Here is a 230144-nt window from a genome sequence, read left to right as displayed (position 1 = left end):
CGTCGTACTCCTGCAGCGCCGTCGGGCTCTGGATGGAGAACGCGGGCAGCGCGAGCGCGGCGGGGAACTTCGAGGTGACCTGGGTCAGCCGGATGACCGCGGTGTTCTCGTCGGTGGCCTCGCAGCCCTCGTAGATGCTCGGGGTGTCCGGCGTGCTGGCGAAGCCGCCGAAGACGGCCTGGTAGTAGTACGAGGCGCTCGGGCTCTGGGCCAGGCCCTCGAAGTTGTACCAGCGGTCGAAGTTGAAGCAGACCGCCTCGGCGTTGAAGTCGGTGCCGTCGTGGAACTGCACGCCCTGGCGCAGGTTGAAGGTGTACTCCAGGCCGTCGTCGCTGACCTCGTAGTCCTCGGCCAGCTCGGGTACCGGCTCGGTGCCGCCGAGCTCGTTGCCCAGCAGGCCCTCGTGGATCTGGCGGGCGATCCGGAAGGTCTCGCCGTCGCTGCCGAAGGCCGGGTCGAACATGGCCGGGTCACCGGCGGCTCCGAACACGAGGGTGCCGCCGGACTCGGCCTCGCCCTCCGCTCCGCCACTGCCGGAGTCGCGGTCGCTGGAGGCGCAGGCAGCCAGGGTGACTGCGGTGAGCGCGGCCGCCGAGGCGGCCAGCACACGTGGGGGTCGACGCTGCATCGCGGAAGACCTGCCTTCTCGACCCGTCGGGGCCGGATGAGTTCTGCGACTGGGCGCCGTGTGGCGGAAGAACCACACGGACGTGCGTCGGACCCTAGGGCCGCCCCGAGGACGGTCGTGAGCCGTGCGAAGTCATCGACACCATCCTGTGACCTTGCCGGACCGTGCCCGCGACCAGCGGGGACGGCTCCGGGTGGCGCCTCAGGCGTCGATGCGGCGGCGGCCCTCGAACGCCCGGCCCAGCGTGATCTCGTCGGCGTACTCGAGGTCGCCGCCCACGGGCAGACCGCTGGCCAGCCGCGACACCGTCAGCCCCAGCGGGCCCACCAGGCGGGCCAGGTAGGCCGCCGTCGCCTCGCCCTCGAGGTTGGGGTCGGTGGCGAGGATCAGCTCGGTGACCGAGCCGTCCATGAGCCGGGTCATGAGCTCCTTGACCCGCAGGTCGTCGGGGCCGACGCCCTCGATCGGGCTGATCGCCCCGCCGAGCACGTGGTAGCGGCCGCGGAACTCGCGCGTGCGCTCGACCGCGACGACGTCCTTGGGCTCCTCGACGACGCAGATGACGTCGTCGGCGCGGCGCGGGTCGCGGCAGATGCGGCACTGCTCGGCCTCGGCGACGTTGTAGCAGGTCACGCAGAAGCGGACCTCGGCCTGGACGCGCTGCAGGGCGGCCACGAGCCGGCCGACGTCGGCGGACTCGGCGGCCAGCAGGTGGAAGGCGATGCGCTGGGCGCTCTTGGGCCCGACGCCGGGCAGGCGGCCGAGCTCGTCGATGAGGTCCTGGACGGCACCCTCGTACACGGTGCTCCTCGGTGGATGAGGTGGGGCACCCCGGCGCGTGCCGGGGTGCGGGAGATCAGGCGCCGGGCAGGCCGGGGACGCCGCCGCCCCCGGGGAGGCCGCCGCCGGGGAAGCCGCCCCCGAGGCCGCCGGCCAGCGGGCCCATGCGGTCGGCGGTCAGCTCGCCGGCGAGGCGGGAGGCGTCGCGGACGGCGGCGACCACGAGGTCCTGGAGCGTCTCGAGGTCGTCGGGGTCGACGGCGGCGGGCGCGATCGTGACGGCGGTCAGCTCACCGCTGCCGGTCATCGTGGCGGTGACCAGGCCCCCGCCGGCCGAGCCGGTGACCTCTTCGTTGGCCAGCTGGTCCTGCGCCGCGGCCAGCGCCTGCTGCATCTGCTGGGCCTGCTGGAGGATCGCCTGCAGGTCGGGCTGGCCACCACCGGGGAACATGACCCGAGCCTAGGCCGAGGCGCCGACATCCGGGGGACGGCGACCCCCGCAGCGGTGGTCAGGAGTCGAGCGGCCGGGCGCCGAGCTGGGCACGCAGCAGCGCCAGCGCCGCCTGCTCGGGGTCGACGGCCGGCACGTGCTCCCGGCCGCCGTCGTCGGAGGCCTCCGCGGCCCGCTCGGCCATGAGCTCCCGCGCCTCGGCGGCCTCGGCGGCGCGCGCGGCCTCCCGGGCCACCTCGGGCGTCACCGCGGTCCCCGGCGACCGGCCGGTGGCGCCCTCGACGACCGCCTCGACCTTCCACCGCACCCCGAGCAGCTCGTTGAGCGCCTCGCGCAGCACGTCCTTGTTGAGGTCGTCGCCGATCCGGCGGGCCAGCGCCGGCGAGGCGGTCGACAGCGTGAGCACGCCCCCGCGCAGGTCGTGCACCTGGGCGTTCTTCAGCAGCGCCTCGGTCGTGCGCTTGTGCCGCTTGACGACGGCGAGCAGCTCCGGCCACACCCGGCGGACGTCGCCGGTGGTCAGCGCGCCGTCGGCGGCCCCGGCGATCCCCCCGGGGTTCGCCGACACGACCGGTGTCGGCTCACCACCGCGCGGGGCCGGCGTGGACTCGGCCGCGGCCCGCGGAGGTGCGGCGGGCGGGCGCGGCTCGGCCACCCGGGCCGCCGCGGCGCGGGCGGCGGCCGGCTCCGCGGGGTGCGGCCACTCCTCGTCGTCGGTGGGCTCCGGCGGCAGCGGGACGTCCGGCTCGTCCGTCGCCACGCGCACGCCCGGCCGCTCCCCCGGCGCCGGCGTCTGCGTCGGCGCCGCAGCGGGGGCCGGACGGCTCGCGCCCGAGCCCGGGGCGGTCGGCTCGGGCCAGTCGTCGGCGGGAGCGGCCAGGACCGGAGCCGGGCGGGCGGCACCCGAGCCGGGCGGCGTGGTCTCGGGCCAGTCGTCGTCACCGACCGGCCCGGGCGGCGTGGTGGCCGGGCCGGCCGCGGCGGCCGGCTGCGAGGCCGCGGCCGGCTCCGCAGGCGGGACCGGAGTGGCCGGCGGCGCGGCGGGCGCCTCGGCCGGTCCCGCGACGACGGCGGACCCCCGCTGCGAGGGGCGGACGTACTCCCGCCGCAGCGCACCCGGGCGCTCGGCCGCGGCCGGCTCGTCGCGGACGGGCGCCGGCCGCGCGGGCTCCCGCACCGGCGCGACGTCGGCGAGGGTGTCCGTCCCGCCACCGCCCCCGGCGATCGACAGCCGGCGCTCCAGCCGCTCGAGCCGCTGCAGCGTGGCGACGCTCGAGCCGTCGGTGCCGGGCAGCAGCATCCGGGCGCAGACCAGCTCGAGCAGCAGCCGTGGCGCCGTCGTCCCGCGCATCTCGGACAGCCCGTCGTGCACGGTGTCGGCCAGCCGCGACAGCGTCGCCGAGCCCAGCGCCCGGGCCTGCTGGACCATGAGGTCGAGCCGGTCGGGCGGGCAGTCGAGCAGGCCGTTGCCGCCGGCGTCGGGCACCGCGTCGAGGACGATGAGGTCGCGGAGCCGGTCGAGCAGGTCGGTGGCGAAGCGCCGCGGGTCGTGGCCGGCCTCGATCACGCGGTCGACGGCGCGGAAGACGCCGGGCGCGTCGGTGGCGGCCAGCGCGTCGATGGCCTCGTCGAGCAGGGCGTCGTCGGTGACACCGAGCAGGCCGACCGCGCCGGCGTAGGTGACGCCCTCGGGCCCGGCGCCGGCCAGCAGCTGGTCGAGGATCGACAGCGAGTCGCGGGCCGACCCGCCGCCGGCCCGCACGACCAGCGGGAAGACCGTCGGCTCCACCTGGACGCCCTCGGCGGCGCAGGTCCTCTCCAGCAGACCGCGCAGCGTCGTCGGCGGCACCAGCCGGAACGGGTAGTGGTGCGTGCGCGAGCGGATCGTCGGCAGCACCTTGTCCGGCTCCGTCGTCGCGAAGACGAAGACCAGGAACTCCGGGGGCTCCTCGACCACCTTGAGCAGGGCGTTGAAGCCCTGCGTGGTGACCATGTGCGCCTCGTCGACGATGTAGACCTTGTAGCGGCTGTTCACCGGGGCGAAGAACGCGCGCTCGCGCAGGTCGCGGGCGTCGTCGACACCACCGTGGCTGGCCGCGTCGATCTCGATCACGTCGAGCGAGCCGGGGCCGTCGGGGGCCAGGGCCACGCACGAGCCGCACACCCCGCAGGGGGTCGACGTCGGCCCCTGCTCGCAGTTCAGCGAGCGGGCCAGGATCCGCGCCGACGACGTCTTGCCGCAGCCGCGCGGGCCGCTGAACAGGTAGGCGTGGTTGATCCGCCCGCCGTCGACGGCGTTGACCAGCGGGGTGGTCACGTGCTCCTGGCCGACCACCTCGGCGAAGGTCGCCGGGCGGTACTTCCGGTAGAGCGCCAGAGCCACGCGGCGAGGTTACGTGCCCGCACCGACGTCCCGGCAGTACCGGGACGCCCGGCTCGTCACTTCGTCAGGCGCAGCAGGAACTCGACCTGGCCGCGGTCCTCGACCCGCACGAACCCCAGGTCGGGGGCGTCGATGCCGAAGTCCGCGAACACCACCGGGACCGCTCCGGAGACGTCCACGCCCTCGGCCGTGCGGACGACGGCGAGGTCGGCCTGCACCGGCCGCGTCGTGCCGGCCAGCGTGAGCTCACCGGTGACCGGCACCGTCACCGGCGTCCCGGTCAGCTCGGGGAGGTCCACCGGCCCCGGCACGGTGAAGGTGGCCGTCGGGTGGGTCGCGACGTCCATGATGTCCGAGCGGAAGTAGCTGTCCCGCTGGCCGATGTCGGTGCGGATGCTGGCGACGTCGACGATCACCTCCGCCGCGGCCATGTCGCCGCCCTCGACGAGGACCGAGCCGGTGACCTGGTCGGTGGTGCCCGCGACGGCGACGTCCGCCCCGTTGAGGACCTCGTCCACGCGGTAGCCGGCCGACGAGCCGGGCGCGACGGTCCAGCTGCCGTCGGTGTCGGCGGCGAGCTCGACCTCGGAGGGCTGGGCCTGCACCGTCGGGGCGGCCGCGGCGTCCTCCCGGGTGGCGGCGTACAGGAGCGGCCCGATGCCGAGGCCGAGGGCGAGGAGCGCGACGATCCCCCCGACGATCCACCACGTGCGGCGACGACGGGCCACGGCGACTCCTCCCCTTGACGGTTCAAGCAGACAAGCGCACGAACCTGGCAGCAGCCTGTGAACCACGGGCCCGACGGGCGGGTCCGGGAAGCAAGGGACCCCCCGCGCACCCGCCAGAGCCCGCTTATCCTTGCTGCCTTCCGGCCCTGGGGAGGTTCACGGGGTGACGCCACACGAGGGGTCTGCCTCCACTGTAGAGGACGCCGGCCGGTAGCCTCACGCCCCATGACGCCCCGGCGCGCCCTCGTGCTGCCCCCGCCCCGCTCCTGACCCGGAGCACCGCGGGCTGATCCCCGTGCGGCCGGCGCCCGAGCGCCCGGCCGCACCTGCGCCGTGCTCCGGACCCGCTGCCCGTCCGGAACCCAGCGCCCAGGAGCGTCATGTCCTCCCGCCCGACCGCGGCCCTCCGCCGCGCCTCCCGCACGACCCGGTCCGCCCCGGCCGACCGCGGACTGCTGTTCGTCGCCCTCGCCGCCGTCTGCTGGGGCACCTCCGGCACCACCGCCTCCTTCGTGACCGCGCGCACCGACCTGGGCCCGCTCGACGTCGCCTGGTACCGCATGGCCGTCGGCGCCGTCGTGCTCGGCCTGGCCCACGTCCTCGGCCGCGGCCGGCGCGAGGACACGCCTGGCCCGCTGCCCTGGCCGGCCGTCGTCCGCCTCGTGCTGGTCGGCGCCGGGCTGGCGGTCTACCAGCTGGCCTTCTTCGCCGCCGTGGAACGGGCGGGGGTCAGCATCGCCACCCTCGTGGCGCTCGGCCTGGCGCCCCTCCTCGTCGCACTGGGCGCCGTCGCGCTGGGACACGGCCGCCCCGACCGCACCACCGCGGTCTGCCTCGCCGTGGCCCTCACCGGGCTGGGCCTGCTCGTCAGGCTGAGCGCCGGTGTCGACGGCGGGACGGCGGTGCTGCTCGGTGCGCTGCTCGCGACCGGGTCGGCCCTCGGCTACGCCGTGGTGACGCTGGTCAGCGCCGGGGTGCCCGCCGGCGTGCCGGTGACCCTGGTCGGCTTCGGAGGCGCCGCGCTGCTGCTCACGCCCGGGGTGCTGGCCTCCGGGCTGGGCACCACCGCCGACCCGGTCGCGCTGCTCCTGCTGCTCTACCTGGGCGTGGTGCCGAGCGCCCTGGCCTACGCGCTGTTCTTCCGCGGGCTGCGGACGGTGCCCGGGCCGGTGGCCTCGATCGTCACGCTGGTGGAGCCGGTCACCGCGGCCCTGCTGGCCGCGGCGCTCCTGGGTGAGCGACTGCCCCTCGGCGCCCTGGCCGGCGGGGTGCTCGTGCTGGCCGCCGTGGCGACCCTGTCGTTGCGGAGGATGGGAGATTCGAACTCCCGAGGGGTTGCCCCCAACCCGCTTTCCAAGCGAGCGCCATAGGCCACTAGGCGAATCCTCCTGTGCGGGCGATCCTAGCGGGCGGCGCGACGGAGGTCAGCCGGCGCCCCGGGACGTCGCGGGCACGCCCCGCGCCGTCCCGGGTGGTCCGGCGGGGCGGCACGGGGCAGGCTGACCCACCAGGGGAGCGCGTGGTGGCACCGCGGGACCCCGGCCCGGCGTCGAGACCGAGCGCCGACACGATCACGAGGAGGCAGGACGGATGAGCGAGCCGCAGCGGGTCCGACCAGAGGTCGTGGAGGCCATCGTGACCGTCCTGCACGGCGCCGACCCCGCAGACCTGCCGCCCTCGGCGACCCGCGAGGAGAAGGAGGCGGCCAAGGACCGCTACCTCTCCGAGTTCGTCGCCGAGCGCAGCAAGCGCGACCGCCAGGCACAGGCGTGGGAGCTGCTGCTGACGCGCAGCTACGACGAGCCGCCGACCTGGGCGCGGCTGTTCGACGACCTGGCCCCCGAGGCGGTCGAGCAGCTCGGCGAGCTCTACGACGTCCTGCCCTCGGGCGCGCAGGAGGAGTACGCCCGCCGGTTCGGTGTGCCCAGCAGCGTGTGACCTGCAGGTTCAGCAGGACCGCACCCGGGGGTAAGGGCCTCCGGTGACCACCACTGCGCCCGGCCGCCTCGTCGCGGCCCGCTACCGGCTGCTGACGCAGATCGGTGGCGGTGGCCAGGGCTCGGTCTGGCTGGGTCAGGACGAGCTGCTCGGCCGCCAGGTCGCGGTCAAGCAGATCCTGCTGCCGTCCGGCAACGCCCCGGGACTCGGTGACGAGCAGCGCCAGCGGGCCCTGCGCGAGGGCCGCATCGCCGCCCGGCTGAGCCACCCGCACGCCGTCACGGTCTACGACGTCGTCCTCGAGGGCGGGACGCCCTACCTCGTCATGGAGTACCTGCCCTCGCGCAGCCTGTCCGAGGTGCTCCAGGACGAGGGCTCGCTGCGGATCGACCAGGTGGCCCAGATCGGCGCGCAGCTGGCCGACGCGCTGGCCGCCGTGCACGCGGCGGGCATCGTGCACCGCGACGTCAAGCCGGGCAACGTGCTCATCGGCCGGGGCGGGCGGGTCGAGGGTCTGGTCAAGATCACCGACTTCGGCATCTCGCACGCGGCCGGGGACGTCACGCTGACCCAGACCGGCCAGATCACCGGGACGCCGGCCTTCCTGGCCCCCGAGGTCGCCCAGGGCGTCGAGATGTCGGCGGCCAGTGACGTCTTCTCGCTCGGCGCCACGCTCTACACGTGCCTCGAGGGCGAGCCGCCGTTCGGGATGGACGTCAACGCCCTGCGGCTGCTGCACAAGGTGGCCGGCGGGGAGATCCGCCCGCCGCGGCGCGCGGGGTCCCTGGAGCGGCCGCTGATGCGGATGCTCCACCCCGACCCGGCGGCCCGGCCGGCGATGACCGACGTGCGCGACGAGCTGGCCAAGCTCGCCGCCGGCCGCGACGGCGACACCACCACGGTGCTGCTGGCCCGCACCGACCTGCGGCCGGACGCCGGGCGGACCCGCACCGCCGGGCTGGCCGCGGGCGCCCCGACGCCGCTCGCGGGCCCGGCCGCCGGGCCCGCGCCGGCTCCGCCCGGGCCGCCGGCCGCCGAGCCGCGCGCCGCCACCCGGACCGACCTGCCCGGCGCTCCCCCGCCCGCCGGCCCCCCGGCTGCGGCTGCCGGTGCGACCCCCGACCCGACCCCCGGCCCGGCCGCCCGGTCCGGGCCGCTGGTCGTGCCGCGGCGCCGACGGCGTCCGCTGGCGCTCGCCCTCCTGGCGCTCGTCGTGCTGGCCGTCGCCGGGACGCTCACCTGGCTGGGGCTGCGCCCCGACGGCGGCAGTGCCCCGCAGGCCGACGCCGGCGTCTCGTCGTCCGCGGCGCCCTCCTCGGCGGACGACGCGGCGGCGACCGAGGTGGCGGAGCCGACCCCGTCGTCCGAGCCGTCACCGGAGCCGGAGGCGCCGGTCACGCCGGAGACGGCGCCGGAGACGACCTCGGAGAGCCCGCCCCCGTCGACCGAGGCGACGACCGCGCCGCCGTCCGACCCGGCCACCGCCGCCCGGCAGACGCTGGAGCAGTACTACGCCCTGCTGCCCGACGACGCCGCCGGCGCCTACGCCCTCACCGGGCCGACCCTGCGGTCGCGGGCGAGCCTCGGCTACTACGAGGACTTCTTCGGCCGCTGGTCGGAGGTGAACCTGCTCGACGTGCGGAACGTGTCCGACCAGGGCGACCGGATCACCGCGACCACCGACGTGGAGTTCCTCGACTCCGGCGAGCGGCTGGTCGAGACCCACGCGGTCACCTTCGTGCGCGGCGCCGACGGGCAGCTGCTGATCGACCTCGACGTCGTCGCCTGAGACCACCGGACGGCCTGCGGGGACGGCGACGGCGGCGCCCCGTGGAGGGACGCCGCCGTCGTGGTCCTGCCGGCGGTGGCGGTGGGATTTGAACCCACGGAGGCTTGCACCTCACACGCTTTCGAGGCGTGCTCCTTCGGCCGCTCGGACACGCCACCGCCGGAGAGACTACAGGCCCCGCTCCCGGCGGAAGAAGGCGCGTAGGAGCGCGCCGCTCTCCTCCGCCCGCACCCCGCCGGTGACCTGCGGACGGTGGTTGAGCCGCCGGTCGCGGACCACGTCCCACAGCGATCCGGCGGCCCCGGCCTTGGGGTCCTCGGCGCCGTAGACCACCCGCGCGACCCGCGCCAGCACGCTCGCGCCGGCGCACATCGTGCAGGGCTCGAGGGTCACCACGAGCGTCGCGCCGGTCAGCCGCCACCCGTCGCCGTGCACCCGGGCGGCGGCGCGCAGGGCGAGCACCTCGGCGTGCGCCGTGGGGTCGCCGGTGCGCTCCCGCTCGTTGGCCGCCTCGGCCAGCACCGTGCCGCCGGGCCCGAGCACGACCGCACCGACCGGCGTGTCCCCCCACTCCGGCGCGGCCGCGGCGAGCTCCAGGGCGCGCCGCATCGCCGCGTCGACGACGTCGTCGGCCGGCCCGGTCACGCGGGGGCGCCGGCCAGCGGGATGCCGACCAGCGCGGACAGCTCGGCCAGCGCGTCGTCCGGGTCGGCGACCTTGATGGTGTGCATGCCCAGCGCGCGGGCCGGCTTGAGGTTGATGCCGAGGTCGTCGAGGTAGGCGCAGTCGGAGAAGGCCAGCTCCCGGCCCACCGCCTGCGACAGCCGCGCGAGCGCGCGCCGGTAGATCTCCGGCTCGGGCTTGCGCACGCCCTCCACCGACGACTCGACCACCGCGTCGAACAGGTCGAGCAGCTCGCCCAGCCGCCCGGTGCGCTCCATCGGCGCGACGTTGTTCGACAGCATCCCCAGCGGCAGCCCGGCCTCCCGCAGCCGCCGGACGGCCTCGACCATGGCCGGGCGCACCTCCCCCGACAGCGCGGCCAGCACGCGGCGGGCGTCCACCCGGTGCCCGGCGGCCAGCGCCTCGGCCTCGAAGGTGTCGACGAACCCGTCGGCGTCGAGCTCGTTGCGCTCGTAGCGCGCCCACGCGTTGGTGTCGGGGTCGGTGCTGTTGAGCCGCCGGATCAGCCCGTCGGGCAGCCCGGCCTCGGCCTCGTAGGCGGCGAAGGCCAGCATCGGGCTCTCGGTGATCACGCCGCCGAGGTCGAAGACGACGGCCGACACGGTGGCACTCACGCCCGCACCGCCGCGGCCAGCTCGTCGGCGAAGCCCAGGCGGGCGGCGATCCGGGTGACCATCTCGTCGGCCCACAGGTCGTCGGCGGTCACGATCGGCCGCAGCTCGTCCGCGGGCAGCCCGTCGTCGGCGAACACGTCGAGGTCCCCTCCCGGCCAGCCGGTCTCGTCGTCGTCGAAGGCGCCGTCCTCGTCGACGGCGATGCCGTAGCGCTCCACCACCTCGGCGCCGAGCACCCACTCCTGCATGGTCGCGTCGGAGATCAGCGCCCGCACCATCCCGCCCGGGCCGTGCCGCAGGACGACGAAGTACAGCCGCGAGTCGACGACGACGACGAACGGTGGCGGCCACCCCTCGGTCCCCGGCTCGCCCAGCGCCCGCTCGAGCACCGGGAGCTCGTCGCCGGCGTCGTCGGCCAGCAGCTCGACCCGCCAGCGCGAGTCCGGCCGGCTCACCCGCACCGCCCAGCTGGCCGGCGCGGCCGTCCCGGAGGCGCTCACCGGACCCGCAGCACGGTCAGGCCGTCGGCCAGGGGCAGCAGCACCGTCTCGAAGCGCGGGTCGGTGGCCAGCGCGGCGTTGAGCGCGACCAGCGCGCGGTCGTCGTCGTTCTGCGGGTCGAGCACGCGGCCGCCGCGCAGGGTGTTGTCGAGCAGCACCAGTCCGTTCGGGCGCATGCGCGGGTGCAGCTCGTCGACGTAGGCCGGGTAGCCGGTCTTGTCGGCGTCGACGAAGGCCAGGTCGAACACCGGCTCGGCCGGCAGCGCACGGAGCAGCTCGAGCGCCTCGCCCAGCCGCAGCTCGACCCGGTCGGCGACGCCGGCCCGCTCCCAGTGCCGGCGGGCGACGGCGGTCCACTCCTCGCTGCGGTCCAGGCACAGCAGGGAGCCGTCCTCGGGCAGGCCGCGGGCGATGCACAGCGCCGAGAAGCCGGTGAAGGTGCCGATCTCGATCGCCCGCCGGACGCCGAGGGCGCGGGTGAGCAGCTGCATGAGCACGCCCTGCTCGGCGGCGATCTGGAAGGTGGCCGGCGCCTCGCCGCGCTCGGCGAGCGCGGCGGTCTCGGCGACCAGCGCGGCGGCCACCTCGTCGAGCGGCTCGGAGCTCGCCCGCACGTAGTCGCCGAGCTCCGGGGTGAGGAGGAACGACCGCGGCGTCACGTCGGGAGCCAGGGGTGCGGGGAGGACGGCATAGCCTCCGATCATGGCCGATCCCGCACCGGACGACGGAGCCGACGTCGACCCCGCCCTCCTCGCCCGGCTCGCGGCCGACCCGCTCGCGGCCCACCTGGGCATCGAGCTGGAGCAGGTGCGGCCCGGGTACGCGCGGGCCTCCATGACCGTGGGTCCGCAGCTGCTCAACGCCGTCGGCACCGCGCACGGCGGCGCGACGATGGCGCTGCTCGACGTGGTGCACGCCGCGGTGAGCAACAGCCACGGGACGGTCGCGGTGGCCCAGGACGTGCACACCGAGTTCCTGCACCCCGGCCGGCCCGGCGAGCGGCTGGTCGCCGAGGGCACCGAGCTGCACCGCAGCAGCCGCACCGCCGTCTACCGGATCGACGCCCGCGGGGACGACGGCCGGCTGGTGGGCACCGCGCTGGCACGGGTGTTCCGCACCGACCGCGCCTGGGAGACCGGGTGAGCCTCCCGGTGCCCACGATGGCCGCTCCCCCGGTCGGCGTCGTCGGGCTCGGGCAGCTGGGCGGGTCGCTGGCCGCCGCGCTCCTCGCCGCCGGGCGCGACGTGCGCGGGTGGGACGTCGACCCGGCGGCGCGCGAGGCCGCGGCGGCCCGCGGTGTGCGGGTCACCCGCGAGCTGGGCGGCGTCGTCGTCCTCGCCGTCCCGCTGCCCGCGATGGCCGGCGCGCTCGACGGCCTCGACGTCGACCCCGCCGCCACCGTGACCGACCTCGGCTCGGTCAAGGGCCCGGTGCTCGCCGCACTGGCCCCGTCGCTGGGCGGGCGCCTCGTCGGCGGGCACCCGATGTGCGGGACGGAACGGTCCGGCCACGAGGCCACCGACCCCGGCCTCTTCCGCGGCGCGCGCTGGGCGCTGTGCCTGGAGCCGGCCACCGAGCTGCCGCGCTGGCTGCGCGCGGCCGAGGTGGCCCTGGACGCCGGGGCCGAGGTGGTGCCGGTGACCGCCGCCGAGCACGACGACGCCGTCGCCGCGGTCAGCCACGTGCCCCACCTGCTCGCCGCCGCCCTCGCCGCGGCCGCCGGGGAGGCCGGACCCCTCGCCCTGTCGCTCGCGGCGGGCAGCTTCCGCGACGGCACCCGGGTCGTCGCCAGCGACCCGGCGTTCGTGACCGCGATGGTCGAGGGCAACGCCGGGCCGACCGCGGCCGCGCTCGCCCGGGTGCGCGCGCAGCTGGACCGGCCGTGGCCCGACCTGGTCACCGCCGGGCACGCGGTGCGCGCCGGCTCCGCCGGACGCCGTCCGGTGCGCGTCCCGGTCGACCGGGCCGCGCTGCTCGCCCTCGGCCGGGCCGGTGGCGCGGTCAGGCGGCGGCTGGCCGCCTTCGTCGAGGGCTGGGTGCCGGAGGGGGCGTGAGCGTCCCCGGTCCCGTTTCACCGCGACGGGCGCGGGCAGGGACCGGGCATGGACGAGAAGGACCTCCTCAGCCGCATCCACTCCCTCGTCGACGAGGAGCACCGGCTGCGGGACAGCGCGGAGCACACCGCCGAGACGCGCACCCGCATGGACGACCTCGAGGCCCAGCTCGACCAGTGCTGGGACCTGCTGCGGCAGCGCCGCGCCCGGCGTCAGTACGACGAGGACCCCGACGCCGCGGAGGTGCGGCCGAAGTCCGAGGTCGAGGGCTACCTGCAGTGAGGTGAGCCGGGCTCCTCGGTCGCACGCCGGCCCCCGGCGGGCCCCTGCGGGGTCCTCACGCCGAGTCGCGGACCGGGCGGCGGTGCACCGCGTCGTGGTGCCCGGTGCCCAGCAGGGCCAGCTGCCACAGCAGCCGGGCCCGGGGGTCGGTGAGCTTGCGGCCGGTCACCGACTCGATCCGCCGCAGCCGGTGCATGACCGTGTTGCGGTGGCAGTACAGGAGGTCGGCGGCGCGGGTCGGCGAGCCGTCGGCGTCGAGGAAGGCCGACAGCGTCTCCAGCAGCACCTCCTGCTCGTCGTGCGGCAGCTCCAGCAGCAGGCCGAGGGTCTGGCCGACCAGCCGTGAGCCGATCTCCGGGGAGTTGCTCAGCAGCGCCTCGGGCAGCCGGTCGTCGATGGTGACCACGCGGGCCACTCCGGCGGGCAGCGTCCGCGCGGCGGTCTCGGCCAGCCGGTAGGCGCCGGCGACGGCCGCCGCCCCCTCCACCACCGCCGACACCCCGACGGGGCCGCCGGCCAGCACCCCCAGCCAGGCCAGCAGCTCGGGCAGCCGCCGGGCCCCGAGGGCGACCACCCCGACCTGCGCCTGCGAGCGGATCCCCCACACCGACCGGACGCCGCGCTTGAGCAGCGCCGCGGCCGCCTCGGGCACCGGGTCGGCCTCCTCCTCGACGGCGGGGGCGACGACCACGGCCAGCCGGCCCCCGAGCGGCACGGCGAGCAGCTCACCCGCCGTCCGCACGAAGGCCGGGTCGCCGCCGCGGCCGTCGAGCAGGCCGTCGAGCAGGCGCTGGCGCTCGACGGCGTCCAGGCCGGACAGCCGCCGCTCCTCGGCGCGGTAGCCCTCCGCGGCGGCACTGCACCCGCGGTCGTTGGTGCGCCACAGCGAGCCGGCCACCTCGAGCAGCAGGGCGTCGTCGTGCCGGTCGCCCTGGCGGGAGAGCGCGACCAGCGCCTCCCAGGTGATCTGGCCGCCGAGCCGGTAGGCGCGCAGGACCGCCTCCAGGGGGATGCCCTGGGCCGCACGCAGGCGGCCGACGGCGCGGGCGCCCTCGGCGTGGCTCTGGTGGTAGGCCGCCGGGACGTCCGGGGACAACCCGCGGACGCCGACCTCGAGGTTGCGCCGCAGCGTGCTCCGCATCCGGGGGTCACCGCCGGTCAGCGCCTCGCGGTAGGCCGGCTCGGTCTCGACCAGGATCTCGGCCATCCGGTCGGTCATCTCGTCGAGGCGGTCGAGCAGCGCGGGGACCAGCTCGGCCAGCCGCGCCCCGGCGTCGGACCCCATCCCCGGCCCGGCGCCCGACCCGGTCCCCGACGAGGCCGCCTGCACCTGCTCACCTCCGGTACTCATCGCACAGAGCACAACACGGGGGAACCATCACTGTGCGGTCAGCCCATTGTGACGGCTGCCACCGGTCGGCAGGCTCATACGGACGTGTCCGTGACTGAATCGACGCCCACCGGGGTCGCCAGCACGGTGGCTCCCCGACGAAGAGGAGACGTGGGCCCCTTGGCGCAGCCGCCCGGAACCACAGGCAGCAGCACCCCGCACGAGGACGGATCGCCCACCTCCCGGTTGGAGATGACCGGGATCAGCGTCGCGTTCGGCGGCGTCCAGGCCCTCACGGACGTGTCGCTGACCGTCGAACCGGGCCAGGTGCACGGCCTCATCGGACCCAACGGTGCGGGCAAGACGACGATGTTCAACGTGGCCTGCGGGCTGGTCCGCCCGACCGAGGGCCGGATCACCTGGCGCGGCGGTGAGCTGCGGCGGCTGCGGCCGGCGCAGCTGGCCGGGCTCGGCATCGCCCGCACCCTGCAGGGCGTGGGCCTGTTCCCCGGCCTGACCGTGCTGGAGAACGTGATGGTGGGGGCGCACAAGCACGCCCGCGCCGGCTTCCTGTCCGCGCTGTTCGCCATCCCCACCGCCGACCGCGACGAGGCCCGGCTGCGCGAGCGGGCGATGGCGGCGCTGACCGAGCTCGACGCCGAGGACTACGCCGCCCGCTACCCGGGCAGCCTCCCCTACCCCGTGCAGAAGCGCGTCGCGCTCGCCCGCGCCCTGGTCTCCGAGCCCGAGCTGCTGCTGCTCGACGAGCCGGCCAGCGGTCTCAGCGAGGACGAGATGCACGAGCTGGGGACGCTCATCGGCCACCTGTCCGGCCGGATGAGCGTGCTCCTCGTCGAGCACCACATGGACCTGGTCATGCGCGTCTGCGACCACATCACGGTCCTCGACTCCGGGAAGCAGATCGCCGCCGGCACCCCCGAGCAGGTGCAGAACGACCCGGCGGTCACCGAGGCCTACCTCGGCGACGCCGTCGACGCCGAGGCCGACGCCGCCGAGCTGGCGGCCACCGACGGGGGGAGCCAGCGTGGCTGACACCACCGCCCACGGCAGCAGCGCCTCGGGCGCCTCCGCCGTCGGGCTGTCGAAGGGCGCGCCGGCTCCGGCCGGCGGCACCGCGACCGCCGACGCCGTCCTCTCCGTCGAGGGGCTGTCGGCCGCCTACGGCCCGGTGCGGGCGCTCGACGGCGTGACCCTGCAGGCGGAGCAGGGCCACATCACCGCCGTCCTCGGGGCCAACGGCGCCGGGAAGACGACGCTGCTGCGCACCATCAGCGGCCTGGTCCGCCCCACCGCCGGGCGGGTGGTCCTGGGCGGCGAGGACGTCACCCGCGCGCCGGTCGAGGCCATGGTCACCAAGGGCATGGCGCACGTGCCCGAGGGCCGCGGCGTCATCGCCGAGCTGACCGTGGACGAGAACCTGCGGGTCGGCGCGCTGTTCCGCGGCAAGGTCGGGTCGGAGGAGTTCGACCGCGTCTACACGTTCTTCCCGCGCATCGCCGAGCGCCGCAACCAGACGGCGCACACGCTCTCCGGTGGAGAGCGGCAGATGCTCGTCATCGGGCGCGCGCTGCTCGCCCGGCCGAAGGTGCTGCTGCTCGACGAGCCGTCGCTGGGCCTGGCCCCGCGGATCGTCGCGCAGATCTTCGCGATGGTCCGCCACCTGGTCGACACCGAGGGTCTGTCGGTGCTGCTGGTCGAGCAGAACGCCCGCAGCGCGCTGTCGGTGGCCGACACGGGCATCGTCCTCAACCTGGGCCGCGTCGTCGTCACCGACGACGCCGCCCGACTGGCCGGCGACGAGGACCTCCGGCACGCCTACCTCGGCTTCTAGCCCCCGCCCGCTCCTCCGCGCCACCAGGAAGGCAGCTCCTCCGTGCAGCAGTTCGTCAACCTCACCCTCGGCGGGGTCATCACCGGGGCGGTGTACGCGGCCTTCGCGCTCGCTCTCGTGCTGATCTGGCGGTCCACCCGGATCGTCAACTTCGCGCAGGGCGCCATGGCCGCGATCACGACGTTCATCGCGCTGTCCCTCATCGAGGGCGGCCAGTCCTACTGGGTCGGTCTCGCCGTGGCCCTGCTGGCCGGGCTGGTGCTCGGCGCCGTCGTCGAGCGGCTGGTCATCCGGCCGGTGGAGGGTGGCCCGGAGCTCAACGCGGTGATCGTGACGCTGGGTCTCTTCATCGCCATCCAGGCCCTGATCTCGGTCCTCTTCGGGGTGAACCAGCGGGCCTTCGTGGCACCGTTCTCGACCATCGGCTTCCGCGTCGGCGACTTCGGCCTCGCGCTGAGCCCGAACACCCTGTTCACCCTCGGCGCGGTGCTGCTGGTGATGCTCGGGCTCACCGCGCTGTTCCGGTTCACCCGCGTCGGCCTGGCCATGCGCGCCTCGGCGTTCGGCCAGGAGGTCGCCCGGCTGCTCGGCGTGCGGGTGGGCCGGATGCTCACCCTCGGCTGGGCGCTGGCCGCCGTCGTCGGCTCGCTGGCCGGCATGCTCATCGCCGCCGAGGTGACCTTCGTGACGCCGACCTACATGGACGCGCTGATCGTCTTCGGCTTCGTCGCCGCGGTGCTCGGCGGCCTGGACTCCCCGATCGGCGCCGTCGTCGGCGGGCTGCTGCTCGGCCTCGCGCTCAGCTACGTCCGCGGCTACGTCGGCGACGAGCTGGTCGGCATGGCGGCCCTGGTGATCCTCGTCGTGGTCCTGCTCGTCCGGCCCGGTGGCCTCTTCTCGACGACCCAGACACGGAGGGCATGAGCGGCATGAGCGACCTGCAGACCCCCGCCTCCCCGGCCGGCGCCGGCGCGGCCTCCTCCGACGCACCGTCCACCGCCACGGCCGCGGCGAACGCCAGCTCGGCCCAGGCCACCGGCGGCCGCTCGCTGCTGCCGCGCAACACCCTGCTCCGCCACCTGGTCGTGCTGGTCATCTGCGCCGTCGGGGCGGTGCTGCTGCTCGAGTCGACCGACCTCGGCTTCAACGCCCAGGTCGGGTACGTGGCCTTCTACGCGATCGCCGCCGGCGGTCTCACCGTGCTGACCGGGCTCAACGGGCAGATCTCCCTGGGGCACGGCGCCCTCATGGCCGTCGGCGGCTACACCACGGCGCTGCTGCTCGACGCCGACGAACCGCTGCCGCTGATCGTCATCTTCCTGGCCGCGGTCGCCCTGACCTCGCTGGTCGGGGCGATCGTCGGGGTGGCGGCGGCCCGCCTGCACGGCCCCTACCTGGCCGGCGCGACGCTCGCCCTGGCGGTCGGCCTGCCCGGCCTGGCGCTGTACTACAACGAGTTCCTCGGCGGCGAGCAGGGCCTCACGGTGTCCACCCCCGACCGCCCGGACTGGTTCACCGAGATCATCCGCACCCTCTCGGGCGGCTCCCCCTCGGGCGTGAAGTGGATCGCCTACATCAGCGTCGCCTGCCTGCTGATCACGTACTTCCTGCTGGCCAACCTCATGCGCAGCCGCGTCGGGCGCACCTGGCGGGCCGTGCGCGACCAGGAGGTCGCCGCCGAGCTCGCCGGCATCAACCTGGGCACCTGGCGGGTGACGGCCTTCATCGTCAGCGCCGCGGCCGCGGGTCTCGCCGGGGCGGTGCTGGCCCTCGTCGTGCGGCTCACCGCACCGACCGCCTTCACCATCGTGCTGTCGTTGTCGCTGCTGACCGCCATCGTCATCGGCGGCCTGGGCAGCCTGCTCGGGGCGCTCATCGGCTCGGTGCTGCTGGTCTTCCTGCCGCGGCTGCTGCGCGACGCCGGCGAGTCGCTGGACATGGACGCCGCCCAGGCCGCCGAGATCTCCTACGTCGTCTACGGCGTGATCCTCGTGGTGGTCATGCTCTTCGCCCCCGCGGGCCTGGTCGGCTCGATCCGCCTGGCCTGGCTCAAGGCCCGCGCGCGGCGGGCCGGCGCCCGCGCCCGGGGCTGACGGGAGCCGGACCCCGTCCGTCGCACCCGCTTCCCCACCCCAAGACTCCCGGGCACAGGCGCCCGGGTCCGCACAGAGGAGATCCATTGACACGATCCTCACGACGCCTCGTCAGCTTCGTGGCCGCGGCGACCGTCGCCACCACCCTGGCCGCCTGTGGCGGCGACGACTCCGGGGGAGGTGGCGAGGGCGGCAGCGAGGGGAACGAGGCCTCGGACGTCGGCATCACCGAGGACACCATCAAGCTGGGCGCCCACTACCCGCTGACCGGTGTCGCGGCGCCCGGCTACAGCGAGATCCCGACCGGGGTCGAGGCGTACTTCGACTTCGTCAACGCCAACGGCGGCGTGAACGGGCGGCAGATCGAGTTCGTCTACCGGGACGACGCCTACAACCCCACCAACACCAGCCAGGTCGTCAACCAGCTCGTCCTCGAGGACGAGGTGTTCGCGATCATGTCCGGCCTCGGCACCCCGACCCACAACGCGGTCACCGACTTCCTCAACAGCGAGGGCGTGCCCGACCTGTTCGTGTCGTCGGGCTCACGGCTGTGGGACGACGTCGAGGAGAAGCCGTACACCTTCGGCTGGCAGCCCGACTACGAGATCGAGGGCAAGATCATCGGGCAGTACGTGGCCGAGAACTTCCCCGACGCGAAGGTCGGCCTGTTCCTGCAGGGCGACGACTTCGGTGAGGACGGCTCGGCGGGGGCGCGGCAGTACCTCGAGGACCAGATCGTCGCGGAGGAGACCTACGTCCCGGGCAACACCGACGTCCGCCCGCAGATCTCGGCCCTGCAGGCCGCCGGGGCGGACCTCGTCCTGGGCTTCAACGTGCCCAGCTACACCGCGCTGTCGCAGCTGACCGCGCTGCAGCTCGGCTACGACCCGCAGTGGTTCTACTCGAACGTCGGCTCGGACCCGGAGCTGGTCGGCTCGCTGCTGGCCCGCTTCTCCGAGGGCGCGGTCAGCGACGCCAGCCTGCTCGACGGCGTGCTGACCACCGAGTACATCCCGACGGTCGACGCACCGGACAACCCGTGGATCGAGCTCTGGAACCGGGTGTGGGACGAGTCCGGCCTGGAGGGCGAGCTCACCAACTACCGGGCGTACGGCATGTCGCAGGCCTACACGATGGTCCAGGCCCTGCAGGCGGCCGGCCAGAACCCGACGCGTGACGACCTGGTCGCCGCCGTCGAGCAGGCCGGGTCGGAGTGGGAGGGCCCGGGCTTCGCCCCGTTCCGCTACTCGGAGGACCGCCACGCCGGCTACAGCGGCATGCTCGTCAGCCGGATCGTGGGCGCGGGCTCGGAGGAGCTGACGCCGGTGCTCGTCACCGACAACGGCGACGCCGAGATCGAGGAGTCCGACGCCGAGCCGGCCACCCCGCCGGAGAACGGCATCCCGGACGAGGAGCCGATCAACTGACGGCGACCTCTCCGGCGGGCCGCCGGTCTCCCTCGTGGAGGCCGGCGGCCCGTCGCCGTTCCCGGGTCCCCTGGGCTCACCGATCCCCTGGGCGGACGACACTCAGCGAGTGAAGTGTCGGCCGGTGATCGCCGGGTAGGCAGCCACCCGGGTCCCGCACCGGTGTGGGTCCCGGCGGCGAGGTGGACGGGAGCAGGGATGGTGCACGAGGCACGGACGATCCGGCGGGCGGTGGTGACCGGCGGGGCCGGGTTCCTCGGCTCGCACCTGTGCGAGCACCTGCTCGACCGTGGCGTCGAGGTCGTCTGCCTCGACAACTTCCTCACCGGTTCCCCCGGGAACGTCGTCCACCTCCGGGAGCGCCCCGGGTTCCAGCTGGTGCGCTGCGACGTCACCGACTTCGTCCACGTCCCCGGCCCGGTCGACCTGGTGCTGCACTTCGCCTCCCCGGCCAGCCCGCTGGACTACCTGCGGATGCCGATCGAGACGCTCAAGGTCGGCAGCCTGGGCACCCTGCACACCCTCGGCCTGGCGCACGAGAAGGGCGCCCGCTACGTGCTGGCCTCGACCTCGGAGGTCTACGGCGACCCGCTGCAGCACCCGCAGACCGAGGAGTACTGGGGCAACGTCAACCCGGTCGGCCCGCGCGGGGTCTACGACGAGGCCAAGCGCTTCAGCGAGGCGATGACCACCGCCTACCGCACCGCCAAGGGCACCGACACCGGCATCGTGCGGATCTTCAACACCTACGGGCCGCGGATGCGCCCCGACGACGGCCGGGCCATCCCCGCCTTCGTCGGCCAGGCGCTGTCCGGGCGGCCGCTGACCGTCGCCGGCGACGGCTCGCAGACCCGCTCCATCTGCTACGTCGACGACACCGTGCGCGGCGTCCTCGCCCTGGCGTTCTCCGACCAGCCGGGGCCGGTGAACATCGGCAACCCCGACGAGCTGTCGATGCTGCGGCTGGCACGGTGGATCGTCGAGCTGACCGGCTCGTCGTCGCCGATCTCCTTCATCGACCTGCCCGTCGACGACCCCAGGGTCCGCCGCCCCGACACCACACGGGCCGAGCAGCTGCTCGGCTGGCGGCCGACGGTGCCCTCGGAGGAGGGGCTGCGCCGGACCGTCGCCTGGTTCGCCGAGCAGCGCCGGACGGCGGCCCTCCGGGCGAGCTGAACCCCGGGTGGCGGCGCACCGACGTCCCGGCCGGCGCCGTCCCCGGCCCGGCAGCGGGGGGTGCGCGTCCACCTCTACCCTGGGGTCCGGCGGTCGGAGGGCACGCCGAGGAACCGGACTCTGACGGAGAGCGAGCATGGGCCGCCACGCCGACACCACCTCTGCGCGCCGCACGCAGCGCCCTGCGCCGACCCTGCCGATCGCGCTCGGCGTCGCCCTCGTGGTCCTGGCCCTCGTCGCGGGCGGGCTGGTGTGGTGGCTGGCCGGGTCCGGCGGCGGGTGCGACGACACGCGCAGCGTCCGGGTGACCGTCGCGCCCGAGCTGGCCGCCGTCGCGCAGGACCTGCTCGACGAGCCGCAGGACCTCGGCGGCGGTGCGTGCGCCGCGGCCGAGGTGACCGCCCAGGAGCCGCTGCAGACCGTCGGTGACCTCGAGGCCCTCGAGGGCTCCGCGCTGCCGCAGGTGTGGGTGCCCGACAGCTCGCTGTGGACCGTCCGGGCCGCCGACACCGACCTCGACCCCTCCGGCTCGATGGCCACCTCACCGGTCGTCCTGGGCACCAGCCGCGCCGCCGCCGACGAGCTCGGGTGGACCGAGCAGCCGCCGGCGTGGCGCGACGCACTGACCGGCGTGCGACCGGTCGCGGTGCCCGACCTGGCCGCCAGCGCCGAGGGGCTGTCCGCGCTGGCGGCCCTGCGCACCTCGCTCGGCGGGACCGACGCCGCCGACAACGCCGTCGTCCAGGCGGTGCTGGCCGCCCGCCGGGGCCCGGCGGTCACCCCGGCCGAGGCGCTGCAGGCGGGCAGCGCCGGGGACGCCGACGCTCCGCTGGTGCCGGTCAGCGAGCAGGAGGTCGTCACGGTCGGCCGCGGCGCCGAGGACTCCCAGCTGGTCGCCGTCTACCCGGCCGAGGGCTCGCCGCAGCTGGACTACCCGGTGCTGCGCGTCGGCTCGCAGAGCGACGAGGAGCGTGCCGCCGTGGACGCCGTCGTCCGGACGCTGACCTCGGAGGACGCGCGCACCGCCGTCCTGGCCGCCGGGTTCCGCGACACCGACGGCACCGCGCCGACCGACCCGGGCAGCGGTGTCCGCGAGGAGGCGCCGGAGGCCCTCGAGGTCGACGGCGAGCAGGTGCAGGGCCTGCTGGTCGAGCTCGCCCGGCTGGCCGCGCCGTCCCGGCTGCTGACCGTCTTCGACGTGTCGGCGTCGATGGAGGCCCCGGCCGGCGACGGCACCCGGGCCACCCTGTCCCGTGACGCCGCGAAGAGCGCGCTGTCGCTGATCCCCGGGACCTCCTCGATCGGCCTGTGGGTCTTCGCCTACCAGCTCGAGGGCGAGCAGGACTGGACCGAGCTGGCGCCCATCCGCACGCTGGAGACCGAGGTCGACGGCGGCACCACCCAGCGGGACCTCCTCGACGAGCAGCTCGACACCATCCCGGAGCGGCTGTCCCGCGGCGGCACGGGCCTGTTCGACACCACGCTGGCCGCCGTCCGATCGGCCCGCGAGCAGTTCGACCCGAACGCGGTGAGCAGCGTCGTCATCGTCACCGACGGCACCAACGAGGACGACCAGGGCATCGCGCTCGACGCGCTGCTGCAGTCGCTGCGCGACGAGGCCGACCCGGAGCGCCCGGTGAAGGTCATCGGCGTCGCCCTCGGCCCGGACGCCGACATCGCCGCGCTCGAGCAGATCGCCTCGGCCACCGGTGGGGCCGCGTACTCCGCCGTCGACCCGACCGACCTGCAGGACGTCCTCTTCGACGCGCTGCGCCAGCGCTGAGGGATGCCGCCGCGGTCCCCCGACCGCAGCGCGTCCTCGCGCACCGCAGCGCGTCCTCCCGCACCGCAGCGCGTCCCCCCGCACCGCCCACGCCCAGGGAGGACGCGCTGGGATCAGGTCACCTGATCATGGCACCGCCCGGCGGACGTCAGGTGCGGGCGAGGAGGTCCTCGAGCGCGGCGGTGACCTCGGCGACCGTGATCCGGGCCAGGGCCGGGTCGAGCTCGGTGCCCCAGGGGTCGCCGGTGCCGTCCCCGTGCCAGAGGACGACGTGCAGTGCTCCCCCGCCCCGCCCGGCCCGCGGCGGCGGGCCCCACAGCGCGGGCGACACCGGCCCGAACAGCACCACCGACGGACGGCGGTAGGCGCTGGCCAGGTGCGCCACCCCGGTGTCGCCGCTGACCACCACGCGCGCGGCGGCCACCGTGGCGGCGAGCTCCAGCGTCGACGTGCGGCCGGCGAGCACCGCCTCGGCCCCCAGCCCGGCGCCGCGCGCCACCGCCGAGGCCAGCTCGCGCTCCGCCGGGCCGCCGGTGATGCGCACGTCGTGCCCGCCGTCGGCCAGCCGGCGGGCGACGGCGGCGAACCGCCCGGCCGGCCAGCGCCGCCCCGGGTGGGCGGCACCGGGGTGGACCAGCGCGGCCCCGGTCACCGGCGGGGGCACGGCCGGGACGGCGAGGTCCAGCGCGTCGGGGTCGGCGTCGACGCCCAGGCCCTCGGCGACCAGCCGGCACCAGCGCCGCACCTCGTGCTCGTCGGGGTACCAGGTCGGGCCGGGGTAGCCGGGGCTGGCGTAGGTCAGCAGCCGGCTCGGGTGCAGGTCCGCGACGACGACGTGCGAGGCCGGGCCCTTGCCGTGCAGGTCGACGGCGAGCTCGGGCGGCGACCCCGACCAGTCCAGCGGCTCGAGCTCGCGGGCGGGCAGCACCTCGTCGACGGCGTCGACCAACCCGGCCAGCGGCGCCAGCGCGGTCGTCGTCGCCAGGACCAGGCGGTGGTCCGGGACGGCGGCGCGCACCGCCCGGATCGCCGGGACGCCGGTGAGCAGGTCCCCGAGCCCGAGCGGCCGCAGCACGACCGCGACGGGCCGTGCGCTCACGGCCCCGTTCCGGGCCCCGCGCCGGACGTGCGAAGCGTGGGGAGGACGGGGTCCTCGCTGCGGGAGCGCTCGACCAGGGCCGTGGTCGAGTGGCCGTCGAGGTAGGGCAGGACGACGGCCTGACCGCCCCACTGCTGCAACACCGCGGCCTCGGGGAGGTCCGCGCCGGCGTAGTCGCCGCCCTTGGCCCACACGTCGGGCCGCAGCCGGTCGAGGACCTGCGCCGGGGTGTCCTCCCCGAAGACGACGACGGCGTCGACGAACTCCAGCGCCTCGAGCACCCGCGCGCGGTCGGCGGCGGCGACCAGCGGCCGGGACGGGCCCTTGAGCCGGCGCACCGAGTCGTCGGAGTTGATGCACACGACCAGGCAGTCGCCGAGCCCGCGGGCCGCGCGCAGCGTGGCCACGTGCCCGGCGTGCAGCAGGTCGAAGCAGCCGCCGGTGGCCACCACGGTGCCGCCGCCCGCGCGCACCCGCGCCAGCAGCGCGGACACCCCGTCGTCGACCGCCACGTCCGGCTCCCGGGCCGCGGAGGCGTCCCAGGCCGAGGCGCCGCCCCGGGCGACGAAGTCCCCGGCGAAGGCCACCGCGGCCGCCACCGCCTCCCCCGTCACCGCGCCGTCGGCCAGCGCCAGGGCGACCGCGGCGGCGAAGGAGTCGCCGGCACCGCACGGGTCCCCACCGGTCACCGGCACCGCGGGCACGACCATCGGGGCGCCCCCGCCGTAGGACAGCAGTGCCCCGCGGGCGCCGAGGGTCACGGCCACGGCGCCGACGCCCCAGGTCCGGATGAGTGCCTCGGCCCGCGCACCGACGGCGGCCAGGCCGTCGCCGTCCGCGGGGACCCCCGCGGCGGAGGCGACCCGCGCGGCCTCCGCGCCGTTGGGCGTGACCAGCCGGACGGAGGGCACCGGGGCGGCGCCGCGCGGGTGCGGGTCCCAGACCACCGGGCCGCCGGCGCCGTCGAGCGCGGCCCGGACCGCGGGGTCGGCGGTGGTGCCGCGCCCGTAGTCGGCGACGAGGACGGCGGCGGCGTCGCGGATGACGTCGGCGGCCTCCGCCGGGAGCCCTCCGAGCGCCACCGTCGGCGAGCCGCTGTCGATGCGCACCACCGAGTGGTCGCCCACCCGCACCCGGCGCTTGACGGCGGTGCCGCCGGTGGCCGGGATCGCGACCAGCCGCACCCGGCCGGCCAGCAGCGCCCGCAGCCGCCCGGCGCCCTCGTCGTCGGCCAGCGGGGTGACCAGCACGACCTCCCGGCCGGTGGCCTGCGCGGCGACGACCGCGGCCAGCGCGGCGCCGCCGGGGCGCTCGCGGGTCTCCACGTCCTCGACCACCGGCACGGGCGCGTCGGGGGTCAGCCGCGACGCCGACCCGACCAGGTCGACGTCGAGCAGCGCGTCGCCGACGACGACGAGCGGCCTCACCTGGCGATCCCGATGCGGCTGACCGGCACCCGGGCCGGCTCGGCCAGCACCGCCGCGTCGAAGGCCGCGCACAGCAGGTGCAGGGCGACGAGGTGGCACTCCTGCACCGTGGCCGTCCACGGGGAGTCGATGCAGACCGCCTCGTCGGAGGCCGCCTCCAGCGGGTTGGGCGCCGGGCCGGTGATCGACAGGACGGTGATGCCGCACTCGCGGGCGCGGCGGGCGGCGGCGACGGCGTTGGGCGAGCGGCCCGACGTCGACAGCAGCACCAGGACGTCACCGGCCCGGCCGTGCGCCTCGACCTGGCGGGCGAACAGCTCGTCGGCCGGGTAGTCGTTGGCGATCGCGGTCAGCGACGAGGTCTCCGCGGTCAGGCAGATCGCGGAGAACGGCGGCCGGTCCGCGCGGTAGCGGCCCACCAGCTCCGCGGTGAGGTGCTGCGCCTGCGCGGCGCTCCCGCCGTTCCCCGCGGCCAGCAGCCGCCCGCGCGACTCCCCGCACAGCACGTCGGCCAGCAGCCGGCCCCAGCGGTCGAGGGTGTCGACCGAGGCGTCGAGGCTGCGCAGCGCCGACGTCAGCGACGCGACGTGGTCGCGGCCGGTGAGGTGCGTGCAGGCGTCGGGCGAGACGACCTCGCCGGTGGAGTGGGGAGCGACACTCATCGGGCGACCTCCAGGGGCGCTCATCGGACGGCCTCGACGGGACGCCGGGTGGACAGGACCTGCCGGTAGACCGCCTCGGTGTCGGCGGCCACGCGGGCCCACCGGTAGCGGGCGCGGGCCCGGCGGACGCCGGCCGTCCCGTAGGCGGCGCGGCGGGCGTCGTCGGCCAGCAGTGCGGCGAGCACCTCGCCGAGGCGCTCGGGGTCGCGGGGCGGCACCAGGTCGCCGGTGACGCCGTCGGCGACGGAGTCCTGCAGCCCGCCGACGGCGGTGGCCACCACCGGGCGGCCGCAGGCCATGGCCTCCAGCGGCGTGATGCCGAAGGGCTCGTACCAGGGCACGGCCAGGACGACGTCGGCCGAGCGCACCCAGGCGGGGACGTCGGCGCGGGCGACCGACCCGGCGAAGCAGACACGGTCGGCCACCCCGACCCCGGCGGCGACGGCGCGCAGCCGGCGCACCTCCGGGTCGGCGTCGACCTCGCCGGGAGGCGGGCCGCCGACCACCACCAGCTCGGCGTCGGGCACGGCGGCCAGCGCGCGGACGGCGTCCTCCTGGCCCTTGCGCTCCACCAGCCGGCCGAGCACCAGCAGCCGCGGCCGGCCGGTGCCCGGGGCGACCGGGCCGCGCGGGGTGAACACCGCGGTGTCGACGCCGCACGGGACGATCGAGACGCGGTCGCGGGCCAGCCCCAGGCGGCGCAGCTCGAACACCTCGTCGCTGCAGGTGGCGACGACGTGGCCGACCGCCCGGCACAGGCCCCGCTCGAGCTCCACCCGCTGCGCCGGGGAGGTGTCGGCGTCGCCCTGGTGGCGGCGCTTGACCGAGCCGAGCGCGTGGAAGGTCTGCAGCACCGGGACCGGCGTCAGCAGGCTCCCGGCGGCCTCGACCGCGGCCAGCCCGCTCATCCAGAAGTGCGCGTGGACGACGTCGGGCGGCTGCACCGCCCAGCGGGCGCGCAGCGCGGCGGCCAGCGCCGGCACGTGCCCGAGCAGGTCGTCCTTGGGCAGCGCCGCGGCGGGACCCGCGGTCAGGTGCGAGACGACGTAGCCGTCGTCGGTGGGCACCTCGTCGGGCAGCCGCGGGTCGTCGCGGCGGGTGTGCACCGTGACCTCGTGGCCGCGCGCGGCCAGCCCGGCCGCCAGTGCGGCGACGTGCACGTTCTGACCGCCGGCGTCCACGCCGCCGATCGCGGCCAGCGGCGAGGCGTGCTCGCTGACCAGGTCGATGCGCAGCGGTGCGCCGGGGGCCCGGTGCGTCCTCATCGGGTGACCTCACAGAGGCTGGTGACCACACGGTCGGGTGGTCCGGGTACGGAGCCCGTCATCGGGTGACCTCCCCGAGGAGTCGATCCCAGTCGGAGAGGAACCGGGGGAGCCCGTAGCGCTCCAGCGCGGCGGCGCGGGCCGCCTTGCCGGCCAGCCGGGCGGCGTCCTCGTCGTGCAGGTAGGTGCGGACCGCGTCCCACAGCACCTCGGGCCGGGTGGACAGCACGCCGGCCTCGCGCGGCACCGCCTCGACCACCTCGGTGGTGGCCAGCGCGACCACCGGCACGCCCAGGTGCATCGCCTCGAGCAGGGAGAGCCCGAGCGAGGTCCACCGGACCGGGTGCACGTAGACCCGGCGGCGGGCCAGCTCGCCGTGCATCGCGGCCTGCGGCGGGTCGTCGTGCAGCGTCACCCGCTGCGGGTCGAGGCCGTAGCGCTCGTGCAGGCCGGCCAGGCCCATGCCGAAGACGTCGACCGGCGCCGCCTGCGCCAGCCCGGGCAGCAGGTCGGCTCCCACCGTGCGTCCGCGGCGGACCGGCTCGTTGGTGACGACGGCGGCGCGGGCCAGCTCGCCGGTCCAGCGCTCGCCGGGGTCGACGATGCCGTGCTCGATGACCGTCGTCGGCGCGCGGCCGTTGTCGTAGAAGAGCCGGTTGAAGTGGGTCACGTGGGCGATCGGGACGTCGTCGCGGTCGGCCAGCGGGTGCCGGGTGTGCGGCACCGGCCCGTCGCCGGGCTCCAGGCCCGGCGCGTTGTGCTCGAGGAAGACGGCGGGCAGGTCGCGGCCGGGCTCGCGGCCCAGCCACTCGCGGACCAGCTCGAGGTCGCGCGTGCGCTGCAGCACGACGACGTCGACGTGCTCGTCGCCCAGCTGCTCCGGCGTCACCTCGCGGGCCGACGCCGGCCAGTCCCAGGTGCGCGCGCGGCCCAGGCCGTCGGGACCCCGGCCGGGCACCACGGGCAGCAGGTACTCGTGACCGCCCTGGACGAACGCCGTCGTCCAGGAGCCGTGCACGTGCCAGACGAGGACCTTCATGCACTCACCAGCTTCTCGACGGCGGCGACGACGTCGGCGGCGGTCACCGAGGTCAGGCAGGGGTGGCCGGGGACCGGGCACTCGCGGGCCCGGGTGTCCCGGCAGGGCGCGTCCTGGTCGCCGAGCAGCACCGTGGGGACGCCGTAGGGGGCCCACCGGACCGCGGGGACGACCGGGCTGAACAGCGAGACCACCGGCGTCCCGACGGCGGCGGCCAGGTGCGCCGGGCCGGTGTTGCCGACGACGACGGCCGCGGCGCCGTCGAGCACCGCCGCCATCTCCGCCAGCGACGTGGCGCCGCCGAGGTCGACGCCGCGGCTGCCGGCGACGGCGGCGGTGAGCGCCCGCTCCCCCGGCCCGCCGGTGACCAGCACCCGGTGCCCGGCGTCGCTCAGCGCCTCGACCGCCTCGGCGCAGCGCTCCGCGGGCCAGGCGCGGGCGGGCACGGAGGCGCCGGGGTGCAGCACGATGTAGCCGGGCTCGAGACCGCCGGCCGCCCGGTGGCCCGGTTGCTGCGGCGCCGGGGGCAGCGGACGGCGCACCGCAAGCCCGCCGTCGTCGCCGTCGGGCAGGTCGAACCCGGCCGCGCGGGCCAGGGACAGCGCCCGCTCGGGCTCGGGCAGGTCGTCGTCGACCCGGTGGCGGACGTCGAGCAGCGAGCCGGGGTAGTCGACGCTGGTCGCACTCAGGCGGGGTACGCTGGCGGCGCGCAGCAGCAGGGCCAGCGGCAGCGGTGACTGGTGGAACGACGTGCTGATGAGAGCCTCGTCGGGTGCCAGCGCGCGGACCCGCTCGGTGAGCGCGGACAGGTCGGCCGCGTCGACCGGCGGGGGGTCGCCGAGGATCCACGGGCAGGCCCACGTCTCCACCTCGTCGACGCCGGGCAGCAGCGCCGCGGCCTCGGCACCGGCCGGACCGGCCAGGAACACCACCCGCTCGGCGCCGGCGGCCACCGCGCGGACCAGCGGCCCCTGCAGCAGGACGTCGCCGGCGTTGTCGAGCCGGGCGACCAGCACCGTGCCCCGGCCGGGGCTCACCACCGGCCCGCCAGGACGTCGGCGACCGCGGCGGTCAGGGTGGCGGCCACCCGTGGCGCGGCGGCGACCTCCTGCTCCCGGGTCACCGGCGTCGGCACCATGATCCCGCCGGCCCCGGCGGCCGCGGCGGCCTCGACGTCGGCGCCGATGTCACCGATCACCACGCAGCGGGACGGGTCGACGTCGAGCTCGGCGCAGGCGGCCTCCACCATGCCGGGCGCGGGCTTGCGGCAGGTGCAGCCGTCGTCGGGCCCGTGCGGGCAGACCTGGACCGTCTCGAAGGGGCCGAGGAGCTCGTCGAGGCGGGCCGTGCAGGCGTCGACCTGCGCGCGGGTGATGATCCCGCGGGCCACGCCGGACTGGTTGCTCACCACCCCGACCCGCACACCGCGGGCGCGCAGCGCGTCGACCGCCTCCTTCGCGCCGGGCACCGGCTTCACCAGCTCCGGGTCGCCGTTGTACGGGTAGTCGCGCACGAGCGTGCCGTCGCGGTCGAACAGCACCAGGTCGGGCGGCCCGCGCCACGGCGCCACCCGGCGGTGCTGCACCGCGCCGCGGAGGAAGTGCCAGGTGGCCAGCGGCGGGATGGCGGCGCTGGTGAGCGCCATGGTGGTCACCTCGGCGCGGTCGCGCGGGCCGGGCGCGATGCGGGCCCAGGCGAACTCGGCGGTGCCGGCCGCCCAGGCGAGGGCGGCGGCCGCGGCGGCGCGGGGACGGCGGGCGGCGGCCAGGCCGACGGCGGCCAGCGCGGCGGCGGTGACGGCGAGGTGCCGCGGACGGCGCCCCAGCGCGGCGTCGGCGCGCTCGCGCCAGTCCGGGCCGTGCAACCGGCGCATGAGGACGTCGTCGGCGTTGCCGGCCTGCACGCGGACGCTGACCCAGCGGTCGGCGGGGCGGACCGGGTGGGTGATCCACCGCTGCCCGCGGACCAGCCGGCCGCCGGTGTCCACGACCCGCAGCGCCAGGTCGGAGTCCTCGCGGAAGGCGCGGGGGAAGCGCTCGTCGAACCCGCCGACGGCGGCCAGCGCGGCGCGGCGGTAGGCGAGGTCGGCAGTGATCCAGCTGCTGGTGGCCAGGCCCGCGGTACCGCGCTCCCAGTCGGTCGGCCGGCGGTCCTCGGGCAGCGGCACCCGGACACGGCCCTGGCTGCCCGCGACGTCGGCGGGCAGCCCGGTGAGGTCGGCCTCGAGCCGCGCGTACCAGTCGGGGTCGGGGACGACGTCGTCGTCGAGGAAGGCCACCCACGGGGTGCGCGCCGTCCGCCAGCCGAGGTTGCGGGCGCGGGCGGGGCCGCCACCGCCGGTGCGGACCACGCGGACCGGCGGCAGGCCGGGCCGCTCGACGGCCAGCGGGGGCCCGTCGGGCCGGTCGTCGACGACGACGAGCCGGGCCGGGCGCGGGCCGGCCGCGGCCGCGAGGGCGTCGAGGAGCACGTGCAGCGACGGCCGGCCGATGGTCGGCACGACGACGGTGCACTCCGCGAGCATGATCGCGCCCTGCCCGACCTGGACGCCGGCCAAACACTACGGGCTTGAAGTTCCCTCGAGCGGTGTCCCGGCCCCCTGCAGGGTCCCGCCGCGAGCCCGCGAGTGGCGGGGGGCAGAGGGTCCTCCTTCAGCGGCGGATGCGCGTGGCCGCGGAGACCCTGGCGAGGGCGTCGGTGACGACCGCGGCGTCGTTCCCCAGCAGGGCGAGCAGGTGGGCGACGAGCTCGTCGTGGCTCGCCGCGGCGGCCCGCACCCGCGCCCGGCCGGCGTCGGTGAGGCGGGCGTGCAGCAGCCGCCGGTCGCCGGGGCGCCGCTCGCGCACGACGAGCCCCTGCTCGACCAGCCGGCCGACCGTGCTGGTCACCCCGGCCCGCGACAGCCCGAGGGCCTCGGCGACCTCCCCCATGGTGGCCCGCTCCCCCGGCGCCTCGGCGATCCGCCGCAGGGCCTCGAAGCCGGTGAGGGAGAGGTCGTGGTCGCGGTGCAGGGCGGAGTCGACGCGGTGGGTGATCCGGTCGTGCACCTGGACGATGCGCAGCCAGGTCTCCGCCGGGCGGGGGGCGGCTCCGGGGAGCGTCGCCGGGTCGGACGGCACGGCGTCCGACGGGGTCCCGGCCGCCAGCACGTCCTCGGAGCCCATCGGCCCATCCTCGCCGAAGTCGCGCTCAGGCGCTCCCGGTCGGCCACGGCGGGGCGAGCGGCGACCGGCGCCGGGCGGCCACGAGCACCAGCCCGGTGGCGCTGACCAGCAGCGCCAGCCCGGCCGCGACCATCGGGACGGGCAGGGGGTCGGCGACCGGCGCCCCGGCCGCGGCCACCTGCAGCCGCACGGCGGCGGTGACCGCCGAGGTGCTCCCGGTCAGCTCCACGGTGGTCGTCCCCTCCCCGGCACCGCCGGGGACGCGCACGGTGATCTCGACGGCGCCGTCCGGGCCGGCCGGCACGGTCGCGAGGACGGTGCCGTCGGCGTCCCGGACGGTGACCTCCTCGCCGGGCGCGAAGCCGGTGCCGGTGAGCACGACCTCGCCCCCGGCGGGGACCTGCCGGGCCGAGGCACTGGCCGCGCCGGGGTCGGTGCCCGGGCCGTCGGCCGACGACCCGGGCGTGGTCTCCGGCGCGGGCAGCTCCGGCACCGGCAGCACGTCGGGCACCGGCACGGCACCGGCGGGCGGCACCGGGGCGGGCGCGGCGTCCGGCGACGGCGCCGGTGACGGCCCGGGCGACGGCGCCGGGACGTCGCCGCCCGGGAGGGCCTCGCCCACGGCCGGCGGTGCGGCGATCGCCGCGCAGTCCTCCTCCGCGGGCCGCGTGTAGTCGTGGCCCTCGAGCTCGTCGACGTAGGCGGTGCCCGACCCGTCGAGCGCGACGTACTCCAGCCGGCTGTCGATCGCCTCGCCCCAGTCGACGGGGTCGGTGCGCAGCACGACCGTCGCCCCGGGCTGGACCTCGGCGCGGTCCTCGCCCTCGGGCCGGCGGGTGGTGGCCAGCGTGACCGCGTAGGCGACGGTGCCGGCGGTCACCTCGACCACCACGCCACCGGGGCGGCAGCTGGGTCCGTGGGTGACGAGGGCGTCGGGCCGGGTCGGGTCCTCGATGGCGGCCGCGGGCGGGGCGGTGGCGACGCCGAGCACGAGCAGGCCGGCGACGGTGGACAGCAGGGCGAGCCCCGTCGTCAGGACGGGGCGGGGCGGACGCGGCGGCGTCGTCCCGACCGGCACGGAATCCCCCTCGAGCGGTCGCGCCGCGCACGGTGGGTCCGCGAGGAGCGCAGCCCCCATGATGCGGTCGACCACCGCCTGCGGACGACGGCTCCGCGGCGCGTCGTCCGGCTCGTACGGCGTGTCGCGCCCGGGCGTGTCGTACCGGCCGGTGCGGGGTCGTCCTCGGACGAGACGCGGGTCACTACGGTGACCGCCGTGGACTCAGCCGCCGGGACCGGACGCCGCCGCCAGAACGAGGTCTACCGCGCCGGGGTGTACGGGCGCGCACCGCTGGTGCCCACCACCGCGCGACCGCTGCAGCGCCGCGCCCGGCAGCGGCTGACCGCCCGCGCCTACGCCTACGTCGCCGGGGGCGCCGGCGAGGAGCACACCCAGCGGGCCAACCGGGCCGCGTTCGACCGGTGGGCCGTCGTCCCCCGGGTGCTGCGCGACGTCAGCGCCCGCGACACCTCCGTCGAGCTCTTCGGCCGGCGCATCCCCGCGCCCCTGCTGCTCGGGCCGGTCGGTGCGCTGGAGCTGGTGCACCGGGAGGCCGACCTGGCGGTCGCCCGCGCCGCGGCGTCCCTCGGTGTGCCGTTCGTGTTCTCCAACCAGGCGTCGGTGCCGATGGAGACCTGCGCGGCCGCGATGGGCGACGCCCCGCGCTGGTCGCAGCTCTACTGGTCCACCTCCGACGAGCTGGTGGAGAGCCTGGTGCACCGGGCGGAGGCGGCCGGCTGCGAGGCACTGGTGGTCACGCTCGACACCACGATGCTGGGCTGGCGCCCGCGCGACCTCGACCTCGGCCACCTGCCCTTCGCGCTGGGCAAGGGCATCGCGCAGTACACGTCCGACCCGGTCTTCCGCCGGCTGGTCGAGCAGCGGGTCGCCGAGGCCGGGGACGTCGCACCCGTCCAGGCCGGCGAGGCCGCCGGGCGCGACCGGCAGCCGCGGCCCACGCTGTCCGCCGTCCTGGCGATGGTCGGGATGGCGCGCGCCTGGCCGGGCCCGCTGCGCGAGAACCTGCGCTCACCACTGCCGCGAGCGGCCGTCGAGACCTTCCAGGCCATCTACTCGCGGCCCTCGATCACCTGGGCCGACCTCGCCTGGCTGCGCGCCCGCACCCGGCTGCCGATCCTGCTCAAGGGCGTGCTGCACCCCGACGACGCCCGCCGTGCCCTGGACGAGGGGGTCGACGGCGTGGTGGTCAGCACGCACGGCGGGCGACAGGTGGACCGCTCGATCTCCGCACTGGACGCGCTGCCCGACGTGGTGGCGGCGGTCGGCGACCGGGCGCCCGTGCTGCTCGACAGCGGCGTCCGCAGCGGCGCCGACGTCCTCGTCGCCGTGGCCCTCGGGGCGCGCGCGGTGCTCCTCGGCCGGCCCTACGCGTGGGGGCTGGGCCTGGCCGGCGAGGCCGGGGTGCGGCAGGTGGTGTCCGACGTCCTCGGGGAGTTCGACCTGTCGCTCGGCCTGACCGGGCACACCTCGGTCGCGGAGCTGACGCCGGAGGCGCTGCGCCGCGTGGGTTGACCGTCCTGGCCCGACACGCCCGGGGAGGGGTGGGGTTGACTCGTCCTGTGACACAGCTCACAGTGGTCGTGGGCGGGGGCAGCCGGCAACGAGTGGCCTCCCACTGCTGGGAGGACCGACCAACGCGGCCAGACCGTCAGGACCGGCCCCCCGCCCCTCAGCCCGGGTCGCGCCGCCGTCCGCGGCCGCTCGTCACGGAGCTCGCTGCCACCGGTCCGCAGGTCCCGTGCACACCAGCCGGGCGGAGCGACCCGGCTCCGGGAAGAGAACAGCGGCCCCGTCCCGGGGGACGGAGCCGCTGTGCTGTCTCAACCAGACGTGCACCCGAAGGGATTCGAACCCCTAACCTTCTGATCCGTAGTCAGATGCTCTATCCGTTGAGCTACGGGTGCGGGTGTGCAGTTGTCGTGCGCGGAGGCTCCGGGATTTGAACCCGGGATGGGGATTAACCCAAACCGCATTAGCAGTGCGGCGCCATAGACCGGACTAGGCGAAGCCTCCCGGGGTCCGAGTCCCCCCGGAACCACCGAGGAGCACAGTACCAGCGCCCGCGCCGCCCCTCCCAGCCCGGGTGGGGTCAGGCGGCCACCGGTTCGCCCGCGCGGGCCGGCGCCGGACGCCGCCCCGGCACCAGGGTGACGAGCACCGCCAGCGCGGCACCGGCGACGGCGAGCACCAGGCTGCCGCTCACCCCGGCCGGGCTCTCGATCAGCGCACCACCCAGCGCCGCGCCGACCGCCGAGGCGCCGGTGGCCATGGTCGACAGCCAGGTGAAGGCCTCCGTCGTGGCGTGCGCCGGGGCGAGGGCGCCGACGAGGGAGTTCTGCACGGTCAGCGTCGGCGCGATCGCCGTCCCGCCGAGGAAGAGCAGGGCACCGAGCACCCACGGGCTGGACGCGGCGGTGAGCGGGGCCAGGCCGATGGTGACGCCGAGCAGCAGCCACCGGTACTGCCGTGGCAGCGAGGCGCTGACCACCCGCGCGCCGAACCACAGGCCGCCCGCGACCGAGCCCAGCGACCACAGCGCCAGCAGGAGACCGGACATGCCCGGCGACCCGGCCGCGTCGGCGAACGCGGGGACGGCGACCTCGAGCGCGCCGAAGCCGAGCATCAGCAGCGAGCCGCTGAGCAGCACGCGCGGCATCCCGGGGGTGAGCACGGTGGCGAACGGGCTGGTGCGCGACGCCTCGGGAGCGGGGGCCCAGCCGCGCATCGCCGCCGACGTCGCGATGCCGAGCGCCCCGGCCACGGCGAGCACGCCCGCGACGGCGAGCGCCCACGCCGGACCGGCCAGCACGGCGAGCGCGGCGACCAGCGTGGGGCCGGCGACGAAGACCAGCTCGGTGGCCGTCGCGTCGAGGGCGTAGGCGGTGGGGCGGACGGCGGCGTCGGTCCGCGACCACAGCGCGCGGACCGCGCCCGAGACCAGCGGCGTCCCGGCACCGGCGGCGGCCGACGCGGCGACGACCACCCCCGTGGGCGCACCCCCCAGGACGGCGAGCACCAGCAGCGTCAGCAGCAGCGGGTAGACGGCGGCCTGGGTGAGCAGGACCGGGCGCGGGGTGCGCCGGTCGGCCAGCCGGCCGAGCACCGGGGCCATGGCCGCCATCGCGACGCCGTAGGTCGCGGCCGCGAGACCGGCGACCGCGTACGAGCCGGTCTGCTGCTGCACCATGAGCAGCAGGGCCAGCGGGACCATCGCCGACGGCAGCCGGCCGGCGAACCCGGCGACCAGCAGGACGGGGGCGGACGGCAGACGCCAGACCGACAGATACGCACGCACGACGGGACCCACTTCGACACACTCAGGGACGGAACAGTAGTTGGTCAAATGATGTTGACCACCTACGACACTAGCAGGGGTGGTAGGGAGTCACATGGATTACGACACCTACGGGTCGAACGCCGTCGAGCTGGCCATCGACCTGGCCAACGCCGACCGCGACAGCGACCCCGACTGGGCGGAGGCGTTCCTGCGCGCCCACGACGAGTGGTTCACCACCGAGACGCCCCTGGGACTGTCACCCGCCGAGGCACGCCGGGCGGCCGCGACGGCCGGGCTGGTGCGGGCGGTCGCCGTCGCCGCGACGCAGGACGACGTCATCGCGCGGCTCAACGAGCTGCTCGCCCTGGCCCGGCCGCACCCCTACGCCACCGACCACGACGGCGAGCTGCACCTGCACTACGCCCGCCCGGACGCCCCGGCGGTCGAGCAGCTGACGACGACGGTGGCCATGGGCCTGTCGCAGGTCGTGGCCCAGCACGGGTGGCAGCGCCTCGGGGTCTGCTCGGCGGAGGGGTGCGACGACGTCTACGTCGACACCTCCCGCAACGCCAGCCGCCGCTACTGCTCGAACACCTGCGCCAGCCGGTCGACCGTCGCCGCCTACCGCGCCCGCCGTCGCGTCTGAGGTGAGGACCTCCCTGCCCCCACCGCTCGCACGCTCGCGGTGGTCCCCTGGCGGGGAGGCCGTAGCGTCTCGCGCGTGACCCCCCTGCGGCTGCGCTACTGGGACGCGCGGCTGCACGCCGCGATCGGCGCACTGCCCGACACCCCGGCCGACCGGTGGCTGCGCCGGCTGTCGACCACCGCCGACCACGGGAAGCTGTGGCTGGCGCTCGGCGTCCTCCTTGCACTGCGCCGGGGATCGCTGCGGCGCGCGGCACTGCGCGGACTGGGTGGGCTGACGGTGTCGAGCGCACTGGTCAACCTCGTCCTCAAGCGGCTCTTCGGCCGGGTGCGGCCGGACCTGGCCAACCTGACCACCGACCGGCAGCTGCGGCGGGCGCCGCACACGCTGTCCTTCCCGAGCGGTCACTCCGCCTCGGCCGGCGCCTTCGCGGCAGGGGTGGCGCTGGAGAGCCCGGTGGTCGGCGCGGCGCTGGCACCGCTGGCGCTCGCGGTCGGGTACTCGCGGGTGCACGTGGGCGTCCACTACCCGGGCGACGTGGTCAGCGGGCTGGCGATCGGCGCGGGCGTCGCGCTGGCCGGCCGCCGGTGGTGGCCCGTGCGACCGACCGAGCCGGCGCGGGTGCGCCCGGTCCGCTCGGCCCCGGCCCTGCCGCGCGGCGAGGGGCTGGTGGTCGCGGTCAACCCGCGGTCGGGGCCCGAGGGGTACGACCCCGCGGCCGAGATCCGCGCGCTGCTGCCCGCGGCGGAGGTGCTCACCGCCTCGGAGGAGCACGGGGTCGCCGACCTGCTCGCGGACGCCGCGCGGTCGGGACGGGCGTCGGCGCTCGGGGTGGCCGGGGGCGACGGCAGCGTCGCCGCCGCGGCGGCCGTCGCGCTGGAGCACGACCTGCCGCTGGCCGTCGTCCCCGCGGGGACGCTCAACCACTTCGCCCGCGACCTCGGCGTCGAGACGCCGGAGGAGGCCGCGGCGGCGGTCGAGGAGGGTCGCGCGGTGTGCGTGGACGTCGCCGACGTGAACGGGACGCCGTTCCTCAACACCGCGAGCATCGGGGCCTACCCGGAGATGGTGCGCCGGCGCGACGCGCTGGCCGGCCGACTGGGCCGCTGGGCGGCGATGACCGTGGCGGTGGCGCAGGTGCTGCGCGGCGGGACGCCGGTGTCCCTGGTGCTCAACGGGCGGCCGGTCGAGGTCTGGATCCTCTTCGTGGGCAACTGCCGCTACACCCCGCGCGGGCTGGCGCCGGCGTGGCGGCCCCGGCTGGAGGACGGACTGCTCGACGTCCAGTACCTGCGCGCCGACGTCCCGTTCAGCCGCACCCGGGCGGTGCTGGGCGCGCTGCTCGGGGTGAGCGACCGGAGCTCGGGCTACGCGGACGTCCAGACGCCCGAGCTGCGGGTGCACCTGTGGTCGGGACCCGAGCCGGTGGCCTACGACGGCGAGACCGCAGCCGCGTCGTCGTCGTTCCTGTTCCGCAAGCGGGCACCGCTGACCGTGTACTGCTGCCGCACGTCCTGAGCCCCGCTCCCGGGGCCTCCTGCGGCCTCCCGGAGTGCTGCAGGACGCCCGGAGGTCGAACTCGACCCCAGGAGAGCCCCCGCCTGTCCCCGGTGCCGACGTTCCTCGTGCACTGCGGGCGCTGCAGGACCGGCAAGGCACGAGGAGGGCCGGCACTGGGTGCGCGGAGGCGGCGGTCCCTCCACAGGGGCACTGCGCGGGAGGGCGCGGAGTGGCTAGGGTCCCGGGTCCGTGATCACCAACGGGGGTGGACGGAGCATGGGCAGGCTCTTCCGGACGGCGGCCGCGCTGGCCGTCGCGGCCGCGGCGCTGGCGGGTTGCTCGGAGGCCGAGCCGGCCAACGCCACCCTGCCCACGGCGACCGCCGAGCCCGCGCCCACCACCGAGGCACTGCCCCCGCTCGGCCCGGCGGACTTCCCCATGCCCCCGGAGGCGCGCGAGAAGACCCCCGAGGGCGCTGTCGAGTTCACCCGCTACTACGTACGGCTCATTGAGTACGTCGGTGATGGCAGCCTTGATCCGCAGCCGCTTATCGACCTGAGCAGTAATTGCGAGGTCTGTCTCATGATCGCCGACTCCTACTCCGAGGACAGAGCTGCCGGCTACACCTACGACGACGTTACCGTCTCATTTGAGGAGTACGGACCTGGACTCATCAATGGCGACACCGCGGAAGTCGGATTTGTCTACACGCAGAATGCCATAACTGTACTCGACTCAGCTGGTGAGGTCATGACTCAGCGGTCTAGCGACGCAACGGGAGACCTGCAGTCAGGCGCTCTGTTGCAGTGGCGACCCGAGCAAGCTAGCTGGGTCACTACGAGCTTGACGATCGGATGACCAAGCTTCGAGCATGGCTCGTCATTCTATTCGCCGGGACACTAACCATCCTCGGCTTACCTGCGCGAGCTGACTGCATCGCTGGAGTATGCAGCCAGCCTGAGGTCGTTACCGGCGAGGGTGAGCTCACTGCCAGCTACGTGGCGCAGGCCCCAGGGGGCGGGTACTTCGCGTCCAAGGCGGCGCCGGAACCTCAGCCCTATACATGGCGTCTGTCGAGCCCGTGCGCGTCGTGGACAGGTAACGACTGTCCTGCTGTAACAGATCAGATTTGCCCAGCATCGCCGGACCGGGTTGTCCGCTTCCTCACCGTTGAGCAGCGCCGCCTCGTGCTGCCTGACAGCACCACAATTGGCGGCGACTTCACCGTCCCTGCAGGCACAACACCCGGGACGCCAGTCGGCCCGTGGATCAGTTTCACTTCCATCTGCGTAGACATCACGGACCTGAACCCGCCGCCGTCGCCGGACGAGGTGTTCCGCTACTTCCAGACCCTGCCGCTGCCCGCCCTCGTGACCCAGCAGCAGCCCCCGGGCGACGCGCTGGTCGGCCTGCCGGTCGTCTTCTTCACCGACGGCCCGACCACGCAGACCTTCACGCTCGACATCCGCGGCTTCACCGTCGAGATCACCGCCACCGCCGAGACCTTCACCTGGCACACCGGCGACGGCACCGACCTCGCGACCACCGACCCCGGCGCCCCCTACCCGGACCACACGGTCACCCACGACTACGGCCCCGGGAGCTACACCGCCTCGCTCACCACCACCTGGGGCGGGACCTTCCGCGTGGACGGCAGCGCCAGCGTCGACGTCCCCGGCACCACGACCACCGACGGCCCGCCGGTCACCTTCGACGTCCTCGAGGCCCGTGCCGTCCTCACCGACCCCTACGACTGAGCGACGTCCCGGCGCCGCTGACCGAGCGCTGTGGCGGGGACCTCACTACGGTCCGACCAGGGGTGTCCGTCCCGGTGCAGGGGACGGGACACCCACACCAGGTCCCATCGACGGAAGAGGTCATCCATGTTGGTCCGCCGGATCGCCCGGCCCCTGCTCGCGTCGTCGTTCATCTACGGCGGCATCGACACCCTGCGCAACCCGCAGACGCGGGTGCCGGGCGCGAAGCCGGTCGTCGACCAGATCGCCAGGACGGCCGACCAGCAGCTGCCGGTGCAGGTGCCGCGGGACGTCGAGCAGTGGGTGAGGATCGACGCCGGGATCAAGGTGGGCGCCGGGTCGCTGTTCGCGCTGGGCAAGCTCCCCCGCCTGTCGGCGCTGGTGATGGCCGGCAGCATCGTCCCCACCACGCTGGCCGGGCACCGGTTCTGGGAGCACGAGGACCCCGAGGAGCGCTTCGGGCAGCTCTCCAACTTCCTCAAGAACGCCGGCCTGCTCGGCGGCCTGCTCATCGCCGCCGTCGACACCGAGGGCCGGCCGTCGGTCGGCTACCGGGCCCGGCGGGCGGCCAAGCGCGCCACCTCGGCCACCGAGCGGACCCTGGAGGACGCGCAGAAGCGCGCCGCCAAGGCCGAGAGGCGGACCAAGAAGCAGATGAAGAAGGCCAGCTGAGCACGCCACTCCCGCCCGCGGCCGCGCTCCGGAGGATCGCCTTCCTCCTGGAGCGCGCCCGCGAGCCCACCCACCGGGTCGCCGCCTTCCGGACCGCGGCCGCCGTCGTCGACACCATCGGTCCCGACGAGCTCGACCGGCGGATCCGCACCCGGACGCTCACCGACCTGCGCGGCATCGGCCCCAAGACCGGCGCCGCGATCGTGCAGGCGCACGCCGGCGAGGTCCCCGAGTACCTGGCCCGGCTCGAGGACGCCTACACCGAGCTGGTGCCGCTGGCCGACGACGTCGCCGAGTTCCGCGCCGCGCTGCGCGGCGACCTGCACGTGCACTCGGACTGGTCCGACGGCGGCAGCCCCATCCGCGAGATGGCCGAGGCCGCCATCGCCCTGGGCCACGAGTACATGGCGCTCACCGACCACTCCCCGCGGCTGACCGTGGCCAACGGGCTGACGGCGGCGCGGCTGGAGCGCCAGCTCGACGTCGTCGCGGAGCTCAACGCGGAGCTGGCCCCGTTCCGCATCCTCACCGGCATCGAGTGCGACATCAACGCCGACGGCAGCCTCGACCAGACCGACGAGCTGCTCGGCCGCCTCGACGTCGTCGTCGCCAGCGTCCACTCCGACCTGCGCGCCGACAGCGCGGCGATGACCGAGCGCATGCTCACCGCCGTCGAGAACCCGCACACCGACGTGCTCGGGCACTGCACCGGCCGGCTGCTGATCCCCCGCGAGCAGCGGGAGGGACGACGGCAGCGCCCGCGCCCGGAGAGCAGCTTCGACGCCGAGGCCGTCTTCGACGCCTGCGTCGAGCACGGCACCGCCGTCGAGATCAACTCCCGGCCCGAGCGGCTCGACCCGCCGCTGCGGCTGCTGAACCTGGCCGTGCAGCTGGGCTGCGAGTTCGCGATCGACACCGACGCGCACGCCCCCGGCCAGCTCGACTGGCAGGGCAACGGCTGCGAGCGGGCGGTGGAGACCGGCGTCCCGGTCGAGCGGGTGGTCAACGCCCGGAGCGCCGACGAGCTGCTGGACCGATCCGGCGGATCAGCTGGTCGCTGACTCCTCGACGTGCCGGTCGCCGGCATCCCGGAGGGTGATCGTCTCGTCCTGCCGGCCGTCCGGCTCCTCGGAGACGCTCGGAGGCACCTCGCGGGCCGGCTCGTGAGCACCCGCCTGGTACCACTCGGCGATCCCGTCGCGGACGGCCCCCACGATCCGGTCGACGTAGCCCTCGAGACTGTGCACCTCCTCGACGACGCGTCTGGCCCGCGCCGCGATGACGGCCGTCTCGGCGGGGTGGTCGAGGACGTAGCGGAGGATGGAGCGCAGCTCGTCCGCGTCGCCGGGCGGGTAGAAGAAGCCGGTCTGCCCCTGCACCCCCAGCGAGCCGTAACGCGCCGCGTAGACCCCCGACGTCTGTCGCGCCGGCCCCTTGCGCAGCACCTTCCGCCGGTCGGCCACGTGGTCGCCGGTGCCCTCGACCCGGGTCACCACGACCGGCCGCCGCATGGCCATGCCCTCGAGCACCGCGGTGGTCCCCGCCGGGAAGTCGGTCTCCACCACCGGGGTGACGACGACGGCCGCCCCTGCGTAGCAGTCCCGGAGCCGGCGGACGTCGGGTGACTCGATCCGCACCCACGACGGGAGGACCTCGCCGTCGAGGGCGTTCTGCGTGGTCGCCCACGGGCTCGCCGCCCCGATGAGCAGGTCGACCCCCAGCCCGTCGACCGCCCGGACCAGCGTGCGGTAGTCGCGGTGCTGGAGACCCGCCGCGAAGACGTAGGGCCGGGCCGGGGCAGGCGTCGTCGCGCGGGCGGGGTCCCAGTACCGCGTGTCGATCCCGAGGGGCAGCACCTCGACCTTCGCCGGCGGGACGCCGAGGCCGTTGGTCAGCCGCTCGGCCTGCACGGAGCCGAGCGGCATCAGGCGGTACAGCCACTCGTGCAGCCGCAACCACCGCCAGAGCACCCACTTCGACGTCTTGGCCGGGTAGTGCCCGATGGCGACGACCGGGATCCGGCGGCGCGCCAGCCGCAGGAGCAGGGCCAGGACGATCGCCTCGTTCTCCGAGGACGAGAAGTAGGCCGAGGTCGCGTCGCGCCGGCGGAAGGCGACGACGGCGAGCGCGGCGTAGTCCCCGGCCAGCGCCTGCACCAGCCGGGCGAGCCGGCTGGCCCGGACGTCACCGAGGTCCACGTTGCGCGCGGCGAGCCGTTCGGTGATGAGGGTGAAGTCGGTCCTCCGCTCGTCCTCCCGCCCGGGGCCGCCCCCGTGGAACGCGGGGTCGTCCACCTCCGCCCGCACGATGACGACCGGGCGGACGGCGGGGGGCCGGCACCTCGACCACCGCGCCGTCACTTGATCTCCGCCTCGCTGTGCACCGGAGGAGCATCAGGTGTTGCGTGGGCGTGGGCAAGCCCTTCCCCGCGCGTCACACCCGCCTCGCCGTGCCGGTCGCCCTGTCGGGTGACGAGCGGGGAGTTGTCCCGCGGTAACCTCCGGCGACCTGAGAGTCATGCCGGGAAGGGGTTCGATGAGTACGCCGGGAGCAGTGCACGAGGAGCTCGACGACGCGGAGGTGGTGGTCGTCGCCTACCGCAGCAGGACGAACGTCGAGGCGCTGCTGGCCGCGCTACCGGCGCACCTGCCCCTCGCGGTCGTCGACAACTCCGACGGCACGGACGGTCTCCGCGAGCTGGTGGAGGCCCGACCGAACGGGCGCTACCTGGCCGGGGGTGGCGTCGGCTTCGCCCGCGCCGCGAACCTCGGGGCCCGCACGTCCTCGGCGCAGGTCCTCCTGTTCGTGAAGCCGACCGTCCGGCCCAGCAGCGCGGACCTCGCCACGTTGGTCGCCGACGTGACCGGCGACCCGAACTGCTCGGCCAGTGCGGCGACACTGCTCAACGAGGACGGCAGCACCCAGATGGGGACGGCGGGGTGGGAACCCTCCTTCCGCCGGGCCCTCGTGCACGCAGCGGGACTGCACAAGCTGTTCCCCCGGGCGGGGATCTTCGCCCGCCCGGAGCTCGGGCGGGCCCTGGAGGTCGACTGGGTCAACGGCGGCTGCATGGCCGTCCGGCGGGAGACGTTCGAGCGCCTCGGCTGCTTCGACGAGGACTTCCACGTCTTCAACGAGGACGTCGCGTTCGGACGCGAGAGCCGGGCCCGCGGCATGGTGCAGCAGCTGCGCACCGACGTCGGGGTGCGGCAGGCGGCGGGCGGCTCCGGCGCGCCGGCCCTGGACATGTGGCGGCTGCGCGGCGCCTCGATGGCCCGCTACCTGCGCAAGCACCACTCCCGCGTCGCCGCGGACCTCATGGTGGCGGTCCTCGGCGCCGGATACCTGGTGCGAGTGGTCACCCGGGTGCTGGCCCGCGACCTCGAGGAGGCGCGCGTGCACTGGGCGTACACGCGAGGCGTCGTCTCGGGTCGCGCCACCATGGCCGGCCGGCCGGTCTACGCACACCCGTAGGCCGACCGCGGGCTCAGCCCTCCCCGCGGTCCGCCCTCGCCGCGCCGGCCAGGTGCACCGGGCGGACGTCTGCGGCAGCCGGACCCGACACCCCGGGGACGGGCTCCGCGGTGGCCGGGACCCGCCGCCCCGCGGCCTCGGCCATCGCCTCCTGCACGGCCGCGACGATCCGTCCGACATAGGCCTCGAGGCTGTACACCTCCTCGGCGACGGCCCGTGCGCGCGCCCCGACCGCCTCGGCGTCCTCGGGGTGGGTCAGGACCCACTGCAGGATCGACCGCAGCGCCTCTGCGTCGCCCGGAGCGACCAGGAAGCCCGTCTGCTCCTGGTGGGACTCCGCTGCGAAGCGGGTCGCGTGCCCCGCGGACGTCGATCGGAGCGGTCCACGCCGGAGCGCCCGACGCCGGTCCACGACGTAGTCGCCCGTCCCCTCGGCGCGGGTCAGCACGACCGGCCGTCCCATCGCCATCGCCTCCACGATCGACGTCGTGCCGGCGGGGAAGTCCGTCTCGACCAGCGGGCACGCGACCACGGCGGCGCCGGCGTAGGCGTCGCGCAGCTCGCCGTAGCGCAGGGACCTGACCTGCACCCAGGACGGCAGGGGCGCGTCGGCCAGCTCGTTGCGGCTCTTGCTCCACAGGCTCGAGGCCGCGACGACCAGGTCGACGCCGAGCCCCTCCGTGGCCTCGATCAGCGTCCAGTAGTCACGGTGCTGCAGCCCGGCCGCGAAGACGTAGGGCCGCGTGGCGGCGTGCGGCGTGGCCCTCTGCGGGGACCAGTACCGGGTGTCGATGCCGTAGGGCAGGACCTCGACCTTGTCCCGCGGCACCCCCAGACCGTTGACGAGCCGGTCCGCCTGCACCGTCCCCAGGGCCAGCACCCGGGACATGTAGCGGTGGACGCGGGCCCAGCGCCACGCCGGCCACTTCGCCGGCTTGGCCGGGTAGATGGCGGGCAGGACCAGCGGGATCCTCGTCCGCGCCAGCTTGAGCAGGAAGGCGAGGACGATCGCCTCGTTCTCCGAACCGGTGACGAACGCGGTCGCCGAGCGGCGCTGACCGAAGGCGACGACGGCCAGGGCGACGTAGGTGCCGGCCACCGCCCGGACGAGGCGGCCCCAACGGCTGGCCTGCACGTCGTTCTCGTCGATGATGCGGCCCTGCAGGGCATCCCGGAGTGCGAAGAAGTCCGGCCTGCGCCGCTCCTCGGCCTCGGCCGCACCCGTGTGGAGCGTCACGTCCCGGGTGTCGGCCCGGACGACGATCAACGGCTGCGGGGTCGGGTGGGGCCTCTTCGCCATGGGGGTCCTCCTGGGTTCGGTGGGCGACGGGACGGACGGTCGGGCACCCCGGTGTCGGTCGCGGCGCGCGGCCGGGGTCGCGGAGTGAGGCACCGTGGCACCCACTGCCGCGGCGTCGGCGACGGCGACGGGCACCTAATCAAACCCTCACAGAACTGTAGAGTACGCAGGTCAGGAGGCTGGGGACAGGCACGAGCGGGTCGTCTGCCTCGTGCAGCGGCCGGGCCCGCCCACCCCACGTGGGGGTGACGGGGCTCGTCGGCGGCGAGGGACCGGCCCGGGCCCGGTTAGGCTGCCGTACCGCCGAGCCGCTCCTGGCGACGGCCGATCCGAGTCGAAGGGACGCACCGCGTGGCGATCCGAGTGGTCTACCGATCTCACGGCGGCGAGAACGCCAAGGACCGGCCGGACTACTACAGCAAGCTGCTCGGGCTCCTGTCCTTCCTGCGGGCCACCGACGGCATGGACCTCGAGATCGTGTACGTCAACGACGGACCCATCCCCGAGGACCGGTTCCGCCTCATGACCGCGACCGGGGAGACCGTCGAGCTCCCCGGGGTCGGCATGCGCGGGTCCTACCGGGCAGCGCTGCAGGTGGCGACGTCCGGGCGCTGGCCGCGCGAGGACGTCGTCTGGTTCAGCGAGGACGACTACCTCTACCGGGAGGACGCGTTCCGCCGCCTCGAGCGGGCCACCGCCACCCTGGACGACGCCGAGTACTTCGCGCTCTACGCCTCGACCCCGCGACACCCCGCCGAACGGGACGACGAGCTGCCCACCCATCGCCCGTCGGGGTGGCGGCAGCTGCCGCCGTGGCAGGTGGACGACCAGGCGTGGGTCCAGATCTACAGCACCACGAGCAGCTTCGGCGCCCGGATCGGTGCGCTGAGCGACGACCTGGGGATCTTCCGGTTCTGCATGGTCCCCCACGTCCGGATGCTGCGGGACCACGACACCTGCCTGCTCCTGCAGGGCTTCGAGCCCTACAGCTATGCCACGCTCGCCCGCGAGGCCGTCGGGCGCGGTGACGGCGACGGCCGGGCGCGGGCGCGGGCAGCTGCCCTGGCGCCCTTCCGGCTGGCGACCAACCTGCGGGCGCACCGCCGGCCCTCACGACGGAGGCTGTTCCTCGCCGCGGACCCGAACCTGGCGACGCACATGGAGACGAGCCTGATCGGCGGCGGCGTCGACTGGCCGGCGGTGGCCCGGGAGACCCGCGCCTGGGCGGTGCAGCGCGGGCTGCTCGACCCGGCCGTCACCGAGCCGGCCGCCGTCCCGTACGCCGGCACCTGACCGGACGCCGCGACCACCACCGTCCCGCCGGCGTGGCGGGCTCCCCGCCGCGCCGGCGGGTTCAGGCCTGCCGCGACGGCGACCCGGCGGACCCGGGCGCTGCCGACAGGTCCTCCTCGGTCCGCCGGTCCGGCGCGTCCCCGGTGGCCTGCTCCCTGCGCAGCAGCACGACCAGCCGCCACCAGACCACGGGGACGATGACCACCTGGGCGAGGGCGAGGCCGAGTGCGGCTCCCGGAGCACCCGCCAGCTGCAGGCCGAGGACGCCGAACACGAGGAAACCCGGGGCGAGCAGCGCCGTCACCCAGAACATGTCCTTCGCGAAGCCGCGGGCCGTCATGACGGTGCTCGCACCGAAGCCGAGGCCGATGGCGACCACGCCGAGGAGCGTGGCCGGCAGGACCTCCTCGGCGGTGGCCCAGCTCTCCCCGAGCAGCGCCGTGCCGAGCTCCTCGGGCAGCACGAGCAGCGCCACGCCCCACACCAGGTCGGCGGCGACGATCAGCCCGGACAGGCCCAGCGCGGCCACCAGAGCGGTCCGGCCGCCGAGCCGCCGGCGCGAGATCTCCGGCAGGGCGAAGGCCGAGAGGCTGTAGCCGATCAGGTTGAGCGGCCCCAGGACGACCTGAGCTGCGCGGAGGGCCCCGACGTCGGCCGGCTCGCCGATGCCGGCGATCAGCAGCATGGTGAGCTGGTTGGCCCCCATGACGCTGAGGAAGCTGGCCAGGTAGTAGCCCAGCAGGTCACGCTGCCGGCTCAACCAGGCGAGGCTGGTCCTGATCTGCGGGTGGCCGCGGAACTGCAGCCCCCCGATGAGCGCAGCCACTCCGGCCGCGATCCCCCACCCGAGGACCATGGCCGGGGCGCTGCGCTGGTCGACGGCGAGCAGCAGTCCCACGGCGGCGAACTGGACGACCCCCCAGATCAGGTCGTTGACGAAAGCTGCCGCCGGCCGGCCCTCGGCGACGAAGACGGCTCGCCACATGTCCTGCAGGAGGAGACCGGGCAACAGCACGCCGATCGCGAGCAGCGAGGCGCCCACCGCGCCGCCGGTCACCGCGCCGGCCACGGCGACGACGGTTCCCGACACGATGCCGAGCAGCGTGGCGGCTCCGGCAGCGGAACGCGACGCCGCCCGGAAGGCCACCGCGTCCTGGGAGGTGTAGCGCACCACCAGGGGCTGGGCGATGAGGGCGCGACTGGCCCCGATGAGGAGCGAGTAGACGGTGAAGGCGACCGAGAAGGCGCCGAAGCCCTCCGCCGACAGGGAACGGGCGACGAGGACGGTGATCAGGAGGTTCGTGCCGCTCGACACGATCTGGTCGGCGATGTTCCAGGTGGCCCGTCCGGCCAGCTGACCGAGCTTCCGGCTGCTCAACGGGCGACGTCCACGCTGGTGCCTTCCCGGCCGGCAGCCGTCCGGCAGTCGGTGATCACCGCGCGAGGCTACAGGGCCCTAGGAGGCGGGTCACCGGACTGCACCCGCTCGGGGGTCACCGACGAGGTGCCCGGCGCGTCACACCTTCACCCCGAGGCGCCAGGCGAGCCGCTTCACGCCCCCCTTGATGCGCCGCGCGCGGGCCTCGCGGGGGCGCTTGGCCCAGAGGCGCTCGAAGCGGTCCGCCATCGCCAGCCCGGGCTCGGCCCAGACGCGGCGCAGCTCGGGCTCGAAAGGCTCCCTCAGGTCCGAGCGCCAGTAGTGCACCACCACGTCGTGACACGGCCGCACGGACGTCCGCTCCTGGAGGCACACGGTGAACGCGAGCTGCTCGGACGTGTGCGAGTGCTCCCCGAACCCGTGCTCGAGCAACTGGTCGGTGAGGTGCTGCACCTCACCGCACAGGTGCGCGTCGTCGCGGTGGAGACCGACGACCCCGGCGTTCCACGAGGCGCGACCGGGGCCGAACCCCCACGGCCGCCCGGCGGTGTCGACCGGCCGGTGCCGGCTCAGGACGTGCTCGAGCGCCGCGACCTCGGGCGGCGGCGGCCAGCCCTCGCGCAGGTGCAGGACGCTGCGGCCCGGGCCGACCCGCCGCAGCACCTCGGCCGGGGAGCGCACGAAGTACGTGTCGCCGTCGACGTACACGCAGCGATCGGTCCCCGGTCGAGCCAGCGCCTCCTCGATCACCTTGATCTTGGCCCGCCAGACGTAGCCGTGGGACCCCATCCACGCGGACGCGGTCTCCTCGGTCACCGGGACCAGGTCCACCGGCAGGTCCTCGAAGGGCTCGCTGCGGTCCGTGAAGAGCACGATCCGCCAGTCGCCGCCCTCCTCGAGGTGGCGCGCGGCGCTCAGGATCGAGAAGCGGAGCTCGTCGACGTGCCGCCCCTCGCCGAGGTTCACGTACACCAGGTCGTCCATCGCTCTCCCTCAGGTCCAGAGGGCAGGACGGTTCCCCGTGCCCGCCGACGACGGCGCGGCGCCGTCGGTGGTGACCGCTCCTCCGTCGCCTCTACGGGTGACACCCTGCCGTACACCCCGCCGGCCTGCCCCTCCCGACCTCGTTCCGCCCGGATGCCATCGCGGCTCCTGACCGGCCGGCCGGCCGGTCGGGCCCGCGGCCGTCTCCTCATGCTTTGGGGTGAGGACCCTCGTCCGCGGACGGCCCGCGGGCCAGCATGGGAGCGGAACGGGCCGATCCCCGACTGGGCGCTGGGCGAGGTCTCGATTCGACTGCGGTGCGACGGCGGGACGTCACCGTACCGCCCGGCAGCTACCCTGCCGGGCGGTACGGTGACCAGACAGCAAGCAGGGGGACGGCGTCGGAGCGACCGAGGGCGTTCGCGTACGGGGCGTGACGCCGGACCCGGCCGGGGGAGCCCGCCCGCGTCCACAGCGCCCCCGCCCGGCGTGTGTGCAGACCCCGTGACCCGGGACGCTGTGCGACCGGGAACCCGGACCACCATGAGCCAGCAGACGGGGACCAGCATGCGCGAGGACCGGCAGAGCACGCGCGACGGACGCGTGGACGGCGGCGGACGGCCGCGGACAGGGAGGCACGGGTGAGCGCCACCCGGAGCGGCCACGGCAGCAACGACAGAAGGTTCGAGATGAACGGCGTACAGCGGAGCGACGGCGGCAGCACGACCCTCCCCCAGGGTCAGGACGACCGGCGAGGGCGGGGGTCGGTGCTGCTGGGCACCCTGGCGCGCGCAGGGGTGCTCATCCTGTTGGTGACCCTGCTCGCGGGCTACGCCGCCTACACCTACACGGCGCGCCAGCCCACGGTGTACGAGGCCACCGCCGAGGTCGTGCTGTCCTCGTCGAACAGGTTCGCTCCGCTGTCCAACTCGTTCTCCGGCGCGGAGGACCGGTACGTGCAGAACCAGGCGAACATCATGATGACGCTGTCGGTGCTCGACCGGGCCGCCGTCCGGCTGGGCGACGGCGTCCCCGGGACCGAGCTCCGGGGACAGGTCTCGGCGGTGCCCGCGGGGTCCAACGAGGTGATCTCGGTCATCGCCCAGGCCGCCGACCCGGCGCTGGCGGCCGCCCGCGCCGACGCGGTGGCCATCGCCTACGGCGAGTTCACGCTCGCGGAGGTGCAGTCCCTCGCCGACCAGGCGGCGGCGGTCGCGGCGGCCGAGCCCGCCGTCGTGCGCGACATCCGTGCTCGGGCGGCGATCTTCGGCGACGGCGTCGCGGTCATCCAGCCGGCGTCCGTTCCTTCCGAGCCGGTCCTCCCGAACCCGGGGCGCAACGCCTACCTGGCCGCCGCAGCAGCCTTCCTGCTCTCCACGGGCCTGGCGCTGGCCTGGCGGAGCTCGCGCCGGCCGGTCGGCCGGGACACCCTCGCGGCCGAGGCCGGGGGGCCGCTCCTCGGCGAGGTCCCCGTCCGGTGGTTCGGCTCGGCGGCGGTGCCGCAGCAGCCCGGCCAGGACCGCTACGCGCTGGCGCTCCAGGCCCTGCGCTACCGCCTCCGGGACGCCGGGCACCAGTCGGTCATGCTGACCTCCGTCGGGCGGGACACGAGCGCCACCAGCGCGTTGCTCGGGCTGGCGGCCGCCGAGGCGGCCCAGGGGCGCAGGGTCGTGCTGCTCGACGCCACTGACGACGGCCGGCTGCTGCGCCGGGCCGGTGCGACGCCGCCGTCGGTGCCGCTCACCACGCTGGTCGCGGGCGGCGGCAGCCTGGGGGCCGCGCTGCAGCCCGTACCGGCGCTGTCCGGTCAGCACGGGGGCGGGGTGCAGATCGCGCGCGTCGAGCGGACGTCGGTCGCCGCCATCGGTGCGCTGCGGCCGTCACTGACCACGCTGCTCGCCTCGGCCGACCTCGTGCTGGTCGACGCCGGATCGGCGGTCCACGACGCCACCGCCTACGCCCTGCTGGGTGAGGTGGGTGCGGTCGTGGCCGTCGTGCGCGCCAAGTACCGCGGTCGTGAGCTCAGCGAGCTCCGGCGGCAGCTGGACCTGGCCGGGCGGGAGTGCGACGGCGTCCTGGTCACCCACCGCACCTGGCTGCCCTCCCTCCGGACCGCTGCGACCCCCGCTGTGCTCCCCCGCCGGCCCGGTCCGGCGACGCTGCGGGCCCCGCTGCCCGCGGCCGACGGCACGGAGGCCACGGGGGCTCCCCCGGCGACCGTCCGTCGCTCCGGAGCATGAGCCGACCGGACGCCGGGGGCGCGTCGCCGGGATCCCCCGGGTGCCGGCAGCCACGGCCTGACGCGCACCGCCGGACGGTGGACGCGTGAGCGCCCCCGCACGCCCGGTCGCCCTGCGCCCCCTCCCCAGCCCGGCCGACGGGGGGAGCGCCACCCCGCAGCCGGGTGAGCTGCGCCTGGTGTCGGTGCTGGTGGTCGTGGTGGTGCTCACCCAGCGGGTGGGGATCCCGTTCGGCGGCAGCGTGATCTCGGTCGCCCTGCCGCTCACCTACCTGTTCGTGGGCTTCCTGCTGGTCCGGCGGCTGCTCGTCGTCAACCAGCTCCGGGCCGAGCTGCTCACCCTGGCGATCAGCGCCTGCCTGCTCACCACGGCCGCGGTGACCTGGCTCGGGGCCACCCGCGAGCTGTCCATGTCCTCGTTGTTCTTCCTGGTCGCGATCTACCTGCTCTGGGTGTTCCGGGTGCGGGACCCCTACGGCGCCGCGGTGGTGGCCCGGGCCGGCCGGACGTTCGTGCTCACCATGGTCGGGCTCGCCGCCCTCGGGACCGCGCAGCTGGTGGGGCAGTGGACCGGCGTCTGGGAGTGGGAGGACTACCTCGCCCAAGTGGTCCCGGACGCCTACCGGATCCCGGACTTCAACTACAACAACGAGCTCGCCTACGGCGTCGGCGTGTACAAGGGCACGGCGTTCGTGCTGCTCGAGCCGTCCTTCCTGTCGCAGCTCTGCGCCCTGGCCATCCTCGTCGGCATGGTGCTCGGCGTCCGGGCGTGGCAGGTCCTCGTCCTCGGCTGCGGCCTGGCCGCTGCGGTCTCCGGGACCGGCCTGATCCTGCTGGGGGCCGGCGCGGTGCTCCTGCTGGCGCGGATGCCGCGCCGGCTGCGGCCGAGCTACGTGATCACCGGCGGGACGGTGGCGGCGGTGCTGCTGTTGAGCCCGGTCGCCGACTTCCTGCTCGATCGGCAGAGCGAGTTCGGCACGAGCGGTTCGAGTGCCAACTCGCGGTTCGTGGCGCCCTACCGCGAGGCGTGGGAGGGGCTGGTCGCCGAGCCGGTGCGCTTCCTCGTCGGCGCGGGTCCGGGGTCGGTGGACCGCCTGATCAACGGGACCCCGATCGGCATGGACATCCTCTACGGGACCCTGCCGAAGCTGCTCTTCGAGTACGGCATCCTGGCCGGGGGCCTGTTCCTGCTGTTCCTCGTGTTCGCCGTCCTCGACCGCACGCCGTGGCGGGTCGTGCCGGGATCGGTCCTGGTGATGATCTTCCTGCTGTCCGGCGCACTGCTGCAGCCGCAGACCGCCGTGCTCGCGTGGCTGCTCACCGGCATCGGCACCTCGGAGGGACGACGAGCACCGGCCTCCCGGTGAGTCGCCGGCGCGCCGGGGCCGTCCGCGTCGCCTGATCGCACCGCGCGGCTCCGGGCGGCCGGGGTGCGGCCCGCCGGCGGAGCCGCCGCGGCCGGCCGGAGCGCCCGGGTCACCAGAGCTGCTGGTACAGCTCCGTCGACTCCGGCATGCGGGTGTACTCGCCGAAGAGGGTCCACCGGTCGCCGTCCCCGTGGACGTTGAAGTGGATCTCGTAGAGGACGTCGCCGGCGCCGGTGCCGCCGTGCTCGGAGAAGAACTCGTACATCCCGCGGATGAAGGCCGGGGAGTCGCCCTCGTCGGCGTTGCCCGACCACTCCGGCACCGCCAGGGGCAGACCGACGCTGCGGGCGAACTCGAGGTGTCGCTGCAGGCCCTTCGGCGCACCCCAGTCGTCGCTCTCCAGCAGCGACTCCTGCCACTCCTCCGCGGTGTCCACGTACGGGTAGTTGTTGTAGTAGTCGACCGCCATGACGTCGACGTACTCGGCACCGGGGAAGAACTCGCGCCAGTCCATGTCGGTGCCCACCGACTCACGGTTGACGCAGAAGACCAGCTGCGCCTCGGGGTAGACCTCCTGCTGCAGGTCCCGGAAGCGCTGCCACGCCTCGACGAAGGCCTGGTGGTTGTCCGCGTTGACCGCCCACGGCACCCAGGTCCCGTTCATCTCGTGCGCGAGACGGATGTAGACGGTGCCCGGCCGGTCGGCGCGCAGGTCACGCAGGTTCGTCAGGGACTCCCGCCACCGGCGGTCGTAGTCCCCGTCGGCCGCCTCCTCCCAGGAGCCACCCTCGTCGAAGGCACCGATCGCGACGTCGAGCGGGCCGTCCCAGGCGCCGTACTCCGCGCCGGGCTGGAGCTGGTAGAGGGCCACCATGGCGTCGTCGTTGTCGACCCACGTGCCGGCGATCTCCATGGGACGGCCGCGCCAGGTCCCGTACTCCCCCGAGGCCACGCCGTGCCCGGACGCCCCGGACAGCCAGTTCGCCGGAGGGGACGCGACGGGGTCGGGGTCCAGGGCCACCGGGACCGGCTCGGAGGTCTGGCCGTTCAGGACGACGGCGCCCGTGACACCGACCGCGGCCACCGCCGCGACACCCGCGACGACCCAGCGGGTCCGGCGGCGTCCGCGGGCCGTCGGCGCCGGCGTGGGCGGACCCTCCAGGACCGACGGGGAGCCCTCCGTCACGTCGTCCCGGTCCAGTCCTGAGGACACCTCAACTCCCGTCGTCCGATTCCGCGGCATCCGTCGGTCGGCGGGACTCCACCCGGTCGTGCACCCGCACGACCGGCGCCCCCCGCCGCCAGGACCCTACCCTCAGGCGACTGGAGAGTGGATCGCTCCGGGAACGGCTCCCCCGATCCGGTGGCGTCCGCGGCCGGCCGCGTCCCGCCGGCCGGTGGGACGGGGTGGCGACGCGACCGTGCGCCGCCCCCGGACCGTCGTCCCGGGGCGGCGCACGGGCGCGGTCACCAGAGTCGGCGGTACGCCTCGGCCGAGGCCGGCATGCGGGTGTCGCCGAAGAGGAGGAAGCGCCGGCCGTCCCCCGTCATGTTGTACTGCGTCTCGTAGAGGACCTGACCCGGCCCGCTGCCGGCGTTGACGCTGAAGAACTCGTACATCCCCTGGATGTAGGCCGCCGAGTCGCCCTCGTCGGCGTTGCCGGACCACTCCGAGACCGACAGCGGGAGCCCGACGCTCCGGGCGAAGTCGAGGTGCCGCTGCAGCCCCTTGGGCGCTCCGTAGCCGTCGGTGTCGTCCAGGCCCGCCCGCCACTCCTCGGCGTCACCGGCGTACGGGTACTGGTTGTAGTAGTCGACCCCCATGACGTCGACGTACTCGGCACCGGGGAAGGTCTCGCGCCAGTCGATGCCGCTGTCCACGGACTCGCGGTTGACGTTGAAGACCAGTTGCGAGGCCGGGAAGACCTCCTGCTGCAGCGCCCGGAAGCGCTTCCACGCCTCGATGAAGGCCTGGTGGTTGCCGGCGTCGACCGACCAGTCGAACCAGTTGCCGTTCATCTCGTGGGCGAAGCGGATGTACACCGTCCCCGACCGCTGGTCCCACAGGTCGCGGAGGGTCGTGAGGGACTCGCGCCACCGCCCGTCGTAGGCGCCGGTCGCCGCTCGCTCCCAGGTCTCGCCGTCCCCGATCGCGCCGATGGCGATGTCGAGCGAGCGGTCCCAGGAGCCGTACTCGCCGCCGGGGCGCAGCTGCCAGAGCTCGGTCATCGCCTCGTTGTTGTCCGCCCAGGTGCTGGCGATCTCCACGTCCCGCCCCCGCCAGGTCCCGAAGGAGCCGTCGGACACACCCGACCCGGAGGCGCCCGAGAGCCAGGTCCCCGCCGGCAGCACGGTCCGCGCTGCCGGCGTGCCGGAGCCGGCCGGCCCGGTCGAGCCCGCCGCGACAGGCGCGTCCTGGGTCACCGCACCGGACGGGGCGTCCGCGGGTGAGGGAGCCTCGGACGCGCCACCGCCGGACGCCGCACTGACGGACTCGGTGCTGACGGACTCGGTGCTGCCGGACGCTCGGTCGGCGACCTCGGCCTCCGCGACCTCGGCCTCGGCCTCGGCGCTCCCGGCCTCCGCGACCGGTTCGACGGGCGCGGGCGCGGCCGGTGCCGTCCGGGACGCGTTCCCCGCGGCCACGGCCCTCGCCTGCCCCCGGCGCTGACCGGCACCGCCGCCGTCCTCACCGAAGCACCAGTTCCGGAAGCTGGACGCGGTCTGGGTGACCACGTCACCGCCACCGACGGCGTGGGCCACGCCGTAGACGCTCGACAGGACCAGCAGCACACCGGTCGCGTAGACGAGCACCCCGTGCAGGCGGCCGCCCCGGCGGGACCGGACGCGGGCGGCCCTCTGTGCGCGCCTCCCCTCCGCGTGGGCGGCCGGCCGGGGGACGGCACCGTCCTCGGCCGAGGCGTCCGGGACGTCCCGGCCGGGGGCGACGGCCGGCTGAGGAGCGGTCGGCGGCACGGCCGGGAGCCGGCGGATGACGACGACGTCGCCGTCCGCCCGCACCGCGGGGGTGTGCGAGCCGGCCGGCGCGGTCCGCGGGCGCGGGCCGGGTCGGCCGGCTGCGGCGGCGCGGTGGGCCGGGAGGCCGGTGGAGGAGGTGGAGTGCACGTGGCGACCCATCAGTTCGACGCCCCCGATCGCGGGACCGACCGGTCCGTACCGGCGGTCGCGGGGAGGGCGGTGGGGAGGAGAGCACAGGCAGTCAAGGCAGGTCCTTCGCGCGTCCGACACTCGGCGTGATCAGACGAATCACATCGATGACGTTCGGGATGCTTGCACAAGCGCTCCGCATCGGGAAGGTCACTCTCAGTCGCAGGCCGTCCCATGCGCCTCGTCCTCCCCACCCGGCACCAGCGAGCCGCGGTGTGACGGACCGGTTACCTGCTGTGATGCACAGGATGGGGCCGGATCACGGGGACGCTGTGATCCTGGCCACTCCCCGGGCCGGTGCGTCGGCTCGGCCGTCGAGCGTGACCGCCGGCGGGTGCCGGATCGCGACCGACGCCGGTGGCCACCGCGCCGGCGGCGGCGCGCGGGGCGGCCGCGGTCCGCGAGGCGGGCCTCAGGCCCCGGGGCGCCCCGGCGTCGTGAGGGGCTCCCGGCTCCTGACGGGACGGGCGGACCCCACCCAGCGGGCGTCCTTCAGGCGCAGCGCCGGACCCTCGACGAGGACCCAGGACAGCGCAGCGAGGCAGAGGCTGACCGCCACGGACAGCACCACGAACGGCCACTCCCCCAGCCCGGTCGCCCCGGCCAGCACCAGGACGAACTGGACCGGCCAGTGGTACACGTACAGGCCGTAGGACAGGTCCCAGGACGGCGTCCAGCGCCACGGCAGCCGCACCACCGTGTACAGGCAGAGGTAGGCGAAGCAGGCGGCACCCGGCAGCCGGTGGTCGGGGAGGAAGGCGGTCGCCACGACGACGGCACCGCTGGCCACGGCCCAGGTCCACCGGACGGGTAGCCGGTCGGCGAACACGTGGCCGGCGGCGCCGAGCAGGAAGACCAGCAGGAACCGGAGGAGCTGGTCGTTGGCGAAGGCGGGGGGCTCCAGCGGGATGTGCACCACGGACTCCAGCAGGAGGGCGGCCCACACGACGACACAGGCGACGGCGAGAACCCGGCGCTGCGCCCGCAGACCGGCGACCGCGAGCAGCACCGCGACGGCGCCGTAGCAGGCCGCCTCGTACTGCAGGGTCCACAGCGACCCGTCCAGCGCCGTCTCACCCGCCGGCGTGGCGAGGTCGGCGATGCCGTGCTGGGCGATGACCAGCCCCGCGTTGACCAGCACGTAGCGCCAGGCCGGGTCCTCCCCGGCGGTGAGGACCGCGCCGGGGTCCCGGCCCTCCAGCAGGGCCGCCAGCGGGGCCAGCACGAGCGCGATCACCAGCAGGCACGCCCAGAAGCCCGGCAGCAGCCGGAGGAGGCGGTGCCAGGCGTAGCGCCGCACGGACCGCAGCCGCAGGAGGCTCCTGGTGACCAGGAACCCGCTGAGGACGAAGAACCCGTCCACGGCGAGGGCGCTGAGGTCCGTCCCGCCCAGGCTGGGCTGCCAGCCGAAACCCGTGCTCAGGGCGTGCGCCACGGCCACCACCCCGGCGAGACCCACACGCATCATCGCCAGGCTGTTGCGCCGGGGGTCGAAGGCGCCGGCCAGCGTCTGGGGCGGGTGTGCCGTCCTCGCGCGCCGGCCGAGGACCCGCTGTTTCCGTGCGGGACCGGACCCCTCCGCGGTGGTGCCGGACACCGCGGCCTCGCGCGGGGTGGTGTCGCTCGCCATGACGTCCTCTCGGACTGGTGGGCCGTGGGCCTCCGCGCTCGACTGACGGCGGGACCGCCAACTCTTCTCTCAGGTGAGAAGAGAGTTGCACGGGCGAACCTACCCTCACCTGCGGAAAGACTGTCAATCACCCGTCCGTGGTGTGGGTCGCGCCTGCACCGGCCCCCACGCCGTGTACCGTCCCGGCGAACATCGGCGGGGGACGACCCTCACCGGGGGTGCGTTCACCACGTCGCGCAGCAAGGGACGGATCGATGTCTGAGCGTTTGATGCGGATCGGCGAACTGGCCGAGAAGACCGGGCTGTCGCTGCCGACCATCCGCCACTACGACGAGACCGGCCTGCTGAGTCCGTCGGCGCGCACGGCCGGCAACTTCCGGCTCTACAGCGAGGCCGACTACCAGAAGCTGATGGTGATCCGGCGCATGAAGCCGCTCGGCTTCAGCGTCGAGGAGATGCGACAGCTGCTGGTCGTCGTCGAGGGCCTCCGCAGCGCGGGCCCGGGCGCCGACGCGACCCGGACCGACCTCCTGGGTCAGCTGCGGTCGTTCATCGCGGACGCCGCCGAGCGGCGGCGCAAGCTGCAGCGCAACCTCGAGCGCGCCGACGAGTTCATCGGCGTGCTCAGGTCCGAGGAGCAGACCGCCCTGGAGACGGCGCCCGGGGACGCCGCCTCGGCCGAACCGCGCGTGGAGGACACCCAGCCGGCCTGAGAGCGGGCCCGCCGGTCACCGACCGGCGGTGGCGACCTCCGTGAGGACGGCAGCGGCGCTGCCGAAGAAGCGCTCGTCCTGCTCGGCGCGCAGGCGGTCGACCAACCGCCCCTCGGGCAGCTCCACGTCGGCGTAGCCGATCACCTCGTCCTTGCCGACGTCCCGCACCAGCCGGCACCCCTCGGCCAGCCCCACCGGCAGCAGCCGGTCGGCGTGCGTCACGTCGGCCCGTTCGGCCTCGCCGTAGTAGTGGTAGCCGCCCGGCCGGTCGAGCACCGTGCCCGCCGCCAGGGCGGTCTTGGCCAGCGTGACGACGTCGACCTGCGGCGCACCCGCCGGGCGGATCGCCGGGTCGCCCAGCAGCGCCACGCGCGCCACCGTCGTCGGCACCTCGAAGTGGCACAGGTGGTAGGGCGTGTAGAAGCTGTACAGCGGCCCGGTGCCGAGCTTGTACAGCTCCAGGTAGTGCCGCTGCTTCGGGTCGTCGTGGGTGGCCATGACGTACACGCCCGGGCCCGGCTTGGCGCCCACCACGTAGTCGACGACGCCGCCGAGCGCGCGGAGCTCCTCGACGTCGTACCGCTGCGTGAGCTCGTCGACGTGGCCGCTGTGGTCCATGGCGTACAGGCCCCGCCGGGGCACGGTCAGCCCGGCCGCGTTGGCGACCAGGGCCTGCTCGACGCTCACCTTGGTGCCGTCGGCGAAGCTCGTGACCATCCACGGGTCCTGGCCCCAGCGCCTCGCGAACCCCTCCTGGGTGGTGGGGTTGCGGTAGGGGTCCTGCAGGCCCTTGATGTTCCCGGCCACCAGCGGCTGCAGACCGATCTGGCGGACGAACCGGATGAGGTTCATCTGCACCGCGGGCTGGTCGCCGTCGGCGCCGGAGTAGACGACGCCGGCCGCGTCGGCCCTGGTCGCCAGCAGCGGGCCGAGCGTGGCGTCGACCTCGGCGTTGAGCAGCACCAGGTGCTTGCCGCCGGCGATGGCGGCGAGCGCGAGGTCCGCCCCGAAGGCGACCGCGCCGGTGGCGTCCACGACGACGTCGACGGCGTCGCTGCCGGTCACCAGCGCGATGTCGTCGGTCACGGCGACGTCGCCGGCCGCGGCGATCCGGGCGACGTCGGCGAGCGACTCCGCGGCGACCGGTGTCGCGCCGGCCTCGGTGACGATCGCGGAGGCCTTGGCCGGCGTCCGGTTGCAGACGACGGTCAGCTGCACGCCCGGCGTGCTGTTGACCACCTGGTTGACCAGGCCCTTGGCCATGAAGCCGGCACCGACCAGGCCCATGCGGACCGGCCGGCCGTCGGTCTGTCGCTGGCGCAGCAGGGTGTCGACCGCGATCACGCGGGGACCCCCGCGGCGAAGCGGGCGGCGTTGGCCTCGGCGTCGAAGGGCGCCCAGCCGGCGTCCTTGTCGCTGATGACGGCGACCTCGCGCGGCCAGGTGAGGCCGAACGCGGGGTCGTCGTAGCGGTAGCCGACCTCGGCGCCGGGCGCGTAGGGGACGCTGACCATGTAGAGCACCTCGGTGTCGTCGGTCAGCGTCTGGTAGCCGTGCGCCAGGTGCGGGGGCAGGTAGAGCCCCAGCCGGTTCTCCGCCGTCAGCTCCACCATCACGTGCTGCATGTAGGTGGGTGAGTCGGGCCGGACGTCGACGGCGACGTCGACGATCGCGCCGCGGGTGCACCGGATGAACTTCGACTCCGGGTGCCCGGGCACCGACAGGTGCATGCCGCGCAGCGTGCCGGCGCGGTGGTTCCAGGACACGTTGCACTGGGTGACCTCGGGGCGCATGCCGTGCGCCTCGAACTCGGTCGTGTCGAACGAGCGGGCGAACCCGCCGCGCTCGTCGGTGAACGGCTCCATCTCGACGAGGTGGACGCCGTCGACCTGGAGGGGCGTGTACCTCACAGGGAGGCCCTCCAGAACAGCTGGGGGTCGACCTGGGACGTGCGCATCAGGTACTCGATCTGCTTGAGGCGGGTGTGGCCGCGGCCGGTGAAGGTGGCCTCGTCCATGTCGATGGACTCGAAGACCCGGTGCAGCTGGGCCGCGCCGGCCTTGGCGTCCCAGTCGGTGTCGTAGCCGGGGAGCACCTCGCGGATGCGGTCGAAGGCCACCCGGTAGCTGCGGTTGTCGGCGCTCGGGTCGCCGAAGGTGAGCTCGCAGCCGGGGAACTCCGCGGCGACGATCTCGGCGATGTCGCGGACGCGGTAGTTGTTGCCCTCGCTGCCCACGTTGAAGACCTCGCCGTGCACCCGCTCGCGGGGGCTCTCCAGCGTCATGCGGATGGCCTTGGCGATGTCGAGCGCGTGCACCAGGGGCCGCCACGGCGACCCGTCGCTGGTCATGGCGATCCTGCCCGTCGTCCAGGCCAGCCCGGAGAGGTTGTTCAGGACGATGTCGAAGCGCATCCGCGGGCTGGCGCCGAAGGCGGTGGCGTTGCGCAGGAAGGTCGGCGAGAAGTCGTCGGTGGCCAGGGCCGTGACGTCGCGCTCGACCAGCGCCTTGCACCGCGCGTAGGACGTCTGCGGCGAGACCGGGCTGCTCTCGTCGACGGTGCCCTCGGCGACGCCGTAGACGCTGCACGAGCTCATGTAGACGAAGCGCGGGACGCCGGCGGCCTTCGCGGCCTCGGCCAGGTGCACCGAGCCGTGGTGGTTGATGTCGTAGGTGACGTCGCCGATCAGGTCGCCGATCGGGTCGTTGGACAGCTCCGCCATGTGCACGATCGCCTCGACGCCCTCGAGGTGCTCGGGCCCGAGGCGCCGGATGTCGAGCGCCAGCGTCTCGGGGACGTGCTCGAGGCCCGGGTAGAGCCAGCCGTTCTTGTAGTAGCCGGTGTCGACGCCGACGACGTCGTGTCCCGCCCGCATGAGCTCCTGCGCCGTCAGGCAGCCCAGGTACCCCTCGGTCCCGGTGACCAGCACTCGCACGATCGACATCCTCCCCAGTGGTCTGCCCGGCTCGAGGGCCGTGTGGGCAGGCGACGTTGCCAGGCGCGGTGGCGATCACCGAGCCGCTACCGCGGCCCCATCGACGTCCGGGCCGCGCTCGTGGGGCACGCTACCTGCGGTTCGGGCCAGGACACACCGCCTCCCCCGCGGTCCACCCGATTGGTGCACCGGCGGCGGCGCGGCCCTACAGTCCACCTTCGCTGCGACAGACGGGGAGTTCCTGTGTCGGTGTCTGAGTCGGTCGAGGAGACCGCCCCTGGTCCTTCCGTCGGCCGGGTCCTCCTGTTGGTGGACTCCCTCAACACCAACGGAGCCGTCCGCATCGTCGTCGGACTGGCCCGGCGCTGGGCCGGCGGGGGTGCGCGGCTGGCCGCTCTGCAGCGAGCCACCGGCGCCGCCGTCCCCGCGACCGGCGCCGACGTCGTGCAGGTCGTCCCCGACCACCGGCGGCTCCGCCACGGCTTCCCCGGCGCGCTGCTGCGCCTGGCCCGCGAGAGCCGCCGGGCCACGGTCGTCGTGGGGGGATCGGAGATCGGACCCGCCCTCGTCCTGGGGTTCCTGGCGACCCGGCTGACCCGCCGGCCGTTCGTCGTGTCGGTGCACGCCGACCTCGACGAGGCGCTGGCCGAGTGGATGCCGCCGAGAACCCACCGGGTCGTCCGGTGGGTGCACCGGCACGTCGAGGGCGCGATCGCCGTCACGCCCGGTGTGGTCGCCCCGCTGGTGCGCAACGGCCTGCCGTCCGACCGGGTTCGCGTGGTCCGCAACGGCATCGACACCGCCGCGATCGCCCGGGCGGCACAGGAGCCCCCGGAGCTGGCGCCCTCGGCCCAGCCCACCGTCGTGGCGACCGGACGGCTCGCCCCGCAGAAGGGCTACGACCTGTTGCTGCGCGCACACGCCCGCGTCGTCCGCACCCACCCGCACGAGGTGCTCGTGCTCAACGACGGCCCGGAGGCCCCCGCTCTCCGGACGCTGGCCGAGGAGCTGGGTGTGCAGGACACGGTGCGCTTCGCCGGGGCGGTGCGCGCTCCCCTGCCCCTCGTCGCGGGGGCCGACCTGTTCTGCCTGCCCTCCCGCCACGAGGGTCTACCGCTGGCGCTCCTGGAGGCCGTCTCGCTGGGGGTCCCGGTCGTGGCGGCCGACTGCTCCCCCGGCGTCCGCGAGGCGCTGGACGGCGGCCGCATCGGCGAGCTCGTGCCGGTCGAGGACGTCGACGCGCTGGCAGCGGCCCTCGAGCGGCACCTGGCCGACCCCGCCGTGCTGCGCGAGCGCGCCGCGCAGGGTCCCGCGCACGCCCGGTCCTACGACTTCGACGCCATGGCCGCCGGCTGGGCGTCGGCGATCCTGGCCCTCCGCGACGCGGACCACGCCGCTGACGCCGAAGTGACGCGCGTGAGCCGCCTCCGGCGGCGGCTCACGCGCCGTAGAAGGACCGCACCCCGTCGGTGACCCGGGTGAGGGTCCCCTCGTCCATGTACGGGTGCAGCGGCAGGGTCAGCACCTGTCCCGTCGCCCGGTCGGTCACCTCGAGGCCGCCCCGGCGGCAGCCCTCGTAGAAGCTGAAGTCCTGGGCGCCCAGAAAGTGGATGCCCGTCGCGATGCCCCGCTCCTTGAGGTGGGTCATCAGCCGACCGCGCTCCTCCGCGTCCCGTGTGCGGACGACGTAGATGTAGGGCGCCACGTCCTTCCAGTCGGTGTCGAACAGGGTCAGGCCCTCGACGTCGCGGAAGGCGGCGTCGTAGCGGCGGCAGTACTCCTGCCTGTTCGCGATGAACTCGTCCACCAGGGGCAGCTGGGCCAGGCCGATGGCCGCCGGGACGGAGCCGAGGTGGCAGCGGTAGCCCTGCCGGACGACGTCGAACTCCCAGTTCCGGGAGTTGCGGTACCGGGCGTCGGTGTCGGCGTCGATGCCCAGGTGCCGGAGCTCGTGGAGGGCCTGGACGTCGGCGGGGTCGGGTGTGATGACGGCGCCGCCCTCGAGCGTCGTGATCATCTTGACCGGCCCGAAACTGAAGCAGGTGATGTCGCCGAAGGACCCGACGGGGCGGCCGCCGCTCCGGGTCCCGAACGCGTGCGCGGCGTCCTCGATGACCCTGAGCCCGTGCTCCCGGGCGATGGCGACGATGTCGTCGACGCGTGCCGGCAGGCCCAGGTAGTCGACCACGAGGACGGCCCGGGTCCGGTCGGTGATCAGCTCCCGCACCCGGTCGGGGTCGAGCCCGAGGTGGCCCTCCTCGACGTCGCAGAAGACGATGCTGGCCCCGGTGCGGCTGATCGCCTGGTGGCCGGCCACGTACGTGAAGGCCGGGCAGATGACCTCGTCGCCGGGTCCCAGGCCGATCAGCTGCCCGGCCAGGTGGATCGCCTCCGTGCAGGAGTTGGTGGCCACCGCCCGCCGGCCGTCGAGCTGCAGGTAGCGCTCCAGACCCTGCTCGAACTCCATGCTGAGCTTGCCCATGCCCAGCCACCCGGCCTCGAGCGCCCCGCGGGCCGCCTCCTGCACCTCGGGCCCGAGGTAGGGGCGGTAGACCGGTACGACCGCGTCACGGTCGATCGGCGGCAGCTTGCTCACCATGTCCTCCTGGTCCATCACGGCATCATCGTCCACCGGCGACGTGCCCCCACCCGGCGACCCGGGTGGGGGCACGTCGCGACCGGTCAGGTCAGTCCTCCCAGACCTTCCACTCCGCCACACCGTCGTCCCACAGCCCGTTGAGTTCCTTCCAGTCGCGGAAGGTGTCCATGCCCATCCAGAAGCCCTCGTGCCGGTACACCCCGAGCTGCCCGTCGCGCGCCAGCCGCTGCAGCGGGGCGTGCTCGAGCATCTGCTCGGTCGCGCTCGGGTCGAGGTACCCGTCGATGAAGTCGCGCTCGAAGAAGAAGAACCCGCCGTTGACGTAGCCGGTCTGCGGCTGCTTCTCGTTGAAGGCCGTCACGTCGTCGCCCTCGAGGACCATCTCGCCGTACCGCCCGCTGGGGTGCACGCCCGTCAGGGTGCCGAGCTTCTGGGAGGCCACGTGGGTCTTCAGCACCGCGGGCAGGTCGACGGCGCCGATCCCGTCACCGTAGGTGAGGCCGAACCGGGGGGCGTCGAGGTACTCGGCCACCCGGGCGATGCGGGCGCCGGTGGCCGTTGTCAGCCCCGTCTCGGCGAAGGTGATCTCCCAGTCCTCCTCCGCGTGCGCGGTGTGGAACTCCAGCTCGTGGGAACCCTGCAGCCGGATCGTGAAGTCGTTCATCCGCGCCCGGTGGTCGACGAAGTAGTCCTTGATCATGTCGCCCTTGTAGCCCAGGCACAGCACGAACCGGCGGAAGCCGAAGTGGCTGTAGGTCTTCATGATGTGCCACAGGATGGGCCGGCCACCGATGTCGACCAGCGGCTTGGGCAGCTGCTCGCTGGCCTCCCGGAGCCGGGTTCCCATCCCCCCGCACAGGATGACGACGGGGATGTCGGCGACCGGGACGTCCGGACGGTCGGTCATGTGTTCCTCTTCCTCGCGGTTCTTCGTGTGGTTCTTCGTGTGGTTCTTCGTGTGGTTCGACGCTGCAGCAGGTCGCCGGGAGCGTAGGTGGCATCTGCGGCCCAGGGAACCGGGATCCGGGCACCTCGACCGGTTCCCTCCGATCGGGGGACCACGGACGTGCGCAGGTCGGCGGCCGTGCCGCGGTCAGCCCGGTGGGCGGAGCGTGGCGGACACCATGCTCGGGTCGAGATCCCCGATGGCCGCCGCGCCCGCGACCGCCATGACGTGCCGCAGGTCGGCGCTGAGGGCCTCCAGCGCGGCGGTGACGCCGTCGGCGCCCTCGCTGGCCAGGGCCCACAGCACCGGGCGGCCCACCAGCACGGCCGCCGCTCCCAACGTCAGTGCCACCAGTGCATCGGTGCCGGTGCGCACGCCACCGTCCACGAGCACCGGAGCGCGCCCGTCGACGGCCTCGAGCACCTCGGGGAGCGCCAGGGCGCTGGGGACGGCGCGGTCGAGCTGGCGACCGCCGTGGTTGGAGACGATGACACCGGCCGCTCCGGCGTCGAGGCACCGGGCCGCCTCGTCACCCCGGAGGACACCCTTGACGAGGACGGGCAGCCCGCCGACGTCGGCGAGCCGGCCGATGACGTCCGGGGTCATCGACGGGTCCTGCTCGGCGGCCTCGCGCCCGACCGTCCCGGGGAGCAGGTGCTGGGCGAGGTTGACGAGGAACTGGTCGTCGGGGACGGCGATGCGCACGCCGCTCACCTTGTGCTTCCGTCCCACGTAGGGGGTGTCCACGGTGAGGACGACGGCTCGGGCACCGGCTGCCGCGGCCCGCTGGACCAGCGCCTCGGTGAGGCCGCGGTCGCGCATGACGTAGGCCTGGAACCACCACGGGCCCGACGCGGCCGCGCCGATGTCCTCCAGCGTGCGCGAGGCCCGGGTGGAGACCACCGACAGGCAGCCCGCCTTGCCCGTGCCGGCGACGGTCGCGCACTCACCGTCGGGGTGCGCGAGGGCGTGGAAGGCCATGGGGGCGACGACGAACGGGGACTCCACGGTGGTCCCCAGCAACTCGGTCGTCAGGTCCACCGTCGAGACGTCCCGGAGGACACGGGGGCGCAGCCGGTAGGCCCGCCAGGCGGCCTCGGCCTCGCGGAGGGTCGTCTCCTCGCCCGAGCCGGCCTGGTAGTAGTCCCACACGGCGGGGTCGAGCGTGCGGCGGGCCGTCTCCACGTGACGGGTCGATACGGAGTCCATGGTCGTGTCGGCGGCGGGGACGCTCATCCCCGTCTCTCCCCTCCTCGTCTGGGCTGGCGGGCTGCGGGAGCCTACGTCGGGGTGGGGCCGGAGTCGCCCCACCAACGGGTGGCCTGCCTCCCGGCGCGCCCGTCGCCGCACCTGCACGGCCGTCCGGACGGCCCCTGCCACCGGGCTCCTCGCGCCCCGGCCGAGCGGGTCCGTGTCCTAGTAGGCGCCCGGCCCCCGGAACACCGCACCGAGGGTCTTCCAGAGGATCATGAAGTCGAAGGCCAGCGACCAGTTCTCCACGTAGCGCACGTCGATGCGGACCGAGTCGTCCCAGGACAGGTCTGACCGTCCGCTGACCTGCCAGAGACCGGTGAGACCCGGCTTGACGAGGAACCGGCGGCGCATGTCCAGGCCGTAGCGCTCGACCTCGGACGGCAGCGGGGGACGCGGTCCCACCAGGGACATCTCACCCCGGAGGACGTTGATCAGCTGCGGCAGCTCGTCCAGGGAGTAGCGCCGCAGCCACCGGCCGACCGGGGTGACGCGGGGGTCCTCCCGGAGCTTGAACAGGACACCGTTCCCGTCGTTCCGGTCGGTGGGCACCATCGTCTCGGCGCCGGCGACCATGCTGCGGAACTTCAGCATCGGGAACACCCGCCCGTCGCGGCCGACCCGCTGCTGACGGAACAGGACGGGACCGCGGCTGCTCGCCCACACGGCCGCCGCGATCGTCACCAGGGCGGGCAGCAGCACGAGGAGGCCGACCCCGGCGGCCACCCGGTCGAGGGTCTCCTTGGTGAGGCGACGGACGCCGCGCAGCTCGGGGCGCTCCATGTGCAGCAGCGGCAGCCCGCACACCGGGCGGATGTTGACCCGCGTGCCCACGATCTCCGTGACCGCGGGAGCGAGGAGCAGTTCGGCCCGGGTCTGCTCGAGGTCCCACCCGAGCTGGCGCAGCGCCGGACCGTCCAGCTCCCGGGACGGGAGCACGGCGACGGTGTCGACGTCGTGCCCACGCACGACGTCCGCGACCTCGTCCAGTCCCCCGAGGACCGGGAGTCCGTCGAAGAACGCGGTCGGGTGCTCCCGCTGGTCAGAGGGGAGACAGCAGCCGATCACCCGGTAGCCGTGGTAGGCCTCGTGCTCGATCTGCGCGTGCAGCGCCTCGATCCCGCTGCGGTGGCCGACCAGGAGCATCGTCCGCTGGAACCGCCCGTGCTGCCGCTGACGGTGCACCCAGGACCGGTGCGCGTACCGGGTGAGGAGCGTGAGGACCGTCGCGACGGGGAGGGCGACGACGACGAAGCCTCGCGCCACCTCGAGCTTGAACGCGTAGCTGACGGTCGCCACGGCGGCGAGGAGCAGCACGGATGCCGAGAAGACGCGCCGGAACTCCTCGGCACCGACCCAGAGGAACCGTCGCTCGTAGCTGCGGGAGACGAGCATCGCGAGGACCCACACCCCCGGCAGCAGCAGGGCCATCCAGAAGGACGCGGCGTTGCCGGCCGTGCCGTCGGGGCCGAACCGCACGAGGTACCCGGCTGCGGAGGCGGTCACCGCCACGACGGCATCGGTCACCGCGGTGCGCCGGACGTAGGTCTGCTCCCAGGCCAGCCGGCCCACGGCCTCCTCGTGGCGCGGACCGACCTCGCCGGGCGTGCGACGCACGCCGTCGAGTTGCCGCTGAGGACGTCTCAGGTCGTCACGACCCACGAGCGCAGACATCCGACCCCCCGTGTCACACCAGGCTCCGGACGAGGTGTCCGGAGCGTCTACCTCAGCCCCCATCAGGTGCTGCAACCCAGTTGGACCGTGATCACCGTCACACTCAGTGATCCCGGCCGACGTGCCGCGCAGATCTTGCACACCCGATCCACGGCCTGGACAGCCTTTTCGGGGCAGGTCGCGAACACGCGCGAGAAAGATCGACCAAGGTCACACTTCGGTGACCGACAGTGAGCGAGTTGCCCCCTGTCGAGTGACGAGAACCACGCCGGGTCGAGGCGCCATCCTCACGGTCGCGCGCCTGCCGCCGGTGCCGACCGGGGTCGACCCCGCTCTGGGGCACCGCTCGAGCTCAAGGCAGTGGCGTGCTCGACGAGCGGGGCCAGGACGTTGCGCCACCGGTAGGGCTCGACCACCGCCCGTACCGCGTCTCGGTCCGGGTCCTGCCGCGCGAGGTCGACGACGGCGTGCGCGAACGCCTCCGCGGACCGGGCGAGCCGCAGGTGCGGACCTTCCAGTGACTCGAGACCGAGGGCCCCGAGGGGGGTCGCCGCCACGGGCGTGCCGCACGCCAGCGCCTCCAGGATCTTCAGCCGCGTCCCACCCGCAGCCAGCAGCGGCGCGGTCGCCACCCGCGCGGCCGTCACGTACGGCAGGACGCTGGGGACGTCGGCGTGCACCTCGACCGTCGACCCGCGCAGGGCCTGGACCGAGGCGGCCGGCGAGCGGCCCACGAGCTGGAGCACCAGGTCGGGGTCCAGTGACTGCACGTGGGGCCAGACCTCTCCGACGAGCCACTCCGCGGCGTCGACGTTGGGGCGCCAGCCGAGGTGCGCCACGAACACGACGGTCCGGGTCCGGGGCCCGGAGGTGTCGAACGCCTCGTCGCTGACCCCGTTGGACGCCACGACGACCTCGGCTCCGGTCGCACGGCCGCCAGCCAGGTCCCGCAGGAGGTCCGCGTCCCGCTGGCTCACCGTGGCGACGGCGTCGACCCGACGCGGCAGGAGGGCCTCCATCCGGCGGAGCGCGGACGCCTCGTAGCGGGCCGCCAGCCGCTTGGGCCGCGATGCGGCGGAGCGCGCGTAGTTGGCCATCAGCTCGGACTCGACGTTGTGCATGTCCACGAGGACCGGGCGGGGGACGACGGGCAGGTAGCCCAGGAGCTGGGTGAACTCCAGGATGGTCAGGTCGTACCGGTGCTGCGACAGGTCCCGGTGCACCTCCCGCACCACCCGGGGGCTGAACCAGGTGAGCGCGGACACGCTGCGCGCCCGGAGGAAGCTGACGAGGACACGCACGAGGGAGCGCGCGGAACCCGGGCTCCATCGACCGGGTGCGCCTGCACCGCTGCCCGGTCGGGCGCGGACGACGTGCGCGTCGACGACGAAACCGGCGTCGGTCAGCTCGCGCACCAGAGCGGCCACCCGGAGGCTCCCTCCGTCACGGGGGTCCGCGAAGTCGGTCTTGGTGAGCAGCAGGATGCGCCGGCCCGAGGCCGGCCGGACGATGGCTTCCACGGTCGCTACCGCGGGACCTTGCGCCAGCCGACCGTCGGCTGGTCACGACTCAGGCGCCGCCGGACGATCCGGGACACCGCCGCCACGGGGATGGCCTGCAGCGCGACGACCGCGGCGAGCGGGTCGAGCGGCGTCCGGACGGAGAGCAACCCGCGGTACTGGGCGACCGCGGCGGCGACGGGCACGCCGATGAGGGGGACCAGCGCGCGGGGCCGCAGGCTAACGGCCGCGCCGAGACCGGTCCAGAACGCGGCGGCCCCGACGGTGAGCCGGTACATCTTGTGCGCCAGATAGTTCCGGCCGGCCGGTGTCCGCGACAGCGCCCGAAGCTGCGGCAGCGCCATGGACAACTGGCCGTAGGCGATGCGCACCCGTCGTTCCCACTGCTCGGGACGCGGTGCGGGGTCCTCGGTGGTCGTGATCGTCGGGGAGACGCCGACCCGGAGTCCGCGGGAGTCGAAGTCCATCGCCAGCCACAGGTCGTCGGAGGTCGTCGCCGGCGGTATCGGCCGGTAGTCCCGCAGCCGCATGGCGAGGAACTCTCCCACGACGCCCAGGCTCCCTACCCTCTTCGTGGCATCGCGTTTCAGCAGCGACTCGAGCCGCCAGAAGAGGACGTCATCCGACCCCTGCTCCGTCTTGTTGGCGCTGAGCAGACTCGTCTCCTGGAGTTCACGGAGCATCCGCACCGGCCAGTCCGGCGGCTCGATGCGGCAGTTGGCGTCCGTGAGGACGAGGACGTCAGCGGTCGACTGCTCGACGGCCGCGTTCACGGCCGCCGGCTTGCCGCCCCGTCCGGTCAACGTCACCTTTCCCGCTGCGGCCGCCGCAGCGGCGGTACCCCCGTCACTCGCCACCACGTGCACAAGATGTCGGACCGAGGACTTCTCCAAATCGGTCGTCAACCTGTCAACCGTGGCCCCCACCGTGCTCTCCTCAAGGTAGGCGGGGATGATCACCTCGACGAAAGGGTCCTCGCGCAGGGGGCCTGGCGCGGAATACGCCTCTCTCCCGCGGCCGAGGCGGCGCTCCACCACGCCGAGTGCAAACGGCAGGAACGGACCGGCCAAGAAGAGGACGCCGGAGGTGAGGAGCGCCCTGCGCCGACGGGGGTCGCTCATGGTCGAGAACCATATAGAACAGGCACACTCCGCCCGGCCAGGCCGTCGTGGTTTCCGCCGATCGGATGGCCCCGTGTGCGGGCGGGTCAGTCGGTTCGGCGGCCGAGGGCGCGGTAGGTCCAGCCCGCCGCGGTCCACGCCTCCCGGTCCAGGGCGTTGCGCCCGTCGAGCACCCGCCGCTGCGCCACCACCCGCCCGAAGGCGACCGGGTCGAGCTCGCGGTACTGGCGCCACTCGGTGAGCACCAGCACCGCATCGGCGCCGGCCGCGGCCTCCTCCGCGGTGGCGGCGTAGTCCAGCTGCGGCCACTGGCGGCGGGAGTTGTCGATCGCGGCGGGATCGGTCACGCACACCACCGCCCCCTGCAGCTGCAGCTGGGCGGCGACGTTGAGCGCCGGGGAGTCGCGGATGTCGTCGCTGTCGGGCTTGAACGCCGCGCCCAGCACCGCCACGTGCTTGCCCAGCAGCGACCCGTCGAGCACCTCCCGGGCCAGCTCCACCATCCGGATCCGCCGGCGCATGTTGATGTTGTCCACCTCGCGCAGGAACGTCAGCGCCTGATCGGCACCCAGCTCCCCGGCCCGGGCCATGAACGCCCGGATGTCCTTGGGCAGACACCCTCCGCCGAACCCCAGCCCGGCGTTGAGGAACCGCCGCCCGATCCGCTCGTCGTAGCCGATCGCGTCGGCCAGCTGGGCGACGTCGGCGCCGGTGGCCTCGCACAACTCCGCCATCGCGTTGATGAAGGAGATCTTGGTGGCCAGGAAGGAGTTGGCCGCGGTCTTCACCATCTCCGCGGTCGCGTGGTCGGTGCGCACCTTCGGCGTGCCGCGGGCCAGGATCGGGGCGTACACCGCATCGAGCAGCCGCTCGGCCAGCGCGCCGTCGACACCACCGGGCAGGCCGTAGACCAGCCGGTCGGGGTGCAGCGTGTCGGCCACCGCGAACCCCTCGCGCAGGAACTCCGGATTCCACGCCAGCAGCGCCCCGGGCACCTTCTCGGCCACCAGCCCCGCCAGCCGCGCCGCCGTTCCCACCGGCACGGTGGACTTGCCCACCACCAGCTGCCCGGGCTCCAGCACACCCAGCAACGACTCCACCGCCGCCTGCACGAACCGCAGGTCCGCGGCGTACTCCCCGTGCCGCTGCGGCGTGCCCACGCACACGAAGTGCACCCGGGCGCCGGCCGCCTCGGCGACGTCGGCGCTGAACCTCAACCGCCCCGAGGCCAGGGTCCGACCGAGCAACTCCTCGAACCCCGGCTCGTAGAACGGCGCCCGCCCCGCCCGCAGCGCCGCGACCCGCCGCTCGTCGACGTCGATCCCGACCACCTCATGACCCAGCTCCACCATCGAGGCCGCGTGCACCGCACCCAGGTAGCCACAGCCGATCACCGAGATCTCCATGCGCCTCCTCCTCTGAGTCGCGGGGGCGCAGGATACTTCCTGTTCCGCCGCAGGCAAGTTCGTCCAACCAACCCGGAGACGCGAAGGAGCGGGGCGCGGTCCAACGGATGGCACTTGTCCGCTAACACTGCCAGAAGTGACGGACAGCATCCGCTCACGCGTTGTGTCATCGTCCGACTGAGCCATCATGCTCCAGTCCTGCCTCCTCGGTCGCCTGCGATGCTCCGGCCGAGTCGAGACGACCGGCTCGGTGATGGCCTTCGAGTGGGCGAGGGATGTCAGGGCGGCCGAGTGCTCCTTCACCGGATTGGCGGCCGGCGGCCGAACGGTGAGCGGCGGGACGCGGGCCGAGCAGGCCGGGAGCACACTGTGACCGCGATGCAGCGGTGTCGGTCCACGCCGACCAGGACGCTGATGCGTCCCGCGACGACCTACGAAGCAACGCAGTCAGGACCTCGATGAGACCTGCCTCGCGAATACCCATCGCATCACCACCCCGGCGTCACCACAGATGAGGAGGCGACGCGACCTCCCGCGCGAACAGACCGAACTCTCCTTCTAGAGGTCCACCAGCTCGCCATCGGGTCTCGTCCGGGCGCCATGGACCCCAGCGCCCGACGCCTGTGCGGATCACTCCGGCGCAGCGAACCCGAGACCGAGCCGCGAGTGCCCACCACATCACTCGATGGCCGCTGGTCACGGCTGCAGCACTAGGTCGTGGTGGCAGCCTGATGCATCATCGTCCCTGGACTCGAAGTCCGCTGCGCTGCCGCTGGACGGCACGAACGACCGTCGCGGCACCGTCGAAGCCTTGGACTACTGCGACCCCGCGACAGGCATGGCATGCGCGCCCGCCGAAGGGGTTGAGGAACTGGAGGGAACGTGCAGCGTGTCGTCATCACGGGGGGAGCAGGGTTTCTCGGCTCACATCTGTGCGAGCGGCTGCTCGACGATGAGTGCGAGGTCATTGCCCTCGACAACTTCATCACCGGAACGCCGGCCAATGTCGAGCACCTTGTGTCCCGCAAGGGTTTCCGGCTGGTCAAGGCGGATGTCACGGACTATGTGCACGTCGCAGGCCCGGTCGACCAGGTGTTGCACTTCGCCAGCCCCGCGTCGCCGATCGACTACCTCATGCTGCCGATCGAGACGCTGAAGGTCGGGTCCATCGGGACACTGCACGCCTTGGGGCTGGCCAAGGAGAAGGGTGCACGCTTCCTCCTCGCCTCCACGTCGGAGACGTACGGTGATCCGCAGATCCACCCCCAACCCGAGACGTACTGGGGTCACGTCAACCCGATCGGTCCCCGCGGCGTCTATGACGAAGCCAAGCGGTACGCCGAGGCCCTCACGATGGCTTATCGGCGTACCCATGATGTCGACGCCGCCATCGTGCGCATCTTCAACACGCACGGGCCGCGCATGCGGCCCAACGACGGTCGGGCCATCCCGTCCTTCACGACTCAGGCTCTTGCGGGTCAGCCGCTGACCGTGGCAGGCGACGGCTCGCAGACCCGGTCGATCATCTACGTGGACGACCTCGTCGAGGGACTCGTCCGCTTGTTGCGGAGTGACCTCGCTGGTCCGGTGAACATCGGCAACCCCTACGAGACGTCGGTCCTGCACATTGCGCAGACGATCAGGCGGCTGACCGGCACCTCCAGCGAGGTCGTCTTCGTCCCACGACCAACAGATGACCCGAGCGTTCGACAGCCCGACATCAGCCTCGCCCGGCGTGAGCTCGGCTGGGAGCCCACGATCGGGTTCGAGGAAGGCCTGTCCCGGACCGTGAACTGGTTCCGAGACCACCTCGCGGCTAGCCCGGCATGACGACCGGCTCCGTCCTCGTGACCGGAGCCGCCGGCTTCATCGGCTCCCACCTGGTCGACCACCTGCTGGAGGACGGCGCTGACGTGGTCGGCGTCGACGACCTCTCCACCGGCAGACTCGCCAATCTCGCTGCCGCTGAGGCGCATCCCGCCTTCCGGCTGGTGGAGGTCGACATCACCACGCCGGAGTTCCGCGACCTGGTGGCCGAGACCCGTCCCCGTGCGGTCCTGCACCTCGCGGCCCAGATGGACGTCCGCAAGAGCGTGGCCGATCCGCTCCACGACTCACGGGTCAACGTGGTCGGTACGGTCAATGTCCTCGAAGCTGCCGTCCGCTCCGGGGTGGGGCGCGTCGTCTTCGCCAGCAGCGGCGGCACCGTCTACGGCGCACCCGACGCCCTTCCCGTGCCCGAGGACGCTCCGCTGCGGCCGACAGCCCCGTATGGGGCGGCCAAAGTTGCCGGTGAGTGCTATGTGCAGATGTACGCGCGTCTCTACGGCCTGCAGGGGACGTCGCTGGCGCTCGGCAACGTCTACGGGCCCCGCCAGGACCCCCATGGCGAGGCAGGAGTGGTGAGCATCTTCGCCCGCGCCTTGAGCACGGGCGCCCCGACCACGATCTACGGCGACGGCACGTCGTCCCGGGACTACGTCTACGTGTCCGACGTCGTAGAGGCGTTCGTCCGCTGCCTCGATGCGAGCGCCCGCGCTGAGCGCTACAACGTTGGCACCGGGACCGCGACGTCCGTGGGCGAACTCCACGACCTGCTGGCGCAGATCATCGGGGTCGCCGCGGAAGCGGCGACAGCTCCGCCACGACTTGGCGAGCTGCAGGCGATCAGCCTCGACAGCCGGCTGCTTGCACAGGACACCGGCTGGCACGCGAGCGTGTCGCTTGCAGAAGGTCTGCGGAAGACGACCGCCTGGGTCCAGTCGGTGCTCGGCTCCCCCGAAGACGGACCAGAGCGGGAGCCGCGTCGCGCTGACGGGCGTCGCTCACCGCCTGGGGCCGGGCCTCCCGGCGCGAGACTGTGAGCCAGCGGGTTCGGTCGGACGGTCAGCTGCGGTGCAGCAGGTCGGCGAAGGTGTGCTCGTATGCCGTGAGGACGCCGCTCCACCCGTAATTCTTCTCGACGACCGCTCGGCCGGACGTGGCCAACTGGACTTGACGCTCCGTGTCGTCGAACAGTTCCTCGATGAGCGCCGCCAAGGACTCAGATGACCGTTCGAAGGTCACGCCCTCCGGTCCGAGGACCTCGCGGTTGTATGTCGTGTCCAGGGCGATCGTGGGCGCTCCGGCTCCCAACGCCTGGACCAACGCGGGATTCGTCCCTCCTACGGAGTGGCCGTGGACGTAGAGGGCGCAGTTCTGCCAAAGCTGGTTCAGCAGATCCTGGTCCGACACGTGGCCGAGCCAGTGCAGCTGATCCGTGGAGGCCTCCAGCATCCTGAGTCGCGACTCGAGCGGACTCATGCCCGACAAGTCACCCACGACGACCACAGGGAACTTCCAGTTGAGTTTTTCTGCGGCATCTAGGAGTAGGTCGACGTTGTTCTCCGGCACGAGTCGAGCGACCGCCAGCACGTACTCGCCGGGTTCGACACCCACATCGCGGAGCCGGTCGGATCCCAAGGGCGGGAGCACATCGGCGCCATAGGGGATGAAGACCGACTCCCGCTCGTAGGTCGTCGCCCAGTAGGTGCGGATGGCTTCGGCATCGCTGATGACGGTGTCCGCAAAGCGAGCGGTGAGCGCGGCTCCCACCTTGAACGCCCCCTTCGCGACGGGGCCCCACTTGGGGCGCAGCCACTCCAAGCCGTCGACGTTGACGGCGGTCGGGACACGAGCCGCTCGCAACAGGGGCAGGTAGAACCCGTTGGCGACGTTCAGGACGAGGGCTGCGTCGGTCCGGTCCCAGGCGCAGTGCACCGACGCGGTGAGCCCGTGGGTCAGTGTCGAGGAGCTGGACCCGTCGATGCCTCGCGTGTGCACGGACCAGACGCCGTTGGGGTGGCGCTCACGCCGCCTCGCGTCGTGGAACCGGCCGTAGACCGACACATGAGCTCCCGCTGCCACCAGGGAGGGTGCCAGGTGCCGGACCAGGGTCTCGAACCCTCCATAGGTGCTCGGATAGCCCCTGCTGCCGATGATGCTGAGGCGAGCGCCCAGGAGTGGCTGAGTCATGGGGGCAGTCTGCAGCATCGAACTACAGTGCAGGTCGCCGTGGACCACACGGGTGAAGTCTCGGGGTGCGGACGCCCACCGGACCCTCCGGTCGGCAGTCCAGTGGTTGGTGCGCCGCTCAACTCGGCCTGTCTTGCGGGCTACCTGACCTAGGGTGGCACAGACTTGGCGTTGGCGCCGGGACGGCAGGTAGTGGGAGGGCGGAGGCACCGTGGGTCTGCGAGAGGCATGGAGCGCCATCCGGGCCACCTGGTGGGCTCCGGTGCTCGGCCTGTTGCTCGGCGCGACGTCCGTATTCGGCTTCACGCTCACCCAGCCCAGGGAGTACGTCAGCCACACGCAGTTCTTCGTCAGCACGACGGAGGCAGCGCCGACCGTGGACGCGTACTCGAGCAGCCTCTTCGCTCAGGGCCAAGCAGCCTCCTACGCAGAGCTGGTGACCGGCAGCAGGACTGCGGACCTCGTGATCGACGCCCTCGGCCTAGACATGACTTCTGCGGAGTTCTCGGCCAAGATCGCGGCCAGCGTGGTGCCCAACACGGTGCTGCTCGACGTGTCGGTCACCGACTCCTCACCGGAGCGTGCCAGGGACATCGCGCGAACGATCGGCCAGGAGTTCCCTGACTTGGCCACCCAGTTGGAACCGAGCGTCAACGGCGAGTCGCCGGTGCAGCTGACAGTTGTCGACGCTGCTGAAATGCCGACGGGACCAGCTTCCCCGCAGGTGGTCCGTGACAGCGCTCTGGGTGCGGCGGCCGGTCTCCTCCTCGGCGTTCTGGTGGCACTGGTGCGGGACCTGCTCGACCGGACGGTGCGCAACAGCGACGAGGCATCCTCGGCTGCACGCGCTCCGGTCATCGGCGTCGTGCTGAAGGACTCGACACTGGAGAAGCAGCACACGATCGACCGGGCCAGGGCGAGCAGAGCCGTCAATGGCTACCTCCAACTCCGGAACAACCTGCAGCACCTCGGCGGGGACGAACCCCCGCGAGTCATCATGGTCTCGAGTGCAGTTGCGGCGGAGGGAAGGACCACTGTCGTGGTCAACCTCGGACTCGCCTTGGTGCGGAGCGGCCACAAGGTCGCGGTCATCGAGGCGGATTTTCACCGGCCGCGGCTCGATCAATACCTGGAAATGGAAAGCGGGCCGGGGCTGAGCGACGTGTTGACGGGTCAAGCGGACCTCGACGCGGTCCTCCGGCGATACGGAGACGGGAACCTGTCCGTGCTCGGCGTGGGTCTTTCCCGGCACGACAACGGAGATCTCCTCGCGTCGAGCGAGATGACGGCCGTCGTCGAGAAGCTGCGTGGCGCGAACGACTTTGTGATCATAGACGCCCCGCCTGTGCTGCCGGTCGGGGAGGTCGCCGGCCTGGCCGCAATGGTGGACGGCGTGGTCCTGTGCATCCGGTACGGGAAGACGCGGAAGGCCCAGCTGGAGCGGGCTTCCGCCACCCTGCGCAGGGTGGACAGCGCAATCCTCGGCTGCGTCGTGACCGCGGCTCCGGAGAAGACGGAGCTGGCGAAGGCCTTCGGATACGGCTCCGGCTAGGCGCCACCAACCGGGAAGGCGTTACCGCAGTAGATCATCGGACCGCTTGCACGGCGCCGGGCGCCGGGTGACGGCCGTGTCGCCGTCGGCGTCCTTCCTGCGCTGCGGCTGCTTGGGAACGAGTTGTCGGCGCTGGGTCGGGATCCCGACGAGCGCACTGGCGCTCCACGGAGCGCAGATCGGCGCCTTTGATCCCCGATCGGGAGACCTTCGAGGGCACGACCCTCGTGCTGGAAACTCGACCGCCGCAGCTGAGGACGTGCCTCCGCGACGTTCTTTCAGACCACGCCACGGGCTACTGACCGCCAGGCCACGACATGGCCCCGGAACAGGCTCTGCCAACCCCACCGCCCGATGTACTGCGTCAACCCCGTGGCCGCCAGACCTGCGCCGAGAGCCACGATCCCCCACCACGGGCTTGCGACCTGACCGACACCGATCGACGCGCCCGCGATGACCACGACGGTGCCGAGGGAGGCAAGCGCTAGCCGACCAGCTCGTTGCCACAAGAGCAAGGTCGGGATGAACGCCCCCAACCCCAAGGTCACCAGCATCGCAGGCCACAGGTAGTCGCGAGCCTGAGTGAACTCGGTCCCGAAGATCGGATCGATGAGCACCCAGCTCAAGGCGCCGCCGGCAGCTGCGAGGCCCATGGAGGCTCCAGAGCACACGAGGAATAGGTGCCGGCTGCGCTGCTCGATGGTCAGGGCCGGCGATCGGGCGAAGCTCCGCTGGACGAGTGTGAGGTAAGCGAAGTACGAGATCTGCGGAATCACAGCCGCAATAGAGTAGAGGCCAATGACCCGGGTCTCGGCGACGAGCGCGACGACGAGCAGGTCCAACCTGGCGGAGAACGCGTCGAGTGTCTGGGCGATTGCAGTCATGAACAGTCTCCGGCGCGTCGGGACATCCGCTTCCGAGGTTTGCTGAGCCGACGCCGTCGGTCGTCCTGTGATCCGACGCACGGCACGGCGCGCGGCCCAGAACAAGACGGCCGACTGCGTGAGCAAGCCCGCGACGTTGGCGAGGACGACCGTGGCGAGCGTCAACTGCCCGCTGATGAACAGGATCACGAGCAGACCCGTGGTGACGACGGACAATGCGATGCTGCTCAGCCCGACCGGTGCGATGGAGCCCACAGACACCAGGAAGTTGCTGTTCACCGCGTGTAAGGCGATCGAGGAGGCGTAGGCGAACAGAAGAGCCGCCGCCCCCGTCTGCGCAGCCGTGAGAGACAGGACCATGGCGAGCCACACCACGAGCACGGCGCCGGGAAGGGACGCGACCAGCGCAACGCGCCTCGCGCGGCGCTTCCACACCGGAAGGGCCGTCGGGTCCTTTCCGACGGCGATGAGCGTGCCCCATCCCATCCCGGCGATGGCCGGGATGGAGAAGAGCGTCGCCGCGGTCATCACGACCGTGACGGTTCCTCGGTCCAGCACTCCTAGAGCCCGAGCTGTGAGGGGAGCCGTGACGAGACCTGTGACGGCGGGCAGGATGTTGCCCAGGCCGTGCAGGAGGCCGGACTTCACCTCGTGCTATCGCCGAGTCAGGTGAAGGCAGGAAGCGTCACAGGGTCGCCCGCACAGAGCATGACCACCCACGTCGACGGCGAACGCCGACGACCTCGCTGCACCACTGGTCCACTGAATCGATCCCGCCTCATTCGTCCAGGGGTGGACACCCCTTCGCCGACGGCCGCGGCGATACCACGACCCGGAACGCGGTGGTCTCGCCCCGCGCGGGATGGTAGCCCCCGGGCACCACGGACGACTCACGCACGCGCTGGAGGAGCACCACGCGTCATCTGCGGGGGCCGAAGGATAGACGGGGACGGCTAGCATGCCCAGGCCCGGCATGGCCGTCCCGGCATCGCAGACGCATTCGCGCGAGACGAAGGTGAGGCGACCACCATCACTGTGCTGACGTTGGGTCTCTTGGCGGTCTGCGGAGCGGGGCTGGTCACTGCGGCGGCACTGTGCCTGCGACCACGCGCGCAGGTGGCGGTGTTGAGCCACGCGCTGGTCGTGACCATCTACAGCGCCGGTTATCTCGCCCTGCACGTGCCGCTGCGCTTTGCGATGGTCTATCTACTCCTCGGCGTCATCATCATGAGCAGGCGTGCAGCGGGTGTGACAAGGAGCCACGTGGCCGTCGCCGTCGCGGCGTACCTCACGAGCGCCCTGGTCGTCGCCTACGGACTCGGGTGGGTCACATGGTGGAGTGCCACGACGGGCGAGCGCGTCGTCCGCTATGCACTCCTATTTACCTGCGCGTTCTGGGCTGGAACGGTGTTGCGCCAGACCGGGCACGCGAGACTGTTCTTCCGGATCTACCTCCTGTGGTCGACTGTGATGAGCGCGCTAGCGACGGTCGAGTTCGCTCTGAACAGGAACCTGGTGGACCGGTCGGACTTCGTCTCGAGGCTCGAACGGGACGGCCACCTCCGAGCCGCTCTCCTGTCTGAACACCCGATCGTGCTCTCCGCCCTGTTGCTGGTTGCGCTACCGGCGGCCATGCGACTCGGGAGAGTGAGTTGGCGCCTGTCGACCGGAACACTTCTGCTGGCGGGTATCTACTGCACGCAGAGTCGCGGAGCCCTGGTCGCAGGCCTGGTCTATCTCGTCGTCCAGTTGCTCACCGACCGGTCATGGCAGGGGGCCACCAGATCCCGGAGCCTCCTGGTCCCGGCTACGGTCTTGATGGTCGCGGCCATCGCCGTGGGGCTCCTGATCAGCCCGCCGGGTATCGAGGCCACGGTGACGAGTTCCGATGGGGCTCAATCGAGCGTGGAGTACCGCGGAGTCCTCTACTCGCTGATCAGCGAGAGTCTCAGCGCCAGGCCCCTCGGCTGGGGTTTCGCCGGCCTGCCGCACGGCGTCTACCTCATCCCGTCGCCCGTTGGGGTGTTGGACGTCGCCGACACCGTGGATTCGGAACTGGTCCTGCTCGTCTTCGAGTACGGACTGATTGGTCTCGGACTCTTCGTCCTCGTCGCAAGCCTCTGCGTGGACCGCGTCGTCCGAGCGAGTGACGTCCCGAACGACGCGTTCGCGCTCCTCGTCTTCGTCAGCCTGTTCCTCGCCATCCATGCATGGACGGGCGTGGGCGCCCTCGCCTTCATCCTGTTGAGCTGCGCCGTGCACGGGGGACGACAGCGCCCGACTGGAGCACCCATCCGGAGCGATGGGGTATCCGATCCGGCTCACGGCTGACGGAGCGGCGCTGAGTCGCTCGGGAGTGCGGCTGCTACAGGCCCCGGACGGCATCGGGTGAGGGTTCGTCCGGATGAGCGAGCGCTTCCTTGCGCGCCTGTGCGATACCACGGTGGTAGAGGCGCCCGGACAAAGCCGTGAACACGCCGCGCAACTCGGGATAAACCAGCGCCGGCGGCCACAGCCGTGGCCAGAGGACGCTGCACACCACACGCCGCGCGTACCGCTGGGCGAGCCACCAGATCGCCAGCCGAAGGAACTCCCTCCTGACCTGGCGACCGTAGCGGGACCCTGCGCCCAGCAGGATGCTGTAGTTGCCGGTGCCATCCCCGCGGCGCTGACGGGCGAGCTCCGCCATCGTGGGTCGGTGGCGGTGCCGTACCACCGCCGACGGTTCGTACACCAGCATGTGACCTGCGGACGTCACCCGAAAGAACATCTCGAAATCGCCGCCCCCGCCTGACGGTGTGCCCACATCCAGTGCGACGTCGAACCCCCCCATCTCCAAGGCGACGTCGCGGCGGAGCGCGACATTGGCTCCCGCGCCGGCGGCTCCCAGCACCACGTCCTTCGCAGATCCGTGATGCGGAGTCGACGTCGTCCCCTTGAACCTGCGACGCCGGAAACCGCGACGGAAACCACCACGTCCCTCGAACTGCACCTGCGCCGGCGTGGCCAGTTCTGCCGGGAGAACGAGGCCGGTCACGACGACCGCTTCAGGCTCCTCCCGAAAAGCCCGCAGCAAGCCACCGACCCAGCCCGGGCACACCAGGACGTCATCGTCGGTGAAGGCGAGGATGGCAGTCCGGGCCTCGACGAGTGCCCGGTTCCGCGCCCAGTCAAGTCCCCGCCGTGGTTCGTGGACGTAGCGCACGAAAGAGAACTCCCCGGCGACCTGGCGGGTCCGGTCATCGGCTGACGCGTTGTCGATGACCAACACCTCGGCAACGGGTCGTTCTAGAGCGCCCATGGCGACGAGGCACTCACGCAGCATTTCGGGCCGGTCACGAGTGCACACGGCGATCGTGACGTCCTGCTCCTCCGGCGCACGTGGCTCCCGCGCGGCAGTGGCCGGGATGCCCGGCGCACCCGGCGGCGACTCGGACCCGGGAGGTCGCAGCGGCTCGACCGGCCACTCCTGGGACGCGACGATCCCAGGCAGTGTCGGGAGGACGGCCGCGGGATCGCCAGCGACCTCGAGGTCCCCGATCGGCACTCCGTCCCTCCAGACGACCGCATACACCCCTTCCGGGGCTTGCTCGCGGCCGGTCAACTGCTCGGTGATGGACACACTCCCCGATGGGAGGTCGACGTCGACGACCAGAACCGAGTTGAAGAAGGACTTCCGGTCGGGTCGCGTCAACCAGGCGTTCCCGCGGAGTCGGGCAATCACGCTCCGCCTCGAGTTGCCCACTGAGGACGTCGCCATCTACGGGGTTCCCTTCTCGCGGACCCGGCCGATCCGCACGCGTGGTCTGGGTCTCGATCCATGACGCGCGTAATGCTGGTGAGTCAGGCCAAGAGCACCAGCGACCATCCCCGCCCCTCTGAGCAGCGTTCTCGTTCCTCTCGCCTGATGCCTCGGGGACAGGAGCACAGCACCGAGAACTGCTCGTGCGAGACCGGCCGTGACGCGCAAAAACCCACGCCACAGACCGCGAAGCCGCTGCACAAGACGTTCGCCGGATCGCGGCGCCAGGCGCAACGCGGTGCGCGCTTCGACGTTCCCATCACTCCAGGAACGCTGTAGCACCCACTGCAGAGTCGTCCGCTCCGGAGGGACGCGCTCCATCACTCGAGCCTCGGCGCACCAGATCATTCGGGCGCCAGCCCTGCCGAGTCTGGTCGTGAACAGGTTGTCCTCACCACCGGCCAACCCGACGGCTTCGTCGAAACGGATACCCTGTTGTCGCACGTCTGCTAGGTCCAACAACAGATTGCCTCCCCCCGCCACGCCAATGTCCACACCCGTCTGCAATCGACGAGTGACGTAGAAGTCACCCGCCAGCACCCAGGGATGCGGCTGGGTGAGGTATTGCGGCAAGACCGGGCCGGCTACCGCCGCGGCTCGACTCGACACCCAGGTTTCCAAGAGGCGCATGAGCCATTCGGGCTCCGGGCGCTCGTCATCGTCGATGAACACCAAGATGCGCGACTCCTCTGCGCTGGCCAAGGCCCGGTTTCGGGCCGCCGCGATGCCCGGCTCGGGCTCGACCTCGTACCGCAACCCAATGCCGGTCCTCTCGAGATGCTGGGCCGAGATGGCCCTGACCACTTCTTGCGCGCTGCGTTCAGGATCGTTGTCGACCACGACGATCCCGCCGCGCACTGGCACACGGAAGCGATCCCTGACTTCTCGCAGCTGATCGATGAGCGATGGGAGCAGTTCCTCGAGGTCACGGGGGCGCCTGTAGGTGGTCACCGCCACGGACAGTGTCAGGGGTGCGCCCTTCGCGCTTCCGCTGCCACTGATCGGCTCCGACACCGCGGCAGGTTACATGACGAGTCGATGACGCTCCTCGCCCTTGCGCCCGTCGGTCCCGCCACGAACGTGCTGGATGGCGGCCTTCTGCGGTCAGCACGGCAGGGACGGTCCTCGACCGGCCTCAGGTCTCTTCTCGTCCGGACCACGTCGAGCGGCTCCCTCCCCGACCGAGACGCATCGTCGGCTCATCTGGTGTCGGTCGGCGATGTGCGACAGCGGGCGGGGAGGCGCGGCGATCCAAGCAGGCGCGCTCGGCAAGCGCGTCCAGGATTGTGCTCCGGATCAGAGCGACCACGTCCGACCACGCCGGGATCGGGACCGGACGGTCACCATGAGGGCCTCGGATGATGGCGCCGACGGCCCGAGCGATCGACGCCTCATCAGTCGGCTCGAAGAACACCGCACCGGGGGCCAGCTCACGGAAAGCCGGGATGTCGCTGAGCGCCATGGCGGCGCCGCTGAGCGCCGCCTCCAGAACCGGCAGTCCGAACCCCTCGTCCAGGGAGGGGAACACGAAGACGCGGCACTGCTCGTACAGCCACTTAAGACCCGCGTCGTCGACCGCACCGACGAATCGGATTCGAGGGTCATCCCGTTTGGGGCCCCGCACGGCCATCCCGTCGGGTTCACCGACGATGACGAGCGGGAAGTCCGGCCGCACCACATCCTTCTTCATGAGTGCGTTGATGAGCCGGTCCAGGTTCTTGCGGATGTTGATTCGACCGACGCAGAGCACGAACTGCTGAGGCGCGACTCCGACCTGCGGATCGACCGCCCGAGCCTCGCGGAAGGGTTCCGGCACGGTGAGCCCCACCGGCCGGACACGGCTGGCCAGCCGAGGACGTAGTCGTGTGATGCGACTAGCCTCAGCCGCCGTAGAGGTGAGCACCAGCTGGGCATAGCGTGCTGACCATGGCATCCCGGCGAAGTACAGCCGCTCAAGCCGCCCGAAGAACTCCGGGCGCTCGACGAACATCAAGTCGTGTATGAATGTCGCCCGCAGAGCGGATGACCGCAGTGGAGTGTAGTTCTGGGACAGAACCACATCGACGCCGCCACTCAACCCCCCCATCTCCACCATGACACTCACTCCGTGCGGCTTGAGCCGCAGGGGTACGACGGTCAACGCCGGGTCACCCGCCAGGTCACGCACGCGAGAAACATGACGGGCCGGGACGGCCGCGATGAGCTCGTCCTCCGGCCAGTCGGTGAGCCAGGTCCGGAGTAGCGAGTCGACGACCCGGCGCCCCGAGGGCTGCCCCTCGACCCACCAGTAGGCGTCAAACAGCACCCTCACTGGGCGTCTCCCCGTCCCTCGCACCTTCCTTCACGGAGCAGTCTGCCGTTGGCCGGCATCGGCGGCAGCGTCAGGGTGCAGTCTCGACCGGCGCACCTGTGGGGTCGTCGACCCGCAGCAGCGGGAGCCGAGGTCGATCTTGGTCGTCCGGCGTGCTGCCGGGCGCTGGGCTCATCCGCTCCAGTGGAGACCACGTCGTCCTCGGGTCTCTGGCGCTGGCCGTGCAACCGTCGGAGCCATCACTGAGGGTAGCGGATGCAGTGGCCAGCAGGCGTTCGCGAGGTGCCAGCACGGCTCGCCCACCCGTCGGCTGGCATCCAAGGAAGGCCCCCAGCTGGGCCCTGGGGTCACCGCTCTCGGCGTCTCGTACTGATCCGTGGCTCGGTACTCAAGCACGGTGATCCGATCCATGCGCGGCGCGGAAGGGCGAGGCGGCGACCTGACGCTTGCCCTCGCCGCCCAGAACGGGTGACATGGCACGCTGGCTGACCGATCCGCCAGTACAGACCCGGCGCCCACGATGCAGTCGTCGACCGGGGAGAGCCAATCGGTCCTCATCGCCCACGGTCGTCTCCTCCGCACCCGCTGGCAACTGGCGCGGTGGCACGGCCAGCGACAGCCTGGCGAGGCACTCCGCCGAGGGCAGAGGCGCCCGCGCTCAGCCCAGGCGAGGGCCGACACCCGGGACTGCGGCGGGCTGCGCGGTGCCCACGCCCCGGGCGTCGCCGGCACGACGCAGCGCCCAGTCGGCGGGCAGCACGAGACGCGGCGCGACACCGACGAGGACGGCGACCAGAAAGGCCGCCGCGGTGAGCGCTTCACCGGTCTCCTCGACGAACGTGGCCATGACCGCCCAGCGGCTCGCACCGCCGAAGGCGCCCGCGACGACGACCGAGAGGCCGGACAGCCCAACGGAGGCGCCGGCGTACAGCGACAGGGTGCGCAGCACGCGCCGGCGGTCACGGCGGTCGCCGCGGCTCATCGACCACAGCCAGGCCAGGACGGCGCCGGCCAGCGCCGCGCTGGCCAGGACGGCGCCGGCGGTGGTGAGGACCGCATCGGCCGCTCCAAAGATCTCGGCGTGGACCGTGCTGCCGACCTTGACCGAGGCGACGCCGGCGGCGACGAGGGCGACGGCGGTCCACCAGGTGCGGCGTCCGGCCTGCTGGGCGCCGCCCACCAGGGCCGCAACCGCCGCAGCGGCGAAGAGCCCGGCGACGTAAAGCCGAGGCACGGAGAACGGCGCGTCCATCGACAGCAGGCGGGCGACCTGTCCCTGGGTTCCCATGAGGGCCACGGTGTAGCCCACGCTCTCCAGGGCCACCCCGACCGCAGCCAGTGCGACGGCGAGCGGGGGGAAGGGGATGCGGCGCCGTGGCGGAGCCCCGGTGCGGGCCGCGCTCCCTGGGAGGTCGGCGGTGGTCAGGACGCGGTCGTGGCCGGTGTCCGGTGTGCGGATGTCGGCGAGCCGGACGGCCCGGCCGACCACCATGCCCAGTGCGAGGCCGACGACCAGCCACAGGACGAGTCCGCCGAGGACCCACGGGAACCACACGACGGTGATTATGGGGCTACGAGCGGCTATGGCGCGCGTGGGCCACCTCGAAGCGTCACCGCGCCGTCACAGTGATCGCACACTGCTCCTCCGTCCCACCGGCTCGGGGACGGCCGGGGCCCGGCCTCAGCCGGCGCGGCGGCCGAGGGCGCGGTAGGTCCAGCCCGCCGCGGTCCACGCCTCCCGGTCGTCGTGCGGCTCGGTGAGCGTGCGGGGCACGCAGGTGTTGGCCAGCTGCTCGGCGCTCAGCTCCGGGTACGCGCTGGCGCACCAGGCGTCGACGTCGTCGCTGCTCCCGAAGCCGGCTTCGACGAGAGTCACCCAGTAGGGGTCGCCGTCGGCGGCGGCCGAGCGCCGGCCGAAGTCGGTGCTCAGAAGCAAGTGAAGCTGCGCGGGGTCGTCCACGGTGGCCAGCGCCGCGCGGCCTCGGCCAGGATGTCGACGGCGAAGAACTGTTGGGTGCCGTTGGCCGCGGTCTGCAGGGGGTCGACGATCCCGACGTCCTTGCTCGCCACCTGGGCCACCCATCGGCCGTCGAATAGCAGCCGTCACAGCGAGTCGGCCCGCAGCGCCTCCAGCTCGGCCAGCGCCTGCTGCTCCGCCGTCCCGGACGCCGGTGGCGCCGGGGGTGTGGCGGGCGGTCCTCCGGACGGCGTCGTCCCGGCCGGGGCCTCGTCGAGCCCCTTGCCGCCGCCGGCCCCCGCCCCGTCCGTCGCGCTGCCCGCGTCACCGTCGTCCGCGGTGGTCCCGGCGTTGGTGGAGATGTCGGCGGCCTCGCTGGACGGCGTACCGCCGAGCCGGTCATCGAGCCCGAGGGACCACGCGACGGCGCCGGCGGCGACCAGCAGGCACGCTACGAGGACGCCGACGAGCGCGCCGTCCCGTCCCACGGCGGCCGGCCGGCGGGGGCGCCGGCACCGGACCCGACGGTGGCGGGGGCGGGGGCCAGCCGCCCCAGGCCGTCGGCGCCGACGGCGGGGACGACGGCCAGAACGTCGTCGCCGGCGCCCGCGGCGGCGGACCCGACGGCGCGGCCTCGGCGGCACGCGGTCCAGGACCTGCACCCTCGGCCGGACTGCCGGCCGGCCGGCGCCCGAGGTCTTCCTGCGACACCCCGACCTCCCTCGGCGTGCGGTGCCCGCGCGAGCTCCCCCGGGCGGGCGGCACCGGCACGTGCCGGCGGGAGGGTAGCCCCGTCCGCGGCCCGCCGGGGACGTCCGGACCGCGGCCGGCAGGAGATCCCGCACCCGGGGCGGACACCCCACCCGACACACTGGGACGGTCCCCCGTCCGCCGCCCCAGGGAGCGCCATGCGCCCGCCCGCGCCCGCCCGGTCCGTGGCGGTCCTCCTCGCCCTCGTCGGCCTGCCCGTCCCGGCCTGCTCGACGCCGGGGTCGGGCTCCACCGCGGCCGGCTCGTCGACGTCCTCGTCCCCGACGTCCGCGCCGTCGTCGCCGCCGGTGTCCCCCGGCCCGGCGCCCGGCACCCCGGTGGACCAGCAGGTCGACGCCGTCCTGGCCGGGCTCGACCGCCGGGCGCAGGTGGCGCAGCTGTTCGTCGTCGGCGTGCCGCTCGACGACCTCGACGCCGGTGACGCACTGGTCGAGGACGGCGTCGGCGGCGTCTTCCTCGCCGGCCGCTCCCGCGCGGCCGCCGCGGACCTCGCCGCGGTCACCGGCCGCTGGGCCGGCGCGGCACCGGGCCCGCGCCCGTGGGTCGCCATCGACCAGGAGGGCGGGCAGGTGCAGGCGCTGCAGGGGCCCGGGTTCGAGCGGCTGCCGCCCGCCGTGGAGCAGGGACGGCTCCCCCCTGACCGGCTCGCGGCGCTGGCCGGCGAGCTCGGCGCCTCGCTGGCCTCGGCCGGCATCACCCTCGACCTCGCACCGGTGGCCGACGTCGTCCCGGCCGGCACCGAGGCCGCCAACGACCCGATCGGCGCCTTCGGCCGCCAGTACGGCAGCACCGCCGCCGACGTGGTCCCCGACGTCCGGACCGTCGTCGACGGGCTGGCCGCCTCCGGCGTCACCGCGACGCTCAAGCACTTCCCCGGGCTGGGCCTGGTCGACGCGAACACCGACGAGGCCGCCGGCGTCGTCGACCCGGTCACCACCGCGGACAGCGAGCAGGTCGCCGCGTTCGGCGAACTGGCCGGCTCCCCCGCGGAGCCGTTCGTCATGCTGTCCTCGGCCACCTACCCGGCCATCGACCCGTCGGCGCCGGCCACGTTCTCCCCTGCCGTGATCGGCACCCTGCTGCGCGGCTCCCTCGGCTTCGACGGCGTGGTGATCACCGACGACGTCGGTGCGGCGGCCGCCTTCCAGGACGTGCCGGCCGGCGACCGGGCGGTGCGCTTCCTCGAGGCCGGCGGCACGCTGGTGCTCACGGTCGACGCCGGGGTCTGGCCGACGATGGCCGACGCCGTCCTCGCCCGCGCCGAGGCCGACCCCGGCTTCTCCGCCACCGTGGACGCCGCGGTCCGCACCGCCCTGACCGCCAAGGCACGCGCCGGCCTGCTCGCCTGACGCCGGGGCGTCCCCTGCGGTCCCCCGGGCAGCTACCGGGTCGTGACCGTGAGCCGGACGACCGCCAGCATCGCCACCGCCCACCCGGTCACGACGAAGAGGTCGCCGAGGTGCAGCCCGTGCGCCGCGGACAGCATCACGACGACGGGGCCGTCCTTGATGTACTGCCCGGTCACCAGCAGGAACGTGAACCCGGAGAGAACCGCCCCCACGAGGAGCGCGCAGAGCCAGCGGAGCACCACGCGACGGTAGCCGGAGTCCCGCCCCGACCGGCGGACGCACGGACCGATCCCCACCGATCGTGGCGCGCGGGGCGCCCGTACCGGCGAGCGTCGTCCGCCCGAGGATCCCGGTCGCTGTTGGACTCGACCAGCACCGTCGTGCGGCCGTTGATCGTCCACGACGGGACGGCGCGTCCCCTTGCCGCACGTCCGACCGGAGGCACGACATGACCCGCACCGGCCGCGTCCGGACCGGCGGCCGCACCCGCAGGCGCACCGGCGTCGTCCTGCCGGCCACCGTCCTGCTGCTCGGCGCGGGCGTGTCCACCGCGTCGTGGCTGGCGGTCGGCACCGGTACCGGCTCGGCCCGCGCGACCACCGTCCAGGACCTCGTGGTGTCCCCCGCCGTCCCGACCGCCACGCTCCACCCGGAGCCCGCGGGCGGCCACGGCTCGTCCACCGCCGGCACGGTCGTGGCCACGGTGAGCAACCCCAACGCCTTCGCCGTCGACCTGACCACGGTCTCGCTCGGCACGGTGACCGTCACCGCGCTGTCCGGGCGGAGCTGCGCGGCGGGCTCTGTCGTCCCCGCGCAACCGTCGTTCGCCCTGTCCCCCGCCGTCCGCGTGCCCGCCGGGTCCAGCGGCGTGCAGGTCACCGTCCCCGGCGCGCTGGAGGTGCTCGCGACCGCCGAGGACGGGTGCCAGGGCGCGTCCTTCAGCGTCCCCCTCACCGTCTCCGGCGTCCTCGCCTGAGCACGCGGCCGGGAGGAGGTGTCGTGGCCCGCGCCGTCTGCCGGCTGCTGCTGGTCGCGGGGCTCCTCGCGCCGGCCGTCCCGGCACAGGCGGCCTGGACCGTGACCGGCCAGGGCACCGGCGGTGCACGGGCCGTGGCCGTGGCCGCCGCGGCGGCCCGTCGGTCACCGGCAGCGGCCCGCTGACCTCACGCACGTCCACCGTCACCTGGCCCGTGCCACCGCCCGGCCCGACCCCGGTCACCGGCTGGCAGATCACCCGCGAGAGCAGCCTGCTCGGGGCCGGCCTCGTCTCCAGCGGCACCTGCGCGGGCACGTCCGCGAACGGCGTCCCCGGCGTCGCCCAGCCCACCGCCGACGGCAGCACGCTGACGTGCACCGACGTCGCCACGGTCTCCGTGGGCACCGTCCGCTACGCGGTCACCCCGGTGTACGTCCGCTGGGTGGGCCCACCCTCACTCCGGTCCCCCGCCACCGTCTGAGCGCGCCCGACCGACGGGCCGGCCTCACCCCTGGGGGTGGGACGGGCCGATCCCGGCTGTGCGGCCGGGCCCGCCGCGCCGATCCCCCCTGCATGACGATCACGCACAACCCAGTTGCTCCCGCCGCGACTGCCGCCCCCGGGGTCGCGGACGGCTGCGCCGCGCTGCTGCCCGGCCGGGTCGCCGTCCTCACCGCGCTGGCCGAGCGGCTGGCCGACCCGGCCCGGCGCCCCGGTGCACTCCTCGTGGTGGGCCTGCTCCGCCGCGACGACGGCTGGCCCACGCCGCCGTCGGCACTCGACGCGACCACCCGCCTGGTGGCCTCCTCGCTGCGCGGGGACGACTGGATCGGCCGCGCGGGGCCGGCGGAGTTCGCCGTCCTCGTCGAGGGGTCCCCCACCGACGCCGACACGGTGGCCGCCCGGCTCACCGCGGAGGTCGGGGACCTCGGCTTCCCGGGACTGGGTGCGGGTGCGGGCATCGCCGTCCTGGAGGACGGCGCCGACGCGGCCGAGGTGCTGCGGCGCGCGACGCTGAGCCTGACCACCGCCCGCTCGGCCGGCGCCGGCTCCGTCATCCGCTACCGAGGGGTCCGCTGACCCCGGGAGGCTCGTCGGGCGGGCTCCTGCCGGGCGGGGACTCGTCCGGCGGGCGCCCGTCACCGCGGAACACGTCCGGGGGGAACACGCGCGCTCGATCGTGACCGAGCTCGCGTCCCTCTGCCGCCCGGACGACCATGCCCAGACCCATCCCGACCACGACTGCGATCACCACCCAGGCGAGCAGCAGCCAGCCCCACCAGACCACGTCTCCCCCAGCCGCCCCGGCCCCCGTGGTGGCTATCCCTCGATGACAAGGCTACGGACCCGACCGGGTTGCGCCTAGTCACGGATCCGCCACACCGCATGTTCGCCGCGCCCGATCCCATTGCTCGCAACGGGTCCACTGTTGTAGACACATCCCGATCCGTTTCTCGAGCTCACGGGAGGGTCCGGCCCCGGACCGGCGGATCCAGGACCGGGGAAGGCACCGAGGTGGACGCAGGACGCACCGGGCCGCTGCGTGCGCGCCCCGTGCCGGCACGGCGGCACGTGGACGGGACTCCCGCGACGCTGCGCAGCGGGCTCGCCATGGAGGCCGCCGGCATCGGCGCCTTCGACTGGGACCTCGTGACCGGCGTCCTCGAGTGGGACGAGCGCTGCCTGGCCCTGTTCGGCCACGACCGCACCACCTTCGACGGCACCATCGACGGGTTCCTCTGCCGCCTGCACCCGGACGACCGCGACGACGTGGCGGCGGCCATCCGGCACGCGCTCGAGACCTGCGGCGAGCTGAGCGCGCTCTACCGCGTCTGCCTGCCGGCGGGCACCACTCGCTGGATCGCGGCCCGCGGCCGGGCCCTGTGCGACGTCGGCGGCGTCGCCACGCGGCTGCTGGGCGCCGTCTACGACGTCACCGACGAGCGGGCCGACGACCTCGGCGTGGCCCGCGTGCTCGACGCCATGCCGGCGGGCTTCTACTCCCTGGACCCCCAGTGGCGCTTCACCCACGTCAACGCCGAGGCCGAGCGGCTGCTCGGCCGCTCCCGCGACGACCTGCTGGGTCAGGTCATTTGGGACGCCTTCCCCGCCGCGGTCAACTCCCTCTTCGAGGAGAGCTACCGCCGGGCGGTGGCCACGGGCCGGCCGATCTCCTTCGACGCGCACTACCCCGCGCCGCTGGACGGCTGGTACGAGCTGCGCGCCTGGCCCACCGCCGACGGGCTGTCGGTGTACTTCCTCGAGGTCACCGACCGGGTGCGCGCGCAGGAGGAGGTCCGGCGCGCCGCGGAGCGGCAGGCCACCGTGGCGCGGATCAGCACCGAGCTGGCCGGCTCGATGGACGCCGAGGTGGCCACCGGTCAGGTGCCCCGCGTCGCCGTGCCGCTGCTGGCCGACGCGTGCATCGTCAGCGTCCTCGACGAGCACGGACGCGCCTCCGCGGCGAGCACCTGGCACGCCGACGAGACGGCGCGCGGGCTGCTGGACCGCTACGCGCGGGCACGCCTGGCCGCACTGCCCTCCCTCCCCCCGGCCGCGCGCGCCATCACCACCGGCGAGGCCGTGCAGCTGACCGGCGCCGAGGCACTGGCCGCCACCCCGGCCGGCGAGCCGCGGCGGATGCTGGCGCAGCTCGCCCCCAGCGCGGCGCTCGCCCTGCCGCTGCGCGGACGCGGGCGCACGCTCGGCCTGATGTCGCTGTTCTACACCGGCGGCCGGGTCCCGACGGCCGACGAGGTGGCGACGCTGTCCGACGTCGCCGACCGCGTCGGCACGGCCCTGGACAACGCGCGGCTCTACGGCACCCAGCGACAGCTGGCCCTCGAGCTGCAGCGCTCGATGCTCACGGCGCCGCCCGAGCCCGACCACGCCGAGATCGTCGTCCGGTACCTGCCGGCCGCCGAGGGCGCCGCGGTGGGCGGTGACTGGTACGACGCCTTCCTGCAGGCCGGCGGGGCGACCACGCTGGTCATCGGCGACGTCGTCGGTCACGACAGCGCCGCCGCGGCGACGATGGGCCAGCTGCGCAGCCTCCTGCGGGGCATCGCGATCGGCACCGGCGCAGGTCCGGCCGCCGTCCTCGGCGACCTCGACCGCGCCATGGCGCTGCTGCAGTTCGGCTCGCTGGCCACCGCCGCCGTCGCCCGGTTCGAGCAGACGCCCGAGGAGATCAGCAGCGGCACGACGCGGATGCGCTGGTCCAACGCCGGCCACCCGCCGCCGATGCTGATCGGCCCCGACGGCGCGGTCTCGGTCCTGCGCGGCTCGCGCGCCGACCTGCTGCTCGGCGTCGACCCGACCGCCCCCCGCCGGGAGTGGGTCGCCGTCCTGGAGCGCGGTGCGACGGTGCTGCTCTACACCGACGGCCTGGTCGAGCGGCGCGACTCCGACCTCGACGACGGCCAGGCCCGGCTGTCCGCGGCACTGGCCGAGTTCAGCGGCAGGCCGCTGCAGGAGCTGTGCGACCTGGTGGTCGAGCGCATGGTGGACGGCCACCCGACCGACGACGTCGCGCTGGTCGCCGTCCGCCTGCACCGCCAGGACCGGCCGCGGCCGGCGTCGGCGGGCCGCTCACAGGTGCCCGACGTCGTCCCGCCGGACCCCGCCGCCCCCACCTGGCCACCGGCCTGAGGCACGACCGACAGGGACCCGGTGCGTGTCCCCGTGGCTGACGGTGGTCGGCTGCCACTCCCCCGACGGGGCCTCGGGCGCGTCCGCGGGCTGCGCAGCGGAGACCGGTGTCCGTCGCCGCTCGGTGACGATGACCCGGAGGATGCGCAGTCCGTCCCGCACCGCGTTGAGCTTGCTCTCCCGTGCACCCGAGGCTGCTCGACGCTGGGTACCTCGATGCTGCGCAGGCCACCCCGAGCCGCGCGGACGTTGAGGATGGTCTCGATCGCGAAGCCGTCCCCCACCGCATGTCCAGGGCCTTGTCGCCGCAGTCGAGGCCCAGCACGGGCAGGACGTCTCGCCAGAAGGCGTTGTAGCCGTAGCAGAGGTCGCTGTAGCACGTGCGGTACAGGATGTTGACCAGCGTGTTGAGGAAGACATTGCCGAGCTCTTGCACGGGCGTGATGTCGAGGCTGAACCCGCCCTGCGCGAACCGACTGCCCTTGGCGTAGTCCGCGCCGTCGAGCAGGACCTCGACGAACGCGGGGATCTCGCGAGGATCGGTCGAGCCGTCGACGTCGATCATCACGGCGACGTCGCCGTGCGCGTTGTTGAAGTCGCAGGCGAGGGCATTGCCCTTCCGCGTCTGCGTCACTATGCGCGCGTCCGGGAGGAGCTGCCGAGCGGTCTCGACCGGCCCGTCCGTGGACCAGCCGTCGACGACCAGCAGCACCCAGACGTCGTCGGGCAGCGCCTCGAACACCGCGGCCAGGTTCGCCGCTTCGTTGTACGTCGGTACGACCACGGTGACTCTCGGTGATGAAGGTCGCGATTCCCATGGTGGGGTCCCCTACCGCACACATCTTCCGATCATGAAGCCCCCCCGTCGAACCGTCTCCCGGTCGCCCGCCTTCCCCGCCGACCGCGGGCAACACCGCGCGATCCCATGACCATCTGGACCGATGGATTCCGCACCGGACGGATCAACCGGGTGTGAGTGGAAGCACCGGAGATTCGACTGAAGAGTTGCGGTCAACCTATGGACTCGGACGCATTCGTCCCCCAAACTGGTGACTACCACCGCATGGACGACGACACGCGGTGACGGGGGGCCGGTGACGCGAGGCCCACAGCAGTCTCGAGGCGGCAACGGAGCCGTCGCGCGGCGGACCTCGTCGATCACCCTCAGCTCTCGGGCGAGCGCTGACCCACCGGGCGTATTGGTCGCCTGAGCCGGTGGCGAGACTGGCCCCTCTTCCCTAGGACCCGCATTATGCCGCGTGCACGCACCTCCTCCCCGCTCCGCAGCACCACGCCTCGCATCAGCGTGGTCATCCCGACCTTCAACGAGGCGAAGAACCTGCCGCACGTGTTCGCCCTCCTGCCGGGTGACCTGCACGAGGTGATCGTCGTCGACGGCCGCAGCAGTGACGGGACCATCGAGGTTGCCCGGTCCCTGCGCCCGGACGTCGTCATCGTGCGGCAGAACCGCAAGGGCAAGGGCAACGCGATGGCCTGCGGCTTCGCCGCGGTGACTGGCGACGTCGTCGTAATGCTGGACGCCGACGGCTCGGCCGACCCGCGGGAGATCCCGGCCTACGTCGCCGCGCTGGTCGCGGGCGCCGACTTCGCCAAGGGCACCCGCTTCGCGGCCGGTGGCGGTAGCGCCGATATCACCCGCACCCGCGCCTGGGGCAACGGCTGGCTGAACCGCACCGCCAACGCGCTGTTCGGCACGCGCTACACCGACCTCTGCTATGGCTACAACGCCTTCTGGGCGCACTGCCTCCCGGCGCTCGAACTCGACGCCACCGGCCCCGGCGAAGACGCCAAGCTCTGGGGGGACGGGTTCGAGATCGAGACGCTGATCAACACTCGCATCGCCAAGGCCGGCCTCCGCATCACCGAGGTGCCCAGCTTCGAGCATGAGCGCATCCACGGGCAGAGCAACCTCAACACCTGGCGGGACGGGCTGCGCGTGCTGCGTGCCCTCGCCGTCGAGCGGGTCAACGGCAAGGGCCGACACGTACTAGTCGTCCGCGAGGCCGCCCTCCCGCTGCCGGTCGTCGCACTGGTCGCCGCACCCTGCGCGGCAGCGGAGCTGGCCCGCACCGCCTGACCGGGACCATGCACCCTGAGCCGTTGCGGCGTCCGCCCGAGATTCTGCACCGGTGGCCCTGGGCGGTCCCGTGGGCTCTGGTGGCCGCCGTAATGTCGCTTGACTTCGTTCAACAGGCACAGCCGTGGTCGGTTACCGTCGTCGGACTGCTCGACGAACCAGCGCACTTGGCGACGGCTTGGGTGGCTCTTGCCGCACTCGCGCCGCGTCATACTCCGGACGCCATCTGGTGGGCAGCCATTTTCGCTTGCGTGGCAATTGACATTGACCACGTCCCGCTGTACCTCACCGACGGCGCCTTCGCGGTAGCCGGCGGTCGACCTCCAACACACTCGCTGGTCGTCGTGGCCCTACTCGTAGTACTGAGCGCAGTCCCACAGATGCGATGGCTCATCGGGGCGGCGGTGGGGGTACTGTTGCACCTGCTACGCGATGTGGCGACCGGACCCGGGGTCCCGCTGTTGTGGCCCTACAGCGACATCTCAACACGCTGCCCCTACTGGACCTATCTCGTCGCTTTGGCATTCCTGGCAAAGGTCAGGTGCTCCCGGACGGTCAAGGCCACATGAACTCTACAGTGTTACAACATCGATCGTCTGAGCGACGCTGAGTAAGAGATGCGACCTCGACCCCACTAGTGCCATAGGGGGCTGGATTGAGGCTGCGGAAGGTGATGCGTCATTCCAGCATCACCGCCCTTTCTGCACGGAGGACAGGCCTGCGTCTCCCAGCGCAGCTACTATGGGAGTCGAGCCAACTGAGTAGAACCAAGACTGCTGGGCCAAGGGACTGAAGAGGCGTCGGCGGAACCGACGGCAGCCGCAGTTGGCGACCGAGCAATCCGTACCTCGACGATAGTGCTCATGGGCTAGGCGATCGTGCCCACAACGGCACAGCAGGAGACTGTGGGAGGTCCCTCCGTTCATACGATCCGCGGCATCCCTCATGCCCCTCTCCCGTCGTCCAGGCCACACGGCTCTTCAATAGTGCCATACAGTCGACACTTCAGCTACACACAGGAGCCGTGTCGCAACACAACGTCATTGCTCTCCGGCCGCCAGTCGACCTGTCAAGTCCGCTCAACGCCTGCAGCAGAGCGACGTGGGGCGCGGCCCTATAGGAAAGCAGGAGCATTACCGCTGCATCCGCAGGAGTCATCCGCAGCCGTACAGCATAACTCGACGAGTTGTCCTGTCTCATCAGCTAACACCACTGTGGAGCATCACTACAGAACGTGACCGCCTCCCGCGACTCATCACTTACCGACCTCGACCGATGGGGCCCGTCCATGTCGTGCGGCGATTCAAGCTACGAGTGGTGACCGTCAGCCGTCTGATAGATCGTGATCGACTAGCCGGAAACGCCAGGGCCTCGGAGGTATCAGGTGGAGCACAGCGAACCGAACGTCACCGTCGTCCTGACCTGTTACACAGAGGACCGCTGGGACAGTATCGCCAGAGCGATAGCGGCGGTTCACGCGCAGTCCCGGCCGTGCAGCCTCGTCGTCGTTGTCGATCATGCTCCCCGATTGCTCGAACGGTTATGCGCGCACGCAGGTCCAAATGTGGTGGTGGTGGCGAATCGGTTCCCTCCTGGAGCTTCCGGCGGGCGCAACACCGGGGCCGATACAGCTACGACCCCACTCCTCGCGTTTCTCGACGACGATCAGGAGCCTGAAGCTGACTGGCTGGCGAACCTGGTCACCGCGTATGCGAGATATCCGCGGGCAGTCGGCCTCGGAGGAGCAATCCTCCCCGTGTGGCCCAACGATCCCCCCCCGTGGTTTCCACCAGCCTTCTCATGGGTGATAGGGGCGACCACACCTGGCCAGCCTGCCGGTGACGTGCGCAATGTATGGGGTGGGAACACGCTCGTGGAGCGAACAGCATTCCTGGCAGCTGGCGGCTATAACACGTCCTTTGGCAAGGTCGGGGCCCTCTCTGAGCCGGAGGACACAGAGTTGTGCCTGAGGATGAGTGCCCTCACCGGCCTGGGGGCTCGATGGCGCTTCGTCCCCGAGGCGGTCGTCCGGCACCGTGTCCCACCCGAGCGGGCCACCTTCACGTTCTTTGTCCGCAGGTGCTGGCTTGAGGGGCGTGGCAAGCGGGCAATGGTGACTCTGGGCAGCGGCCGTGACCTTGGTGACGAGGCAGCGTTCGCGCGTCAAGTGCTCACCCGCGGCGTTCTCGCTGACTTCTGTTCCGTGCTCCGCGGGGAGCGGGCAGGCGCCCAACGCGCTGCTGCTGCCATGATCGGCACGCTGACTGCTGCTGTGGCTTTCACTCTCCCGGTCCGGGTCCGGACGCAAGGCGAGCACCTCTTGGACTTGGCGGCCTCCGGCATACCTGCCCTTGATGACACGTCGGGCCCGCGGGACACCTAGGGTCCAGTCACGTGAGCGACGTTGATCGTGAGGTGGCGGCGACTGTCCGCGACGTTGAGTTGGCTGACGGAATCCCTGGGCTGCCAGCACGCGGACGGACGACGGGTGACTCAGCATGGCTGCTCGTGCGGGCCTTCACAGAGCCACTGGGTCTGATCGAGCGAGAACTCCAGGCGGCGCCGATCCGTCCAGAACAGGTACTGCAGCTCCTCATCGAGGCACTTGGTCCATCTCTAACACAACGCCTCGCTGAGATCGGACTATCCCTCGAACACCTCACGACGGACGGCCTCGGGCGTACGAGCTCGCCCTTCACAGAGGGACGGGTTCGAGCCTTGCGCCAGGCCGAGGAGTGCTCCGTTGTGATCTGTACGCGTGACCGCCCGCGGGGTCTCATGCGCACACTCGAGAGCCTCACGGCGCAGACGCACGCGCCGACCCAAGTCATCATTGTCGACAACACCCCCACCAGCTCTGCTGGCCAGGAGGTGGCCCGCGCCTACGCCGAGCGGCTGGACCTGCAATACGTCGTCGAGCCGCGACCCGGCCTTTCAAGGGCCAGGAACCGCGCCCTCGAGATCGTTCGCAGCCCACTGATCGCGTGGCTCGATGACGACACGTCCGCTGATCGGTGGTGGCTCGCAGAGGTTGTCCGTGCGTTCGTGGAAGAACCAGACATCGCAGCCCTGTCGGGCTTGGTCGTTCCATTGGCGTTGGAGACGACGGACCAAGTGCTCTTCGAGCGCTTCGGCGGGCACTCGAAGGGACGCGGGTTCTCTCCCGACGTCTTCTCCCGGGCAACCGCTGCCCGACAGAGCCCGCTGTACCCTCTCCCACCTTTCGGAGTGGGGGCCAACATGGCCTTCAGGACCCCCGACCTCCTTGCTCTCGGAGGATTCGACGAGGCACTGGGCGCTGGCACACGCACTCGCGCAGGCGAGGACACTCTGGTATTCACGCGACTCCTCCTACGTGGTCGTAGCATGGCCTACCGCCCATCGGCGATCGTCCGTCACCTGCACCGCTCCGACCGAGCCGCTCTGGCCGCTCAGTTGGAGGGATACGGCACCGGGCTGACCGCCTTCTACACAGCAATGGTCCTGCAACGCCCCTCGACTGTGTGGCAACTCCTCCGACTCGTCCCGAGAGCGGTACGGGACCTTTTTGGTGGCGACAGTCCGCGAGTGGCTACCACGGGCAAAGACTTTCCGGCCGAGCTGTTGGCGTCCAACCGTCGAGCGATGTTGTCGGGACCATTTTTGTACGTGAGTGAGCGCCGCCGAGCTCGGCTCCCCCTGCTCCCGCGGACGAAGGGGTAGGCGCCATGACCGACGCCGCAGAATCATCCATCGCTCAAACTTGGGCCCGCCGTCACAGGTGGTTCACCGACCTGGTTGAGGCGGCTGGCAGCATTAGTGGACGCGGTCCATGAACGCTACCTGGGACACGAAGGTGCCCTTTGAGGTCGGCAGCCCCGCGCAGAACGTGCAGTCACGCGATGCATCGGTAACCCCGGACTCCGCTGCGCGGAGGAGACACGTTCCCCCGCGTCATGCGGCAGGCCCCGTCCTCCCGCTGTCGCTGTGCGTCTCGGCTTTGTCAGTCCTGCTGGTCGCCCTCGCCTATGCGGGGTCGCGGGGGGGAGCCGCCTGGGCCGTGCCGCTGTTCTGGACCGGTCAGGGGTTGCTGGTGATCGCGGCCGCAGCTGTCGTACTAGCACGCAGCCAGAGTCCTATCGCGCGCTCCACCGCCGTCATCGCGTACAGCGTCGGACAGTGGCTGAACAGAGTCGCCTACGCACCCGTCCGGCTTGAGTTTTCCGATGAGCTGCAGCACCAGCGATCCGCCGTCGAGATCCTGCAGACCGGTCACCTCTTCCCCGTCAACTACAGCCTCCCCGTGAGCTCCGTATATCCGGGTTTGGAATCCATTGCTGTCGGGTTGGTGCGACTGACCGGGTTGCCACTGCACCAGGCGGCGCTGCTTACTGCCGGCGTCGGGCACGTGCTCGGCGCCGCTGCCCTGCTCGTCTTACTGCGCACGCTGACCCCAGATTCAAGGGCAGCAGCCCTTGCCGCATTGGTCTATCTGGTCGGGCCGTATGCCGTGTTCAGTACGATGTTCGCCTATCAGACGCTCGCAATACCCATCGCCATCCTCGTGGTGGGACAGACGCTGCGTTTGGGGAGGACACAGCGGCGCGCGCGCCGACTCGTCCTCATAACACTGTTGAGTGGGCTCGTCGTGGTCACGCATCACCTCACGGGCTTCGCCACGTTGGCCGCCCTGGCTTGCCTCAGTATCGCTCAGGCCCTGTACCGCGCGAGCCGATCGTCAGCCCCCTGGACGGCAGCAGCGACCGTTGTCCACGCGGGCCTTTTAGGCGCATGGACTCTGACCGTGGCGCACAGCGTAGTCGGGTATTTGAGCCGACCACTGCAGGAGCTGGTGAGCGGCGTCGCCACGGAGGAACGTGGTACTGGAGGCGCGCCTGGTGCTGGTCAGCCGGTGATCGAGCGAGCGTTCACGTACGGGGCAATCCTCATACCCTTAGTCGGACTTTCCGTGGCCATCTTTATTGCATGGCCGCGTGCACAGCGCTTCATGGCCACGCTCAGCGCCACAGCTGTCGCTCTGCAACTCCTGGTCATCGTCATTCGTCTGGTCGCCTCGGAGGGTACCGAACTGGCCGGGCGCGCTTACGCCTTCACGGCGCTGCTCACTGCTGCGGCCACCGCAGTAGTGTTGACCGGAGCGCAGGACGGCCGACTGTCCTCGTCCGGTCGACACCATGTCCGTCGGAGACCTAGCGCCCTGCACGGAGCAAGGACGGCCGGCTGCATTGCGTTGCTGATCCTGACGGTGGGCGGTGTGACGGCGGGATGGCCGCCCCGCTACGAGCGGCTCCCGACTTATCAGGTCGCAGGTTATGAGAGCGCGATGGATCGACACACGATCGAAACCGCCGCGTGGATCGAAGATTCATTCGAACCGGGCAATCGATTTGCGGCGGACTTCGGCAACGTCACCGCAGTCGGCACGCTAGGGAACCAGTTCCCGATACGTGGGAGTTACGCCGCACTATTCACGGACCCAAATTCTGCCGCCGCAGGTGACTTCGTACGTGAGTACGAGATCCAGTATTTGATCGTGGATAACAGGTTGACCCGGCAACTGCCTCCACCAGACCGGGGAACGTGGTTCAACTTCGACCCCCTCGCCGGCACGTACACCCGCCCCATCCCTGCCGCAGCTTTGACGGCCCTCGACCAGGTTCAGGGAGTGCAACGTCTCTTCGACGACGGGACGATCCGCGTCTACGACCTGAGGGGGTCCGTCTATGCCACCGGAGGTCCGTGAGTGGTCGCCCGTCGTTGTGGTCGGGACCGTAACCCTGGCCTGGGCTTGTTTGCTCATCGCACTTGCGATGAACTTGACCCCTGTCTCCGTGCTGCTGGGGCTCCCGCTTGCCTTGGTGGTACCCGGCCAGTTCGTCGTTGTCATCCTCCAGCCAACGGCGCAGGGCCTCGAGCGCTGGGCGCTGGCAGTGGGTTGCTCGCTCATCGTGCTCACCGGCGACGTGGCGATGGCTTCTGCCTTGCCCGGTGGCATCTCGAGTTTGACGGTGGCAGTTACGCTGGCTGCGACGACGGCACTGTTCGCGGCCTTGGCACTCGTCTCGAATCGCGAGGGTTCAGTAGTACTCGATCGTCGTGCGCTGTCCCGATCCACCGGCTCTCGAGGGCTGTGGGCGGTCACCGGTGTGGTTGTCGCCGCTTGTTTGGCAGGCGCTCTGGCGGTATCGGTTGCCAGCGAAAAGAGATTCGACGCCGAGCCGCTCACTCAACTCTCCCTTGTCCCGGCAGCTGGTGGGCTCCTCCTCGAGATCCACAACTTTGAGGGCATCGCGACGGCTTACCGAGTCGAGACGACGCTGCCCGGAGATGCCGTCACGACGCTCTCGCTGACCCTCGCTGACGGCGAGACGTACACGAAGCTTCTACAGCCATCGTCTGAAGGCGAGGTTGTCGTCCGCTTGTTCGGAGGTTCGACCACGGCGCTCGGTTACCATGAAGTGCGAGTAGCAGCGCCGTGACGACTGGCGCCGGGGTAGGCGGGCACCGGAAGCCGCTCTTCGCGATCGCACTGTCCCTATTGAGCGCCCTCAATAGCCGGGCCTTGGTCCGCAACGTCTCCTCGCTGTTCGGGACAACCATGGTGACCTCGCTGTTGGGGTTCGTATTCTGGACCGTAGCCGCACGACTGTCCGACCCGTCGGCGTTCGGCTCGGCCTCCGTCGCCATCTCCGCGATGCAGTTGGCCGGGTCACTCGCCACACTTGGCCTGGGGACCCTACTCCTCGGCGAGCTGGCCAGACGGCCGGAACACCCCTGGCGTCTCGTCGGCGGTGCCCTGGCGATTTCGGGGACAGCCGGGGTCGTGAGCGGAATCGTCACTGCGGTCGCCCTAGGGTTGGTATCGGACCATCCACTCTCTAGTGGAGGGGCCGGGCCGGCTGTCCTATTCGTGGGCGGGTGCGCCGTGACGACGGTGACTATGGTGCTCGACTACGCCCTCATCGGCTTGTCGAAGAGTGGACCGCAACTGACCCGCAACATCATCTTCTCCGTTGCCAAACTGTTGTTGCTTCCTGTCATCGCCATGACGGCCGGCCTAGGAGCGACGGGGATCTACGGCGCGTGGTTCTTGGGTCACCTAATCTCGCTGATTCCACTCGCAGCTCGAGCCAACCATAGCATATGGCCGGAACTAGTGCGCCCTGGGATGGTATTGAAGGGTCTCGGTCGCTCGGCGCTTGCCCACCATGTCACTAACACCAGCTCCTACGCCCCCGTACTGGTCCTCCCGGTGGTGGTCGCGGCTCGTCTCGGAACAGAAGCCAACGCCGCCTTTTATGCGGCCACGCTCCTCATCTCCTCCGCATGGGTGATCACTACCCACCTCGCAACAGCTCTCTTCGCGAGCGCAGGAGCGGCACCCAAGGACTTCGCCCGCGACCTGCGTTTCAGCCTGCGCATCAGCGGAACAGTGGCTGCGCTCACGGTTCTGACCGCAGCTCCTCTGGCCGGGCCGTTGCTGGCGCTCTTCGGCGCTGAATACACACGGGCTCAAGCGGGCCTGGTCTCGTTGGCTTTAGCGACACCATTCGTTTCGGTGAAGCCGCTGTACATCGCCGTCTGTAGAGCGGAGGGCCAGCTCAGGCTAGGGGCAAGGGTGGCCCTTATCGCCAGCTTCGTCGAGATTACGGCTGGAGCCGTTGGGACGCTATTCGGTCTCACCGGCACCTGTGCGTTCTTCGCGGTCGCCAACTTTCTCGAGGCGCTGGTCCTCTGGCCACGAGTGGCCCGGTACGCCGGTTTAACGATCCGGAGCAGTCGCCGACCCGCAAGCTGGACACCCCCAGAGCCGCCGACAGCTCAAGATTGACCACGGCTCGACCTCACGCTGCCTCGTCCTGAGGCAGCGGTCCTCGGGCTGGGACGCCGAGGATGTCCCGGTAGGCTGCCTTCCACAGGTAGGTCAGTCTTGAGCCTGTGCCACCCCACAATGTTTCTGTATTGGAAGTAGGCCTGGTAGCCGACGCAGTTGTGCAAGTCCTCAAGGAATGCGACCATGCCAATGGTGACGTTGGGTCTGTCGCCGCCACTTCAGTTGTCGCCTAGTTGCAACGCCTCATTCGAACAGGGATATTCGTTCGTCGTGGTCCTCGCCAGGGTCACGCCAGAATCGCAGGCCGCGCTTCCGCTGAAGATCTACTTGCCCCAAGCCTCGCGCTCTCGTTCGGCGAGATGCAGCGACGCAGGTCCCACCCCGTCCGGTGACGTCCCGCTCAGTGGTAGATGTAGTCCTCACCGTGTCGGTCAGCGGTGGGGTGACTATGACGCGATCAGGGCCGGCTGCGCCACCTCCTCGGCTGGCTGGGGTCGGTTGAGCTGGGCCATGGGGCCTTCGGAGAGGTGGCGGCTGTCGGAGACCTGCACCTCGTCGTGCGCCTCGAGCAGGACCTCGCCGGCCAGCCGGAGCAGTGCTTCGGGGTGGGGAAGGTCCCCCGCAAGCGGGAGGTGCCTCCAGCCGACGACGTCGGTGCGCCGCTTGATCTCCTTGTTCAGCCGCTCCAGCGGATTGGTCGACCAGATCTTTTCCAGTGCGCGACCGGGAACGCGGTGAAGGCCAGCACGTCCTCGGCCGCGTCGCGCAGCATCGCCTCCGCCGCCGGAAACTGGCGGCCGAGCATGTCGGCGATGACGTCGAGCTGGGAGCGCACATGCTCGGCATCGGGCTGGGCGAAGATCGTGCGGATCGCCGCGGCGACCCTGCTCGGCCAGCGAGCGGTCCCGAAAGGAGCTGACCTCGGCATCGAGGTCGGCGCAGATCCGGGACACCTCGGACGTGCTAATCCCGGTGTCGGCGCCCAGCGCCCGCACCAGATCGTCGACCTTCCGCGTGCTCACGCCCGTGCAGATAGGCCTCCATCACCACGGCGAACAGCGCTTGATCGATCCGCCGCCGGCGTTCCAGCAGCGACGGGAAGAACGATCCGGCGCGCAGCTTGGGGATCCGCAGCTCCAGATCCCCGGCCGTGGTGTCCAAGGTCCGTGGCCGAGAGCCGTTGCGCTGGGCGGTCCGGGTCTCGGTGCACTCGTGCGGCGCGGCGCCGATCACGGCAATGAGCTCGGCCTCGATCAAGGCCTGGTAGATCGTGGTGGCCGCCGACCGGATCCGGTCATCGACCTCGGCGGCCTTCAGTGCCTCGAGCACCTCGAGCAGGGCAGACTGGTCCCGGGCCATCGTGTGCTGTGTCCTTCCGCGAGAACCATTGGCGTGGTCCCGCTGACCATCACACGATGGCCCCCTCTACGTGGTCCTCTACGCGAGCGGTGACCTGGACTTACACCACCAGCGGGGACACCACCCTCAGAACACGTCTCATAACCGGCGCGGCGGCTGCGGCGTGGCGGCGGGGGTGACGTGACGAGCTCCTGGTAGGGCGGGTGGTTCTTACACCGTCCAGCCCTCACCAGGAGCTCGGATGTCAATCTCGTCGGTCTGCTCGTGCCTGTCATGCCCGACGCATGCGGTCACCTCCGAAAGGCCGTCGGCCTACGGGTTCTATCCGTCCTCGTCGCTGCCCGCGGCGCAGTGGCAGCTGCTCGAGCCGCTGCTGCCACCACCGGGCAACATCGCCGGACGGGGTGGCCGGCCAGAGAAGCACGACCGACGCCGGGTGCTGGACGTGATCTTCTATCTGGTCCGCGGCGGCATCGCCTAGGCCGCACTGCCCGCGGAGTTCCCGCCGGCCACAACCGTCTACGGCATCTTCCGCCGCTGGGCGGCCGCCGGCGCCTGGGTGCGCACCCACGACGCGCTGCGCGACCGAACCCGGATCCGCGCCGGCCGGCACCCCCTCCCGACCGCGGCGGTGATCGACTCGGCCTCGGTCCGCGCTGCGGACAGCGTGCCCGCGCGCTCCCGCGGCTACGACGCCGGCAAGCGGGTCAACGGCCGCAAACGCCATCTGGCCGTCGATACCGGCGGGCTGCTGCTGGCCGTGGTGGTCACCATCGCCGGCCTGCAGGACCGCGACGCGGCCTGCCGGCTGCTCGCCGCGCTCCGCGCCCGCTGCTCCAGACGTCCCCCTGGCCTGGACTACTACGGTGAACGTCGGTTCGGACAATTGAACCTTTCCCCAGTAGGGGTCCGCCGCTCTGTTGATCACGTAGTGCGGTCGTGCATGTGGTGGAGCAGGACGAGGGCGGCGGCGGTGATCGCGCCGATCCGCCACGGGCAGAGACTGACTCGGCGCAGCGCCTTGAAGCTGGTCTTGAGCAGTGAGTTGCCGCGTTCGGCGGAGGCCCTGAGCGCAGCGTGCAGCAGGTTGACGCAGCGCTCGTCCGCGGTCAGCCGGCGCTCGGCGGAGTGCTTGATCGACGCGGTCAGCGCCGTCCGTTCGCCTTCGTAGCCCAGTTCGGCCAGGACGACATGGTCCTGGTCGGTCTATTCGGCCAGCAGCGGCAGCGCCTCGGTGTGGGTGCGCAGTGCGGTGGTGTCGTGCTCGCGGCCCGGCCGCACGGCAGAGGTCCAGATTGGCCAGCCGTCGGGTGCGGCGATGACCTGCACGTTGCCGCCGTGGGCGGCGTGCTTGCCCGACCACCACAGATCCACCCGGCGATCCCCGCGGTCGGCCCGGGCGGGGGGACCCGGGGCATGGCAGCGGTCGGTGCGGATCAGCGTGCCGTCCACGGTCACGTGTGGATGGCCGGCGGTGCGGGCGGCCAGCAGCGCGTCGCGCAGCCCGGGGGCCGCGGCCGCCAGGACGTCGATGCCCTCGTGCAGAGACCGGTAGGCCGTCGAGCGGCCGATGGCGTTGTCTCTGGTCAGCTGGGTCAGCCGGGTGCTGTTGACGAAACCAGTGCAGCACTAGCACCGCCTGCCGGTAGCAGCCCAGCGCCCGCCGCCGGCCTCGGGTGCCGCGGCGGCGGCGCTCGGCCGCCAGCAGGTTCGACACGAAGTGCACGGACTCCTCGGCGACCGGGAGCACGGCGGTGTAGGTGACAGGATCGGACACAGCAGGACCTCGGGTGGGAAGACGATCCGTGAGAAGACGTCCCTCGTACCGGGGTCCTGCGCTTCTCCTGGTCACCTCCCCACCGTCGGCGTGTCCTCCCCGACCTTCCAGGCCCCCTATTGGGAATGGCTCAATCACCCGGGCTCGTAGGCACTTCGGTATGCCGCTGCCGCCAACGGGTTGTTAGTGGGGTCATTTAAGGCGCAGCCGCAACCCGATCCCTCTGCGTTGAAGTAGGCCTCATAGGCGAGATTGGGTCCAAGCGATTGGAAGAACTGAAACATGCGTTCCACGAAAAGCGGATTGTCCCCGCCACTGTGGCCGGCTTCTAGAGTGCCAGAAATGACACCCCATTCCGGTACGCTCAACGGCTTTCCGTGAGAGTCGGCGAAGTCGGCCCAGAACCGTAGGCCGTAAGGCCCGCTGTAGTGAACAGCCCAATCTGAGTCGGTCATGACTGCCGGCCACATGTCGTACGTATCGACACCCACGATGTCGACGTAGGCATCTCCCGGGTAAGCCGCCCGAGGGTCGGAAAGCGCCTGACTGGGGCCACGGTTGACCGTCCAGTCCCAGCGCAGCTCGGGGGCGGTTGTCTCGGCGGCCGTAAATACCCTGCGCCAGCACGCGCTGAAGGCGTCTGGGTCGCGGGCGGCCCAGACAAAGTTGTCCGTGTTGAACTCCCAACCGAGTCGGATTATGGTGCTGGCTGCCAGACCCGCCATCGCGATGTTGCTGCCGAACTGGCGCCACCGCGCGTCGTACTCGCCCTGCGCACAGGATTCCAGGCTAGCGCCGTCGTTCTCCGGAATCATTGCGACTCCGAAGACCTTGGTGTACTGGGTGCCCGCCCAGGCGCGATAAAGCCATGCTGGGTCGACTATGTCGCTCCACCTCTGACGGGCCGGCCAGTCCACGACGACGTCGAGCAGCCGTCCTCGCCAGGAAGCAAATGCGGCATAGCCGCTAGGGGTCGACCCTGGGACGTAGGCACCGCTGCTCCAGCCCAGTCCCGGGATGTTGCTCATGTCGCTCGCACTGCTGGAGGGGACGATAGTGCTAGGCGTCGTGGACGTTGCGGGGATTGAGGGGGTTGAGGGGGCGCCAGCCGGTTGGTTGGCCCAGCTTTCGGTCGCTACTGGACTTGCGTTGGTTGGAGCGGCGGGGCTTGAGCGCCGAGGGCCCTTCCTCTGAGAGGCTGCAATACTGAGGTCGCTGAAAGCGGCCTGCCGTCCGTCGTCTAACGCAATCGTTCCTGTCGCGGGAGGCAGGCCAAGGGTCAGGCCTGCGGCAAGGGCGGTCCCGACGATGCCGCACAGGACTCGATGCGACCGCAGGTGTGGTCGGCCCGGCTCCGGGGAGCGACGGCCACCGGCGCCCAGTGCGGCAGCAGTCCTTGCCTCCTTGGGTTGGGAGCACTGTATCGACCTTGTGGACCAGCGAGCTACTGCACCAGAAGATGAGCGGGTCTCCGATGCTGCGTCGAGCTGTTGGCGATGCATGTCAGTGACCGTGACATAACCGTCAGCAATCGCTGTGTGACACACCGTAGTGCGTGGCGATCACTGCGATCCCTCGCCCCCGTCTGATGGCTGTCAGTACTGTCAGATCGACCGCTGACTCGTGGCGAGGGACCTCGCTCCGCATCGCCCCGACGTGCGGCGCCCCTCGCCGTCGGCCATGCTCTCGCGGAGCCCCTCACTCTCATCAGTGGACTGTCGCTACCTCCGCGTCCGACCGAGAAGGCGACGCTCCGCGGGAGGTCCAGCAGTCAACAGTGAGACTCGAGCGCGAGAGCGACCTGATCAGACCCGAGGAGCCATGAGGATCCTTGTCGAGCAGAGCGGGTACGACCTGCTCAACGTCGGCGATATCGCGATGCTGCAGTCATGCGTCCGTCAACTGAGGCGCCAATGGCCGGACGCAGAGATCGAGGTTGTGTGCAATGCGGCTGACTCACTTCAGAGGTTTTGCCCAGGCACGTTCCCCGTCCTCACGCAGTTCGTAAGTCGTCCACTGATCCGACCGCTGCGTCGGCGATGGGTTCTTGCAGCAGAGCACGGCTACAAGTCAGCTGCACCGCTCATGCCGATCAGGCGCTCAAAGAGCCATGCACGTCCGGGTCGACGATCACTGCGCGCTGCAATCAGCAGGGCCGACCTCGTCGTCGCAGCCGGCGGCGGCTACCTGTGCGACCCGCTGTGGTGGCACGGAGCGGGGGTCCTGACAACAATCTGGCGCGCTCAGCGACTTGGCTGTCCTACGGCGATGTTCGGCCAGGGGATCGGACCCCTTACGATTCGACCACTCCGTCGGCTAGCTGCGACCGTGCTCGGCAACCTAGATGTCTTAACCTTGCGGGAGGGCCCCTCTGGGCTGCGATTCCTCAAGGAGGAAGGACTGCTCTCGGGCGAGGCTCCGGATCGGTATTTGATCAGCGGTCATACAGGACCGTCGCGGATCCTTGGCGGCGGCTGGCTGGCCGTGACAGGTGATGACACGCTCACCGACGTGGTTTCAGAGAACCGCCAAGCGGTGCCCGAGGCCCTCCTCGGGGTTAACGTTCGAGTCAGTGGCTACTCCGAAGTCGGCCAGGACCTCCTTTCGCTCATCGGTGAGACGGTGGCCGACACAGCCCGAAGCCTGGGCATGGACCTGCTCGCTCTACCAGTGTCGCAGTATTCGCAGGAGGCTGACTTGCAAGCGACGGTCAGAGCTCTTGCGGTGCCCGTGAGCTCCACTGGCCCCCGCCTCACAGCCGAGCCCATCAGTTCTCCGGAGGGACTCATGCGAGCAGCGGGCCGGTGTCGCTCCGTCATCACAGGCAGTTATCACGCAGCCGTGTTCGCTCTCGCGCAAGGAGTGCCGGTGATAGGTCTGTCGGCGTCGGGTTACTACGACCAAAAGTTCACGGGGCTCAGGGCGCTGTACGGGGATCTCGTCCAAACTGTCGATCTGCGGAGCGCTGCCCTGCGTTCGAACCTCGAGTCCGCCATCCGAGGGGCAGTTATAGTTCCAGTCGACGTACGCGCCGGTGGAATTGTGCGGAGCGAGGAAATGGCGAAGCGGGCCGACCAGAGTTACGCAATCTTTGCGGAGAAGGTGAATGGGGAAGGCCGGTGAGCCGAGCCTCATGCGTCGCCGCGCTCCGTCGGATGCACCGACTGCTGCAAGCAACCTGCCCCGAGGACGTCCAATGACGTCCGCCCTCAAGGGGGCGTGGCATCGCCATGGCGGCGTCCTACGCACGGCTGGGGCTCTGCTTGGCACGACTGTCGTAACCTCAGGACTGGGTCTGGTGTTTTGGTGGACAGCGGCGCTGTGGCTGCCCCCCTCAGCCGTGGGCTACGGATCCGCAGCCGTGAATGTTATGACGGTCGTCGGCACAGTTGGAATGCTTGGTCTTGGGACTATGCTCGTCGGTGAGTTGCGCGGCGGTAGGAGTCCTCAACCAGGCCTCGTCTCGGCGTCCCTCGTCTCCACTGCTGTTGCTTCATCGATGCTTGCAATTGTAGTGCTCCTGGTCATGTATATCGGACACCTTAAAACCTTCGACGTCACGGACGTTTTGATTGACGTGCTGTTCGTGCTTGGCGCGGCACTCACCGGTGTTTCATTCGTACTTGACTTGGCCTTGATTGGACTAGGGGCCGGGCCCCTGCAGCTAGCGCGCAACAGCGTCTTCGCGCTCGTCAAGTGGCTGCTGCTCTATACGCTGCTTCCTGTGATTTCTCGAGACAGCGCCGGTGGTGTGCTTGCAGCATGGGTAGTAGGGCTGGCCGTCTCATTCGCGGTTCTCGCATTACCCACGGCGACAACACTCCGCACGTTGGTTGCGCGCCCGGATTGGGCCACCCTGCGCTCGCTGAGAGGCGCAACATCGGCTCACAACGCATTCAACTTGGCAGGCCAGGTCCCTCGACTACTCCTCCCCGTCATGGCCACGACGGTCATCTCACCATCGGCTGGAGCGGCCTTCTTCATTGCTTGGATGATCGCGGGATTCCTTTATGTCATACCCACCCATCTAAGTACGGCTCTCTTCGCCATCGGAGCGGGCCGCCTCGACGAATTGGCGGAGAAGCTCAGGTTTAGCTTTCGGCTCTCGTTGGCCTTCGGAATCATCGCTGGGCCTGTTTTGGCGATCCTCGCTCCTCAGCTACTGCGGATTTTCGGCGCCGACTACTCAGCCAGCGGTACTGCATCTCTGCAATTGCTGACCATCGCCTACGTACCCATGGCCATCAAGACCCACTACATTGCCGTCATGAGGGTGCAGGGCCGTCTTCGACAGGGCAGTTTCGTGGCTGTAACGGGGGCACTCTTCGAGCTCGTAGGCGCGGCTGTTGGAGCACGCTTGTACGGGATCAACGGGCTGACCATAGGCGTGCTAGTGGGGCTCACGATCGAGGCCGCCATCATGTCTCCCACCCTTCTGCGCGCTGGTCCGTCAATCTTCTTTCGCCATGCATCGCGAGCCGGACGCGCAGGTCTCGGCGAGGACGTCAACGCTCCATCTGACCTCTGAGGTCCGCGAGAACGGAAGGACCCCAACGTGGTCGTCGGCGCGACAGCTCAACTCGACAGCGAGTCACCGCACGACCCGGCGGTCTCTCGGTGTAGATTGACAGCGGCCAAACGCCCCCCGGCGCCTTATGCGGACCCCGTCCGCGAGTCGTGCTTCCCGTGTCCGTTTCCGAGCGTGAACCGGCATGTCGTCCGGGTCTTGTGCGAGGGGGAGCCTGGTTCAAGTTTGCGATTCCCATACACGGTGCAAAACTGCGACTCGCACGTCATCGAAACGGGGGCCTGACGTGAGCGACCGCGTGCAGTTCGAGGGCAACAGCGTGGCGGCACCACCGGGCGGTGACGTCTCGGCGGAGCTGCGACTGTTGACCGCGGCCACCGGCGGCACGGTGATGGTGTTCGGGTGGTCCGGCGACGCGGTGCAGTGCCGGCGACGCGAGGACCCGCCGCCGCAACCGCTGGTCATCCCGCAGCTGGACTGCACCGCGCTGCTGCCGGGCACCGAGGCCCCGCTGCACGTGCTGTTGGCCTGGCTCCCGCCGGACGTGCTCGACCGCCGGCTCGGCGGGCTCGACCGCGCACCGTTCGCCGTGCGCAACCGTGCCCTGCTCGCCTTACGCCTGGCGCGCGTGCGCACGACCGGACACGACGTCCTCGTCGGCGGTGTGCGTGGCGAGGTCACCTCGATCGCCGCACCCGTCCGGGACGGCGACGGCGAGGTCACCGCCGCCCTGGCGTTGATCGCTCCGTCCGTCTACCTCGAGGACCTCGACCTGCGCACCATCGCCACCGACCTGGTCCGGCTCAGCACCGGCCTGGTCGGTGCCCCACCCCTGGCCTCCTCGACCTCGTAGGCGATGGCCGGCGGCCTGTCGGCGTCCGGCCTGGGGTGCGGCGTTGCTACGGTCCGCGGGGCTGTGGACGTGGGGGGGTTCGTGATGGCGGGGGCTCCTCGCGGCAGGTCTGGCGCGCGGCGCCGCAGCCGGAGGCGGGTGGTGGTGCTCGCCCTGCTCGCCGCCGCCGTGGTCGGGCTCGCCGCCTGGGCGTCCGCGCTGCAGCCCGGGAGCGCCGGCGCCGCCCCGGAGGGGCCGGCCGCGGCGAGCACGCCGCCGCCCGTGCCGAGCGCCTCGCCCGCGCCGGCCGCCACCACCACGCCGCCGCTGCCGCTCGCCGGCCGGACCGTCGTGCTCGACCCCGGCCACAACCGGGACAACGGCAGCAACCCGTCGCAGATCAACCGGCAGGTCGACGCCGGCGGCTTCGCCAAGGCGTGCAACACCACCGGGACGGCCACCGACAGCGGCATCCCGGAGGCGACGGTCAACTGGGAACTGGCCCTCGCCGTCCGTCAGCGGCTCGAGGCGGCCGGCGCCCGCGTCCTGCTGACCCGCGACGCCGACGCCGGGTGGGGGCCGTGCATCGACGAGCGAGCCGCGATCGCCAACCGCGAGGGCGCCGATCTGCTGCTCTCCCTGCACGCCGACGGCGCGGTCGCGTCGGCGAGCGGGTTCCACGTGATCATGCCGGGCCTGCTCCCCGGCTGGACCGAGGACATCGTCGCCGACAGCCGACGGGCTGCCGTCGCCGTCCGCGACGCCCTGGTGGGCGCCGGCGTTCCGCCCGCCACCCACCCCGGCCTCGACGGCCTCGACGAGCGCACCGACCTCGGCACGCTCAACCGGTCGGACGTGCCCGCGGTCATGCTGGAGGCGGGCAACCTCCGGAACGCCGGCGACGCGGCCCTGCTCACCGGCGCGGAGGGGCGGGCCCGCGTCGCCGACGCGCTGGCCGCGGCCGTCACCGGCTACTTCAGCGGTAGCCCGTGAACTGGACGTCGCTGATCGCGGTGAAGTCGCGCAGCGCCGTGTCGTTGCCGGTGTCGGCGATCCGCAGGACGACGCGGGTGGTGCTGACCGGAGCCGGGAGGTGACTCGTCGCCAGGCTCGGCTGCGGCGCGGGGACGGACTGTCCTGACGACGTGCCGTCGTCGAACTCCCACGTCACCGCGGTGACCGTGCGGTTCTCGGTGAAACGGTTCGTGCCGTCCGCCGGGTCGATCTTGGCGTAGCCGGGCACGAGCCCCGCCGACGCGAGCAGCACCGGGCCGCCGAAGTCGAAGGTCAGCTGCGCATCGACCGCCGCCCCCGGGCAGCGCCAGGCGGTCGCGGGGACGCCGTCGAGGGTGTGCTCCGGCTGGTAGGTGACGGTGCTGCCGGCCGAGTCCACCCCGTCCGGGGCCCGGCAGGTGGCCGTCACCGAGACCGGCTGCAGCGTGCTGGGCGGGCCCGTCGGCCGCGGCACGGCGCTGCTGGCGCCGGCTTCAGGTGACGGGCTCGTCTCCGGGGTCTGCGACGGGGCGGCGGACGACGACGCGGCGGACGAGGGGGTGCCCGACGACGGTGCGCCGAACACCGGGGCGTCGCCGTCCGAGGCCGCGGTGACGGCATCGTCGGGAGCGGACCGGTCGACCACGGCGTAGCCGCCCACCGCGAGCACGCCCGCGGCCGCCAGCCCCACCACCCAGGGCAGGGCGCGACCGCGCCGCGGCCGCGGCTCCGGCTCGTCGATCGGGTCGAGGTCCGACGACCAGGACGACGGCGCCGGGCCGGGCCGGGCCCACCCCTGCGGAGCGGCCTGCGCCGGGGGGTGCCACGGCGGCGGTTCGGCCGGGGCGGCCGGGCTCAGCCACGGCGCGGGTGCGGCGTCCGGTCCTGTCCGGTCAGCCATCGAGGTCTCCGATCTCAGTCGTGCGGCTGGGTGAGGGTGCGGGGTGCGCAGGCGTTGGTCAGCTGCTGGCCGCTCAGCTGCGGATGGGTGCGGGCGCACCACAGCTCGACGTCGTCCCGGCTGCTGAACCCCTCGTCGACGACGGTCACCCAGTACGGCTGGCCGTCGGTCCAGTACGACCGCCTGCCGAAGTCGGTGCTGCCCAGCACGTACACCGCCGCCGGACCAGACGCCCGGAGCGCGGCGTCCTGGCTCTCGGCGAGGATGTCGAGCGCGTAGAAGGTGTGCGTGCCGTTGGCCGCCACCTGCAGCGGGTCGGTGATGCCCACGGCCTTGCTGGCCACCTGCGCGACCCAGCGTCCGTCGAGCACCAGCCGGTCCAGCGACTGGGCACGCAGCTCCAGGAGCTCGGTCATGGCCTCGTTCTCCGTCCTCGCGGAGGACGGGACTGCGGTGACGCCTGCCGGGGGTGCCGGGGTCGTCGGCGCCGGACTCGTCGTGGGCGCGGCGCTCGTCGTCGGCGCCGGGACGGGGTCGGTCGCGCCGCCGTCGTCGTCCTCGTCCGGGGACGCCACGGGGGGAGCGCCGAACGACGACGCCACCGCCGCCGGTGCGGGCTCGTCGTCGCGGGTCAGCAGCCAGGTCGCCCCGGCTGCCCCGGCGACGAGGAGGACGACGGCCACCGCGGCGACGACCCGGTGTCCGGCACCACCACGGCCACCGGGCGGGACGGGTCCCGGCGGCGCCGCCGGCGGGGTGGGGAGCGGTGCCGTGGCGTGCTGCGGCGCAGCGGTCGCCGGTGGCGCGGCCGCCACCCACGGTGCCGTCCGTCTCCGCCGCGCCGCGCCCGGGTCGTCGTGGGCCACGTCGTCGTCCTCTCCCCGTGGCGCCGGCCCGTCCGTACGGGCCGGCGCCGTCCGTTCTCCGTCGTGGTGTCGTGTCACCCGGCGCCCTGAGGGGCGCCGGCCTCAGTACGTGCTCACGGACACCGAGTAGGTGGCCAGTGCATAGGAGGGGTTCTGCACCTCGAGCTGGTACAGGCCGGGTTCGTCGGCGTACAGGACGGCCGCCCGGCCGGAGTAGGAGCCCGAGGAACTGTCGACCGAGTAGCCGTCGACCGTCGACAGGTGGGCGTGGTGGACCCCCAGCCTGGTGCCGCTGCCGGCGACCTCGATGCGCAGGGTCTGCCCCTCCTCCACGAGCACGTACGTCGGCAGGGACTGGTCCACGGCCACGGTCACCGTGTCGCCGGCGCTCAGCGCGTCGACCGGCGCGATGTCCACCGGCTGGTCGGCGGCGACGGTGACCTGGTGGGTGCCGGTCTCCTCGGGCACGAAGGCCGTCGTCCAGGAGGTCTCCCCGCTCGGCGTGGTCACCTGCACCTCGCCACCGCCCTCGGCGCTGAGGAGCAGCGGCTGGCCCGCGGTCGCCTGGAACTCCAGCACGCGCCACCCGCACGCGTCCCCACCGGCCGGCTCGACCTCCGCCGGCAGCGACACCCGCTCGACGGTGCCGAGCGTGGGTCGGAGGGTGAAGTCCTCGGACCCGTCACCGGCCGCCTCCACGACGACGCGGTGCGGCCCCGTCGTGGTCGCCACAGTGGCGCCCAGCCCGGCGGGCCGGCCGTCGGGGCGGTAGAGGAACGCGTAGGCGTCGCCCTCGACGCAGGCCGAGAGCACGCTGCCGGCGGACACGTCCATCTCGTAGACGGCGTGGTCGGCGGAGCCGGCGGCGGTGCCGCTGACCGTGACGCCGTCCTCGAGCCTGTCGTCGACCCCGCCGAACTGCGGCACACCCAGCGTGGTCGCGACGGCGTCGGCGTCCATGGCCGCGACGGCCTCACGGGCGTGGGAGACCAGGGTCGCCAGGGGGCTGAGGTACCAGCGGTCGTCGACCTCCTGGGTGAGGACCGTCAGCGAGTCGATGCCCGCGGCGATCCCGGGGGCCACGTCCTCGTCGGCGAGGGCCTCGTCCAGGCAGACGCCGTCGGTGTCGCCGTCCTCGTTCCAGCTCAGGCAGGCGAGGTCCAGCGACCACGACGTCGAGTCGCCGTCGTCGTCGTAGACGCTGCCCGACGCGGAGCGCACGGTCACCGGCACCCGGCCGCCGACCTCCTCGCCGACGTCGGTGCTCACCGAGGTGATCTCGAGCCCGCCCTCGCCCCGCAGCTCGGCCAGGACGCCGTCGCGGTTGATCGCGGTCACGACGGCCTCGCGGTACTGGTACAGGGCGGCGGCCTCGTCGGGGCTGAGCAGGTCGAGCAGCGCCTCGACGTCGTAGGTGGAGGCCGCCTCGGCCGCCAGCCGGACGGCGGCTTCCGCCGAGTCGGCGCCGGTGCCGTCGAGGTCGACCTCCTCGCTGAAGTCCGGCGCCGGCAGCCCCTGGCTCGTGCGCCACGCCTCCAGGAGCGTGTAGACGGGGCTGACGTACCAGTCACCGTCCCGCTCGACGGTCATGATCCGCAGCGGCGCGCCGTCGGTCGCCTCGCGGGTCACCTCGACCAGGTCGGCCGTTCCCTGCGTGCCCTGACGCTCGTCGCCGGACGGGTCGATGCGCAGGGCGCCCTGCATCTGGCCGGGGTCGACGGTCCACGAGAGCGTGCCGCCGGTGACGGTCACCGCCGCGACGCCCTCGCCGAGCTCCTCGGCCTGGACCGCGACGCCGTCGAGCTGCAGGTCGAACCCGGCCAGCGGCTCGGCCGAGGAGGCGACACCGGTGCTGGTGGCCTTCGCCTGGACGTCCTGGTACAGCTCGACCAGGGGGCCGACCTCCCCCGGGGGCAGCAGGCTGAGCGCGGTGACCGCGTCCTCCGCGTTCGCGGCAGCCGCGAGCTCGACGACGGCGGCCTCGGGGGAGTCGGCGCCGCCACCGGTCCCGGTCAGCTGGTCGACGACCACGGAGGCGACGGCGCCCAGCACACCGAGCGCGGCCACTCCGCTGACACCGACCAGCAGGCGCCGACGGCTCCTGCCCGGCACGGCGGCCGGCCGCGTGACGGCGGGGGACCCGGCCGGCACCCGCTCGACCGGAGGCGCCAGCACGGCCGTCGCCGGACCGGCCGACGGGAGCACGGCCGTCGCCTGACCGCCCGGAGGCGGCGCGGGCGCCGTGTGCTCGACCGGGGACGGGGCCGCCGGGAGGCGCTCGGCCGGCGGCGGCGAGGCGGGCGTGGCGAGTGCGGCCACGGCTGTACCGCAGCCCTCGCAGAACCGGGCTCCCCCGAGGAGCCGGGTCCCGCAGGCCGGGCAGAACGTCATCGTCGGGGTCCTCTCGGTACGGCGGGCGCGGGCCGCCGGGGCTGTCCGGGTGGGCAACGGGCCGGCAGCACTGCGAGCGCAGCACCGCCGGCGAGGGCGAGCAGGGGGCCGGGCACGAGGACGTGCAGGCCGGCCAGGTGCACGGCGACGAGCACGACCAGGACGTCGAGGACGACCAGCGCGCCGAGGCCGCGCAGCGCCGCCGCCGCCCCGGACCGGGGCAGCAGGACGCAGACGACGAGTGCGCCGGCCGCCGCCAGCGGGACGGCGGACCAGGCACAGGCGAGCGCCGTCAGCACCGGCCGGTGTACCGCCTCGCCCAGGGCGAGCGCGAGCGACGCCGTCTCCCAGCCGGTGCGGCCGGCCGCGGCCGTGCTGCTCCACGGCAGCACGGTCGCGGCCAGCACGGCCGAGGCGGACAGGGCGCAGCCGAACCGGCGACGCACCGCCCGCACCCGTCAGGCGACCGGCGACTGGACCGGCTGGGCAGCGGCGCCGAACCGGCCCCGCACGCCGAGCACGAAGCCGCTGGGCAGCTTCGCCGCCACCACCGGTGCGAGCAGGCCGGTCACGACGCCCCAGAGGCCGAGCACGAAGGCCGCCATCAACGGGTTGAACGTCACCGAGACGCCACCTCCGAACGACGCGTACTCGGGGAACTCGGACTCCCCCGCGATGCGCACGAGGAGGGCGGCGACGAAGGCGGTCGCGGCCAGGGCACCGGCGAACCGGACACCCTCGCGGCGGGCGTCCTCGACGGTGTTCTGCCGCACCGCCAGGGCGGCGGCCACCAGCACCGTGGTGGCCAGCAGGGCCACCGGCGCCAGCCAGGCCCACGCACTCGCGTCGGTGAGGGTGAACAGGTCGACCTGCTGCGGGCCACTCGACCAGAGCTCGCCCAGCGGGCCCGCGGTCGCGTTGCCCTCGACGTTGAGCGGCACGCCGGCAGACAGCAGGACGCTGGCGAGGACGCCGTTGACGGCGGCGAGCACGGTGGCGCCCACCTGCGCCATCGGCTCGTCCACCTCGACGAGGCCGTAGCCCAGCGCGCACAGCACGGCCAGCACGCCGACGGCGAAGACCGCCAGGGCGCCGACCAGCGGGGCCCGCGAGGCGTCGCGAACGGCGCCGAGCCGGCCGGTCAGGACGGTCGACCGGGAGAACGACCACGTCAGGCCGAGCGTCGCGACCGCGAAGAGGACGGCGCCGATCACCGTGCTGAGCAGGCCGACCCCGACGCCCAGCCCGCCGACGAGGCCGGCGAGGTCGTCGGACCCGCTCTCGACCTCGTACCGGGTGAGGAGGGCCAGCGGCAGGAAGCAGGTGGTGAAGACCAGGACCGTGCGCACGCCCTGGAGCAGGGTGTCGCCCGGCGTCGCGGAGGCGGCGCGACGCAGCTGGAGGACCGACTGCCAGGCGAGGACACCGAGACCGGCGGACGTGACGGTCAGCGGCAGCAGGCTCAGCGACATCGACGAGGCGAAGGACTCGGCGCCGGCCTCGGTGAAGGCGTCCCCGCCGACGGCGAGGCAGACCGAGCCGAAGACCAGTGCGATCGTCTCGCGGAACCCGATCCCACCCCCGGTGGCCAGCAGCACGCCGACCAGGGAGACCGCGCCCATCGCGGCGACGGCGAGGCCACCCGCACGGGCGGCGCCGCCCCAGTCACCGGTGAGCAGCGCGTCGACGACGTTGCGGCGGGGCGCGACGGGCTGCTGGGGCGCGCCCTGGGGGAAGGCGCCCCAGGGCGCCGCGGCCGGCTGCTGCGGCACACCCGGCGGCGGAGACCCCCACGGCGCAGCGGTGGGCTGCTCCGCGGTCGGGTGGACGGGCGGCGTCGCGGGAGCCGGCGGAACCTGCGGCGCCACGTGCTGCGGCGCCACGTGCTGCGGCGCCACGTGCTGCGGCGCGACGTGCTGCGGCGCGGCGGCGGGCGGCACCGGGCCGGCCTGGGGGACAGGGGGTGCGACGGCGGGCTGGACAGGGGGCTGGACCGGCTGCGGAACACTCCACCCCCCTGTCCCGGCGACCTCGGGCTGAGCTCCCCTCGGCGGGGCGACGGCCGTGCCGCAGGAGGCGCAGAAGCTCGCCCCGGGCATCCGTTGAGTGCCGCAGTTGCTGCAGTAGGTCCCCGTCATCCGTCGTCCTCCTGGAGGGTCTCCCGCGCGCCGGCCGGCGCAACGGGCAGTCGTCGGACGGGTTCTCGGCAGTGCTGTCGCCGCCCTGAAGCCCAGTCGAGACCCGACTCACCCCAGGGGGTGGCGCGGCACAGCGGTGTGCCGATTGGTCGGCGGCCGTGGCCTCCGGCACCGGCGGTGACGTGCGCCGAGGGCTCGTCCTGGACGACCGAGATGCGCCGTGGGCGCACAGTGCTGCAGGTCACGCCGCCCACCGTGGTCAGCCGACCGGCACCAGCGCCCGCCAGCGTGCGAGCGCGGGCCAGCACCTGGCAACCAACGCGCACACCGCTGTCAGTTGCCTCCCTCCACGGGCTCGCGGCGCAGGCCGTCCCCGCAGGCCGACGGCGGCGTCCTGCGCCCCGCTCGACGCCCGCGGAGTCGCGGCGACCGGCACGACGACGTGTCCCACCGGCGAGGAGCCGCCCCGGACGATCCGGGTGCGGCAGGACGGCAGACGGACCGACCCGGCGCATCCCGGACCGGTCCCGTCTGCCGTCCTGTACGGGCTCCTCCACCCGGCACGGACCCCGAGACGTCGGGACCCACCTGCGGCGGATCCGCCTCGGTCCGAGCAGGCGAGCCGGCCGGCACCGCCCCGCCGCGACCGGACGATCGAGGACGGCCTGCTGCTGCCCCGCCTCCCCGCAGCCGCGCCGACCTAGCGGCTGACGGTCGGCGCGTGCCCGTTCTGCCGCGCGGCCAGCCGCTCGCGCTGCGGGATCACGGTGTACTTCGGGTCCCGGGCGCTGGCCATGCCCGCCTCGAACACCCCGAAGCGGGTGAGCAGCGACCCGGCCGACAGGAGCACGCCCGCGGCGACCGCACCCGCGCGCCGCCGCCCGGCCACGACGGTCAGCGCCGCACCGGCCGCGGTGCAGGACTTCGCCGCGCGCAGCAGGGCGCCGGCCCTGCCCTCGTGGTAGGGCTCGCTGACGACGCCGAACCCGGTCTCGACCCGGTGCATCGCGGCCAGCTCGACCACCGCGCCGGTCACCGCCATCTTGCGCGACGGCCCGGCTTCCTCGATCGGGCTGATCGCCATCGCGATCCCCCCGCCGGCGGCCATCCCAGAGGCGCCGAAGACGAACGGCAGCTCCTTGTGCGCGGCGTGCCACGACGGGACGGCGGTGTTGGAGAACAGCACGCCGGTGTAGGTCGCCAGCGGGCCGCCGAACAGCGCCGCGACCACCCCGCCGAAGCGCTTGAGCCGCGGGAACCAACCCAGCAGCTCCACCGCCGCGGTCGCCGCGGCCGCCGCGCTGAACGGCGCCAGGATGTACGAGCCGATCGACAGCGGGGACGTCGGCTTGATCACCCGCAGCATGTGCAGGAACCGCTCGGGCCGGCCGAGGTCGTGGATCAGGAACACGACCGACGCGATCGCCGCGCCACCGGAGACGTAGCGGGAGTTGCGGGTCAGCGCCGGCCGGTCGGTGAGGTCGGCCAGCGCCGCCATGATCGACGAGGAGCCCGCCGCACCACCGAGGAAGAGGTACAGCGGCACGTCCGGCGTCTTCCACACCGGCGGCTTGATGATCGGCCGGCCGTAGTAGGAGGTGAACTCGGCCTCCTCGACCATCGCCACCTCGCCGCCGGGACGACCGCCGCCGGAACGGCCCCCGCCGCGTCGCCGGCGCCGCTGCCGCTTCTGCGCCGGCGGCCCGTCCGCCCGCCGCCAGCCGGCGCCGGGGGTCGTGATGCCCTCCGTCACCGGGGCCTCCTCGACCCGACGACGGCCGACAGCGCGACGCCGAGGATCATCACCGCGGCCGCTCCGGCCGACCTCCACATGGCGGGCAGGTCGCGCGTGGTGACGACCGGGTCCGGCGGCAGGCCGTAGACCTCCGGCTCGTCGAGCAGCAGGAAGAACGCCCCCGCGCCGCCGACGCCGTCGTCCTCGTCGCGCCCGTAGAGCCGGGCGGTCTCCACGCCCTGCCCCTTGAGCGTGGCCAGCCGCGCGTCGGCGCGGGCCTGCAGCTCGTCGAGGTTGCCGAACTGGATCGACTGCGTCGGGCAGGCGGTCGCGCACGCCGGCTGCAGGCCGTCGGTCAGCCGGTCGTAGCACATCGTGCACTTGAAGACCCGGCCGTCGCCCTTGCGCTGCTCGATGACGCCGTAGGGGCAGGACGGCACGCAGTAGCCGCAGCCGTTGCAGATGTCGCCCTGGACGACGACGGTGCCGAACTCGGTGCGGAACAGCGCCCCGGTCGGGCAGACGTCGAGGCACCCGGCGTGCGTGCAGTGCTTGCAGACGTCGGAGCTCATCAGCCAGCGGATCTGCTTGTCGGTACCCGACTGCCCGGTCTGCGGGTCGAACTCGCTCAGCGCCTCGGCGTTGAGCACGCTGGACTGCTGCGCCGCCGCCAGGCTCCCGTCGTCCGGGCCGTCGGTGACGGAGCGGCCGGAGTCCTGCCGGTCGTCACCGGGCCGGCCGAACGTCGGCATCGGCAGGTCGACGGTGCGGGTCTGCTCGATGAACGCCACGTGCCGCCAGGAGTTGGCGCCGAGCTGACCGGTGTTGTCGTAGGACATCCCCGACAGCCCCATGGCGTCGCGCACGCCGTGCGAGTCGTCCATCGGCAGCTTGTTCCACTCCTTGCACGCCACCTCGCACGCCTTGCAGCCGATGCACACCGAGGTGTCGGTGAAGAACCCCACGCGCGCCGGGTGGTCGGCGTCGTAGCCGGCCTCGTGCTGGACGTCGGGCAGCGGCCCGAACAGCCGGTTGTCGGGGTCGCGCCCGGTGAAGGCCGGGCTCGCCGAGCTGATCGAGGTCACGCCGGCCTCCTCTCGCTCATCACGCCGTCCTCCCTCACCGCAGCGCGTCCTCCCTCACCGTCTGCCGTGAGGGAGGACGCGCCACGATCAGGGAACCTGATCGTGGCGCCGGTCACGGTCCTCACAGCGTCGATCCCTCGCCGGCCTCGGCCGCGACCGGGTCGCGCCCGTTCACCCCGACCCGCCCGGAGGGCACGCCGGCGCGCTGCCGGTAGGACTCGACGAAGTCGATGAGCTCCGGGCCGCGCGGGCGCCGTCCCGGCCGGATGTCGGCGGTGCTGACCTTGTCCTCCTGGATGTGCGTGTTCGGGTCGAGCACGATCCCGAGCAGGTCGTTGGCCGAGTCGCCCGTCGACAGGCCGCTGTAGGACCAGTGGTAGGGCATCCCGATCTGGTGCACGACCTGCCCGCCCCGCAGCCGGATCGGCCGGATCCGCTCGGTGACCAGCACCTTCGCCTCGATCGCCGTCCGCGCGCTGACCAGCGTGGCGTACCCGCCGTTGGTCAGGCCCCGCAGCTCGGCGAGCTCCGGGCTGACCTCGACGAAGAACTCCGGCTGCAGCTCGGACAGGTACGGCAGGGTGCGGCTCATCCCGCCGGCGGTGTGGTGCTCGGTCAGCCGGTAGGTGGTCACCTGGAACGGGAAGACGTCGCTGCGCGACGGGTTCTCCCGGTTCCACGGGCCCTCGATGTGCTCGAGGGTCGGGTTGGCCTGCTGCTTGTACAGCGCGTTCTCGACGACGGACTCCGCCGGCTCGTAGTGCGTCGGCAGCGGGCCGTCGACCAGGCCCGCCGGCGCGAACAGCCACGCCTTGCCGTCGCCCTGCATGACGAACGGGTCGGCGCCGCCGATCGCGTCCTGCGCCCTGGCGCCGTCCGGCGGCACGTAGTCCGGGCGCTTGGTCGCCTCGAAGTCCGGGTTGTCGGCGCCGGTCCAGCGACCGGCCTCCTCGTCCCAGTAGACGTACTTCTTGCGCTCGCTCCACGGCTTGCCGTCCGGGTCGGCCGAGGCGCGGTTGTAGAGGATCCGCCGGTTGTACGGCCAGGCCCAGCCCCACTCCGAGGCCACCGGCCCCTGCTCGCGGCCGGGCTTGCGGCGGGCGGACTGGTTGACCTCGTCGGCGTAGACGCCGGAGTAGATCCAGCACCCGCACGTCGTCGAGCCGTCGTCGCGCAGGTCCATGTACCCCGACACCGCGCGCCCGTCGGGACCGACGCCGTTGATCTCCCGCAGCACGGCCTCGGCGCTGGGCTCCCGGTCGTGCCCGTGCGTCGGGTAGTCCCAGGTGAGGTCGAGCAGCGGGCGGTCCCGCGGGTCGGTGGAGCCGGCCAGCCGCTCGCGCAGGATGCGACCGAGGTGGAAGTAGAACCACAGGTCGCTCTTGGCGTCGCCCGGCGGGTCGACCGCCTTGTGCCGCCACTGCAGCAGCCGCTGCGTCTGGGTGAAGGTCCCCTCCTTCTCCGCGTGCGAGGCCGCGGGCACGAAGAAGACCTCGGTGGCGATCGTCTCGGGGGCCAGCTCCCCGGTCTCGATCTCCGGGGACTCCTTCCAGAAGGTCGCCGACTCGATCATCTGCAGGTCGCGGACGACCAGCCAGTCGAGGTTGGCCAGCCCGAACCGGTTCATGCGCCCGTTGGGGTGCCCGACCGTCGGGTTCTCGCCGACCAGGAAGTAGCCGGAGATCTTCCCCTTGATCATGTCGACGATCTGCCGGTAGGAGCTGTGGTCGCCGTCGATCTTCGGCATGTAGTCGAAGGCGAAGTCGTTCTCCGCGGTCGCGGCGTCCCCCCACCAGGCCTTGAGCAGGCTGACGGTGTAGGCGCGCTTGTTGCCCCAGAAGCCGGCCTTGCCGGCGGCGTCGGCGCAGTACTCGTCCAGCGAGCCGTGCTGCAGCGCGTGCGGCATGGGCAGGTAGCCCGGCAGCAGGTTGTACAGCGTCGGGACGTCGGTCGAGCCCTGGATGCTGGCGTGGCCGCGCAGCGCCAGGATGCCGCCGCCGGGACGGCCGATGTTGCCCAGCAGCGTCTGCAGGATCGAGCAGGTGCGGATGTACTGGGCGCCGACGCTGTGCTGCGTCCAGCCCACCGAGTACACCCACGCCGTCGTCCGCTCGCGGCCGCTGTTCTCCGTCACCCAGCGGGCGACCTGCAGGAAGACCTCCGGCTCGATGCCGCAGACCTCGGCCACCATCTCCGGGGTGTAGCGGTCGAAGTGCCGCTTGAGGACCTGGAAGACCGACCGCGGGTGCTGCAGCGTCTCGTCGCGCTTGGGCTTGGCCGGGATCGGCGGGCCGCCGCTGCCGGACGCCTGGGCGTGGTCGGTCTTCTTGACCTCGGGGTCCTGCTCCCTGCGGTCCTGCTCGGCGGCGCCGGCCGGGTCGTCGGAACCGGAGTGCGGCGGCTCCTCGGGCTCGTACTGCCAGCTGGCCTCGTCGTACTGGCTGTTCTCCGGGTCGAACCCGGAGAACAGGCCGTCGAGGTCCTCGGAGTCGACGTAGTCCTCACCGACCAGCGCCGCGGCGTTGGTGTAGGCGACGACGTACTCCTTGAAGTACAGGTCGTTGTCGAGCACGTACCGGATCAGGCCGCCGAGGAAGGCGATGTCGGTGCCGATCCGCAGGGGCACGTGCAGGTCGGCGATCGCGCTGGTGCGGGTGAACCGCGGGTCGACGTGGATGACCTTGGCGCCGCGCGCCTTCGCCTCCGAGACCCACTGGAAGCCCACCGGGTGGCACTCGGCCATGTTCGAACCCTCGATGACGATGCAGTCGGAGTTCGCGAGGTCTTCCTGGGAGTTCGTGGCACCGCCACGACCGAACGAGGCACCCAGACCGGGCACCGTGGCGGAGTGCTATATGCGCGCCTGGTTCTCGATCTGGATGGCGCCCATGGCGCTGTAGAGCTTCTTCATGAGGTAGTTCTCCTCGTTGTCGAGGGTCGCCCCTCCGAGGCTCGCTATCCCCATCGTGCGGTTCACGCGCTTGCCGTCGTTCTCGTCCTGCCAGCCCTTGCGCCGGGCCTCGAGGACGCGGTCGGCGATCATCTCCATCGCCGTGTCGAGCTCGAGGTCCTCCCACTCCGTCCCGTACGGACGGCGGTACTTCACCGTCGTCACGCGGGTCGGGCTGGTGACCAGCTGCTTGCTGGCGCTGCCCTTGGGGCACAGCCGGCCGCGGCTGATCGGCGAGTCCGGGTCGCCCTCGATCTGGACGATCCGCTCGTCCTTGACGTAGATCCGCTGGCCGCAACCCACCGCGCAGTAGGGGCACACGCTCTGCACGACGCGGTCGGCGGTGGCCGTGCGGCTCACGACGTTCTCCGTCGCCTTGCTGCGGGCCGCCGCGCCGCGTCCGAGGGGGTCGGGGCCGGTCAGCTGCCGGAACACCGGCCAGGCGTCGAGCCAGGTCTTCACGCTGTGGACTCTGCCACTCCCGGCCGGATCCGGCGCGCGGACGGGACCCGGCGGTGCCGGACGGTCCCGTCCGCCATCCTCCCGGGCTCCGCGCCGGGGGTGTTCCTCGTGCTCCGCGGGTGCCGCACCACCCCCGGAGCACGAGGAACGCCCCTCCCGCGAGCGCGCAGGGCCGTCCTTCACGGGCGGGCGGCGAGGAACGCCTGCGCGAGGCGCTTCGGCGCCTTCGCCAGCCACGCCTCGGTGACCAGCTCGGCGAGCTCGCCGACGTCGACCTGCTCCAGGCGCACGAGCACCGCGGGGTACCCGTCGAAGTGCGGCGTGGTCAGGTAGACGGCGGGGTCGTCGGCGACCAGGGCGTGCTTGACGCCCTCGTCGGCCACGGCGGCGCCGAGGACCGGGCCGGCGGGGGCGTCGTCCCCGAGGTGCTCGAGGTCGGCACGGCGCAGCGGCCGCTCCCACACGAAGGTCCGCCCGCGCACCTTCCACGACGCCGAGCCCCACGAGGTGCCCTCGGTGGTCTCCGGCAACGCCAGTGCCAGGCGCCGCACGTCCGCCCAGGTGGCCACGCCGGCACGCTATCGCCGCGAGCCCCGGGAACGGGCTCCGCCGTGCACCCCGCGGGAGCGCACGGCGGGGTCAGGGGGCCGGGGCGCGGGAGGCCCGCGGGGGGAGCACCACGCCGCACGCGGCCAGCCGCTCCCGCAGCCGCGCGGCCTCCTGACGGCGCTGCTCGGCTCGCCGTCGGAGCACCGCGCCCTGCCGGGGCTCGGCCCGCGCGGCCTTGAGCTCCAGCACCGCGGCCGTCTCCAGGTGCAGCGCCATGCGGCGCAGCTCCCCCGACAGCTCCGTCACCGACCCTGGCAACCCCGGGTCTGCTCCCACTGAGGTCATGGCACGGATGGTCGGACGCATCCGGCCCGCCCGCACCCGGAACGGCGCGTCGCCCCCCGGACGACCGACGGGCACCGACGGCTCCGGTCCCGTCGGTGCCCGGGTCGATACTGGTCGGGTGGTCGGGATGGGGCTGCACTGGCTGGGTCACTCGACGGTCCGCGTCGAGCTGGCCGGCAGCACCGTGCTCACCGACCCGGTGCTCACCCGCTCGGTCGGTCCGCTGCGCCGGGTCGCCCCCCTCCCGGCCCCGGCGTCCTGGGCCGGCGTCGACCTCGTGCTGGTCAGCCACCTGCACGGCGACCACCTGCACCTGCCCTCGCTGCGGGCGCTCGACCCCGACGTGCGCGTCGTCGTCCCGCGGGGGGCGGGCGGCTGGCTGCGCTCGCGCGGCCAGCGCTGGGTCGACGAGCTCGCGCCCGGCGAGTCGCTGGTGCACGGCGCCCTGCGCGTGACCGCCGTCCCGGCGGCGCACAGCGGCCACCGGTGGGGTCCGCGCCTGACCCACGGTCCCGACACGACCGCCGTCGGGCACCTGGTCGAGGGCGACGGGCAGACGGTCTACGCCTGCGGCGACACCGACCTGTTCGACGGCATGACCGGGATCGGGGACCGCGGCGTCGACGTCGCGCTGGTGCCGGTGTGGGGCTGGGGACCGACGCTGGGACCGGGCCACCTCGACCCGCGGCGGGCGGCCGAGGCGGTGGCGCGGGTGCGCCCGGCGGTCGCCGTCCCGGTGCACTGGGGCACGCTCACCGTCCCCGGGGGGACGACGCTGCCCGGGCTCGCCGGGCGCTACCGGCGGCTGCTGGCCGACCCCCCGCGCGCCTTCGCCGCCGCGGTCGCCGCGCGCGGCCTGCCCACCACGGTCGCGCTGACCGAGCCCGGCGAGCCGGTCGGGCTGCCCACCGCGGCAGGCACACCGTGAGCGCGGTGACCGCGGCGGGGACGCTGGCGGCGAGCTGGACCGACGGCTCGACGCTCGGCTACCCGGTCGTCCTCGGCGGCGTGCTGCTGGGCTCGGTCGTGCCGGTCGTGCCCACCGGGGCGGTGGTCGGCGCCGCCGCGGCCCTGGCCACCAGCACGGGCCGGCTCGACCTGACGCTGGTGCTCCTGCTCTCCACGCTCGGCGCCTGGGCCGGCGACGTCCTCACCTTCGCCGTCTGCCGGTACGGCGGACCGGCCGCGCTGCGCTGGGTGGCGCGCGGCCAGCACGCCGACCGCATCGAGGAGGTGCGCGAGCAGTTCCGCCGGCACGGCTGGCAGATAGTCATCGCCGGCCGGCTGCTGCCCGCCGGCCGCATCCCCGTGCTGCTGGCGGCGGGGGCGCTGGCCTACCCGTGGCGGCGGCTGCTGCCGGCGTCGCTGCTCGCCGCGGCGCTGTGGGCCTGCGCCTACGCGGTGATCGGCGTCGTCAGCGGGGGCGTCTTCGACAACCCGCTCCTGGCCACGCTGGTGGCCACCCTGCTCGTGCTCCTCGTCGGGGCGGTGCTCAACCTCGCGGGGGCGCACCGCAGGCGGCACCCCGCGCCCGTGGGAGAGCCGGAGGACGAGGACACCCCGACGCCGTGCGGCCCGGCGTGAGCCGGCCGGGCGGCCCGGGTGGCCGGGTGCTCGGCCGCGGGCGGACGACGGCCCGGGTGCTGCTCACCTGGCTGCTGACCACGCTGGCCCTCGTCGTCCTCGACCGCTGGCTCGACGGCTTCGCGACGGGCGGCTGGTGGCAGCCACCGCTGGCCGCCCTGCTGCTCGGACTGCTCGCCGGGGTCGTCTGGCCGCTGGTGATGCGCGTGGCCCTGCCGGTCGCGCTGTTCACCCTGGGGCTGGGCAGCTTCCTGCTGCTGGGGGCCGCGGTGCTCGCCGTCTCCTTCGCCGTGCCGGGCGTGGTCGTGGCCGACCTGCGCACCGGCGTGCTCGTCGTCGTCGCCATGGCCGCGGTGACGGCGGTGGTCAGCAGCGCGCTGGCCATCGACGAGGACGAGGTGTTCTTCCGCCGTGCCCGGCGCCGTGCGGGCGGCGCCAGCCTGGAGCCCTGCCCGCCCGGCGTGCTGTTCCTGCAGATCGACGGCCTGGGTGCCGACGTCGCCCGCCGCGCCGTCCGCGACGGGTCGATGCCCACACTGGCCGCGTGGCTGCGCTCGGGCAGCCACGCGCTGACCTCGTGGCACACCGACTGGAGCTCGCAGACCGGCGCCTCCGTGTGCGGCATCCTGCACGGCTCCAACCACGACGTCCCGGGCTTCCGCTGGTACGAGAAGGACCGCGACCACGTCGTCGCGGTGTCGCGCCCGTCCGACGCCGCCGAGGTCGAGCGGCGGCACTCCGACGGCCGCGGGCTGCTCGCCGGCGGCGGCGCCAGCCGCGGCAACCTGTTCAGCGGCGACGCCCCGTTCGTCAGCCTGACCATGAGCTCGCTGCCACTGGTGGCGCCGCGGCGGGCCGGGCGGCGCCGCGACCGGGTGGGCGGGGGCTACTACGCCTACTTCGCCAACCCGGTGAACGCCGTCCGCACGCTCGGGACGTCGCTGGCCGACGTCTACCGCGAGCTCGCGGCCGCCGCCCGCCAGCGCCGCGCCGACGTGCGCCCGCGGGTCAGCCGGGGCGGGGTCTACCCGCTGGCCCGGCCGGGGACGACGGTCGTCGCCCGCGACGTCGTCGTCGCCGCCATCCTCGAGGACGTGCTGGCCGGCCGGCCGGTGGTGTACGCCGACTTCCTCGGCTACGACGAGGTCGCCCACCACAGCGGCGTCGAGCGCTTCGACACCCTCGAGGTGCTGCGCAGCATCGACCAGCAGATCGGCCGGCTGGCCCGCGCGGTCCAGCTCGGCCCGCGCCCCTACCACCTGGTGCTGCTCTCCGACCACGGCCAGACGCAGGGCGAGGCGTTCGCCCAGCGCTTCGGGGAGACGATCGAGGCCTTCGTCGGGCGGCACTGCGGCGGCTCCCCGCCGCCCGGACAGCGCGGCGGGGAGCCCCGGGACAGCCGGCGGCCGGCCGAGGGCTGGCAGGTCGCCTCCGCGCTGGCCGAGGCCGCGTCCGGGCCCGGGGTCATCGCCCGCCGGCTGCGCGAGCGGGTGGAGACCGCCGGCGCCGCCGAGCACCGGCACCGCACGCCGCCGGGGCAGCCCGGCCGCGTGGCCCGGGTGGCGCCGGGGGTGGTGGTCGTCGTCTCCGGGCACACCGCCGCGATCTCGTTCCCCGACCTGCCGGGCCGGGTGCCGCTGGAGGAGATCGAGCACCACTGGCCCGACCTGCTGCCGGCCCTGGTCGACCACGACGGCGTGGGCTTCCTGCTGGTGCACTCCGAGGACCAGGGGCCGGTGGTCCTCGGCCGCGACGGGGTGCACCGGCTGGCCACCCGGGAGGTGCTCGGCGAGGACCCGCTGGCGCCCTACGGCGAGCACGCGGCCGCGCTGGTGACCCGGGTCTCCGGGTTCCCGCACTGCCCCGACGTCGTGGTCAACAGCCGCTACGACCCCGACACCGATGAGGCCTCGCCCTTCGAGCCGCACGTCGGGTCGCACGGCGGGCTCGGCGGTCCCCAGCAGCGCGGCTTCCTCGCCCACCCCCGGACGCTGACCGCGCCGGGCGAGGTCGTCGGCGCCGAGCACCTGCACCGGGTGCTGCGCGGCTGGCTCACCGAGCTCGGCCACCCGGAGCCCGACGGGACGGACGCCGCCGTCGGCCCCGACAGCCCGGCGGCACTGCGGGAGGCCGACCCCAGCCGGGTGTGAGGCCCCGCCGCGAACGCCCGGCCACGGCGACGTGAACTCCGCCCGCCACCGTGGCGCCGCTCGCGCCGTGTCCACGACAGTGGGCCGATGCGACCCGACGCCCGCGCCTGGTTCTCCGGCCGCACGTACACCGCCCGCTCGGCCGCCGACCTCGACGTCGCGGCCCTGCTCCGGGCCAAGCGCCGGGGCGGGCACCGGGTGAGCGTCGTGCTCCCCGCCCGCGACGAGGAGGCCACGGTCGGCCGGCTGGCCGGGGATCTCGTCGAGCGGTGGGTGCGGCGGGTCCCGCTGGTCGACGAGCTGCTCGTCGTCGACTCCGACTCCACCGACCGCACCGCCGAGGTCGCCCGGGCCGCCGGCGCCGACGTCGTCGCCACCGCCGACGTGCTGCCCGCCCACGGCACCCGGCCGGGCAAGGGCGAGGCGCTGTGGAAGTCGCTGGCGGCCACCACCGGCGACCTGCTGGTCTTCCTGGACGCCGACCTGCTCGGCGACGTGACGCACTACGTGCCCGGCCTGCTCGCCCCGCTGCTCACCGATCCGCAGGTCGGCTACGTCAAGGGCTGCTACACCCGGCCGCTGGAACTGTCCGGCCACACCTCCCCCGCCGGCGGCGGCCGGGTCACCGAGCTGACCGCCCGGCCGCTGCTCGACGCGCTGTGGCCGGAGCTGGCCGGGTTCGTGCAGCCGCTGGGCGGCGAGTACGCCGGCCGCCGCTCGGCGCTGGAGCAGGTGCCGTTCCTGTCCGGCTACGGCGTCGAGGTCGGCCTGCTGGTCGACCTGCTGGGGCTGCTCGGCCTGCCCGGCCTGGCGCAGGTGGACCTCGGCGTCCGCCGGCACACCTCGCAGGACCAGGAGGCGCTCGGCCGGATGGCCGGCCAGGTGGTGTCGGCGGTGCTCTCGCGCGTCCCCGGCGTCCGCGCCGACGCCGGCGGGCTGCTCACCCAGTTCCGCAGCGACGGCGGCGGTGGGTTCGTCCCGGTCAGCACGTCCGTGGCCGTCGACGAGCGGCCGCCGATGGTCGGCGTCGCGGAGTACCGGGCCGACCGCGCCGGCGCCGTCTGAGGACCTCACGGTCCGTGGCCGGGGCGGTCCCCCACACGGACGCGGCGTGACCCTGCGCAAGGTGACGGCGACGCTCACGCACCGAGGAGGACGCTGCCCACGGACGGGGTGCGCGCTCTCCGCACGGACGACGTCCCGTACGGCATGCTGTCGCGCCGGGGGACCCGCGCCGCGCAGTGGAGCCGGCGCCTGACCAGGGGGAACAGCCCGTGCGCCCTGACGTCCACCGCTGGCTGCGCCGGCGCACCTTCTCCGCCGCCACGTGGTCGGCAGCCGAGCTGGCCGCCGCCCGGAGCGCCCAGGGGACCACGGTCAGCGTCGTGCTGCCGGCGCTCGACGAGGAGGCCACCGTCGGCGCGATCGTCACCACGATCCGCGAGGAGCTCGTGCTGCGCGCGCCGCTGGTCGACGAGGTGGTCGTCGTCGACAGCGGGTCGGCCGACCGCACCGCCGCGGTCGCCGCGGACGCCGGTGCGCGCGTCGTCGACGTCGCCACCGTCCTGCCCGCCCACGGCCGGGTGCCGGGCAAAGGCGAGGCGCTGTGGAAGGGACTGGCGGCCACCAGCGGCGACCTCGTCGTCTTCGTCGACGCCGACCTGGTCGGCTTCGACCCGCAGTTCGTCGTCGGCCTGCTGGGCCCGCTGCTCACCGAGCCGGGCATCGGCTACGTCAAGGCGCTCTACGACCGCCCGCTGTCCACGACCGAGGGGATCGTCCCCTCCGGCGGCGGGCGGGTGACCGAGCTGGTCGCCCGGCCGCTGCTCAACGCGTTCTGGCCGCAGCTGGCCGGGTTCGTCCAGCCGCTCTCGGGCGAGTACGCCGGCCGCCGCGAGCTGCTCGAGCAGGTGCCGTTCTTCTCCGGCTACGGCGTCGAGTTCGGCCTGCTGGTCGACCTGGCCGCGCTGGCCGGTGTCGACGCGCTGGCGCAGGTCGACCTCGGCTCCCGCCGCCACGGCCACCAGTCCGACGCCGCACTGGGCCGCATGGCCGGGCAGATCCTGCAGACGGCGATGGCCCGGCTCCCGCGCGGCGGCGCGCCGGCCCCGGACCTGCTGCAGTTCCTGCGCACCGGCGACGGCGTGGAGGCGGTGAGCTGGGACGTCGGCGTCACCGAGCGGCCGCCCATGCAGACGGTGCGGGCGGCGGCCGGCGCGCAGGGGCGCCGCCGGTGAGGCTGCTGGTGGACGCCGGTCCCTGGCTGCCCGTCCCGCCGGAGGGCTACGGCGGCCTGGAGAACGTCGTCGCCACGCTCGTCACCGAGCTGCGCGCCCGCGGCCACACCGTCGTCCTGGCCGCCTCCGGGGACTCGACGCTGCCCGTCGACGGCCTGGTCAGCGCCTTCCCCGGCGGCCGCTTCGACTCACTCGGCGCCCCCTACTCCCAGGTCGTGGGGGTGGCGCACGCGCACGCGCTGGCGGTCGCCGACGCCGTCACCGCGGCCACGGCCGCCGGGGAGCCCTTCGACCTGGTGCACACCCACCTCGAGGTCGTCGGCCCGGCGGTGCTCGGCGCGCTCGGCCCGGCCGCGCCCCCGGTGCTGCAGACCCTGCACTGGGACCTGCACCGCAACGCCGACTTCTACGAGCGCTTCGACGGCCGCGGCCGGGTGTTCTTCGCCGGCGTCTCCGACAGCCAGGTGACCCGGGGCCCGGACCGGCTGCGCCGGCAGACCCTGGCCGCCGTCCCGCTGGCGGTGCCGGTCGACGGGCCGCCGCCGCTGCCGCGCGAGGAGCGCGACGACGCCGTGCTCGTGCTGTCGCGGCTGTGCGAGCTCAAGGGCACCGACACCGCCGTGCGCGCCTGCCGCGCCGCCGGGGTCCCGCTCGTCCTCGCCGGTCCGGTCGGCCCCCTGCCCGACCGCGCCGCCCTCGACGCCGCCCTGGCCACGCCCGGGCACCCGGCGCTGGCCCACCCTGACGTCGCCTGGTTCCGCGCGTGCGTCGACCCGCTGCTCGACGGCGAGCAGGCGCGCTGGGTGGGCGGCGTGGCCGGCGCGCGCAAGGCCGACCTGCTGCGCCGCGCCCGGGCGGTGCTGTTCCCGATCCGCTGGGAGGAGCCCGGCGGGACCGCGGTCTGCGAGGCGCTGGCGGCCGGCACACCGGTGGTGGCCATGGCCCGCGGCTGCCTGCCCTCGCTGGTCGACGACGGGCGCACCGGGCTGCTGGCCCACGACGAGGCCGGCTTCACCGCGGCGCTGGCCCGGATCGGCCGGATCGACCCGCTGGCCTGCGCGGAGGAGGCGCGACGGCGGTTCGCCCCGGCCGTCATGGCGGCGGCCTACGAGCGGGTCTACGCCGAGGTGCTCCGCCGGGCCGGTCAGGGGCGCACGGGCTCCCCGGTGCGCGCGGACTCGGCGATCGCGACGGCCAGCCGGTGGGTGCGCAGCGCCTCGGCGTAGTCGACCAGCCCCCCGGCGCGGGTGCCGCCGACCAGCAGGTCGACGAAGGCCCGGTCGACGGCGGTGCGGGCGTCGACCGCGGGCTCGGAGCGCTCGGTGCCGGCCGCCGTGGTCACGGCCAGGGAGGTCTCGGTGAGCTCGACGGCGGCGCCGGCGCAGGACAGCTCGATGCCGGCGCGGGTCTTGGCCGGCTGCGCGCAGGCCGCGGTCAGGGTGCCGACCGCGCCGGAGGCGAACCGGAGCACCGCCGCCGTGGCGTCGTCGACGTCCCGGCCCTCCGCCGACGACGGCGCCGCCACGGCCTGCACCTCGGCCACCTCCCCGGCGAGCAGGCGGGCGAGGTCGAGCACGTGGGTGGCCTGCTCGACGACCTGCCCGCCCGAGCGCTCGGCGCGCGCCCACCAGGCCGGGGGCGGCACCTTGTCCAGCCAGGTGGCCGAGACCAGCCGCGGCGGGGCGGCGGCGCACACCGCGCGGGCGGCGGTCACGGTGTCCAGGTGCCGCCAGTGGTAGCCGGTCGCCGTCGGCACCCCCGCGTCGGCGACGGCGGCGGCCACCTCCTCGGCGACGGCGCGCCCGGCGCCGAGCGGCTTCTCCACGAACAGCGGCAGGCCGGCCCGCACCACGGTGAGCTCGAGCTCCCCGTGGGCGAACGGCGGCACGCACAGCCAGACGGCGTCCAGGCTCGACCCGAGCAGCCGGCCGACGTCGTCGACGGCGGGCACGCCCAGCTCGGCGGCCAGCGCGGCGGCCGCGTGCGGGACGGCGTCGGTGACCCCCACCAGCTCGACGCCGTCCAGGCCGGTCAGCGTGCGCCCGTGGCGGGCGCCCACCCCTCCGGCGCCGACCAGGCCGACCCGCAGGCTCACGCCAGCGGCGTCCCGTCGAGGCCCGCGAGCAGGTCGCCGGGGGTGTCGAAGAGGGCCACTGCCCCGGCCTCGCGCAGCTCGTCGTCCCCGAAGCCGCCCGAGCGCACGACCACGGCGGGCATGCCGGCGTTCCCGGCGGCCTGCACGTCCCACACCGAGTCCCCGACCAGCGCGCTGGCCGCGTCCTCCGGCTCGCCCAGCTTGCGCAGGGCCACCTGGAGCAGGTCAGGGGCGGGCTTGGTCGCCTCGACGTCCCCACTCGTCGTCCAGGCCTCGGCGAGGCCCCGGGCGTCGAGCAGGTCGAGGTAGTGGTCCACGTGGTGCGGCTTGCCCGAGCTGGCCAGCACCACCCGGTGGCCGCGCTCGCGCAGACCGGCGAGCAGGTCGCGCGCACCGGGCAGCGGCGCGACCTCGTCGATCAGCGCGTCGACCTCCTCGACCCAGCGCTCACGCGCCTGCTCGCCGACCCGCCGCTCGAGCTCCTCACCACCGATGGCGCCGACCAGCTGGTCACCGCCCATGCCGATGAGCCGGTGGATCCGCCAGACGGGGAACGTCTCGCCGAGCGAGCGGAACGCGCGGTACCAGGCGAGCGCGTGCTGGTAGTTGGTGTCGACGAGCGTGCCGTCGACGTCGAGGACGGCGACCAGGTGCGGGTTCACGGCGGGGGCACTGCCCAGCCCCACCGGAGCCGAACCCCGGCCGGCCCGCACGAGCGGCCGCCGGCCCCGTCGGCGGTCGACCCCGCCTGCACCGATCAGGCCGCGCGCACAGCGTCTCTATGGTCTCTACCGTGAGTGAGCAATCCCGCCGGGCGCAGAAGAAGGCACTGACCCGCGCGCACGTCCGCGAGACGGCCCAGCGGCTCTTCGCCGAGCACGGCTTCGACACCGTGACCATCGCCGACGTCGCGGCCACGGCGGACGTGGCGGTGCAGACGGTGTTCAACCACTTCGCCACCAAGGAGGAGCTCTACTGGTCCGGGCGGGCGCCGTGGGTGTCGGCCCCGGAGGCCGCCGTCCGGGAGCGGCCGGCCGGCGTCCCGGCGCTCCGGGCGCTCCGCGAGCACCTGGCCGGCGCCATCGGCGACCACGTCGAGGGGCTGGCCACCCCGGAGGGCCGCCGCGTGGTGTCCGTCCTGGGGTCCTCGCCGGGACTGCAGGCCGCCGAGCGGGAGCTGGTGCACGAGTGCGAGGGCCGGGTGCGGGCCGCGCTGCTGGAGGCCTGGACCGGTCCCGGTGCGGAGTCGCCGCGCCCCGTGCGACCGGCGGTGACCGCAGGCCTGGTCGCGGCCACGTGGGTGGCCACCACGCGGGTGCTGGCCACCGGGCCGCGCGATCCCCTGCCGGCGCCGGAGGACGTCCCCGCACTGGCCGCGGCGGCCCGGGAGCTGGCCGCGCGGCTGCTCACCCGCTTCGAGGTCGACGTGACGGAGCAGTTCGTCACCGGCGAGGACCCCGTGCGGCCCGGGGCGCTGCGCGCCTGCTGACCGGGCCGGCCGGCTGCCGGGCGGCGCGTCCAGGACACGCCACAGGGGCGCACGCCCCGGGGACGCGCGCCTCGCGAGCCGGGGGACCGGCCCGGGTGCCTCAGCGGTGGACGGGCACCGCGGCGGGGAGCACGATCGGCAGCAGGACGTCGTCGACGACCTGCTCGACGTGCTCGGCGACCATCGCGCCGTCACCGGCGGCGGTCAGCCGCTGCCACCAGAAGGCCTCGAGCACCGAGCGCAGCAGGGCCAGCCGCTCGGCCGGCACCGGCTCCTCGTCCCGCTCGGCCCAGCGCGCGCCGAGGCCCTCGACGACCGCGGTCAGCGGGCGCACCAGCGCCGCGTCGAGCCCGGCGCGCAGGTCCTCGTCGTGCCGGGCGGCACCGACGATGCTGGCCACGGCCCGCTCCTCGCGGGTCAGCGGCCGCTGCCACGACGCGACCAGGGCCGCGAGGTCGCCGCGCACCGAGCCCTCGTCGTCGGGCGCGCCGACCAGCGTGAAGCGCCCGACGGCCGAACGGGCCAGGGCCGACATCGACGCCCAGCGCCGGTAGATGCCGGCCTTGCCCGCCCGGGCCCGGGCGGCGACGCGGTCGCTGTTGAGCCGTCCCCAGCCCTCCTCGGCGAGGATGTCGACGGCGACCGCGACCAGTTGCTCGGACAGCTCCGCGCTCAGCGGGCGCCCGGGAGTGCCGCTCACGAACGTAACCGTTCGCACGTCATCATGTTGTGCACGGTCTCATCTTGACCTCTCGATGGAGTCACCACAACGACAAGGGGTCTCCGATCACCCGACGCGGCGCCGCGACCCCGCGTTCAGGCCCCGGCGGCGCTCTCGACGTGGACGCGCAGCCCCGCGCCGTCGTCGACGACCCAGCCGTGGTCCCGGGCGGTCTCCAGCAGGCCCTCCCAGCGCTGGGGCCAGTCGCCCGCACCCGCCTCCGACCCGGCCTGCGACTCGGCGGCGGCCCGCAGCGCCGCGGCGTCCAGGACGCCGGAGTCGGCATCCTCCAGCCGTCCGAGTCCGGCCTCGCGCAGTGCGGCGTCGGCCTCCTCGTCGGTCACCTGGCCGAGGGCCAGGTGCAGTCGCCCGAGGTCGTCGACGTCGACGACCCGCACCTCGGGACGCTCGTCGGCGCCCGTCACCACCTCGACGATCACAGCGACCTCCTCGAGGGTCGTGTCTCAGACGTGCCAGGGGAAGCGGGAGAAGTCCGGGTCGCGCTTCTCCAGGAAGGCGTCCCGTCCCTCCACGGCCTCCTCGGCCGTGTAGGCCAGCCGGGTGGTCTCCCCGGCGAACAGCTGCTGACCGACCAGTCCGTCGTCGATCAGGTTGAACGAGTACTTGAGCATCCGCTGGGCGGTCGGGCTCTTGGCCACGATCCGCCGGCCCCAGTCCAGCGCGGTCGCCTCCAGCTCGGCGTGCGGGACGACGGCGTTGACCATGCCCATGCGGTGGGCGTCGGCGGCGGAGTACTCGTCGCCCAGGAAGAAGATCTCGCGGGCGAACTTCTGGCCGACCTGGCGGGCGAGGTAGGCCGAGCCGAAGCCGCCGTCGAAGCTGCCGACGTCGGCGTCGGTCTGCTTGAACCGCGCGTGCTCGGCGCTGGCCAGGGTGAGGTCGGAGACGACGTGCAGGCTGTGCCCGCCCCCTGCCGCCCACCCGGGGACGACGCAGACGACCACCTTCGGCATGAACCGGATGAGCCGCTGCGCCTCGAGCACGTGCAGCCGGCCGCTGGTGCGCCCCTTCTCGTGCTCGTAGCCGTGCCGCCCGCGCACCCGCTGGTCGCCGCCGGAGCAGAACGCCCAGCCGCCGTCGCGCGGGCTCGGGCCGTTGCCGGTGAGCAGCACGCAGCCGACGTCGGTGGACAGCCGGGCGTGCTCCAGCGCGGTGATGAGCTCGTCGACGGTCTGCGGGCGGAAGGCGTTGCGCACCTCGGGCCGGTCGAAGGCGATGCGGACGACGCCGGCGTCGACGGCGCGGTGGTAGGTGACGTCGCCGAAGTCGAACCCGTCGACGGGCTGCCACGCCGCGTCGTCGAAGGTCTCCGAGACGTCGTCGCGGGCGCTCATGCCAGCAACCTAACCGCGCCCGCGCGCCGGGGCAGGACACGGCCGGGGCCCCCCGGCGCCACGATCAGGTGACCTGATCGTGGGGTGTCCTCCCCGGGCGCCCACGGTCAGGGAGGACGCGCTGCGGTCAGGGAGGACGGACGGCGGGGGTGCGGGGCCGCCGGTAGCGTCGCGCGGGTGCCCGACGGCGCCGCCCTGCGCGTGGGCACCCTCAACATGGCCTCGGGCCGCGGCAGCGACGGCCGGGTCCTGACCGCGCCGCGGCTGGCCGCCGCCCTCGACGGCCTCGACGTCGACGTGCTCGCCGTCCAGGAGGTCGACGCCGGCCAGCCCCGCTCGGGCGGCACCGACCAGGCCGCCGTCCTCGCCGGCGCGCTCGGCGGGGCCGACTGGCGCGCCGCCGCCACGCTCACCGGCACCCCGAGCCCCTTCCGCGGCACCTGGACCGCCGCCGACCCGGCCGCGCTGCGCGGTCCCGGCAGCACGGTGACCGGACCCGCCTACGGCATCGCCCTGGTCAGCCGCCGGCCGGTGTGGCAGTGGGCGTCGCTCGGGCTGGGCACCGGGCGGGCGCGGCTGCCGGTGCGCGCCCCGGACCCCGCGACCGGCCGGCCACGGCTGTGGTGGGTCCCCGACGAACCGCGGATCGCCGTCGCCGCGTGCCTGGACGGGCTCACCGTGGTGGCCACCCACCTGTCGTTCTCACCCCCCACGGCGATCGGGCAGCTGCTCCGGCTGCGCCGCTGGTCGGCGTGCCTGCCCGGTCCGGTGGTCCTGGCCGGCGACCTCAACCTGCCCGGCAGCGTGCCGGCCCGGCTGCTCCGGGCGACCCGGCTGGTCAGCGCACCGAGCTTCCCGGCGGGCTCGCCGCGCACCCAGCTCGACCACGTGCTCGCCCTCGACGGCGGGCTCGCCGGGTCCGGCGCCGCCGCGCACGCGCTGGCCGTCGGCGACCACCGCGCGCTCACGGTCACGGTGGCGCGGCGCTAGACCGGGGCCTCGGACAGCAGCGGGCGCAGCCGGTCCATGGAGGCGGCCAGACCGGGGTGCAGGGTCACCTGGTGCAGCGTGGTCAGCGGGACCCACGCCACGCCGGTGCTCTCCCCGTCGAGCTGCAGCCGGCTCGGGTCGAGCGGGCCGGCGGGGCGGGCCAGCACGGTGGTGTAGGCCCAGCCGCCGTGGTCGTCCACCGAGCGGGCGCCGAGCACGAGGGCCGCGGCGGGCAGCCCCAGCTCCTCCTCGACCTCCCTCAGCGCTCCCTGCTCGGGTGACTCCCCGAGGTGCAGCGCGCCGCCGGGGGTCCCCCACGTGCCGCCGTGGTGCGACCAGAGCGCGCGGTGCTGGAGCAGCAGCTCGGGGCCCTCGCCGCCGTCGCGGTGCACCAGCAGGCCCGCGGCGCCGGCCCGGCCCCAGTGCCGGTGCCCGAGGTCGCAGGTCGTCCAGCCGTCGGTTGGGGTCAGCCCGCTGGTCACCACCCGACCAGTAGACCGCAGCCGCGCCACGGGCCGCCGGAGCGCACTGGCAGGATCCGGCGGGAGCAGCAGCCGACGAACGGGAGGGTCCGTGACCACCACGACGACGATGGCCGAGGTCTCCGGCCTGGTGGGCCAGGAGCTGGGCACCAGCGACTGGTTCGAGGTGACCCAGGACCGGGTGGACACCTTCGCCGACGCCACCGGTGACCACCAGTGGATCCACGTCGACGTCGAGCGCGCGAAGGCCGAGAGCCCCTTCGGCGGCCCGATCGCGCACGGCTACCTGACGCTGTCGCTCCTGGTGCCGCTGTTCGCCCAGGTCATCTTGGTCACCGACACCGCGATGGGCGTCAACTACGGCCTGAACAAGGTCCGCTTCCCCTCCCCGGTGCCGGTGGGCTCGCGGGTGCGGCTGACCGCGACCCTCAAGGACGTCGAGCAGGTCACCGGCGGGCTGCAGCTGACCTTCAGCGCCGTCATCGAGCGCGAGGGCAGCGAGAAGCCCGCCTGCATCGCCGAGCCGGTCTACCGCTACTACGGCGCCTGAGCGCCCGGTGCGGATCGCCGTCTTCACCGGTAGCCGGTCGGGACCGGCCGCGCACCAGGAGGCGGCCGCGGCGCTGGCCGCCGGGCTGGCCGGCGCCGGGGTCGGGCTCGTCTACGGCGGCGGGCACGTCGGGTTGATGGGCGCCGTCGCCGACGCCGCGCTGGCCGCCGGCGGCGAGGTGGTCGGGGTGATCCCGCAGCACCTGGTCGACGACGAGCTGGCCCACCCCGGGCTGCCGCGGCTGGAGGTCGTGGCCTCGATGCACGAGCGCAAGGCGCGCATGGCCGAGCTCGCCGACGCCTTCGTCGCGCTGCCCGGCGCCGCCGGCACCCTCGAGGAGCTGTTCGAGGCCTGGACCTGGGGGATGCTCGGGCTGCACGCCAAGCCGGTCGCGCTGCTCGACGTCGACGGGTTCTGGCAGCCGCTGCTGGCCCAGCTGCGGCGGATGGCCGACGACGGCTACCTCGAGCGGCGCCGGCTCGACGCGCTCGGCGTGGTGACCGACGCCGCCGGGCTGCTCGACTTCGTCGCCGGCTACGAGCACCCGCCGCGCAAGTGGGCCGACGGCAGGCCGCCCCGCCCCTGACCCGCGGCGGGACCCCGCAGGGAGCCGTAGCGTCGCCGTCGTGGAGCGCTGGGACGTCGTGGTCGTCGGCGGCGGCCCGGCGGGGTCGGCCGCCGCGCTGTCGGCCCGGGACACGGGCGCCTCGGTGCTCGTGCTCGACCGCGCGGACTTCCCGCGCGACAAGGTCTGCGGCGACGGGATCGCCCCGGAGGCCCTCGACGTGCTGGCCGGCCTCGGGGTCGACGTCGCCGCGCTGGTCGCCGGCTACGCCCCCGCGCCGCGGCTGTCGCTGCGCTCGCCCGGCGGGGCGACCGTCGACCGGGCCACGCACCGGCCGTCGTCGGTGGTGCCGCGGGCGGTGTTCGACGCCCGGCTGCTGGCCGCCGCGCTCGACCGCGGCGCCGTCCTCCGCCGGCACGCCGTCCGGTCGGTGACCCCGGGACCCGACGGCGTGGACGTCGACGGGGTGCTGCGGGCCGGGGTGCTCGTGGCCGCGGACGGGGCGGAGTCCGTCGTCCGCCGCGCGGTGGGCCTGCCCCGCAACCGTGACGACCGGTTGGCCGTGGCGCTGCGCGGCTACGCGCCCGAGCTGCCGGGCCAGGCCGGCACCCAGGTGCTGGTGACCACCGAGCAGCGCTGGCCGGCCTACGCCTGGTCGTTCCCGCTCGGCGACGGGCGGGCCAACGTCGGCTACGGCGAGCTGGTGTCCGGGGGCGCCACCCGGGCAGCGCTGGTCGACGGGCTGACCCGACTGCTGCCCGACAGCTGGGCCGGCGGGGAGCCCGAGGGCCTGCGGGCGCACCGGCTGCCGCTGTCGACCGGCCGCCCGCGCCAGCCCGACGGACGGGTGCTGCTCGCCGGCGACGCCGCGTCGCTGATCAACCCGATGACCGGCGAGGGCATCTTCTACGCCGTCCTGTCGGGAGCCTTGGCCGGCCGGGCCGCGACCGCCGGTGCCGGTGCGGGCGCGGCGCACCGGCGGGCGCTGCGCCGGCGGCTGGGCGGGCACCTGCGCTCGGCCGGGGTGGCGTCGTGGGTGAGCCGGTGGCCGGTCGTCATGGACGCCGCCTTCCGCGCCGCGGCCGCCGACCAGCGGGTGTTCGACGACGTCGTCGCCCTGGGCCTGGCCGACGGCCGGCTCACCGCCCGCACCCTGGCCGCCGCCGCCCGCTCCCTGCGCTGAACGACGACCGCGGTCAGGTCTGCGCGGGCAGCACGTGGTCGCCGACGCGGTCGGTGGACAGGCACAGCGAGCAGACGTGCGCGCCGTGGGTGGCGCAGGCGGTCATGTCGGGCCGCTCGTAGTCCTGCCGGCAGACGTGGCAGCTCAGGACGGCGTCGGAGGGGTTGCCGTGCTCGTCGAGCAGCGGCAGGTCGATGCCGTCGTCGACGCGGCGCAGGTACCACCGGCCGCGGGTGGCCACGGCCAGCAGCGGCGGGAGCACGAACGCCAGGCCGATGGCGACCAGCGGGGAGAACGGCTGCAGGGACTCGCCCAGCCCGCCGAAGAAGCAGACGATCGAGACGCCGGCCGCCACGAGCATCGAGACGAAGCCGACCGGGTTGACCGCGTAGAGCATCCCGCGGCGGAACTCGGGCTGCTTCGGCGAGAGCCCGAGCAGGTACTTGTTGACGGCGATGTCGGTGGCCACGACGACGATCCAGGCGATGCCGCAGTTGGCGTAGAAGCCGAGGATCGTGTTGAGGAAGTCGAACATGTCGGCCTCCATCAGCACGAGCGCGATGGCCAGGTTGACGCCGAGGAACACCAGCCGGCCGGGGTAGCGGCCGGTCACGCGGGTGAAGCTGTTGGTCCAGGCCAGCGACCCGGAGTAGGCGTTGGTGACGTTGATCTTCACCTGGCTGATCACCACGAGGACGACGGCGAGGGCCAGCGCCAGCCACCCCGGCATCAGGTCGCGGTAGATCTCGAGGAACTGGTGCACCGGCTGGTTGGCCACGGCCACGCCGTCGGTGGCGTTGGCGATCAGCCAGACGGCGAGGAACAGGCCGATCACCTGCTTGACCGCGCCGAAGAGCACCCAGCCCGGCCCCGCCAGCAGCACCGCCGTCCACCAGCGGCGGCTGTTCTCCGGCGTCTTCGGCGGCATGAACCGCAGGTAGTCGATCTGCTCGGCGATCTGCGCGATCAGCGACAGGCACACGCCGGCGGCCAGCAGCACCGAGCCGACGTCGGGCGTGCCGGCGCCGTCCTCGCCGCGGTAGGCGAAGAACGCCGACACCGACTCGGGGTGGCTGACCAGCAGGTAGGCGAACGGGACGACCATGAGGACCAGCCACAGCGGCGTCGTCCAGACCTGGAGCGTGGACAGGACCTTCATGCCGTAGACGACCAGCGGGAAGATCACCAGCGTGCTCACCGCGTAGCCCAGCCACAGCGGGACGCCGAGGCCGAGCTCGAGGCCCTGGGCCATGATCGAGCCCTCGAGGGCGAAGAAGATGAAGGTGAACGTCGCGAAGACGACGTTGGTGACCACCGAGCCGTAGTAGCCGAAGCCGCTGCCCCGGGTGATCAGGTCGAGGTCGAGGTTGTACCGGGCGGCGTAGTAGGCCAGCGGGAACCCGGTCAGGATCACGACGACGGCGAAGACGGCGATGCCCCACAGCGCGTTCGTCGTCCCGTAGCTGATGCCGATGTTGGCGCCGATCGCGAAGTCGGCGAGGTAGGCGATGCCGCCCAGGGCCGAGACCGCGACGACGCCGGTCGACCAGCGCCGGTAGCTGCGCGGGGCGAACCGGAGGGTGTAGTCCTCGAGCGTCTCGCGGGTCGCGGCGTCGGGTGAGGACCCAGTGCCGGTGGCCGTCGGTGGTGCCGCCGTCGTGCTGTCGAGCTCGCTCTGGGTCACGCGTGTCCCCCGGGGTCGTCCGTCCTGACGTCCCCGCGAGCCTGGCGACGCCGTGTTGCCGCCCGATGACCCCGCCGTTGCTTCGGTGTGCTGCTTCGCGGCACAGGACAGCGACGACCGTCGACGTGCTGTGCCCGAGGACGGCGGTCCGCGCCGCCGCCTGCTGCTGAGCGGAGGGCGTGGGATTCGAACCCACGATGGGTGTGACCCCATAGCGGTTTTCAAGACCGCCGCCATCGGCCTCTAGGCGAGCCCTCCTGGCTGCACAGAGGCGCTCTGACCCGCACCTGTGCCGCTCGACCCATCCTACGAGCGCTCGGGCACCGCTCCGCCGAGGCCGCTGCCCAGCACCCGTGGCGGCCGCCCGGGTCCACGTCGGGGTCCCCCGGCACGCGACGCGGTGGTGACGCAGACGTGACGCCGGCTCCCTACCGTCCGGGTTCGTCGCTTACCGACCACACGGGCGGAGTCCCCCATGACCGGAGCAGAACCGTTCGCCGTCAGCGCCCCCGACGTCAGCCACGTCGTCATCGAGATCTTCGGCGGGGACAACAACCTCAGTCCCTACGTCGAGGAGGACATGGCCGAGATGCTGGCCGGCGCGCGCGGCGACTTCGCGGTGCTCGCCCTCGCCGACTACGCCCGGGGCAAGGCCGAGGTCGTCGAGCTGTCGCGCCACATCGACGACGGACGACGGACCATCGAGGACTGGGGCGAGATCGACACCGGCGACCCCGAGACGCTGGCCACCTTCCTCGCGCGGGCGCTGGCCACCTACGGGCCCGGTACGCGCAAGGCGATCGGGTTCTGGGACCACGGGTCCGGCACGTTCGACGAGGGCGACCCGAACGAGACGGTGATCGAGCGCCGCTCCATGCGCACGCCGCGCCACCTGCGCACCCGCTCCTGGCGGGACCCCCGGCTCTTCATCAGCCGCTACCGCAAGACGATGGACCCGCACCTCCGGGCGATGCTGCACGACGACACCAACGCGGGCGTGCTGACCAACCTCGAGGCCACCGGCGTGCTGAAGGCGGCGTTCAGCCGGGCAGGACAGGAGGAGAAGGTCGACATGATCTTCTCCGACACCTGCCTGAACGGCATGGTCGAGGTGCTGGACCAGCTCAAGGACTTCGCGCACACGATCGTCGCCTCCGAGGAGCTCGAGCCCGGCGACGGGTGGGAGTACCAGGAGTGGTTCTCGGCGATGAGCGACGACCCGCCCACGACCCCCGACCAGTGGGCGACCCAGGCGGTGGAGGCGTACGGGCGCGGCTACGAGGGCCGCACGATGGAGTACCCCTGCACCCTGGCCGCCTTCCGCAGCGAGCAGGGCGTCACCGAGGCCTTCGCCGCACTCGTCGCGGCGGTGCGCCCGCTCGGCGAGCAGGGCTTCGGTGCCCTGGCGCTGACCCGGATGAGGACGCAGAGCTTCGCGAGCAACTACGACAGCTTCGACCTCTACGACTTCGCCGAGCGCCTGTCCTCGACCTGCGCGCACTCGGCCGAGGTCGTCGCGGCCTGCGACGAGCTCCGGAGAGCCCTGGACGAGGCCCGCATCCGCTCCGTGGCACTGGGCCCGACGGTCCAGCAGGCGCACGGTCTGGCGTTCTGGTTCCCCAGCTCGGCCGCCAGCTTCGCGCGCGACATTGGCACCTACCGCCGGCTGGCCTTCGCGAAGGACACCGGCTGGGCGGACTACCTCGAGGCGAACCTCGCGAGCTGAGGCGGACGCCGCCGAGGTCAGCCGATCCGGCGGACGACGTGGGCGCCGCCGAGCGGGTCGACGGCGAAGCCCCGCAGCGCCAGGACGTCGGCCAGGGCCTGGTTCATCGCCTGCTGCACCAGCGCGTGCGCGATGTCGCCGTGGACCTGGTCGACGCCCATCCGGTCGTGCTGCAGCCAGCTCACGACGATGCCGCCGAGCGCGGGCTCGGGGAGCAGGACGGCCCCGCCGGTGCCGGTGGCGTCGTGCAGGGCCAGCCCGGCCTCGCACAGCGCCGCGGTCACCTCCACCACCAGCGTGCCCAGGGCGGCGTCGTCGTCGGACAGCACGGTGTCCCAGTCCTCGGGCAGCCGGTCGAGCTGCTCACCGAGGTGCGCCAGCCACGCCCCGTCTTGCGGCGACGGTCGCCGGGTCAGGCCGCCGTCCGCCCGGCGGGACCCGTGCACGAGGCGGGCGGCCGGCTCCCGGGCGCCGGCCGCCCAGCCGGCCTCGGCCCGCTCGGCGAACGGCCCGGCGACCACCCGCTCCGAGCCGTCCTCCTCGTCGACGACGAGCCACCAGCCCTGGCGGACGCCACCGCCGACGAGCACCTCACCACCGGACCGTGCGCCGATGCCGCTCACGAAGACCACCCCCGAGTTCACGCGGGCCGACGGGGAAGGCGTCGGCCGCTGCCTCCCACCGGTTCCCGGCCGGGGGCAGTGGCGAAACGGTATGAGCGGACACGGTCCCGGACGCCCGCCCGGGACGGGCTGCGGCGCCCACGTGCACGGATCGTTGCCGGAGGCCCGATCGCGGCCGGTGACCGGCCCTCCGGAGCCACCACTTGTCGACCGCGACGGTCCGCGTCCAGCGTGGGCGGGCACCGGACCCCCGCGGTGACCCCGTTCCGGCGACGACGCCCCCGGCGTGTCGCCGGCTCGGCGTGACCCGGACCACCCGTCGGGACCGCGGGCATGATCCGGGCACGACCGGTGTTCGCGGTGGAGAGGGTCCGCGGCCTCGTGTCGACCTCACCCCCGCACGTCGACCGAAGGACACCCCCTGCCCGAGACCGTCCCCCCGCAGTCGCCCGCCCGCCGTCGCCGGCGGCTGCCCGCCGACGAGCGCGCCACCGCCAGGACGACGGCCGACCGTCCTGCCGACCGCTCCCCCGACCGCGAGGCCGACCGGGCCGCTGCCCGTGACGCCGCCCGCGAGGCCGCCCGCGAGGAGCGCCGTGCCCAGCAGTCGTGGGTCGAGGGCGCCGCGCCGGAGCTGCCGGTGCGCAGCACCCCGCCCGAGCGGGTCGTCTTCCACCTCGGCCCCACCAACTCCGGCAAGACGTACGAGTCGCTGCAGGCCCTGGCCGCCACCGGCTCCGGCGTCTACGCCGCGCCGCTGCGCCAGCTGGCGCAGGAGGCCCACGCCAAGCTCGCCGCCCAGCTGCCCGAGGGCACCGTCGGCCTGTCCACCGGCGAGGAGGAGATCGACCCGCACGCGCCGATCGTCTGCTGCACGGTGGAGAAGGCCCCGGTGCGCGGGGAGCTCCTGGTCCTCGACGAGTCGCACTGGGTGGCCGACCCCGAGCGCGGTCACCACTGGGCGCGGCTGCTGCTCACCGGCGAGTACCGCGAGATGCACCTGATCTCCGCCGCCGAGGCCCACCCGCTCCTCGCGCCGCTCGTCGCCGACGCCGGCCGGGTCGACGTCGTCCACCACCAGCGGCTGTCCCGGCTCGACGTCCTGCGGGCTCCGGTCCGCACCACCGGCGTCCGCCCGCAGACGCTCGTCGTCGCCTTCTCCCGCAAGACCGTCTACGCCGTCGCCGCCGAGCTCGACCGGCACCGGCCCGGGCGGGTCGGCGTCCTCTACGGCGCGCTCCCCCCGGCCACCCGGCGCGAGGTCATCGAGCGGTTCACCACCGGCGAGCTCGACGTGCTGGTCACCACCGACGTGATCGGCCACGGCATCAACGTGCCGGCCACGACGGTGCTCTTCGCCGAGACGACGAAGTTCGACGGCTCCGAGCTGCGGCCGCTGCGCAGCTGGGAGGCCGCGCAGATCGCCGGGCGGGCCGGCCGCTACGGCCTCACCGGGCACGGGACGGCCGGCGTGCTGACCGGCGTGCCGGGGCTCAAGCCCTCGGCCGCGCTGGTGTCGGTCGGCGCCGAGGTCGCGCGCGGCGACCGGGCCAGCGACCTGCCCGAGCGCGCGCCGCGGCTGCGCCCCGAGCTGGCCGACCTCGGCGCCTTCGAGGCGGTCGACCTGCCCGAGGCCCTGGTCCGCTGGCAGGCCTGGGCCCGCGCGGCCACCCGTGACGAGGCGATGACGCCGGACGACGTGACGAGTCTGGTGCTGCGGGTGCGGGCGCTCCTGCCGCTGCTCCGCGGACCGCTCGGTGCCGCCGGCGACCTGCACACCGTCTGGCGGCTGGTGAACCTGGCGATCGACTACGACCCGCCGCGCCGCACCCGCTGGCTGGTGCTGGCCCGGGCCGCGCTGCGGCACGCGGTCGGCCTGCCCGTCCCCCCGGAGCTGGTGCTGCCCGACGTCCCGGTCGGCAGCGCGGTCGACGCGTACGAGCAGGCCGCGGCGGGCGCCCGCGACGCCCAGACGCTGCTCCGGCAGTTCCCCGGGGTCGCCGGCCTGAGCAGCGACGACGCCGCCTGGGTCGAGGAGGAGTGCGCCGAGGCGATCAGCGAGATGCTGCCGGACGCCATCTCGGTCAGCCGGTCGGGGAGCTGCGCCGAGTGCGGCACCGCGATCGCCCCGTGGTTCAGCACCTGCCGCCCGTGCAGCGCGCCCCGCGGCCGGGGCGCCGACGGCGGACCGGGACGCGACGGCGGCCGCGGGCACCGCGGCGGCAGCCGGCCGGGCTCGCGGTCGGGCTCGCGGTCGGGCTCGCGGTCGGGCCGCCGCCCCACCCGGACCGGCCGGGACTGACCCCCTCGTCCCGGCGTCACCGGCCGCCACGTCGAGACGCGGCTGGCCGCGGTCTCCCACGCGGGATGACCACGACCAGCCGCACCTCACCGGGGCGGTCAGGCCTCCGGGGGCTCGCCGGCGGCGAGCAGGCGGTCGTAGACGACCGCGGCGAGGACGCCACCGACGGTGGGCGCCAGGAGGTAGATCCACAGCGACGAGAGCTGCCCGGCCAGCAGGTCGGGCCCGAACGCCCGCGCCGGGTTGACCGCACCACCGGTCAGCGGCCCCGCGACGAAGATGCCGGCGGCGAGCGCGAAGCCCACGGCCACCGGCGCGATCGCCGCCTGGGCGCGGTCGTCGGTGGCCACGGACACCACGACCAGGACCAGGACGAACGTGACCAGCGCCTCGGCCAGGAACGCCTGGCCGGCGGAGATGCCGCCCAGCGGCACGGTGGCGCCGAGCTGCCCCTGGTCGCGGGCCGCCGCGCCGAAGACCGCCCACGTGGCCGCCACGCCGGCGACCCCGCCCGCGAGCTGGGCGACGACGTAGGCGCCGGCGGCCGGCCACGGGAAGCGCCGCGTCACGGCCAGGCCCAGCGTGACCGCCGGGTTGAGGTGGCACCCCGAGACGTGCCCGAACGCCGCGGCCAGCGCGGTGAGCGTGAACCCGAAGGCGAGCACCACGGCCAGCGAGTCGTAGGTGGCCTGGCCGGTGGCGGCACTGGCCACCGCGGTGCCGGTGCCGACGAACACCAGGATCGCCGTTCCGATGAACTCCGTGAGCGCCGTGCGCCCCACCGTCGTCCCGATCCTGCTGCCGTAGAGACCGGTGGTCGCGGTCTCCCGGGCGGTCCTGCTCGACGCCATCTCTCGTTCCCCGTTCCGGCGGCGCCCCTGCGCCGTCCACGGGGTCGGCGGGTAGCCGGTTCCCCCCGCGGGCAAACGGACTGACGCGTCTCACCGGGTGCCGGCGAGGTCAGCCCGGCCGGCTGCCGGCCGCCGTCGCGCCGGAGGAGCTCCCGTCCGCGCCCGGAGCCGCGTCGGGTCGCGCGACCGGCGTCCCCACCACCCCGTGCAGGTGGCAGGCGGCCACGTGACCGGGCGCGGACCCCACCGGCTGCAGCGCCGGGTCGACGTCGGGGCAGGGCTCGAAGACGTCGGGGCAGCGGGTGCGGAACCGGCAGCCGCTCGGCACCCGGGACGGCGAGGGGACGTCGCCGCGCAGCACGATCCGCTGGCGCGAGCGCTCGAGCTGCGGGTGCGGCAGCGGCACCGCCGACAGCAGCGCCCGGGTGTAGGGCATCTGCGGGTCCGTGGCGACGGCGGCCGCCGGCCCGACCTCGACCACCCGGCCCAGGTACATGACGGCGATCCGGTCGGACACGTGCCGCACGGCCGAGAGGTCGTGGGAGACGAACAGCAGCGTGAGCCCGAGCTGGCGCTGCAGCCGGCGCAGCAGGTTGAGCACCTGGGCCTGCACGCTGACGTCGAGGGAGGCGATCGCCTCGTCGCACACCAGGAAGTCCGGCTCGCCGGCCAGCGCGCGGGCGATGCCGACCCGCTGCCGCTGCCCGCCGGAGAACTCGTGCGGGTAGCGGGCGGCGACCCCCGCATCGAGGCCGACCAGCGCCAGCAGCTCGCGCACCCGCGCGGCGCGTGCCTGCCGGCCCGGGTGCAGGCCGTGCACCTCGAGCGGCTCGCTCACCGTCTGCGCCACGGTGCGCCGCGGGTCGAGCGAGGCGAACGGGTCCTGGAACACCATCCCGGCCCGGCGGCGCAGGTCCCGCAGCTCCCGCCGGGACATCCGCGTGACGTCGGCGCCGTCGAAGGTGACCGTCCCCCCGGTCGGTGGCACCAGCCGCAGCAGCGCGTTGCCGAGCGTCGACTTCCCGCAGCCGGACTCGCCGACCAGGCCCAGCGTCTCGCCGCGGTACACGTCGAGGTCGACGCCGTCGACGGCGCGCAGCACACCGCTGGTGCGGCGCAGCACCCCGCCCGACCGGACGGGGAAGTGCACCTCCAGCCCCCGGGCGGAGACCAGCACGTCCCGCTCGGCGGTGCCCTCCGACAGCGACGTCACGACGCCTCCCCCTCCGCGCACCACGTCGCCGCCCGGTGCGGCAGGCCGGCGCGCCCGGCGCCGACGACCGCCAGCGGTGGCTGCTCGGTCTCGCAGCGGGCGTCGCCGCGCACCGGGCAGCGCGGCCAGAACACGCAGCCGGCAGGCAGGTCGGTCGGCGGGGGCGGCGTCCCGGGGATGGTGGCGAGGTCGCCGTCGTCCGCCGTGGCCAGGTCGGGCAGCGCGCCGAGCAGGCCGCGCGTGTAGGGGTGCACCGGCCGCTCGAGGACGTCGTCGACCGTGCCGTCCTCCACGCACCGCCCCCCGTACATGACCAGCACCCGGTCGGCGATGCCGGCCACGACGCCGAGGTCGTGGGTGATCCAGATCACGCCGGTGCCGTGCTCGCTGCGCAGCCGCTCGACCAGGTCGAGGATCTGCGCCTGCACGGTGACGTCGAGGGCGGTGGTGGCCTCGTCGGCGATCAGCAGCCCCGGCGAGTTCGACAGCGCGATCGCGATGACCACCCGCTGCCGCATGCCGCCCGACAGCTCGTGCGGGTAGCGGTCCACCGCCCGCCCGGGGTCGGGCAGGCCCACCTCGGCGAGCAGCTCGACCGCTCGCGCGCGGGCCGCGGCCTTCGACACCGACCCGTGCGCGCGCAGGCCCTCGGTGAGCTGCCGGCCCACGGTGAGCACGGGGTTGAGCGAGGTCATCGGGTCCTGGAACACCATGCCGACGCCGGGGCCGCGCACCTGGCGCAGCCGCTCGCCGTCCATGGCCAGCAGGTCCTCGCCGTGCAGCAGCGCCCGGCCGGTCACCGTCGCCGTCCGCGCGGGCAGCAGCCCCATCAGCGCGAGCACCGACACGCTCTTGCCGCTGCCGGACTCCCCCACCACGGCCACGGTCTCCCCCGCGCCGACGCTGTAGCTCAGGCCGTTGACCACGTGCGCCGTCCCGCGCGGGGTGCGCAGGTCCACCCGCAGGTCCTCGACCTCCAGGACCGGGGTCGCGGCCCCCTCCGGCGACGGGGCGCTCACCGGCCGCCCCCGGCCATCAGGGTCCGCTGCCGCGGGTCGAGGACGTCGCGCAGCCCGTCGCCGAGCAGGTTGAAGCACAGCACCGTCACCACGATCGCCAGGCCGGGGAAGACCGTGTACCACCAGGCCTGGTCGATGAAGCCGCGGCCGTCGGCGAGCATCAGCCCCCACGACGGGTTGGGCCGGCGCGGCCCCAGCCCGAGGAAGGACAGCGCCGCCTCGGCCAGCACCGCGAAGGCGAGGCTGATCGAGGTCTGCACGATGATCGGCGGGGCGGCGTTGGGCAGCACGTGCCGGGTGATCAGCCGCCGGTCCGAGGCGCCCACCGAGCGCGAGGCCCGCACGTACACCTCCTCGCGCACGCCGAGCACGCTCGCGCGCGTCACCCGGGCGAAGATCGGCACGTAGACGATCCCGATGGCGAGGATGGCGTTGCCCGGCCCCGCGCCGCGGATGGCCACGATGGCGATGGCCAGCAGGACGGCGGGGAAGGCGAACACCACGTCCATGAGGCGCATGAGGACGTCGTCGACCCACTTGCCGTAGAAGCCGGCCAGCAGCCCGATGAGCGTGCCCACGACCAGGGCGAACGCGACGGAGGCGAAGCCGACCCGCAGCGACGTCGACGCACCCAGGACCACCCGGCTGAGCACGTCGCGGCCGAACTCGTCGGTGCCGAACGGGTGGGCCCAGCTCGGCGGCTGCAGCTGCCGCGACGGGTCCTGGTCGTTGGGGCCGTCGGGCGCGAGCGTCTCGTCGAAGACCGCGGCCAGGACGATCAGGACGAGGACGACGGCCGAGACCGCCGCGGTGGGGTTCCGGGCGAGCAGGCCCAGCGTCTCCCGCCAGCGGGGACGCGGCGGGGCCGCGGTCGGCAGGGGCTCGGACGGCGGGGGCTCGGACGGCGGGGGCTCGGACGGCGGGGGCGCGGCCGGGGTGGCGCCCGGTGTCGGCAGCTGCGTCATCGGCGGGCGATCCTCGGGTCGATGCGGCTGTAGAGCAGGTCCACCAGCAGGTTGATCACGAGGAAGACCAGGGCGAAGAGGAGCACCGCCCCCTGCAGCACGGGGAAGTCGCGGTCGCGCACCGCCTGGTAGGCCAGCTGCCCCAGCCCCGGCCAGGAGAAGACGATCTCCACCACGACGACGCCCGACAGCAGGTAGGCCAGCTGCACGCCGATCACGGTGACCAGGGGCAGCAGCGCGTTGCGCAGCACGTGCCAGGTGAGCACCTGCCGGGTGGGCACGCCCTTGGCCTGCGCCGTCCGCACGTGGTCCTGCCCCAGCGCCTCGAGCATGCTCGACCGGACGAACCGGGTGATCACCGAGCCGGAGACGACGCCGGTGGCCACCGCGGGCAGCACCAGGCGCTGCAGCCAGCCCAGCGGGTCCTCCGTCAGCGGGACGTACCCGCCCGAGGGCAGCACGCCCAGCGTCCCGGCGAAGACCAGGATCAGCACGATCGACAGCCAGAAGTCCGGCACCGAGATGCCGAACTGGCTGACGACGGTGGCCACCCGGTCGACGAGCGACCGCGGGTGCAGCGCCGAGAGCATGCCCAGGGGCAGGGCGATGACCAGGGCCACCACCAGCGCGGCCAGCGCCAGGGCCAGCGTCGGCGGCAGCCGCTCGGCGATCAGCGCGGTCACCGTGTCGCCGCTGCGGAAGCTCACCCCCAGGTCGCCGGTGAGCGCCCGCCCCGCCCAGCGGAAGTACTGCTCGACCAGGGGCAGGTCCAGCCCGTTGCGCGCCCGGAGGGCGTCGTAGGTCTCCTGCGAGAACCGGGTGCCGAGGGCCAGGCGGACCGGGTCGCCCGGCACCAGGTGGATGAGCGAGAAGACCAGGACGCTCACGCCGGCCAGGACGACCAGGGCCTGGCCGGCCCGCCGGAGCAGATAGCCGGTCAGGGCAGCTCCACCGTCTCGAAGTTGATCGCCGAGTCGGCGCGCACCTGGTAGCCGGTCAGCCCGGGCACCCAGGCCTGCACCTCGTCGGGGTTGTAGAGGTAGAGGTAGGAGACGTCGTCGACGATCACCCGCGCGGCCTGGTCGTAGAGGTCCTTGCGCGCGGCCCGGTCGACCTCGGTGGCGGCCCGGGTCAGCAGGTCGTCGACCTGCGGGTTGCTGTAGCCCTGGTAGTTGCTGCCGCCGGTGGACAGGTGCTGGTTCTCGTAGAAGTCGGCCGGGTCGATGTTGCCGATCCAGCTGAGCATGAAGGCGTCGAAGTCACCCTGGTCCTGGCGGTCCAGCCAGGTGGCGAAGTCCTCCTCCTGGATCTCCACCTCGATGCCGATGGGCTCGAGCTGGCTGGCGATGACCTGCGCGGCGGCCACCGTCTCGGGGTACTCGTCGGTGACCATCAGGCCCATCGTCAGCGGCGTCTGGACGCCGGCCTGCTCGAGCAGCTGGCGGGCGGCGTCCTGGTCCGGCGTGAACGGCGCGTGGTCGAGGAACCAGGGGCTGCCCTCGGGGATCGCCGTCTGGTTGGTCTGCGCCGCGCCGAAGCGGGCGGCCTGGGTGACCTCGTCGCGGTCGATCGCGGTGGCGATCGCCCGGCGCACGTCCCGGTTGTCGAACGGCGGGACCGCGTAGTTCATCGACAGGTAGAAGTACTCGACGCTGGTGACCGAGCCGAGCTCGACCGCCTCGTCGTCCGACAGGTCCTCGACGTTCTGCGGCGGCACGTTGTCGGTCCACTGCACCTCGCCGTTGCGCAGCGCAGTCAGCGCCGAGCTCGCCTCGGTGATGTAGCGGAACTCGACGCCGTCGACGGTCGGCGCGCCGCCCCAGTGGTCGGCGAACGCGGTGAGCACGGTGCCGTTGGCGTCGGAGCTCTCCAGCTGGAAGGGGCCGGTGCCGTTGGCCTCGCTCTGCAGGTCGAACTCCTCGGCGGCGTCCTCCGAGACGACGGCCATGCCCTTGAACGAGCCGATGAGCTCGAGCAGGTTCGGCGTGGGCCGGGTCAGCGTCATGACGACGGTCTGCGGGTCGGGCGCGGCGATGTCGGCGACCGTGGCGAACCGGTAGGCGTTGGACAGCTCCTCGTCGATGATCCGCCGGTAGCTGTAGACCACGTCGGCGGAGTCGAACTCGCTGCCGTCGTGGAACGTCACGCCGTCGCGCAGGGTGAACGTCCAGGTCAGCCCGTCGGGGCTGGTCGTCCACGACTCGGCCAGGCTCGGCTGCATCGTGAGGTCCTCGGCGCCGGGGACGACGAGGGTGTCGTAGACGTTCTCCAACACCTGGAAGCTCGCGTAGGCGTTGGTGACGTGCGGGTCGAGCTGGTCGGGCTGGGCGCTGACCGCCGCGACGAGGGTGTTCTCCCCGCCGCCCCCGCCCCCGCCACCGGTGTCGACGCTCTCGCCGCCGCCACCACAGGCGGTCAGGAGGAGTGCCGCGGCGGCGGCCAGGGGCAGGAACCGGTTCGGGCGCACGGGGGACCTCCGGGCTCGGCGGCGTCGTCCGACCCGACCCTGGCCCGGCCGCAGCCGGCTCGCAGGTCGGGACGCCGATCGTTGCGGGCCCGTGACCACCCGACCACGCCGCGGCGCGAGGGCTGTGCAGCGGCAGGCCGGCGTGCGGATCCCGCGGGACGAAGGGGAACGGACACCCGCTGGTCCGGCTAACGTCCCCGGTCGCCGCCCAGCAGCTCGAGAGGACGTGCCATGGCTCGTGCAGTCGTCACCGGAGGGGCGGGGTTCCTCGGATCCCACCTGTGCGAGGCACTGCTCGACCGGGACATCGAGGTCCTCTGCCTCGACAACTTCCTCACCGGCACGCCGGAGAACGTCGCGCACCTGCTGGAGCACCCGCGGTTCCGGCTGGTCCGCGCCGACGTCACCGACTACGTGCACGTGCCGCAGCCGCTGGACCACGTCCTGCACTTCGCCTCCCCGGCATCGCCCATCGACTACGCCGAACTGCCGATCCACACCCTGAAGGTCGGCTCCGTCGGCACGCTCCACGCGCTCGGCCTGGCCAAGGAGAAGCGGGCCCGGTTCCTCCTGGCCTCGACGTCGGAGTGCTACGGCGATCCGCTCGTCCACCCGCAGCCGGAGAGCTACTGGGGGAACGTCAACCCGGTCGGCCCCCGCGGCGTGTACGACGAGGCCAAGCGCTTCGCCGAGGCGCTCACCTCGGCGTACCGGCGCACCCACGGTGTGGACACGGCGATCGTGCGGATCTTCAACACCTACGGGCCGCGCATGCGGCCGCGCGACGGGCGGGCGATCCCCACGTTCATCCGCCAGGCGCTGGCCGGTGAGCCGCTGACCGTCGCCGGCGACGGCGGCCAGACGCGTTCGGTCTGCTACGTCAGCGACCTGGTCGACGGGCTGCTGCGGCTCCTCCTGTCGGGCGCGTCGGGGCCGATGAACATCGGCAACCCGCACGAGGTCCCGGTGCTCCACCTCGCGGAGCGGATCCGGGAGCTGACCGGCTCCCGGTCGCCCATCGAGTCCATCCCCCGCCCGGAGGACGACCCGACGGTGCGCCAACCGGACATCACCCTGGCGCAGACCGTGCTGGGCTGGGCGCCGCAGGTGGCACTCGACGAGGGCCTGCAGCGGACGATCGCCTGGTTCCGCGAGCACCCGGAGCTCGCTCCCGCCCGCGCCAGCGCCTGAACGGGTGGCGGCCGGCGGGTCAGCGGCCGGTCCGCCGGTCCGCGGCGGCCACGGCTCCCGCGGCGAGGACCAGACCGGCGAGCACACCGACCGCGGCCGTCAGACCGGCCCGGGCTCCGGGGGCTCTGTCCGGCACGTCTCCTTCACCCGCACCGGCAACACCCGTCCGGTGGACGGCGTCCTGCGGATCGACGGGGACGGCACGAGCGACATCACGCTCGAGGACTGCACCTTCCCTGCTCCGCAGGGGCCGGTTCGGCCGCGGTGGTCGACGCAGCCGACCGGGTGCGGCTCCTGCGGTGCTCGTTCGCCGCTGCGCCGGGCGGACGGCTGCTCGTCGTCGGGCCCCGGACACCGGTGACCGGCCTGTCCGTGGAGGCCTGCCGGCCGACCGGCATCGGCGACGGCACCCACGGGATCGAGCTGGTGGACGTCGACGGCGCACGGATCGCCGACTCGGTGTTCCTGCAGCTCCGCGGGGCCACGACCGCCCGCGCCGTCCGGGTGGCCGCGACGTCGAGCGGGGTCGTGCTCGAGGGCAACGACCTCACCGGCCTGAGCAGCCCCGGGGAGGTCACCGACCTCGCCGGTGACACGGTGGCCCGCGACAACCGCGGGGCGTAGGTCGCTACGCCTCACCCGCCGTGGCCCGGCGGAGCGCGTCGAGGTCGACCTTGGGCTCGCGCTCCGTGGTGAGCAGCCCGTTGACCTCCTGGTACGTGTCGGTCAGCTGCGTCCAGCAGGCACCGGCCAGCGCACTGCTGGCGTGCACCGCCGCCCACTGCGCCCGGTAGCGCGCGAGCAGGTCCTCCGGCGAGCGGGCGTCGGCGTAGCCCCACGGCTCGGTGCGGTCGGGGTCGTCCTCGGTGCGCCCGGCGTTCAGCGAGATCCCGCCGAACTCCGAGAGGACCACGGCCCGGCCGGCGACGCCGGCCCGGTCGAGGTCGGCGAGGTGCCCGTCGGGCCGCCGTCCGGTCGCCAGCCGCTCGACGTCGGCCGCGGTGGCGTAGCGGGCGGCGAGCACGGCCGGGTCCTGCTCGTAGTCGTGGACGCCGAGGATCGCGCCGCCGAGGGTCTCCCAGCCGTCGTTCGCCGAGACCGGGCGGGTGCCGTCGAGCGCGTCGGCGGTGGCGGCGAGCGCGCGGACCAGCCCGCGCTGGCTCCGGTCGGTGGCCGCCTCCTGCGCGCCCCACGACTCGTTGAGCGGCACCCACGCGACCACGCTCGGGTGGCCCCGGTGCGCGGCCACCACCTCCGGCCACTCGCGCAGCAGCCGCGCGCCGGCCGTCGGCCCGGGGCGGTACGCCGAGGGCATCTCCGCCCACACCAGCAGGCCCATCCGGTCGGCGAGGGCCAGGTAGCGCGGGTCCTCGGTCTTCTGGTGCTTGCGGGCCCCGGTGAAGCCCAGCGCGCGGGTGAGCTCCAGGTCGCGGCGCAGCGCGGTGACGTCGGGCGGGGTGGCGCCGGTGGCCGGCCAGTAGCCCTGGTCGAGGACCAGCCGCAGCGGCACCGGCCGGCCGTTGACCAGCAGGTGCCCGTCGCCGACCTCGACCGAGCGCAGCGCGGTGTAGCTCGCCACCTCGTCGAGCACCTCGCCGTCGTCACGGACCAGTGCGACCTCGGCGTCGACGATCACCGGGTAGGGCCCCGGCTCCCAGGTCAGGTGCCAGCGGTCGTCCGTGCCGCCGTCCCCCACCTGCAGCGTCCGCTCGACGACGGCACCGTCGACCCGGACGGCGTCCTCGGCCAGCAGCCGGTCGCCGTGCCGGAGGCGCAGGTGCAGGCGGGCGCCGGTCACCGGCACCGACAGCTCCACGCGGACGTCGACGCGCAGCGTGCGGGGGTCACCCCGCCACACGACGTCGGTGACGTGCTCGCGGGCCACCTGCTCGAGCCACGGCGTGCGCCAGATGCCGGTCGTGCGCGGGTAGAAGATCGCGTGCGGCTCGTCGCGCCAGTCCTGCTTGCCGCGCGGCGCCTCGAGGTCGCGCGGGTCGTCGTCGGCCCGGACGACGAGGTCCGCGCCGCCGTCCCCGAGGGAGTCGGTGACGTCGACGCAGAACGGCGTGTAGCCGCCCTCGTGGTGGGCGACGTGCGCGCCGCCGACCCAGACGTCGCACACCCGGTCGACGGCGCCGAAGGACAGCACCGTGCGGCGGTCGCCGGCGCGGCCCGGCAGCGGGCGGCGGTACCAGGCGCGGTGCAGCGGACCCCGCCAGTGCACGCCGCTGGCCGGCGTCTCCGGGGCGTAGGGCACGCGGACGGTGCGGTCGAAGGCGACCCGGCCGACCGTGCCGGCCAGGTCGGGGTCGGCGGCGAAGTCCCACGGCCCGTCGAGCGAGGTCCACGGCCGGCGCAGCAGTGGGCGGGGATGGGCGGTCGGGTCGTCTCCACTGGCCACGACCCCAGCTCACCGGAGGCGGAGCCGTCCCGCACGCCCGCCGACCACGCGGTACCGCCGGTACGCGGTACCGTGAGTACATGCGAAGTGGGGGGACGACGCGGCGCGACCGCCGGGACTCCCGGTGGGACGAGCACCGCCGCGCCCGGCGCGAGCAGCTCGTCGACGCCACCGTCGCGGCGGTGGGCCGCTGCGGTGCCGGTGTCGGCATGGAGGAGATCGCCGCCGAGGCCGGCACGAGCAAGACCGTCGTCTACCGCCACTTCGCCGACCGCAGCGAGCTGCACGTGGCCGTCTGCACCCAGGTGGCGGCGCAGCTGACCGACCGGCTGCGCGCGGCCCTGGCCACCGCCGACCACCCGCGCGGCATGGTCGCCGCGGCGGTCGAGACGTACCTGGCGTTCCTCGAGGCCGACCCCGAGCTCTACCGCTTCGTCGTCGCCCCACCCGACCGGCCCGCGGACGCCGACCCGATCAGCACGCTGAGCGACCTGGTGGGCGACCAGGCCGCCGCCCTGGTGGCCGTCGCCCTCGAGCAGGCCGGCCGCGACCCCGCGGCCGCCGCCCCGTGGGGGCACGGCCTGGTCGGGCTGGTCCGCGCGGCCGCCGACTGGTGGCTGCGCGCCGACCGGCCGATCCCACGGGCCGACCTCGCCGCGCACCTCACCGAACTGGCCTGGGCCGGCCTCGCCGGCCTCCTCCCGGACACCCGCCCCGTCCCCGACCCCGAGGAGCAGCAGTGACCCAGACCCTCCCCACAGCGGTGGACCCGGCGCACCTGCGCGACGTGCTCGACGGCCGCTGGGCGCACGTCCGCCGGCAGGCCCGCGAGCAACTCGGCCCGCAGTTCGCGCCGGTGTACGGCGAGACGGTGCCGGAGGCCCGCGCGCGGATCACCCGGCTGTCGCGGGAGCTGGCCGCCACCGGGCGGGTCTCGCTCGGGTTCCCGGTGGAGTACGGCGGCGAGGCCGACGCCGGCGGCTCGGTGACCTCCATCGAGATGCTGGCCCAGGGCGACCTCTCGCTCATGGTCAAGGCCGGCGTCCAGTGGGGGCTCTTCGGCGGCGCCGTCCAGCTGCTCGGCACCCGGCGCCACCACGACGCGTACCTGCGCGACATCATGGGCTTCGACCTGCCCGGCTGCTTCGCGATGACCGAGACCGGCCACGGCTCCGACGTCCAGCAGCTGCGCACCACCTGCACGTACGACCCCGGGACGCGGACGTTCGACCTGCACACCCCGCACGAGGCCGCCCGCAAGGACTACATCGGCAACGCGGCCGCCGACGGCCGGATGGCCGTCGTCTTCGCCCAGCTCGTCACGCAGGGCGAGAACCGCGGCGTGCACGCCTGGCTGGTCCCGATCCGCGACGAGCGGGGGAACCCGTGCCCCGGCGTCACCATCGGCGACGACGGGCCCAAGGCCGGCCTGCTCGGGGTCGACAACGGCCGGCTGACCTTCGACCACGTCCGCGTACCGCGCGAGATGCTGCTCGACCGCTACGGGCAGGTCGCCGAGGACGGCACCTACACCAGCTCGATCGAGAACGAGACCCGCCGCTTCTTCACCATGCTCGGCACGCTGGTGCGCGGCCGGGTCAGCGTCGGCGGCTCGGCGAGCGCGGCCACCCGGGTCGCCCTCGACATCGCCGTCCGCTACGGCGACGTGCGCCGCCAGTTCACCGCGCCCGGCCAGGACCGGGAGGTCGTGCTCAACGACTACCTGGCCCACCAGCGCCGGCTGCTGCCCGCCCTGGCCACCTCCTACGCCCACGCCTTCGCGCAGGAGGAGCTGGTCGGCCGGATGCACGACATCCAGACGGCGGTGCACGAGCACGGCCAGGAGGTCGACGAGGCCGCCCAGCGCGAGCTCGAGTCGCGCGCTGCCGGGCTCAAGGTGGCCCAGACCTGGCACGCCACCCGCACGATCCAGGTGTGCCGGGAGGCGTGCGGCGGCGCCGGCTACCTGGCGGAGAACCGGCTCCCCCAGCTCAAGGCCGACACCGACGTGTTCACCACCTTCGAGGGCGACAACACCGTCCTGCTCCAGCTGGTGGCCAAGGGCCTGCTCACCGGCTACCGCGACGCCTTCGGCTCCCTCGACGGCTGGGGCCGGGTCGCCTTCGTCGCCGACATGGTCCGCGAGACCGTCCTGGAGCGGACGGCGGCCCGCGGGCTGATCGCCCGGCTGGTCGACGCCGTCCCCGGCCGTGACGAGGACGTGCCGCTGCGCGACCGCGGCTGGCAGCTGAAGGTCTTCGAGTTCCGCGAGAGACACACTCTCGAGGGCGCCATCCGGCGGCTCCGCCGCAACGCCGCGACCGACGGGATGGACCCCTTCGACGTCTTCAACAGCGTCCAGGACCACGTCCTGCGGACGGCGCGGACGCACGTCGACCGGATCGTGCTCGAGGCGTTCGTCGCCGGCATCGAGCGGACTCCCGACCCCGCCGCGAGGGCGCTGCTCGACACGCTGTGCGACCTCTACGCGCTGTCGACCATCGAGGCCGACAAGGGCTGGCTGCTCGAGCACGGCCGGCTCACCCCGGCCCGGTCCCGGGCGGTGACGTCCACGGTGAACGCGCTGCTCGGCGAGCTGCGGCCGCACGTGGTGACGCTGGTCGACGGCTTCGCCGTCCCGGAGGTGTGGAAGAACGCCGCGATCCTGCGCGAGGAGCCCGGCCGGCAGGAGGCCATGGCCGCCCGCGACGCCGAGCTGCGGGCCGCCACCGGCGCGCGGCCGCCCGGCGGCACCGCGGTCGCCGTGGACGTCCCGCCGGGCCAGTGAGAGGACCCCGTCCTCCCCGTCCCTCGCGAGCCCGCCGCGGGACCCTGCAGGGGTCCGGTGGGGTCGGGAGCCGCCGGGCCCCGTGACCCGGCGGCTCCCGGGTTCAGTCGCCGGACGGCGGCAGGGCGCCGTTGACGGTCACCACGTCGACGGCGCCGTGCCCGACCTCCCAGCGGTCGAGCAGCGCCCGGTAGACGCCGTCGTCGACCAGGCGCTGCAGCGCCGCGGTCAGCACGTCGCGCAGCTCGGTCCGGTCCCGGTCGACGGCGATGCCGTAGAGCCCGGGCTCGTACTGGGTGTCGGAGACCAGCTGGTAGCTGTTCTGGGTCCGCGGGTCGGTGGTCACGAAGACCGCCGGCGGGTAGTCGGCGAGCACCGCGTCCGCGCGCCCGGTGCGCAGCTCGAGCAGCGCGTCGTCGTTGGTCGGCACCTCGCGGACGTCGATCCGCCGGGCGCACGCGGCCTGCGCGCGCTCCAGCAGGCCGACCTGCACGGTCCCGGCCTCCACGGCCACGCTCCGCCCGCACAGCCCGGCGAGGTCGTGGACCCCGAGCGGGTTGCCGCGCGGCACCACGATCGAGGACCCGGCGCGGAAGTAGTTGACGAAGTCGGCCTGCTGCTGGCGCTCGGCGGTGTCGGTGACCGCGCTCATCACCAGGTCGAAGCGCTCCGCGGCGAGGTCGTCGAGCAGCGTGTCGAACGACGACGCCCGGAACTGCACCTGCACCCCGAGCAGCTCGCCGAGCGCGGCGCCGAGGTCGGGCTCGAAGCCGACGATCGTGCGCCCGTCCGGGCCGAACGAGGAGGCCGGCGGGTAGGAGGGGTCGTTGGCCACGGTCAGGACGCCGGCCTCGCGCACGTCCTCGGGCAGCGCGGCGTGCAGCCGCTCGTCGAGCGTCACGACCGGGCCGGCGTCGGCCGGGGCCGGGTCGGCGGATCCGCAGCCGGCCGTGATCAGCACGGCGGCGAGGACGGCGGCACCGGCGAGGGCGCGGCGGGAGCGGGTCACGAGGGGACCTCCACGGAGGCGAGCGCGGGCGCCGGAGCTGCCGCGCGGACCAGGTCCGGCCACCGGTGCGGCCGGGAGAAGTGCCAGCCCTGGGCGCGGTCGCAGCCGACCGAGCGCAGCCAGTCGGCGACCTCGGGCGTCTCCACGCCCTCGGCGCAGACCGACAGCCCCAGGCCGTGCGCGAGCTCGACCAGCGACCGGACGACGGCGGCGTCCTCGGCGTGCGCCGCGGCGCCGGTGACGAAGGCGCGGTCGACCTTGACCTCGGTGAGCGCCAGGGAGCGCAGGTGCGACAGGCTGGCGAAGCCGACGCCGAAGTCGTCGAGGGCGGCGCCGAAGCCGTGCGCGGCCAGCTCGGCCAGGCACGCCGACGCGGCGGCGAGGTCGGCCGGCAGCGCCGTCTCCGTCACCTCCAGGTGCAGCCGGGACGGCGGCACCCCGGCCGCGGCGGCCAGCCGGACGACGGTGTCGGCGAAGCCGGGCTGCTCGAGGTTGCGCACCGAGACGTTGACCGAGACGGTCCAGTCCTCGCCGGCCGCGGTCCAGGCGGCGCAGTCGGCCAGCGCCTGCGTCAGCACCCACTCGGTGAGCGCACCCATCACGCCGGACTGCTCGAGGGCGGGCAGGAACTCGCCGGGGCCGACCAGCCCGCGCTGCGGGTGCTGCCAGCGCAGCAGGGCCTCCACGCCGGTGGTGCGCCCGGAGGCCAGGTCCACCTGCGGCTGGTAGTGCAGCCGCAGGTCGCCGTCCTCCAGGGCCCGGCGGACGTCGTGCTGCAGGGCCGGGGAGTGCGGCGGGGGTGCGGTGGCGCGGCGGTCGTAGACGACGACGCCGGTCGCGCCGCGCTTGCCCTGGTACATGGCCGCGTCGGCGCAGGTCATGAGCGTCTCGACGTCGGCGGCGTCGGCCGGGTGCATCGCGATGCCGCAGCTGGCCTCCACCGTCAGCGGGACGCCGTCGACGACGGTCTCGACCGCCAGTGCCTCGCTGACCCGCTGCACGAGCTCGCAGGCGTCGGCGGGGTCGTCGACGCCGGGCAGCAGCAGGCCGAACTCGTCGCCACCCAGGCGGGCCACCGTGTCCCCGGCGCGGACGGTCGCGTCCAGCCGGCGGCCGACCTCGCGGAGCAGGTGGTCACCGGCGTGGTGGCCGAGGGTGTCGTTGACCTCCTTGAACCGGTCGAGGTCGACGAGGACGACGGCCCCGGGCGTGCCCCGCTCGAGCTCGGCGGCCACCCGGCGGGCGAACAGCTCGCGGTTGGCCAGCCCGGTCAGCGGGTCGTGCAGCGCGTCGTGGGCGGCCTGCGCGGCCTGCCGGCGCAGCCGCCGGGTGGTCGACCAGGAGATCGCGCCCAGCACGAGGTACAGGGCGCCCAGGCCCGCGCCGAGGCGCCAGTAGGTGCGCGTGGTGGCCGCCTCGACCTCGGCGGCGACGGTGTCGTAGGGCAGCAGCAGCTCCAGGACGCCGACCGAGCGGCCGGAGGTGTCGGCGACGATCGGCTGGAGCACGCAGATCACCCGCCCGACGGCGAGGCCGTCGTCGTCGAGCAGCGCGACGAAGCTGCCGCCGTCCGCGGCGGCGGTGAAGGCCGACCCGGTGGCGGGGACGACGCCCTCACCCGCGGGGTAGTGCGGCAGCGCCTCGGCCGGCCCGCTGGCGCCGTCGTCGGCGAAGACCACGGCCCCGGAGAAGTCGCGCAGCCGCAGCCGCAGGATCGACCCGCGGAAGACGGCGAGGTCGGTGGCCATCTGCAGCCGCTCCCGCTCGGCCTCGGTCAGCCCCATCGCGAGGTCCTGGCCGCGCAGCGCCGGCGCGATCGCCATCTCCTCGACCACCGCGGCCTGCGCGGAGCCGTACTCGAGGGCGCGGTCGACGGCGTCCTGCCGGATGCCGGCGGCCAGCACCCCGCCCAGCACGACGACCGGCACCAGGCTGGCCGCCGCGTAGGCGGCGAACAGCCGGGTGCCGACCACCCTGGTGCCCCTGGACCGGCTCATGCCCCCTGATCGGCGGCTGCGGCCACCCGGTTCAGCCCACCTCCCCCGTGCGGGGGAGTCGCCCTCCCGGCCGGGCCGGGGCCGGGATGATGACCGCTCGTGAGCACCCTGGCCGCTGCGGCCGAGACCCTGCGCGTGCCGGCCGCGGTCGACCTGGCCGCGATCGTCGTCGGCGCGCTCACCGGCGGGCTGCTCGCCGCGCGCGAGGGCTTCGCCGTCTCCGGGGTCCTGCTGCTGGCGGTCAGCGGCGGGCTGGGCGGCGGGCTGATCCGCGACGTGCTGCTGGCCGCCGGCCCGCCCGTGGCGCTCACCAACCCCGCCTACCTGCCCGCCGTGGCGATCACGGCGGCGGTCACCTTCTACTTCTCCGGCTGGCTCTCCCGGCTCAACCCGCTGCTCGTGGCGCTCGACGCGCTCACCCTCGGCCTGTTCACCGTCATCGGCGCGCAGAAGGCCCAGCTGGCCGGGCTCCCCAGCGCCTCGGTCGTGTTCATCGGCACGCTGACCGCCGTGGGCGGGGCGGTGATCCGCGACGTCCTGCTGGCGCAGCGGGCCGACATCGTGCAGCCCGGGCCGTACAACGCCGTCGCCGCGCTGCTGGGGGCCACGGCGCTGACCGTGCTGGCCGGCCCCGCCGGGCTCGCGCCGATCCCGGTGGCGCTGCTGGTCATCGGGCTGGTGGCCACCCTCCGGCTGCTCGCGGTGTGGCGCGGCTGGGAGGCGCCGGTCGCCGTCGACCTGCCCGGGCGGGCCCGCCAGCGGCTGGCCCGCGAGCGCGGCGACCGGCCCGACGGACGCCGCCGGGCCCGGCGCCGGGCCCGCTAGGGTCGCCGGGCTCCGGGGCGGCGGCGGGGCGTCAGCGCCCGGGAGGACCCGGGAACCCGCCGACGAGCTGCTCGAAGGCGTGTGCCACCTGCAGGCACGTGGCGTCGGCGAACCGCCGGCCGACCAGCATCATCCCGACCGGCAGGCCCTCGGACAGCCCGGCGGGGACGCTGGTGGCCGGGTGACCGCTGACGTCGAACGGCGCGCAGTTGACGATCATCTCCAGGCCCCGGGACACCCGGACCTCGAGCGGGTCGTCGGGTGCCGGGATCGGCCGGGCGACCATCGGCACGGTGGGCAGCACCAGCAGGTCGACCCCGCTCAGCGCCTCGTCGTAGCGGCGGCGGACCTCCGCGGCCAGGTTCTGGGCCATCGCGTAGTGACGGCCCTGCTCCCGCTCGATCGACCAGCGGCCGGCCAGGGCGACCGCGGTGACGGTCGGCGACCAGCGGTCGGCGGTCTCCTTGCGCCGCCGCCCGTAGTGGGCGACCAGGTCGGGGTCGTACCGGCCCTCCCAGTTGTGGCCGTACCCGTTGCCCTCGATCATCTGGACGGTCGCGCCGTCGGTGGCGATGACGTTCCAGACGTGCAGCGCGTGCCGGTGCCACGGGAGGTCGAGGTCGACGACCTCGATGCCGAGCTCGCGCAGCCGGCCGGCGGCCGCGCGCACGGTGTCGTCGACGCCGGTCTCGGAGAGCTCCGCCCAGCCGAAGCCCTGCGCGACCACGCCGACCCGCAGTCCCGCGACGTCCCCGCCCAGCGCCGCGGCGCAGGAGGCGGGCGCCAGGTCGGCCGGCTGCCGGGGGTCGTCGCCGTCCCGGCCGGCCAGGACGTCGAGGACCGTCGCGGCGTCGGCGACCGTGCGGGTCATCGGCCCCAGGTGGTCGAGGGTCGACTCGATCGGGAAGGCGCCGGTGTAGGGCACCAGACCGTGCGTGGGCTTGTGCCCGACGATGCCGCAGAAGGCCGCCGGCATGCGGATGGACCCGCCCTGGTCGCCGCCGAGGGCCAGGTCCACCTCCCCGGCCGCGACCAGCGCGGCGCTGCCGCTGGAGCTGCCGCCGGTGGTGCGGGTCGGGTCCCAGGGGTTGCGCACCGGGCCGGTGACGGAGGTGTGGCTCCCTCCCGAGAAGCAGAGGTCCTCGCAGACGGCCTTCCCCGTGACGGTCGCGCCGGCACCGAGCAGGCGGGTCACCACGGTGGCGTCCCTGCGGGGCACGAACCCCTCGACGGTGTGGCTGCCGTTCATCATCGGCACGCCGGCCACCGCCACGTTGTCCTTGACCGCGACCGTGCGCCCCGCGAGGGGTCCCTCGGCAGCGCCGCGGATCTCCGTCCGGACGTACCAGGCGCCCAGCGGGTTGTCCGCGTCGGCGGGCCGGGTGCTGGGCCGGTCGGCGGGCGGCTGCGGGGCGATGCCCGCGTAGAGCTCCTCGACCGCGTCGTAGGAGGTCAGGAACGCGGCGACGAGCGGGGTGTAGGAGGACACCTCCGCCTCGTCGGGGTGCATCCCGTAGGTGCCCGCGAGCGCGGCCACCTCGTTCTCGTCCGGCGGGCGTACGGGCACGGCGCCTCCTGCGTCCCTCGGTGGGTGTGGCAGCAAGCTAGCGAGGGCGCGCCGTCCCTGTCACCGGCACCGGGCCACCCGGTCGCGCCGACCGGCCGGGGACGGCGAGGATGGTCGGCGTGACCGAGCCCGCGCGCGAGCACGACGTCGTCCTCTTCGGTGCCACCGGCTTCGTCGGCCGCCTGGTCGCCGCCTACCTGGCCGAGGCCGCGCCGCCGGACCTGCGCGTCGCCCTGGCCGGCCGGTCGCGGGAGAAGCTGGCCGCCGCGGCGGCGGAGCTGCCGGCGGCCGGACGGCACTGGCCGCTGCTGGAGGCCGACAGCGGCGACCCGGCGTCGCTGACCCGCACGGCGGAGAGCACCCGCGTGCTGGTCACCACCGTCGGCCCCTACGCGCGCTACGGCCTGCCCGTCGTCGAGGCCTGCGCCCGCGCCGGCACGCACTACGCCGACCTCACCGGGGAGGTGCTGTTCGTCCGCGACGCCATCGACCGCTGCGACGCCGTCGCGCGGGAGACCGGCGCCCGGCTGGTGCACGCCGCGGGCTACGACTCCATCCCCTCGGACCTGTCGGTGTTCCTGCTCGCCGAGCGCGCCCGTGCCGACGGCGCGGGCGGGCTCACCGACGTCCGCCTGGTCGCCTCGGCCCGCGGCGGGGTCAGCGGCGGCACCGTCGACTCGATGCGCAACCAGATCGAGGCGATGCTGCGGGACCGGACGCTGCGCCGCGTCATCGGCGACCCCTACGCCCTCTCGCCCGACCGCGACGCCGAGCCGGCCACCCGCCAGCCCCCGGACGCCGCTCCCCCGGCGCTGGCCGCCGACGGCCGGTGGACCGCGCCGTTCGTCATGGCACCGTTCAACACCCGGATCGTGCGGCGCAGCAACGCCCTGCAGGAGTGGTCCTACGGCCGCGGCCTGCGCTACGGCGAGGCGATGAGCGCCGGCCGGGGGCTCACCGGCGCGGTCACCGCCGCCGGGATCACCACCGGCCTGGCCGCCGGCCTCGGCGCGCTGGCCTTCCCGCCCACCCGGGCGCTGCTCGACCGCGTGCTGCCCTCCCCCGGCTCCGGTCCCGACGCGGCCACCCGCGAGAAGGGCTTCTTCCGCATGGTCGTCGACGCCGACACCGAGGGCGGCCGGCACTACCGGGCGACGGCGGCCGGCTCGGGCGACCCCGGCTACGCCGCGACGTCGGTGATGCTCGGGGAGGTCGCGCTCGGCCTGGCCCTCGACGGCGACCGGCTGCCCGACCGGGCCGGCTCGCTGACCCCGGCGACGGCACTGGGCCACGTCCTCGTCGAGCGGCTGCGCGCCGCCGGGCACACCTACGAGGTCACGCCGGCCTGACCGGGGCCACGATCAGGGGACCTGATCGTGGCGCGTCCTCCCTGACCGTGGGACGTCGGGGAGGACGCGCTGCGGTGCGGGAGGACGGCGGAGCGGGCGGTCCCTGGGCGCGGTGGGGTCGGGTCGGACCGCGGTGTCACAGCACCCGGACGGCGAGCAGCGCGACGTCGTCCTCGGCGTCGGGCAGGAACAGCCGCCGCAGCACGCGGTCGCACACCTGCTCCAGCGGCACCCCCGCGCAGCCGCGCAGGACGGCGAGCAGCTCGTCGGTGCCCGCGTCGAGGTCGCGGTCGCGGCGCTCCACCAGCCCGTCGGTGTGCAGCAGGACGGTGCTGCCCACCGGCAGGACGGCGGCGTTGTCGGTGCGCGCGCGGTCAGGGTCGACGCCGAGCAGCAGGTCGGCCCGGCCGGCGGCGAGGAGGCGGACCTCCCCGTCCGGGTCGACCACCACCGGCGGCGGGTGCCCGGCGCTCGACCAGCGCAGCAGGGGCTCCTCCCCCGGCCGCCGCTCCAACCGCGCCAGCAGCGCCGTCGCCATGGTCCCCGGGGCCAGGCCCGACGCGGCGCGGTCGAGCTGCGCGAGGACCTCGGCCGGCGAGGAACCGCCGGCGTAGCCGATGCCGCGGAGCAGGCCGCGCAGCTGCCCCATCGCGGCGGCGGCGTGCCGGTCGTGCCCGACGACGTCACCGATGGCCAGGACCGTGTCGCCGCCGGCCTCGACGAAGGCGTCGTACCAGTCACCGCCGATCTCGACGCCCTCGGAGGCCGGCAGGTACCGGACGACGATCTCGCAGCCCTCGGGCCGCGGCGGCGCGGTGAGCATGCTGTGCTGCAGCGCGTCGGCGAGGTCGCGCTGCTGCTCGAACAGCCGCGCCGACTGCAGCGCCAGGCCCGCCCGCCGGCCGATCTCGACGGCGGTGTCGACCTCCGCCGGCGCGTGCGGGCCGCGGTCGGCGCCGTTGGCCAGGCCGAGGGCGCCGATGACGTGCCCGCGCGCGACCAGCGGCACGATCACCGACGACCGGGGCGCCAGCCGGGTGAGGGCCTCCTGTCCCGCGGGGTCCGGCAGCGCCCGCGCGATCCGGGCGGCGTCGATCTCGGGCACCACCAGCGGCCGGCCGGTGCGCGTGACCACACGGGCGGCGTGCTCGTCGCTCATCCCCGCGACCATCGTCCGGACGTACTCGGCCACGTCGTCGCGGCGGGTGGGGTCCCGGTGGGCCGCGGCGATGTCGTGCAGCCGGCCCTGCTCGTCGGTGACGAGGATCCAGCACCAGTCCCCCAGCGCCGGGACGACCAGACCGGCCAGCTGGTCGAGCTGGTCGGTGATGTCCAGGCTGCCCGAGAGCACCCGGCCGGCGTCGGCCAGCAGCTGCAGCCGCCGGTTGGCCGCGGCCATGGCGGCGACCGCGGCGGCCCGGTCGGCCTCCGAGCGGAGCCGGGACACGCTCAGCGCGATCTGCGCGGTGAGCGCGTCGAGCAGCTCGACGTCGGTGTCCGGGAACTCGTGGTCGGTGTCCCACACGACGACGAAGCTGCCGAGCAGCTGGCCCTCCACCCGCAGCGGCAGCGCCGCGAGCGCCCGCAGGCCCAGCAGCGGCCCGACCTCGGCCATCTGCGGGAAGCGGTCGACCGCGGCCTCGAGGTCGGTGAACAGCAGCCGCTCGCCGTGCCGGGCGGCGTACTGCGTGGGCAGGACGTCGTCGAGCTCGACGGCCACGCCCTGCTCGCCCAGGTCCACCTCGGCGTCGGCCTCGGCGGCGACCGCGGCCACGGTGTCGGCCAGGCGCCGCGCCAGGTGCAGCCGCAGCGTGCCGTCGCCGTCGAAGGCGGCCAGCGCGCTGGAGGAGGCCCCGAGCACCCGGGCGCCGCGCAGCGCGATCTCGGCGAGCTGGGACAGCGCCGTCGCGTTGGCCAGCTGGGCGGCGACCTCGGCGACCGCGGCGGCCCGCTGCACCGCCGCCATCCGGCGGGCGGCCTGGTCACGGGCGTCGGTGACGTCGACGACGGTGCCCAGCACCCGGATCGCCTCGCCCCGGGCGTCGCGCACCACCCGCCCGCGGGAGACCGTCCAGCGGACCGAGCCGTCGGTGTGCAGGGCACGGCACTCGACGGCGTACTCACCGGAGCCCGCGAACGCCTCGGCCATGGCCTCCCGGACGGCGGCGTGGTCGTCGGCGTGGATGCGGTCGGCCAGCATCTGGTCGACGTCGGTGAACTCCTGCGCGCCCTCGAGGCCGTGCACCGCCGCGCAGCGCTCGTCCCACGAGACGACGCCGGTGCGCAGGTCGTTCTCCCAGATCCCCACCGCGCTCGCCTCGAGGGCGACGTCGAGCCGGGCCAGCGAGGCGCCGATCGCCGAGTGGGCGGCGGCCAGCTCCAGCTCCGCCACGACGGAGGCGGCCAGGTGCTCCAGCAGCGCGGCGTCGTCGTCGCGCCAGCCGCGCGGCGCGCCGTCGTACACGGCGAGGACGCCGACGACCCGGCCCGACGCCGAGACCAGCGGGGAGCCGAGGTAGGAGGCGACCGCGCCGGAGGTGACGGCGGGCAGGTCGGCGACCCGCACGTCGGCCCGCGCGTCGGGCACCACCAGCGGGCGCCCCTCCTGCACGACGCGCGCCGACAGCGCACCGGTGAGCAGCGCCGGGCCGCCGACGACGCCGGGCGGCAGGCCGTGCCCGCCGACGACGGTGTCCGCGTCGGTGAACAGCGTGACCTTCGCGTGGCCGGCCCCGAGCAGCCGGGCAGCCAGCCCCGAGAGCCGGTCGTAGGCGGCCGGACCCGGCACCTCGACCAGCAGGCGGCGGGCGGCGGCGACACGGTGGGCGTCGCGCAGCACGTCGGGGCCCTGCAACGGCACGGGGACGGCCACGACCCCTCCTCGTGCGCACTCGGCCCGGACGGGCCGCAGCGGACCATGGTGCCACGCGGCGGCCCGGAATCGGACGAGCGCGTCCGCTCGCGTGCGTCGTCCCCCCACCGGGTGAGGGCCGCCGCCCGCCCGGTCGAGCGCCGCCGCGGACCGGTCGATGGGTCCCCCATGCCGGGCACCCTGACGCCGCGCCTGCCGGACCGCCTGCCGGACTGCCGGCCGCTGCTGGCCGACCCCGGGGACCTCACCCTCGTCTTCCAGCCCGTCGTCGACCTCGCCCGCGCCCGCGTGGCCGGCTACGAGGCGCTGGCCCGCTTCCCGGGCACCGCGGCTCCGGAGGCGTGGTTCGCCGCGGCCGCCGACGCCGGCGTCGCCGCGGAGCTCCAGGCGCTCGCCCTGCACCGGGCGCTGGCCGCCGTCCCCCTCCTGCCCGCGGGCACCTTCCTGGTGGTCAACGTCGGCCCGCACCTGCTCGGCACCGCGCCCGTGCAGGCGGCGCTGGCCGGCCGGCCCGACCTGCGCGGCGTCGTCCTCGGGCTGACGGGGCACGCCCCGGTGGCCGACCTCGCCGCGCTGCGCGTGCAGGTGGCCGCGCTGCGCGCCCGCGGGGCACTGGTCGCCCTGGACGACACCGGCGCCGGCTGGTCGGGCCTGCAGCAGGTCGCCGCGCTGCGGCCCGACCTGGTCGCGCTCGACCGCTCGCTGGTCGCCGGCGTCGACACCGACCCGGTGCGCCAGGCGATCGCGGAGGTGCTCGGCGGGCTGACCGGCCGGACCGGCGCGTGGCTGCTGGCCCAGGGCGTGGAGACCCGCGGCGAGCTGGCCGCCGTCTGCCGCCTCGGCGTCCCGCTGGCGCAGGGCTGGCTGCTGGGCCGCCCGACGCCGGGCTTCGCGCCGCTGCCGGCCGAGGTGGTGTCCCTGGTCCGGGACCAGACCGCGCGCGCCCGGCAGGCCGGCGGCCTGGCGGGCCTGCTGCGCCCGGTGCGCCAGTGCGACGCCGCCGAGCGCTCCCCCGGCCTCCCGCCGGTCGTCCTCGTCGGCCCGCAGGGCGAGCCGCTGGCGCTCCGGCTTGGCGACCCCCGCACCGGCGAGGTGCACACCGCCCCGGTCTCGCTGTGCGTCCAGCCGGCCGACGACGTGACCGAGACGCTGCACCGGGCGCTGACCCGGCCGCCCGCGCACCGCTTCGACCCGGTGGTCTGCACCGACGCCGACGGCGGCGTCCTCGGCCTGCTGCGGGTCGAGGACCTCGCCTCGGCCGCGTCGGCCAGGGGCCACTAGCGCTACGAGGTTCTACCGGGAGGCGGCGGTCAGGGCGGCGCGCTCGTCGTCGGTGAGCACCAGGTCCTGCACGGGCAGCAGGTCGGCGAGCTGGTCGACGTCGCGGCCGCTGGCGATCGGCGCCACGACGGTGGGCTGGTCGGCCAGCCAGCGCAGCGCCACCGCGGCCGGTGTCACCCCGTGCGCGTCGGCCACCTCGCGCAGCGCCGTCAGCACGCGGTCGCCGCGCTCGCCGACGTAGGCCCTCGCCCCCCTCGCGCGCGGCGAGTCGACGCGCTCGCCGGCCCGGTACTTGCCGGTCAGGAAGCCCTTGGCCAGCGAGAAGTAGGGCAGGCAGCCCAGCCCGTTCGCGGCGACGACGTCGCGCAGTCCGTCCTCGTAGGCCGGCCGCTCGAGCAGGTTGTAAGTGCGGCTGCAGCGCGACGTAGCGGGCCAGGCCCAGCCGCTCGGAGGTCTCCAGCGCCTCGGTGAGCCGGGCCGGGGAGTAGTTCGACGCCGCGACGTGCAGCACCTTGCCCGACCGCACGAGCTCGTCGAAGGCGGTGAGCGTCTCCTCCAGCGGCGTCGTCTCGTCGTCGTAGTGCGCGTAGTAGAGGTCGATGCGGTCGGTCCGCAGGTTGCGCAGCGAGCGCTCGGCGGCCTCGCGGATCTCCCCGGCGGCGAGGGGGTGCGCCTTCTGCTGCGGCGAGGCCTTGGTGGCCACGAGCACCCGGTCGCGCAGGCCCCGGTCGGCCATCCACCCGCCGAGGATCTGCTCGGAGCGGCCGTCCCCGTACATCTCGGCGGTGTCGACGAAGGGGCGCAGGGGGCCGGGCACGGCGTCGGCGAAGCGGTCGAGGACCGCGTGGGACGTCGCCTCGTCGGCGGTCCAGCCGAAGACGTTGCCACCCAGGCAGAGGTCGCTGACGGTCAGGTCGGTCCCGGGGAGCTGCGGCACGCGACCCACGCTAGGTGAGGACCGTGCAGCCCCGCCGCCCGCGAGGGCAGGAGGGCCGGCCGGACGGGTGCCGTCGGCCCCCCGGACTGGCCATGTGCCCGTCGGCGTGACACGGTGCCCCGGGCCGGACCGCCTCGACGCGGGCCGGTCCGTCCACCGGGCGCCCGCCCGGGAGCGCCGTCCGCGGACCGCGGACGGCGACACCACCGGCGGCCCGCCGAGACCGCGCGGCCGCGACACCTCCGAGAGGATCTCCGTGAACAAGGCCGAACTCGTCTCCGCCATCGCCAAGCGCGCCGACGTGCCCAGCGCCACCGTGGACGCCGTCCTGGCCGGCCTGCAGGAGGAGCTCGTCGAGGCGATCACCCGCGGCGAGAAGGTCGCCGTCTCCGGGCTGATCACCGTCGAGCGGACCCAGCGCTCGGCCCGCACCGGCCGCAACCCGCAGACCGGCGAGTCGATCGACATCCCCGCGGCCAACACCGTCAAGGTGACCGCCGGCTCGAACCTCAAGAAGGCCGCCAGCAACGTGCCGGTCTGACCGGGCACGTCCCGGCGACGTCCCGGTCCCGTCCACCCCGCTGCCGGGGCGGCGCCTGCCCCCTGTGACCGCGCCCACGTCCGCGTGGGTCAGGATGCGCAGGCAGGCGCCGCCCGACGGGCGGACGGCGCGGGACGGAGGATCGCGTGGCGAGCGGACTGACCATCGACACCGACCCGGCGGAGGTGGGGCTCGACCCCGCCCGGCTGGGGCGCCTCGACCGGCGGCTGGGCCGCTGGGTCGACGACGGGCAGCTGCCCGGCTACCTCGTGACGGTGTCCCGCAGGGGCCGGCTGGCCCACGTCGGCCGCGCCGGCTCGCGCAACGTCGAGGAGGGCCTCCCGGTCGAGGAGGACACCCGCTGGCGCATCTTCTCGATGACCAAGCCGGTGACCTCGGTGGCGGCGATGATGCTGTACGAGGAGGGCCTCCTCGAGCTCACCGACCCGATCACCAAGTGGCTGCCGGAGTTCGCCGACACCCGCGTCTACGTGGCCGGGTCGGCGCAGAAGCCGGTCACCCAGCCGCAGCTGCAGCCGATCCGGGTGGCGCACCTGCTGACCCACACCTCGGGGCTCACCTACGGCTTCCACCACGCCCACCCGGTCGACGCGGTGTACCGCGCGATGGGCCACGAGTGGGGCACCCCGCCCGGCGCCGACTCGGCCGAGGTCTGCCGCCAGTGGGCCTCGGCGCCCCTGGTCTTCCAGCCCGGCACGGAGTGGAACTACGGCGTCTCCACCGACGTCCTGGGCCGGCTGGTCGAGGTCGTGTCGGGGCAGCCGCTCGACGTCTTCTTCGAGGAGCGGGTCTTCCGTCCGCTGGGCATGACCGACACGTCGTTCGGGCTGCGCGAGGACGACGACGTCACCTCGCTGGCCCGCCTCTACGCCGCCGTCCCCGGGCAGCCGGGCGGGGCGGCCACCGGCTTCGCGCCGCTGGACACGATGGGCGCCGCGGCGCACGCCAAGCCCACGTTCCTCTCCGGCGGCGGCGGGCTGGTGGGCACCGCCGCGGACTACGTGCGCTTCGCCGAGATGCTGCGCCGCGGTGGCTCCTTCGACGGCGGGCGGCTGCTCGGCCCGCGGACGCTGGCGCACATGACCCGCAACCACCTGCCCGGTGGTGCGGACCTGGAGACCTTCGGCCGGCCGCTGTTCGCCGAGACGCCGCTGCGCGGGGTCGGGTTCGGCCTCGGCTTCTCGATGGTCATCGACCCGGTCCGCTACGGCGGCGTGGCCAGCGTCGGCGACTACAGCTGGGGCGGGGCCGCGTCGACGGCGTTCTACGTCGACCCGGTCGAGGACGTCGTCGTCACGTTCTTCACGCAGCTGCTGCCCTCGTCGACCCTGCCGATCCGGGCCTACCTGCGCGCCCTGGTCAACCAGGCCATCGTCGCCTGAGGAGGGCCTCCCTGCAGGGAGGCCGGTTGTCCGCGGAGGCGCCCGGTGCGCCTCCGCGGACGCCGTCAGAGGTAGCGGCGGTAGACGACGGTGGCGACCATCGCCGGCTTGGACCGGCCCTCGACCTCGACGGTCACGTCCATGTTCATGGCGATGCCGCCCTCGAACGGCGTGGCCGAGGCCAGCGTCGCGCCGGCGCGCACCCGGCTGCCCACCGGCACCGGGGAGGGGAAGCGCACCTTCTCGGTGCCGTAGTTGACGCCCATGCGGAAGCCGGTGATCTCCACGATCTGCGGCAGCAGCGACGGGATCAGCGACAGCGTCAGGTAGCCGTGCGCCACGGGCCCGCCGAAGGGGCTCTCCCGCTTCGCGCGCTCCACGTCGACGTGGATCCACTGGTGGTCCCCGGTCGCGTCGGCGAACTGGTCCACCTGCTCCTGGGTGACCTCGACCCAGTCGCTGTGACCCAGGTGCCGGCCGACGAGCCCCTGCACGCCCTCGACGCCGTCCACGGTGGTCTGCGCCATCACACGTCCTCCCTACGGTGGTCTGGTTGGCTGACTCCACCACACCGGCGGCGGGGACGGGGGACACGGGTGCTGCGACTGGGCCGGCTCGACGTGCCCGACGGCGCACTGGTCGTCATGGCGATCGTCAACCGCACGCCGGACTCGTTCTACGACCGCGGGGCCACCTACGAGCTGGCCGCCGCCGTCGAGCGCGTGGACCGGGTCGTGGCCGAGGGCGCGGACGTGGTGGACGTCGGCGGGGTGAAGGCCGCGCCCGGCGAGGAGGTCTCCCCCGCCGAGGAGGTCCGCCGCACCGTCGACCTGGTCGCCGCGATCCGCGCGGCCCACCCGGAGCTGCCCATCTCGATCGACACCTGGCGGGCCGAGGTCGCGCGCGAGGCGCTGGCCGCCGGGGCCGACGTGGTCAACGACGCGTGGGGCGGCGTCGAGCCGGAGCTGGCGCACGTCGCCGCCGAGGCCGGCGCCGGGATCGTCTGCACGCACGCCGGCGGCCTCCCGCCACGGACCCGGCCGCACCGGGTGACCTACGACGACGTCGTCGCCGACGTCGTGGCCCGGACGACGGCGCTGGCGGAGGCGGCGGTGGCGGCGGGGGTGGACCGCGAGCGGGTGCTGGTCGACCCCGGCCACGACTTCGGCAAGAACACCCGGCACTCGCTGGAGGCGACGCGGCGCCTGGACGAACTGGTCGCCACCGGGTGGCCGGTGCTGGTGGCGCTGTCGAACAAGGACTTCGTCGGCGAGACCCTCGACGTCCCGCTCGAGGATCGGCTCACCGGCACGCTCGCGGCGACGGCGGTCAGCGCGTGGCTCGGCGCCCGGGTGTTCCGCGCGCACGACGTCGCCGCGACCCGGCAGACGCTGGACATGGTCGCCGCCATCCGCGGCGACCGTCCCCCGGCCCGCACCGTCCGCGGCCTCGCCTGAACGAGGACCCGCCTGCCCCCCGGTGACGACGGAGGTCCCTGGCGCCGGAGGTCGGTCCGGACCATGATCGGGTCGCCCGTGGCGGCACCGGGCCCCACGGCGGGCGGTGCGGAGGAGGCCGTCATGACCGAGCAGGCCGAACGGGTCGAGCGACCCCAGGCGCGAGGGCCGCGGGTGGTGGTGGGCGTGGACGGGTCGGCGGGGGCCCGGGCCGCGCTGCGGTTCGCCGTCGAGGACGCCGTCCGCCGGGACGTGCCCGTCGAGGCGGTCGTCTCCCACCGACCGCCCGAGGCGTGGATGGACTTCGACGCGGTCCGCGACGCCGAGTACGACCGGGCCGCGGCCGCGGCGGTGGAGCGGACCGAGGCGTTCGTCGCCGAGGTGCTCCGCGACGTCCCGGAGCCGCACCCGGTGATCCACGTGACCGCCGTCCTCGGCTCGGCGGCGGACGCGCTCATCCGCGAGTCGGCCGGCGCGGACCTGCTGGTGGTCGGCAGCCGGGGTCACGGCGGGTTCTCCACCATGCTGCTCGGGTCGACGAGCATGCAGTGCGTCCTGCACGCACCGTGTCCGGTCACCGTCGTGCACTCCTCCGAGGCGCACCGCGAGCGGCTGCACCTGCGCCGCCGCGACGGTGGCGAGCGGGTGCGGGCCCGCCGCCGGCGCTTCCGGGGGGCCACGGCCGACTTCACCGGTCCCTGACGGGCCCGTCGCTCCGACCGCACCGTCGCGCGTCCTCCCTGACCGTGGGCCGTGCGGGAGGACGCCCCACGATCAGGTTCCCTGATCGTGGCCGGCCCGCGCCGTCGATACCGTGCCCGCCATGGCCGCCACCGGGTTCCTCACCGCCGACGAGCTCAACGGGCTGCTCCCGGGCACGCTGCCGGGACTGCTCGGGCTCACCGTCACCGCGCACGAGCCGGGCCGGCTGGCGGCCGCGCTCGACGTCCGGCCGGAACTGCTGGCGCCCAACGGCTACCTGCACGCCGCCACCGTCGTCGCGCTGGCCGACACCGCCTGCGGGCTGGCCACCCGCGCGCTGCTGCCCGAGGGTGCGGCCGGGTTCACCACCATCGAGCTGAAGAGCAACTTCCTCGGCACCCTGCGGGAGGGCCGGGTCAGCACCGTGGCGACCAACGCGCACGCCGGCCGCAGCACCCAGGTGTGGGACGCCGTGGTCAGCTCCGGGGCCGGGAAGACCCTCGCGCTGTTCCGCTGCACGCAGTCGGTGCTCTGGCCACGATGAGGTGACTGGCCAGTAACCCCCGTGTCGCGCACCACACGCCGGGTGTGAGACTGGCGCCACTACGTCCCCCGGAGGAGGAGTCCCGTGGCCCTGGCCAGCCGCTATCCCGACGTCGAGATCCCCGAGCAGTCGGTCCCCGAGTTCGTCCTCGCCGGTGGCGCGTCCCGTCCGGACGCCCCCGCGCTCGTCGACGGCCTGACCGGTGACTCGATCAGCCACGGTCAGCTGGCCACCTACGTCGACCGCGTCGCCGCCGCCCTGGCCGCCCGCGGGCTGCGCAAGGGCGACGTCGTCGCCGTCCTCTGCCCGAACACCATGTGGTACCCCGTCGTCTTCCACGGCATCGCCCGGGCCGGCTGCGTGATGAGCCCGATCAACTCGCTCTACACCGCCCACGAGGTCGCCTTCCAGCTGAAGGACAGCGGCGCGAAGGTCCTCGTCACCGTCTCGCCGTTCCTCGACCGGGCCCTGGAGGCCGTCGAGCAGACGCCGGTCGACGAGGTCGTCGTCATGGACGGCGCCGAGGGCCACGCCTCGCTGCTCGACCTGATCTCCACCGACGCGCCGTCGGTGCAGGTCGACATCGACCCCGCCGAGGACCTGGTCACCCTGCCCTACTCCAGCGGCACGACCGGCCTGCCCAAGGGCGTCATGCTCACCCACCGCAACCTGGTGGCCAACGTCAGCCAGTCCCGCCCGCTGGTGGAGCTGCACGAGGGCGACGAGCGGATCATCGCCGTCCTGCCGTTCTTCCACATCTACGGCCTGACCGTGCTGATGAACCAGGGCCTGCAGTGGGGCGGCACCGTGGTCACGCTGCCGCGGTTCGACCTCGAGCAGTTCCTGCGGACCATCCAGGACCAGAAGATCACCCGGGCCTTCGTGGCGCCGCCCATCGTGCTGGCGCTGGCCAAGCACCCGATGGTCGACCAGTTCGACCTGTCCTCGCTGCGCAGCATCACCTCCGGTGCCGCGCCGCTGGACGAGGCGCTGGCCCAGGCCGCCCAGGACCGGCTGCGCAAGGGCGCACCCGAGGGCGTCGTGGTGGCCCAGGGCTACGGGATGACCGAGCTCTCGCCGGTCTCGCACACCACCCCCGACGTCAGCCGGCTGCCCGAGGGCGTCACCGGCGTCCCGAAGGGCTCGGTCGGCCTGGCGCTGCCCAGCACCGAGTGCCGCCTGGTCGACCCCTCCACCGGCCAGGACGCCGCCCCCGGTGAGCGCGGCGAGCTGTGGGTCCGCGGCCCGCAGGTCATGAAGGGCTACCTCAACAACGAGGAGGCCACCGCCGAGACCCTGGACGCCGAGGGCTGGCTGCACACCGGCGACGTCGCGGTCGTCGACGAGAACGGCTGCTACACCGTCGTCGACCGGGTCAAGGAGCTGATCAAGTACAAGGGCTACCAGGTGGCCCCGGCCGAGCTCGAGGCCGTGCTGCTGGGCAATCCGGCCATCGCCGACGCCGCGGTCATCGGCGTCAGGGACGAGGCGAGCGGCGAGGAGCTGCCCAAGGCGTTCGTGGTGAAGGCGCCGGGTGCGGAGATCTCCGAGGACGAGGTCATGGAGTTCGTGTCCTCGCGGGTGGCGCCGCACAAGAAGGTCCGCTCGGTCGAGTTCATCGAGCAGGTGCCGAAGTCCGCGGCCGGCAAGATCCTGCGCAAGGACCTCAAGGCGCGCGTGTAGTCCCCTGACGCACCGGCGGGGCGTCCGGGACCCGACGGTCCCGGGCGCCCCGCCCGCCGCCTGCCCCAGCCGGCGTGGGGACGGCCTCGTCCCGGAGCCGCCCCGGGCCTGCGAGGGGTGCGGAGGACGGGGTCCTCCTAAGGTCAGGCCCATGCGTGCGGTGACCACGAACGGCTCCGGCGGACCCGAGGTCCTCGGCTGGGACGAGGTCCCCGACCCGGTGGCCGGTCCCGGTGAGGTCGTCGTCGACGTGGCTGCCACCGCCGTCAACCGGGCCGACCTGCTGCAGCGCGCCGGCAACTACCCGCCGCCCCGGGGCGCCAGCGAGATCCTGGGCCTGGAGTGCAGCGGGATCGTCAGCGAGGTCGGCGAGGGCGTGACCGGCTGGTCGGTCGGCGACGAGGTGTGCGCCCTGCTCGCCGGCGGCGGCTACGCCGAGCGGGTCGCCGTCCCGGCCATCCAGCTCCTGCCCCGCCCCGCCGGCGTCGAGCTGGCCACCGCCGCGGCGCTGCCCGAGGTCACCTGCACCGTGTGGTCCAACGTCTTCCAGCTCGCCGGCCTGCGCCGCGGTGACAGCTTCCTCGTGCACGGCGGGTCCAGCGGCATCGGCACGATGGCCATCCAGCTCGCCGTCCGCGCCGGTGCCCGGGTGCTCACCACCGCCGGGACGGCGGCGAAGCTGGAGTTCTGCCGGGAGCTCGGCGCCGAGGTCACGATCAACTACCGCGACGAGGACTTCGTCGAGCGGGTCCGCGAGGAGACCGACGGCGCCGGGGTCGACGTCGTCCTCGACAACATGGGCGCGAAGTACCTGGCCCGCAACGTCGACGCCCTGGCCGTCGGCGGGCGGCTGGTGGTCATCGGCATGCAGGGCGGCACCCGGGCCGAGCTCGACCTCGGCAAGCTGCTGGCCAAGCGGGCGTCGGTGGCGGCGACGGCGCTGCGCTCGCGGCCGGCCACGGGCCCGGGCGGGAAGGCGGAGATCGTCGCCGCCGTCCGCGCCGAGGTGTGGCCCGACGTCGAGCGCGGCGTGGTGCGGCCGATCGTCGACCGCCGGCTGCCGATGTCACGGGCGGCCGAGGCGCACCGCGTCGTGGAGGCCAGCGAGCACGTCGGCAAGGTGCTGCTGCTGCCCGACGCCTGAGCGCTAGAGGGCGCGCAGCGCGGCCACCGAGTCGATCACGTAGCCGACCTCCTCGGCGGTGTTGTAGTGCGCCAGCCCGAGCCGGATCGCGCCGCCGGCCTCGTTGACGCCGAGGGCGTCGAACAGCTCGCGGGCGTAGAAGTCGCCGTCCCACGCGCAGATGCCGCGGCGGGCGAGCTCGACGGACACCTGCCGCGGCCGCATGCCGGTCACGGTGAACGACAGCGTCGGCGTCGTGTGCTCCGGGAAGCCGACCACCTGCACGTGCCGCATGGCGCGCAGCGCCTGGTCCAGCCAGTCGAACAGCCCGCCCTCGTAGGCGACGACGGCGCTCATCGAGGTGCGCAGCCGGTCGCGGCGGCTGCCGGTGGCGTCCTCGCACAGGCCCGCGAGGTGGTCGACGGCGGCGGTGACGCCGGCGTAGAGCTCGAACGGCGGGGTGCCGGTCTCGAAGCGGTCGGGCACCCGGTCCGGCGCCGGCAGCAGCCGGTCGGGGACCAGGTCGGCCAGCAGCGCCGGGTCGGCCACCACCGCGGCCACGTGCGGCCCGCAGAACGTGTACGCCGACACCGCCAGGAAGTCCGCGCCCAGGGCGGTCCGGTCGAGGAACACGTGCGGCGCGGCCTGGACGGCGTCGACGTAGACCAGCGCGCCGACGGCGTGCGCGCGGGCGGCGATGGCGGCGACGTCGGGACGCGTGCCGATCGCGTTGCTGGCCGCCGTGACCGCCACCAGCCGGGTGCGGGGGGTGATCAGCTCGTCGTACTGCCAGGCAGGCAGCTCACCGGTCTCGATGTCCACCTCGGCCCACCGGACGACGACGCCGACCTGCTCGGCCAGCTGCACCCACGGGCGGATGTTGGCGTCGTGGTCGAGGCGGCTGACCACCACCTCGTCGCCGTAGCGCCAGGTCCGCGCCAGCGCCCGGGCGAGCGCGTAGGTCAGCGTGGTGGTGTTCGGGCCGAGGACGACGCCCGTGGAGACACCGCCCACCAGGTCGGCCACCGCCGCGCGGGCGCTGGCCATGAGGCCCTCCGTGCGCGCGGACGCCGGGAAGACCCCGCCGCGGTTGGCCACGGGCACCCGCATCGCCGAGGACACGGCGTGCACCACGCTCTCCGGCAGCAGCGTGCCGGCGGGCGCGTCGGTGTGCACGAAGCCGTCGGAGAGGCCGGGGAACTGGCCGCGGACGCGCGCGACGTCCAGCCGTGACTCCCCCGGTCCCATGCGGGCGACCCTAACGGCGCCCTCCGGCGGGGACGTCGCGGAGGCACCCGGCCTCCCCGCGTTCGCCTCTCGGCGGGGAGGGGCAGGATGGAGGTCATGACGGCACCGGGGAACGGCAGTGAGCGTCCGCAGCAGGTCGTCGTCGTCGGACCCGACGGCCGGCCGGTCGGCGCGATGCCCGTGCCCGCCGGCGGCGCGGACGACGGCGACGGCACGCACGGCCTGAGCGAGATGGTCGAGCAGCCGGCGAAGGTCATGCGGATCGGCACGATGATCAAGCAGCTGCTCGAGGAGGTGCGCGCGGCCCCGCTCGACGAGCCCAGCCGCGCCCGGCTGCGCGACATCCACGCCTCGTCGATCCGCGAGCTGGAGCAGGGGCTCGCGCCGGAGCTCAGCGAGGAGCTGCGGCGGATCACCTCGCCCTTCACCGAGGGCGAGACCCCCTCCGACGCGGAGCTGCGCATCGCGCAGGCCCAGCTGGTCGGCTGGCTGGAGGGCGTCTTCCAGGGCATCCAGACGGCGCTGTTCGCCCAGCAGATGGCCGCTCGCGCGCAGCTGGAGGAGATCCGCCGCCGCGCCCTGCCGGCCGGCCCGGGAGCCGCCGAGCCCCGCCCCGGCGGCGGCCAGTACCTGTAGCCGGGGCGGGCGATGATCAGGTGACCTGATCGTGGCGCGTCCTCCCGCACCGTGGACGGTCGGGGAGGACACCCGGCGGTGCGGGAGGACGGCGCCGTCCACAGGTCCGCTCCACCAGGCCCCGAGTCCCGCGCCGGGCTCCCAGACTGCTCGCGTGCACCCCGTCCTCGAGTCCGCCGCCCGGCGTCGCCTGGGCGTCTTCACCGTCGCCGACGCCCGCCGGGCCGGGTGCCGGCCCGACGAGATCCGCTCCGCGGTGTCCACCGGCCGCTGGCACCGGTTGCGCCGGGGTGTCTACGTGGAGACGGCGACCTGGCTGGCCCTGGCCGACGACCCCCGCACCCGGCACCTCGTCGAGTGCACGGCCGCGCTCACCGTGCTGGGTCCCGGCCCGGTCCTGAGCCACGAGTCGGCAGCCCGCTTCCACCGACTGGTCCTGCCACCGGGCGTCGACGGAACGGTCCGCCTCACCCAGGTGGACGAGTGGCGGCGGGGACGCGGCTACCGGGTCGCAGCGGCCGACCTGCCGGCCGGGGACGTTGTCACCGCAGGGCCGCTCGCCGTCACCACCGTCGCGCGCACGCTCGTCGACTGCACCCGCGAGTGGTCCGTGACCGACGCCGTCGTCGCCCTCGACGACGCGCTGCAGACCGAGCGCGTCAGGCGCGAGGACCTCCGGTCGGCCGTGCTCGCCCAGTCGCACTGGCTCGGGATCGGCGAGGCCGGGCGGGCGGTGGACCTCGCCGACGGACGCGCCGAGTCACCGCTGGAGACCCGCGGCCGGCTGGCGTTGCTCGCGTCCGGGCTACCCCGTCCGGAGCTGCAGGTCGAGCTGCACGGTCCGCGCGGCTTCGTCGCGCGGGTGGACGCCTGGTACGAGGACGCCGCCGTGGCGATCGAGTTCGACGGGCGCGTGAAGTACCTCAATCCGCACCCCGGACGCACCCCCGGCGACGTGCTCTGGGACGAGAAGCGGCGCGAGGACCGGGTCCGTGAGCTCGACGTCCGGGTGGTCCGCATCACCCACGAGGACCTCCGCGCGCCGCGGGCGGTGGCCGCGCGCGTCGCTGGGCTGCTGGCCTCGCCCCTCACCGGCCCAAGACGCTTCACCGTCGTCCGCCGCCAGGAGCCGGGTGCGACCGACGCGGCGGCCTGACCCGCGGTCGCCGTGGCACGTCCTCCCGCACCGCGGGGCGTCCTCCCCGACGTCCCACGGTCAGGGAGGACGCGCGACGATCAGGTGACCTGATCGTCGCAGGCCGGCGCTAGAGGGTGGCGAGGAAGGCGGCCACGCCGTCGTCGTCGTTGGTGCCGGTGACGTCGGTGGCCGCGGCCAGCACCTCCGGGTGCGCCTGCGCCATCGCCACGGCCCGCCCGCCGCCCTCGCGGACCCAGTCGAAGGCGGCGACGTCGTTGGGCATGTCGCCGAAGACGACGACGTCCTCCGGGCCGAGCCCGTGCGTCGCCGCCACCCGCGCGAGGCCGGTGGCCTTGGTGACGCCGGGCGCGGAGATCTCGGCCAGCGCGTCGGACGACGACGTCGTCACCGTGGCCAGGTCGCCGACCACCCGCTGCACCAGCGCGACGAAGGAGTCGCGGTCCAGGTCCTCGTGACGGGCCAGCAGCTTGGCGGCCGGCGCGGCGACGAGCTCCTCCAGCGGGGCCTCGGCCACGCCGGGCGCGTCGACGTCCCACCGCGGCCGGTAGACCGGCTCGTGGCGGAACTCCAGGCCGTACTCCACGGCGAACCAGGTGCCGGGCTGCTCGCGGCGCAGGCCGGCGGTGATCGCCCGGAGGACGTCGGGCGGCAGCGCGTCCTCCTCGAGCACCTCGAAGCGCTCGAGGTCGAGCAGCACCGCGCCGTTGCAGCAGACCGCGGTGCCCGAGCCGAGCACCTCCCGGATCTTCTGCATCCACCGGGGCGGCCGGCCGGTGGCCAGGACGACGGGCACGCCGGCGGCCCGCCAGCGCTCCAGCTCGGCCACCGTCGCGTCGCTGACGGTGTCGTCGGAGCGCAGCAGGGTGCCGTCCATGTCGCTGGCGATCAGCCGCGGACGCCAGTCAGACACCGGCCAGCACCGCCTCGAGGTAGCGCGCGACGCCGTCGGCGTCGTGCCCGCCGGTCCTCCCGGCCGCGGCCGCCCGGACCGCCGGGTGCGCGTTGGCGACGGCGACCGCGCGACCGCCGGCCTCGGTGACCGCCGTGATCATCGGCAGGTCGTTGGGCATGTCGCCGAAGACGAGCACGTCGCCGAAGCCGACGCCGTAGCGGTCGAGCGCGACGGCCAGGCCGGTGGCCTTGGTGACGCCGGGCGGCAGCACCTCGATGAAGCCGAGTCCCGCGTGGGTCACCTCGGCCTCGGTGGGCTCGACCACCCGGCGGGCACGGGCCAGCAGCTCGTCCTGGCCGAGCGTCGGCGAGCGGAGGAAGACCTTGAGCACCGCGCCCTCGGGCAGGACGGCGTGCCGGGGCAGCAGGTGCGCCGGCTCCGGGTAGGGCCACTCGAAGCCGTGCTGCACGCGCAGCGGGGAGTGCACCTCGCCCTGCTCCGCGGCGTCCTCGACGGCGACGATCAGGTCACCGGCGACCTCCTCGATCCGCTCGATCACCGCGGTGGCCTGATCCCGCGGCAGGCCGACGGTGCGCAGCACCTCGTCGCGCTCGAGGTCGACGACGTAGCCGCCCTGGGCCAGGACGGCGATGCCCCGCCCGTCGAGCGCCGCGCGCACGCTGTCGTACAACCGCGGCCCCCGCCCCGTGACGCCGACGACCGGGATGCCGGCGCCCCAGCACGCCTCCAGGGCCGCCCGCGTGCGCGGGCTGACCACGCCCTCCGAGGTGAGCAGGGTGCCGTCGAGGTCGCTGGCCACCAGCTTCGGGCGCCAGCCCCCGAGGTCGCCGGGCTCGACCACCCGGTCGGAGTCCGGGGAGGGGACGTGCCCGGAGATGACGGCGCGGGGCGCGGTCTCGCTCATGCGGCGGCCGGGGGCACCGGCGCGGCCAGCGTCATGCCCGGCGCGAGGACCTCGTGCCCGCCCAGCCACGGCCGCAGCGCGACCGGGACGTGCACCGAGCCGTCGGCGCGCTGGTGCACCTCGAGCAGGCAGGCGATGGTGCGCGCGATCGCGCACAGCGTGCCGTTGAGCGTGGCCGCCGTCTGCGGCCTGCCGTCCTCGTCGCGGTAGCGGATCGCCAGCCGGCGGGCCTGGAAGGTGGTGCAGTCCGACGTGCTGGTCAGCTCGCGGTACGTGCCCTGGCTGGGGAACCACGCCTCGATGTCGTACTTGCGCGCCGCGCTCGTGCCCAGGTCGCCGGCGGCGATGTCGACCACGCGGTAGGGCAGCTCGAGGGCCTGGAGGAACTCCTCCTCCCAGGCCAGCAGGCGCAGGTGCTCGGCGGCGGCCTCCTCGGGCCGGCAGAAGCTGAACATCTCGACCTTGTCGAACCAGTGCACGCGGATGATGCCGCGGGTGTCCTTGCCGTAGCTGCCGGCCTCGCGGCGGAAGCACGACGACCAGCCGGCGTAGCGGCGCGGCCCGGCCGGGAGGTCGAGCACCTCGTCGGCGTGCATGCCGGCCAGCGCGACCTCCGACGTCCCGACCAGGTACAGGTCGTCGCGCTCGATCCGGTACACCTCCTCGTCGTGCTCGCCGAGGAACCCGGTGCCCTCCATGGCCTCGGGCCGGACCAGCGCCGGGGCGACGACGGGGGTGAAGCCGGCCGCGACCGCCCGGGTGATCGCCAGCTGGGCGAGGGCGAACTCCAGCAGCGCCCCGGGACCGGTGAGGAAGTAGAAGCGGGCGCCGGAGACCTTGGCGCCGCGCTCGGTGTCGATCGCGCCGAGCGCCTCGCCGATCTCCAGGTGGTCGCGCACGGCGAAGTCGTAGGTGGGCACCTCGCCGACGGTGCGCAGCGTCACCGCGTCGTCCTCGCCGCCGGGCGGGACGCCGTCGTGGACGACGTTCGGGATGGACAGGTGCACCTCGCGCAGCGCGACGTCGGCCGCCCGCTGGGCCTCCTCGGCCTCCTTGACCTCGGCGGCCAGCGCGCGGGCTCGCTCGAGCACCGCGGGACGCTCCTCGGGCGAGGCCTTCCGCACCGCCTGGGAGGCCGCCTTCTGCTCCGCGCGCAGGTCGTCGGCCCGCTTGACGGCCGCGCGCCGGTCGGCGTCGGCGGCCAGCAGCGCGTCGACCCGGGACTCGTCGGCACCGCGGGCACGCTGGCTGGCACGGACGACGTCGGGGTGCTCGCGCACCAGGCGCAGGTCGATCACCCCCCGATCGTAGAGAGGGCCGTGTCGGAGCAGCCGGACGGCGCAGCGGACGCCCGGCGCCCGGGCGAGGCGGGCATCGGTGGTGAGCAGCGCCGTCGCGCCGAGCGTCTCGGCGAGCGCGACGCAGGTGGCGTCGTAGGCGCCCACGTCCCGGCGCACCTCCCACATGCGCAGCCGCAGCCGGTCGGCGGGGAGACGGAGCAGCTCCGGGTCGAGGAACGCGGCCATCGCTGCGGACCCTGCTCCTCGGTCAGGTCACCCCGGAGCACGAGACGTCGCGGCACGCCGGTCACCTCGCTGTCGAGGAGGTGGGACGGCGAGGGCGTCGTCGCCGAGCTGCCCCGGGTCCAGCCTGGCGACGATCAGCCCGACCAGGACGCGGGCATCGACGACGTTCACTCGTAGCGGGACTCGCGCAGCGCGGTGAGGACGTCCTCCTGGGACACGGTGCCGCCGACCGCGATCTCCGCACCCACGCGTGTCGGCTGCGGACCGGACCCGGGGGGATCACGGCTGCGCGACAATGGGCCCATGCGCTTCCTCGGCGGCAACCGGCCGGCCACCGACCTGACCTACGCCGACGTGTTCATGGTGCCCAACCACAGCACCGTGGGCTCCCGGCTCGAGGTCGACCTGACCACGCCGGACCGGGTGGGCACGACCATCCCCGTCGTCGTCGCCAACATGACCGCGATCAGCGGCCGGCGGATGGCCGAGACGGTCGCCCGCCGCGGCGGGCTGGCGGTGCTGCCGCAGGACATCCCGGTCGACGTCGTCGGCGAGGTCGTCTCGTGGGTGCACGCCCGCCACCCCGTCTACGACACCGCGATCACCCTGGCGCCGAGCTCGACCGTCGGCGAGGCGCTGTCGCTGATGACGAAGCGGGCGCACGGGATCGTCGTGGTGGTCGACGAGGGCGGCGTGCCCGTCGGCGTGGTCACCGACGGCGCCTGCCAGGGCGTGGACCGCTTCAGCCAGCTCGACCAGGTCATGGCCGCCCACCCGCTGACCATCCCGGCGGGCACCGACCTGCCGAAGGTCTTCGACGTGCTCTCCGGGGAGCGGGTCAGCGCCGCGCCGGTGGTCGAGGGCGACCGCCTGCTCGGCGTCGTCACCCGCAAGGGCGCGCTGCGCTCCACGCTCTACACGCCCGCGGTCAACGCCGACGGCCGGCTGCTGACCGCGTCCGCCGTCGGCATCAACGGCGACGTCGCCGGCAAGGCGTCGGCCCTGCTGGCCGCCGGGGTCGACGTGCTCGTCGTCGACACCGCGCACGGCCACCAGGAGAAGGCGGTCGAGGCGGTGCGCGCGGTGCGGTCGGTGGCCGGGGCGGTGCCGGTGGTGGCCGGCAACGTGGTCACCGCCGAGGGCACCCGCGACCTGGTCGAGGCCGGCGCCGACGTCGTCAAGGTCGGCGTGGGCCCCGGGGCGATGTGCACCACGCGGATGATGACCGGCGTCGGGCGGCCGCAGTTCTCCGCGGTCGAGGAGTGCGCGGCCGAGGCCCGCCGGCTGGGCAGGCACGTGTGGGCCGACGGCGGGGTGCGCCACCCCCGCGACGTCGCCCTCGCCCTGGCCGCGGGCGCGGCGAACGTGATGGTCGGCTCGTGGTTCGCCGGCACCTACGAGAGCGCCGGCGACATCCACGACGACGGGAACGGCCGGCTCTACAAGGAGTCCTTCGGCATGGCCTCGGCCCGCGCGGTCAAGGCCCGGACGGCGGCGCAGAGCGGCTTCGAGCGGGCCCGCGCGGGCCTGTTCGAGGAGGGCATCTCCTCCTCGCGGATGTACCTCGACCCGGCCCGGCCGGGCGTCGAGGACCTGGTCGACCAGATCGTGGCCGGCGTGCGCTCGTCGTGCACCTACGCCGGTGCGCGCACCATCGACGAGCTGCACGAGCGCGCCGTCCTGGGTGTGCAGAGCGCGGCCGGCTACGAGGAGGGCCGGCCGCTGCCGACCAGCTGGTGAGGCCGCTCCCGCGGGAGGTCTTCGAGTCGCTGGTCGCCGACGCGCTCGACGCCGTCCCGGCCGAGCTGATGGCGCTGCTGGACAACGTCGTCGTGCTGGTCGAGGACCGCAACGAGGACGAGCCGGACCTGCTCGGGCTCTACGAGGGGTACGCGCTGACCGAGCGCGGCTGGCAGTACGGCGGGGCGCTGCCCGACCGGATCATGGTCTACCGCGAGGCCATCTGCGACGTCTGCTCGACCGCCGACGAGGTGGTCGAGGAGGTGACGGTGACCGTCGTCCACGAGATCGCCCACCACTTCGGGATCAGCGACGAGCGCCTGCACGAGCTCGGCTGGTCGTAGCAGGAGGCGGCCGGGGTCCCGCGTACGGTGCTCACCGTGCCTGGGGACGTCGCGAGGGGCAGCGGGCTGCCGATCAAGATGCTGCACGACCGGATCCTGGTGGCCCTGCGCCGCGAGGACGGCGAGCGCCGCTCCACCGGCGGCATCCTCATCCCCGCCACGGCACAGGTCGCCAAGCGGCTGGTGTGGGGCGAGGCGCGCGGCGTCGGGTCGAGCGTGCGCCAGGTCAAGGTCGGCGACCAGGTGCTCTTCTCCCCCGAGGACCAGCACGAGGTCGAGGTGCACGGCGAGGAGCTGGTCATCCTGCGCGAGCGTGACGTGCACGCCGTCGCCGCCGAGCGGATCGAGGAGTCCACCGGCCTCTACCTGTAGGTCCGGGGCTCCGCCCGGGGTCCTGCGCACGGTTCGTGCACGCGTCGTCGTCCGCGGGCGCCCGACCCCGCGGCACGTGCACACACCGTCCGGTCAGGAGTGCTGGTGGTGGGCGACGACCACCTCGGTCACCTCGGTGAGGAACCGCCGGACGACGGCGAGGTCGGCGTCGGAGAACCCCTCCATCGCGGCCAGGATCTCCCGCTGCAGCCCGCCGAAGAACGCCGCGCCGGCGGCCGTCGCGGCGTCCGACATCTCCAGCACCACCCGGCGGCGGTCGGCGGGGTCGCGCACCCGGTGCACGTGGCCGGCCCGCTCCAGCCGGTCGACCAGCGCGGTCACCGACGCCGAACTCAGCGACACCGCCGCGCCGAGACCGCCCGCGGTCAGCGGCTCCCCGGCACGGGCGGCGTCCATGATGGCCACGATCGCCCGGACGTCGGTGCGGCCGAGCCCGTGCAGGTCGGCGAAGCGCTGACCCACCGCGTCGAGCTCGACGCCCAGCCGGCGCAGCAGCAGGGCCACCTCGGCCCGCTCGTCGTTGCGCGCCACCCGCCCTCCCCCTATTCTCTCGATCATCGAGATGATCGGCCGTCGAGAGGATCACATCATGGCGCGCCGGGCCCGCTGGCTGCTCCCCCTCGTCGTCGTCCTGCTCTGGGTGGGCGCGGCCGGGCCGCTCGGCTCGCTCAGCGGCCGGCTGACCGGGCTGCAGGAGAACGACACCGCCGCCTTCCTCCCCGACAGCGCGGAGTCCACCCGGGTGGCCGAGCTGCAGCAGGGCTTCTCCCCGACCGAGGCGATCCCGGCGATCCTGCTCTGGGAGGGCGAGGGCCCCCTCGACGAGGCCACGCTCGCGGAGATCGGGCAGCGCGTGCAGGAGGCCGCCGCGGTCGCCGAGGAGGCCGGCTTCCTGGCCGGGCAGCCCTCCCCGCCGATCCCGTCGGAGGACGGCGAGGCGGTGCAGGCGCTCCTGCCGATCACCCCGGACGTCGGCGACGAGATCGTGACGGTGGTCGGGGACCTGCGGGACACCATCGCCGTCGACGGCACCTCGTCGTTCGTCACCGGACCGGGCGGGATCTTCGCCGACTTCGCCAACGGCTTCGCCGGCATCGACGGGCTGCTGCTGCTCGCCGCGTTCGGCGTCGTCCTGCTGATCCTGCTGGTGGTCTACCGCAGCCCGCTGCTGCCCTTCCTGGTCATCGGCACCGCCGGCCTGGCCCTCACCGCCGGCAACGCGGTCGCCTACCTGCTCGCCGACGGCGGCCTGATCACGGTCAACGGCCAGAGCCAGGGCATCGCCTCGATCCTCGTCGTCGGGGCGGCCACCGACTACGGCCTGCTGCTGGTCGCCCGCTACCGCGAGGAGCTGCGGCGGGAGGCGTCCCGGTTCACCGCCATGCGGACGGCGCTGCGCCGCTCGTGGGAGCCGATCGTGGCCTCCGGGGCGACCGTCGTCCTGGGCGTGCTCTGCCTGCTGTTCTCCGACCTGAGCTCCAACCGCGGGCTCGGCCCGATCTCCGCGGTGAGCGTCACGCTGGCCGTCGTCGCGGCGCTGACCTTCCTGCCCGCCGTGCTCACCCTGCTCGGCCGCGCCGCGTTCTGGCCGTTCCGGCCGCACGCCGGGGAGCCGGCGAAGGAGGGCCGCGGCTGGCAGCGGGTGGCCGCGCTCGTCGGCCGCCGCCCGCGGCGGGTGCTCGCGGCCAGCACGCTGCTGCTGGTGGCCGCGGCGGTGTTCGCGCCGACCTACGACGCGAGCGGCATCACCTTCAGCGACGCGATCCGCGGCGAGTCCAACGGCGTCGACGGGCAGGAGGCGCTCGGCCGGCACTTCGACGCCGGCTCCGGCAGCCCGACCGTCGTCGTGACACCGGAGGACTCGTGGCCGGCGGTGGCCGAGGCCGCGGCGGCCACCGACGGCGTCGCCACCGTCGCCCCCTTCACCGGCGCCGGCGGCCCGCCGCAGCCGGGCGCCGACCCGCTGGTGGTCGACGGCCTGGTCCGCCTCGACGTGACCCTCGCCGTCCCGGCCGACAGCACCGAGGCCCTCGACGTCGTCTCCGGGCTGCGGACCACCCTCGACGACGCCGACCCGGCCGCGCTCGTGGGCGGCGACACCGCCAGCAACCTCGACGCGCGGGAGACCGCGGCGCGCGACCTGCGGGTGATCGTGCCGAGCGTCCTGGCGGTGATCACCGTCGTCCTGGCGCTGCTGCTGCGCTCGCTGGTGGCCCCGCTGCTGCTGGTGGCCACCGTGGTGCTCAGCGTCGGCGCCACGGTCGGGGTGGCCGGGCTGCTGTTCGACGACGTCTTCGGCTTCCCCGGCAGCGACCCCGGCATCCTGCTCATCGGGTTCGTGTTCCTCGTCGCCCTGGGGATCGACTACAACATCTTCCTCATGACGCGGGCGCGCGAGGAGTCCGCGCGGCACGGCACCCGCGACGGCGTCCTGCGCGCGCTGGCGGTGACCGGCGGCGTGATCACCTCCGCCGGGATGGTGCTGGCCGCGACCTTCGGGGCGCTGTCGGTGCTGCCGCTGCTCTTCCTCGTGCAGCTGGCGTTCCTGGTCGGCTTCGGCGTGCTGCTCGACACCTTCGTCGTCCGCTCGCTGCTGGTGCCGGCCGCGGTGGCGCTGCTCGGCGACCGCACCTGGTGGCCGGGCCGCCTCGCCCGCCGGCCGGAGCCGGAGCGGGAGCGGGAACCCGCCTGGGTCTGAACCGGCCTTCCTGCAGGGGCCCGCCGCGAGCCTGCGAGCGGTGGGGGGCAGGAAGGCCCGTCCTCAGACCTGGCCGGCGCGCAGTCGCTCGAGCCAGGCCCCGGCGTCGGTGAACGCCGCGTCGGCGGCGACGTCGGGCACCGGGCGGTTGGTCCGGCCGTCCTCGCGCGGGTAGGAGCCGAGGAAGCGGACGTCGTCGCACACCCGGTGCAGCGCGGCCAGCGCCTCCCCCACCCGGGCGTCGGCCACGTGCCCCTCGCAGTCGAGGGAGAACGAGTAGACGCCGAGGCGCTCGCGGGTGGGCCGCGACTCGATGCGGGTGAGGCTGATCCCGCGGACGGCGAACTCCGTGAGCAGGTCGAGCAGCGCCCCGGTGCGGTCGCCGACGACGGCCACCAGCGAGGTCTTGTCGTTGCCGGTGGGCCCGGGCAGCGCCCCCGGTGGCGCGACGAGCACGAAGCGGGTGACCGCCCCGGGGTGGTCGGCGACGTCCTCGGCCAGCGGCACCAGCCCGTAGCGCTCGGCGGCGATGGGCGCGCACACTGCCGCGTCGTGCTCGCCCTCGGCGACCGCCCGGGCCGCGACCGCGGTGGAGGAGGCCGGCAGCGCCGGCACACCGGGCAGCAGTCCGGCCAGCGTGCGCGCCGTCTGGGCGAGGGCGTGCGGGTGGCTGGCGACGCCGCGGACGTCGGCCAGCCGCGTGCCGGGCCGGGCGGCGAGGACGAACGCGACGGTCAGGAACACCTCGCGCGTGATGAGCAGCGGGTCGCCGTCGGCCAGCCCGTCCATCGTCGCCGGGACCGAGCCCTCGACCGAGTTCTCCAGCGGCACCAGGGCCGCGTCGGCCTCCCCCGCGCGGACCGCGGCGAGGGCGGCGGGGACGCTCGCCGCCGGCTGCCGCACGCCCTCGCCGTCAGCAACGGCACTGCTCAGTGCTGCTTCGGCGAAGGTACCCTCGGGGCCGAGATAGGCGAACCGCGTCGGAGGCGTCTGGGGCACCCGACGAGGGTAGTGCGGTCGGACCGGGGCACGGGCCCCGTCGGGGGGAGCCGCCTCGCTGCCGGCCGCGGCCGGACGACCAGTGCCGAGTGGGAGGGATGCGTGACCCCCGGCTCGACGTCGGTCACCCACGGTGACCTCGACGCTGCACTGCGGCGTCTCCTGGCGGCCAGCGGTCGGGACGACGCCCCCGCCTTCCGCGCCGAGCTCGATGCCGTCGAGCCCGCGCTGGCCGCCGCCAGCGAGCCCCGGTGGGCGGCCTGGCGGCACGCGCTGGACGCCCGCCGCGGGCTGGTCGACGGCGACCGGGACGCCACGGCCGCCGCCGTCCGCGCCGCACGTGCGGCCCTGGGCACCTGCCGGCCGTCGGCGTCGACCGCGCTGGTCCTCGCCTACCTGGCCCACGTCGAGGCGGCCGCCGACCACCTCGACGCGGCGATGCTGCTGGCCATCGACGCGAGCCTGCTCACCGAGCAGCTGACGCCTCCCGACGCCGAGGTCCCGCGCGCGCTGCACCAGGCCCACCTGTGGCTGTCGCTGACCCTCACCGCGCTCGACCTGGAGGAGCTCGCCCTCGACCAGGCCGAGCAGGGGTACCGGATCGCCGACGCCCTGCCCGACCTCGCCGACCGCTGGCAGCTGCTGCGGCTGTGTGCCCAGCAGTCCACCGAGCTGGCGCAGACGCTGCGCCGTCGCGGGGACGTCGCCCGCTCGCGGGAGCTGGCCGAGAACGCGCTGGCCCGCGCCACCGACGCCCGCGAGCTCGGCTTCGAGCCCGACCCCGACGACCTCGACCGGCTCGACGTCGTCCAGGCGTGGGCGCTGGTCTGCCACGACGACCTCGACGACGCCCTCGGCCCGCTGCGCCGGGTGCACCGGCGGGTGCACCGCACCGGCAGCACCTGGCTGCGGGGCTACACCGACCTGGCGCTGGCCCGGCTGCTCGGCCGGCTGTCCCAGCTGCACAGCGGTGGCGGGCACGGCGAGGAGGCCGCCGACCTGCTCGTCGACGCCGCCGGCGCCTTCGCCGCGACCGCCGACCGCCGTCGCTATCGCCAGTGCCTGCTCGAGCTCGGCCAGGCCACCGCCGCGATGGGCCGCCCGGCCGAGGCGCTGCACTGGCTGGACGCCTACCGCGCCGACACCGGGCAGGCCCACGCGCGCAGCCGCGAGCTGTGGGCGGAGATGTTCGTGCGCCGCAGCCGGCTGCGCGAGGCCGAGCGGCAGGCCGCCGTCCTGCGCCGGCACGCCCTGGAGGACCCGCTCACCGGCCTGGGCAACCGGCGCAGCGCCGAGCGCCGGCTCAGCGGCCTGCGGCTGGGCGGCGAGCCGCTGTCGCTGGCCGTCGTCGACGTCGACCGGTTCAAGGAGGTCAACGACGACACCTCGCACTCCCACGGCGACGAGGTGCTGCGCCGGGTGGCCGCGCTGCTGCGCGAGCACAGCCGGGTCGGCGACGAGGTCTACCGGTGGGCCGGCGACGAGTTCCTCGTCGTGCTGCCGACCGCCACCCAGAGCCAGGCGCTGGCCGCCGTCGAGCGGCTGCGCGCGGCCGTGGCCGACGCCGACTGGCGCGACCTGCCGCTCACCGAGCCGATCACCGTGAGCATCGGGGTGGCCACCGCCCCGGCGGCCGCCGACGACGCGGCCGCGCCGGCCGGCTGGCGCTCGCTGTTCGACACCGCCGACCTGCACCTGTTCTCCGCCAAGCGCGGCGGGCGCAACCGCGTCCGCGCCCCCGGCCTGGTCGACGGCGGGGTCGACGGCGCGCTCGACGGCGGGGCCGGGCACGGCGGGGTGGACGCGGCGACCCCGGTCGACGGCGCCGCGTCCGAGGGGACCTCGGCGTGACGGGACCCCCCGCCTGGGACGCCAGTGACACGACGGACGACGTGACGTCGTCCCCGCGGCGCGCCCGCCCGGCGGTGCTCGACTCCCCCGGACCCGGCGTGCACAGTGCGCTGGTGCCACCCGGAGCCCTGCACCAACGGGTGACCGCCGCCCTCGCCAACTGGGAGCTCGACGACGCCGAGCGGCTGCTGTCCGTCGTCGACCCCTCCTCGCCCTACGAGGCCGGCCGCTCGACCCGGGAGGACGGCGCGGCCCCGCCGTCCCTGGGCCGCGCCTGGGCCGACACCCTGCGCGCCGAGCTGCTGGTGCGCCGGCTGCGCGTCGCCGGCTTCACCCTCGTCGGCGAGCCGCTGGACGCCCCCGAGGCCACCGAGTCGCTGGACCTGCACGCCGGCGTCGCCGACCTGCTCGACGGCGCCGAGGACGGCCCCGGCGGGGACCCGCGCTCGGAGTCGGCCTCGCACGCCGCCCTGGCCATCGCGCTCGTGCGCTCGGCCAAGGCCGCCTTCGACGCCTCCGACGACGACCTGCAGCGCGCCGCGGGCCTCGTCCGGCACGCCCGCATCGAGCTGCTGTCCCGCCGGATCGACGCGGCGATGGACGAGGCGGTCGAGGCCGCGAGCCTGCTCGACCCCGGGCTGGACCCGAGCACGCTGCTGGTCGACACGCTGGGCAGCCTCGCCGGCGTCCTGGCCGACCTGGAGCTCATGCCGCTGGCCCTGGACTACCAGCGCCGCGCGCTGGAGGCCGCCACCGCGGCCGCCGAGCAGGGGGTCCTCGCTCCCGACGACGGCGACCCCGCCGTGCTGGCCGCCCGCGCGGCGGCCTGCCTGGGCGAGCTGTGCGCCGAGCTGGGCGAGGCCCTGCTCGACGACGGAGACCCGGAGTCGGCCCGACCGCACTTCGCCGAGGCACGCCGGCTGGCCGAGCAGGCGCTGGCCCAGCTGCCGCCCGGGGCCGAGGGCGTCGTCGCCGCGCAGGTCGTGCACGGCTGGGCGCTGGTCGGGCTGGGCGAGCACGCGGCGGCCACGGGGCAGCTGCGCGCCGCCGTCCGGATCACCAGCGCCACGGGCGACCGCGCCCTGCTCGCCTCGGCGCTGCTCGCCCTCGGCCGTGCGCTGCGCCGTCAGGACGACGGCCGGAGCGCCGACGAGCAGCTGGCCAAGGCCCTCGCGCTGGCCACCGAGCACGGCCTGCCCCGGCTGCGCCGCGCCGCGCTGCGGGAGCTGTGCACGCTGCACGCCGAGCTCGACGACGCCGGCCGCGCGCTGCCCTACCTGCAGGCCTACCTGGCCGACGAGCTGGACCGGGTCGACGAGCGGCGCACCCGCTGGGTGGAGCTGTTCGGCCGGCGCAAGAGCCTGCTGGAGAACGAGCGGGCGGCCGGCCAGCTGCGGCGTCAGGCCTACGAGGACCCGCTGACCCGCCTGCCCAACCGCCGCTACGCCGAGGCCCGGCTCGACGGACTGCTCAGCGCGGGCAGCACGTCGGCGCTGGCCGTCGTCGACGTCGACCGGTTCAAGTCGATCAACGACGCCGTGGGGCACCCCGGTGGCGACGCGGTGCTGCGGGCGGTCGCCGACCTGCTGCTGGCCGGCTGCCGCGACACTGACGAGGTGTGCCGCTGGGCCGGCGACGAGTTCGTCGTCCTGCTGCCCGACACCACCGCCGAGCAGGCCGAGCACGCGCTCGAGCGGGTGCGCCGCGCCGTCGCCGCCCACGACTGGGCCGCCCTGGGGGTCACCGTCCCGGTCACCATCAGCGTGGGCATCGCGTCGGCCACCCGCGGCGACGACCGCCGCACGCTGTTCGCCGCGGCCGACGGCGTGCTCTACGACGCCAAGCGCAGCGGCCGCGACCGCGTCGTCCGGCTGTCCGCCGTCACCCAGACCCGCGCCCCCGACGCCCCGCCGGACGACGCGTCCCCGCCGGGGACGTCCGGCGGCGGGGGGTCCGCGGTCACCGTCGGCCCGGTGCAGCCGGCCACCCTCGACCCCGTCGGCGGCTTCGCCGCGCTGCTGGCCGAGCCGGTGCGCCCCCTGGACCCGCCGCTGTCGGCCGGCGGCCCGGGCGACCCGACGCTGGCCCCGCTGCCGGCCGCCGCCGAGCGCCCGGCCGGGCCCGCACCGGTCCCGCCGGCCCGCCCGGCGCCGGCCGAGCCCGACGTCATCTGGGGCGTGGGCCGCACCACCGAGCAGGTGCTGGCGCTGGTCCGCGAGGCCCGCGCCGAGCACCCCGACCGGCCGGCGCTGGTGGTGCGGGCCAGCGCCGACACCCTCGTCGCGCTGGCCGGCGAGCACGACGCCGCCACGACCGTCGACGCCGCGGCGATGTCGGCCGCCGTCGGCCCGATCCCCGAGCCGCGCGGCCGGGTCGGCGTCCTGTGCGCCGGCACCGCCGACGCGTCGGTGGCCGCCGAGGCCGCGTTCGTCGCGCGGGTGACCGGCACCGAGGTCGTGCGGGTCGACGACGTCGGCGGCAGCCGGCTGCGGCCGCTGCTCACCGACCGCACGCTGCTCGACGACGCCGACTGCCTGGTCGTGGTGGCCGGGCTGGACGCCTCGCTGGCCGCCACGGTGGGCGCGATGACCGACGTCCCGATCGTCGCGGTGCCGACCTCCACCGGGCAGCCCGGCTCGTTCGGCGGGTTCGGCGCGCTGCTGACGATGCTCACCTCCGCCTCGCCCGGCATCGTGGTGAGCAACATCGACAACGGCCACGCCGCCGGCGTGTTCGCCGCCCGCGTCGCCCGGCGCACCGCGCGCTGACGCCGCTGTCTCCCGGACGGCACCGCGGCCAGGTGCCCCCCACCCTCACGCCGCCTGGCAGGGCGACTCACCTCCCCGACGTGCCGACGTCGCGCTGACGGCACCCGGGAGCGGGGACGGCTCCTGGTCGCGGTGGCGGCCGGGAGGCCGGCAGTGTCACGGCGACCACGGGGACGACGGCGAGGAAGAGGCCGGCGACGGCGAGGGCGCCGCCGAGGGCCCAGGCGGCGAAGACCAGCAGCGCGGCCAGCTCGACGCCGAGGCCGGCGACCGAGGTGACCGTGGCCCGGACGACGGCGGGCGCCTGCTCCTGCAGCCGGGCCTCCCCCACGACGAGCACCGCCAGGTACACGCCGTAGGACAGCGCGACGGCGGTCAGCGCCACCGGCCCGCTGCCTAGCGCGCCGGCCGCGAGCAGCACCGCGGACAGGCCCAGCAGACCGGGCAGCGCCCGCGACGGCAGCCGCCCGACCCGGCCGGCCAGGGCCGCACCCGCCGCCCCGGCCAGCGCCACGCCCAGGACGGCGGCCGGCACCACCGCCGTCGCCACGCCCTGGTCGCGGGCCATCACCGGGAAGTACTCCTCGAGCGCGTCCAGGCCGCCGAGCAGCGCGACGGCGAGCACCACCCGCCGCAGCCCCGGCCGGCGCAGCGCGGTCCGCACCGCCGTGGGCAGCGACGCCGGGTCGTCGTCCCCGGCCGTCCGGAGCGGCTCGGGGAAGCGGGTGGCCAGCGCGGCCGCGGCCAGGCACACCACCACGCTGACCCACCCGACCAGCGCGTAGCCGCCGGCGGACACCAGCACGCCGGCCGCGAGCGCCGTGGGCACCTGCACCAGCAGCTCGGTCGCCGTCGTCGCGCCGTGGACGCGCACGTACACCGCCTCGGCCCCGACGGCGGCCAGCCCGTCGTAGACCAGCGCCTCGGCCGCGCCGGAGACCAGGGCCCCGCCGACGCCCCAGAGGACGAAGCCGGTGGCGAAGCCGGCCGGTCCCGGGGCCGCCGTCCAGACCGCGAAGCCGGCCGCCTCCAGGACGCCGGCCAGTACCAGCGCGCCCCGGCGGGACCAGCGGTCGGCGAGGACCCCGGTCGGCACCTCGGCGAGCAGCCCGGTCACCGACCACAGGGCGAACAGCCCGGACACCTGCGCCGGGGACAGCCCCGAGTCGAGGAAGAGCAGCGCGTACAGCGGGTAGACCGGCACCAGCCCGGACAGCGCGGTCCAGGCGACGGCGAGGCGGGCCAGGGGCCGGGCCGGGGCGGGGAGGGGCTCGCGGACGGGGCGTCAACGGAACGGCACGGGCGCACGGTAACCGGGCTCACCCGGTCGCGCAGCGGGATTTCCGCCCCCGTCGGCTAGGCTCGGCGGCCGAGAAGGGGAGTAGCCCCCCGTCCGCTGGTCGACACGCTGGCGCGCCACCGCGGTGGCCGCCCGGTCAGTGGGCCCACGTCCCGGCGTGGGTGGGCGAGACCTTCGGCCTGGCAGTGTGCGCCGCTGCCGGTCGGAGGCACCCGCTTCCGCCCGGCGGTGCCGAGCGGAAGAGAGTCCTCAGAGTGCTGGTCCTGTCGGTCGTCGCGACCGCGTTCGCCCTCGTCCTGCCCGTCGAGCTGCCGGACAAGACGCTGTTCGCCAGCCTCGTGCTGGCCACCCGCTTCGCGCCCCTGCCGGTCTTCGTCGGCGTCGGCACCGCGTTCGGCCTGCAGGTGGCCATCGCGGTCACGGCCGGGAGCCTGCTCAGCCTGCTGCCGCAGGCGCTGGTCAGCGGCGTCGTGGCGGTGCTGTTCCTCGTCGGCGCGGTGCTGCTGTGGCGCAGCGCGTCGGAGGGGCCGGAGGACGGCGGGGAGGCGGCCGCCACCCGCGAGCGGACGTCGTTCCTGCGCGCGGCCGCCGTCTCCTTCGGGGTGCTGTTCGCCGCGGAGTGGGGCGACCTCTCCCAGCTGGCCACCGCCGGCCTGGCCGCCCGGTTCGACGAGCCGCTGTCGGTGTTCGTCGGCGCGTGGGCGGCGCTGCTCACCGTGTCCGGCCTCGCGGTCTTCCTGGGCAAGACGCTGGCCGACCGGCTGCCGATCGCGCTCATCCGCCGGGTGGCCGCGGTGCTGTTCGTCGTCTTCGCCGTCTTCGCCGTCGTGGAGACCGTCCGCGCCCTCACCTGATCGGGGGACCCGCCCGGCGCGGGCGCTGCAGCGGCCGGCCGTGCCCGCCGTTGCCCCTCCCGTGACCGTCCCGACGCTCCCCGACGAGGCGACCGGCCCGTGCGCCCGGCGGACGCGGCTGCCGGCCGGCCTCGACGTCCAGGACCTGGACCACGACGCCGAGCTCGCCGCCGTCGTCCGCATCGCCGCCGCGGTCACCGGCATGCCGTTCGCGACCGTCAACGTGCTCGACGACTGCTCCCAGCACCAGATCGCGCCGCACGGCTTCCCCGGCGCGACGACGGCGCGCGAGGAGTCCCTCTGCTCGGTGGTGAACGCCGACGCGCCGGCCGTCCGGGCGCACGACGACCTCTCGACCGACCCCGTCCACGCGGCCAGCCCCTGGGTGGACGGCCGGTACGCCCGGGTCCGCGCCTACGCCAGCGCCCCCCTCGTCGTCGACGGCGCCCTCGTCGGCACCCTGTGCGTGTTCGACACCGCACCGCACGCCCTCGCCCCCGCGACGGGTGAGCGCCTGGCCGACCTCGCCGCCGTCGTCGTCGCCCTGCTGCAGCGGCGCCGGCAGGCCGCCCAGCTCGCCGACCTCGCCGTCGCCAGCTCCGCCGCACGGGAGCAGGCCGAGGCGGCCGCCGCCGACCGGGCCCGCTCCGAGGCGTTCACCCGGGCGCTGCTGGAGGCGCTGCCGGTCGGCGTGGTCGCCGCGGACGCCGAGGGACGCATCACCCTGTGCAACCGGGTCGGCCGCCGGTGGCACGGCCTGGCCGACGGCGACGTCCCGGGCCCGGCCGGCGCGGCGGACCCGTACGGCGACGTCGCGACGGCGTTCGACCTGTGCACGCCCGACGGCCGCCCGCTGGAGCCGCACGAGGTGCCGCTGGCCCGGGTGTTCACCGAGGGCCGCGTGCACGACGCCGAGATCGCCATCGCCCGGCCCGGTGAGCGCCTGCGGGTGCTGCGCTCCTCGGGCGCGCTGGTGGTCGATGGGCAGGGCCGCCCGGCGGGCGCCGTCCTCGCGTCGATGGACGTCACCGACCAGCGCGAGCTGGAGGCCCGGCTCCGGGAGGCGGCGCTGCACGACGCGCTGACCGGCCTGCCCAACCGGGCGCTGCTGCTGGACCGCGTCGAGCTGGCCCTGCGCGCCCAGGAGCGCGACGGGCTGGCCGCGGTGCTGCTCTACTGCGACCTCGACGGCTTCAAGGGGATCAACGACACCCTCGGGCACGCCGCCGGGGACGCCGCCCTCCTGCGGATGGCCACGGTCCTGCGCGGCACGGTGCGCCCGGGCGACACCGTGGCCCGCATCGGCGGCGACGAGTTCGTGGTGCTCTGCCCCGGCGCGGGCACCGAGCTCGTGGCCCGCGCGCTGGTCGCCCGCATCGAGCGCACCTTGGCCGCCCCGGCCGACGGCGGCCCGGCGCTGCGCTCGAGCACCGGGGTGGCCCTCTCCCGCCGCGGGGACACCCCCGACAGCCTGCTCCGGCGCGGCGACGCGGCGATGTACGAGGTCAAGCGCTCCCGTCGCTGACCAGCGCCAAGCGGGTGACCAGCGCGCCGACCTGCGCGTCGAGGTCCGGGCCGGGCAGGTCGGTCCAGCCGGCCCACAGGGTGACCAGTCCGTGCAGCGCCGTCCACACCAGGGTCGCGTCGGCCCGCGGGTCGCGGCTGGCCGAGCGGCCGGCGTGCACGCACGCGTCGACGGCGCCGACCAGGACGTCGAACGCGACCGCGCCGGCGGGCACCTGCCGGGATCCGAACATCGCGCGGTAGCGGCCGGGCGCCGACAGTCCGCACCGCACGTAGGCCCGGCAGCCGGCCAGCAGCCGCTCCACGGGATCGGGGACCCCGTCGGTGGCCGCCCCGACCGCGGCGACGAGATCGGTGAAGCCCTGCTCCACGACGGCGTCGAGGAGGGCGCCGAGGTCGGCGAAGTGCCCGTAGACGGCGGGCGCGCTGACGCCCGCCTCCCGCGCGACCGCCCGGAGCGACACGGTCTCCACCGCGCCGGTCCGCTCGACGAGGGCGCGCGCCGCCGCGAGCAGGTCACTGCGGAGGTCCCGGGCCACGAAAAGGGACTTTACATGCGTTAAGTCGCGGGTCTACCGTTGCTTTACACCTGTTAAGTCGCCGAGGAGGCCACGATGCCCGTCATCCCCGACCTGCCCTGGACCGCCCGCCGCGCGTTCGACGGCCCGGGCACGGTCCTCTACACCGAGCTGCACCTGCGCCGGCTGCGCGACGTGCCCGCGTTCATGGCCACCTCGCTGACGATCCTGCGGCAGGTCGCCCGCTCCCCGGGGGCGCGTGCGGCGGTGCTGCGCGCCCAGCCCCTGGCTCGCTCGTTCGCGACCGTCTCGTGGTGGGACGACGAGGCCGCGATGCGGACCTTCGCGCGGACCGATCCGCACCGGACCGCGATGCGCCGCTGGGCACCGCGGCTGTCCAGCTTCGGCAACTCCGCGGTGCCGTCGACCGGGACGGTGCCCACGGTCGACGCGGCGGCCCGGGCGAGGGCCGCTGCGCCCCCGGCATGACGCGCCGCAGCCGGCGACCGCGGAGTGGCACCATCGCGGGAGATGGACGCCGCCGTGGAGGTCACCGACCTGGTCAAGCGCTACCCGGGGCGGCCGACCAACGCCGTCGACGGGGTCTCCTTCACCGTCGCGCGCGGTGAGGTGTTCGGCCTGCTCGGCCCCAACGGCGCGGGCAAGACGACGACGATCGGCGTCCTGACCACCCGGGTGCTGCCCAGCAGCGGGAGCGCCCGGGTGGCCGGCGTCGACGTCGCCGCCGACCCGGTCACCGCGCGCGGCCGGCTGTCGGTGGTGCCGCAGCGGTCCAACCTCGACCGCTCGCTCACCGCCCGGCAGAACCTCGTCTTCCACGCCGCCTACCACGGCGTCGGGCGGGCCGAGCGCAACCGGCGGGCCGACGAGCTGCTCGGCCGGCTGGGCCTGGGCGAGCGCGGCGGCGACCGGGTGGACGACTTCTCCGGCGGCATGGCCCAGCGGCTGCTCATCGCCCGGGCGCTCATGCACGCGCCGCAGGTGGTCTTCCTCGACGAGCCGAGCACCGGGCTCGACCCGCAGGCGCGGCTGTTCGTCTGGGAGCGGGTGCGCGAGCTGCGGACCGACGGCGTGACCGTCGTCCTCACCACGCACGACATGGAGGAGGCGGCGGCCCTCGCCGACCGGGTCGGGATCATGGACCACGGCCGGCTGCTCGCCCTCGACACGCCGGGCGCGCTCACCCGCTCGCTGCCCGGCAGCGCCACCCTCGACGTCGACGTCGAGCGCGCGGCCGGCGACACCGACGAGGCGGTGCTCGCCGCCCTGGGCGCCCTGCCGCAGGCCGAGCGGGTGGAGCCGGTCGCCGACGCCGCCGGCCTGCGCGCCCGCCTCTACCTCTCCGCCGACGCCGCGACCACGGTCGGCCCGGTGTCGGAGACGCTGGTCGCGCGCGGCGCCCGGCTGACCGGCGTGCGGATCGGCGAGCCGAGCCTGGAGGACGTCTTCCTCAGCCTGACCGGACGGGAGCTGCGATGAGCACGGAGACCACCCGGGCCGCGGTCCCGCTCCCCCCGGCCACCGGGGGGGTGGCGCCGCGGACCGCCCGGCCCAGCGTGTGGCGGGCCTTCACCGCGCTGCTGTGGCGTGACGTCTTCGTCACCGGCCGCGAGTTCGTCACGTTCGTCCTGCAGGTGGTGCTCCAGCCGGTCTTCCTGCTGTTCGTCTTCGGCAAGGTGCTCACCGAGCTCGGCTTCACGTCGGCCGCCTACGCCGACGTCCTGCTGCCCGGGGTCGTCGCGCTGGCCGCCTTCCTCACCGCGCTGCAGAACACCGCGTTCCCGCTGGTCATCGACTTCTCGTTCACCAAGGAGATCGAGGACCGGCTGCTCGCGCCGCTGCCGACCGCGCTGGTCGCCGTCGAGAAGATCGTGTTCTCCACCCTGCGGGCGCTGGTGGCCGCGCTGGTGATGTTCCCGATCAGCTGGTGGGTGCTCGGCTCGCTGCCGGTGACCTGGTCCGACGTCCCGCTGCTGGCCGCCTTCCTCGTGCTCGGGTCGCTGGTCGGCGCCTCCATGGGGATGGTCATGGGCACGTTCGTGAAGCCGAACCGGATCAACGTCGTCTTCGCCGTCGTGCTGACCCCGCTGCTGTTCACCGGCTCCACCCAGTTCCCGTGGCCGGCGCTGGAGCAGCTGCGCTGGTTCCAGGTGGTGTGCGCGGTCAACCCCCTCACCTACGTCAGCGAGGCGCTGCGGGCGGAGATGGCGCCGGACGTGCCGCACCTGCCGCTCGGGCTCTGCGCCGCGGCGCTGGCCGGGTTCCTGGTGGTCTTCGGGGTCCTGGGCCTGGTCGGGTTCCGCCGCCGCGCACTGGACTGAGGAGGGCCCGGCACGGTCAGAGGCCGCCGGAGGAGGCCCACTCGGACAGTCGGCGCTCGGTCTCCTCCGGGCTGACGTCCTCGACGCGGGTCATGATCGCCCAGCGGTGGCCGAACGGGTCGTGGATCGAGGCGAAGCGGTCGCCGGTGACGAAGGTGGCCGGCTCCTCGCGCACGGTGGCGCCGCGCTCGACCGCCGCGGCGAACACCGCGTCGACGTCGGCGACGTAGATGCAGGTGGAGCTGCTCACCCGGTCGCCCTCGCGGGCCGGCGCGGCCAGCCCGTACTGCTCGGCCGGGTCGCCGAGCTGCAGCCGGCCGCTGCCGAGGTCGAGCTCGGCGTGCGGCACGGTCCCGTCGGGCCCGTCCGTGCGGCTGACCACGGTGGCGCCGAACACCTCGCCGTAGAAGCGGATCGCCTCGCCGGCCGGGGAGCAGACGAGGAACGGGGTGAGGGTGGTGTAGCCGTCGGGACGGCCGTTCGTGATCGCCATGTCGGCCAGCCTGCCTACGCTCCGGCCGTGGCGTCTTGCACGAACGCGACAGCCCCGACGACCCGCGGCGTGCTGCGGCCCGCGGCGACCGCCCGGGTCACCGGCCTGCGCCGCGACGCCCCGGTGCACCCGGCGCTGGAACCCTTCGTCGAGCGCTACTGGTCGGTGCGCTGGGACCGGACGGGCCTGCCGCCGTTCCGCTCGGAGGTGCTCAGCCACCCGAGCGTGAACCTGTCGGTCGAGAACGGCACCGAGCCCCGGTTCGGCGTCGCGCTGCCGGCGGTCCTGCTGCACGGCGTGGTCACCCGCCGGTTCACCGTCGACCTGGCCGGCGCCGGCCGGGTGACGGCGGCGAAGTTCCGGCCCGGCGGCTGGGTCGCCTTCGGCGGGCGGCAGCCGGCCCGCGACAGCACCGCCCCACTCTCCGCCCCCCGCCTCGACCCCGGCGCGCTGCTGGACGCCGTCCTGGCCGAGGAGGACGACGACGCCCGGGCCGCCGTCCTCGACGCCGCGCTCGCGCCGCTGGCCCCGGACCCGGCGCCGGCCCACCTGGAGCTGCAGGCGCTGCTGGAGCGGATGGCCGCCGACCGCACGCTGGTCCGGGTCGACCAGGTCGCCGCGCTCGCCGCCACCAGCACCCGCTCCCTGCAGCGGCTGTTCGCCGGCTCCGTCGGCGTCAGCCCCAAGGCCGTGCTGGCGCGCTACCGGCTGCAGGACGCCGCGGCCACGATCGACGCCGGCGGGGTCGACGACCTGGCCGGCCTGGCAGCGTCGCTGGGCTGGTTCGACCAGGCCCACTTCAGCCGCGACTTCCGCGCCGTGGTGGGCGTGCCGCCGTCGGTCTACCTGGCCCGCGCCCGCGCCGACGCCTGACCGCCGCCGCCGGGACGGCTCAGGGCAGGGTCGGGATCCAGCCGGCCAGCGCGCGGCCGATCTCGTGCGGCGAGTCCTCGGGGACGAAGTGCGAACCCGGCACCGTCACCTCGGTGACCGACGGCCACTTGCGGACCAGCGCCCGCGGGCGGCCGGTCAGGATCGACCCGGGCTCGGCGTTCAGGAACAGCTTGGGGACGGCGCTGCCGCGCAGCCACACCCCGTACTGCGCGACGACGTCGCGGACCAGTGGCGGCACGTTCTCGATCGGCAGCTGCCGGGGCCACTCCAGCGTCGGCCAGCGGTCCTCGCGCTCGCGGAAGGGCTGCCGGTAGCGCTCGTGCGCCTCCGGGCTCAGCCCGCGCAGCACCGAGGCCGGGAGGATGCGCTCGACGAAGGCGTTCTTCCCCAGCACCGCGGCCTCGCCGTCCGGGCCGCGCATGGTGCGGAAGATGCCGCGCGCGGCGGCCGGCCAGTCGGCCCAGGTCAGGGGGCTGACGATCGCCTCGGTGAAGGCCAGGCCGCGCACCGACTCGGGGTGGCGGTGCGCCCAGTCGAAGCCGAGCGCCGACCCCCAGTCGTGCAGCACGAAGGTGACCCGCCGGGCCACGCCCACGGCCTCGAGGAAGCCGGCCAGGTGCGCGGCGTGGGTGGCGAAGGAGTAGGTGCCGCGCTGCGGGTGGGGGAGCTTGCCCGACTCCCCCATCCCGACCAGGTCCGGCGCGAGGCAGCGGCCCAGGTGCTGCACGTGCGGGATGACGTTGCGCCACAGGTAGGACGACGTCGGGTTGCCGTGCAGGAAGACGATCGGATCGCCCTCGCCGACGTCGACGTAGGCCATCTCCGTCCCGCGCACGGTCACCCGCTGCCGCGGGAAGGGGTCCTCGGGCGAGACGCTGTCGTCGGCGGCGGAATCGTCCTGGGCGGCCACCCCGGCATCCTCACACCGGCACCGCGCCCCCGCCGTCCGGGAACGGGCTTGACCCTGACGCGACGTCAGGCTGTGCACTCGGTGACGTCAGGGAGGGAGGGAGGACCACGTGAACGTGGGAGAGGTGGCCGCGCTGGCCGGGGTCACGGTGCGCACGCTGCACCACTACGACCGCATCGGCCTGCTGTCGCCGTCGGGCCGCACCGCGGCCGGGTACCGCCGCTACTCGGCGGCGGACCTGGACCGGCTGCACCAGGTGCTGCTCTACCGCGAGCTCGGGTTCGCCCTCGAGGAGGTCGCGACCCTGCTGGACGACGCCTCCGCCGACCCCGCCGAGCACCTGCGCCGGCAGCACCGGCTGCTGCAGGACCGGCTGGAGCGGACGCAGGCGATGGTCGCGGCCGTCGAGAAGGAGATGGAGGCACGGCACATGGGGATCGACCTGACCCCGGAGGAGAAGTTCGAGCTGTTCGGGGACTGGCTGCCCGAGGAGTACGAGGCGGAGGCCGAGCAGCGCTGGGGCGACACCGAGGCCTGGGCGCAGTCACAGCGGAGGACCCGCGCCTACACCAAGGACGACTGGGTGCGGGTGAAGGCCGAGGGCGAGGACGTCGAGGCGCGGATGGCCGCGGCGTTGCGGGCCGGCGTCGCGCCGGACTCGCCGCAGGCGATGGACCTCGCCGAGGAGGCGCGGCAGCAGATCAGCCGCGACTTCTACGACTGCTCGCCGGAGATGCACGCCGGCATCGGCCGGATGTACGTCGAGGACGAGCGGTTCACGGCGCACTACGAGCAGCGCGCGCCCGGGCTGGCGCACTGGGTCAGCACCGCCGTCCAGGCCAACGCCGCCCGCCAGGGCTGACACCCACCGTCGGGACCGGCGGTCTCGTGGCCATCGACGGCTGATCGCCACGAGACCGCCGGTCGCGCGCCCGGGAGCGGGTCCAGCCGCGGTCCAGCCCCCTGGGGTCCCGGACCGTCGTTCCACCCCCGGGTGCAGCGGTCCGGGTCGGTGGGATCCACCCCGGGGCACTTGTCGACCGGCGCGGGACGGCCATCGGGCAGTTCGTCATCTGGTTGGACACGACGCTTCACCCCGGCCGCCGCCGTGCCGATGGTCGTCCCGTGAGTCACCTCCGCCCCGGTGGTCCCCGGGGCCTCGCCGGGCGCCTGCCGTGGCCGGTCGTCACGCTCGGCGCGGCGGCCGTCTACGCGGCCGCGAGCCTGCTCGGGCGGGCCACCCGGCTCGAGGGCTCGCAGCTCTCGCTGGTCTGGCCCGCGGCGGCCGCGGGGGTGCTGTGGCTGGCCGCCTCCTGGGCGCACCGCCGGCGGCTGGTGGTCGACACTGCCGTGCTGACCGTCGTCGCCGTCCTGGTCAACGCCACGACGGGCGTCGGGCCGGCCGCGGCCGCGGTGCTCGGGATCGCCAACGCCGTCCAGGCGGTGGTGACCTGCGCGCTGTTCGCCGGGCTGCAGCGCCGGTGGGGCGCCGCCGTCTGGCGACTGCGCCGGTCCACCGACCTCGGCGCGCTCACGGTCGCCGCGCTCGGGGCGGCCCTGGCCACGGCCGCCATCGGCCCGGTGGGCCTCTGGTTGCTCGACGGGGCCGCCCTGGCGCCCGCCATGGGCACCTGGACCGTGCGCACGGCGGCGAGCATCCTCGTCTTCGCCCCGCTGGCCCTCCTGCTGCTCGACCCGCGCACCGTCCACGAGCCGCTGGGCCGCAGGCGGTTCGCCGAGCTGGCCGGTCTCACCGTGCTCACCACCGCCGCCTACGTCGTCGTGCTCGGCGTCCACACGCCCGTGCCGCTCGCGTTCGCGCTGCTGCCCTTCGGCATGTGGCTGGCGCTGCGCTTCGACCCGACCGCCGCCGCCGGCTACGTCACCCTCGCCGGCGTCCTCGTCGTGGCCATGACGCTCGTCGGCCGCGGGCCCTTCGCCATCGGCGACCCCTGGCTGCGCGCCGGCCTGGCCCAGTCCTACGTCGTCGTCGCCGGGATCGTCGCGCTCGTCATCGCGCTGCACCGCGACGAGCGGCAGCGCCTCATCGCCGGTCTCGAGCAGGCCCGCGCCCGCGCCGACGAGCAGGCCCGCCTCGCCGAGCAGGCCCGGGCGCACAAGTCCGCCTTCCTCGCCGCGATGAGCCACGAGATCCGCACGCCGCTCAACGGCGTCCTCGGCCTGACCACCGCGCTGCTGGACACCGACCTCGACGAGCAGCAGCGCGACTGGGCCGCGGCCGCCGACCGGTCGGGCCGCGCGCTGCTCCGGATCGTCAACGACGTCCTCGACAGCGCCAAGGTCGAGGCCGGCGCCCTGGAGCTCGAGGAGGTCGCCCTCGACCTGCGCGAGGTGCTCGACGAGGCGGCGCTGCCGGTGCGCGCGGCCGCGGCCGACCGCGGGCTCGCCCTCGTCGTCGCGCCGGCTCCCGGGCTGGTCCCGCACCGCACCGGCGACCCGGTCCGGCTGCGCCAGGTGGCGGGCAACCTGCTGTCCAACGCGGTGAAGTTCACCGAGTCCGGCGGGGTCACGCTCACCGTGGACGGCGACGCCGGGTCCGTCGTCCTCACCGTCACCGACACCGGCATCGGGATGACCGGCGAGCAGCTGGGCCGGCTGTTCAAGCCCTTCGCCCAGGCCGAGGCCTCCACCACCCGCCGGTTCGGCGGCACCGGGCTGGGCCTGGCCATCACCGCCGGCCTCGTCGAGCGGATGGGCGGGCGGATCACCGCCTGCAGCACGCCGGGCGGGGGCACCACCTTCCGCGTCGAGCTGCCCCTGCCCGAGGCCCGGCCCGCGACCCGGCCCGCCGACGTCCCGGCCGGGCGCGCCCCCGCCCTCACCGGCCTGCGGGTGCTCGTCGCCGACGACAACGAGGTCAACCAGGTCGTCGCCCGCCTCACCCTCGAGGCCCGCGGCCTGGCCGTCGACGTCGTCCCCGACGGCGCGCAGGCCGTCGAGGCGGTCCGCCGGGGCGGCTACGACGCCGTCTTCATGGACTGCCACATGCCGGTCCTGGACGGCCTCAAGGCCACCCGGCGGATCCGCGCGGAGGAGGCCGCCACCGGCCGGCCGCGGATCCCGGTCGTCGCCCTGACCGCCAGCGCGCTGCTGGAGGACCGCGCCCGCTACCGGGAGGCCGGCATGGACGGCTTCCTGCCCAAGCCCTGGACCCCCGCGGAGCTGCAGGCCGTGCTCGACCAGCTCGGCGCCGCCGCACCCGCTGCCCCGCCGGCCCCGCCCGGCACCCCGGTCGACGACGACCTGTCCACCGTCCGCGCCCGCCTCGACGAGCTGCTCGAGGACGTCGACCCCGAGGAGGCCGCGCCCGTGCGCGCCTCGCTGCTGACCACCTTCCGCGACCGGACGGCGGCCCTGGTCGCCGACCTGGCCGCCGCCGTCGCCGCCGACGACCGGCCGGCGGTCGCCGCGGCCGCCCACGCCCTGCGTGGCAGCGCCGGCACCCTCGGTGCCGGCACACTGGCCGCGCTCGCCGCCGCCGTCGAGGAGCGGGCCGCGACCCCCGGTGAGCCGGGCCTGGCCCGGCTCGCCGACCGGCTCGTGGCCACCGCGGCCGCACTGACCTCGGGGCTCGCCGAGGCCGCTCCCCTCCGGCGGGCCTCGTGACCGCCGCCCCCGGCCGCGGGCTGCCGGACCGGCTCGCGGCGCTGTCCGCCCTGGCCGACCAGGTGCCCGACCTGACGGTGTGCGTCTTCGACGCCGCCCACCGGTTCGTCCTCTGCCACGGCCCCTGGCTCACCCGCCGCGGCCTGACGGCCGGCGACGTGCTCGGCCGCACGGTCCGCGAGGTCGTGCTGTCCTCCTTCGCCGACGACGTCGACGCCCTGGTGGGCGCCGCGCTGGCCGGCCGCCCCCAGCAGGCCGAGTTCGTCGTCGACTACGCGGAGGTCAGCGGCGCGCCGACCGCGGTGTGGGAGATGGCCGCCGCGCCGCTCGCCGGCCCCGACGGAGCACCCGCGGTGCTGCTCACCTGCCGCGACGTCGTCCGGGCCCGGGCCAGCGACGCCGCGCTCAGCAGCAGCGAACAGCGGTTCCGGACGGCGTTCGACGCCGCCCCCACGCCCATGGCGCTGCTCGTCGGCGCCGCGGCCCGGCCGGTCGCCGTGAGCCGGGTCAACGCGGCGCTGGTCCGGCTGACCGGCCGCGCGGCCGCCGACCTGCTCGGCCGGGACCTCGCCGCCACCGCGGTCGCCGACGGCCTGGTCGGCGCCGAGCTCGCCGACCTCGTCGAGCGGGCGCTGCACGGGCAGACCGACCTGGTCGTGGACACCTGGCTGCGGCACGCCGACGGCACCCGCGTCCCGGTGTCGGCGGCCAGCTCCCCGCCGGTGCCGGCCACCGCCCCCGACGGCACGGTGCGCACCGAGCTGGTGCTCATGCTCCGCGACACCACCGCCGAGCTGGCCACCCACCGCGCGCTCACCGAGGCCCTGGCCGGCGAGCGGCGGGCCGCCGAGCACCAGCGCCGGCTGGAGACCCTGCGCGGCGACTTCGTCGCGGCCGTCTCGCACGAGCTGCGCACGCCGATGACCGGGATCCTCGGCAACATCGAGGTGCTGCTCGACGGCGACGCCGGGGCGCTCAACCCGATGCAGGCGCTCATGCTCGCCACCGTCGAGCGGGAGGCCCAGCGGCTGCGCCGGCTGATCGAGGACCTGCTGACCACCGCGCACATCGAGTCCGGCGCGCCGTCCGCGCCCGAGGACGCCGAGGTCGACCTGGCCGCCGTCGCCGAGGCCGCGGCCGCCGACGTCGCCGGCCAGCTGACCCGCCGGCGGCAGCGCCTGGTGCCGGCGCTCACCGGCCCCGCGTGGGTGCGCGGCGACGCCGCCGGGCTGCGCGGCGTGGTCGCCGAGCTGCTGTCCAACGCCGCGACGGTCAGCCCGGCCGGGGCCGCCGTCCGGCTCTCCTGCACCCGGGACGGCGGGGACGTGGTCCTCGCCGTGGCCGACTCCGGGCCCGGCATCCCCGACGCGGAGCTGCCCTACGTCTTCGAGCGCTTCTTCCGCACCGCGCACGCCGGCGAGCAGGCGCTGCCCGGCACCGGCCTGGGCCTGTCGCTGGTCGCCCACACGGTGACCGCGCACGGCGGCGCCGTCGCCGCCGAGTCCGGTCCCGGCGGGGCCGTCTTCACCGTCCGCCTCCCGGCGTCCGCAGCCGCGGCCGCCGTCCCCCACCTCCTCGGGAGCCCCGCGTGACCCACGTCCTGGTCGTCGACGACGACCCCGCCATCGCCAGCCTGGTCGCCTTCAAGATCGGCCGTCTCGGTGCCCGCGTCTCGGTCGAGTCCGACGGCGAGGCCGGCCTGGCCGCGGCCCGCCAGCTGCGCCCGGACCTGGTCGTCCTCGACTGGATGATGCCGCGGATGAACGGCCTGGAGGTCTGCTCGGCCCTGCGTGCCGACGCCGACCCCGCGGTCGCCGGCGTGCCGGTCATCCTGCTGACCGCCAAGGCGCAGGAGAGCGACGTCGAGCGCGGCTTCGTCGCCGGCGCCACCGACTACGTGGTCAAGCCGTTCAGCCCGCGGGAGCTGGTCAGCCGGGTCACCGCCGCCCTGCCGCCCGGCGCGCTGGCCCCGTGACCACCCTGACGTCGGCGGCGCTGGTGGCGACGCTCGTCCTCACCGGCGCGGTCCTGCTGCTGCTCGCCGCGGTCGCCGTCGAGCACGCCCGCCGCGGCCGCCGGCTGGCCCGCGACGAGCGCCGCCGCGCCGAGCTGACCCCGCTGGTGTACGCCGCCCTCGACGACGACGAGGACGGCGCCGACGCGCTCGCCGGCCTGGAGGCCGCACCGGCACCGCTCGACGACCTGGTGCTCGACCTGCTCCCCCAGCTGCGCGGCGCCGACCGTGCCGCGCTGGGCCGGCTGCTGGTCCGCCGCGGCGTGGTGGCCCGCGCGGCCGGCGAGCTCACCGCCCGCGCGCCGTGGCGCCGGGGCCGGGCCGCCACCCTGCTCGGCAACGCCGCCGACCCCGGGCACACCGCCGCGCTCACCGCGCTGCTGGCCGACCGTGCCGCCGACGTCCGCTGCGCCGCCGCGCGCGCCCTCGGCAAGGCCGGCGACGTCCGCGCCACCGGCCCGCTGCTGCGGGCGCTGGCCCGCTCCCGCCGGGTGCCCGCCGGTGTGGTCGGCATGGCGCTGCTCGACCTCGGCACCCCGGTGCTGCCCGACCTGCGCGCCACCGTCACCGACCCGCCCTCCCCCGCCGCCCAGGCGCTGGCCGCCGACCTGCTCGGCCTGCACGGCGACGTCGAGGCGCTCCCCCTGCTGCTCGGCCTGCTCGCCGATCCCCGCCGCCCGGCCGCCGTCCGCTGCAGCGCGGCCACGGCGCTCGGCCGCATCGGCGTCCCGTCGGCCACCCCGGCGCTGGGCGCCGCGCTGGCCGCGACCGCCGGGCCGGCGCTGCGCCGCGCCGCCGCCGAGGCCCTGGGCCGCATCGGCGACGACGCCGCGATCGACCTGCTCGCCGCCGCGGTGGCCGGCGGGGACGACACCGTGCGCGCCGCGTGCGCCGACGCGCTGGCCGGCGCCGGCGAGGACGGCCGCGCCCGGCTGGCCGCGCACGCCTGGCGCGCCGGCGTGGTCGGTGAGACCGCCCGCGCGGCGCTGTCCAACCGACCGCGCCCCCGCGACGCCCGGATCCGGACGGCGGCGTGATGCGCGAGGCGCTCACCGGTCTGGTCACCACCCTGAACTGGGGGGTGCTCGGCTACGTCCTGCTGCTGGACACCTCGATGCTGCTGCTGGTGCTCGTCGGCGCCCGCCGCGTGGTGACCAACCTGCGCTGGGCCGGCTCGGAGGGCCTCGACCGCGTCTTCGCCAGCCCCCTGACGCCGGGCATCTCGGTGCTGGTGCCGGCCCACGACGAGGAGGCCGGCGTCCTGGACACGCTCGCCGCCGTCCTCGCGCAGCGCTACCCGCTGGTCGAGGTCGTGCTCGTCGACGACGGCTCCACCGACCGCACCTTCGACCTCGTCGCCGAGCGGTACGGCCTGACCCCGGTGACCCCGCGGTGGACGGCGCACACCCCGGTCGAGGGCGAGGTGCTCTCGGTGCACCGGGCCACCACCGGCGACCCGCTCACCGTCGTCCGCAAGACCAGCGTCCGGCGCCGCTCCGACGCGCTCAACGTCGCGCTCAACCTGGCCCGGCACCCGCTGGTCTGCATGGTCGACGCCGACTCGCTGCTGGAGCCCGACGCGCTGCTCAAGGTGGCCCGGCCCTTCATCGAGGACCCGGAGCACGTCGTCGGCGCCGGCGGGGTGATCCGGACGGCGAACGCCGCGCTCACCGACCGCGGCGCCGTCGTGGAGCCGCGGCTCTCCCGCCGCTGGCTGGTGCGCATCCAGGCCGTGGAGTACCTGCGCTCGTTCCTGCTGGGCCGCACCACGTGGGCCGACGCGGACGCGCTGCTGATCATCTCCGGCGCGTTCGGGCTGTTCCGCCGCGACACCGTCGTCGAGGTGGGCGGGCTGGACCCGCGGTCGCTGGCCGAGGACGCCGAGCTCGTCGTCACCCTGCAGGAGCACCTGCGCCGCGCCGGCCGGCCCTCGCGGATGGTGTTCGTCCCCGAGACCGTCTGCTGGACCGAGGTGCCCGAGACCTGGTCGGTGCTCGGCCGGCAGCGGCAGCGCTGGTCGCACGGGCTGGCGCAGCTGCTGTGGAAGCACCGCCGGATGGTCGGCAACCCCCGCTTCGGCGCGGTCGGCCTGCTCGCGCTGCCGTTCTTCCTGGTCTTCGAGCTGCTCGGCCCGGTGGTGGAGATCGCCGGGCTCGCCTCGGTGGCGGTGGCCGCCGTCCTCGGGCTGCTCGACCCGGGCACCGCCGCGCTCATGGTCGCCGTCGCCCTCGCGCTCGGGGTGCTGGTGTCGACGTCGGTCGTCGCCGTCGAGGAGTTCACCTTCCACCGGTACCGCAGCGGCCGGGACCTGCGCGCGCTGCTGCTGGCCGGCGCCGTGGAGAACCTCGGCTACCGGCAGCTGCACGCCTGGTACCGGCTGCGCGGGCTGCTCGCCGCCCTCGCCCGCCGCGACCCGGTGTGGACGGCGATGCCCCGCACCGGCTTCACCACCGTCGAGGCATAGGAGGCCCCGTCGGCGATCCGGCCGCTGGGCCGTCCGAGGCGGGATGGGGCCGCAGTGGTCGCGCGAGCGACCGGGAGGTGCCGTCCTCCGGTCGGGCGCCTCCGGCGTCCCGGTCGACGCACCCCTGCGGAGACGGTCATCCGACGGGTCCTGCGGGACGCCGGTGGCCGCGCACGTCCACCAGCTGCTGCACCACCGCTCAGGGTCCGCCTTCCGGGACAGTCCCGTCCTGCGCCTGGGCCGAGGAGGCTCGTTCGACCGGCGGGAGCGGGCGCGGACCGTGGGACTCGTGGTCAGTGCGCCTTCTGCAGCTCCTCGGCGAACATCACGAGGATGTCGCTGGGACCGCGGAGGTAGGTGAGCTTGTAGACGTCTTCGTAGGTGGCGACCCCACGGAGCGGGTGACAGCCGTGCCTGGCGGCGACCTCGAGGGCGGCGTCGATGTCGTCGACGGTGAAGGCGATGCGGTGCATGCCGATGGTGTTCGGCTGGACGGGCTCCGCCTCGATCGCCTCCGGGTGCACGTACTGGAACATCTCGATGCGACCGTTGCCGTCGGGGGTCTGGAGCACGGCGATGTCGGCGGTGTTGCCGTCCAGACCGACGGCGGTGTCAGCCCACTCGCCGCTGATCCGTGCACGTCCGAGCACCGTCAGGCCGAGGTCGGTGAAGAAGGCGATCGCAGCTTCCAGGTCGCGGACGGCGATGGCGACGTTGTCGACTCTGATGGGCACGGGATCGCACGCTAGTGCTGCAGCGTGCTGGCCGGTCGACAGCGTGCCGCCAACCGTGAGTGAGGCTGAGAGCGCGCGAGGAGCGGCACGAGCGGACGTCAGCGATGCCGAAGAGACGGCTCGGATGAGGAGGCTATGACGACGCGACCCGCTCCGTTCCTGACCGTGGGACTGCCGGGCACCGGCAGGACCACGCAGGCACGGCGCATCGAGGTCGAGGGGAAGGCGCTCCGTCTCACCAAGGACGAGTGGGTCAAGACCCTCTACGGGCTCGCGGACCCGCCGTCGGCCTCGGACGTGATCGAGGGACGGCTCATCGAGATCGGACGGTGGTCAACCGGCCCTCGGTGTGGCCTGACCGATGACCTCTCCGCGCCGTGCCGGTCCGTACGCCGAACACCGACTCACAGGGAGTCTGACGCGATGCGGAGACTGACCTTCGGCATGAACCTGAGCCTGGACGGCTACATCGCCGCGCCCGGCGACGACCTCGGCTGGAGCGTGCCGAGCGACGAGCTGTTCCAGTGGTGGTCTGACCGGGTGGGGGCGACGGGCCTGGCGCTGTACGGGCGCAGACTGTGGGAGGCGATGAGCTCCCACTGGCCGACCGCTGACCAGCAGCCCGGCGCCACACCGGCGCAGATCGAGTACGCCCGCCGCTGGCGGGACATGCCGAAGGTGGTGTTCTCCTCCACGACCGGGGCGGTCGAGGGGAACGCCCGGCTGGTCACCGGCGACGCGGTTGCCGAGATCACCCGGCTCAGGACCGAGGACGGCGGTCCGATGGACGTCGGCGGCGCCACCCTCGCCGCGGCGGCCATGCGGGCCGGGCTGATCGACGAGTACGCGATCGTCACCCACCCGGTCCTGGTGGGCGGCGGCACGCCGTTCTTCACGGCCCTGGACAACTGGGTGGACCTGGACCTGGTGGAGACCCGGACGTTCCCCGGCGGCGTGCTCCTGACCAGGTACCAGACCAGGCGGTGAACACCCGACCTCGGATCGGCGCGGGCTCGGGCCACCCGAGGATCGCGTGGCCGTCAGGGGATCCCCTGCGGGGCGCATGTCCCTGATGGCCAGGTCGTCGAGGAGGTCGCCGCTGACGGGACGGTCAGACAGGTGACGGCGGCAGCCCAGCGGACTGTCCCGGAGCGGCCCACTCCGGGGCACCTGGGGTAACGCCTCCAGCCTTCGGGACCAACGCTCCCCGAGGTACGGGCGGGTGTCGTCCGGTGCGGAGTCAGGGCGACGGCGCCGGCGCGAGGTGCTCCATCAGACGGCGATGGCCGCGCTTGCGGACGAGACAGGCGCCATCATCGCTGAGCAAGAAGGTCGGACGCGGAGCTGTCTCATGACCGAGCCGGTCGACCGCGGTCTGTGCTGCCGGCGGCCGTCCAGGCCGGCGGGCGGGGCGACGTCACGCAGGGGCGCCGAGCGGCGGGTGCTCGAGCACGCGTGGCTTGTACTCGACCATCTGGATGCGGCCGTCGAAGGTGCGGTGCTCGATCATCTCGAGGGCGACGTCGGGATAGCCGTCGTAGATGCGTTCTGCGCCCGTGGCCCCGGTGATCACCGGGAAGATCCCGACCCGGAAGCGGTCGACGAGTCCGGCTCGGAGCAGGGACCGGCTCAGGCTGAGGCTGCCGATCGTGCTGAGGAGTCCCGAGCCACTCGACTTCATGGCGCGGACCGCCTCGACGGCGTCGTCGCGGACGAGCGTGGCGTTGTCCCACGTCAGTGGCTCCTCGAGTGAGGAGGAGAACACCACCTTGGACGCCCGCGTGAGCTCGTCGACGGACGCCTCTTCCTCGGGCCTGAACTCGGCTTGGCCATCCGGGACCTCGCCGGCGGCGAAGCCCGACATCAGGCGGTAGGTGTTGGCTCCCATGAGGTAGGTGACCTCGGGTTGCTCGCCGAGCCATGCGAGGTACTCCGGGCCCTCGAGGCCCCAGAACCCGGGCCACCCCTCTCCTGATGCGCAGCCGTCGAGGGAGGTGATGAAGTCGACGAGAAGCTCCGACATGACGGTGTCCTTTCCTCGGGTGTCACGAGGTTGGACCGGCCGGGAGCCGCAAGCTCATCGGCCGCGCGGTGGGGTGACGAGGAAACCCATGACGCTGCAACGCCCCGAGTTCCAGCAGCTGGATCTCGACATGGAGCAGGTGAGGGTCCGCATCGGCGACGACGAGGTCCTGGTGTCGTGGCACCCTCCTGATCGGCCGCCGGATGGTCAACGTCACGGCGCGGAAGACACACGCGTCACCGACAGCGGCGAGGTCGTCGTCGGTCGCAACGGGCGATGCTGGCAGTTCCCCGCCGGTCGACCTGAGACTGAGCCGGAGCTCCCGTCCTGAGCGGCCCGTTGAGGGACGCTTCGGCAGGCCGGGCCCAGAGCACGCCGCTCCCGGCCACTTCGGTTTACCGCTGGGTGGGATCGTTCGACGCCAGCCGGGGGAGGACCAGGGACTTCCACGGGTGCGAGGAAGCGCCCGAGGGCGTGACGGTCGTCGTGTCCGACCCACGCGGGCGGCGGTGCGGACGGATCAGCCTGCTCCGTCGCGGACGGAGCCGGCGCTCCTCGTCCCGGGGAGGCCCACGATCGCGAGGCAGGTAGTGGTCAGCGGTCCGGGAAGGCCGTGCCGACCATCACCCGCAGCGCGTTGGCCTCGAGCGCGATCTGCACGGGCGTGCGTCCGCGGATCTCGCCGTCGACGTCGAGCGCGAGGGGCGGGTCGGTCTCCAACCACACCTCGCCGGCGGTGAGGAACCGGGTGCGGTCCAGCGGCCGACGGGGCCCGATGACCGTCTGGCGGACGGTGGCGAGGCTCAGCCGGAGCCGGTTGGCGTCGCCGAGCCGGTACACCACCAGCTCGCGGTCGTCCAGGCCGGTGTCGGAGGCGATCGCCCGGCCGGCGTGGTGGCTGCCGTTGGCGATGTTGAGCTGGTGGGTGGCGAGTTCGTGGACCTCCTCGCCGATGCGCAGGCGCGCGGTGAAGGGCCGGTGGCCGGGCAGCAGGGCGAGCGCGGTCAGCGGGTAGGCAGCGCGGCCGAGCACCCGCTTGAGCCGGTGCGGAACGTGCTCGGCGACCTGCACCGACAGCCCCAGGCTGGTCAGGTTGGCGAAGTGCCGCCCGGCCACGTGGCCGAGGTCGACGTCGGCGACCTTGCCGTCGGTGAGCACGCGCAGGGCGGCGGGCAGGCGGAGCGGCAGGCCCAGGCCGCGGGCGAAGTTGTTGGTCGTGCCGAGCGGAACCACGCCGAGGCAGACGTCGCGGTGGGCGAGCTGGTGCGCGGCCTCGCTCAGCGTGCCGTCGCCGCCGCCCACCACCACGAGGTCCGCGCCGCTGTCGGCCGCGGCGGCGAGCGCCTCGGGCAGGCCCCGAGGGTCGGCGACCGGGCGCACGTCGACCAGCTCCGCGGTGGCCTGCAGCCGCCGGTGCACCGTCGCGAAGTGACGGCGTCCCCGGCGGGACCGGACGTTGACGACCAGCGCGGTGCGGCGCCGGGCACGGATGTCGGCGTCCAGCGCCGCCTTCGACCGCTGGTGCACAGGTCCCGTCACGACGATCTCCGTCCTCCCGGCGTGGGTGGTTGCCCCGGCAGCCTGCACCACGACGAGGGTGAGGCCGGCCAAGCGTGGAGCTCCGCCGCACTCGACGACACGCCGAAGGCCGACGACCGGGCGGCAATCTGATCACCAACGCCACGGCCTGCTGACGAAGACGGGGCTGCGCCAAGACCTCAGCGATTGATCGCCTTCCGTCGCGGCGACCTTCAGAGGGGCCGGAGCAGCCGGCCGTCGGTGTCTCTCAGAGGATCCCCGTGGGGCGTCGACTCCTTCACCTGCTCGGGTGATCAGTGTCCTGACAGGCAGGCCGGGCGTGGGTTCGGTGACCACCGTCCGCGGTCAGCGGCTTCGGCCGTCGCCGGTGACCCGGCGCACCGGAGCGCCGGCTTCGGCCTGCCCTGTGGAGGTGCGCCATGACGGCGCTGCTGATCGGCTACGCCCGGCTGTCCACCGACGCCCAGGACCTCACCGCCCAACGCGACGGCCTGCTCGCCCTCGGAGTTGAGCCGAACCGGATCCACGTCGACCACGGCCTGACCGGCGCCAACCGCGAGCGCGCCGGACTGCGCGAGGCGCTGGCCGCTTGCCGCGAGGGCGACACCTTGGTGGTGACCAAGCTCGACCGGCTGGCCCGCTCCCTTCCGGACGCCCGCGCCATCGCCGAGGAGCTCACCCGCCGGCAGGTCCGGCTCGGCCTCGGCGGGTCGGTGTACGACCCGCACGACCCGGTGGGGCGGCTGCTGTTCACCGTGCTCGCGATGGTCGCCGAGTTCGAGGCCGACCTGATCCGGCTGCGCACCCGCGAAGGGATGCGCGTCGCGAAGGCCAAGGGGAAGCTGCGCGGCAAGCAGCCCGAGCTCAACCCCCGCCAGGAAGCCCACCTGGTGGACCTCTTCCGGCAGGGCGAACACAGCACCGCGGAGCTGGCCGATCTGCTCGGCGTCGCCCGCTCCACCGTCTACCGCGCCCTGGAGCGCGACCGAGCCCGCGGGCAGACGAACGGTCACCGGGCGGCGGCCATCAGCGCGGGCATGAGCAGATGGGCCCAGCCGCCGGCGAGCACCTGGTTGTCCCGCCGGGGCGACCCCTGCGGGACAACCAGGTCACTCACGTCAGCCTGCCCGCGAGGTTCCGCAGCAGGTTCGGCTCACGGCATACCCGACCGTGCCGGTAGTCGGTCGCCTACCGGCCGTCCGCGGACCGGTGCCATGGGTCGTCGTGACAGCCCCGCCGCGGCAGTTGCCCGTCTGGGACCTGCCTCTTCGGAAGGGTGTGGTCGGGGCGGGGCGTCGGCGATGCTGTGGGCGTGAAGTACGCGTCCAGAGTGCCGCGATCGCCGTTGGACGGGCTGATCGACGACCTCTACTACCTGGAGGGTGCGCCGCCGTACGCCCGGCTGACGCTGCCGCCGCCGTCCGCGTTGCTGATCGTCAACCTCGGGGCGCCGTTCCGCATCCGCGCCGGCACCGACATTCAGACGGCCGAGTACGCCGACGGCTGCGTGGTCACCATGCCCACCTGCGCGTGGGAGTTCGGCTACCCACCCCGGACCCGGTCCGTCGGCGTGCACTTCAAGCCGTGGGGGCTGGCGCCGTTCCTGCCGATGCCCGCGGCCGAGCTGTGTGACCGGCCGGTGACGATGGAGCAGGTCTGGGGCCGACCCGCAGTTGCCCAGCTGCGAGACCGGCTGGACACGGCGGACGGACCGCAGGAGATGCTGACGCTGCTCGAGCAGGAGCTACTGCGCCGGCTGTGCGAGACCGCCGGCCTGCGGCTGGTCCGCCACACGAGCAGCATCATCGCGGCGACCAACGGGGCGGTGGCGATCGGCGACCTGAGCGTGGCAGCCGGTGTCAGCAGCACTCATCTGGCGCAGCGGTTCAAGGACCTCATCGGCGTCACTCCGAAGCGGCTGGCCCGCACCCACCGGTTTGCCGCCACCGTCCTCGCGATCGACCCCGCCGGACCGATCGACTGGGCCGACCTCGCCGGTAGAGCAGGCTACTTCGACCAGGCCCACTTCGGCCATGAGTTCCGGGCCTTCACCGGGCTCACGCCGACGCGGTACGTCGAAGTCCGGCGGCGGTTCCTGCGCGAGCATCCTGGCCACGTGCTGGACAGCTGGCCGCTGCCGGCCGATTGATTCCTTACAAGAACGACAGCCCACCAATCCCTAATCTGAGGGCCCCAAGCAGAGGAGAGCCCGTGGGCACGGTGGTCATGTACGCCTCGGTGTCGGTGGACGGCTTCATCGCCGACGAGCACGATCAGCCCGGACCGCTGTTCGACTGGTTGACCAGCGGTGACGTCCCGTTGGACGACAGCGGCGCGTTGACGGTGTCGCAGACGTCTCACGACTACACCCGGCCGTACTGGGACCAGATCGGAGTCACGATCGCCGGCCGCCACGTCTTCGACATCACGGACGGCTGGGACGGGAAACCGCCGAGCGGGATCGACCACGTAGTCGTCGTGACCCACCGGCCGATGCCCGAGGGCTGGGACCCAGCGGCGCCATTTCACTTTGTCGACGGCGTTGAGGCCGCCGTGACCAAGGCGCAGGAGCTCGCGGGTGACCGCACAGTCGAGGTCGCCGCCGGCGACGTCGGTGGCCAGGTGCTTGCCGCGGGCCTGATCGACGAGGTGCGCATGGACGTCGTACCCGTGGTGTTCGGGTCGGGCAAGCGCTACTTCGGGTCGGTCCACGCGCAGCACTTGTTGGAGGACCCCGACGCGGTGCTTCAGGGCAACCGGGTGCTCCACCTGCGCTATCGGATGCGCCGTTGACCGATCCCTTACGGGACACCTGCCACGACCGCGCCGCAACGTACGGACGTCGCCGCAGCAGGTTCGCCATGCGGGACAGTGCTCCCGCTCGTCGATCCGTCAGGCGTTGAGCAGGTACAAGGAGGCCGGGACCATGAGGGTCGGGCACGTCCATTGGCCGTTGCCATGGGCACGGCGATCCGTCCGGCTTGCCGGCGCGGTGGCCGGTGCGGCCATCTGCGCTAGCACCGGCGGTTGGCTGACGAGGACGTGGATGCAGAGGATGTCGTCAGTTGGGGCATCGGCGGCGCGGTGCAGGGCGCTGTCGGTGGCGTATCGGGCCTCGCTCTCAGTCGGTGGATTCGTTGATGCGCGACCTACATCCTGACGCACCGCGGGTCGCTGCGATGCTCGTAGCCTGTCCTTCCCTGGTGGGCTTCGTGGCTGCAGTCGGCGCCGTTCTCCTGCTGCACGGCACGCTTGGAAGAGTAGTTGCCGCCGTCGTCGGGCTGTACCTGCTCGGCCAAGGAGCATGGGCTGTAAGACGGTGGCGCCAGCTGGCAGTCCAGGGTCCAGGTCGGTGAGAGGTGAATCAAGGCCTCAACGGGTGCTTGCGGACTGAGCCACCGATCGAGCATGCGGTCCCGCTGTCTTCAGAGCGGCGGGGCCGCATGCTCTGTAAGCAGTCGATGTCGTCGGCGCGCGCAAGCCCGACCGGATGCGCGCTGTAGTCGGGCCGCCGGCTGCCAGCCGGCCCGCCTACCTGTCGGACCCGCCGTCGACGAGCAAGGCTGGTACTACCGGGGCGGGAGATCTGGCCAGAATGGTGTGCCCTCCTGTTTCCCGGAGCCGAGATACTGGGTTCTGAGGTCTCCCGAGTCCGGGGAGGGCCGCATGGGGCGGCGTGGCCATGCGGCGGAGTTCCGCCGCAAGGTGCTGGACCTGGTCGTGTCCGGTCATCCGGTCGCCGACGTGGCCAAGGCGCTGGGTCTGGGGGCGCGGGTACGCGGCAGGCGCCCGGCGTGCGGTCGCCTGAGCTGCCGAGCACCGTCCGACGCTGCCGGTGCTGGCCTGCACCACCGTGGACAACGTCGCCTTGCAGCGGACCGCCGTCGCGGCGGGACTGCTCCGCCGACCTGACCTGGAGATCGAGCTCAACGGTCTGCACACGGTGGTCTGCGTCCGCCACCAGGCGCCGTGACAGGCTCAGCACACCGGCTTGGAGCACAGGACGTCGGGACAAGGCAGGTAGCCCAGACGCTGCCAGAAGGTCAGGCCTGCGGCGTTGTCCGGCATCACCAGCAGGTTGATCCGGGGCGCTCCCCGCTCGATCAGTCGCCGCTCCAGCTCGCTGACCAGGGCGGTGGCCAGGCCGTTGCCCGGGTGGCCGGGGTGAACGGCGAGGCGGTGAATCCAGCCGCGGCGCCCGTCGAAGGTCCCCAGGACCACACCGATGACAGCGGCGTTCCTGTCTTCGGCGACGAGCAGCAGGCCGGGACCGTGGTCGACGGTGGCGCGCAGCTCGTCCTCGGGCAGTGCGCTGCGCGCAGTGACGTGCCACAGGTCACGGACCGCCGGGTAGTCGTCCCAGCCGAACTCCCGGATCACCCGCTCAGCCGAGGACCCGGCGGGCGTCGGCGAACACCTGGGGACCGAGCAGCGGCGCCCAGGCAGTGGCCAGCCGGCGGAAGTAGGCGCCGTAGCGGTCGAGGAGGTCCGCGGAGTGCTCAGCGATGTCGAGTTCGTTCACCAGGCTCAGGTCGGTGAACGCCTGCAGCTGGTCCCTGTCGAGGACTTCACCGGTCGCGCTGAAGCGGTTCCAGACGCGTCCGGTGTCGGCGAGGGTGTCAGGTGCGCTTGCGGTCGCAGGCGGCGTAGCGGTAGACGAGCTGCTCGGCGTCGGCGCCGATGAGGCCGGCGAGCCCCGGGCGTTCCTCCAGGCTGAGCAGGGTGACGTCGAAACCGTCGGTGCCATGGACGGCGTGGGCGCGCCCGGCGAGCTGTACCGAGTCGGGCGCACCCAGGCGGGCGAGGCGGTGCTGCACCCGCGCCAGGTGGTCGGCCAGCGTGCCGCCGGGATGCTCGATGTTCTGCCCGCCCCGTTCGAGCAGGAAGGCGGCGATCGCGCTCTCGGTGAGCGTGGTCATAGCCGCAGAAGTCAAGGCACCTCTCATCCGGCGTGCGCATGCCCCTGCATCCGGTCCTCATCCAGGGACGCGCTCGCGCAGCGCTCCCGCGGCAAGTGCCGCGCGGCCAGCAAGACTCGCGTCCCGCAAGGCGAACCCGCTACGGCACTGTCCCGGCGACTCGATCCTCGCGGCGCCGGCGTCCCGCAGGGGATCCCCTGCGGTGATCGCCGACGCAGCGGTCGTTGGCCTCCCTCGCGTCCGCTCGTCGTCCCCTGCAGCGGCGCCCTCCGCCCAGGTGGACGTGGTCACCCTCCTCGAGGGGACTCCGATGCTCCGCGAGCTCGGACTCGCCGAGCCCTCGCTGTTCCTGCGAGCAGGCCCACCGTCGGCGCTGATCGCGCGCACGCACGCCGTCGTCGGCCGGTGACCGCGCTCGCTACGGTCTACCCGTGACCGGGTCGAGGGCAGCGCGGCGGCGGTGGCGGGTCCGTGACGCGCGCGAGGAGGACCAGCCGCGCTGGCGGGCCCTGTACCGGCAGTACGCCGACTTCTACCGCGTCGAGCAGTCCGATGCGGCGGCCGCCACCGTGTGGTCCTGGATCCGTGACCCCGCGCACGAGGTCGGGTGCCTGCTGGTCGAGGACGAGACGGGCGAGGTCGCCGGCTTGGGGCACTACCGGCCCTTCGCCCGCCCGCTGTCGGCCAGCACCGGCTGCTTCCTCGACGACTTGTTCATCGACCCCGACCACCGCGGCGGTGGGGCCGTCGACGCGCTGCTGGCCGAGCTGCGCGGACGCGCTGCGGTCAACGGGTGGAGCGTGGTGCGGTGGATCACCGCGGACGACAACTACCGCGGCCGGGCGAAGTACGACCAGCACGCCACCCGCACCATGTGGATCACCTACGACATGACGCCCTGACCAGCACACGGCTCCGACCTGTCTGCTGTTCCGCTGCGGGATCCCCTGCGAGACGTGAGCGGGCCGTCGCCCTGGCCCGCCCGGACATCGCTGTAGCAGGCTCGCCCGCCGGGGCTGGCGGGCGACGAGGGCTCAGGAGGCGCGGGCGGCGACTGCGCCGACGACGAGCACGCCGGAGGACGCCAGGAGCCGACGGAACCCGGCGAGCACCCGGTCGAGTTCCGCCGGCGGCAGGTGGATCGTCGAGTACCGGGCGAGGATGCCCGCCACGCAGTGCTCGGGGATGTCCAGCTCGGCCATCGGGCCGAGCTCGAACTCCGGGCCGGGATGAGCTGACCGAGCATGCGCGATGAACTCGGGGACGATGTCGACACCGGTCATGTCAACGCCCGGGGAGCGACGGCGAACCCGGCGTCCTCTCGTCGTCCCCGATCCCCTCCTCCGACGTCGTGCCGGCAGTGCAGCCGACACCGACGCGCATCCCGACGGCCGAGTGCGCCACCGACCCGCGCGGCCGGGCCGCCGCGGGGGTCGGGGCGAGGCGGGAGTCCCTCAGCGGGCCGCCGTCCCCAGGACCGGTGGTGCGGGCTCGGGCGGGGTCCAGCCCGTCACGGCACGGGACCCGCGCGTGATGGCGCCGGCCGGCGTCAGGCGCACGACGGTGTTCCGCAGGGTCTGGCGCCAGCCGCCGCCGAGGTGGGACCCGAAGCGGCCCGATGCGACCGAGGCCCGGGCCAGGGCGCGGCGCCGGGGCCTCCGGGCGGCGTCGAAAGCCTCCAGGGCGGGGGCCAGCCGGCCGCCCCCTGCGACGGGGGCGCCGATGAGCAGGCCCGCGCAGCAGCCGTCCTCCAGTGCGGTCGCGGCTCCTTGGCCCATCGTCGGGAGGGTGCCGTGGGCGGCGTCGCCGACCATGACGACCCGCCCGGTCGTGTAGCGCGGCAGCCCGCCCGGGAGGTGGTGCACGTCGTGCCGCAGGACCGCCTCGGGCGGCGTCGCGGCCAGCACCTGCTGCACCGGGCTCGCCCAGCCCGCGAACCGCGCCCTGGCCGCAGCGAGCTCGTCGCCGATCACCGTGCGCCCGGGCATGGCGACGTACCCGTACCAGTACGTCTCGTCGTCGGCGACGCGCACGGTGCCGAACTCCGCGTGCGGGCCCCAGTACTGCTGCAGTGTCGTGTACCCGGAGGCCCCGGGCGCGATGCCGCGCCAGCTCGAGTACCCGCTGTAGACCGGGTGGCTGGCCGGGAACAGCGCCGCGCGCACGGCGCTGCGCACGCCGTCGGCGCCGACGACGACGTCCGCTTCCCGACCCTCGACGACGGCGGGTGCCCCCTCCGGCTCGCCCGCCTCCACCGTGGTCACGGGTGTGCCGGTGACGATCTCGACGCCGCAGGCCAGGGCCCGTCGGTGCAGCGCGGCGTGCAGACGGCGGCGGTGCACTCCGATGAGCCCCACCGACCGGCGCACGACGGGGGTGTCCGGGAGGGCGAGGACCGGCCGGCCCTCCAGGTCCCGGATGCCGCTCCCCCAGGTCGGGTGGCCGAGCGCGGCGACGTCGGCGTCCTCGAAGCCGAGCCCGCGGAACGCGGCCACGGCGTTGGGGGTCATGGCGAGGCCGGCCCCGACCTCGCCGGGCTCCGGCGACCGCTCCAGCACCGTGACCTGCCACCCGGTCCGTGCGAGTGAGACGGCCGAGGCCAGACCTGCGACACCGGCCCCGACGACGACTGCGGTGTGTCCCATGCGCCCTCCCTGATACCACTACGTACGTTGTGGTACGCATGTTGCCATGCTGGGCGGTGATGCCACGGAGGAACCCGGCCCGCCGCGCCGCGCTCGCCGACGCGGCGATCTCCCTGCTGGCCGCCGAGGGCATCCACGGCCTGACCCACCGCGCGGCCGAGGCCGCGGCCGGCCTGCCGACGGGAACGGCGGCGAACTACTTCCGCAGCCGGGAGGAGCTGCTCGTCGCCGCGGCCGAACGGGCGGTGTCGCTGCACCTGGAGGACGTGCAGCGGATCGACCGTGCGGTGGACGCGAGCTCGTCGCCCGACCCTCTGGCCGAGCTCCTCGCCGTCTCGCTCCAGGAGGCCGTCACCGCGTCGCGCGAGCGCCACCTCGCGATCTTCGAGCTCCAGCTCGAGGCTCGGCGACGTCCCGCGCTCGCCGCTGAGCTCGCACGCCTCGGCTCGGTGGCGAGCGCGCTCACCGCTGACGAACACCGCACGCTCGGGCTGAGCGTCCCGCCGGAGGCGATCCCCACGCTCGTGACGCTCTACGGGGGAGTGCTGTTCACGCTCGTCACGGGACCCGGCGACGTCGAGCCCGACACCGTCCGCCGGCTCGCCCACGCCGTCGTCCACGGCAGCGTCGACGCAGACGTCCCGTGGACCCCGGGCCCCCCGGCCTCGAACGGAGCAGACGAGAGGTGACCGCCCATGACCGACGTCGAGGCAGGTGCCGACGAGCGAGCTCCCGGCCTTCTTCGACCTGAGCCGTCCCGCGGTCGCCGAGCACCTGCAGGTGCTGCGGCGAGCCTCGCTGGTCCGCGACGAGCAGGTGGGCCGCCAGCGGCGCTACCACCTCGCGGCCGAGCCGCTCGCCGAGGTCGAGGACTGGCTGCACCCCTTCGAGCACTCCTGGCGGGCGCGCCTGCGCTCGCTCGCTGACACCGCCGAGGAGAACACGTGACCGAGACCGACGCCGCCGCCCGCCCGGGCACCATCGACGTCGACCAGTTCGTCGACGCCACACCCGCCCGGGTGTGGCAGACCCTCACCGATCCGCAGCTGCTCGCGCGCTGGTGGGCATCCGGCGACGTCGCGGCACGGGTCGGGCACCGGTTCTCCCTGAGGATGCCAGGGTGGGGTCAGGTGCCGTGCGAGGTGCTCGAGGTCGTCGAGCAGGAACGTCTGGTGTACACGTTCAACACCACGTGGACGCTCACCTGGCGCCTCGTCCCCGAGGGCCGGGGCACCCGCCTCCTCCTCGAGCACTCCGGCTTCGACCTGCAGCAGAAGCGGGAGCGGGATGCACTCGACCGCATGGGTCCCGGCTGGCGCGAGGAGGTCCTGCCCCGACTGGCCGCGGTGGCCGCCACCCCGCAGGACTGAGGGGGAGCGCTGGGGACGGCGGGACTCACCCGTCCGCGCCGGCGAGGAGACGGTCGAGCGTGCGCCGTCCCCAGCGGCTCATCCCCGGGTTGGTCTCGCGGTAGTACCAGACGAGCCCCACCGACTGCTCGAACGCCCAGGCCATCCCCCGCCGCCACTGGACCTCGCTGCACCTCAGCGCCTCACGGACCACCTGCCGCGGCCCGTCGTCGAGGAGGTGCCAGACGGCGACCAGGTCGAGCGCGGGGTCGGCTGCGGCGAACCCGCCGCCGTCGAGGACCCCGGCGAGCCGGCCGCGCTCGACCAGGACGTTGGGTGGTGTGAGGTCGCCGTGGCACATGACGTCGGAGTCCGGGGCCGGCAGGGTCCGCAGCCCGGCCCACGTGCGCCGGAGACGCCCCACGTCGAGCAGGCCCTCGCTGCGGGCGAAGCAGACCTCCATCCACGCGTCGTGGTCGGTCAGGTCGCCACCCCGGCCGCCGCCGGCGAACCGCCGTCCCCGGGTGTCCGCGGACCTGAGGCGGGTCAGGAGCGCGGCGAGGTCCTCGGCGAAGCCGAGCGAGTGCGCCGGGTCCTCGACCGTCGCGTCGTGCCCGGGCAGCCAGGTCTGGACGCTCCACGGGGACGGGTACCCGTGCCCGGGCTCGCCGAGGGCGACCGGGACGGGCGTCGGGACGGGTGAGACGAGGGCCAGCTCGCGCGCCGCGGCGGCCTCGGCCGCCAGCGCGGCGCGCAGCCGGTCGGGGTCCTCGCGCCTCAGAGGGAAGCGCGCGGCGAGGTCGTCGCCGATCCGGAAGACGGCGTTGTCGGTGCCGGCGGACCGCACCTCGCGCACGTCGAGCCCGACCCACTCCGGGAACTGGTCGGCGACGAGCGCGCGGACGGTCCCGGCAGCCACCTCGACCTGGTCCTCGTGCATCGGCATCCCCGGCATCCCCCGCATCCTGCTCACGGGACCTCGTGCGCGCAGGCGGGACACCGCCACCGGGACGGGATCAGCGGCGGCTGACGACGCGGATGCCGCGGGCGACGAGCCTGCGGGCCGTGTGGGCGCGACGCAGTCGCTGCGCGAGCGTCAGGAGGACGGCGTCCCCGTGCCGGCGCCGGGCGATCTCCTGGGACAGGTCCTCGTCGACGCCGAACCGGTGCAGCCGGGTCAGCGCCTCCCGCTTGGTGATCAGCCGGCTCTCGGTCAGGGTCGCCTCCGCGCGGGCCAGCGTGACCAGGCCCAGGTCGACGTACCCGTCCTGGAGCCAGAGCCAGGGCTTGCGGACCGCTCCGGACCAGTAGCCGGTGAACTCGGCGCGGGCGGCCGCGCGCAGTGCCGCGTCGTCGACCGGTGGGAGGAGCTGCGCGGGATCCGGACCCAGCACGGTGATCCCGCCGCGCAGCACCTCCGCTCGGGCGATGCCGCTGAGCTCCCGGCAATAGAGCTCGCCGTGCGCCCAGGTGAGGTGCCGGGTGGCCACGTCGTCCACGTCCTCGCGGGGCACGTACACGCAGTGCAGCCCGGCGGCCGCAGGGTTCCCGCGCCGGAGGTCCTCGTGCAGCGCCCGGAGCCGGGCGCGGCGCGGGGCGTCGAGTTCCTCGGCGACGACGGCGACGAGGTCCAGGTCGCTGCGGCCGGGCCGGAAGTCACCGGAGGCCAGCGACCCACCGGCGTAGAGGCCCAGGACACCGGCGACCGGCCGCACCGCGCGGGCGAACGCCGGCACGACGGGCGCCTGGCGCAGCCGGTCGTCCACGGCTCCGGAGTCTCCACCGCCCCCCGCGGATCCGGTGCTCACCAGTACAGCCGCTCCCCCGCTCAGGAGGCGTACCGCCGGGCGAGGTCGCGGTGTCGACGCGCCTGCTCGCGCGCCTCGGCAGCGGCGGCCGCGTCGACACCCGGGGAGCCGGCCACGCCCTCCAGCGTCCGCGCCCACCCCAGGTGGGCGCTGCGCGCGTGCTCCCGGCACGGCAGGCAGGTGACCCGTTCCGGCACCGGCGACGTGGCCGCGTACGGCCGCCGCTGCCCACAGCCGGTCCGCACGCCGATCGCGGAGTCGGGGACCCGCCCGACGGCGGTGGTGAGGACCTCCCGCGCGCGGGCCCGCCCGAGGACCACGTCCCGCTCCACGTGCACGTGCGGGTCGGCCACCCCGGTCACTCCCCGGTGCTGCCGTCGAGACGCTCCCGCAGGGGGTCGGCGTGCCCGTTGTGCCGGGCGTACTCCTCGATCGGGTGGATCGGCACGTAGCGCAGCGAGAACCGCGCGCCACCGTGCTCGACCTCCGTGTCCAGCGACGCGCCTCCGTCGACGAACGCGCGGGAACGGTCGCACTCCCGTCTCCAGCGCTCGATCGGCGCGAGGTCGGGAGGCGGCTCGCCCCGGTGGTCCGGCTCCCAGAACGCCGGGGCGTCCGCACCCTGCAGCACGCGCTGGGACCAGCTGCGCTCCACCGCCGCCAGGTGCTCGACCGAGCCGGTCGGCGACAGGGTCGACGGCGGGACCGCCCGCTCGGCGAGCTGGACGGGTCCGAGATCGCTGCACGTCCACGCGAGGGTGTCGCGTTGCCGGTCCAGCACGCTGACCAGCACCGCGCGCTCGTCCCCTGTCAGGGCCGGTCCGGTCCGACGGTCGGCCTCCACCCGGCCATCCTGCGGCACCGTCACACCTCGGGGATGGTCAGTTCCTGCAGCGGCCGGCCGCCGTCGACGAACAAGCGGGCGCCGGGCCGGGTCGCGGCGGCGATGCGGCGCAGCACCCGTGCGCCCACCTCGGGGTACCGGCCGTCGAGAGCGCCGACGCGGACGGCGAGGACGAGGTCGTACGGATCCTCGTCGGGTTCCAGGACGAGGTCCTCGGCCGCGACGTGGCGCAGGGTCATCCGCCCCGCGGCCAGGTGGTCGGCCGATGCGGCCGCGGCCTGGGCGATGACCCTCGCCGACCGGTCGATCGCCAGGACGTGCCCGGTGACGAGCCGGTCGGCCACGGCCCGCGCGGCCGCGCCGGGCCCGCAGCCGATCTCCAGGACCCGGGAGTGCGGCTGCAGCGGCAACGCGTCCACGATCGCCGCGAGGCGGGGCGACGACCCGGTGGGCACGAGCGGCACCGTAGCGGTGGCCGCCGCCCTCGTGCAGGAGGTGCTCGCCCGGCCACCGCAAGGGACCGCGAGGATCTGTGGACAGTCCTCTGACCTGCGGATTCAAGTCGCGAAACCATCTGAGCTCGGCTATTGTTCGTACGTGTGTTCGAGTGCCCTGCTGACCGGTGAGGTGCTGGACGACGTCGCCGCTCATCGCCGCGCGCAACCGGATCGACGCCGCGCTGGCCCGGTCGGTGCGGGCCGCGGAGCTGTCGCAGGCACCGGAGCGTGACGGGCTGACGTCGATGGTGTCCTGGCTGCGCGGGCACTGCCGGCTGTCGACGAGCGAGGCGGCGCGGCTGGTGCGCAACGGGCGGGCGCTGGAGCACCTGCCCGCCCTCGGCGAGGCGCACGACGCCGGGCTGGCCAGCGCCGAGCAGGTCAGCGTGGCCGCCCGGGCGGTGACGCCAGAGCGGCTGGCCGCGGCGGCGGCCGCCGGGCTCGACCCGGCGGAGATCGACGCGGTGTTCACCGGGGTCGCCGTCGAGCAGGAGCACGCCGTCCTGGTGCAGGTGGTGCAGCACTACCTCGCCGGCCTGGACCCCGACGGCCCCGAA

General features: G+C 74.3%; 208 protein-coding genes, 5 tRNA genes, 1 other RNA gene and 7 pseudogenes (2 of these 221 cut by a window edge). 106 read left to right on the top strand and 115 right to left on the bottom strand.

The window, feature by feature from the left end:
* The 6 genes from JOD57_RS14585 to ffs form a co-directional block, all read right to left on the bottom strand.
* Positions 1-628: the 5' portion of an ABC transporter substrate-binding protein gene (locus tag JOD57_RS14585; RefSeq protein ID WP_204692677.1), read on the bottom strand. It extends 1079 nt beyond the left edge of the window; 628 of the gene's 1707 nt are visible here — the first part of the coding sequence; the start codon lies at positions 626-628; its stop codon lies beyond the left edge, outside the window.
* A 201-nt stretch (positions 629-829) separates the two neighbouring features.
* The gene (gene recR / locus JOD57_RS14580; RefSeq protein WP_204692676.1) at positions 830-1429 is read right to left on the bottom strand and encodes a recombination mediator RecR; all 600 of its coding nucleotides are present in this window, start codon (positions 1427-1429) and stop codon (positions 830-832) included.
* Positions 1430-1484: 55 nt separating this feature from the next.
* Positions 1485-1859 (bottom strand): YbaB/EbfC family nucleoid-associated protein, encoded by a 375-nt coding sequence (locus JOD57_RS14575; protein WP_204692675.1) that lies wholly within the window; start codon positions 1857-1859, stop codon positions 1485-1487.
* A gap of 58 nt (positions 1860-1917) precedes the next feature.
* Entirely contained in the window at positions 1918-4242 is a 2325-nt protein-coding gene (locus tag JOD57_RS14570) for a DNA polymerase III subunit gamma and tau (RefSeq protein WP_204692674.1), read from the bottom strand.
* 56 nt (positions 4243-4298) lie between these two features.
* Positions 4299-4970, bottom strand: coding sequence for a YceI family protein (locus JOD57_RS14565; RefSeq protein ID WP_204692673.1), 672 nt, complete (start codon positions 4968-4970; stop codon positions 4299-4301).
* 90 nt (positions 4971-5060) lie between these two features.
* An RNA gene (ffs, locus tag JOD57_RS14560) (signal recognition particle sRNA small type) lies at positions 5061-5156 on the bottom strand.
* 194 nt (positions 5157-5350) lie between these two features.
* Between ffs and JOD57_RS14555 the strand changes: the two are divergent.
* A pseudogene (locus JOD57_RS14555) lies at positions 5351-6211 on the top strand (DMT family transporter); the annotation flags it as partial.
* Between the two features lie 63 nt (positions 6212-6274).
* Here JOD57_RS14555 and JOD57_RS14550 read toward each other — a convergent pair.
* Positions 6275-6359, bottom strand: a tRNA-Ser gene (locus JOD57_RS14550).
* 201 nt (positions 6360-6560) lie between these two features.
* On the opposite strand from JOD57_RS14550, the gene JOD57_RS14545 reads away from it, so the two are divergent.
* Entirely contained in the window at positions 6561-6908 is a 348-nt protein-coding gene (locus JOD57_RS14545; RefSeq protein WP_204692672.1) for a hypothetical protein, read from the top strand.
* Between the two features lie 43 nt (positions 6909-6951).
* On the top strand, positions 6952-8697 hold the full coding sequence (locus JOD57_RS14540; RefSeq protein ID WP_204692671.1) for a serine/threonine-protein kinase: 1746 nt from the start codon (positions 6952-6954) through the stop codon (positions 8695-8697).
* Positions 8698-8770: 73 nt separating this feature from the next.
* Here the strand turns inward: JOD57_RS14540 and JOD57_RS14535 are convergent.
* The 5 genes from JOD57_RS14535 to JOD57_RS14515 all read right to left on the bottom strand — a co-directional run bounded on the left by JOD57_RS14535 (position 8771) and on the right by JOD57_RS14515 (position 11199).
* A tRNA-Ser gene (locus JOD57_RS14535) sits at positions 8771-8855 on the bottom strand.
* A gap of 10 nt (positions 8856-8865) precedes the next feature.
* Positions 8866-9342 (bottom strand): nucleoside deaminase, encoded by a 477-nt coding sequence (locus tag JOD57_RS14530; RefSeq protein WP_307824688.1) that lies wholly within the window; start codon positions 9340-9342, stop codon positions 8866-8868.
* A complete protein-coding gene (locus tag JOD57_RS14525; RefSeq protein WP_204692670.1) occupies positions 9339-9995 on the bottom strand; it encodes an HAD-IA family hydrolase in 657 nt (218 codons plus the stop codon). Before JOD57_RS14525 ends, JOD57_RS14530 begins: the two co-directional genes overlap by 4 nt.
* Positions 9992-10495, bottom strand: a complete 504-nt coding sequence (locus JOD57_RS14520) for a tRNA adenosine deaminase-associated protein (RefSeq protein WP_204692669.1) — start codon at positions 10493-10495, stop codon at positions 9992-9994. Before JOD57_RS14520 ends, JOD57_RS14525 begins: the two co-directional genes overlap by 4 nt.
* The gene (locus JOD57_RS14515; RefSeq protein ID WP_239568477.1) at positions 10492-11199 is read right to left on the bottom strand and encodes an O-methyltransferase; all 708 of its coding nucleotides are present in this window, start codon (positions 11197-11199) and stop codon (positions 10492-10494) included. The genes JOD57_RS14520 and JOD57_RS14515 overlap by 4 nt, the downstream gene beginning before the upstream one ends.
* Here JOD57_RS14515 and JOD57_RS14510 point away from each other — a divergent pair.
* The 3 genes from JOD57_RS14510 to JOD57_RS14500 are packed head-to-tail and all read left to right on the top strand — an operon-like array spanning position 11198 to position 12831.
* A complete protein-coding gene (locus tag JOD57_RS14510) occupies positions 11198-11638 on the top strand; it encodes a PaaI family thioesterase (protein ID WP_204692668.1) in 441 nt (146 codons plus the stop codon). The two genes, JOD57_RS14515 and JOD57_RS14510, sit on opposite strands and share 2 nt — an antisense overlap.
* The gene (locus JOD57_RS14505; protein WP_307824687.1) at positions 11635-12549 is read left to right on the top strand and encodes a prephenate dehydrogenase/arogenate dehydrogenase family protein; all 915 of its coding nucleotides are present in this window, start codon (positions 11635-11637) and stop codon (positions 12547-12549) included. Before JOD57_RS14510 ends, JOD57_RS14505 begins: the two co-directional genes overlap by 4 nt.
* A 48-nt stretch (positions 12550-12597) precedes the next feature.
* On the top strand, positions 12598-12831 hold the full coding sequence (locus tag JOD57_RS14500; RefSeq protein ID WP_204692667.1) for a DUF2630 family protein: 234 nt from the start codon (positions 12598-12600) through the stop codon (positions 12829-12831).
* 55 nt (positions 12832-12886) lie between these two features.
* Here JOD57_RS14500 and JOD57_RS14495 read toward each other — a convergent pair whose 3' ends face one another.
* Positions 12887-14182 carry a PucR family transcriptional regulator gene (locus JOD57_RS14495; RefSeq protein WP_239568475.1) on the bottom strand — a complete coding sequence of 432 codons (1296 nt, stop codon included), beginning with the start codon at positions 14180-14182 and terminating at the stop codon, positions 12887-12889.
* A 231-nt stretch (positions 14183-14413) separates the two neighbouring features.
* On the opposite strand from JOD57_RS14495, the gene JOD57_RS14490 reads away from it, so the two are divergent.
* From JOD57_RS14490 to JOD57_RS14460, 7 genes are all read left to right on the top strand, one after another.
* Complete coding sequence (locus JOD57_RS14490; protein WP_239568473.1) at positions 14414-15214, top strand: ABC transporter ATP-binding protein; 801 nt, start codon at positions 14414-14416, stop codon at positions 15212-15214.
* Entirely contained in the window at positions 15207-16013 is an 807-nt protein-coding gene (locus JOD57_RS14485) for an ABC transporter ATP-binding protein (RefSeq protein WP_307824686.1), read from the top strand. Before JOD57_RS14490 ends, JOD57_RS14485 begins: the two co-directional genes overlap by 8 nt.
* A gap of 42 nt (positions 16014-16055) precedes the next feature.
* On the top strand, positions 16056-16937 hold the full coding sequence (locus JOD57_RS14480; protein ID WP_204692665.1) for a branched-chain amino acid ABC transporter permease: 882 nt from the start codon (positions 16056-16058) through the stop codon (positions 16935-16937).
* 5 nt (positions 16938-16942) lie between these two features.
* Positions 16943-18106 carry a branched-chain amino acid ABC transporter permease gene (locus tag JOD57_RS14475; protein WP_204692664.1) on the top strand — a complete coding sequence of 388 codons (1164 nt, stop codon included), beginning with the start codon at positions 16943-16945 and terminating at the stop codon, positions 18104-18106.
* Between the two features lie 86 nt (positions 18107-18192).
* The gene (locus JOD57_RS14470) at positions 18193-19533 is read left to right on the top strand and encodes an ABC transporter substrate-binding protein (protein ID WP_239568471.1); all 1341 of its coding nucleotides are present in this window, start codon (positions 18193-18195) and stop codon (positions 19531-19533) included.
* A gap of 198 nt (positions 19534-19731) precedes the next feature.
* A complete protein-coding gene (locus JOD57_RS14465; protein ID WP_204692663.1) occupies positions 19732-20709 on the top strand; it encodes a UDP-glucuronic acid decarboxylase family protein in 978 nt (325 codons plus the stop codon).
* 136 nt (positions 20710-20845) lie between these two features.
* The gene (locus JOD57_RS14460) at positions 20846-22492 is read left to right on the top strand and encodes a VWA domain-containing protein (protein WP_204692662.1); all 1647 of its coding nucleotides are present in this window, start codon (positions 20846-20848) and stop codon (positions 22490-22492) included.
* Between the two features lie 148 nt (positions 22493-22640).
* Here the strand turns inward: JOD57_RS14460 and JOD57_RS14455 are convergent, their stop codons facing one another.
* The 9 genes from JOD57_RS14455 to JOD57_RS14415 all read right to left on the bottom strand — a co-directional run bounded on the left by JOD57_RS14455 (position 22641) and on the right by JOD57_RS14415 (position 32226).
* Positions 22641-23591: a glycosyltransferase family 9 protein gene (locus JOD57_RS14455; RefSeq protein ID WP_204692661.1), complete on the bottom strand. Its 951-nt coding sequence runs from the start codon at positions 23589-23591 to the stop codon at positions 22641-22643.
* Positions 23588-25018 (bottom strand): D-glycero-beta-D-manno-heptose 1-phosphate adenylyltransferase, encoded by a 1431-nt coding sequence (gene rfaE2, locus JOD57_RS26920; RefSeq protein WP_204692660.1) that lies wholly within the window; start codon positions 25016-25018, stop codon positions 23588-23590. Before rfaE2 ends, JOD57_RS14455 begins: the two co-directional genes overlap by 4 nt.
* On the bottom strand, positions 25015-25680 hold the full coding sequence (locus tag JOD57_RS14445; protein ID WP_204692659.1) for a D-sedoheptulose-7-phosphate isomerase: 666 nt from the start codon (positions 25678-25680) through the stop codon (positions 25015-25017). The genes rfaE2 and JOD57_RS14445 overlap by 4 nt, the downstream gene beginning before the upstream one ends.
* Positions 25681-25700: 20 nt before the next feature.
* The gene (locus tag JOD57_RS14440) at positions 25701-26945 is read right to left on the bottom strand and encodes a glycosyltransferase (protein WP_204692658.1); all 1245 of its coding nucleotides are present in this window, start codon (positions 26943-26945) and stop codon (positions 25701-25703) included.
* A 58-nt stretch (positions 26946-27003) separates the two neighbouring features.
* Positions 27004-27984, bottom strand: coding sequence for a glycosyltransferase (locus JOD57_RS14435; protein ID WP_204692657.1), 981 nt, complete (start codon positions 27982-27984; stop codon positions 27004-27006).
* Positions 27981-29021 carry a glycosyltransferase family 9 protein gene (locus tag JOD57_RS14430; protein ID WP_307824685.1) on the bottom strand — a complete coding sequence of 347 codons (1041 nt, stop codon included), beginning with the start codon at positions 29019-29021 and terminating at the stop codon, positions 27981-27983. Before JOD57_RS14430 ends, JOD57_RS14435 begins: the two co-directional genes overlap by 4 nt.
* Positions 29018-30541 carry an HAD-IIIA family hydrolase gene (locus JOD57_RS14425; protein WP_239568468.1) on the bottom strand — a complete coding sequence of 508 codons (1524 nt, stop codon included), beginning with the start codon at positions 30539-30541 and terminating at the stop codon, positions 29018-29020. The genes JOD57_RS14430 and JOD57_RS14425 overlap by 4 nt, the downstream gene beginning before the upstream one ends.
* Positions 30542-30635: 94 nt before the next feature.
* Positions 30636-31148 carry a MarR family winged helix-turn-helix transcriptional regulator gene (locus JOD57_RS14420; RefSeq protein ID WP_204692656.1) on the bottom strand — a complete coding sequence of 171 codons (513 nt, stop codon included), beginning with the start codon at positions 31146-31148 and terminating at the stop codon, positions 30636-30638.
* 25 nt (positions 31149-31173) lie between these two features.
* Positions 31174-32226 carry a hypothetical protein gene (locus tag JOD57_RS14415; RefSeq protein WP_204692655.1) on the bottom strand — a complete coding sequence of 351 codons (1053 nt, stop codon included), beginning with the start codon at positions 32224-32226 and terminating at the stop codon, positions 31174-31176.
* 198 nt (positions 32227-32424) lie between these two features.
* On the opposite strand from JOD57_RS14415, the gene JOD57_RS14410 reads away from it, so the two are divergent.
* Positions 32425-33741: an alpha-hydroxy-acid oxidizing protein gene (locus JOD57_RS14410; protein WP_204692654.1), complete on the top strand. Its 1317-nt coding sequence runs from the start codon at positions 32425-32427 to the stop codon at positions 33739-33741.
* 319 nt (positions 33742-34060) lie between these two features.
* On the opposite strand, the gene JOD57_RS14405 is transcribed toward JOD57_RS14410, so the two are convergent.
* The 3 genes from JOD57_RS14405 to JOD57_RS14395 form a co-directional block, all read right to left on the bottom strand.
* Positions 34061-34133: transfer RNA gene (locus tag JOD57_RS14405), tRNA-Arg, on the bottom strand.
* Positions 34134-34153: 20 nt separating this feature from the next.
* Positions 34154-34242, bottom strand: a tRNA-Ser gene (locus JOD57_RS14400).
* A 76-nt stretch (positions 34243-34318) separates the two neighbouring features.
* The gene (locus tag JOD57_RS14395) at positions 34319-35524 is read right to left on the bottom strand and encodes an MFS transporter (protein ID WP_307824684.1); all 1206 of its coding nucleotides are present in this window, start codon (positions 35522-35524) and stop codon (positions 34319-34321) included.
* Positions 35525-35618: 94 nt separating this feature from the next.
* Between JOD57_RS14395 and JOD57_RS14390 the strand changes: the two genes are divergently transcribed.
* The 6 genes from JOD57_RS14390 to JOD57_RS14365 all read left to right on the top strand — a co-directional run bounded on the left by JOD57_RS14390 (position 35619) and on the right by JOD57_RS14365 (position 41142).
* The gene (locus JOD57_RS14390) at positions 35619-36152 is read left to right on the top strand and encodes a CGNR zinc finger domain-containing protein (RefSeq protein WP_204692652.1); all 534 of its coding nucleotides are present in this window, start codon (positions 35619-35621) and stop codon (positions 36150-36152) included.
* A gap of 75 nt (positions 36153-36227) precedes the next feature.
* Positions 36228-37670, top strand: coding sequence for a bifunctional phosphatase PAP2/diacylglycerol kinase family protein (locus JOD57_RS14385; protein WP_204692651.1), 1443 nt, complete (start codon positions 36228-36230; stop codon positions 37668-37670).
* A 231-nt stretch (positions 37671-37901) separates the two neighbouring features.
* On the top strand, positions 37902-38510 hold the full coding sequence (locus JOD57_RS14380) for a DUF6318 family protein (RefSeq protein ID WP_204692650.1): 609 nt from the start codon (positions 37902-37904) through the stop codon (positions 38508-38510).
* 473 nt (positions 38511-38983) lie between these two features.
* Entirely contained in the window at positions 38984-39409 is a 426-nt protein-coding gene (locus JOD57_RS14375; protein ID WP_204692649.1) for a hypothetical protein, read from the top strand.
* A gap of 126 nt (positions 39410-39535) precedes the next feature.
* Entirely contained in the window at positions 39536-40081 is a 546-nt protein-coding gene (locus JOD57_RS14370) for a DoxX family protein (protein WP_204692648.1), read from the top strand.
* Positions 40078-41142 carry a PHP domain-containing protein gene (locus JOD57_RS14365; RefSeq protein ID WP_204694853.1) on the top strand — a complete coding sequence of 355 codons (1065 nt, stop codon included), beginning with the start codon at positions 40078-40080 and terminating at the stop codon, positions 41140-41142. The genes JOD57_RS14370 and JOD57_RS14365 overlap by 4 nt, the downstream gene beginning before the upstream one ends.
* On the opposite strand, the gene JOD57_RS14360 is transcribed toward JOD57_RS14365, so the two are convergent.
* Positions 41128-42375 (bottom strand): glycosyltransferase family 4 protein, encoded by a 1248-nt coding sequence (locus JOD57_RS14360; RefSeq protein WP_204692647.1) that lies wholly within the window; start codon positions 42373-42375, stop codon positions 41128-41130. The two genes, JOD57_RS14365 and JOD57_RS14360, sit on opposite strands and share 15 nt — an antisense overlap.
* 241 nt (positions 42376-42616) lie before the next feature.
* Here JOD57_RS14360 and JOD57_RS14355 point away from each other — a divergent pair, with 241 nt between their 5' ends.
* A complete protein-coding gene (locus JOD57_RS14355) occupies positions 42617-43555 on the top strand; it encodes a glycosyltransferase family protein (RefSeq protein ID WP_204692646.1) in 939 nt (312 codons plus the stop codon).
* A gap of 13 nt (positions 43556-43568) precedes the next feature.
* On the opposite strand, the gene JOD57_RS14350 is transcribed toward JOD57_RS14355, so the two are convergent.
* A complete protein-coding gene (locus JOD57_RS14350; protein WP_204692645.1) occupies positions 43569-44855 on the bottom strand; it encodes a glycosyltransferase family 4 protein in 1287 nt (428 codons plus the stop codon).
* 351 nt (positions 44856-45206) lie between these two features.
* On the opposite strand from JOD57_RS14350, the gene JOD57_RS14345 reads away from it, so the two are divergent.
* Positions 45207-46148 (top strand): hypothetical protein, encoded by a 942-nt coding sequence (locus JOD57_RS14345; protein ID WP_204692644.1) that lies wholly within the window; start codon positions 45207-45209, stop codon positions 46146-46148.
* A 61-nt stretch (positions 46149-46209) separates the two neighbouring features.
* On the opposite strand, the gene JOD57_RS14340 is transcribed toward JOD57_RS14345, so the two are convergent.
* Together JOD57_RS14340 and JOD57_RS14335 are read right to left on the bottom strand one after the other, a co-directional pair.
* Entirely contained in the window at positions 46210-47526 is a 1317-nt protein-coding gene (locus tag JOD57_RS14340) for an MATE family efflux transporter (protein WP_204692643.1), read from the bottom strand.
* A 138-nt stretch (positions 47527-47664) separates the two neighbouring features.
* Complete coding sequence (locus tag JOD57_RS14335) at positions 47665-48510, bottom strand: hypothetical protein (protein WP_204692642.1); 846 nt, start codon at positions 48508-48510, stop codon at positions 47665-47667.
* A gap of 641 nt (positions 48511-49151) precedes the next feature.
* Between JOD57_RS14335 and JOD57_RS14330 the strand changes: the two genes are divergently transcribed.
* Positions 49152-50750, top strand: a complete 1599-nt coding sequence (locus JOD57_RS14330) for a Wzz/FepE/Etk N-terminal domain-containing protein (protein ID WP_204692641.1) — start codon at positions 49152-49154, stop codon at positions 50748-50750.
* 85 nt (positions 50751-50835) lie between these two features.
* Entirely contained in the window at positions 50836-52116 is a 1281-nt protein-coding gene (locus JOD57_RS14325) for a hypothetical protein (RefSeq protein ID WP_204692640.1), read from the top strand.
* A gap of 109 nt (positions 52117-52225) precedes the next feature.
* Here JOD57_RS14325 and JOD57_RS25470 read toward each other — a convergent pair whose 3' ends face one another.
* From JOD57_RS25470 to JOD57_RS14310, 3 genes are all read right to left on the bottom strand, one after another.
* On the bottom strand, positions 52226-53329 hold the full coding sequence (locus tag JOD57_RS25470; RefSeq protein WP_204692639.1) for a glycoside hydrolase family 26 protein: 1104 nt from the start codon (positions 53327-53329) through the stop codon (positions 52226-52228).
* A gap of 254 nt (positions 53330-53583) precedes the next feature.
* Positions 53584-55242 carry a glycosyl hydrolase gene (locus JOD57_RS26915; RefSeq protein ID WP_204692638.1) on the bottom strand — a complete coding sequence of 553 codons (1659 nt, stop codon included), beginning with the start codon at positions 55240-55242 and terminating at the stop codon, positions 53584-53586.
* A gap of 454 nt (positions 55243-55696) precedes the next feature.
* Positions 55697-56914: an acyltransferase family protein gene (locus JOD57_RS14310; protein WP_204692637.1), complete on the bottom strand. Its 1218-nt coding sequence runs from the start codon at positions 56912-56914 to the stop codon at positions 55697-55699.
* A gap of 254 nt (positions 56915-57168) precedes the next feature.
* On the opposite strand from JOD57_RS14310, the gene JOD57_RS14305 reads away from it, so the two are divergent.
* Entirely contained in the window at positions 57169-57627 is a 459-nt protein-coding gene (locus tag JOD57_RS14305; RefSeq protein ID WP_204692636.1) for a MerR family transcriptional regulator, read from the top strand.
* A 15-nt stretch (positions 57628-57642) separates the two neighbouring features.
* On the opposite strand, the gene JOD57_RS14300 is transcribed toward JOD57_RS14305, so the two are convergent.
* Genes JOD57_RS14300 through JOD57_RS14290 form a run of 3 tightly spaced genes read right to left on the bottom strand, consistent with a single transcriptional unit; the run spans position 57643 to position 60562 of the window.
* Positions 57643-58971 (bottom strand): NAD(P)H-dependent oxidoreductase, encoded by a 1329-nt coding sequence (locus tag JOD57_RS14300; protein WP_204692635.1) that lies wholly within the window; start codon positions 58969-58971, stop codon positions 57643-57645.
* The gene (locus JOD57_RS14295) at positions 58968-59537 is read right to left on the bottom strand and encodes a dTDP-4-dehydrorhamnose 3,5-epimerase family protein (protein WP_204692634.1); all 570 of its coding nucleotides are present in this window, start codon (positions 59535-59537) and stop codon (positions 58968-58970) included. The genes JOD57_RS14300 and JOD57_RS14295 overlap by 4 nt, the downstream gene beginning before the upstream one ends.
* Positions 59534-60562, bottom strand: a complete 1029-nt coding sequence (locus tag JOD57_RS14290) for an NAD-dependent epimerase/dehydratase family protein (RefSeq protein ID WP_204692633.1) — start codon at positions 60560-60562, stop codon at positions 59534-59536. The genes JOD57_RS14295 and JOD57_RS14290 overlap by 4 nt, the downstream gene beginning before the upstream one ends.
* A gap of 249 nt (positions 60563-60811) precedes the next feature.
* Between JOD57_RS14290 and JOD57_RS14285 the strand changes: the two genes are divergently transcribed.
* On the top strand, positions 60812-62035 hold the full coding sequence (locus tag JOD57_RS14285; RefSeq protein ID WP_204692632.1) for a glycosyltransferase: 1224 nt from the start codon (positions 60812-60814) through the stop codon (positions 62033-62035).
* On the opposite strand, the gene JOD57_RS14280 is transcribed toward JOD57_RS14285, so the two are convergent.
* The 7 genes from JOD57_RS14280 to JOD57_RS14250 all read right to left on the bottom strand — a co-directional run bounded on the left by JOD57_RS14280 (position 62001) and on the right by JOD57_RS14250 (position 71079).
* Complete coding sequence (locus JOD57_RS14280; RefSeq protein ID WP_204692631.1) at positions 62001-63176, bottom strand: DegT/DnrJ/EryC1/StrS family aminotransferase; 1176 nt, start codon at positions 63174-63176, stop codon at positions 62001-62003. The two genes, JOD57_RS14285 and JOD57_RS14280, sit on opposite strands and share 35 nt — an antisense overlap.
* A gap of 73 nt (positions 63177-63249) precedes the next feature.
* Positions 63250-64068 carry a glucose-1-phosphate cytidylyltransferase gene (locus JOD57_RS14275; RefSeq protein WP_204692630.1) on the bottom strand — a complete coding sequence of 273 codons (819 nt, stop codon included), beginning with the start codon at positions 64066-64068 and terminating at the stop codon, positions 63250-63252.
* A 186-nt stretch (positions 64069-64254) separates the two neighbouring features.
* The gene (locus JOD57_RS14270) at positions 64255-65343 is read right to left on the bottom strand and encodes an alpha-hydroxy acid oxidase (RefSeq protein ID WP_239568464.1); all 1089 of its coding nucleotides are present in this window, start codon (positions 65341-65343) and stop codon (positions 64255-64257) included.
* Positions 65344-65523: 180 nt separating this feature from the next.
* The gene (locus JOD57_RS14265) at positions 65524-66975 is read right to left on the bottom strand and encodes a sugar transferase (RefSeq protein WP_307824683.1); all 1452 of its coding nucleotides are present in this window, start codon (positions 66973-66975) and stop codon (positions 65524-65526) included.
* A 344-nt stretch (positions 66976-67319) separates the two neighbouring features.
* The gene (locus JOD57_RS14260; protein WP_204692628.1) at positions 67320-68552 is read right to left on the bottom strand and encodes a glycosyltransferase; all 1233 of its coding nucleotides are present in this window, start codon (positions 68550-68552) and stop codon (positions 67320-67322) included.
* A 5-nt stretch (positions 68553-68557) separates the two neighbouring features.
* Entirely contained in the window at positions 68558-69673 is a 1116-nt protein-coding gene (locus JOD57_RS14255; protein WP_204692627.1) for a glycosyltransferase, read from the bottom strand.
* Between the two features lie 86 nt (positions 69674-69759).
* Complete coding sequence (locus JOD57_RS14250; protein WP_204692626.1) at positions 69760-71079, bottom strand: UDP-glucose dehydrogenase family protein; 1320 nt, start codon at positions 71077-71079, stop codon at positions 69760-69762.
* 882 nt (positions 71080-71961) lie between these two features.
* Here JOD57_RS14250 and JOD57_RS14245 point away from each other — a divergent pair.
* The gene (locus tag JOD57_RS14245) at positions 71962-72909 is read left to right on the top strand and encodes a UDP-glucuronic acid decarboxylase family protein (protein ID WP_204692625.1); all 948 of its coding nucleotides are present in this window, start codon (positions 71962-71964) and stop codon (positions 72907-72909) included.
* A complete protein-coding gene (locus JOD57_RS14240) occupies positions 72906-73943 on the top strand; it encodes an NAD-dependent epimerase/dehydratase family protein (RefSeq protein WP_204692624.1) in 1038 nt (345 codons plus the stop codon). The genes JOD57_RS14245 and JOD57_RS14240 overlap by 4 nt, the downstream gene beginning before the upstream one ends.
* 22 nt (positions 73944-73965) lie before the next feature.
* Here JOD57_RS14240 and JOD57_RS14235 read toward each other — a convergent pair whose 3' ends face one another.
* Positions 73966-75093, bottom strand: coding sequence for a glycosyltransferase (locus JOD57_RS14235; RefSeq protein ID WP_204692623.1), 1128 nt, complete (start codon positions 75091-75093; stop codon positions 73966-73968).
* 211 nt (positions 75094-75304) lie between these two features.
* On the opposite strand from JOD57_RS14235, the gene JOD57_RS14230 reads away from it, so the two are divergent.
* Positions 75305-76645, top strand: coding sequence for a tyrosine-protein kinase domain-containing protein (locus JOD57_RS14230; RefSeq protein ID WP_204692622.1), 1341 nt, complete (start codon positions 75305-75307; stop codon positions 76643-76645).
* A gap of 278 nt (positions 76646-76923) precedes the next feature.
* Here JOD57_RS14230 and JOD57_RS14225 read toward each other — a convergent pair whose 3' ends face one another.
* Positions 76924-78177 (bottom strand): lipopolysaccharide biosynthesis protein, encoded by a 1254-nt coding sequence (locus JOD57_RS14225; protein ID WP_204692621.1) that lies wholly within the window; start codon positions 78175-78177, stop codon positions 76924-76926.
* Between the two features lie 495 nt (positions 78178-78672).
* Here JOD57_RS14225 and JOD57_RS26910 point away from each other — a divergent pair, with 495 nt between their 5' ends.
* Complete coding sequence (locus JOD57_RS26910) at positions 78673-79860, top strand: O-antigen ligase family protein (protein WP_204692620.1); 1188 nt, start codon at positions 78673-78675, stop codon at positions 79858-79860.
* A 34-nt stretch (positions 79861-79894) separates the two neighbouring features.
* Here the strand turns inward: JOD57_RS26910 and JOD57_RS14215 are convergent, their stop codons facing one another.
* The 7 genes from JOD57_RS14215 to JOD57_RS14185 all read right to left on the bottom strand — a co-directional run bounded on the left by JOD57_RS14215 (position 79895) and on the right by JOD57_RS14185 (position 86087).
* On the bottom strand, positions 79895-81151 hold the full coding sequence (locus JOD57_RS14215; RefSeq protein WP_204692619.1) for a glycosyltransferase family 2 protein: 1257 nt from the start codon (positions 81149-81151) through the stop codon (positions 79895-79897).
* A 138-nt stretch (positions 81152-81289) separates the two neighbouring features.
* A complete protein-coding gene (locus JOD57_RS14210) occupies positions 81290-82345 on the bottom strand; it encodes a glycosyltransferase family 2 protein (RefSeq protein WP_204692618.1) in 1056 nt (351 codons plus the stop codon).
* Positions 82346-82466: 121 nt separating this feature from the next.
* Positions 82467-83642: a glycosyltransferase family 4 protein gene (locus tag JOD57_RS14205; RefSeq protein ID WP_204692617.1), complete on the bottom strand. Its 1176-nt coding sequence runs from the start codon at positions 83640-83642 to the stop codon at positions 82467-82469.
* A 658-nt stretch (positions 83643-84300) separates the two neighbouring features.
* The gene (locus tag JOD57_RS14200) at positions 84301-85197 is read right to left on the bottom strand and encodes a hypothetical protein (RefSeq protein WP_204692616.1); all 897 of its coding nucleotides are present in this window, start codon (positions 85195-85197) and stop codon (positions 84301-84303) included.
* Between the two features lie 126 nt (positions 85198-85323).
* Positions 85324-85578, bottom strand: coding sequence for a hypothetical protein (locus tag JOD57_RS14195; RefSeq protein WP_204692615.1), 255 nt, complete (start codon positions 85576-85578; stop codon positions 85324-85326).
* Positions 85569-85712 (bottom strand): hypothetical protein, encoded by a 144-nt coding sequence (locus JOD57_RS14190; RefSeq protein WP_204692614.1) that lies wholly within the window; start codon positions 85710-85712, stop codon positions 85569-85571. The genes JOD57_RS14195 and JOD57_RS14190 overlap by 10 nt, the downstream gene beginning before the upstream one ends.
* Before the next feature lie 33 nt (positions 85713-85745).
* A complete protein-coding gene (locus JOD57_RS14185; RefSeq protein WP_204692613.1) occupies positions 85746-86087 on the bottom strand; it encodes a hypothetical protein in 342 nt (113 codons plus the stop codon).
* Between the two features lie 420 nt (positions 86088-86507).
* Here JOD57_RS14185 and JOD57_RS14180 point away from each other — a divergent pair, with 420 nt between their 5' ends.
* A complete protein-coding gene (locus JOD57_RS14180) occupies positions 86508-87719 on the top strand; it encodes a glycoside hydrolase family 3 N-terminal domain-containing protein (RefSeq protein WP_204692612.1) in 1212 nt (403 codons plus the stop codon).
* Positions 87720-87751: 32 nt separating this feature from the next.
* Here JOD57_RS14180 and JOD57_RS14175 read toward each other — a convergent pair whose 3' ends face one another.
* A complete protein-coding gene (locus JOD57_RS14175; RefSeq protein ID WP_204692611.1) occupies positions 87752-87958 on the bottom strand; it encodes a hypothetical protein in 207 nt (68 codons plus the stop codon).
* 209 nt (positions 87959-88167) lie between these two features.
* On the opposite strand from JOD57_RS14175, the gene JOD57_RS14170 reads away from it, so the two are divergent.
* The 5 genes from JOD57_RS14170 (at position 88168) to JOD57_RS14150 (ending at position 92346) form a co-directional block, all read left to right on the top strand.
* Positions 88168-88695, top strand: coding sequence for a hypothetical protein (locus tag JOD57_RS14170; RefSeq protein WP_204692610.1), 528 nt, complete (start codon positions 88168-88170; stop codon positions 88693-88695).
* 23 nt (positions 88696-88718) lie between these two features.
* Positions 88719-88880 carry a hypothetical protein gene (locus JOD57_RS14165; RefSeq protein ID WP_204692609.1) on the top strand — a complete coding sequence of 54 codons (162 nt, stop codon included), beginning with the start codon at positions 88719-88721 and terminating at the stop codon, positions 88878-88880.
* Positions 88881-88909: 29 nt separating this feature from the next.
* Positions 88910-89176 carry a hypothetical protein gene (locus JOD57_RS14160; RefSeq protein WP_204692608.1) on the top strand — a complete coding sequence of 89 codons (267 nt, stop codon included), beginning with the start codon at positions 88910-88912 and terminating at the stop codon, positions 89174-89176.
* Positions 89177-89268: 92 nt separating this feature from the next.
* Positions 89269-89775 carry a GGDEF domain-containing protein gene (locus JOD57_RS14155; RefSeq protein WP_204692607.1) on the top strand — a complete coding sequence of 169 codons (507 nt, stop codon included), beginning with the start codon at positions 89269-89271 and terminating at the stop codon, positions 89773-89775.
* A 492-nt stretch (positions 89776-90267) separates the two neighbouring features.
* Entirely contained in the window at positions 90268-92346 is a 2079-nt protein-coding gene (locus tag JOD57_RS14150) for a SpoIIE family protein phosphatase (RefSeq protein ID WP_307824682.1), read from the top strand.
* Between the two features lie 406 nt (positions 92347-92752).
* Here the strand turns inward: JOD57_RS14150 and JOD57_RS27310 are convergent.
* Positions 92753-93088 (bottom strand): annotated as a pseudogene (locus JOD57_RS27310) (glycosyltransferase); the annotation flags it as partial.
* Between the two features lie 564 nt (positions 93089-93652).
* Here JOD57_RS27310 and JOD57_RS14145 point away from each other — a divergent pair.
* The 7 genes from JOD57_RS14145 to JOD57_RS14115 all read left to right on the top strand — a co-directional run bounded on the left by JOD57_RS14145 (position 93653) and on the right by JOD57_RS14115 (position 102275).
* On the top strand, positions 93653-94444 hold the full coding sequence (locus JOD57_RS14145) for a glycosyltransferase family 2 protein (RefSeq protein WP_307824681.1): 792 nt from the start codon (positions 93653-93655) through the stop codon (positions 94442-94444).
* An 80-nt stretch (positions 94445-94524) separates the two neighbouring features.
* A complete protein-coding gene (locus JOD57_RS14140) occupies positions 94525-95013 on the top strand; it encodes a metal-dependent hydrolase (protein ID WP_204692604.1) in 489 nt (162 codons plus the stop codon).
* A gap of 815 nt (positions 95014-95828) precedes the next feature.
* A complete protein-coding gene (locus tag JOD57_RS27305) occupies positions 95829-96827 on the top strand; it encodes a glycosyltransferase family 2 protein (protein WP_204692603.1) in 999 nt (332 codons plus the stop codon).
* Positions 96828-96838: 11 nt separating this feature from the next.
* Positions 96839-98146, top strand: a complete 1308-nt coding sequence (locus tag JOD57_RS27300) for a glycosyltransferase family 2 protein (RefSeq protein ID WP_204692602.1) — start codon at positions 96839-96841, stop codon at positions 98144-98146.
* Between the two features lie 337 nt (positions 98147-98483).
* Complete coding sequence (locus JOD57_RS14125) at positions 98484-100187, top strand: putative glycosyltransferase family protein (protein ID WP_204692601.1); 1704 nt, start codon at positions 98484-98486, stop codon at positions 100185-100187.
* Complete coding sequence (locus JOD57_RS14120; protein ID WP_204692600.1) at positions 100168-100923, top strand: DUF8471 domain-containing protein; 756 nt, start codon at positions 100168-100170, stop codon at positions 100921-100923. Before JOD57_RS14125 ends, JOD57_RS14120 begins: the two co-directional genes overlap by 20 nt.
* 446 nt (positions 100924-101369) lie before the next feature.
* Complete coding sequence (locus tag JOD57_RS14115; protein ID WP_239568461.1) at positions 101370-102275, top strand: polysaccharide biosynthesis protein; 906 nt, start codon at positions 101370-101372, stop codon at positions 102273-102275.
* A gap of 449 nt (positions 102276-102724) precedes the next feature.
* Here JOD57_RS14115 and JOD57_RS27295 read toward each other — a convergent pair.
* Together JOD57_RS27295 and JOD57_RS27290 are read right to left on the bottom strand one after the other, a co-directional pair.
* Positions 102725-103206 (bottom strand): annotated as a pseudogene (locus tag JOD57_RS27295) (transposase).
* A pseudogene (locus tag JOD57_RS27290) lies at positions 103172-103637 on the bottom strand (transposase); the annotation flags it as partial. The pseudogenes JOD57_RS27290 and JOD57_RS27295, both read right to left, overlap by 35 nt.
* Positions 103638-103878: 241 nt before the next feature.
* Between JOD57_RS27290 and JOD57_RS14105 the strand changes: the two are divergent.
* Together JOD57_RS14105 and JOD57_RS25450 are read left to right on the top strand one after the other, a co-directional pair.
* Entirely contained in the window at positions 103879-104118 is a 240-nt protein-coding gene (locus tag JOD57_RS14105; protein ID WP_204692598.1) for a transposase, read from the top strand.
* Between the two features lie 78 nt (positions 104119-104196).
* Positions 104197-104475 (top strand): annotated as a pseudogene (locus JOD57_RS25450) (transposase); the annotation flags it as partial.
* Positions 104476-104561: 86 nt separating this feature from the next.
* On the opposite strand, the pseudogene JOD57_RS14100 reads toward JOD57_RS25450, so the two are convergent.
* Positions 104562-105387 (bottom strand): annotated as a pseudogene (locus JOD57_RS14100) (transposase family protein).
* Positions 105388-105548: 161 nt separating this feature from the next.
* Positions 105549-106442 (bottom strand): glycoside hydrolase family 26 protein, encoded by an 894-nt coding sequence (locus JOD57_RS14095; RefSeq protein WP_204692597.1) that lies wholly within the window; start codon positions 106440-106442, stop codon positions 105549-105551.
* Positions 106443-107235: 793 nt separating this feature from the next.
* Between JOD57_RS14095 and JOD57_RS14090 the strand changes: the two genes are divergently transcribed.
* The 4 genes from JOD57_RS14090 to JOD57_RS14075 all read left to right on the top strand — a co-directional run bounded on the left by JOD57_RS14090 (position 107236) and on the right by JOD57_RS14075 (position 111767).
* Positions 107236-108537, top strand: a complete 1302-nt coding sequence (locus JOD57_RS14090; RefSeq protein WP_204692596.1) for a polysaccharide pyruvyl transferase family protein — start codon at positions 107236-107238, stop codon at positions 108535-108537.
* Positions 108538-108784: 247 nt separating this feature from the next.
* On the top strand, positions 108785-109942 hold the full coding sequence (locus JOD57_RS14085; protein WP_204692595.1) for an MATE family efflux transporter: 1158 nt from the start codon (positions 108785-108787) through the stop codon (positions 109940-109942).
* 286 nt (positions 109943-110228) lie between these two features.
* Entirely contained in the window at positions 110229-110795 is a 567-nt protein-coding gene (locus JOD57_RS14080) for an IclR family transcriptional regulator domain-containing protein (RefSeq protein ID WP_204692594.1), read from the top strand.
* Positions 110796-110933: 138 nt separating this feature from the next.
* Positions 110934-111767, top strand: a complete 834-nt coding sequence (locus JOD57_RS14075; RefSeq protein ID WP_204692593.1) for an N-acetylmuramoyl-L-alanine amidase — start codon at positions 110934-110936, stop codon at positions 111765-111767.
* On the opposite strand, the gene JOD57_RS14070 is transcribed toward JOD57_RS14075, so the two are convergent.
* The 11 genes from JOD57_RS14070 to JOD57_RS14020 all read right to left on the bottom strand — a co-directional run bounded on the left by JOD57_RS14070 (position 111751) and on the right by JOD57_RS14020 (position 125150).
* Positions 111751-112668 (bottom strand): hypothetical protein, encoded by a 918-nt coding sequence (locus tag JOD57_RS14070; protein ID WP_204692592.1) that lies wholly within the window; start codon positions 112666-112668, stop codon positions 111751-111753. The two genes, JOD57_RS14075 and JOD57_RS14070, sit on opposite strands and share 17 nt — an antisense overlap.
* A gap of 14 nt (positions 112669-112682) precedes the next feature.
* On the bottom strand, positions 112683-113534 hold the full coding sequence (locus JOD57_RS14065; RefSeq protein ID WP_204692591.1) for a hypothetical protein: 852 nt from the start codon (positions 113532-113534) through the stop codon (positions 112683-112685).
* A gap of 102 nt (positions 113535-113636) precedes the next feature.
* Entirely contained in the window at positions 113637-115853 is a 2217-nt protein-coding gene (locus tag JOD57_RS14060) for a hypothetical protein (protein WP_204692590.1), read from the bottom strand.
* A 68-nt stretch (positions 115854-115921) separates the two neighbouring features.
* Complete coding sequence (locus JOD57_RS14055; protein WP_204692589.1) at positions 115922-116371, bottom strand: hypothetical protein; 450 nt, start codon at positions 116369-116371, stop codon at positions 115922-115924.
* A 12-nt stretch (positions 116372-116383) separates the two neighbouring features.
* Positions 116384-117697, bottom strand: a complete 1314-nt coding sequence (locus JOD57_RS14050) for a hypothetical protein (protein WP_204692588.1) — start codon at positions 117695-117697, stop codon at positions 116384-116386.
* 1066 nt (positions 117698-118763) lie between these two features.
* Positions 118764-119816, bottom strand: a complete 1053-nt coding sequence (gene nrfD / locus JOD57_RS14045) for an NrfD/PsrC family molybdoenzyme membrane anchor subunit (RefSeq protein ID WP_204692587.1) — start codon at positions 119814-119816, stop codon at positions 118764-118766.
* Positions 119813-120883: a 4Fe-4S dicluster domain-containing protein gene (locus JOD57_RS14040; RefSeq protein ID WP_204692586.1), complete on the bottom strand. Its 1071-nt coding sequence runs from the start codon at positions 120881-120883 to the stop codon at positions 119813-119815. The genes nrfD and JOD57_RS14040 overlap by 4 nt, the downstream gene beginning before the upstream one ends.
* Positions 120884-121004: 121 nt before the next feature.
* Complete coding sequence (gene fdh, locus JOD57_RS14035) at positions 121005-123722, bottom strand: formate dehydrogenase (protein ID WP_204692585.1); 2718 nt, start codon at positions 123720-123722, stop codon at positions 121005-121007.
* A 12-nt stretch (positions 123723-123734) separates the two neighbouring features.
* Positions 123735-124295 (bottom strand): molybdopterin-binding domain-containing protein, encoded by a 561-nt coding sequence (locus JOD57_RS27460; RefSeq protein WP_204692584.1) that lies wholly within the window; start codon positions 124293-124295, stop codon positions 123735-123737.
* Positions 124296-124474: 179 nt separating this feature from the next.
* Positions 124475-124864: an MmcQ/YjbR family DNA-binding protein gene (locus JOD57_RS14025; protein WP_204692583.1), complete on the bottom strand. Its 390-nt coding sequence runs from the start codon at positions 124862-124864 to the stop codon at positions 124475-124477.
* Positions 124865-124934: 70 nt separating this feature from the next.
* Complete coding sequence (locus JOD57_RS14020; protein ID WP_204692582.1) at positions 124935-125150, bottom strand: hypothetical protein; 216 nt, start codon at positions 125148-125150, stop codon at positions 124935-124937.
* Between the two features lie 166 nt (positions 125151-125316).
* Between JOD57_RS14020 and JOD57_RS14015 the strand changes: the two genes are divergently transcribed.
* From JOD57_RS14015 to JOD57_RS13990, 6 genes are all read left to right on the top strand, one after another.
* Positions 125317-126117 carry an MBL fold metallo-hydrolase gene (locus JOD57_RS14015; protein ID WP_239571973.1) on the top strand — a complete coding sequence of 267 codons (801 nt, stop codon included), beginning with the start codon at positions 125317-125319 and terminating at the stop codon, positions 126115-126117.
* Between the two features lie 5 nt (positions 126118-126122).
* The gene (locus JOD57_RS14010; RefSeq protein ID WP_307824680.1) at positions 126123-126773 is read left to right on the top strand and encodes a DedA family protein; all 651 of its coding nucleotides are present in this window, start codon (positions 126123-126125) and stop codon (positions 126771-126773) included.
* Positions 126758-128923 carry a phage holin family protein gene (locus tag JOD57_RS14005; protein WP_307824679.1) on the top strand — a complete coding sequence of 722 codons (2166 nt, stop codon included), beginning with the start codon at positions 126758-126760 and terminating at the stop codon, positions 128921-128923. The genes JOD57_RS14010 and JOD57_RS14005 overlap by 16 nt, the downstream gene beginning before the upstream one ends.
* A gap of 87 nt (positions 128924-129010) precedes the next feature.
* Positions 129011-129988, top strand: a complete 978-nt coding sequence (locus JOD57_RS14000) for a glucosyl-3-phosphoglycerate synthase (RefSeq protein WP_204692579.1) — start codon at positions 129011-129013, stop codon at positions 129986-129988.
* Positions 129989-130197: 209 nt separating this feature from the next.
* Positions 130198-131160, top strand: a complete 963-nt coding sequence (locus tag JOD57_RS13995; RefSeq protein ID WP_204692578.1) for a glucosyl-3-phosphoglycerate synthase — start codon at positions 130198-130200, stop codon at positions 131158-131160.
* Positions 131157-132386: a glycosyltransferase gene (locus JOD57_RS13990; protein ID WP_204692577.1), complete on the top strand. Its 1230-nt coding sequence runs from the start codon at positions 131157-131159 to the stop codon at positions 132384-132386. The genes JOD57_RS13995 and JOD57_RS13990 overlap by 4 nt, the downstream gene beginning before the upstream one ends.
* On the opposite strand, the gene JOD57_RS25445 is transcribed toward JOD57_RS13990, so the two are convergent.
* Together JOD57_RS25445 and JOD57_RS13980 are read right to left on the bottom strand one after the other, a co-directional pair.
* Complete coding sequence (locus tag JOD57_RS25445; RefSeq protein WP_204692576.1) at positions 132305-133255, bottom strand: Gfo/Idh/MocA family protein; 951 nt, start codon at positions 133253-133255, stop codon at positions 132305-132307. The two genes, JOD57_RS13990 and JOD57_RS25445, sit on opposite strands and share 82 nt — an antisense overlap.
* Positions 133252-133917, bottom strand: coding sequence for an HAD family hydrolase (locus tag JOD57_RS13980; protein WP_204692575.1), 666 nt, complete (start codon positions 133915-133917; stop codon positions 133252-133254). The genes JOD57_RS25445 and JOD57_RS13980 overlap by 4 nt, the downstream gene beginning before the upstream one ends.
* A gap of 131 nt (positions 133918-134048) precedes the next feature.
* On the opposite strand from JOD57_RS13980, the gene JOD57_RS13975 reads away from it, so the two are divergent.
* On the top strand, positions 134049-134744 hold the full coding sequence (locus JOD57_RS13975; protein ID WP_204692574.1) for a TetR/AcrR family transcriptional regulator: 696 nt from the start codon (positions 134049-134051) through the stop codon (positions 134742-134744).
* A gap of 100 nt (positions 134745-134844) precedes the next feature.
* Here the strand turns inward: JOD57_RS13975 and JOD57_RS13970 are convergent, their stop codons facing one another.
* The 3 genes from JOD57_RS13970 to JOD57_RS13960 all read right to left on the bottom strand — a co-directional run bounded on the left by JOD57_RS13970 (position 134845) and on the right by JOD57_RS13960 (position 136820).
* Complete coding sequence (locus JOD57_RS13970) at positions 134845-135444, bottom strand: TetR-like C-terminal domain-containing protein (RefSeq protein WP_204692573.1); 600 nt, start codon at positions 135442-135444, stop codon at positions 134845-134847.
* 116 nt (positions 135445-135560) lie between these two features.
* Complete coding sequence (locus tag JOD57_RS13965) at positions 135561-135905, bottom strand: hypothetical protein (protein WP_204692572.1); 345 nt, start codon at positions 135903-135905, stop codon at positions 135561-135563.
* Between the two features lie 24 nt (positions 135906-135929).
* On the bottom strand, positions 135930-136820 hold the full coding sequence (locus JOD57_RS13960; RefSeq protein ID WP_204692571.1) for a 1,4-dihydroxy-2-naphthoyl-CoA synthase: 891 nt from the start codon (positions 136818-136820) through the stop codon (positions 135930-135932).
* Between the two features lie 177 nt (positions 136821-136997).
* Between JOD57_RS13960 and JOD57_RS13955 the strand changes: the two genes are divergently transcribed.
* Positions 136998-137810, top strand: a complete 813-nt coding sequence (locus JOD57_RS13955; RefSeq protein ID WP_307824678.1) for an endonuclease/exonuclease/phosphatase family protein — start codon at positions 136998-137000, stop codon at positions 137808-137810.
* Here JOD57_RS13955 and JOD57_RS13950 read toward each other — a convergent pair.
* The gene (locus tag JOD57_RS13950) at positions 137807-138292 is read right to left on the bottom strand and encodes an NUDIX domain-containing protein (protein WP_307824677.1); all 486 of its coding nucleotides are present in this window, start codon (positions 138290-138292) and stop codon (positions 137807-137809) included. The two genes, JOD57_RS13955 and JOD57_RS13950, sit on opposite strands and share 4 nt — an antisense overlap.
* A 91-nt stretch (positions 138293-138383) precedes the next feature.
* On the opposite strand from JOD57_RS13950, the gene JOD57_RS13945 reads away from it, so the two are divergent.
* Genes JOD57_RS13945 through JOD57_RS13935 form a run of 3 tightly spaced genes read left to right on the top strand, consistent with a single transcriptional unit; the run spans position 138384 to position 140590 of the window.
* Entirely contained in the window at positions 138384-138842 is a 459-nt protein-coding gene (locus JOD57_RS13945; RefSeq protein ID WP_307824676.1) for a MaoC family dehydratase, read from the top strand.
* 7 nt (positions 138843-138849) lie between these two features.
* Positions 138850-139428: an LOG family protein gene (locus tag JOD57_RS13940; protein WP_204692570.1), complete on the top strand. Its 579-nt coding sequence runs from the start codon at positions 138850-138852 to the stop codon at positions 139426-139428.
* Between the two features lie 40 nt (positions 139429-139468).
* Positions 139469-140590 (top strand): NAD(P)/FAD-dependent oxidoreductase, encoded by a 1122-nt coding sequence (locus tag JOD57_RS13935; RefSeq protein WP_204692569.1) that lies wholly within the window; start codon positions 139469-139471, stop codon positions 140588-140590.
* Positions 140591-140603: 13 nt separating this feature from the next.
* On the opposite strand, the gene JOD57_RS13930 is transcribed toward JOD57_RS13935, so the two are convergent.
* Both JOD57_RS13930 and JOD57_RS13925 read right to left on the bottom strand, forming a co-directional pair.
* On the bottom strand, positions 140604-142274 hold the full coding sequence (locus JOD57_RS13930; protein ID WP_204692568.1) for a purine-cytosine permease family protein: 1671 nt from the start codon (positions 142272-142274) through the stop codon (positions 140604-140606).
* A gap of 171 nt (positions 142275-142445) precedes the next feature.
* A tRNA-Ser gene (locus tag JOD57_RS13925) sits at positions 142446-142532 on the bottom strand.
* A gap of 217 nt (positions 142533-142749) precedes the next feature.
* Here JOD57_RS13925 and JOD57_RS13920 point away from each other — a divergent pair.
* Positions 142750-144000, top strand: a complete 1251-nt coding sequence (locus JOD57_RS13920; protein ID WP_204692567.1) for a clostripain-related cysteine peptidase — start codon at positions 142750-142752, stop codon at positions 143998-144000.
* A 17-nt stretch (positions 144001-144017) separates the two neighbouring features.
* On the opposite strand, the gene JOD57_RS13915 is transcribed toward JOD57_RS13920, so the two are convergent.
* Positions 144018-144644, bottom strand: coding sequence for a hypothetical protein (locus JOD57_RS13915; RefSeq protein ID WP_204692566.1), 627 nt, complete (start codon positions 144642-144644; stop codon positions 144018-144020).
* A gap of 619 nt (positions 144645-145263) precedes the next feature.
* Between JOD57_RS13915 and JOD57_RS13910 the strand changes: the two genes are divergently transcribed.
* Positions 145264-146925, top strand: a complete 1662-nt coding sequence (locus tag JOD57_RS13910; RefSeq protein WP_307824675.1) for a helicase-related protein — start codon at positions 145264-145266, stop codon at positions 146923-146925.
* A gap of 98 nt (positions 146926-147023) precedes the next feature.
* Here the strand turns inward: JOD57_RS13910 and JOD57_RS13905 are convergent, their stop codons facing one another.
* The 6 genes from JOD57_RS13905 to JOD57_RS13880 all read right to left on the bottom strand — a co-directional run bounded on the left by JOD57_RS13905 (position 147024) and on the right by JOD57_RS13880 (position 153440).
* Positions 147024-147776: an MIP/aquaporin family protein gene (locus tag JOD57_RS13905; RefSeq protein WP_204692565.1), complete on the bottom strand. Its 753-nt coding sequence runs from the start codon at positions 147774-147776 to the stop codon at positions 147024-147026.
* 109 nt (positions 147777-147885) lie between these two features.
* The gene (locus JOD57_RS13900) at positions 147886-148989 is read right to left on the bottom strand and encodes an ABC transporter ATP-binding protein (protein WP_204692564.1); all 1104 of its coding nucleotides are present in this window, start codon (positions 148987-148989) and stop codon (positions 147886-147888) included.
* A complete protein-coding gene (locus tag JOD57_RS13895; protein WP_204692563.1) occupies positions 148986-150008 on the bottom strand; it encodes an ABC transporter ATP-binding protein in 1023 nt (340 codons plus the stop codon). The genes JOD57_RS13900 and JOD57_RS13895 overlap by 4 nt, the downstream gene beginning before the upstream one ends.
* Complete coding sequence (locus JOD57_RS13890; RefSeq protein WP_204692562.1) at positions 150005-150973, bottom strand: ABC transporter permease; 969 nt, start codon at positions 150971-150973, stop codon at positions 150005-150007. Before JOD57_RS13890 ends, JOD57_RS13895 begins: the two co-directional genes overlap by 4 nt.
* Positions 150970-151902, bottom strand: coding sequence for an ABC transporter permease (locus JOD57_RS13885; RefSeq protein ID WP_275582425.1), 933 nt, complete (start codon positions 151900-151902; stop codon positions 150970-150972). The genes JOD57_RS13890 and JOD57_RS13885 overlap by 4 nt, the downstream gene beginning before the upstream one ends.
* A gap of 8 nt (positions 151903-151910) precedes the next feature.
* On the bottom strand, positions 151911-153440 hold the full coding sequence (locus JOD57_RS13880; protein ID WP_204692561.1) for an ABC transporter substrate-binding protein: 1530 nt from the start codon (positions 153438-153440) through the stop codon (positions 151911-151913).
* A 231-nt stretch (positions 153441-153671) separates the two neighbouring features.
* Here JOD57_RS13880 and JOD57_RS13875 point away from each other — a divergent pair, with 231 nt between their 5' ends.
* On the top strand, positions 153672-154631 hold the full coding sequence (locus tag JOD57_RS13875) for a UDP-glucuronic acid decarboxylase family protein (RefSeq protein ID WP_204692560.1): 960 nt from the start codon (positions 153672-153674) through the stop codon (positions 154629-154631).
* A 264-nt stretch (positions 154632-154895) separates the two neighbouring features.
* Positions 154896-155255 carry a hypothetical protein gene (locus JOD57_RS13870; protein ID WP_204692559.1) on the top strand — a complete coding sequence of 120 codons (360 nt, stop codon included), beginning with the start codon at positions 154896-154898 and terminating at the stop codon, positions 155253-155255.
* Between the two features lie 4 nt (positions 155256-155259).
* Here JOD57_RS13870 and JOD57_RS13865 read toward each other — a convergent pair whose 3' ends face one another.
* Complete coding sequence (locus tag JOD57_RS13865; protein ID WP_204692558.1) at positions 155260-157032, bottom strand: glycoside hydrolase family 2 protein; 1773 nt, start codon at positions 157030-157032, stop codon at positions 155260-155262.
* Positions 157033-157112: 80 nt separating this feature from the next.
* On the opposite strand from JOD57_RS13865, the gene JOD57_RS13860 reads away from it, so the two are divergent.
* Positions 157113-157775, top strand: coding sequence for a TetR family transcriptional regulator (locus JOD57_RS13860; RefSeq protein WP_204692557.1), 663 nt, complete (start codon positions 157113-157115; stop codon positions 157773-157775).
* Positions 157772-159820, top strand: a complete 2049-nt coding sequence (locus JOD57_RS13855; RefSeq protein ID WP_204692556.1) for an acyl-CoA dehydrogenase family protein — start codon at positions 157772-157774, stop codon at positions 159818-159820. The genes JOD57_RS13860 and JOD57_RS13855 overlap by 4 nt, the downstream gene beginning before the upstream one ends.
* 103 nt (positions 159821-159923) lie before the next feature.
* On the opposite strand, the gene JOD57_RS13850 is transcribed toward JOD57_RS13855, so the two are convergent.
* A complete protein-coding gene (locus JOD57_RS13850; protein ID WP_204692555.1) occupies positions 159924-160829 on the bottom strand; it encodes an ABC transporter substrate-binding protein in 906 nt (301 codons plus the stop codon).
* On the bottom strand, positions 160826-162826 hold the full coding sequence (locus tag JOD57_RS13845) for a putative bifunctional diguanylate cyclase/phosphodiesterase (RefSeq protein ID WP_204692554.1): 2001 nt from the start codon (positions 162824-162826) through the stop codon (positions 160826-160828). The genes JOD57_RS13850 and JOD57_RS13845 overlap by 4 nt, the downstream gene beginning before the upstream one ends.
* A 99-nt stretch (positions 162827-162925) precedes the next feature.
* Here JOD57_RS13845 and JOD57_RS13840 point away from each other — a divergent pair, with 99 nt between their 5' ends.
* Entirely contained in the window at positions 162926-163651 is a 726-nt protein-coding gene (locus JOD57_RS13840) for a trimeric intracellular cation channel family protein (protein WP_204692553.1), read from the top strand.
* A gap of 31 nt (positions 163652-163682) precedes the next feature.
* Here the strand turns inward: JOD57_RS13840 and JOD57_RS13835 are convergent, their stop codons facing one another.
* The gene (locus tag JOD57_RS13835) at positions 163683-165218 is read right to left on the bottom strand and encodes an amidase (RefSeq protein WP_204692552.1); all 1536 of its coding nucleotides are present in this window, start codon (positions 165216-165218) and stop codon (positions 163683-163685) included.
* 119 nt (positions 165219-165337) lie between these two features.
* Here JOD57_RS13835 and JOD57_RS13830 point away from each other — a divergent pair, with 119 nt between their 5' ends.
* Positions 165338-166567, top strand: coding sequence for a saccharopine dehydrogenase family protein (locus tag JOD57_RS13830; protein ID WP_307824674.1), 1230 nt, complete (start codon positions 165338-165340; stop codon positions 166565-166567).
* Positions 166568-166703: 136 nt separating this feature from the next.
* Here the strand turns inward: JOD57_RS13830 and JOD57_RS13825 are convergent, their stop codons facing one another.
* The gene (locus JOD57_RS13825; protein WP_204692550.1) at positions 166704-169439 is read right to left on the bottom strand and encodes a SpoIIE family protein phosphatase; all 2736 of its coding nucleotides are present in this window, start codon (positions 169437-169439) and stop codon (positions 166704-166706) included.
* Between the two features lie 168 nt (positions 169440-169607).
* Between JOD57_RS13825 and JOD57_RS13820 the strand changes: the two genes are divergently transcribed.
* Positions 169608-170720, top strand: a complete 1113-nt coding sequence (locus JOD57_RS13820; RefSeq protein ID WP_204692549.1) for an EAL domain-containing protein — start codon at positions 169608-169610, stop codon at positions 170718-170720.
* 12 nt (positions 170721-170732) lie between these two features.
* On the opposite strand, the gene JOD57_RS26330 is transcribed toward JOD57_RS13820, so the two are convergent.
* Together JOD57_RS26330 and JOD57_RS26325 are read right to left on the bottom strand one after the other, a co-directional pair.
* Positions 170733-171089 carry an aldo/keto reductase gene (locus JOD57_RS26330; RefSeq protein WP_275582423.1) on the bottom strand — a complete coding sequence of 119 codons (357 nt, stop codon included), beginning with the start codon at positions 171087-171089 and terminating at the stop codon, positions 170733-170735.
* Between the two features lie 100 nt (positions 171090-171189).
* Positions 171190-171942: pseudogene (locus tag JOD57_RS26325) on the bottom strand (aldo/keto reductase); the annotation flags it as partial.
* Between JOD57_RS26325 and JOD57_RS13810 the strand changes: the two are divergent.
* Entirely contained in the window at positions 171914-172198 is a 285-nt protein-coding gene (locus JOD57_RS13810) for an HU family DNA-binding protein (protein ID WP_204692548.1), read from the top strand. The pseudogene JOD57_RS26325 and the gene JOD57_RS13810 sit on opposite strands and share 29 nt — an antisense overlap.
* 146 nt (positions 172199-172344) lie before the next feature.
* Positions 172345-173601 carry a serine hydrolase domain-containing protein gene (locus JOD57_RS13805; protein WP_204692547.1) on the top strand — a complete coding sequence of 419 codons (1257 nt, stop codon included), beginning with the start codon at positions 172345-172347 and terminating at the stop codon, positions 173599-173601.
* A gap of 65 nt (positions 173602-173666) precedes the next feature.
* Here JOD57_RS13805 and JOD57_RS13800 read toward each other — a convergent pair whose 3' ends face one another.
* Positions 173667-174128, bottom strand: coding sequence for a MaoC family dehydratase (locus JOD57_RS13800; RefSeq protein WP_204692546.1), 462 nt, complete (start codon positions 174126-174128; stop codon positions 173667-173669).
* Positions 174129-174197: 69 nt separating this feature from the next.
* Between JOD57_RS13800 and folP the strand changes: the two genes are divergently transcribed.
* The 5 genes from folP to JOD57_RS13775 all read left to right on the top strand — a co-directional run bounded on the left by folP (position 174198) and on the right by JOD57_RS13775 (position 179131).
* A complete protein-coding gene (gene folP / locus JOD57_RS13795; protein WP_204692545.1) occupies positions 174198-175058 on the top strand; it encodes a dihydropteroate synthase in 861 nt (286 codons plus the stop codon).
* A 123-nt stretch (positions 175059-175181) separates the two neighbouring features.
* Positions 175182-175760 (top strand): universal stress protein, encoded by a 579-nt coding sequence (locus JOD57_RS13790; protein WP_204692544.1) that lies wholly within the window; start codon positions 175182-175184, stop codon positions 175758-175760.
* A 121-nt stretch (positions 175761-175881) separates the two neighbouring features.
* A complete protein-coding gene (locus JOD57_RS13785; protein WP_204692543.1) occupies positions 175882-176304 on the top strand; it encodes a PaaI family thioesterase in 423 nt (140 codons plus the stop codon).
* 84 nt (positions 176305-176388) lie between these two features.
* Positions 176389-177987, top strand: coding sequence for an AMP-binding protein (locus tag JOD57_RS13780; RefSeq protein ID WP_204692542.1), 1599 nt, complete (start codon positions 176389-176391; stop codon positions 177985-177987).
* A gap of 151 nt (positions 177988-178138) precedes the next feature.
* Positions 178139-179131, top strand: coding sequence for an NAD(P)H-quinone oxidoreductase (locus JOD57_RS13775; RefSeq protein WP_204692541.1), 993 nt, complete (start codon positions 178139-178141; stop codon positions 179129-179131).
* Between the two features lie 3 nt (positions 179132-179134).
* Here JOD57_RS13775 and JOD57_RS13770 read toward each other — a convergent pair whose 3' ends face one another.
* The gene (locus JOD57_RS13770) at positions 179135-180358 is read right to left on the bottom strand and encodes a cysteine desulfurase-like protein (RefSeq protein WP_204692540.1); all 1224 of its coding nucleotides are present in this window, start codon (positions 180356-180358) and stop codon (positions 179135-179137) included.
* Between the two features lie 96 nt (positions 180359-180454).
* Here JOD57_RS13770 and JOD57_RS13765 point away from each other — a divergent pair, with 96 nt between their 5' ends.
* Both JOD57_RS13765 and JOD57_RS13760 read left to right on the top strand, forming a co-directional pair.
* Positions 180455-180994 (top strand): bacterial proteasome activator family protein, encoded by a 540-nt coding sequence (locus JOD57_RS13765; RefSeq protein WP_204692539.1) that lies wholly within the window; start codon positions 180455-180457, stop codon positions 180992-180994.
* Positions 180995-181148: 154 nt separating this feature from the next.
* On the top strand, positions 181149-182150 hold the full coding sequence (locus tag JOD57_RS13760) for a type IV toxin-antitoxin system AbiEi family antitoxin domain-containing protein (protein WP_204692538.1): 1002 nt from the start codon (positions 181149-181151) through the stop codon (positions 182148-182150).
* Between the two features lie 109 nt (positions 182151-182259).
* Here the strand turns inward: JOD57_RS13760 and JOD57_RS13755 are convergent, their stop codons facing one another.
* The 4 genes from JOD57_RS13755 to JOD57_RS13740 form a co-directional block, all read right to left on the bottom strand.
* Positions 182260-183063, bottom strand: a complete 804-nt coding sequence (locus JOD57_RS13755) for an HAD family hydrolase (protein WP_204692537.1) — start codon at positions 183061-183063, stop codon at positions 182260-182262.
* Positions 183056-183970 carry an HAD family hydrolase gene (locus tag JOD57_RS13750; protein WP_204692536.1) on the bottom strand — a complete coding sequence of 305 codons (915 nt, stop codon included), beginning with the start codon at positions 183968-183970 and terminating at the stop codon, positions 183056-183058. Before JOD57_RS13750 ends, JOD57_RS13755 begins: the two co-directional genes overlap by 8 nt.
* The gene (gene serS, locus JOD57_RS13745; RefSeq protein WP_239568454.1) at positions 183967-185496 is read right to left on the bottom strand and encodes a serine--tRNA ligase; all 1530 of its coding nucleotides are present in this window, start codon (positions 185494-185496) and stop codon (positions 183967-183969) included. The genes JOD57_RS13750 and serS overlap by 4 nt, the downstream gene beginning before the upstream one ends.
* A 167-nt stretch (positions 185497-185663) precedes the next feature.
* Positions 185664-185801: a hypothetical protein gene (locus tag JOD57_RS13740; protein ID WP_204692535.1), complete on the bottom strand. Its 138-nt coding sequence runs from the start codon at positions 185799-185801 to the stop codon at positions 185664-185666.
* On the opposite strand from JOD57_RS13740, the gene JOD57_RS13735 reads away from it, so the two are divergent.
* Genes JOD57_RS13735 through JOD57_RS13725 form a run of 3 tightly spaced genes read left to right on the top strand, consistent with a single transcriptional unit; the run spans position 185800 to position 187952 of the window.
* Positions 185800-187236: a GuaB1 family IMP dehydrogenase-related protein gene (locus JOD57_RS13735; RefSeq protein WP_204692534.1), complete on the top strand. Its 1437-nt coding sequence runs from the start codon at positions 185800-185802 to the stop codon at positions 187234-187236. The two genes, JOD57_RS13740 and JOD57_RS13735, sit on opposite strands and share 2 nt — an antisense overlap.
* The gene (locus JOD57_RS13730; RefSeq protein ID WP_204692533.1) at positions 187233-187580 is read left to right on the top strand and encodes a metallopeptidase family protein; all 348 of its coding nucleotides are present in this window, start codon (positions 187233-187235) and stop codon (positions 187578-187580) included. The genes JOD57_RS13735 and JOD57_RS13730 overlap by 4 nt, the downstream gene beginning before the upstream one ends.
* 36 nt (positions 187581-187616) lie before the next feature.
* Entirely contained in the window at positions 187617-187952 is a 336-nt protein-coding gene (locus JOD57_RS13725; RefSeq protein WP_307824673.1) for a GroES family chaperonin, read from the top strand.
* Between the two features lie 93 nt (positions 187953-188045).
* Here the strand turns inward: JOD57_RS13725 and JOD57_RS13720 are convergent, their stop codons facing one another.
* A complete protein-coding gene (locus JOD57_RS13720) occupies positions 188046-188504 on the bottom strand; it encodes a MarR family winged helix-turn-helix transcriptional regulator (RefSeq protein WP_307824672.1) in 459 nt (152 codons plus the stop codon).
* A 58-nt stretch (positions 188505-188562) separates the two neighbouring features.
* Between JOD57_RS13720 and JOD57_RS13715 the strand changes: the two genes are divergently transcribed.
* Positions 188563-190671 (top strand): MMPL family transporter, encoded by a 2109-nt coding sequence (locus JOD57_RS13715; RefSeq protein WP_204692531.1) that lies wholly within the window; start codon positions 188563-188565, stop codon positions 190669-190671.
* Positions 190672-190734: 63 nt separating this feature from the next.
* Here the strand turns inward: JOD57_RS13715 and pheA are convergent, their stop codons facing one another.
* Positions 190735-191670, bottom strand: coding sequence for a prephenate dehydratase (gene pheA, locus JOD57_RS13710; protein ID WP_204692530.1), 936 nt, complete (start codon positions 191668-191670; stop codon positions 190735-190737).
* 102 nt (positions 191671-191772) lie between these two features.
* On the opposite strand from pheA, the gene JOD57_RS13705 reads away from it, so the two are divergent.
* Positions 191773-193521: a GGDEF domain-containing protein gene (locus JOD57_RS13705; protein ID WP_204692529.1), complete on the top strand. Its 1749-nt coding sequence runs from the start codon at positions 191773-191775 to the stop codon at positions 193519-193521.
* A complete protein-coding gene (locus tag JOD57_RS13700) occupies positions 193518-196289 on the top strand; it encodes a diguanylate cyclase domain-containing protein (RefSeq protein ID WP_204692528.1) in 2772 nt (923 codons plus the stop codon). Before JOD57_RS13705 ends, JOD57_RS13700 begins: the two co-directional genes overlap by 4 nt.
* 67 nt (positions 196290-196356) lie before the next feature.
* Here JOD57_RS13700 and JOD57_RS13695 read toward each other — a convergent pair whose 3' ends face one another.
* Positions 196357-197505, bottom strand: coding sequence for an MFS transporter (locus JOD57_RS13695; protein WP_275582420.1), 1149 nt, complete (start codon positions 197503-197505; stop codon positions 196357-196359).
* Between the two features lie 338 nt (positions 197506-197843).
* On the opposite strand from JOD57_RS13695, the gene JOD57_RS13690 reads away from it, so the two are divergent.
* Both JOD57_RS13690 and JOD57_RS13685 read left to right on the top strand, forming a co-directional pair.
* Positions 197844-198443, top strand: a complete 600-nt coding sequence (locus tag JOD57_RS13690) for a TMEM165/GDT1 family protein (RefSeq protein WP_307824671.1) — start codon at positions 197844-197846, stop codon at positions 198441-198443.
* Between the two features lie 61 nt (positions 198444-198504).
* Positions 198505-199968 (top strand): sensor domain-containing diguanylate cyclase, encoded by a 1464-nt coding sequence (locus JOD57_RS13685; protein WP_204692527.1) that lies wholly within the window; start codon positions 198505-198507, stop codon positions 199966-199968.
* Here the strand turns inward: JOD57_RS13685 and JOD57_RS13680 are convergent.
* Complete coding sequence (locus tag JOD57_RS13680; protein ID WP_204692526.1) at positions 199949-200506, bottom strand: TetR/AcrR family transcriptional regulator; 558 nt, start codon at positions 200504-200506, stop codon at positions 199949-199951. The two genes, JOD57_RS13685 and JOD57_RS13680, sit on opposite strands and share 20 nt — an antisense overlap.
* A 75-nt stretch (positions 200507-200581) precedes the next feature.
* On the opposite strand from JOD57_RS13680, the gene JOD57_RS13675 reads away from it, so the two are divergent.
* From JOD57_RS13675 to JOD57_RS13665, 3 genes are read left to right on the top strand one after another with little or no spacing between them, the layout of a single operon-like run.
* Positions 200582-200974, top strand: coding sequence for a hypothetical protein (locus tag JOD57_RS13675; protein WP_204692525.1), 393 nt, complete (start codon positions 200582-200584; stop codon positions 200972-200974).
* Positions 200975-201016: 42 nt separating this feature from the next.
* Positions 201017-201985, top strand: a complete 969-nt coding sequence (locus JOD57_RS13670; protein WP_204692524.1) for an ABC transporter ATP-binding protein — start codon at positions 201017-201019, stop codon at positions 201983-201985.
* On the top strand, positions 201982-202827 hold the full coding sequence (locus tag JOD57_RS13665) for an ABC transporter permease (protein ID WP_204692523.1): 846 nt from the start codon (positions 201982-201984) through the stop codon (positions 202825-202827). Before JOD57_RS13670 ends, JOD57_RS13665 begins: the two co-directional genes overlap by 4 nt.
* A gap of 16 nt (positions 202828-202843) precedes the next feature.
* On the opposite strand, the gene JOD57_RS13660 is transcribed toward JOD57_RS13665, so the two are convergent.
* On the bottom strand, positions 202844-203320 hold the full coding sequence (locus JOD57_RS13660) for a VOC family protein (RefSeq protein WP_204692522.1): 477 nt from the start codon (positions 203318-203320) through the stop codon (positions 202844-202846).
* Between the two features lie 27 nt (positions 203321-203347).
* Here JOD57_RS13660 and JOD57_RS26905 point away from each other — a divergent pair, with 27 nt between their 5' ends.
* On the top strand, positions 203348-204193 hold the full coding sequence (locus tag JOD57_RS26905) for a helix-turn-helix domain-containing protein (protein ID WP_204692521.1): 846 nt from the start codon (positions 203348-203350) through the stop codon (positions 204191-204193).
* A 19-nt stretch (positions 204194-204212) separates the two neighbouring features.
* Here the strand turns inward: JOD57_RS26905 and JOD57_RS13650 are convergent, their stop codons facing one another.
* Positions 204213-205124, bottom strand: coding sequence for a haloalkane dehalogenase (locus JOD57_RS13650; RefSeq protein ID WP_204692520.1), 912 nt, complete (start codon positions 205122-205124; stop codon positions 204213-204215).
* Between the two features lie 109 nt (positions 205125-205233).
* On the opposite strand from JOD57_RS13650, the gene JOD57_RS26900 reads away from it, so the two are divergent.
* The 6 genes from JOD57_RS26900 to JOD57_RS13620 all read left to right on the top strand — a co-directional run bounded on the left by JOD57_RS26900 (position 205234) and on the right by JOD57_RS13620 (position 213229).
* Positions 205234-205986 carry a MerR family transcriptional regulator gene (locus JOD57_RS26900; RefSeq protein ID WP_204692519.1) on the top strand — a complete coding sequence of 251 codons (753 nt, stop codon included), beginning with the start codon at positions 205234-205236 and terminating at the stop codon, positions 205984-205986.
* Between the two features lie 263 nt (positions 205987-206249).
* Complete coding sequence (locus tag JOD57_RS13640) at positions 206250-208751, top strand: ATP-binding protein (protein WP_204692518.1); 2502 nt, start codon at positions 206250-206252, stop codon at positions 208749-208751.
* Positions 208748-210343, top strand: coding sequence for a PAS domain-containing sensor histidine kinase (locus JOD57_RS13635; protein WP_204692517.1), 1596 nt, complete (start codon positions 208748-208750; stop codon positions 210341-210343). The genes JOD57_RS13640 and JOD57_RS13635 overlap by 4 nt, the downstream gene beginning before the upstream one ends.
* Positions 210340-210726: a response regulator transcription factor gene (locus JOD57_RS13630; RefSeq protein WP_204692516.1), complete on the top strand. Its 387-nt coding sequence runs from the start codon at positions 210340-210342 to the stop codon at positions 210724-210726. The genes JOD57_RS13635 and JOD57_RS13630 overlap by 4 nt, the downstream gene beginning before the upstream one ends.
* Entirely contained in the window at positions 210723-211802 is a 1080-nt protein-coding gene (locus JOD57_RS13625) for a HEAT repeat domain-containing protein (protein WP_204692515.1), read from the top strand. Before JOD57_RS13630 ends, JOD57_RS13625 begins: the two co-directional genes overlap by 4 nt.
* A complete protein-coding gene (locus JOD57_RS13620; RefSeq protein WP_204692514.1) occupies positions 211802-213229 on the top strand; it encodes a glycosyltransferase family 2 protein in 1428 nt (475 codons plus the stop codon). Before JOD57_RS13625 ends, JOD57_RS13620 begins: the two co-directional genes overlap by 1 nt.
* 293 nt (positions 213230-213522) lie before the next feature.
* On the opposite strand, the gene JOD57_RS13615 is transcribed toward JOD57_RS13620, so the two are convergent.
* Positions 213523-213963, bottom strand: coding sequence for a VOC family protein (locus tag JOD57_RS13615; protein ID WP_204692513.1), 441 nt, complete (start codon positions 213961-213963; stop codon positions 213523-213525).
* Between the two features lie 423 nt (positions 213964-214386).
* Between JOD57_RS13615 and JOD57_RS13610 the strand changes: the two genes are divergently transcribed.
* Positions 214387-214950, top strand: a complete 564-nt coding sequence (locus JOD57_RS13610) for a dihydrofolate reductase family protein (protein ID WP_204692512.1) — start codon at positions 214387-214389, stop codon at positions 214948-214950.
* Between the two features lie 430 nt (positions 214951-215380).
* Here JOD57_RS13610 and JOD57_RS13605 read toward each other — a convergent pair whose 3' ends face one another.
* Positions 215381-215986: a dihydrofolate reductase family protein gene (locus JOD57_RS13605; RefSeq protein ID WP_204692511.1), complete on the bottom strand. Its 606-nt coding sequence runs from the start codon at positions 215984-215986 to the stop codon at positions 215381-215383.
* Positions 215987-216074: 88 nt separating this feature from the next.
* Between JOD57_RS13605 and JOD57_RS13600 the strand changes: the two genes are divergently transcribed.
* Positions 216075-216317: a hypothetical protein gene (locus JOD57_RS13600; RefSeq protein WP_204692510.1), complete on the top strand. Its 243-nt coding sequence runs from the start codon at positions 216075-216077 to the stop codon at positions 216315-216317.
* A 263-nt stretch (positions 216318-216580) separates the two neighbouring features.
* On the opposite strand, the gene JOD57_RS13595 is transcribed toward JOD57_RS13600, so the two are convergent.
* Positions 216581-217525, bottom strand: coding sequence for a diacylglycerol/lipid kinase family protein (locus JOD57_RS13595; protein WP_307824670.1), 945 nt, complete (start codon positions 217523-217525; stop codon positions 216581-216583).
* 419 nt (positions 217526-217944) lie between these two features.
* On the opposite strand from JOD57_RS13595, the gene JOD57_RS13590 reads away from it, so the two are divergent.
* From JOD57_RS13590 to JOD57_RS13580, 3 genes are all read left to right on the top strand, one after another.
* On the top strand, positions 217945-218841 hold the full coding sequence (locus JOD57_RS13590; protein WP_239568449.1) for a recombinase family protein: 897 nt from the start codon (positions 217945-217947) through the stop codon (positions 218839-218841).
* Positions 218838-219674, top strand: a complete 837-nt coding sequence (locus JOD57_RS26895) for a helix-turn-helix domain-containing protein (RefSeq protein WP_204692509.1) — start codon at positions 218838-218840, stop codon at positions 219672-219674. The genes JOD57_RS13590 and JOD57_RS26895 overlap by 4 nt, the downstream gene beginning before the upstream one ends.
* A gap of 62 nt (positions 219675-219736) precedes the next feature.
* Positions 219737-220318 carry a dihydrofolate reductase family protein gene (locus JOD57_RS13580; protein ID WP_204692508.1) on the top strand — a complete coding sequence of 194 codons (582 nt, stop codon included), beginning with the start codon at positions 219737-219739 and terminating at the stop codon, positions 220316-220318.
* Between the two features lie 1185 nt (positions 220319-221503).
* On the opposite strand, the gene JOD57_RS13575 is transcribed toward JOD57_RS13580, so the two are convergent.
* The 3 genes from JOD57_RS13575 to JOD57_RS13565 all read right to left on the bottom strand — a co-directional run bounded on the left by JOD57_RS13575 (position 221504) and on the right by JOD57_RS13565 (position 222444).
* Complete coding sequence (locus JOD57_RS13575; RefSeq protein ID WP_204692507.1) at positions 221504-221905, bottom strand: GNAT family N-acetyltransferase; 402 nt, start codon at positions 221903-221905, stop codon at positions 221504-221506.
* Positions 221906-221909: 4 nt separating this feature from the next.
* Positions 221910-222047 (bottom strand): hypothetical protein, encoded by a 138-nt coding sequence (locus JOD57_RS13570; protein ID WP_204692506.1) that lies wholly within the window; start codon positions 222045-222047, stop codon positions 221910-221912.
* Between the two features lie 97 nt (positions 222048-222144).
* Positions 222145-222444, bottom strand: coding sequence for a DUF6817 domain-containing protein (locus JOD57_RS13565; RefSeq protein ID WP_204692505.1), 300 nt, complete (start codon positions 222442-222444; stop codon positions 222145-222147).
* 431 nt (positions 222445-222875) lie between these two features.
* Between JOD57_RS13565 and JOD57_RS13560 the strand changes: the two genes are divergently transcribed.
* Positions 222876-223346, top strand: coding sequence for a GNAT family N-acetyltransferase (locus tag JOD57_RS13560; protein WP_204692504.1), 471 nt, complete (start codon positions 222876-222878; stop codon positions 223344-223346).
* Positions 223347-223478: 132 nt separating this feature from the next.
* Here the strand turns inward: JOD57_RS13560 and JOD57_RS13555 are convergent, their stop codons facing one another.
* Both JOD57_RS13555 and JOD57_RS13550 read right to left on the bottom strand, forming a co-directional pair.
* Positions 223479-223817 carry a class I SAM-dependent methyltransferase gene (locus tag JOD57_RS13555; RefSeq protein ID WP_204692503.1) on the bottom strand — a complete coding sequence of 113 codons (339 nt, stop codon included), beginning with the start codon at positions 223815-223817 and terminating at the stop codon, positions 223479-223481.
* Between the two features lie 81 nt (positions 223818-223898).
* Positions 223899-225089, bottom strand: a complete 1191-nt coding sequence (locus tag JOD57_RS13550; protein ID WP_204692502.1) for an FAD-dependent oxidoreductase — start codon at positions 225087-225089, stop codon at positions 223899-223901.
* A 59-nt stretch (positions 225090-225148) separates the two neighbouring features.
* Here JOD57_RS13550 and JOD57_RS13545 point away from each other — a divergent pair, with 59 nt between their 5' ends.
* Genes JOD57_RS13545 through JOD57_RS13535 form a run of 3 tightly spaced genes read left to right on the top strand, consistent with a single transcriptional unit; the run spans position 225149 to position 226459 of the window.
* Positions 225149-225778 carry a TetR/AcrR family transcriptional regulator gene (locus JOD57_RS13545; protein WP_204692501.1) on the top strand — a complete coding sequence of 210 codons (630 nt, stop codon included), beginning with the start codon at positions 225149-225151 and terminating at the stop codon, positions 225776-225778.
* Positions 225779-225803: 25 nt separating this feature from the next.
* Entirely contained in the window at positions 225804-226037 is a 234-nt protein-coding gene (locus tag JOD57_RS13540) for an ArsR/SmtB family transcription factor (protein WP_204692500.1), read from the top strand.
* On the top strand, positions 226034-226459 hold the full coding sequence (locus JOD57_RS13535) for an SRPBCC family protein (RefSeq protein WP_204692499.1): 426 nt from the start codon (positions 226034-226036) through the stop codon (positions 226457-226459). The genes JOD57_RS13540 and JOD57_RS13535 overlap by 4 nt, the downstream gene beginning before the upstream one ends.
* A gap of 25 nt (positions 226460-226484) precedes the next feature.
* Here the strand turns inward: JOD57_RS13535 and JOD57_RS13530 are convergent, their stop codons facing one another.
* From JOD57_RS13530 to JOD57_RS13510, 5 genes are all read right to left on the bottom strand, one after another.
* Positions 226485-227402, bottom strand: a complete 918-nt coding sequence (locus JOD57_RS13530; protein ID WP_239571880.1) for a phosphotransferase — start codon at positions 227400-227402, stop codon at positions 226485-226487.
* Positions 227403-227454: 52 nt separating this feature from the next.
* Complete coding sequence (locus JOD57_RS13525; protein ID WP_204692497.1) at positions 227455-228204, bottom strand: nucleotidyltransferase domain-containing protein; 750 nt, start codon at positions 228202-228204, stop codon at positions 227455-227457.
* A 62-nt stretch (positions 228205-228266) separates the two neighbouring features.
* The gene (locus JOD57_RS13520; RefSeq protein ID WP_204692496.1) at positions 228267-228599 is read right to left on the bottom strand and encodes a hypothetical protein; all 333 of its coding nucleotides are present in this window, start codon (positions 228597-228599) and stop codon (positions 228267-228269) included.
* A gap of 5 nt (positions 228600-228604) precedes the next feature.
* The gene (locus tag JOD57_RS13515) at positions 228605-229090 is read right to left on the bottom strand and encodes a DinB family protein (RefSeq protein WP_204692495.1); all 486 of its coding nucleotides are present in this window, start codon (positions 229088-229090) and stop codon (positions 228605-228607) included.
* A gap of 20 nt (positions 229091-229110) precedes the next feature.
* On the bottom strand, positions 229111-229545 hold the full coding sequence (locus tag JOD57_RS13510) for an SAM-dependent methyltransferase (RefSeq protein WP_307824669.1): 435 nt from the start codon (positions 229543-229545) through the stop codon (positions 229111-229113).
* 167 nt (positions 229546-229712) lie between these two features.
* Between JOD57_RS13510 and JOD57_RS13505 the strand changes: the two genes are divergently transcribed.
* A protein-coding gene (locus JOD57_RS13505; protein WP_204692494.1) for an HNH endonuclease signature motif containing protein crosses the window boundary here: on the top strand, positions 229713-230144 show its 5' portion. 714 nt of this gene lie beyond the right edge of the window; the window shows 432 of its 1146 coding nt (coding positions 1-432); it begins with the start codon at positions 229713-229715; the stop codon falls past the right edge of the window.

The organism is Geodermatophilus bullaregiensis (assembly GCF_016907675.1).
In the GTDB taxonomy this organism is placed as follows: domain Bacteria; phylum Actinomycetota; class Actinomycetes; order Mycobacteriales; family Geodermatophilaceae; genus Geodermatophilus; species Geodermatophilus bullaregiensis.
Note: the sequence above shows the minus strand (reverse complement) of the source record. Positions and strands in the feature narration are given on the sequence as shown.

Coding starts and splice junctions, on each gene's coding strand:
- JOD57_RS14155 (WP_204692607.1), top strand. CDS start 89,269: ATGACGATCACGCACAACCCAGTTGCTCCCGCCGCGACTGCCGCCCCC.
- JOD57_RS13920 (WP_204692567.1), top strand. CDS start 142,750: ATGACCGGAGCAGAACCGTTCGCCGTCAGCGCCCCCGACGTCAGCCAC.
- JOD57_RS14015 (WP_239571973.1), top strand. CDS start 125,317: ATGGGGCTGCACTGGCTGGGTCACTCGACGGTCCGCGTCGAGCTGGCC.
- JOD57_RS13620 (WP_204692514.1), top strand. CDS start 211,802: ATGCGCGAGGCGCTCACCGGTCTGGTCACCACCCTGAACTGGGGGGTG.
- JOD57_RS14510 (WP_204692668.1), top strand. CDS start 11,198: ATGGCCGATCCCGCACCGGACGACGGAGCCGACGTCGACCCCGCCCTC.
- JOD57_RS14255 (WP_204692627.1), bottom strand. CDS start 69,673: ATGAGCGACCCCCGTCGGCGCAGGGCGCTCCTCACCTCCGGCGTCCTC.
- JOD57_RS14095 (WP_204692597.1), bottom strand. CDS start 106,442: ATGAGCAACATCCCGGGACTGGGCTGGAGCAGCGGTGCCTACGTCCCA.
- JOD57_RS14275 (WP_204692630.1), bottom strand. CDS start 64,068: ATGACCGACCGTCCGGACGTCCCGGTCGCCGACATCCCCGTCGTCATC.
- JOD57_RS14355 (WP_204692646.1), top strand. CDS start 42,617: ATGAGTACGCCGGGAGCAGTGCACGAGGAGCTCGACGACGCGGAGGTG.
- JOD57_RS14120 (WP_204692600.1), top strand. CDS start 100,168: ATGCCACCGGAGGTCCGTGAGTGGTCGCCCGTCGTTGTGGTCGGGACC.
- JOD57_RS14495 (WP_239568475.1), bottom strand. CDS start 14,182: ATGAGTACCGGAGGTGAGCAGGTGCAGGCGGCCTCGTCGGGGACCGGG.
- JOD57_RS13735 (WP_204692534.1), top strand. CDS start 185,800: ATGCGCTTCCTCGGCGGCAACCGGCCGGCCACCGACCTGACCTACGCC.
- JOD57_RS13820 (WP_204692549.1), top strand. CDS start 169,608: ATGCCGGGCACCCTGACGCCGCGCCTGCCGGACCGCCTGCCGGACTGC.
- JOD57_RS13740 (WP_204692535.1), bottom strand. CDS start 185,801: ATGGGCCCATTGTCGCGCAGCCGTGATCCCCCCGGGTCCGGTCCGCAG.
- JOD57_RS14545 (WP_204692672.1), top strand. CDS start 6,561: ATGAGCGAGCCGCAGCGGGTCCGACCAGAGGTCGTGGAGGCCATCGTG.
- JOD57_RS13660 (WP_204692522.1), bottom strand. CDS start 203,320: ATGGCGATCACGAACGGCCGTCCCGACGGCTACACCACCCTCACCCCG.
- JOD57_RS14420 (WP_204692656.1), bottom strand. CDS start 31,148: ATGGGCTCCGAGGACGTGCTGGCGGCCGGGACCCCGTCGGACGCCGTG.
- JOD57_RS14090 (WP_204692596.1), top strand. CDS start 107,236: ATGAGGATCCTTGTCGAGCAGAGCGGGTACGACCTGCTCAACGTCGGC.
- JOD57_RS14310 (WP_204692637.1), bottom strand. CDS start 56,914: ATGGCGAGCGACACCACCCCGCGCGAGGCCGCGGTGTCCGGCACCACC.
- JOD57_RS14070 (WP_204692592.1), bottom strand. CDS start 112,668: ATGGCTGACCGGACAGGACCGGACGCCGCACCCGCGCCGTGGCTGAGC.
- JOD57_RS13715 (WP_204692531.1), top strand. CDS start 188,563: ATGGCGCGCCGGGCCCGCTGGCTGCTCCCCCTCGTCGTCGTCCTGCTC.
- JOD57_RS13960 (WP_204692571.1), bottom strand. CDS start 136,820: ATGAGCGCCCGCGACGACGTCTCGGAGACCTTCGACGACGCGGCGTGG.
- JOD57_RS13875 (WP_204692560.1), top strand. CDS start 153,672: ATGGCTCGTGCAGTCGTCACCGGAGGGGCGGGGTTCCTCGGATCCCAC.
- JOD57_RS14370 (WP_204692648.1), top strand. CDS start 39,536: ATGTTGGTCCGCCGGATCGCCCGGCCCCTGCTCGCGTCGTCGTTCATC.
- JOD57_RS13775 (WP_204692541.1), top strand. CDS start 178,139: ATGCGTGCGGTGACCACGAACGGCTCCGGCGGACCCGAGGTCCTCGGC.
- JOD57_RS13610 (WP_204692512.1), top strand. CDS start 214,387: ATGCGGAGACTGACCTTCGGCATGAACCTGAGCCTGGACGGCTACATC.
- JOD57_RS13765 (WP_204692539.1), top strand. CDS start 180,455: ATGACGGCACCGGGGAACGGCAGTGAGCGTCCGCAGCAGGTCGTCGTC.
- JOD57_RS14085 (WP_204692595.1), top strand. CDS start 108,785: ATGACGGTCGTCGGCACAGTTGGAATGCTTGGTCTTGGGACTATGCTC.
- JOD57_RS14440 (WP_204692658.1), bottom strand. CDS start 26,945: ATGAGGACGCACCGGGCCCCCGGCGCACCGCTGCGCATCGACCTGGTC.
- JOD57_RS14390 (WP_204692652.1), top strand. CDS start 35,619: ATGGATTACGACACCTACGGGTCGAACGCCGTCGAGCTGGCCATCGAC.
- JOD57_RS14515 (WP_239568477.1), bottom strand. CDS start 11,199: ATGATCGGAGGCTATGCCGTCCTCCCCGCACCCCTGGCTCCCGACGTG.
- JOD57_RS14180 (WP_204692612.1), top strand. CDS start 86,508: ATGCGCCCGCCCGCGCCCGCCCGGTCCGTGGCGGTCCTCCTCGCCCTC.
- JOD57_RS14435 (WP_204692657.1), bottom strand. CDS start 27,984: ATGAAGGTCCTCGTCTGGCACGTGCACGGCTCCTGGACGACGGCGTTC.
- JOD57_RS14240 (WP_204692624.1), top strand. CDS start 72,906: ATGACGACCGGCTCCGTCCTCGTGACCGGAGCCGCCGGCTTCATCGGC.
- JOD57_RS13600 (WP_204692510.1), top strand. CDS start 216,075: ATGACGCTGCAACGCCCCGAGTTCCAGCAGCTGGATCTCGACATGGAG.
- JOD57_RS14335 (WP_204692642.1), bottom strand. CDS start 48,510: ATGGACGACCTGGTGTACGTGAACCTCGGCGAGGGGCGGCACGTCGAC.
- JOD57_RS13845 (WP_204692554.1), bottom strand. CDS start 162,826: ATGAGCCGGTCCAGGGGCACCAGGGTGGTCGGCACCCGGCTGTTCGCC.
- JOD57_RS13590 (WP_239568449.1), top strand. CDS start 217,945: ATGACGGCGCTGCTGATCGGCTACGCCCGGCTGTCCACCGACGCCCAG.
- JOD57_RS13605 (WP_204692511.1), bottom strand. CDS start 215,986: ATGTCGGAGCTTCTCGTCGACTTCATCACCTCCCTCGACGGCTGCGCA.
- JOD57_RS14490 (WP_239568473.1), top strand. CDS start 14,414: ATGACCGGGATCAGCGTCGCGTTCGGCGGCGTCCAGGCCCTCACGGAC.
- JOD57_RS14445 (WP_204692659.1), bottom strand. CDS start 25,680: ATGAGTGTCGCTCCCCACTCCACCGGCGAGGTCGTCTCGCCCGACGCC.
- JOD57_RS14105 (WP_204692598.1), top strand. CDS start 103,879: ATGTCAATCTCGTCGGTCTGCTCGTGCCTGTCATGCCCGACGCATGCG.
- JOD57_RS14170 (WP_204692610.1), top strand. CDS start 88,168: ATGACCCGCACCGGCCGCGTCCGGACCGGCGGCCGCACCCGCAGGCGC.
- JOD57_RS13565 (WP_204692505.1), bottom strand. CDS start 222,444: ATGACCACGCTCACCGAGAGCGCGATCGCCGCCTTCCTGCTCGAACGG.
- JOD57_RS13550 (WP_204692502.1), bottom strand. CDS start 225,089: ATGGGACACACCGCAGTCGTCGTCGGGGCCGGTGTCGCAGGTCTGGCC.
- JOD57_RS13530 (WP_239571880.1), bottom strand. CDS start 227,402: ATGCGGGGGATGCCGGGGATGCCGATGCACGAGGACCAGGTCGAGGTG.
- JOD57_RS14465 (WP_204692663.1), top strand. CDS start 19,732: ATGGTGCACGAGGCACGGACGATCCGGCGGGCGGTGGTGACCGGCGGG.
- serS (WP_239568454.1), bottom strand. CDS start 185,496: ATGGCCGCGTTCCTCGACCCGGAGCTGCTCCGTCTCCCCGCCGACCGG.
- JOD57_RS14475 (WP_204692664.1), top strand. CDS start 16,943: ATGAGCGACCTGCAGACCCCCGCCTCCCCGGCCGGCGCCGGCGCGGCC.
- JOD57_RS14305 (WP_204692636.1), top strand. CDS start 57,169: ATGTCTGAGCGTTTGATGCGGATCGGCGAACTGGCCGAGAAGACCGGG.
- JOD57_RS14280 (WP_204692631.1), bottom strand. CDS start 63,176: ATGGACCAGGAGGACATGGTGAGCAAGCTGCCGCCGATCGACCGTGAC.
- JOD57_RS13905 (WP_204692565.1), bottom strand. CDS start 147,776: ATGGCGTCGAGCAGGACCGCCCGGGAGACCGCGACCACCGGTCTCTAC.
- JOD57_RS14000 (WP_204692579.1), top strand. CDS start 129,011: ATGCGACCCGACGCCCGCGCCTGGTTCTCCGGCCGCACGTACACCGCC.
- JOD57_RS13770 (WP_204692540.1), bottom strand. CDS start 180,358: ATGGGACCGGGGGAGTCACGGCTGGACGTCGCGCGCGTCCGCGGCCAG.
- JOD57_RS14250 (WP_204692626.1), bottom strand. CDS start 71,079: ATGGAGATCTCGGTGATCGGCTGTGGCTACCTGGGTGCGGTGCACGCG.
- JOD57_RS13860 (WP_204692557.1), top strand. CDS start 157,113: ATGCGAAGTGGGGGGACGACGCGGCGCGACCGCCGGGACTCCCGGTGG.
- JOD57_RS14575 (WP_204692675.1), bottom strand. CDS start 1,859: ATGTTCCCCGGTGGTGGCCAGCCCGACCTGCAGGCGATCCTCCAGCAG.
- JOD57_RS14270 (WP_239568464.1), bottom strand. CDS start 65,343: ATGAGCGTCCCCGCCGCCGACACGACCATGGACTCCGTATCGACCCGT.
- JOD57_RS13790 (WP_204692544.1), top strand. CDS start 175,182: ATGACCGAGCAGGCCGAACGGGTCGAGCGACCCCAGGCGCGAGGGCCG.
- JOD57_RS13800 (WP_204692546.1), bottom strand. CDS start 174,128: ATGGCGCAGACCACCGTGGACGGCGTCGAGGGCGTGCAGGGGCTCGTC.
- JOD57_RS13545 (WP_204692501.1), top strand. CDS start 225,149: ATGCCACGGAGGAACCCGGCCCGCCGCGCCGCGCTCGCCGACGCGGCG.
- JOD57_RS13890 (WP_204692562.1), bottom strand. CDS start 150,973: ATGACGCAGCTGCCGACACCGGGCGCCACCCCGGCCGCGCCCCCGCCG.
- JOD57_RS13670 (WP_204692524.1), top strand. CDS start 201,017: ATGGACGCCGCCGTGGAGGTCACCGACCTGGTCAAGCGCTACCCGGGG.
- JOD57_RS13785 (WP_204692543.1), top strand. CDS start 175,882: ATGGCCGCCACCGGGTTCCTCACCGCCGACGAGCTCAACGGGCTGCTC.
- JOD57_RS13665 (WP_204692523.1), top strand. CDS start 201,982: ATGAGCACGGAGACCACCCGGGCCGCGGTCCCGCTCCCCCCGGCCACC.
- JOD57_RS14460 (WP_204692662.1), top strand. CDS start 20,846: ATGGGCCGCCACGCCGACACCACCTCTGCGCGCCGCACGCAGCGCCCT.
- JOD57_RS14500 (WP_204692667.1), top strand. CDS start 12,598: ATGGACGAGAAGGACCTCCTCAGCCGCATCCACTCCCTCGTCGACGAG.
- JOD57_RS14235 (WP_204692623.1), bottom strand. CDS start 75,093: ATGACTCAGCCACTCCTGGGCGCTCGCCTCAGCATCATCGGCAGCAGG.
- JOD57_RS13675 (WP_204692525.1), top strand. CDS start 200,582: ATGCCCGTCATCCCCGACCTGCCCTGGACCGCCCGCCGCGCGTTCGAC.
- JOD57_RS14350 (WP_204692645.1), bottom strand. CDS start 44,855: ATGGCGAAGAGGCCCCACCCGACCCCGCAGCCGTTGATCGTCGTCCGG.
- JOD57_RS13750 (WP_204692536.1), bottom strand. CDS start 183,970: ATGAGCGAGACCGCGCCCCGCGCCGTCATCTCCGGGCACGTCCCCTCC.